The following is a 230686-nucleotide window of genomic DNA, read 5'->3' as shown; positions in this document are numbered from 1 at the left end:
ACCGATAGCTCCATAGTTCACCGCATCATCCGCATCCGGATTGAAGAAAGGAGGTTGCAGGATAGCAGCCGGGAAGCATATCTCGTTGGTTGTCGGGTTATAATAGGCATTCACCGTCTGCGGAGTCATTCCCCAGCGGGATCTGTCAACCGGTTTACCGGCCTGTGCCAGCATATAATCCATTTCAAAGATATTCGAACGGCATACGTTTGCCCAGTAAGAATCGTCTTTTATCTCCAACGCAGTGTAATCGCGCCATTTGTCGGGATAACCGATCTTCACGATAAAGGCAGACAGCTTTTCCTGTGCTTTTGCTTTTGTTTCATCGCTCATCCATTCAAGGCCGGCGATACGTTCGGATAAAGCTTTCTGCAGGTTACCTACCAGCGTCAGCATCTTTTCCTTCGAAGAAGCCGGGAAATACTTAGCCACATACATCTGGCCGACAGCTTCGCCCAAAGCACCGTTTACGGTAGACAGGGAGCGTTTCCAGCGCGGCTGTTGTTCCTGTTTTCCGGACATTGTCTTTCCGTAGAAATCAAATTCGGCAGCAACAAATTCATCGCTCAGGTAAGGAGCAGAGGCATTAAGCAGGTTGAATGCCAGATAATATTTTTGTTCGTCGATAGAAACGTTTTTCAGGAATTCATCCAATGCCCCGTAAAACGGAAGTTGTTTGGCATCCAGGTATTCTATTTCCATCAATCCCATACTCTCAAAATAGACATCCCAGTCGATCGGATTGTTTTTGGCTTTGAATTCTTCCAGTTTGATCTTATTGTAATTCTTCTGGCTGTCGCGCAGGTCTTCACGGCTGTAAGAGATTTCGGCAATACCTGTTTCGATCTTCATTACGGCATTCACCGCCGCTTCAGCCTGTTCGGGAGATGCTCCGGTCAAGGTAAACAGCCGGTTAATGAATTGCTTATAGGCATCACGCATTTTTACCGTTCCTTCATCGTCGAGCAGATAGTAATCGCGGTCGCCCATACCGATACCGGCCTGGTATAGCTGTACGATATTCATCGAGCTGTTTTTTTCGTCGGCATCTACGAAGAGAGCAAAGAACGGAGCCATTCCTTCTTTATGCAAAACGGCAACCATCTTGGCAACATCCGCTTTCGTACCTAGTCGCTGTATCGCTTCAAGCTGTTCTTTTATAGGAGCCATACCCTCTTTGTTCAGCTTTACGCTGTCCAATCCCATTTCATACAGGGAGCCGATCTTTTGGGCCACGCTTCCGGCTTCCTGTGGAGTGCTTCCCAGTTCATCGATAAGCGAACGAAGTTGTTCCTGATTGTTGTCACGCAACTGGTCGAATGTGCCAAAACGTGAGTACTCCGGTTTCAGAGGATTTTTTTCTATCCAGCCACCACAGGCATACTGATAGAAATCAGTTCCGGGCGCTACAGTCGTGTCCAGGTTTGCCAGATTGATGGCGTCTACTTTTGCAGTTTCCTTCACAGGTGATTTACTGCAACCCGACATTGCAACCATACCGGCAGCAACCAGGGGAATTACCATTAACTTTCTCATTTTTGTTCAACGTTTACTTGAATTATGCCGCAAAGGTATACAAAATCAGCAAAGTAGAACCATTTTTACCCTAATATGACTGATTATTACACCATCCTCTGCCGGTAAATTATGTACTTTTACGGTCATAAAACAGTTATAAACTTAATTTTTATCATGAATCACTCTATGAAGACCGTAACAATCCTGATGGCCGTGTTGATTTGCGTGCTGACAGGTTGTAAGAACCCGTCCGGAAACGGAGGCACCTTTGAGATAGGTGACAAGACTTTTCTGCTGAACGGCAAGCCTTTCGTTATAAAAGCTGCCGAAATACATTACACACGTATCCCTGTCGAATACTGGGAACACCGTATCCAAATGTGTAAAGCCCTTGGCATGAACACCATTTGTATCTATGCTTTCTGGAATATCCATGAGCAGAAACCGGGCGAATTCGATTTCACCGGACAGAACGACATCGCCGCTTTCTGCCGTCTGGCACAAAAAGAGGGAATGTACATCATGCTGCGCCCCGGCCCATACGTTTGTTCCGAATGGGAAATGGGCGGTCTCCCCTGGTGGTTGCTGAAGAAAGACGATATCCAGCTCCGCACGAACGACCCGTATTTTATGGAACGTACCCGTATTTATATGAATGAGATCGGGAAACAGCTGGCCGACATGCAGATCACCCGCGGTGGCAACATCATCATGGTGCAGGTGGAAAACGAATACGGTTCGTATGCTACGGACAAAGAATATATTGCCAAAAACCGGGACATCCTGCGGGAAGCCGGATTTACAGATGTTCCTCTCTTCCAGTGCGACTGGAGTTCAAACTTCCTCAACAATGCGCTCGACGACCTGGTATGGACAGTGAATTTCGGTACCGGAGCAAATATAGACGAACAATTCAAAAAGCTAAAAGAGGTACGCCCCAACACCCCGCTGATGTGCAGCGAATTCTGGAGCGGATGGTTCGACCATTGGGGACGCAAGCATGAGACACGCGATGCGGAAACCATGATCTCCGGATTGAAGGATATGCTCGACCGCAACATCTCTTTCTCCCTCTATATGACGCACGGGGGTACGACCTTCGGCCATTGGGGCGGTGCAAACAGCCCGGCTTATTCCGCCATGTGCAGCTCATATGATTATGACGCGCCCATCAGCGAAGCCGGCTGGACAACTCCCAAATATCACAAACTGCGTGAATTTATGACGAATTATATGGCTCCGGGCGAAGTGATGGCCGACATACCGGAAGCTTTCCCGGTCATTGAAATCCCTGAATTCGAACTAAAGGAAACAGCTCTCCTGTTCGACAACCTGCCCGAACCGAAAACCAGCCGCGACATCCAGCCGATGGAAAAATTCGACCAGGGATGGGGTAGCATCCTCTACCGCACGACGTTACCGGCAGTAAAAGCCGGTACAACCCTGCTGATCGACGAAGTGCACGACTGGGCACAGGTGTTCGTCGACGGTAAGTTGATAGGCCGTCTGGATCGCCGCCGCGGAGAAAACACGATCAAACTGCCCGCCACTGCCGCCGGCGCCCGGTTGGATATCCTGATCGAAGCGATGGGACGCGTCAACTTCGACAAAGCCATCCACGACCGGAAAGGGATCACCAATAAAGTGGCGCTTATCACCGAATCGTCTACCGACGAATTGAAAGACTGGCAGGTATATAATCTTCCGGTAGATTATGCTTTTGCGAAAGACAAAAAATTCGCAGCCGGTAAAAAGGCGGAAGGCCCTGCGTATTATCGTGCGACATTCAACCTGGAGACTCCCGGAGACGTATTCCTCGATATGCAGACCTGGGGCAAAGGTATGGTTTGGGTGAATGGCAAAGCAATGGGACGTTTCTGGGAAATCGGCCCGCAGCAGACTTTATTCATGCCCGGCTGCTGGCTAAAGAAAGGGGAAAATGAAATTATCGTTCTCGACCTGAAAGGCCCTGAAAAAGCGACTATCAAAGGACTTAACCAGCCGATCCTGGATATGCTCCGTGCCGAAGCTCCCCTTACCAACCGTAAAGAGGGACAAAATCTGGATCTGAAAAACGAAAAACCTGTCGGACAAGGTTCATTGAAAGCGGGTAACGGCTGGCAGGAAGTCCGGTTCGATGCGCCTGTCCAAGCTCGCCATTTCTGTCTGGAAGCGTTGAACGCACAGGACGGTGGAAACAATGCAGCTATCGCAGAATTTTATCTGCTCGACGAAAACGGTAACCCGCTCGGACGCCAGCACTGGCAGATCGGATATGCGGACAGCGAACAGACCTACGGAGGAAACTTTACTGCCGATAAGATCTTCGATTTGCAGGAGTCAACCTATTGGAGTACGGCCAGAGGGGCTAAATACCCGCATCAGGTAGTGATCGATTTACGTGAAACGGTTACAGTTTCCGGCTTCCGTTATCTCCCCCGTGCCGAAGAAGGCTATCCGGGAATGATCAAGGATTATAAAGCGTATGCGAAGATGACACCGTTCAAGTATTGATTGGTTCGGAAATTGCCAGAATATACCGTGGGATGTGCATCCCACGGTTATTCACATAGAACCCTGATCAGGGTTCTCAACGACGCTATATCAAAATAGCTCACTTAGTATTTTCTATATTTTATCCTTGCTTCTCCTTCAACAACTGTTCCAGCAAGGCAGATTTTTCTTTTTCGAGGGCAAGCATACGCTCGTAAAGCTCGCTGGTTTCTTTATTTAATTCTAACATTTTTTCCAAAGGATGGAATGTATTCTCTATTTTATCAGTGTATCCTACTGTTCCATTATTAGCACTCCCGTTTTCAAACGTCGTATTCTCAATCACTACCGACAGCGGATTCTCCTGTAATTCCTGAATAATCTTCGGAGATACATTTAATATATTAGCTATTTTCAGCAGCGTATCGTTTTCGATCACCCGGCGGCTTTCCAAGCGGGAGACTCCCGATTGGTCTATTCCCAACTTTTCGGCTAGCGTTTCCTGTTTGATACCCAGTATCTGACGTAATCTCTGAACATTTGCGCCCTGGTTTACATTTCCGGTTATTCTCTGTTCTGCTTCTTTTTCCATACCTTATTTATTTTATTGGAGACAAATATAAGGACAAAACAATTAAGTACCTGTCCGTGATATAGGGAAATAACAAAATCAAATCTGTTTTTCTTCGGATGAAGCTGCATAAAATATGCAAAGCGCCACATATTTTATGCAGGAAAATATTTCACCGGAAAAAAATAATTACCGTCTTTTGTAAAACCAAAGCAATAGCATGATTTTATTGCCTAAAGGTACATCTCCTAACAACAGAAAAGGGGAGAAGGAGATCGACAAGCCTAATAATTATATTTACTTTGCTGTAGGTAAAAGCACGTAAATAGTCAGAAACTGCCCCGTCCGAGAGGATAAGGCAGTTTATTTTTGAAATTCGGGGCGAGAAGTTAGGTCGGAGAGTTTAAAAAGACTATATTTGGCTCGTCAGAACTTTCTGATTGCTCTGTTTGAGCGATTGGATTTTTTCAGAATCTTCTGAAGATGCTTTTTCGATAAAAAGACAAATTCAGAACTCTCTGAAATAAATTATTCAACAGAAAAATAAAATCAGAAGGTTCTGAATCTATTTTTTTGAAGGAAAAACGCTTTCAGAGCCTTCTGAAGATATTATTTCCATAAAAAACCATTTTCAGAACCTTCTGACTTTATTTTTTAGTATAAACCTTATAAAAAAAATGCCATGAAAGAAATTGTTGCTGCCAATTTAAACAACGCCCGCAACGCCGAGCATTTCCAGTTTCATGCCAACGTCCTCACCTTCGCCACCTCCGCCCTGGCTGTCGAGTTGAAGATCGAAACCCTTCAGAAAACCTATGCCGACCTTTTTAAACGCGAAGACGACCTCTATATGCAGGCCCGCGCCTACGAAGAAACACAGGCTATGAACGAAAAAGACCGCGAACGCGACGATCTTTTTATCTATATCAAACAGGTGGTTGCTGCTATGCTTTACAGCCCGGTGCCCGAAAAAAAGATCGCTGCACAGAAAATCGAGTTCCAGATGCGTCCTTACAAAGATGCAGCCTCAAAACCGGCCGCCGAAAACACGGCGCAGGTGACAAATTGCCTGCAAGTCCTCGAAAGTGATGCCAATACATCATACATCACCGCCCTGGGGCTGACCGACGTGCTTCCCCTGTTGAAGCAGGCAAACAATGAGTTCAACGAACTGTATGTGAACCGTTCCGATGTCAAGCTCGGCCGTGTCAGCAACGACAACCTGAAATCTGTCCGTTCGCAGACGGACGAGGCTTACCGTGCGATGGTGAAGGCTATCAACGCCCTCTGGCTGGTGAACGAAACGATTACCCACGATGCAGCGCAGGCAGCAAAGCTGGGTGTTTTGATCGATAATATTAACGCATTGATCGTGCAATTCTCCGAAACCCTCTCGCGCCGCAAAGCCGGAACGAAGCCGGAGATTCCTGCCGATCCGACTCCCAAACCTGATCCCACTCCGAAGCCCGATCCCGACGACGATCGTCCGGTGATTGAATAAATACGACAGACTTATACAGGGCAGGCTTCGAACCTGCCCTTCTTTATATTGAATATCCTCAGCTAACCGGAAGCACAAATCATCATCATTTTTCCGATATCTCCTCCTTTTCCACGAATATTTGTATAAAAAACAATAATTCGTAGGGTATTGCTCTAAAATTCCCCCTTTTTGACGAATTAGTGGTACTGTGGTTTGAATAATATAACGTATTTTTGACACATAATAAAGAATCACAGTACCATATCATGAAGAAACATTTATTATTATGGATCGCAGCGACCGCACTATGTTGCTCCTGCGCGCAGAAAAAAGAAACCAGTCAGCCCCTACCATTCAAAGACGGTGAATTTAAAGAATGGGCGCAAACTCCCCCGATGGGTTGGAACAGTTGGGATTGCTACGGCCCGACAGTGGAAGAACACGAAGTAAAGGCGAATGCCGACTATATGGCCGACAAGCTGAAAGAATACGGCTGGGAATATGTAGTCGTAGACATCCGCTGGTTCGTGGAAAACGACAAGGCAGGCGGTTACAACCAGACCGATCCCCGGTATGTATTGGATGAATACGGACGTTACCAGCCGGCAGTAAACCGTTTTCCGTCGGCCAAAGACGGCAAAGGGTTTAAGGAACTGGCGGATTATGTGCATAATAAAGGACTGAAATTCGGCATCCATATTATGCGCGGTATCCCGAAAGAAGCGGTCGAAAAGAAACTGCCGGTAAAAGGGATCGAGGGAATCACCGCCGACCAGATCTATTCACCCGAACTGCAATGCGAATGGTTAAGGGATAATTATACGATCGTTGCCGATAAACCGGGGGCGCAGGAATACTACAATTCTATCTTCGAGCTTTATGCTTCGTGGGGAGTGGATTTTATTAAGATCGACGACCTGTCGCGCCCCTACCATCAGGGTGAGATCGAGCTGATACGAAATGCCATCGACCATTGCGGCCGCCCCATCGTATTAAGTACTTCCCCGGGGGAAACTCCGGTTGCCAATGCCGACCACGTGCGCAGCCATGCCAATATGTGGAGAATGGTGGACGACGTGTGGGATACCTGGCCGCATATCACCCATCTGTTCGATATCAGCCAGAAATGGTATCCTTACATCGCTCCGGGCACATGGCCTGATTGCGATATGATCCCGCTCGGACGTATCTCCATCCGTGGCGAACGGGGGGAAGACCGCATGACCCGCCTGACCCGCGACGAACAATATACATTAATGAACCTGTTCTGCATCTTCCGCTCCCCGCTGATGTTCGGCGGCGACCTGCCCAGCAACGACGATTTCACCCTTTCCCTGCTGACAAACAAGGAAGTCCTCAAAATGCACAAGGAAAGCACGGAAGTACGCCAACTGTTCCAACAGGACGGCAAAGTGGGTATTACTTCCAGAAATAAAAATACAGGGGATGTATACCTCGCCCTATTCAACCTGAACGATAAAGGGAATACCGTGATCGAAGTTCCGCTGAAAGACCTGGGACTAAACAACAATTGCCTGATCACGGAAATGTGGAACAACAAATCGGTCGAACAGAAAGGGGATAAAGTAAGCTGCGACCTTCCCCCGCATGCATCCGTCCTATACAAATTAGTCTCTGACAATTAACCGATAAATAGATATCATGATGAAAAAGATCAAACTAATCATTTCCTCTTTTTTGATCCTTACCACCCTATTCCCCGGTTCTTCCTATGCAAGAACCGGAGAGTTGGCAAGCAAACCGGACTCCGCCTATCTGTTTTCCTACGCCACCGGTAAGGATAATAACCATAACGGACTGCATTTTGCCTGGAGCAACGACCAGGAAAACTGGCACCGCATCGGCCCGGAACACAGTTTTCTCCGCAGCGACTACGGAAGGTGGGGCAGCGAAAAAAGAATGCTTTCCCCCTACCTCACCCAAACACCCGACGGCCTGTGGCATTGCTACTGGACGCTCAACGAATATACCGAAACGTTTGCCCATGCCGCTTCGGCAGACCTGATCTACTGGGGCAGGCAATCGTACGATGTGAAAAGCTACCCCGTCGACCCGCAGCATGAACGCTGTTCGATCGTCTTGTATGATGAGCCGGAGACAGGGGTTATCCATAAGGTAGCCTGGAAGGTGATCGAGAACCTGATTGCCGCCAAAGACATGGCTGTTTACAAAGACAGGATTTACAGTGAAACAACCGGAGAAGACCCGGTACGTTTCGCGGCCCTGAAACCGTTCGATACAAAGGTGATCGTGAACGGACAGCAAAAAAAGCCGATCAGTGACCTGCTGGTAGGCGTATTCTTCGAAGATATCAACTACGCTGCCGACGGCGGCCTGTATGCCGAACTGATACAAAACCGTGACTTCGAGTACACGCCTGCCGACAAAGAAGGTCACGACCCCGACTGGAACAGCCGGACAGCCTGGAGCCTGAAAGGGAACAATGCCACTTTCACCATCGACTCCGTGCAGCCGATACATCCCAACAACCCTCATTATGCCGTATTAAAGACCGACCGTCCCGGAGCAAGCCTGACGAACGAAGGCTTCGACGGTATCGTTCTCAAAGCCGGTGATAAATATAAATTCTCCGTTTTTGCCCGTACGCTGGAAGGAAAGAACGGAAAGTTGCAGGTACGCCTGACGGGTAAGGATGGCCGCATCTACGCCGAAGGTTCCACCGGGGGATTATCCCGCGAATGGAAGAAACTGAATGTGACCCTGGCGACAAAAGAAAACGTATCCGATGCCCGGTTGGAGATTACCCCGGCCGCAACCGGAACGATCTCCCTCGATATGATCTCCCTGTTTCCCGAAAAGACATTCAGGAACCGTCCGAACGGCCTGCGTGCCGACCTGGCACAAGCCATTGCCGATATTCATCCGCGCTTCGTCCGCTTCCCCGGCGGTTGTGTAGCGCATGGCGACGGACTGGATAATATATACCGCTGGAAAAACACCATCGGCCCATTGGAAGCGCGCAAGCCGCAACGCAACCTTTGGGGGTACCATCAGACTGCCGGACTGGGTTATTTCGAATACTTCCAGTTCTGCGAAGACATCGGAGCCGAACCGGTTCCTGTCGTAGCAGCCGGCGTCCCCTGCCAGAACTCGGCTTGCAAACATCTTGTAGGCGGCGGACAGCAAGGCGGCATCCCGATGTCTGAAATGGACGCTTACGTGCAGGAAATACTCGACCTGATCGAATATGCCAACGGCGACGTGAAAACCGAATGGGGACGGAAACGTGCCGAAGCCGGACATCCGAAACCTTTCAACCTGAAATATATCGGTATCGGCAACGAAGACCTGATCACCGACCTTTTCGAAGAACGGTTCACCATGCTGTTCAATGCAGTAAAGGAGAAGCATCCGGAAATCACCGTCATCGGTACGGTCGGCCCGTACTCGGAAGGAACCGATTATGAAGAGGGTTGGGAGCTGGCCAACAAACTGAACATCCCGATGGTGGACGAACATTACTACCAGAAACCGGGTTGGTTTATCCACAACCAGGATTATTACGATAAATACGACCGTTCCAAATCGAAGGTCTACCTGGGTGAATATGCCGCCCATCTTCCCGGCCGTCCCAACAACCTGGAAACGGCTTTGGCAGAAGCGCTCTATATGACTGCCCTCGAACGTAACGGGGATGTCGTACACATGACTTCGTATGCTCCTCTCCTGGCCAAGGAAGGTCATACACAGTGGAACCCGGATCTGATCTATTTCAATAACGAAGAGGTCAAACCGACAGTCGGCTACTATGTACAACAGCTTTACGGGCAACATGCCGGCGACGAGTACCTGGCCAGCCGCGTGATCGTCTCTGAAAACAGCGATGCCGTGCAGAAACGTGTTGCCGCCTCGGTGGTACGCGACAGCCGTACGAACGACCTGATCGTTAAACTGGTCAACCTGCTGCCTGTCCCGACGCAAACGAATATCGTCCTGAACGACGTACCTGCCATCGAAGGAACGGCAGAACTGATCACCCTGACCGGCAAGCCGGACGACAAACAGGCTAAACCCGCAACCGGCACCGTCCGCATCAGCAACGACTTCGACGTCGACCTGCCGGCCTATTCATTCACCCTGATCCGTATCAAACAGAATAATACTAATCTCACAAAAAAGTAATATCATGAAAAAGTTATTCATCAGTGCCCTTGCCTTTCTGGCACTCCCCCTGTTCGCTCAAAAAGATGCGAGCATCCGTGTATATCCCCAGCAGGGAACACAGCAAATCAGTAAACACATATACGGCCAGTTCGCCGAACATCTGGGAACCTGCATCTATGGCGGCCTTTGGGTAGGCCCCGAATCCGACATTCCCAACACACAAGGTTACCGCAACGATGTATTGCAGGCCTTGAAAGAGCTGCAAATCCCTAACCTGCGCTGGCCAGGCGGCTGCTTTGCCGACGAATATCACTGGATGGACGGTATCGGCCCGAAAGAGAACCGCCCTAAGATGGTCAACAACAACTGGGGTGGAACGATCGAAGACAATAGTTTCGGTACCCACGAGTTCCTCAACCTCTGCGAACTGCTGGGTTGCGAACCGTATATCAGTGCCAACGTCGGTAGCGGGACTGTTGAAGAAATGGCAAAGTGGGTCGAATATATGACTTCGGAAGGCGACAGCCCGATGGCTCGCCTGCGCCGCCAGAACGGCCGCGACAAAGCCTGGAACGTGAAATTCATCGGTGTCGGCAATGAGAGCTGGGGATGCGGTGGCAGCATGCGCCCGGAATATTATGCCGACCTCTACCGCCGCTATTCCACCTACTGCCGCAATTACGACGGTAACCGCCTGTTCAAGATTGCCAGCGGTGCCAGCGACTATGATTATAACTGGACGGAAACGCTGATGAAAAACGTCGGCGGCCGGATGGACGGCCTTTCCCTGCATTATTACACCGTGACCGGATGGAGCGGCAGTAAAGGTTCCGCCACCGACTTCAACAAGGAAGACTTCTACTGGACGATGGGGAAATGTCTTGAAATAGAGGATGTCATTAAAAAGCACATCACCATCATGGACAAATACGACCCGAAGAAGAACGTAGCCCTGATGCTCGACGAATGGGGAACCTGGTGGGATGAAGAACCGGGCACTATCAACGGCCATCTTTATCAGCAAAACACCCTGCGCGATGCATTCGTGGCTGCCCTCTCGCTGAATGTATTCCACAAATACACCGACCGTCTGAAAATGACGAACATCGCCCAGATCGTAAACGTCCTCCAGTCCATGATCCTGACCAACGGCCCGAAGATGATGCTTACTCCTACTTATCATGTCTTTGAAATGTATAAAGTGCATCAGGATGCCACCTTCCTTCCGATGGATCTGATCTGCGACAAAGCCCAGGTACGCGACAACCGCGAAGTACCGATGCTGAGCGCATCCGCCTCGAAAGATAAAAACGGAGTGATCCATATCACATTAGCCAATGTGGATACAGACAACGCCCAGAATATTTCTCTCGACCTGCAAGGCCAAAAAATATCCGGAGTAAACGGCCGCATCCTCACCTCTCCTTCCATCAACGACCATAACACCTTTGAAAAGCCCGATTTCGTCAAACCGGCAGCTTTCAACGGAGCGAAGGTGGAAAAAGGACAGCTGAAGATCAGTATGCCGGCTAAGTCGATCGTCGTTCTGGAAGTGAAATAACCTTTCCTTTCGTGTGCAGTAACCGCACCCAGCAAGGTGCGACTACCGCACGTGAGAGGGTGCGACCTCCGCACGCGGTAAGGTGCGATGACCGCACTCGGGCGGGTGCAGTCTTCGCACTAACCAGGTAAAATTTATTCCAAATGTGAATTGCGATTTGTCAATAGTTTTCTACCTTTGCCAGCAGAATGAAAAATACATTATCTAAAATAAAAGAATTATGAAACCTACATTATTTGTATTAGCTGCCGGAATGGGTAGCCGTTACGGTGGTCTGAAACAGCTGGATGGCCTGGGCCCTAATGGTGAAACAATCATGGACTACTCTATTTTCGATGCTATCCGCGGTGGATTCGGGAAATTAGTTTTTGTTATCCGTGAGTCATTCGAAAAAGATTTCCGCGAAAAGATCATTTCAAAATACGAAAACCATATTCCTGTTGAAGTCGTATTCCAGGATCTGAATAACCTGCCGGAAGGTTTCACCTGCCCGGAAGGACGCGAAAAGCCCTGGGGTACCAACCATGCCGTTCTGATGGGTAAAGACGTGATCAAAGAACCATTTGCCGTTATCAATGCCGACGACTTCTACGGACGCGACAGCTTTGCCGTGCTTGGCAAAGCCCTGACTGAAATGACCGGTAAGAAGAACGATTATTGTATGGTAGGCTACCGTGTAGGTAATACATTGAGTGAAAGTGGTTCCGTAGCCCGTGGCGTTTGCGAGACAAATGCAGAAGGTTATCTGACAGGTGTAGTGGAACGTACGGCTATCGAACGTATCGACGGCGACATCCAATTCATCGACGAGAACGGAAAGAAAGTGGTTCTGGAAGAAAACACTCCGGTTTCCATGAATATGTGGGGTTTCACTCCCGACTATTTCGCTTATTCGGAAGAGTTCTTCAAAGACTTCCTGAAAAAGAACATGGATAACCTGAAAAGCGAATACTTCATCCCGCTGATGGTAAACGAACTGATCACGAACGGCACTGCCCGCGTAAAAGTATGGGACACCACTTCCAAATGGTTTGGCGTAACATATGCAGCCGACCGTCAGGGTGTTGTTGACAAAATCCAGGCATTGGTAGATGCCGGCGAATACCCGGAAAAATTGTTTTAAAGCATAAAACATATAAAAGAAATTCCCGATAGAATACTGGATACAGTAAATCTATCGGGAATTTCTTTTATAATGAAAAAAGTAGTAATATTGTAAACTACTTACGATGGGAGACATGAGAATTAGAGAAAAAACAGATATTGAATTAGTTAACCTTCTTACACAGGATAATGAAGCTGCTTTTAGCGAATTATACATCCGTAACAAAGACAAATTGTATTATTTCTGTCTCAATTTACTCAAATCCAAAGAAGATGCCAATGATATAGTTCAGGAGATTTTCACCCGTATCTGGGAGTCTCGAAATTTTATCAATCCTGATTTATCTTTTTCTTCTTTCCTTTATACAATAGCACGAAACCGGATATTGAATTATTTCCGGAGTGTAGATATCGATCTCAAAGTAAAATCTATACTTGCACAAAGAGATCCTGTAGAAGAAGATATTATCGAATCCAACCTAATCTATACAGAATATCAGAAAATACTGAAAGGTGCGATTGAAGCACTACCTCCTCAAAGAAAAAAAATATTTAATATGAGTCGGGAAGATAATATGACTCATAAAGAAATTGCCGCCCAATTAGGAATATCAGTTAACACCGTCCAGGAGCATATATCCGAATCCCTGCGTTTCATCAAAAAACATTTCAACAAGCATACAGATCTTTCTTTAAGTTTATTGCTATATCTTATTATATAAAAGAGGAATAAAACCTGTTTGATACTGGCTATATTCCTCTTCTTTGATATTCATGTTACATTGCAAAACTTTTTACTTCTGGATATATGTGTGCCTCCAACATTTTTTCTTCCAATTGCTTTACAATATCGGGGTGTTCAGCTGCAATATCATGTTGTTCAATAGGATCATCTTTCAGGTTATACAAACTCATTTGAGTATTTCCCTTCTTTATGTCAGGAATATACCCCTTCCAGTCTCCTACTCGAATAGCTTTCGAGCCGCCACTTTCTGGATATTCCCAATATAAATAGTCATGTTCCGGTTGCGGTTTTCCTTGCAATACAGGAAGAAAACTGATACCATCACTATCAGTTACAGTTACTCCGATAATATCAGCAAAAGTAGGCAATACATCCCAGAAAGCAGAAATATGATCAGTCACTGTTCCCGGTTTTATTTGTCTCGGCCAGGCTGCAATCATCGGTACGCGGATACCTCCTTCTCGAAGTGAAGCTTTTCCCCAACCCTGATCTGAGCTAAACGGCTTTGCACTGTCAAACCACCGCGAATCGGCACCTCCATTAAACGTTGGCCCGTTATCACTGGTAAAGATCACCAACGTATTTTCATAGAGTCCTAGATCCTTCAATTGTTGAGTGAGCGCTCCGACCTGCTCATCCCAATAACTGATCATTGCAGCATAAGTTGCATGAGGATATCTACAGGGAAAATACCCTTTGTCTCCTGTATAGGGAACTTCATCACCAAACTTATCCACATAATATTTCACCCAACGTTCAGGAGCCTGAAGTGGAACATGAGGTAGAGGAGTTGTCCACATCATAAAGAAAGGAACGTCCTTATTTTCATTGATAAATGAAGTAATTTCTTTGAACATCAAATCCGGTGCATATTCTTTCTGAGTATATTTTGCATAACTTTCTAAAGCCATTATATCAACTCCTGCACTCAGTTTTGTTCCGGGTTCTAATAAAACATTTGATAAATACTCCCGGTTTTCATTTCTGTACAAAAACGGCGGGAAATAGGTATGTGCCTGACGCTGACAATTATATCCATAGAAAAAATCGAACCCGACTTTATTCGGAGTACTTTCAGACCCAGGATAACCCAATCCCCATTTTCCAATGCAGGCAGTGGTATATCCAGCGGACTTCATCATAGAGGCCAGTGTTTGCGTTCCTGCAAGTAATGGGCGTTGTCCCTCTAATGTAGAGTCAGCCAACATAGCCTCATGATTCCATACATCCCCTCTTTCCGGCATCTCATCATTCCCACGGATATAAGAGTGCCCTGTATGTTTTCCGGTTAGTAATACACAACGTGAAGGAGCAGATACAGCTGTCCCTGAATAATGCTGTGTAAAACGCATCCCATTTTCGGCTAGTTTATCGATATTAGGAGTTTCAATTCGCTTCTGACCATAACATCCAAGTTCAGCATATCCCAGGTCATCGGCTAAAATATATATAATATTCGGCTGTTTCTGTTTTGTTTCCGGTTTGGTCTGACAAGAGAATAAGGTCATTATACCCAAAACAGACAAACCAGTATTCTTTATTAATACAAAATCTTTCATATTTACGTCTAATTAAAGTTTATACAATCTTCCACCAACTTATATAAGTCCGGCTTTGAAGAAGCAGGAATAATATGCGATTTACTCCATGCTTCCTCCAGGGAATAATAATCCGGTTCCGGAACCTGCTTTCCATGAACAGTCTGTATCAACCAGTCGAAAAACATTTCCCAACGGGGATAATAATATTCTTTCAGTAACCCACTCCACTCACGATGTGCATAATCGATCAACTGACTCTTCTCATCAGACCAAGTTGTAATCAATGCACGCGCATTATATTCGAATAAGTCTTTATCGGCTGGATCTGTCATGCAATTTCTAGCCTGATTAATCCAACTTGAAACAGATAATTCAGATCGGCAAGACAGTAACTGATCCTGCAACAGAATCAGATCCAGAAACTTTTGTGAATAATAAGTCACCGAATCCGCATCCTTATTTTTATAACACCGAATTATCTGATGATACAGAACACGTCCTTTATTAGCAACTAGTTGCCTGGTAAAATCCACCAGATCGTATTCATAAGCATCATGTCCTTTATATTTTTCCTTCACACTGGCAAATAATTTCACACCTTCTTCGAACTCACTTTCCTCATAATAGATTCGTGCACTCCCCCAAGCCGATACTGTACGAACTTTTAAAGAAGGACGAGCACAAAAATAACTTTCTGAAGGACGACGATGTCCTTTATAAGTACCGTAAGCCGTTTTATGGAATATATCCCAAGATTTATTCAGTACTTCATCAGGATACCCATATCTGTAAGTAGCATAATCATGTAGCCAGTTTGTTAGATCCGGAACTGAATCTCTCCAACGCATTTCACAAGCAAGATCGAAAACTACCGGGTTTGTACCGATACCTTCAGGAACATTTCCGATACCTTTGAGCCAAGGAAATGTCATGGTATTAGTACGAGCTCGCACCGGTTCTGAAGCAATTGCATCCAAACGTCCATGTAGTCCGATATTACCGCCCCAGTTAGTGATATTTGCCCACACCCATGGAAATCCACCAAAAGCATTCCGTTCGCTCCAACGATCCCAATATTCGGCACACAGATCTATTATAATCGTATTCTTTTTCGATAAACCAGCCAATAACTCTTCTGTCGGATTTCCACCCCATGACTGAATAACCCAGACACTACCGGGAACAGCATTTTGCATAGCCTCCTGAACACATTCAGCAGCTTCCGTCACGTCTATATTCTCTGTTTTCCCTCCTTCGTGAAACAAATCACCTGCATAATAATGGACTGTTCCATATAGTTTTTTATACTCTTCATACCACACAGATGCCATTTCTTCAAATAAAGGATCGATTGGATTTAGTACCGGCGGACGATCAAAATTAATCCATTTTCCTTGTCCGATAATATCTGCTTCCGGATATTTAGTAGAAAGATTTCCTGGAACCATACCAAAAAATGCCTGAAAAACAGGTTCCATTCCGTAAGCCTTCATCCGTGCCACAATCTTTTTCTGCAACTCTTCCTGCCTGCTGAACCAGCTATCGGGTAATGGACCTCCCATCCCTTCCAGGTTTCCCATCAGGAACCAGCCCTGATAAGCGGGTCCCGGAATAAACTCTTTTATCTCTTTCTCCGAATAATTGAACCTTTTTAGCATATTAAGCCACACACATTCAACTCCCACCATCGCCATTGGAGTAGTAATGCCGTTCATTGCCATCCGGTCTATTTCGCGTTCCCATTCTTCCCAACCCCAGAAAGCCATAGAGTAGCTGAAAGTACAATAATTCAGATAAAATCCCGTATGAAGGGGAGTCTGCATTCTGACCTTCTCCTTTAAAATCGGTAGTTTTTCCGGTATTTGAGTTTGATTACCACACCAAGAAAAAGAACTGTTACAGTAATACTTTAGATACCAGTTCAAACCGGAAGCCAAACTGACAGGGGAATTCCCTTGTATCTGTATTTGTTGTCCTACAGAACTTAATTCAAAATAATCTTCCTCTGTCGGTAGTATTTTCGTCTTAAATACAAACTGTTTTTCATATCCGGGAAGAACCCTTTTTACCAGACCCAACAAGACATCAGTTGCTTTTACATTGCATACTGTTGCTACACAAAAAAGGCCGATAAATAAAACTCTTATATTCAAATTCTTCATATCAATCAAATATCATATCTAATAAAAACAACTCCCCGTCCGGGTATAGTTATTTCTATCTCTTTATTTTCTATCACAACTTGTTTATTATTCCATATATCATACAACCGAGCATTTTCTGTAAGAGTTAATACACTTATATCAAATTTCACATACTCTTTTCCCAAATCGGTTCTATTAAATATTCCTATCCACCCTTTATTCGATTCAATATGCTTTACCTTCCATATTTCCACTCCATCTTTCTCAAAAATGAGTTTTCCCATTTTTCCATTCTGATTACATGCCAAAATATACGGATTTGTCAATAAACTATAAGAATACTCATCCATTGTCAACAAATCACCTCCTATCATCAAAGGAGAAGCAGACAAAGCACGCATCGTGATAAATGTTTTCATTTGATCCTTACTTAACTCACTTTCCCTGGTATATCCTTTACCTGCATATAAAGCACTTTTTCTTATATCTTCTTTGTTTAATGTAGCCGGAGACATTAATTGAAGTTTACCAAACGGTATCATATCCATATCCAGCCAAAATCCGGGAATTTCATAACCACTCCATTTTTTCCATGCGGTGAAACATTTATCGATATCAGATTGTGTATCCCATACATCACCGGTCACACGCAACATATTGGCTTGTTTATAAACATCAATATATTCTACCGGAGCACGATCGCCTGGAGACAAACTGATTACCATATCCCTGCCACACTGCTTAACAGCATGAACCAAAGCCTCTATCTCTTTCGGATAAGGAACAATATCATCTACCTTTATGAAATCGACACCCCACGCAGCCAATTGGTCAATTAAGCTGTTATAAAAAGCCTGTGCACCGGGTTTCGACATATCCACACCATAATTATAATGACACCAGTTACAGATATTTACTGTGTCTGCAATATCCCGTGCATGATAATCCGTTCCTTTAATAGGTAAATTCAACTCTACCGCTTTCCGAGGTATACCTCGCATCAGATGGAGGCCAAACTTCAACCCTTTTGCATGACATTTATTTATCAACTCAAGAAAGCCATTCGGAAAATAACAGGCAGAAGGTTGTAACAATCCAAATTCATTAATATTTACATCTGAGGCATGTCGTTCTAAAGAATAAATTGTTCCCGGTCGCAGTTTATATTCCCCAAACCAACCATTATCTATCACAAAATATTCATAGCCGAAAGGCAGATATTTATCAGCCAATACCTCCAGATTATCAAATGCTGCCTTTTCGTAGAGATAGACTCCATAGCTATCGAAACTATTCCATCCCAAAGGAGGTTTTACAGCCAACAGACTTCCTTGAGCAAAACCGCCACATACGTATAAAGGAAGTAAGGCCATTATAATCAATTGTTTAAATCTATTTTTCACAATTTTCTATATTAGATCGGAGACAAATAATATGGCACACAGATAGAAGTCATTACAAAACAAATCTGTGTGCCATATCTATCCAGAGATATTTAATAACCCGGATTATTAACTCCTAAATTAGGATTCTTTATAAACTCTTCATCAGGAACTTTAAATAAGACATGATGCGGTTTAATGTTTGTTGCAGCTCTGGGATTTTCATCTTTCAAAGCCTGAACTGCATTATAAAGATAGTCATACCCCCAATGGATCAGGTACCAGCGACGGACACCCTCACCACATAACTCCCACCTATTCTCGTTGACAATCGCCTTCTTTATCTCTTCTTTTGATAAAGACGAGGCATAATTATGACTACTATCTCCAAATGCCCGTTCACGTAAAACATTTAATAATGCAATAGCTTCCGCCGGCTTGTTCAGTTCATTTGCAGCCTCAGCCTGAATCAGATAAAGCTCAGCTAAACGAATATGATGAATATCACGACTTCCATTATTGGCTTTTTCATCAAAAGCAATCCACTTCAACATATAATGCCCGGATCCACCGCCATCACCACCATCAAAGGTTATTCTTGTTCCGTCTGTCATCGTCAGTCCACTCCAATCCATTATATCCTTACGGGTATCACCAGCTTCAAAGCTTGCCAAAAGATTTTTTGTCGTATTAAACATCCCCCATCCCTGAAACAACTCTCCTGAAGAAGAGACAATAGTACCGTCTGGACGAATAGCCTTTTTCCCTTCTTTGAACAAAGCATCTACTTTTCCACTTTCATCACGTCCACGGGGGTTTGCGAAAGAATGGATCTGACTACCTTTAACATCTGTCAAACCGGGGATAACAAATATCAATTCATCATTAAACTTATTCTTGAAGTCAAATATCTGATTAAAATCATTCAATAATTTATGAGGAGACGACTGGATAACTTCTTTCGATAAATCGTAAGCCTTCTGCCACTGGTTATCCAATAAACAAACTCGTGCCATTATAGATTTTGCACTCCAAGATGTTACACGGCCTTGATCTTTCACCTCTCTTTTTCCTGGTAACGTAATAGCTGCATACTCCAAATCTGCAATAATTTGTTTCAACACTTCAGATTTCGGAGTACGTGTAACAGTAGAGACTTCTTCTACATTCAACTCATCCAGCCACATTGGAACATCTCCCCACATTAACACCAGGTTGTTATAGAAAAAAGCTCTCAGAAAACGAGCTTCTGCTATAATATTATTTTTAAACTCTTCTTTCAATGCAGACTTTTCTGTACGGGCAATCACCATATTGGCCGAACCGATCGCCGCGTAATGATTTTTCCAGAAAGTAGAATATTCAACTGTCGGAGCATCCATTTGGTAGTATTGATAAACATCTACACGCGGACTTTGTCTCGTAATCATATTATCTACACCAATATCTGCAATGAAAATCTTTTCATAATCACCTATATATATATCGTGTAAATAACCATATACGCCATATAACGCAGATGTTACCTCATCTTCCGTATTAAAGAAACCTTGTGGTGAAACAAAATCTTTCGGATCCTCATTCAACAGATTACTGCATGAATTGAATGATAAAACCATCAATACCAGTAAATTTATTATTATTCGTTTCATTTCAAATACGTATTAAATTATTAAAACTGTGCTTTTAAACCAATCAGGAATGTTCTACTCTGAGGATAAGCATTTTGATCAAATCCCCGGCGTGTAGCTTCCGTTTCCAAATCTCCCACATTCACATCCGGTGAGTAACCGAAATATTTAGTCAGTGTAAACACATTGGAAACCGTTCCATAGACCTGTAATGACTTTAACACATTTTGCTTTGGCAATGGGATATCATATTGCACATTTATATTCTTTAAACGCAGATAAGAACCATCGTGTAAATATAAACTACATCCGCCGTTAAATTCTCCACCGGCATACGTATCAAAGATATTGGTAAAAGCACTACCTGCTTTAGGATAATATCCATTAGGGTTACTTTCGCTCCAACGATCCCGGTTTCTGCCATAAACATTCCCATTAAATCCAGTATCCATACCTCTTCCCGATAAATCGTACACATCATTGCCATAACTGAAGTCAAAGAACAAACCGAGTGTAAAACGTTTGAAAGTAAAATCATTACCAAAACCTCCATAGAATTTAGGTTCAGCATTCCCTATGATCTGTCCATCATGTATATTAATAATATCATCATCATTCAGATCCTCCAGTTTAGGATCACCAGGTTTATGTTTGGAACCTTCGGTAATCTCATTTTCTTTCCATGTTCCCAAATACTTTACACCAAAGAAAGTTCCCATCGGTTCACCGACGATTAATCGAGATCCCCTTCCATTTTCAAGAAAGTCCTTTCCTCCAAGATCCAGTATCTTATTCCTGTTTGCTGAAATTGAGAGATTTGTAGACCATTTAAAGTCCTTCTTATCAATATTAACAGAATTCACTGAAATCTCAAATCCCTGATTTCTTACAGCACCGACATTTTCAAGTATAGATTCAAAACCTGTTTGGTATGGTAACTCCCTCTTAAGAAGCAAGTCGGTTGTCTTTTTATAATAATAATCGATCTCCAAGCCTAAACGCCCTTCCAAAAAACCGGCATCCAAACCTACATCTACTTGTTTTGTTTTCTCCCAACCCAGATTCTTATTTGCAGAACTTTCTGGGGCAAACGAAATAACTTCTTGTCCGCCTATCACAGTAGAACCACTCTTCAATTTATCAATCACTGAATACGGATCGATAGCCTGGCTACCGGAAGTGCCGTAAGAAGCTCTTAATTTCAGGTTTGAAAACAAACTAAGAGATTTGATGAACTCCTCTTCCGATGCTCTCCATGCCAATGCAACAGAAGGGAAAAAGGCCCATTTATTACCTTCCGAAAGTCGGGAAGAACCATCCTGACGACCGGACACAGTCAACATATATCTACTCTTATACGTGTAATTTGCTCTAAACAGATAAGAGACCAATCCCCATTCCTTTTCGCCTGTCTGAATATCACGTGTTACGGGATCACCGGTTTCCATTGCATGATATAAACTTACATCATTTTTAAAACCACTTGCTGAACCTTCCAAAAATTCGTATTGATACTTCTGCCAGGTGAAACCACCTAATGCAGAAATAAAATGATCACCTAATGTAATATTGTAACTGATCGTATTTTCATTCTGATAAGTAATAGGAAACTCAGTACGAACCTTTGCGTAACCACCAGTTTTATTAAAAACACGAGTTGGCAGATTTACCGATTCATACCGATTCTGTTTACTATGACTTATATCAAAACCGAAAGAAGACTTTAGTACCAGATTCTTAAAGAGCGTCAATTGTGCATAGACATTCCCCAACCCTCTAAATTTTCTTGTCTTATCCTGAATGTATTCACGTTGGGCTACCGGACTATTATAAACATTACCACTGATTTGATTAACATCAAAATAAGATCCATCTTCATTGTATATCGGTGCAGTAGGTAGCAAATCGTGTCCACCGACAAACGGATTATCCCGATTCGTCATAGAAGCGGTTAATGTAGCTCCCAACTGGAATGCTTTTCCTATTTTCTGATCGACATTGAAACGTATTTGGTAACGCTCAAAACCAGACTCATACATAATACCTTCCTGGTTGAAGTAGTTCATTGACAGATAATAATTACCATCCTTCATTGACTTGGACAAACTCAAATTATGGTCGGTTATCGGAGCAGACGAACGAAACATCTGATCCTGCCAATTAGTATTATTCACTTGAGAAGGATCTTTAAACGGATGTGGACGACCATAATATTCAGCATATTCATTCTGAAAAACTGCAGCTTCCTGCCCATTCAGAAGATCCAGCTTTTTAACCGGTGTCTGTAATCCATAATATCCACTATAGGTCAACTTCAGCCCTTCTGCTCCATCTCCTCTCTTGGTTGTAATTAAAATTACACCGTTTGCACCACGAGATCCATATATAGCTGTAGATGATGCATCTTTCAGTACTTCAATAGAAGCAATATCCGCCGGATTTATCGTACTTAAATCACCTCCTCCAATAATACCATCAATAACATATAAAGGCTCATTACCTGCATTAATAGAATTACCACCACGAATACGAATTGTTGTACTAGCACCAGGAGAACCATTTGCTGATGTTATTTGCATACCACTGACACGTCCCTGCAAAGCTTGGTCGATACGAGATACCGGCATGCTCTCAATTGCTGCTGCTTTCACTGTGCCAACCGATCCGGTCAAATCGCTTTTACGAACCACGCCGTAACCCACTACTACAATTTCGTCCAGCTTTTGTGTATCCTCTGATAAAGTAATATCAATCCTGCTTTCTGTTCCGATCGCTATCTCTTTACTTAAGTAACCGATATAGGATATAAGTAATGTTCCAGTACCCGGCACATCCAGAGAAAAATCTCCGTCCACTCCCGTTATGGTACCATTAGTTGTTCCCTTCACAACTACATTTGCCCCGATAATAGGTTCTCCATTATTATCACGGATAATACCTGTCAGTTTCTTATTTTGCTGAATTACCTGTGGTTCAAAAGAAACAATACGGCTCCGACTCACTGAAATCGTATTATTTATCTTCTTAAAATACAATCCAGTTTGTTGTGATAATTCATTTAAAATAGCATCTATAGAACCATTCTTAATCTGTACATTGACATTTTTCAAATCTTTCAGTACTGATTCGTCATAAAAGAAATTAAAACCAGTAATTTTACTCAATTGTTCAAAAGCATCGCTGACAGAAGATTTCTTCACTACATAAGTGATATTGTTTTCTTTAAGACTCTGCCCCCAAACTCCCTCCGCACAAAGTAACTGGGAAGATAAGGCAATAGCGCATACGGTTAACGAAGTTCGCATAACAGTCTTGTTTAATATTAGATTATAATTCATACATTTGTAATGTTTTAATGAATGATGTTTGTTAAGACAGGCAGAAAGTCCTTACAACCCAGTGGCTCAATACTGTTTTAAAGGTTTCTGCTGAAAATTAATGAAGGCAGCGGTGTGACAGCACTGCTGCTTTTTTAGTACGTTGTTTCCTGGTATTCTACATAGGCATTCTCATTAAATAGGTTCGACTTATAATTTATCATATAATATTATCTTTTCCCCTTCTTGCCGGCTATGAAGGCCGGTGGTAAAGCAGATCGCTTCGATTACCGCTTCGATACTCTTGTTATCGTGTGTCCCGGTGATCTTGTAGTCACAATTCTTACATTGCAGGATTACTTTGCAGTTGTATGTCCGGTTAATGGTTTTTATCACCTCGCGTATCGGTTCCTTATTGAAATACAAAGAACCCTGTATCCATTTGATATAATTGTTTTCCTGAATGGTTTCCTTATTGATATTCCCGTCCACTTTATTAATGGATAGGTGTTCGTTGGGAGATACGGATAACTGGAGATCCTGGTCGGTGACATTTATCCTAACTTTGCCGGTCGAGACGGTCAGCTTGATGAACTCGTCTTCCTTATAGGATTTGAAATCGAAGGAAGTACCCAACACACGGACTTGTGCATTTCCGCTCTGGATGATAAAAGGTTTATCTGGATTGGGGGCAACATCGAAAAAGCCTTCCCCTTCCAGTTCTATCACGCGGTTGTCCTTATTAAAGTCGGACGGGATGCGAAGGTTCGTCCCGGAATTCAGGATAATACGGGTACCGTCTGCCAGTTGTAGGCTTTTCTTCTCCCCTTTCGCGGATGTTTTCTCGGCATAGGTTATTACGGGTTGCGAACGGTCGAGCACTTTCAGCAGGCCAAATGTCACACTGAAAGCCAGTACCAACATGGCGGCGATCCGGTAAAAGTTAGTTAAATATTTCTTATTTCCAACGCCTGTATTAGAGACAGGTTTACTGCCTTGTTTGATTGTAGAGAGCAGGGAAGATACTTCTTTACGCAGTTCGTTTTCCCTTTCCTGATCCGGACGAGCCATATTCTGATCGATCGCATTCCATAAGGGCTGGATGACCAAATCTAAATCCACAGGATTGTCCGACGATTTCAGCCAGTGAAGCAATGTGCGCAGTTCCTGCTCGGTGCATTGATCCTTTATATACTTTTGTAAAAGTGACAGGATGGTAGTTTCTTCCATATGTATTTTTATAATCGTACTTGTTAGTTGTATCGTTTATAAAGAATACACACTGTCTGGTTTCGTCTGGGGGTAAGGCTCGATTATTTATAATTCATTAACATATTAATAAAGGGTGCCCTCGTAGGGGCGGGTTCCAAACCCGCCCAATATCAACGAGACAATATAACTGACTGCTATAAACAGAGAATTCAATATTTCCTAAAGTTACATCATCCGCACTAAAAGGTCTTTGTATCAAAATAATCCAAGCTCCATTTATCCATCCACTTCAATACCGGCAGGCCGTTCTCAAACTGTATCGGTAGCCAGATGTAACGGGCATCGGATGGATGCTTCGGTGTCCAGCGGTCGCCCATAAAGATGAAGGCATCTTTTTTGCCGGCTACAGGGAAAATAAAGGTGCTTTGCGAATGGAAAGTGAGAGCGGCATCATCTCCACGGCAAGGGTTAGGATGCTGTGTCCACGGCCCCCAGATGGAAGAAGCGGAGAACAGGCGGGCTTCATTCGGATCCCAACCCGTACAACCGGAAGTAATCATAAAGTAGGTTCCGTCTTTTTTGAAGATGGCCGGTGCCTCGTTATGACCGCCAGGGAATATACGGATATATCGTCCGGTATGGCTCTGGTAATCGTCGGTCAGTTCGGCTATCTGCAAGGTCAGGTTTTCTTCCGAAGAATAGATATGATAGGCTTTTCCGTCATCATCCACATAGATAGTCATGTCGCGTGACATTTGTCCGCCTTCCATATCCCGGCGGACGAACAGGCCTTCTTCTACGGCTTTGCTCCATTCGGGTGTCCACCATTCGGTAAAATCTTTCGGCGTTACTTTCAGGGAACGGTCTTTTTCCGGCATATTCTCCGGCCAGAAGCCGGCACAGGGACGATAAGAATGGACGAAACGGTAAGGGCCTGTAACCTTATCGCTTACAGCTACTCCGACACGGGCGGCCGCATATCCCTTTCCTTTCAGTTCCAGATGAAACCACATTACATATTTATTGGTCTTTTTATTATAAACAACCTTCGGACGTTCCAATATACAACCCCTTTCAATATCGCTATAAGACTCTTCCGGCATAACGGGCATGGCAATTCCTTCATTCTTCCAGTGAACCAGATCGCAGGAAGAATAACAGGTAACACCATCCAGCGCCACACTGGTCGTATCGCTTTTAAACTCACCGAACCAATAATAGGTTCCGTCGGCATACAACATACCGCCGCCATGCGCATTGACATGAACGCCTTTATCATCCGGCCATCTTTCACCGGGCATAATCTCCTGAGCCTTCATACCGGTACATGACACCAGTAGTAGAACCAAACTTAATATTCTTATCATTGCTATTCTTTTTTATTTGACTAACCGACTGGCAACAGAAAGCAGCCGGACTTATTTTTGTTTCATGTAGGTGAAACAGTTGTTCCACCCTGATGAAACAAGTGTTTCACCTGCATGAAACACTTGCAACTTACCTAAGGAGATAAACCAAAACTCCCAACTATTCCGTAGCTCCCTGGTTAGCCACTGTCGGCCATCCCGGGTTCTGATAGATCGGTGAGACGGATATATCTGCACCGTTGGCAGCAATCATCAGGTGCTGGATACAGATCGGTTGCAGGTAATGAGCCATTGCCCAGCGATAACCGTCTTTGGCAACCGAACGGCCGGAGATTTCATACGGGCGAAGATATTCGCTCAATGCCGGGTCGGATACGTTTGCACTCGGATTATCCAGGCCATATACCAAACGGGTTGAGCCGTCTTCATTCTTATACCATTCGTTCATGCCGGCCCACAGGCGGAAACCTTCGATATGATACGGAGTCTTGATCATCTGATCCATTGCACGCCAGCGGCACAAGTCCATGAAACGTAATCCTTCGGCCATCAACTCGCAACGACGTTCGCGGCGGATGTTATACAGAGTCGGATCGATTAGGTTTCCGGCAGAATAAGCACCCCAGTCGTTCTTTGCTTCTTCGCTCATGCGGGTAGCGGCGATCGTCTTGTTGTAGTCCGTATCGACTTTGGCACGGGCACGGATGGCACGCCAGTAGTTCTGGGCTGTTGCATCCAGCGATCCGTTCTTTTCGTAGCAGGCTTCCATATAGTTCAGATAAGCTTCCACCCCACGGAAGGTGATCGAGCCGGTGTAGCTGGCACCGTTGGCGCACTGGTTCTGATAATAAGAGTTACCTTTGCGCAAAGCGTAACCGGTAGTATATGTCTTTTCCAGAGAAGACTCCAGGATCGCCGGGTTAGGCTCTACCAGTACGGCATGTGTCCCTTCGGTCGACTCGAACAAGATATTCTTTTGTCCCGGTTCTTTCAGGAAGATATTCAGACGGGAGTCGCGGCCGATACGGACGTCGGCAATCGTTTTATCGCCTTTGTAAGCGGAAGAGGCATAGATAGGCATACCGTCGCTCATCAGGAAACCGTCTACCATACCACGGGTCACTCCTACTCCATAGTCACCGTTCTGTGCACCGACAACCACACAATGTGTTTGTCCCAATCCTTTATTATATGGACGCCATAAAAGGACTTCACTGTAGCCGGACAGATCTACATCGCCAAACATATCCATATACGGGTTCACCGGATCTGCTGCATCCTGCTGAACCAAACCGGTATTCTCTACCAGAGGAGTTGCGTCGGCCACCTGTTTGGCAGCATCCATCGCCTCGGTCAGAAAGTAATCGATCTCGCCTTCTATGCTTCCGGAAGGGAACTGATAATTAGCATTATACTCCTTGCTCTTGCCAGGCCATCCGTCTCCATTCGGGACAAAGGCCGTTCCTTTAAAGTATTTCAACCAGGTTCCTTCGAACAAGGCCACACGCGACTTAAGCAGCAAAGCGGCTTCTTTCGAAATACGGCTCTTATTCTTGTCCGGGGTTGTAGCCATCAGCATAATAGCCGAATCGAGGTCGGAGATAATGAAACGGGCCACTTCATTACGGGGAGAACGTTTGCTGGCTTCGATCAGCGGTTCCATTTCGTCCGGCAACGTATGGCGGATGATAGGGAAATCGCCGAATTTCTGATAGCGTTTGAAATATTCGTGGGCACGAAGGAAATAGATCTCGCCGACATAATGGTTGATATTGTCCGTGCTTCCGGTGATCTTACCTTCAGCCAGTTTAGGCAGGACGTTATCCAGGAAATAGTTGCAACTATAGATGCGTTCGAAGAACCAGTGGCGTTTGTTCTTGTCGCTGTCTTCTGTCTGGGCTGTTCTCCACTGCCCGGGGACAAACTTATTATCATACGTTTTCGTTGCCTGGTTGTCGGTATGTTCGTCCGTACCGAAGGTTCCGTAACTCCATTCGCCGTGCGAAGGCAGGATATCCGTATACAATCCGTTGGCATAGGTTGCCAGCTGGGATTCTTCGTTCAGGTATTTATCCGGAGTGATCTGTGACAGAGGAGACTGCTCCAGGTAGTCATTGCAGGAAACCAGTACGCCTAACAAAGCGACTCCTGCCAGTTGTTTGATTTTATTTATGTGTTTCATCGTAAATCAGCTATTAAAGAGTAACATTTATACCGAATGAGATCGTTTTAGAGAGTGGGTAAGCGTTACCGTTACCTTTCTTTGTGTTATCATCGACCTTACCACCGTTGATAGTTTCCGGATCGAACATGTTGGCCATGCCTGTACCTGTCCAGAGGTTTTCACCGGAGACGAAGATACGCAGTTTGGATACATAGAACTTGTTGGTCAGCGTAGCCGGCAGCGTATATCCCAACTGAACATTCTTCAGGCGGATATAAGAGGCATTCTGAAGATAACGGCTCTGTATCTTCTGGTTCTTATCGGTATTGAAGATAGGACGCGGATAGTAGGCATTCAGGTTAGCAGCCAGATCGTTGGATGCTTCTGCGCGGAAATAATCGGCATGTTCTTTAAAGCCGGCCGACCACCACATATTGCTTGTTACGCCCCAGAAGTATTCACTGCCCTGCCAGAAGTCGCGTTTCATCACACCCTGAAAGAAGGCACGGAAGTCGAAGCCTTTATAGTCGGCACCCAGGTCGATACCGAACTGGAAGCGCGGCGTGTTATTTCCCAACAGTTTATAGTCGCCGTGATCGTCGATCGTATTGGCACCGTTGCTGATCATGCCGTCGCCATTGAGGTCTTTGTACATGATGTCGCCAGCTTCCCAGCTTGTACCCAGAGCTTCCTGTCCGCCATTCGGCAGAGAGGCCAGGTGGTTATCCATTTCCTGCTGTGTTTGGGCGATACCGATCGTTTCGTAACCCCAGATCTCACCCAACTTCTGGCCTGTACGGTATTTATCGAGCGTTCCGGTCGGGTTCGGATAACGGGTGATCTCTGTTTGCGCATCCGACAGGATAAATTTGGCGCTATAGCCCAGGCCGTTCTTTAGACGGTCGTTCCATCCAATCTCCAGGTCGAAACCGTAAGTCTTTAAGTCGGTATTGTTTGTCTTCGGGACATCCGCACCCAAAGAAGCAGGCAGTTCGGGAGCCGGGCCGATCATATCGAGTGTCAGACGGTTGTAATAATCGAACGATCCGGTCAGGCGGTTGTTCAGTAATCCGAAGTCGACACCGACGTTCCAGTTACGTACGCGTTCCCATCCTAAGGTCGAACTGATCAGTCCGGGCACATAAGCGGCATTCGGCTTCAGGCCGTTCTGCAACCATTTACCGTCGCTGGCTTTTACTTCCAGTATCTGATAAGAAGGATACCAACTGGTTGTATTCTGGTTACCCAGTTCACCATAAGAACCGCGCAGTTTCAGTGTGCCGACGTATTCAGCGATAGGTTCCCAGAACGCTTCACGGGCAATATTCCATCCCAGGGAGAATGAAGGGAACAGGTTCCAGCGCTGGTCTTTATGGAAACGGGAAGTACCGTCGTAGCGAAGGTTTACTTCTGCGAGATACCGACCCTGATAGTCATAGTTGATACGTCCGAAGAAACCGGCTGTTGTCCAGCGTTGACGGGCACCGTTGACGGAAGGAGTCACCACGCCACCGTTATAATCGAGTCCCGAAGTAAGGTCTACTTCCGGCAGGCCGGAGATAATGATACCATCGCGTTGCAGGCCAAACTTGGTCTGGCGCATCATTTCCGACTGGAAACCGACCATTGCTTTGAAGTTATGCCCCGACTCCAGATTGTAGCTGTATTCCGTATAAGCATTCAGGTTCATATAGTTCTCCTTGTGAAGTTCTTCATGCACATTCGATCCTGTGCCGTAGATTACCGGATTGCCGTCCACATCATGGTTGAAGGTCTGTTGCGAGTCCCAGTGACGGTTGGCCGACATAATGCGGTAGTTGAAGTCGATATGGGTAATCCAGTTCTTGATCGGTTCGAGGATCAACGAAGCCTGCTGGTAGATATTATCGGTCTGCGTATAATCGCGTCCGCCGGTAGCCAGTCCCAGTGCGGGTGACGGAGAAGAATAAAGGTAACCGTTCGGATCATACAAAGGCAACACCGGCCAGCCCTGACGTCCCAGATCGGAAAACAATCCATCCGACATGGCAGAAGGACGTCCGTAATCTTCACGGGTGAAACGGGTGCTGTAATTCAACTTGGCCCAGTCTGTCAGCGTGGCATTGATCTTACCGGTAGCCGTATAACGGTCGTACGTATCCTGGTTGAATACCATCAGGCCGTTCTGATCCAGATAGTTGAAAGAAGCATAGTAGCTTACCTTGTCGGAACCGCCGTTGATGCTAAAGTTATGTTCCTGTGAGAAAGCCCAGTCGCGGTACAGAGCATCGTACCAGTCGACGTTGTCGTTACCTTCGGCATAACCGTCTGCCCAATATTGCGGGTTGTTCGGATTGGCAATAACAGAATTGGAAATCTTACCCTGCTGGTAATCTTTGATACGTTGCAGACGCTCCGGGGTGAAGAACAATCCGTTACCGGCATTCACATTGGCATCATTGAAATAAGTGGCGAAGGTATACGAATCCATCATATTAGGAGTCTTTACCGGATCGTTCCAACGGAAACTGTTGTTATAATTGATCACCGGTTTACCGCTGCGGCCGCTTTTGGTAGTAATAAGGATTACCCCGAAAGGAGCACGTGAACCATAGATAGAAGAAGCAGCGGCATCCTTCAGAATTGAGATATTTTCGATATCCTGCGGATTGATGGAATTAATATCGCCTTCCATCCCGTCGATAAGTACCAGCGGGCTGCCGCTCGAACCTTCACCGATCGTGGCTGTACCACGTATATTAATATCAGCTTTTGTTTCCATACTACCGCCGGCCGATGAGATCTGCAAACCGGGAACCAACCCCTGTAATGCCTGCGTCGCATTCATTACCGGACGTGCTTCCAATGCTTCAGAGTCGACTGTCCCTACCGAACCTGTCAGGTTTACTTTCTTTTGGGTACCGAAACCAACGACAACCACTTCATCCAAAGCCTGGCTGTCTTCCACCAGTTTGATATTAAAAGCCGTTTGATTTCTTACAGGCATCTCCTGCGCGATATATCCGATATAAGATATTTGCAGGATAGCATCCGACGGGACATCCAGATTAAACAGTCCATCGATGTCTGTCATGGTTCCGTTTGTAGTTCCTTTCACAATAACGTTAGCTCCGATTACCGGTTCGCCGCTTGTATCCTTAACGACGCCGGAAATCTTTTTACTCTGCTGCGGACTGGCCGCATTACTTTGCCGGACGATAGGATCAGCTCCGGCAGCATTTCCGTATAATACGGGGCATGCGCTTAACAGCGCGGCTGCCAACACAAAACTGTGTGCTTTCATGCAATACAAATTTAATGGTTTAACATTGCGGTTAATTTCTTTCCGCAAATGTGACCATTAAAAGAACAAGTGTACTCTACACATGATTACAAATAGTCTGTAAACTAACACAGTATCTATTTACAGATATCTTTTATCTATAATTCACCCTCTTCGGCGGCTTCCGGATGATAACGCTCCATATACTCGGAAGGAAGTATACCGAATTCCTTCCTGAAGCAGGCACTAAAGTACTTCGGATCGTTAAATCCGACAGCATAAGCCAGTTCGGAAATACGTACCCGCTTCTTTTCTTCGATAATCTGGCAGGCCGCCTTCAAACGGATATTGCGGATAAAGGCAGAAGTGTTCAGTCCGGTAAGCGACTTCAGCTTTTTATATAAGGTAGATTTGCTGGTTGCCATTTCCTCCATAAACTGTTGCTGGTCGAATTCCGAATTATCCAGATGCTTCTGCACGCAACTGATCGCCCGTTGCAGGAAGTCCTCATCCAGGCTGGTATAGTTCAGTTCCTGCGCTTCGAAGACAAGTTGCTTCTTAAAGTCACGGGCGGTTCGTTCCTTCCCCCGCAATAAGTTCTTGATACGGGCATGTAGCAACGAGAGGTTGAAAGGCTTGCTAAGGAAACCGTCAGCACCAGATTCATAGGCTTCGATACGGTCTTCTTCCTTATTCTTGGCCGTAAGCAGGATGATAGGAATATGGCAGATATCGAAATTACCTTTCACGTAGCGGCATAGTTCCACTCCGTTCATCTCCGGCATCATTACGTCGGAGACGATCAGGTCGATATCGTTCGACTCGATCGCCTGGATGGCTTCTTTCCCGTTATGTGCCGTATAGACCGGGTATTCGCGTCCCAACAATTTGACCATCAGAGCCAACAGTTCTTCATTATCTTCTACCAGCAACAAAGAATACCCGCTTTTCTCTTTTGAAGCACTTCCGGTATCTCCGCTTTCCACAGGCAGCGCCTGCTCATCGGCAGCCGGAGTTATCAACTCATCCACCTGTTCTTCCTTATAGGCAGAGCGGGAGATCGGTAACGTGACGATAAAGGTCGCCCCCTGCCCTTCTTCACTCTCCACACGGATAGTTCCTTCATGCAATGTAACCAGGTCTTTTACCAGCGACAGGCCGATCCCTGTCCCGGTCGTATTGAAACGCCGGTAATCGCCTTCATAGAAACGTTTGAACAGGTTCTTCATTCCTTCCTTGGAAATACCCTGGCCGTTATCCTTCACGGAAAGGGTTACGATGTTTTCTTCTTCATCCAGAGACAGGTTGACATCGATCGTACCCCCTTCGCGGTTATATTTCGAGGCATTGGATAGCAGGTTATATAATATCTTATCCAGTTTGTCCGGATCGAAATACCCGGTAATCGTATCCGGTTGGCAGGTAAAGCTGAACTGCATCCTTTTTTTCTTCATCAGCGGGCGGAATGCTTCTACTTCCTTCCGCACGAAGGTAGCCAGGTCTGCTTCCGATACTTTCAGTTTCAGGTTGCCGGTCTCCGCTTTCCGGAATTCCAGGATTTGCTGCAACAGGCGTATCAGACGGTTTATATTGTCGGACATCACCTTATAGAAGTCGTCGAGTTGCGGCGCCTGCATCTTCATTTCGTCCAGCGAAGCGGACAGGATGGTAAGAGGTGTCAGGAACTCATGCGTGATATTGGTAAAGAACTGCAACTTGGCATGGTTGATCTCCTTTGTTTTAACCAGTTCCATCTTCTGTAACTCCTGCGCCTGCTTCTCACGGATACGGTTTTTCAGTACACGGTAGGTGACAAACACCGTTGCCGACAGCAACAGTATATATAATGTATAAGCCCAGGTCGTTTTCCAGGGTGGCGGCAAGATACGGATCTGCAATACCCGTTCCTGTTCGTTCCACAGGCCGTTCTCATTCGAACCTTTCAAATGGAACGTATAAAGGCCGCTTTTCAGGTTGTTGTAATTGGCAACGCGGCTGGACGCTCCCGTGTACTGCCAGTCCGTGTCGTATCCTTCCAGCTTATAGGCATATTTGTTTTTGGAAGGATTGGCATAACTCAGCGAAGAGAATTCGATACTGAAATGATTCCGGTTATAGTCGAGCACCAGTTCATTGGCAAAGCTGGAAGAATTAGGGGTTATTTCCTCCCTGTCTGCGGGAGTAAGCTCATCCAGCGGAGTATTAAAAATTGATATATTCGTAATGGCTACCGGGGGAACCACATCGTCCTCCTTTACTTTCTGCGGATAGAAACTGGCATAACCGTTATGTCCGCCGAAATATAACTTGCCATCCTTCGCCTTCGCTATGGCATCCCGTATAAACGAGTTGTCGGGAAGGCCATCGGTTGCCGTATAGGTTCGCGACGAAGCCGTTGCAGCATCCGGTGAAACCGTCAGACGAACCAGCCCCGAACCGGTTCCCAGCCAGAGGTTACCGCTTTCGTCCTCCTGTATATTGCTGACTACATCGGTTTGCAGGTTATACCGCCTGTTTACGGAGATAAAAGAATCGCTCTCTTTATCGTATAAGTTCAAGCCGCCGCCATCGGAACCGGCCCACAGGTTACCCTTCGAATCTTCATACAGGCATTGCAGCCATTCGTAGGTAAGTTTGCCGTTCGCCCTGTCATACAGGCTGAACTGTAACTGATCCGGTTGGGATGCATCTCCGGAAACACGAATAATCCCGTGATTACTTCCCAGCCAGATATTTCCGTCCCGTGTCTCTTCAATGGCATAATAGCAATAGTTGATCGGGGCTCCATCCGGTTCCGCCCGGTAGTCGCTCAACGAAACGCCTTTGCCATCGGGCCCGTAAACAGCCACACCGCTACGGCAACCTATCCAGACGTTCTTCCGGCTGTCTTCCAACATACTGAAGATAAAGCCATCCGGCAGCCAGGGAGTATTTTCTTCATTCAGGTGCCGTATCTTATTCCCGGCCGCATCCTTATCATAGATGGTAATGCCACTGCCCCACGTCCCGAACCAGATTTCCTGCTCGTCCCTGCGTTCTATGATATGGTTGATCGTATACAGATAAGGCGTCGGTTGCCTGAAATCGGGATGATCGATATAAAAGACCGGTTGTTCGGCTCCCTGCTCCTGGATAACCAGGCCATAACTGCCTATTCCCATCCAGAGCGTCTGTTCGCTATCCACAAACATACTGCGCACGGAGTTACTGAACAACCTGTGTTTGACCGATTCCAGATCATTCTTCTGAAAAGGGGAATGCCGCATATTAACGGAATAAACTCCCCCTCCCATCATACCCAGCCACATGATTCCCGAACGGTCGCGCACAATGGCATCCAATTCATTATAAGGTAGTTTATAGGATTCACTTTCCGGCAAATAATTCACAAACGAATCATTTTGTGAATCCAGATCGAGGATACTCAGACCGCTGCGGGTTCCGATCCAGAGGGTGTTGCTGCCGGTTTCTTCTTCTATGCTGTAAATGATATTATCCGACAGGCTTTGTTTATTACCCGGTTGACTGAGATAGTGCTTCCAGGTAACCGTCTCAGGTGTTTCCGGAGTATTCAGATGATACAATCCCCGATCCCAGGTACCTACCCAGATGGTTTGGTAACTGTCCTCAAATAAGACATGGGCGGAGTTACGTTCGTCCATCTGCGGATAGCTGATAAAGGCATCCTTATCCTTTTCATATCTCAAAAGGCCTACCGCCCAGGTTCCTATCCAAAGCCGTCCTTTGCTATCTTCCATGATAGACTTAATGCCAACCAATGGGCGCCCATTGGTTGCTTTATCGTATACGATAAAAGATCCCCGTTCCGGGATATACCGATATAATCCATCATCCATACCGACCCATACATTATTGTCTTTCGATACATACAAGACAGAGACCACCTTATCCTGCAATCGGCTATCCGCTGCCTCACGGATTTGCCCGGTTATCATATTCAATATGTTCAAACCGTTGTTCGTACCGATCCAGAGATTGGAACTGTGGTCTTCAGCAATGGTCTTGATCTGGTTGTCCGTCAGTATGCCCGGTGTGAACAGGTTGTCCTTATAGGTACGAATACGGTAACCGTCGTAACGGCACAAGCCGGAATTGGTAGCTATCCAGATATATCCTTTATTATCCTGTATGATCTGCGTTATTTCTTCCGATGGTAAATCCTCAAAAGATGATATTCTGTTGAAACGAAGGTTCTTTATTGAAGCATTGTCCGCCAGCAAACGATCTTGTATACCCCATAATAACACCGACATCAGCAGAATGTTAAATAGCCAAAAACGTGAGGTGTTTTTCATGTGCTTTTCCTTAATTTGTTTATGCAAAAGTAATAAATCCTTTCCACATTTTAATTAAGTAGCATCAATACACACATAAAAATAAGAGAGACGTCATTACTGCATCTTGCAGCGACGTCTCTCTCTTATTGTATAATAAACAAACAAATATCCGTTAGAAACTGTATTGAACGGCTACATTCAGACGGTTGGCATGGCGTGTCTGATCATTAAAGTCCGTACGCCATCCTCTAAGATATTCAGCACCTAATTGAAGATCCGGTGTTACGTTCCAGAACAAGTTTGCTACGAGATACTGGCCGTAACGATATTGTTCGGACGGAGTTTCGGGATAATCATTATCGCTGTACAGGCGTGACTGGCTATAGGTACTTGAAACAAAAACTTTCGGGGAAATATTATACTGCAATCCGGCATACCATCCCATCATAGGAAGCACCTGCATATGTCCCGCTTTAGCCGGATCGGGAACGATATCCACATTCAGATTACTCAGGTCGTTCATATATTGACTTATACCTTTACCGTAAACACCCTGTCCGTACATCTGCACTTTGCTGCACAGATTGAAAGTGGTAGAAAGCAGCACACCCCAGCCGGTTTCCGACTCAGCCTTGTTAGCGACCAGGTTATCATAAGTCATACTCCGTACGATAGCGGCGGCACGTACATGGCTGCTCTTATTCCATCCGTACTGCACGTAAGCCGGGAAGTTAGGCATACGTTGCGAACCGATATTCAACTTATCGTTGGTAATGCCATCCACTACGGGCATTTCCACACCGACACCGGCTTTCCATCCTTTACCGAAAGCGCGTTCATAGCGGAACTGGGTAGCATGATAGATCGCCATCCCATTCGGCCCGGCAAAGTCGATCGTCGGGGGAATAGCGGCCAGATCCATAAACGAACCGTAATCGTAACCGAGCGTAAAGCCCAGCAAAGAAGCATAAGCGTTACGCAACTCAAAACCTTTGCCGTCGCCCCGGAAGTTACCGGCCGTATATACGACAAAGTCGCCCAGATGCTTGGTATGGCCTACCAATTTGAGGAAAACAGTGCTGGTAGTGGCATCCATCTGGAACTGGTTTCTGACATGCGAGGCACCTTTGTTGGGGATCAGTGCCGGATAGAAATCAATATCTTTGGAGATACCGCCGAAGTCATATTCGGCAGTTGCCTTTACATACCCGCCGATACCTAAAGCGAAACGGCCTTTCCGGTCGGTCATCAGGAAACGGGGAATACCCGGTTCATGGAAGCGCGGACTTTTCGTTTCATTCAATATCCGGATTATCTCATCCCCCGCCTTGTCGCGCGAAACGAAGATAATAGAATTCGGCTCCTCATCCTGAATGATCACTTTCTGAGCCTGAGCATGGGAAGAGAATACTCCTAACCCGAGCAGAAGAACTGCTCCTTTAACAAATGCTTTCATAAATGTGTTTTGTTTAGACGTTTTACCAGTAAGGAACAAGCACCACATGAAAAGGTTGTGTTAAAAGGTTGCGTTAACGACTAAAAGTAACTATTTTTGTTGCCTTAATAACTAAATAAAACGAAGATGAAGAAGCTGTTTGCTATATGTTTATTACTTGCCGGATTGCTGACATCCGTTCATTCGCAAGCGCAGGATGTTGAGACACTTGTACAGATCGACACCGATATGGGGAAGATCAAAGTGAAGTTATTTAACGATACGCCCTTACACCGGGATAATTTTATCAAAAATGTGAAAGAAAAGCGTTACGACGGCCTGCTGTTCCACCGCGTGATCAAACAGTTTATGATACAAGGGGGCGATATCGACTCGAAGGATGCCCCTATCGAAAAGCACCTGGGCGACGGCGATCCGGGCTACACCATTCCCGCCGAAATCGTTTATCCGAAATACTTCCATAAACGCGGCATGTTGTGTGCAGCCCGCACCAGCGACGAAGAAAACCCGGAACGTGCCTCTTCCGGCACACAGTTCTATATCGTCACCGGAAAGTTCTATACCGAGATGGAACTGGACAAGATGGAGAAAAGCGACAACAAAACATTTACCCCGGAAGAACGCCAGGCCTATATGCTTGAAGGCGGTGCACCTCATCTGGATAACAAGTACACGGTCTTCGGCGAAGTTGTCAGTGGCATGAAAGTTGTCGATAAAATCCAGTTTGTCGAAACAAATGAGGAAGACAGACCGTTGAAGAATATAAAGATCAAGACAATGGCTATTGTCAAAAAATAATCAGTAAAAGAAAGAAAAATGGAAACAAAAGAGACACAGATTCTGATGAAAACCAGCCTGGGTGACATCAAGCTAAAACTATACAACGAAACGCCGCAACACCGCGACAACTTTATCAAACTGGTAAAGGAAGGACAATACAACGGCCTCCTGTTCCACCGTGTAATCAAGGATTTCATGGTACAGGGTGGCGATGTAACCTCGAAAGACGCCCCTATGAGCAAGCAACTGGGTGCCGGCGACCTGGGTTATACCGTTCCCGCCGAGTTCGTTTACCCGAAATATTTCCATAAGAAAGGGGCACTTTCCGCAGCCCGCACAAGTGACGAAGTAAATCCGGAAAAGGAATCTTCGGCTTCCCAGTTTTATATCGTAACCGGAAAAGTGTACAAAGACGCTGAACTGGCACAGATGGAGAAACAAAAAGAAGGCCGCCTGAAACAGTCGATCTTTGCCCGTCTGCAAAAAGAAAACAGCGCCAAGATCAAAGCGGCTTATCAAAGTGGCGACAAAGCCGAACTGGCCATCATCCGCGATACACTGGTCGGCAAGACGGAAATGGAAGCCGAAAAGCGCAAGGACGAAACCAAGCTGACACCGGAACAACGGGAAGCCTACAAAACAATAGGCGGCGTTCCTTTCCTTGATAATGAATATACGGTTTATGGTGAAGTGACAGAAGGTCTGGACGTGGTAGACGCCATCCAGAACGTTAAGACCAACCGACAGGATCGCCCGTTGGAAAACGTCGTTATCGAATCGGTCAGCATCATTGAATAAGGATTTGCATTTCTGAATGATACAATTCTCTACTTACAAAGAACATTATAAACAAACAATACGCCTGGGTGTCCCGATCATGTTGGGACAGCTGGGCATTATTATTGTAGGCTTTGCCGATAACATAATGGTAGGCCACCATAGCACCAACGAACTGGCGGCCGCCTCATTCGTAAACAATTTCTTTAACCTGGCTTTCATCTTCGGGATGGGCTTCTCGTACGGCCTCACTCCCATTATCGGCGGTCTTTTTGCCGGCAAAGAGCTTCGCAAAGCCGGGGAGACATTGAAGAACAGTTTATTGATCAACTTCATCGTCGGCATACTGCTCTGCCTTTGTATGCTTTCGCTGCTCTTGAATATCGACATATTGAACCAGCCGGAAGAGCTGATGCCCTATATCGTCCCCTATTACATTCTCCAGTTATTTTCCGTCATATTCGCCATGTTGTTCAACTCCTTCAAGCAATTCAGCGACGGGACGACCGACACGGTTACCCCTATGTGGATCATGCTTGGAGCCAATGTACTCAATATCATCGGGAACTATTTCCTTATCTACGGGAAATGCGGCGTACCGGAAATGGGGCTGACAGGTGCCGGGATCTCCACCCTGGTCAGCCGTATCCTGACATTCATTGTTTTCCTTATCCTGTTCTTCCGCCACAGTAAATATAAAGAATACCTGAAAGGGTTCAGGGAAGGAGTCATCAACCGGGTGAATCTCAGCAACCTGATCCGGATGGGATTTCCGGTCGGCCTGTTGATGGGAGTCGAAACGGGTTCATTCAGCCTGAGCGTAATCATGATGGGATGGATAGGCAGTACGGCATTGGCAGCGCATCAGGTGCTGGGTGTCATTACGACATTAGGATTCATGGTGTATTACGGTATTGCGGCAGCGGTCACCATCCGGGTAAGTGCTTTCAAAGGGCAGGGAAACTGGTTGGATATACGCCGGGCTTCTTTTGCCGGGCTGCACCTGATCATGGGAGTGGCGGTTATATTTGTCCTGTTCATTCTCGCCTTCCATAAAAACATGGGATATTTGTTTACTCCCGAGCATGATGTGGTGGCGATGGTTGCCCTTCTGTCGTGGTCGGTTATCCTGTATCAGTTCGGGGACGGATTGCAAATACTGTTTGCCAATGCATTACGTGGCATTGCCGATGTGAAATATATGGCTTATTGCGCATTTGTTTGCCATTTCGGATTAGCTTTGCCGATAGGATACATCTGCGGATTCATCTTCGATTGGGGAGCAATTGGTATCTGGTGTGGCTTCCCTGTAAGTCTGACAACCTTAGGCATATTATTATGGAGAAGATTTAATCGATTGAGTCTTTCCCAACAATAAAAACGATTGATAATCTTCATAATCTTGAAAAACCGATCATAATAGTAAAATAACCATCCTTTTTAATTAAAAAACTTAAAAAAACTAAATCGATTTATTTTAACCATAAGACAATCCCGTTGTTTATCAAATTTATTATAAATAAATAAACCAATTTGTATCAATTTGTGAACAAACCACACACTTTTCACATTTCTTTTATATTGAGATTTCATATACATTTGCTAATCATTAGCTCTTTGATTAAAAAGATAGGAAAGATTATACACTTGGTAATAATATTAAATAACCGCACAGAAAAAAGAATAAATAACATAAATAATCGATTGCAAGATGAGAAAGACAATTTTACAAATTGCTCTTTGTGTCTTGCCTTTCTTGGCAACGGCACAGGAGACATCGCTCAGACAAGAAATACGACCTATTCGAGGTTCTATATCCGAAGGCCGTGGCTCCGTCTTCGGACTTAAAACCAACATCCCATATTGGGGAACAGGAACTTTTAATCTTGGAGGCGAAGTACGCCTGGCACGGCACTGGACATTTGACGCAGAACTCGGACTAAACCCCTTTGACGGTAAAAAAGACGATGGCAGCTACGGAAAATCACTCAAACACTTACACGTACATCCTGAAATGCGCTATTGGTTTTGCGAAAGTTTTTATAAACATTTTATCGGCCTGCATATACCATACGTTCTTTACAATATTTCAGATATTAAAATATTAGGTACAGAGAACGAACGTCACCAGGGATGGGGTGCCGGTGTAGGTGTTAGTTACGGATACTCCTGGATATTGTCCAAACATTGGAACATGGAAGCTACAGTCGGTGTGGGTTATCTTTATCTCGAATCAGAAAAGTACCCGTGCACAAACTGCGGACGCCGTGAAAAATATATCAAAAAACATTATTTTGGCCCGACACAGGCCGCTATCAACCTTATTTACCAATTTTAAAGACCGTAGCCTTATGAAAATAAATAAAAACATATTGCTAATCCTATCCGGCTTGGTGGTTGCGATCGCACCGCAGGCACAAGAGATTAAAGTAAAAGACAAAATCGTAGAGAAAACGGACAATACCTTGATTGTAGGTATGACTTTAGACTTCAGTGAAATCGAAGTTCCGTCCGACCGTAGTCTCGTTTGTACCCCGGTCATTACGGCCGGCGACAGCATACGCACCCTAACACCTCTGATTGTCAATGGGCGTGATCGTCATATCCTATATGAACGCACAGGTCGTACTTATACGACACACAATGAATACGAACTGCGCCGTCAAAACAAAAAAGAACAAACTTTCGAATATACAACGCGCACGCCAATGGCACCCTGGATGAAAAAATCGGAAGTCTCTCTCATCACCGACCTTTGCGGTTGTGGCTGGGAAGCTTTGCAAAACGATCGTCATCCTCTTTTCCCTATCAATTTGGCAGAACCGGTTATTCTGAAACCGTTGCTGGCATATCGTACCCCGGAAGCAGAAGCAGTAAAGGCACGTGCAATAGAGGGAAAAGCATTCTTAGACTTCCCGGTCAATAAGATCACGATTTATCCTGACTATCGTAATAACCCGCGCGAACTGGCTGCTATCCGTGCCACGATCGAGTCGGTAAAGGATGACCCTTACGCTACCATCACAGAAGTATGGATCAAAGGTTTCGCCTCTCCCGAAGGGACTTACGCCAACAACACCTATTTAGCAGAAAACCGTGCCAAGGCACTGCGCGACTACGTGAAAAGCCTCTACCGCTTCGAACACGCCACATTTAGCGTCGACTTCGAGCCGGAAGACTGGGAAGGTTTGGAAAAGCGGCTGGAAGATATGAACCTTCCCGACAAGGCGGAACTGCTCGCCATCATCCGCAATCCGGAACCGCGCGACATGGACAAGAAGGAGCTGAAACTGAAGACGCTAAACGGCGGTGCTTCCTACAAGATCCTGCTGCGTGATATTTATCCCGCCCTACGCCATTCGGACTATGTTGTGAAATACAATATCCGCAATTTTACGGCCGAAGAAGCGAAATCACTCATCTACACCGACCCCAAACAGTTGAGCCTGAATGAAATGTTCATGGTGGCACAAACCTATGAGGCCGGAAGTGCAAAGTATAACGAAGTATTCGAAATCGCCGTGCGGATGTTCCCCGATGATCCAGTCTCCAACCTGAATGCCGCAAACACAGCTATTCGCAACGGTCAACTGGAACAGGCGGAGCGTTACCTTCAGAAAGCAGCCGAAGGCGACGAGAAACAGCTTGCACAGGCGGCAATCCTCATGTTACGCGGAGATCTGGATGGTGCGGAAGTTATCTTGAACACCCTGCAAAACAGCCCTGTTGCAAGCAAACCTGCTAAAGCAAACCTTGAACAGATCAAGGCGAAACGTGAAGAATAAGAAACTTCAAAACAATGATCGATCATGAACATAACATATAAATATCTTTTATCCGTCTGTACAACCGCTTATCTTATATTAGTAGGTTGTACAAACGAAGTACGCTTCGACAGAGATGACGGAAACGGGAATGTGACGGAAGAAAACTATCTCAGCCTGACCATCAGCTGTTCATCAGCCCATACCCCTACCCGCTCGAATCCTACCGGCGGCGAAAACGGTGACGGCTATGAACCGGGCCAGGATTACGAAACACGTATCGACGACCTGATGTTGCTTTTCTACCAAGGGACAAACGGTGTAAATTCGCCCGCATCAACTCCTATCGACAAGATTATGTACCTGGACCGTAATGCCATACAGGGCGACAATAAAACCGAACCTGTACTTGTAGGTTTACCCGGCGGATGGTACGACCTGCTAGTAATCACTAATACAGGCAACATACGCCCGCAACTTCAGGGATTGACTCTGGGAGGTGTACGCGACTATCTGCAAAAACGTGCCTGGACGGAAAATAACGGCAAATACACCCGGTTCGTCATGGCCTCGGACGGCCATTTAGACGAACGGGTGTATATTTGCGGGGACAATAGTATTGACAATCCCGCCTCGGCTGTGGTCGAGGCGGAGCGGCATGCCGCTCGCGTTGATTTCCGGACAGTTGGAGATTATTACGAAGTGGCAGACCAAACAACGGGAAAAGCTAGCGTAACAATCGCCGGCGCATTGATCGTCAACAAATTCAATGCCGGTTCCTACATGCTCAAACGCATAATCGGAGCAGCCTCTGATGGTTCCTACGGCTCTGAAAACACACTCGAGTATCTCGGCCTGGAACTTCCCGAATGGGGCGATCACCAAACTAACTATGTACTCGACCCTTGGAGCCGGATCAAAACACTGGAAAACGTCAACCGCCTGGTATTCAACCCCGACCGACCCTCCGGCTCCGGGCAAGCATTATCTTCTTTGTATGAAAACTATTTCACAGGCTACGGCACTTCTACCGCCAACTGGAAATTCGCACCCGGACTGGGAGAACGCGTTGGAGACTGGTACCGGATCGGTTACACAAAAGAAAATACCGTCTCGAAAACCGAACAATCCCCTTACATCAATACCGGAGTCGTTTTCAAGGCAGTATACGTTCCTAAAAAATATATAGCTTACAACCCGGCTACCGGAAACAACACCGAACAGGCCGGAGCCGACGGCAACGCGTTTACCTTCTTCTCTTTCGGTGACGTAATCTACGGGTCTATCGAAGCTGCAATGACCGCATTTTCCGGCAACGGTACAAATGTAGTAACTTACAACTTTGCCGGCAAAACCTGGGGAGATGTCAAAGCACTGGCGGAAGGGATGAAAAAGAACGACCCGACAGGCTACAACCGTTACCTGAACCGTCAATTGAAGGACAAAGATACCGCCAGCAAACTCACCGAAGCCGAAGCCGCTTTGCTCGACTGGAACAATTATATGTATGCCACATTCGGCTATTCCACGAATACCGACGGAACGCCCGCCATCAATCTAAACGGTAAAGACACCCGCCGATTGCTGGCACGCTATGCGCTGCATACCTACGCCAACGGGATCTGCTACTATACACACTGGATACGCCACTCCAACAACAACCATCCTTCGAAAGGTATTATGGAGTATGCCATCGTGCGGAATAACGTTTATAAACTGCATATCCGCAATATCCACGGCCTGGGTAAAGACATCCCCTACGAACCGCCATTTGATCCGGATCCCGAAGCCCCGGATGAGCCTACCCCGCCCGATCCACCCGGACCAGATGATCCGGACGATCCGGACGACCCCGATAATCCCGATTTGAATATTGAAATCGAGGTAATCGTAAAACCGTGGGAAGGACTCCCCGATGAAACTCTTTACTTCTAAATTAAAATTAGAAAACAATGAAACACCATAAAAAAATAATATATCTTATCTTTCCGGTACTGGCAGCACTCTGCCTGACCGGTCTGTTTTCATGCGATTATATCCATGCCGACTTACCTCTTTGCCGGCACACATTGCGTTTCGTATACCGTCATAACATCAAACATGCCGATGCTTTTGCCTACGAAATGAAAAATCAGGAAATGGCAAAAAACGTTCGTTTGTATATTTACGACAACGAAGGTAAATTCCTTTCTTCCAGATTAATCGAAGGCGAAGAACTGGACAGAAACGAAATAGACCTGAGCGATTTGAATCCGGGCGACTACCGCCTTTTGGCGTGGGCCGGATTAAATGCACAGGATTATACCTGGACCGAACCGTCTCCGGGTTCTCCCATCGACGATTTCCGCATGGCGGTACAAACGGTCGAAAACCGTGTAGACCGCGAATTGTCGGGCCTTTTCCAGGGCGAACTCAACTACACGATCCCCGTGGGCGGTGCTACCGACACCGAATTTCCGTTGGTGAAGAATACCAACAAAATACGCTTCATCCTGATCGATGCCAACCGGGGCACAGAGCTGACAAAGGAAGCCTTCAACTTCGTTGTCACCACGACAAACAGCGATCTCGATTCGCACAACAACCCGCTTTCGCCCACCCGCATCACCTGGTTGCCCTACCTGCAACAGGTAGAGACGGTCAAAGCTGCCGGCAATGAAACCGTTGCCTACGAAGCCGTTTGTACCGAACTGAACACACTCCGCCTGATAGACAACGGAACCGGCACATTACGCATCCGTTATGCGAGCGAAGAAACGCCGTTCATCAACGTCAACCTGACGGAACTCTTAAAGCTGACGCAGATTGCATCGCATAAACTGGAAGGTCAGGAATATCTGGATCGCCAAGACGAGTATGTGATCACCGCCTATGTAGATATCGCCGGAGGACGTGCACACTGCCTCGAAGTGGTGGTAGACGACTGGATTATCCGCCTCGAAGATTTGACATTAGGTAATGAGGAGATGGGATTATGAAAAGCAGATTGAAACAATACAAGAGCCTGCCGTTGCTTGCCGGCCTGTTTGCCCTGCTTGCATTCGGTTGCGTAAGCGGCGAACGGGGCGGGAACGGCGAGCCCGACCTCCCCGACATGGTGGAGGTAGACTTGTCGGTAGGTATTTCCAATATTTCGCAATCGTTGCAAACGAAAGCCGATGCTCCGGCCGCTTTGCCCGGCGAACAAATCCACTCGTTGGTGGTGTTTATCGTGAATACGGACGGCAAAGTGGAAAAGAAGTTCCAGCCGAATTTGAGTAATGATTCAAAAGCCCAAGATGGCGAACTGACAAGCTGGAAGTCCGGTCCTTTCGAAATCACCGGCGGAGCGAAGCGAATTTATGCGTTTGCCAATTGGGAATCGCTGAAAGACGACCCCTTAAAAGATATCGTTGCAACAACGGAAGGGGCTTCTATGCCAACGTTACCCCCTACTGTTTTTTGGGAATCAGGCGTCAATAAAATTTCTGAAACGCAAAAATTCCTTCCCATGAGTGTGCAGGAAGAATGGGTTCCGGCAAAAGGGGTGAAACCGATCTATTTGGTTCGCCTGGTGAGCCGCCTGAAAGTCAGGATGCGTAACAACACGAGCCACCCGATTACTGTAACCGGTTTGACTTTAGGCAAGTTTAATACGAAAGGGAATCTTTTTAAAGCGGATAAGTTTTCGGAAATGACAGGGAAAGGTTATTCGATTGAAAATCTTTTCAAAGATGTGATACTTGAGGCTACAATGGAGGACTTCACAGAGTCTGATTGGTACTATGTGAACGAGTCGGAAGCTACCAATGGGTTTGAGGTGAATTTAGAAACAAGTAGTGACAAGCATCCGGCAGATAAAAATCCGCATCAAGGGAAAAAAATCACCGCCCTTCGTCAGATTCCCCGCAATCATGTCTGGAATCTGAACATCGAGTTCACCTCTTATCAGCTTACACTTTTATCCGTAAGCAATGAGAATCCGCCGATCGGAGGATATCCGGAGTCTTCAGTTACAAGCGATGGCATAACAGATTTAGTTTGTACGGTATATGGCGGTGGTCCGTTTACAATTACGATCAAAGAGTTGGTTTCGCAAGAAAATAATGAAGGAGATATCTCAGAACGAGTAGATTGGAGTATCGGAAACGTAAACAAGGGTGATTTGTTAGCGGAAGCCCCTAATAGTGTGACAAAAAATACTACTGGAAAATGGCAAATCACAGGCGGCCGCATGGTCGGTGCTGCCACTGAGGAGCAAAGCGCGACATTCGAGCTGGTAGCAAAGAAAGATGGTGCCGTTTTGGCCACTTTCCAAATTCAGTTGAAGTTTGCGGATATATTTTCCCAAAAACCTTAAAATCCACTTAGGGATAGACTGTCTATCTAGGTAAGGATTGAGTGTTTATCCTTACCTAGATAGATTCCATATAAAAAACAGATATAACAACTAAATTAAGAATACAATGAAACGAAATAAACTAATATACGACAGATGGCTCCGGATGCTCTTCCTGTCGTTCGCCCTGCTGGTTGGCGGAGGCGGCTGGATGGCTTGGGGACAAGAGGTTGTGGATAGGCCGGAAATTTCTCTGACTTTTTCAAAAAATCATGAAGAAGTGCATGTAGAAGAAAAGATTATTTATGTTGATCCTGATAAGCCACGTGTGTTGTCGATCCCGGTATTGAATACAAATACGAAGGGAAGCAATACTACCAATAGAAGTAAGTATGATAATTCTTACAACTGGTTTGTTCATTGGTATGTAAAAAACGGGAACAATTTTATAACAGATAGAATAAAACATCATTCAATAACTGTCACCAAGACTGATGCTTCTAATAGAGGAAGTACTTTGGGTATATGTAATACAAATAATAAAAGTGCATACCAAACACACGACTATTTTATTTCGGTTACAAATACCAAGGGGTTGATTTGGTCAAATCGACTAAAAGATGAAAAAGTTATAAACGAGCAAACAAATGGAGAACTCGCTAGCTACACAGATACTTATCCTGATGATCAGAATAAGTATAAATATGGCTTAGGAATCGATGCCTCTACTATAGCCTATACATTGCCAAAAAACTATGAAGATGGTGATATAGTGTATTGTGATGTGAGTATTTATCAGGATGGTGAATGGAATAATACAAATAAATCATATACAGAACCCACCCTGTTAAAACGATATAAATATGTAATCCAAAAGGCTGATAAGTGTCCTTCTTATAAGCAGGAGACAACAAGTTATGATGTAGATTTCCCACAAGATGCTCCTGCTATAAATGTATCTATGCCTTATACACCGGATAATTATTTCTGGTTTGATGAAGATAAAGTTCACCAAGGATCTGATTTTGAATATCGAATAAATAGTGAGAGTGATGGTGCATTTAAAAAATTTCATCTTACGACTAAAAAAGCGGAATTGAAAATGCAACAGACGCAGAGAATAGAAATAAAAGATGAATTAAAAAATAAAGATTTAAAGATAGATATTCGAGCCATTTGTAATGAAACTACCCCCCATCAAAGCAAGGTTATTGCCACTTTTAATTTTCATCCGATTACGAATGCCAAGTTTATGTTAGAAAGCGAATTTAGTGGTATTGACAAGCAAAATCATGACAGATGGCCCAGAGGGAATAGTAAGAAATATCAACAAATTGGGCTTGTCAGTTTTGATCAAAATACAGAAGATAAATTGCCTACAAATATAGTGTCTGGTGATAATATGTCGGATAACCCCTTAGGTTCTTTTAACCAGTCTGAAACGACTTACGGATTTATATATAAAAATGGAAAATCTTTATTGGATATTTCCGACAAAAGTTATACTTCATATCCGGGAATGTATGGCTTATTTAGAAGTGCGAATGCATTATATTCTAAACATGATGGCCTTTGTTCAACAATAAACAATGTAAACAGACGCTATAAGTGGTTAACACCCCAGATAGATAACCTATATTATAAAATTCCTAACTATCAAAGTACAGAATTGTATGACCGAACCTATTCAGTGACAAGCGAAAAAGGAGAAGGAAAATACGGTTATTTTTATTACGTAGATGCAACAGATGAACCCGGAACTTTAGTTTCTATTCCAATAGAAGGTACTATCTGTGGAAATACGGAATTGACAATTACCGGATGGTTGGCAGATATGACGCGCCCTGGATGTGATGTATGGACAGCTGGTCTTCCTTTGCCATTAGCTCCAAACTTGAATGTGATACTTAAAGGAAAAAGCGAAAAGGGAGAAGATATTGTTCTTCATCGGTTTACTACAGGAGATGCATTAACAGACTACACTGGTGTAAATGAACTTAATCCTCCCAATAATAGCCAAGCAACAAAAACAGAAGAACAAAACAATCCAAATAAAAATAAGTATAATAAAAACCTCATGCAATGGCAACAATTCCATTATAAGTTTGTCGTTCCTGAGAACAAGATCGAAGGTTGTATTCCTAATAACTTCTACCTGGAAGTTCAAAACAACGAGCCCCACACCGACGGAGCCGACTATGCCATCGACGACATCCGTATCTTCAAAAGAAAGCCGGAAGTTGAAATCGTGCAAGCCGGCGACTTGTGTGATACAGATCTAAACACGGTCAAATACGGTACAAGTTATAGTAATATAATGCGTATAATGGGGTTGACCGAAAACATAAAAGTGGATGGTATAAATAAAGATGTCGAATGGGATGATGATACCTTGCCTAAAGAATTGAGAGATTATATAAGTAGACAATATCCAGGTAACGAAAAAGATGCTGTAGAATATTTTACAAAAATCTATTATTCAGTTTACGAAGATGGCAAATTAGACAACCCCATTTCAATTGATTACGATGGTGATGGGGAAAAAGAACTTTGCCGTGTTTCCTATCTTTCTACTCGTATAAAAGATATGGCCTGGGTTGATTCGTCGATTGAAGATGCGGGGAAAAATTCGACGGATAAAATCTATTCTCTGCCTCTTGATATTGGTAAATATTTCGATCCTAAAAAAAAGTATATAGCCAGAATTTCCACTCAGCCGATAGGTCACCCAAGTGTGCCTACCCAGTGTGATGATTGTGCTTTAATCGGAGATCCGTTTCTAATTTCCGTCACGGGAGATCGCTTTACAATATTTGAAGGCGACAAGTTGGATACTGAAATCTCATCGCCGGAAAATGCGGAACAGGGAAAAAGATATAAAATAGCCGGTAATTTCCGATATTTGGATAACGGAACATGGACGACATTGAAAGATGCCAAGTTTGACTGGTTTATTGGAGATGTCGTAGAATTTAATACAAAAACAGTACAAGTATCTGGTAAGACGTACACAATAGCAGAGGCACTAAAGCGCCATTCTACAGATACGGATCAGAGCGATGATATAAAAAGAGCTTTAATCACTTATGGAGAAGAATATAACAAGGATACAAAAAGCGGAAAATTTATTTTTGATACCCCGTCTTTTGAGTACTACATGGTAAACAGATACCAAACAATTATAGGTTTGCCACAAGCTCAACAAAAAGATAGTAATGATAATGCGATTGATGAAAATTTGTATTGCCCGGACCCTGTCGTAATCCAATTAGGTCCGAATCCTCCGACTATAGAGCCGGGTGATCCCGACGTACCCAATCCTAAAGATCCGGATGATCCCAAAGACCCGGACCCCAAAGACCCGGATAATCCTGACCAGCCGGATGATTTGGGAGGCAAACATGTCCGCTCTGTCCGTGTCGGCTTTGTTCAGATAAAAGATATGCAAGCGAACAATGGAACATTGCGTATTCCGATTTATACCCGCAAATCGGAAAAGGGTGAGACATTCGCCAAGGCTGCAAATACCAACATAACGGTTTTGAAGACTTCTGATAAGAACTATAATAACTCAGATCCGGTTGCAACTTTGGAGGAACTTGTCGATAAGGCTATAACAGCAGCCTGGGCTACAAATTATTTCAAAATCAAATTCAACCAGAAAGCCGTTGACAACTTCAAAGAAGGTTTTTGGTATATGGTCGATATACCTTATTCCGTAAAAAATGAAGAAAGTAATACCACTTATACCGGTTCTTTCCAACTCACCCTCAAAATCGTCCCCCAATACGTGACGTGGGTAGGAAGCGTAGAAGGTATGCACAACTGGAACAACGACGGGCCGAAGCATTGGAGACGGTCTAATAATAGTGAACTTTACATATCAGGTAATAATACGGAGGCAGAGGCAAATGGTACACACGATGAAGCCTACACCCCGATGCGTTTCACGAAAGTGACGATTGCCGATAATGGTGGTACAGCTTATGCCGCCTATCCGCATTTATACAAATTGAGCAAACGGACAACAGATCCGAAAGCCTTGTTGGATATGGCTCCGGCAAACATGGATGCAACTATCGGTGCCGCCACCAAGAACATCGAGTACGATTTGCTTGCCGACCCTGATTATGAACAAGAGTTGTTCGGAAGTGTAGCTAATCCGGATAAAGCCAGTTCAATTCACAACTACTCCTGCGTACGCTTCTACGGCAACACTTGCAACGAAATCTACATCAAGCCCGAATCGGAAATCCTGCATACGGAATACCTGACCTACAACAAGGCTCATGTAGATTATGAAATGTCTCCGAACCGCTGGTACATGCTCGCATCGCCCTTGAAAGGCGTGGTGTCGGGGGATATGTATTTACCGATAGGAACTTCGACAGTAGGTAAGTATGCACGTCAGGAAACACCGGCGTTTGGGGAGATCAACTATGATAACACAAACTATACCCGTTGGAATCCGGCTGTCTATATGCGCGGATGGGATAAGGCAACGGCTACGGTTGTTCGTCCCGATGGTTCTGGTTCTACAAGAGTCAACTATGGAATCAAAGGCAGTTGGTCGAACTTGTATAACGATGTAGATGTTCCCTTCACACCGGGTACGGGATTTTCTATTGGGACAAAGACGGCTGGTAGTACTACTAATAAAGTGTTGTTCCGTCTGCCCAAAGCGGATATGAAATATAAATATTATGGTAATACGAGTAGTAGTGAAGGAAATGAAACATCGTTGACTAATCGTACAGATAATGGTCGTTTTTATATCAGTCCGGACAAACAAGGGAAAAGTGCTGTTACTTCTTGTAATGTTTCGGCAACCGGCGGTATGTTCGGCAACCCGTTCATGTCGCATCTGGATATGGCGAAGTTCTTAAACGGTAAGTCAACAAATACTTACTATATCATGACCGCTACAGGTACGACTGCCCATATCCTGGGTGATGAATATTCCATCTCGACAAGTGATACAGATCCTAAGTATGTCGCTCCTCTCCAGTCATTCATCGTGAAGGATCTGGCTTCTGCCACTTTCACCACCGACATGATTGCGAAAGCCCCGGCAACCGGAAAACCAGGTTTGCGATCTGCTACCTCCTCCCCTGCTGATGAACCCCTGCCGCAATTGCGCATCACCGCCACCCGCGACGGCGTTCGCAACACCGCAGTCGTAGCCGGCCTTGTTACCGCATCGGACAGCTATGTAGAGGGCGAAGATGCCGCCTTGCTGATCAACGAGGAAGTATCCGCCCCGCAGGTCTACACACTTGCCGGTAATCAGATGACTGCTATCAACGTAACTCCGGAACTAGCTGAAATCCCGGTAGGTATCCATAGTAAAAATGCTACCCCCGTAGAGTTAAGCTTCAAAGTATCGGGAGCCATGCAGAATGTGACACTTGTCGACAAACAGGCTGGCAAGAGCTATCCGGTAACCGACAATCTGACATTAACCGTTCCGGGCAATACTTCCGGACGTTATTTCCTGAACGGATCAATCGCTACATCAAACGAGATTGTGGCCCAAAACCGGATCATATTCTACAGCGGTACAAAAGGACGAATAGACATCTCGTCTACCGACCCTCTGACAAAGATAACGGTTTACGATATCTCCGGTAGACAGATACGCGTCTTGAACTACATCAATGCTCCGGTAGCTGCTATCGAATATTTACGACCCGGCATTTATCTGGTACAAGCAGAGAGTATCACCCAAACCGTTACAGAAAAAGTAGATGTAAAGTAACGAAAGATTGTTCACTTTATAATAAAAAGCAAGACTATCTGATTTCTACTCTCAGATAGTCTTGCTTTTTTATCGAGATGGAGAAGGTTCAATAAATTGTATTATCTTTGCGCCTTCACCAATTCAGATTCCTAATTTCACTATGCAAATACGAATAAATAAATACATTAGCGAAAGCGGATTCTGTTCGCGACGTGAGGCTGACAAATATATCGAGCAAGGCGCAGTCACCCTTGACGGAAAAAAGGTAGAAATGGGAACCCTGGTCTTACCCGGACAGGTGGTTAGGGTATTTGGTGAGATCATCAGCGGCAAGGCGGAGTCTATTATCATTGCTTACAATAAGCCGGTAGGCATTGTAAGCACGACCGATCCTGCTGAAAAGGATAATATAGTGAATGCCATCGGACATTCCGAACGTATCTTTCCGATCGGACGGTTGGACAAAGATTCACAGGGATTATTACTACTCACCAATGAGGGCGATATAGTCAACAAGATATTGCGTGTCAACAACAATCACGACAAGGAATATTTCGTAACGGTAGACAAGCCGGTTACAGCCGATTTCATTAAACGCATGCAAGGCGGCATCCCGATCCTGGGAGTCGTTACGCGCAAATGCGAAATTACGCAGAAAGGTTCCAACTCATTTATGATCGTTTTGCGCCAGGGGCTTAACCGCCAGATCCGCCGTATGTGCGAGTATCTGGGGTATAATGTAACCAAGCTGCAACGCACACGTATCATGCACATCCATCTGAACGATCTGAAAATCGGACAATACCGCGACCTGACTCCTGCCGAGACAGAGACTCTATATAAGAAGATCGCCAACTCGGTAAAAACAGAAGAAGCGTCTGCCAAGAAAGGCAAGCCTGCGGGAAAAAGTAACGCGACTGCTAAAAAGAACACAAGCGCTAAAAAAGAACGTCCGACAACGGGCAACTTTAAACCGGGCAAACCGGCAGCCGGAAGAAAGACTTCTTTCAATCCTAAAAGCAAAACGCAAAGACGTTCGAGATAACCGGTATCCAGGCATTACCCTAGTCTGTTTGCGAAGGCTACCTATAATGTTTTAGTCAAATCAACTATCACACTATCACTTTACGAGATATACAATTATATATCAGGAGATTACTCCGTGATAGTTAGTCAATTTAACTATCACTCATCTATCACGCAACCATCACTTTAACTGTATTTTAACCAAGCGGCAACATTCTTTAACTGCGTATCAATGCTTATTACGCCTATGCATGGCGTCTTATACTTCGTTTGCTCCCTATCTATTTGCAAAAAACATATAGACTTAATTCACCCGGATGTAGACTTCTTGTTATCAAGATGCCCGTTTCAGCCTATTTCACCCCCCCATGTTGACGATGCTCACACCCGGATCTCGACACCCTCGACACCCGGATGTCAAACAACACATATTACTATATCACTGAATTTCAGCCATATACTTACTCAAAATAAGATACTACCTATGCAACTTTTTATGTAGGGAGTGATAGTAGTGTGATAGATAAGTGATGGTTAAATTGACTAACTATCACAAGTTAAAATACTTACATACAATATATTATAAGTAAAAGTGATAGTATGATAGTTGTTTTATCAATATCAATGTGTAATGCCAGGTATTTATCAGCACTCTGTTTTCAACGGATGCAGAAAATTGATTCACTTTTGTTTGCATAATCGGAAGGTTCTCTCTACTTTTGCCCCTGTACCCTGGTATAGCGATACCGGAAGGTACATTTTATTGATTACGAGAAGCGTTTTTAAGATATTATCCTCTGTTTGAAACTTCGACACTTTCATATATACCGGATAATAGACAACAAGAACGCTCACGTTCCTTTCTTTGTTATATACAAGTATGTGCTAACCATACTTATATTTCAATAAAGGGCGTGGGTTGTTGTTTATATCGGTATATAGGGCAGTCGAAGGCCTCAAACGGAGATATATCAACAGTTCCTACGCCTTCTTTATTTTTATAACCATCCACTCCGGGAACTGATGGATCCTAAAGTCCGGCAAACCAACGGACAACATGTGATTTATGGCAAAGAATGTGATTTATCTTATTTCTTTTCTTATTTGTTCCATCGTAACCCAGGCACAAACCACAGCTTGGTATGGCACAGCTGCAACTAAAATAGTCAATGCCGGCAACGGAACCGGCACGGAAGATAATCCGATCGAAATCGCCTCGGCTTCGGAACTTGCTTACCTGGCACAACAAACGAATGCCGGAGGAAAAGAGCTTACACTTGAAAACGGAGGGACGATAAACGGTAAAACAAACTTTCAAGGTGTTTATTTTAAGCTGACGGAAGATATAGACTTAGGGGAGCAGGCATGGACACCTATCGGCAAAAACAACAGCAATCCTTTCAAAGGTATATTGGATGGAGATGAAAAGACGATCCGTAATCTAGCTGCCATTAGTACCGATGATAATAATTATGCCGGTTTATTTGGGCGTATAGAGAATGGTAGTGTTCAAAATTTACAGATCGAAATAGCATCAACAGATTTACATGTGCAAGGTGTGGATAATATCGGTACACTGGCCGGTTATATTACGAATAGTAAAATAACAAAATGTGGGGTAAAAGGAGGAAACATAACAGGTGATGAACCCAGTTCCATTCAATTAGTTGTAGGCGGCCTAGTCGGACAATTAATAGGTAGTGAGATAACGGATTGTAACATTACCACCGATGTAAAAGCAGTTCTTTCGAATGCTTCAGCCCTTTCTGCCGGAGGGATTATCGGAATAAATACAGGTTCATCTATCACTAATTGCCAATATTCAGGTTCCGTTATGGCTGTCGATGAGCGGAAGGATGACACTCCTAACAGTTATGCCGGTGGTATTTCCGGCGCAAGCGATTTACAAGCTGTCGGTGGCTCTCCCAGAACCAGCACAATATCCGAATGTACCGTTCATGTAGATATCTCAGCAGGAGCTCATGCCGGAGGAGTTGTCGGATATTTCACAGAAGGAGACGTTGAAAAGTGTACAGTCGAAGGTGTTATTGACACAAAAGAAACCGGTGGTCAGGCCGGTGGTATCATGGGACGTAATAAATGGGGAGGAACCGTAACGGATTGTTACAATTCTGCTTCCGTAACATCTTTATATGCAGCAGGGGGAATCGTTGGCTATGAATATACGACCTATCTTTTCGCTATATCTAAATGTTGGAATTCTGGTGACATCACAGCGCCTATTGCAGGTGGAATTGCCGGAATGATAGGCCTTGGTACCATCCAAGAATGTTATAGTTCCGGAAATATAATAGGTAAAGACCCGACAGGTGGTATTGCTGGTGGTATTGCCGCATATGCTATATCTGAAACAATAAAAGATTGTTCTTCGTCGGCAAACGTAATAGCCGAGAGAGACGGGAATGCACAATCCTTTGCAGGAGGTATTATCGGATTAGGTGATAAATATGACTATTACAATGGAACTTGCATCCAGAATTGTTATGCCACAGGCAAGATAACTTCAAATTTTGCCGCAGGCGGAATAGCCGGTCTGAATCAGGGTGAAGGCAGTATAATTAATTGCATAGCATTAAACAAAGAGGGAATAGGCGAAATCACTGAAAGCCAATCTCTCCTGAAATCTACCACCGGAGTGTATGGACGCATTACAGCAGAAAAACAAGGTACACTCACCTCGAATTTTGCCAGTCCCCTTATCCCCGGCAATTGGAGTAATGAGGCAACCGGCAAAGACGGAGACGATCTCACTTCCGATAACTTTACGAAAGATGCCGGAAACGCCTTCGACCAATGGGACGATACAAACGTTTGGTCGTTCGACCCTTCCGGCACAAACCTTCCGGTATTAAAAGCCTTTGGCGAAAACACAGGGGGCAGTCAACCGGAAAAACCGGTACAACCCAATATTCCCAAGTCTGATTTCTTAGCTTTTACCCTTACATACGACACACCACAGAATGGTACAATAACCGTATCGTCTCCTACCCAGAATTCTATCCCGGCAGGTTCGCCCATTTCCGGAGGTATGGTTCTAACTATCACTGCTACTCCCAATACAGGATATAACTTAGCCAGCCTAAAAGTGAACGATACGGATTTTACTTCAGGCGATGCCTATATTGTCAACTCTGATGTAAAAGTGGAAGCGACATTCAATAAGATTCCGGAGCCAGAACCGGAACCAAATCCAGAACCAGGGCCGGGCCCGGATTATCCGATAACCTATTATTCAGTCATACTCCCGCAAGTAGAAGGCATTACGACCGATCCCGAAGCCGGCGAATACGAGGTAGAAAGTTGGAGCAGTTTCCGCTTTTACCTGACACTCGCCCCCGAATACGACCAGTCGACACCCATCGTCACAACCGATCGGGGCGAAACGATTACACCCCGTACGAGCGATGGAGCATACCTTATAAAATATGTACGAAGCAATGTGGAAATATTTATCGATGGCGTTGTAAAGAATACCGGTTCGGTAGCTAACGGCTCGGTTGAGGCTGACGGCATTAATATCAGAGCATCGAAAGGCATCTTAGATATCCATGTCCCGCAACCGGAAACCGTATCTGTCTATTCTTTCTCTGGTCTCCTTCTGCACAGCCGGGAACTGGTTGCAGGCGACACCCATCTCCCAATGCCTTCCGGCACTTACATCGTCAAGGTCGGAGATAAAGTGGTAAAGGTGATGTTCTAACAGGAGTGAATACAAAAAGCTCGTATTAAGGTAGTTGCGTTTCCTTAATACGAGCTTTTAAATATACTCTTAATTTATATTAGTTTTTCTTCAACCACTGATCCAGCCATTCGAAGAAAGTACGTTGCCATAGTACGCCGTTCTGCGGTTTCAATACCCAGTGGTTTTCATCCGGATAGATCAACAGTTCGGCAGGAACGCCGCGAAGCACGGCAGCATTGAAAGCAGCCATTCCCTGACCGGCAAGGATACGGTAGTCTTTTTCTCCGTGGATACACAGGATCGGGGTATCCCATTTATCTACAAACAAATGCGGAGAGTTGGCGAATGTACGCTGAGCCACCGGATTATTCTTTTCCCAGTAAGCGCCGCCCATATCCCAGTTGGCAAACCACATTTCTTCTGTTTCCAGATATTGCATTTCCATATTGAAGATGCCATCGTGGGCAATGAAAGCCTTGAAGCGTTTGTCGTGGTGACCGGCTAACCAATATACGGAGAAACCGCCGAAGCTGGCACCTACACAACCCAGGCGATCGTTATCTACATACGGTTCTTTCGCCATTTCGTCGATAGCCGTAAAGTAATCCTTCATACACTGGCCACCGTAATCGCCGCTGATGGCTTCGTTCCATTCTTTACCGAAGCCCGGCAAACCACGGCGGTTCGGCGCTACGATAATATAATCGTTGGCTGCCATGATCTGGAAGTTCCAACGATAAGACCAGAACTGGCTGACCGGACTCTGCGGCCCACCCTGGCAGAACAGCAAGGTAGGATATTTCTTATTCGGGTCGAAGTTGGCAGGATAGATCACCCAGGTAAGCATTTCCTTGCCATCGGTTGTCTTCATCCAACGTTCTTCTACTTTACCCATTGTCAGCTGGTCGTAGATGTGCTGGTTTTCAGTTGTCAGTTGAGTAACGGCATGATCTCCGTCGAGAGCGATCGCATAGATCTCATCCCCCATACTCATGGAGTGACGTTTTGCCAGCAGCTTGTTGTTGCCACACAAAGTTACCCCTTCGTAATCATACATTCCGCTTGTCAACGGAGTGATCGTATTGTTTGCCGCCAGGTCGACCTGATATACCTGAGTCTCGCCATGCCATACACCGGTGAAATAGATTGTCCGGGCATCGTTACTCCAGCAGAATCCGTCGACACTGGAGTCGAAAGCCTTACTAACGAAAGTCTTTTTGCCTGTTTCAAGGTTCATCACCATCAAACGGTTCTGATCAGACTCGTAGCCATCGTGCTCCATACTTAACCAGGCAATACTTTTACCATCAGGCGAATACTGCGGGTTGGTATCGTATCCCATCATCCCTTCACTGATATTTACAGTCTGCCGGGTATTCAGATCATATACATAAATATCGGAGTTGGTAGAAAGGCTGTATTCTTTTCCCGTTTTCTTACGGCTGGTATACGCTACCTTGTCGGACGTGGTATTCCATGCCAGTTGTTCGATACCGCCGAAAGGTTTCAACGGCGATTCAAACAGTTCGCCTTCCATCACATCGACCGGATTGCTGATCTTGCTGCCATCGAAGTCGGCGACAAAAGGATGCGGGGCAGTTGTCACCCATTCGTCCCAATGCTTGTACATCAGGTCGGTGACAATGACACCGGTCGCTTTATCCAGATCCGGATATTTGTCGGCTGTGCTCGGTACCGTCTTTACCTGCGAGATAAAGAGGACTTTCTTTTCGTCGGGCGAGAAGGCAAAACCTTCGATATCACCGTCATAGTCGGAGAGTTGTTTGCGGTCGGTTCCGTCCGGGTTCATTTCCCAGAGCTGGCTGCTGCCGCTTTGGCCTGAAAGGAAAGCGATCTTTGTACCGCCTTTGATCCAGGTAGCTTCATTTTCCGAGAAGGGAGTGTGCGTGATCTGCTTGTTATCAGATCCGTCAGCGTTCATAACAAACACTTCCCGGTTACTTGTGTTCAACGGCACACTGTAATAAGCGACCGTATAAACCACTTTCTGTCCGTCCGGAGAAACATTCATTCCTCCGATACGTCCCATAGCCCAAAGAGCTTCGGGTGTCATCCGTCCGTCGGTAATCTTGATTTCCGAACGTCCGATAACGGGTCTTGTGTCCTCTGCTTTTTTAGCATCCTGGTTACAAGCACCTAGTAATACGGATGTTGCCATAACCATTGTTGCAATAGATTTATTCATGTACATTATAATATATTATATTCTGTGTGCGAAATTAGTAAATATAATTTATATCTTTGCACAAGTAATTTAAGAACTGAACAGTATGAATAAGATTTGGTTATTTGGAGCCGCTATAAGTATGGTATTAGCATTCGGCTCATGTAAACCTAAACAGAGTGCTTATAAGGCTGCTTACGAACAGGCCAAAGAAAAAGAATCTACAGCTCCTGTTGAGGTAGTAGAACAAGAAGAAGAGGTGGTAGAGGAAGTCGCTCCGGTTTCCAAACCCAGAACTTCGACTGCAACCACACGTGCGGAACGGATCAATGCTGCACAAGGTGAAGACGCAAGCCGTCTGAAACGTTACAGTGTAGTGATCGGTAGCTTCAAGAACAAAACAAATGCTTACGCCCTGAAAGAACGTATGCAGAATGATGGCTACAACGCTGTATTAGGTGAAAACGAACAAGGTATGTTACGCGTAATCGTTGCCAGCTTCAATGACAAAGCTGATGCAGCCGACAGCCGCGACGCTATCAAAGCAAAGTATGCTCCTAATTTCCAGGATGCATGGTTACTGGAAAGACAGTACTAATATACTTTTTATAAAAATACACCGGAAGGGATTGGCTTATAGCTAATCCCTTTTTTTATACAAACCAGAATTTATACATCTTAAGCCAACAAAAAAGGCCCGGAACCTCCGGACCTTTTCACCAACTTAAACTAAAAACCTAAAACTAACCATCTTTTTGCCTTAAAACTAATACCTAATACACACAATCTAATCTATAATAGCATTGAAACATCCATAATTTATTCGTATGCCGGCCATGCACCTTTATTGGAGCAGACAAACGCTGCAATCTTCACGGCATACTGGTGCGCTTCTTCCAAACTACTCCCCTTCAACAATGACATTATCAGGGCGGCCGAGAACGCATCTCCTGCACCAACCGTATCGACCACTTCCACTTTCGGGGTCGGCAATGTAGAACTTCCCTCCGGCGTATACACGGCACTATAAGAAGCTCCGCCTGTCAGCACCACCATTTTCAGATTATAATTCTTCATGAACCAGGTGGCTACCTCCTCTCCCGAACCTTTCAGTCCGAACAGGTCTTTCAGTTGAAGCATTTCCTCTTCATTCATCTTCAGCACATTGGCCAGGTAAAGCGATTCTTCGATCAAGACCTTATCATAATAATGCTGGCGAAGGTTGATATCGAACAAACGGTATGCCGTATCCGGTGCAAAAGAAAGAATTGCCTGAATCGTTTCACGTGATTGCAAAGAACGCTGTCCAAGTGTACCGAAACAAATCGCATCCGCCTGTTCTGCCAGGTCGACAGCACCGGCCGTCGGTGACATATGATCCCACGCAACCCTTTCGGTAATTGTATATTCGGGGATTCCGTCCTCCTTCAGCTCGACATCTACTGTCCCGGTCGGATAAGGAACTTTATCTATCAGATACCGGATAGAATTAGTATCCAGTTCGTTCAAAATCTCATGTCCGTTAGCATCATCACCGATGGCACTGATAGCAAATCCTTCGGCACCCAGGCGGGAAGCATGATAAACAAAATTGATCGGAGCACCGCCCGCGGTCTTTCCAGTAGGAAGCAGATCCCAAAGGAGCTCACCTATACCGACTACGATCGGTTTTCTATTTTGTTGTTTCATTTCTTCCATTATACAGACACACTACCTTATTCGTTATTTTACCACTTTTTTGATGATGCAAAAGTAAAGGAAGAAAAGGATACGGACGATAACGAATGCTACAAGATTAATAACTATCGTTACATAATTCATTTAGTATCAACAGTTACATACGGATGTTACATAAATGTAACGAGAGTTATTCTTTTCCCGGATATTCGGTCGGAGTTATGTTGTATACGGCTTTAAAACATTTGGAAAAGTATGCCGGCGAAGCGAAGCCGGTAGCGTAAGCAACCTCATTCACATTATATGTTTTCTGCTGCAACAGGACGGCAGCACGTTTCAAACGGTAATTGCGCAGGAAGTCGGTTGGCGTTACCCCCGTCAGCTCTTTTACCTTTCGGTAGAGGTGTACACGGGAAAGTCCGATCATTTCGCTGGCCTTCTCTATACTGAAATCGGAATCGGCATACGACTCTTCTATCAATTTCACGAACTTGCTCATAAACAGTTCGTCCAGGCTTTCTACCTTTTCAAACTTCATCTCGGCAGTAGAAGGGGATTGGAGTTTCTGTGCAAGAGCTTCCCGCAGGCGGCTCCGTTCTTCCAGCCGTTTGATAATACGCAACTTGACTTCCTCCATATTGAACGGCTTCTGAATGTATTCGTCCGCACCACTGGCTATACCATACATACGTTGCTTGTCATCAGACAAGGCCGTTAGCAGGATAACAGGGATATGGCTGAATGCCATGTCCGACTTTATCTTCTTACATAAATCATATCCGTTCATTTCCGGCATCATGATATCGCTCAAAACGATCGATACATCTTCATTCTGTAGTATCTCCCAGGCTTTCGCCCCGTTCTCTGCCAATAAGATGCGAAAATTCCGTTGCAATTCTTTCTGCAGATAAGCGCTGATATCAGGATCATCTTCGGCAATGAGGATTGTATAATCATACGTACGGTTCACCATTTCCTCCATTTCTTTCGTGTCCAACTCGGCAACTCCACTGGATAGCTCGGTGACGGAAGGGGCAAACGTGCAGGTCCCGTCAAAATGGGATTTGCCTTTCGGTAGTTCAACGGTAAAGACGGTTAACTTGCCCGGCGTACTTTGCACGTCGATATGTCCTTTATGCATACTGACAAACTCCTGGGTAAGATGCAGGCCGATCCCTGTCCCGGTTATATAATTCTGATCGCCTGTAAAGAACTGGTCGAACACGGAAGCGATATTCTCACGGGGAATACCTTTCCCGTTATCTTCCACGGACAAAGTGATGTAACCCGTATGATCCTGTAAACGAATCGTTACGGTTCCACCGTCCGGCGTAAACTTAAAGGCGTTCGACAACAGATTAGCCAGTATCTTCTCCATCTTATCCGTATCGACCCAAAGATAGACAGAAGAGATATCATAAATAAAAGAATAGTTTATCTGCCTGCTCTGTGCCATATTCTCGAAATACGACTTTACCTCGGCAATAAAAGCGACCAGTTCCACCTGCGTAACCCGCATATTCATCTTGTTACTCTCCACTTTGCGAAAATCGAGCAACTGATTGACCACCCGCTTCAACCGTTCCGCATTCTTCTTGATTATATGGATATCGTCGGCCAGCGGCGAACCTTCCGGCAGTTCTTTCGACAACTTGTTCAACGGGCCAAGTATCAAGGTGAGAGGTGTTTTGATTTCATGGGATACATTGGTAAAGAACTGTAACTTACGGGCAGTCGCCAGCTCGACCTTGCGGTTGGCAGCGGCCAGTTCCTCCTTTTGCTGTTCCACCTGTATATTCGTCCGTTTCAATTCATGGTTCTTTCTCTGTACCTTCCGGTAGATATGTATCACATAAAGAGACATCAAAATCAATAACCCCATCAGCAACAGGATCATCCCTACCGAGTTTTGCAGGAAGCGGTATTGCGAAAATATTTCATCCAGGTTATTACGTTGCTTCTCAATCTGCTCCTGGTAATTGGTCAGCTGCTCCGATTGCAGATACATGGTACCAGCATTTCCTTTGTCGATCAGGGCGGATGTCAGAGCATATTCTTTGGAGACGAATTGCCCGGTCAATATCTGCCAAGCCACCTTGATAGCCGTGCTACCCCCTGTCGGATACAAGAACGAAGCCGTCAGGTAACCGTTTTTGACAGCTTCTATCCCCCGCCCCGCACCGGGCAAAGCATCTATGCCGATAAACCGGATCCTTTCGGCAGCCCTCGGGTCTCTTGACAGGATCGCTTCCCGGGCAGCCAACGCCATCCGGTCGGTATGGGCATAAACAATATCGATATCGTCAAACGAACCTAAAGCAGCGATATTCTTCTTTGTCTCCTCATAATGCCATCCGCCTGTCACCTCTTTTATCGTGATATTCTCATTCCCGACCAATGCATCTGTGAAACCCTGATGGCGTTCGCGTGCCGAAGAAGAGCCTTTCCTACCCCATATTTCGACAATTGTCGTTTTCTCCTTGAGCAATGAGTTGACATACAGACCTGCCGAACGTCCGATCTCATAATTATCAGCCCCAATATATGCTGTATATTCGTCCGAATCGATCTTCCGGTCGATAATGACCGTCGGTATCCCCGCCCGGAAAGCCTCAACAGCAACCGGTGTCACCGGCTTGGACTCATTAGGTGATATGATAAGAAGGTCTACCTTCTGCTTTATGAATGACTTGATATCAGCCACTTGTTTATCATTATCTTCTTCAGCGTCTTTTATCTTCAGTATCAGGTTGGGATAATCCGAAGCCTTCACCTGCAAATCCAGCAACATGGCTTTCTGCCAGGCATCGTTACTGAAACATTGTGAGACTCCCACTACATAAGTTTTTTCCTTCCCCTCCCGCTTACACGATAGAACAAGAGAAAGCATAAAGATCATAAAGCAGAGACGAAGTATAAAAGACCTCATGTATTTGTTGATTTTTGGGTTCCGCACAAATGTAAGGATTATCAGTAGAACAGCCAAGATTTATTTTGTACATTCGTAGCTTAAAATAAAACTTATTCAACATGAAAATAATTAACGAACAATTACTTGACGAAACAACAGCCCGGGCCAAACAGTCTCCCCGCCTGCGCATGAATTACAATTTTCATGAAGAACTGGACGATCCGGTAAACCGCCTGCTCAACGCAATGGAACCGGGCACCTATATCCGTCCGCACCGCCATCTGAACCCGAACAAGGATGAAATATTCCTGCTTCTCCGCGGCAAAGCGATGCTCTTTCTTTTCGATGAAGAAGGAAATATCACAGAAAAATTGTTGCTCGACCCGAAAGCCGGCTCGTATGGTGCGGAAATCAAACCTGGTATCTGGCACTGCCTGCTTGTACTGGAATCAGGCACGGTGGTTTATGAAGTGAAACCGGGGCCTTTCGCCCCTCTGCATCCGGAGAATATGGCACCGTGGAGCCCGGAACCGGACGACGAAAAAGGTATCGACGAATATTTAATTTATCTTACTTCCCAATTATAAGCGATGAAAACAATTTATTTAATCCTGCTTCTTTCCCTTATTACGGTAGTCCATGCTTCCAACCCGGACGACAGTACCTATCCTACTGCCGAGCGGCTTTTCCATATCGCCCGAAGCCTCAACAAAAACCTGGTATGCTACGACGTGAACCTGGAAAACGGCAAGCTGAATACGAAATCTCCTCTCAACATCTACTGGGTAAACCGGGAAGAACGGGTGGGAGAAACCAACGGCTTAAGTTATTTCCAACGTAAAATGGCTTACGGCTACAAACTGGTATCGGAAGGTGACGACACCAGTGAAGTGACCCTGACTGCCTACTCCGGCAAGAAACTGACGATCTGCAAAAAAGACTCCAAATATGTCTGCATGACAACGATCGACAACCAACCGGCCATACTCGAATCGCTCTACGTAAAAGGCAAGCCCAACAATCCGTTAGGCGTTGAATATGTCGAATTGCAGGGAACGGCAATCGATACAGGGGTGAAGGTGACAGAGAGGGTGAAGAAATAAGGATATTCAAAAGACATAAAAGTTCTCTTATAATAAAGGAGAACCTATAAAAAAAGCCTCAGACCAAAAGGAGGGCACTGAAAAACCTTTTAGATTTTCAGACAAATCTCTTCCGTTGCGCTAAAAAATTAAAGTTGTCAAGTCCTAACTTTGGATTTGGCAACTTTCTTTTATTGAACGAGACTCTTTGAAATGCTTATAGAATCGCTCACATGAGCCATTAAGCCCATTTCTCGATCAATTATTGTAAAACAGCCCTCACTTTAGATTAATTTGAGTATTCTCTTGATGTTTGCAGCAAATATGACCATAGCACCTTGCAGTTGCATGCAAGAGATCCCGTATGATAAGGCTCTGTCATATCCGAATACTTGCTTTAGTTCCGCATTTTTAGCTTCAATTTTGTATCTTGTTCGAGACTTGGCCTTAAATTCATCAGTACCTTGAAAAGTCAACTGTCGTTGGTGTTCGTCTGATTTAATGACTACCGAGTAGGTCTTTGTTTTTGATCCCTCTTTGTAACACCCTTCTCTTCGTGAGCATACACGACACTTATTAACATCGAAATAGTATACTATAGTTTGGTTTTTCGGCTGATTCTTTTTCCCTTGTCTAGCACGTCGTATTGCCATGTGCCCTGCCGGACATACAAACATGCCTACATCCTTGTTAAAATCAAATAGTTGTTCTTCCTTACGATGCCCCTGACTTATACCCGGATTAAGTCGGGCTACCAGTTCAAATCCGTTTTCACTCTCATCAGAGAGTTGAATATTATCTTTTCCTGAATAGGCGGCATCGCCAATAACGGTTTCTACCACCATACCATTATTGCGGCTTTGTTCTATGAGCTCAGGTAGTTGGGGACCATCGCCTTTTTCTCCCGAAGTAACTGTAGCTGCAGTTATTATGCGTTCATCACTCATGGCGATGTGAGTCTTGTATCCGAAAAACGAATCGTCTTCACTTTTGTGTCCAATGCGTGCGTCTTCGTCTTTGGATGTAACATAGTGATCTGCTATGTCTGTCAGAGTCTCTCGGAGCATATTAAGGCGCTCTTTAACTTTGGGGACATTTATCAGTGTTTCATCTGTTGATACCACATCAAGTAAAGCTTTGGCATAATCAAGTTCATTCTCTAAATTGTCATCTTCGTTTTTATTAGGTAAATGCTCCTTTATGGACTCATCGGTATCATAAAGGCTCTTTCTAAGTTGCTTTGAGCGGAGTCTTAAAACCTCAATCGGAGAGTAAGGGTTACTGCGAGAACCTGTGTGAGTGGCGTCAACAATGATCGTTTTCGATTTAATAATGCCTTTTTCGATGGCGATGGATACGGTCTTGCCAATAAGGAGGTTCAGCATATCTTTGTCTTTGAGGCGAAGTTTGCGGAATTTGCACAAAGAACTCGGATTGATGAGTTTTGTCTCTTCAGGTGACATACCAAGAAAATACTTGAAAGACATATCATAACGCGAACGCTCAACTACATCTACATCCGATATATCAAAGATGGTTTTCAGCAGAAGGTATTTGAACATCCGTACAGGGCTTTCTGCTGTTCGTCCATTGTCAATACAGTATTTATTCAAAAGCTCTTTGTGGATAAAGGAGAAGTCGATAAGGTCGTTTATACGGCGTAATAAATTGTCTGCCGGAACTATCAAGTCATATAAACTTGAGTATTGACTGAATTGGAAGGTCTGTTGAGATGGTACCATATCTGCTTGATTTATACCTATAAAGATAAGAAAAAGTCAGCACATATCCCAATATATTGGTGGATATGTGCTGACTAATTAGAAGCCGATTGCTATAAAAAGGACTTTTTCAGTGCCCTCACCAAAAGTCTGAGGCTTTTCTATTTATGGATAAATCGTTCTTATACCAATTTATGGATAACCAGTCCCGAACGTAGTTTCGGTTCGAACCAGGTTGTCTTGGGAGGCATGATATTTCCGGTATCGGCTATATCCATCAATTGCTTCATGGTGACAGGATACAGTGCCAGAGCCACTTTCATTTCCCCGCTGTCCACACGGCGTTTCAATTCGCCCAGACCACGGATACCACCAACGAAGTCGATCCGTTTATCCGAACGGAGGTCTTTAATACCCAGCACTTCATCCAGAATGAGGTTGGAAGAGATCGTCACATCCAGTACACCGATCGGATCATTGTCGTTGTATGTTCCCGGTTTAGCTGTCAGGGAATACCACTTACCGCCCAGATAGAGGGAGAAGTTATGAAGTCCGGCCGGTTTATATATATCCGTACCTTTTTCTTCTACGGTAAAGTTCGTTGCCACTTTTGAGAGGAACTCTTCTTCCGTCAATCCGTTCAGGTCTTTTACAACACGGTTATAGTCGATAATAGTCAACTGATTAGCCGGGAAGCAAACAGCCATAAAGAAGTTATATTCTTCATCCCCGCGATGGTTCGGATTCTGTTTTGCCTTCTCCGCTCCCACTAAGGCAGCAGCAGCCGAACGGTGGTGACCGTCTGCTATATATAATGAAGGCATCGCTTCGAATAACTCAGTGATGCGGGCAATATCTTTTTCTTCGTCGATAATCCAGAAGGTATGACCGAAACCATCCAGTTCTGCCACGAAGTCATATTCCGGTACCTTTACCGTATATTTCTTCACGATAGCATCCAGTTCAGGATTGTCGGGATAAGCAAAGAATACTGGTTCGATATTGGCATTGTTCACACGAACATGCTTCATACGGTCTTCTTCTTTATCGCGACGGGTCAGTTCATGTTTCTTGATATTGCCTTTCAGATAGTCGTCTACATAGGCACAAACAACCAAACCATACTGTGTATGTCCGTTCATTGTCTGTGCATAGACATAATATTGTTCTTTCTGATCCTGAACCAACCAACCTTTATCCTGGAACATCTGGAAGTTCTCTGCTGCTTTTTCGTAGACGGCAGCATCGTGTTCATCAGTTCCTACCGGAAAATCTATTTCCGGCTTGATGATATGGTATAAAGACTTTTCGTTTCCTTTTGCTTCTTCGCGTGCTTCTTCCGAATTCAACACATCATAAGGGCGTGAAGCGACTTCTTTTATTAAATCTTTTGGAGGACGGATACCTTTGAAAGGTTTAATCTTTGCCATAGTGTTGCGGATTTACTTATTTACTCTGAATTTTTCGTTTCCGTTCTGCAGGAAGTCAACAATCTGCTTTGCAGCTGCAATACCGGCATTGATATTCGCTTCGGCAGTCTGTGCCCCCATCTTTTTCGGTGTTCCGAAATAACGATCCGGATATTTAGCAGCCAGATCGGCATCGATAGCCGGTTTGATATCCGTGATATACTTAAAGTCAGGACGTTCTTCCATCATCTTAGCCAGGCCGGCTTCGTCAATCACTTCCTTACGGGCAGTGTTCACAACAATAGCGCCTTTAGGCATCGAGTTCATCAATTCGAAGTTGATAGAACCTTTTGTTTCAGCAGTAGCCGGAATATGAAGAGATACGATCTGGCAAGTCTTGAACAGGTCGGCGGTAGAAGCAACAGCCTTTACACCGTCTTTTTCGATAACGTCTGCGGGGCAGAAAGCATCGTAAGCATACACATCCATGCCAAATCCTTTGGCTATACGGGCTACGTTACGTCCTACGTTACCATAGGCCAGAATACCGAGCTTCTTGCCCATCAGTTCAGTTCCCGATGTTCCGTTATAAAAGTTTCTGACAGCATACACCAACATACCGAAAACGAGTTCGGCCACAGCGTTGGAGTTCTGTCCCGGCGTGTTCATTACACATACATTATGAGCCGTAGCGGCAGCCAGGTCTACATTATCGTAACCGGCACCTGCGCGAACAACGATCTTCAGCTCCTTGGCAGCATCCAATACCGGAGCATCGATGATATCACTACGGATGATTACTGCATTAGCATCCTTAACGGCATCCAGCAACTGGCTTTTGTCCGTATACTTTTCCAGAAGAGCTAGTTCGTAACCTGCACCTTCCACTACTTCACGGATACCTTTCACTGCTATCGCAGCGAAAGGTTTATCTGTAGCAACTAATACTTTTGTCATGATCAATGCTGTTTTTCAAATTCTTTCATTGTAGCAACCAACGCTTCTACGCTGCTCTTAGGCATTGCGTTATAAAGAGAAGCACGGAATCCGCCTACTGAACGGTGTCCCTTGATACCTACCATACCGGCAGCTGCTGCGAATTTGCTGAATTCTTCTTCCAGTTCTTTATATTCGTCGTTCATTACGAAGCATACATTCATGATAGAACGGTCTTCCACAGCGGCAGTACCTTTAAACAACTTATTACGGTCGATCTCATCATACAGGATAGCTGCTTTTTCAAGGTTCATCTTTTCGATAGCTGCTATACCGCCCAGTTCCTTATACCATTTCAATGTTTGCAATGCGGCAAAAATAGGGAATACGGGAGGCGTATTGAACATGGAGTCTTTCTTGATATGCGTATTATAATTCAGCATAGTAGGAATAGCGCGGTCTACATGTCCCAAAGCATCCGTACGTACGATAGCCAATGTTACACCGGCAGGAGCCAGGTTCTTCTGGGCACCGGCATAAATAATGTCATATTTGGAGATGTCGATCGGACGGGAGAAGATGTCGGAAGACATATCTGAAACCAAACGAACTTTCATATCCGGATCATAACGCATTTCCGTTCCATAAATAGTATTATTGGATGTGAAGTGGAAATAGTCTGAGTCTTCAGCAACCTGATAGCCTTTCGGTATAAAAGTATAGTTAGCATCTTTTGAAGAAGCAACAACGTCCACTTCACCGAACAATTTAGCTTCCTTGATCGCATTAGAGGCCCATGTTCCTGTATCCAGATAAGAAGCTTTCTTATTCAGCAAGTTGAAAGGAACCATACAGAACTGCATGCTGGCGCCACCGCCCAGAAATACAACCTCGTAGCCAGCCGGAACATCCAGTAATTCTTTAATCAATGCTCTGGCTTCGTCGTTTACTGCAACAAACTCTTTACCTCTATGAGATACTTCAAGAATTGACAACCCTGTACCTGCGAAATTCTCAACAGCTGCTGCTGCATTCTTAATCGTGTATTCGCTCAGAATAGAAGGTCCTGCAGAAAAATTGTGCTTCTTCATATCAATTTCTTTTTAATGTTATATATTATTTAAGTAACGTGTTTTTTAAAACAGGCGGCTAATGTACACCTTTTTTCTAAATATACAATCAATTCGTAAGAATTATTAGCCCACCAAAGACAGTTTATCACTAAAACCGATCACCCCATAGCTTTTTCATATGCTCGACCAGTTTTTGTTCTGCCGGATTATTCTGCCCTTTCCAGAAACGCTGATTAAGCACTTCTTTAGGCAAATAGTCCTGTTTAACAAAGTTGTCTTTATAATCATGTGCATATTTATATTCCTTACCATAATCCAACTCCTTCATCAACGCGGTCGGTGCATTGCGCAGATGAAGCGGGACAGGCAGGTTACCGGTACGTTCCACCAACGCCAGGGCATCGTTTATAGCCATATAAGCCGAATTGCTTTTAGGACTGCTGGCCAGATAGACCGTTGTCTCCGCCAGAATGATCCTTCCTTCAGGCCAACCGATTTTCTTCAGGGCATCGAAACAGGCATTTGCCAGTAACAGGGCATTCGGGTTAGCTAATCCGATATCTTCCGCCGCCGAAATGACAAGCCGGCGGGCAATGAACTCGGGATCCTCCCCTCCTGCCACCATACGGGCCAACCAGTAAATCGCACCATCGGGGTCGCTTCCCCGAATCGATTTGATAAAAGCCGAGATAATATCGTAATGCATTTCCCCGCCTTTATCATAGGCAGCCGGATTCTCCTGTAAACGCTCTACGACTCTCTCATCCGTTATTTCTATCGTTTCTGTTTCCTCAGCCGAGACAACCAGTTCCAGAATATTCAGAAGCTTTCTCGCATCCCCGCCGGAATAGCGCAACATAGCGTCTGTTTCTGTCAACCGGATATCTTTATCCTTCAGTATAATATCCTCTTTGACTGCTTTATTCAATAAGGTAAGCAGATCGCTTTTATCCAACGATTTCAACACATACACCTGGCATCGGGATAATAACGGGCGGATCACTTCAAAAGAAGGGTTCTCGGTCGTTGCTCCAATCAATGTCACGACTCCTGTTTCTACTGCATTCAGTAAAGAGTCCTGCTGCGATTTGCTGAAACGATGTATTTCATCAATAAATAAAATCGGAGATACAGTATTGAAAAAGCGGTTACCTTTTGCTTTTTCAATCACTTCACGTACATCCTTTACTCCCGAACTAATCGCACTCAATGTGTAGAAAGGGGCTTCCAGCTTATTGGAAATGATTTGTGCGAGTGTCGTCTTCCCCACTCCCGGAGGTCCCCAAAGAATAAATGAGGGGATACGGCCTGCATCGATCATTTTCCTTAGCACAGCGCCTTGTCCGACAAGGTGTTTCTGTCCGATATAATCATCCAACGTCTTTGGACGTAATCTTTCTGCTAAAGGTTGACTCATCATGCAGACAAAAGTCGGATATTTTATTTACTTTTCAAAGCATAAACACCGTAAAAATATATAGGAATTCTAATGTTTGAGAGCAGTATTTTATAACAAAAAGAAAGGCACACCGAGAGCACACCTATAGAAAGAAGAAGAAAAGATGTCATTTTGTCAACACGCATTAGAGAACACAGAAAAAATCTACGCTATATTCCCTACGTTCCCTAATGCCATTTTTATGCAATTACTTGATGCCACTCAGGCTGGAAAGGTCACGTACAACCGTCATATCCATAATGTTACTGTATATTTCCGTTGTACGCACGCTTTTATGTCCGAGAAGCTTCTGTACAGTCGTTATATTCGCTCCATTATATAATAATAAGGTAGCATTCGTATGCCGGGCAGTGTGGAATGAGACTTTCTTATCTATATTGGCCATCTTGGCAAGGCGGCGGAGCTGCTTGTTGATATTTGAATTAGCCGAAGCGGGCACTTCAAACAGCTCCCACGGACTATTTCTATATCGTTCATAAATAGCCAGAGATTTTCCTTCAAATAAAAGGAAAAGAGGCAGACGAACATTCACATCCGTCTTGACGGAAGAATAGACCAGCCATATTTTATCATCTATACAATGGAAGTTATCCCTCGTGATGCTCACTATATCCGAAAAACGGAGTCCAGTATAACAGCTGAACAGGAACATGTCCAACGTGCGCCGAAGCGTACGACGTCCCTTCAGGTTAGGGCTTTCCAATTGCTCCAGTTCCTCGGGAGTAAGATGCGATCTTTTACTTTCCATATATTTGATCTTATATTTACGGAAAGGATACCGGTGCAGATCGAATAAATCTTTATTGATCGCCAGATTGATATACCGCTTCAGATGTTTCATATGCTTGGCAATCGTATTCCGATGATACTTATTTACCAACAGGTAGTGTTCAAAATCGCAAAGAAAATTATAACTCAAGTCGTTAAAACTAACTTCAGCTTTGTACGAAGAAAGAACCTGCAATGTAGAAAAATGATTCTTCATTGTTGACGGTTTCAGATTACTCTGCTTGATCTCATTTTGCATAAACTGAGAAAAAGAAATCTGGCCAGTCTCTGGTTTCTCCTTCAGATCATTCAATGAAAATTCCTTGTTACTTTGGGCTATTTCAAGCTCCAGCTGCTCTAATTCTGCAACAAAATCAGACAAATACTGATTCAGAGACTCCATATTCGGATGATTCTTTACAGCTTTCCTCTTTGCGTCCCACTGATAAGGCTTAATATAAACCTTTGTTGAAAAATACTTCTTCTGCTTATTCAGATAGGCTTCCACCTGAATTAAAGCTTTCCCTTCTGAGTTTAACAGCTTCTTACGGTTAAACACCAAGTTGTAAATTACTTTTTCCATGATATATATTTTATTTTCTGAATGAAACACGAAGGAACGATAATAAGTTCTTTCTTTCGTATAAGACAAACTAAAAGTTTGTTATTACATATTTACCGGAGTTCCGACAAAATGAGACGCATCGATCCGGCCTCCCTTAAAAAACAAAAGATCTTATCGACTCTATTCTACAATTCGGATACAAAGATAAAAGAGACTTACCAATCATAAAAAACAAAAAACAAGAAGTGACAACCTAAAAAGGAAACAGAATATTACAAAAAACATAATTGGTTCAGAAAGTGAAACATAGAGGCTCTATTTTTTTAGTGATAGAAAGAAAAAAAATGAAAATGTGTTGTTTACTGACAGACTAAATCAAAAATCACCCTCTTGGAATCATAGCCAATCCCTTAAAATATAAATACCCGATAAAGATCAACTGGACTTTATCGGGTATTTGTTTATTTATACCCTCAAATACATAACACATCAGAGGGTTAGATTATACTATATTTATTAGGCAAAAATTTAGAATTCACCCTTTTCGATTTATATTAAACAATAATACGTATCCATATTATACAGTAGGATTCGGTGCAGCCGGATTGTTATCAGCATCCGAAATACCTTCGTTAGACTCAACTTCGCCTTGAGGAATACGATAAATCATAATCTGCGATTCGGGTTCTAATCTATATTGAATGACAGGTTCGTAGTTTGTATCTTTACGATCGATCGGTTTCTTCAAACGTAAGATATCGAATAAAGCAAAACCTTCGCCCCAAAGTTCCACACGGCGTTGCATCCAGATTTCATCCTGCATCTCCTGAGCTGAAGTTGCTTTGCAGGTATAAGACGGATCACGATAAGACTGTACGAAACTTTCCAATGTAGATTTAGCCTGCGACAAGTTTCCGCTCATAGCCTCACCTTCAGCCTTGATGTAGATCATTTCTTCCACACGCATCAATGGCCAGTCCTGCGAGTTCGTTGTATTTGCCATTACATCCTGATAAGGACCGAACTTTACATTTACATAAGGGGTCAACCCAAAATAGTCAATGACAGATTCTCCTCCAACTGTAGAATTAGCAACCAGTGTAGAAGTTGTATCCGGTGAGATAAACCACTGTTTACGGATATCTGTAGCTGGAATCTGATCATACAATTTGTCTGAAATATAACGCCAAGCACCTACCAAAGTCGTGTATCCGTTACCAGTTAACGAACTCAAATGAGAAGGCCAGTTAATAATACCTGTGGTTACAACATCGTTATCCGGAGAAATCAAAACTCCCCATAACCAAGAACTGGCAGAAGCCGAATTAAATGTCGGAGTCGAAACCTCAGCCAATGTTTGAGGGGTACCACCAGCTATTGCTTTTTCCGCATCTTTAGCTGCATCAGCCCATTTTTGCATCAACAGATTAGCGCGAGCGCGCAAACCGTAAGCAACAGCTTCATCAATCTGATCTTTGTTTGTTCCATTATCATTGCCAGCCAATAATTCGATTGCCTGATTCAAGTCACTCATAATCTGGTCATAAACCTGCTGAACAGTAGCACGAGGATTATTCTGCAACTCCTCTTCCGTCATCGTTTCAGTCACAATTGGTACACAAGGTTCATTTTCATGTCCTGCATATGTAAATTGATAAGTCTGGGCCAGATTCAGATAATCGTAAGCACGTGCAGCAAATGCCTGACCACGATAAATCTTCATAGAAGTATCATCGGAACCTTCCGTCAATGTCAACACATTATTAGCAGCCTTCATATGATTATAGAATATTTTCCAGATCAATTCATCGGTCGTACTAGTATAAACACGGTCTGAATAGTTCTGAGCTCCATTAAACCAGTTGTATCCTGTTGTCGTCGACGGCATATCCTGCCCGCTTTGTTCGTAAATCATTGCAATGGCCGGTACACCATAGTCGTTATGATAAGTTGTAGCGTCATCAGAGATCGTCCCATACATATTCAACTGAGCAGCCATCGCATTCACTTCAGCCGTGATCAGATTCGGTCTTTTATCAATAACATCTTCTTTCTGGTCTCCAGCAACATACTGGCCTTCCGGAAGCTTATCCAAATCGCAAGAGGCCAACACGAAAGCGACACTTGCTAATATTATATATCTACTTGTTAACTTCATAAGTTTAAATGCTATTTAACGGATTAAAAATTCAAAGAAATACCGCCGGAAATTGTACGGATCGGTGAATAAACATTTTCCACTTCATCATAATCCTGACGAGGGTCCAAACCTTTACGAGCCGTCCACAAAGCAACGTTATCAGCTACAAAATACAAACGAACACCTTCAATCTGTAATTTGCGTGTCCAGGATTTCGGCAAAGTATAACCGAATGTAATATTTTGCAAACTCAGATAATCAGAACTTGTCAGCCAACGATCCTGAGTTATCGTATTCGTATACCGCTGATCCTGTACATTCAAGCGAGGAACCTCCGTATTTTTATTTTCCGGAGTCCAAGCTTTCAATATATCTTCATGCCAAGCATCACCTATTGCTTGCGAACTCATCAGCTGTGCATAAGTATTGTCCATGATACGCCCTCCCAGTTGATAAGCAAAAGTGATTGAGAAGTCGAAACCGTAAGCTGTCAGACTAGTTCCGAAACCACCATAAACCTTCGGCAAAATATCTCCGGAAGCAAACCGGTTGGACGATGCCACGGAATAAGTAGTTGTCGTTGTCTTTCCATTTTCGTCCGGTTCCAACAAAGCCCATGATGGAGCACCTGTTTCAGGATCAGGACCTACATATTTCGGTAAATACTTTTGATACATGGATTCACCTTCGCGATAGATACGAGAACCATCAATCAATTGACCATTCAACTCAGGAGCCAGCTTCAATACTTTATTCTTAAAATGAGTCAGGTTCAAATCCACATTCCAAGCCCAGTCTTTTGTATTGATGATGTTAGAATGTAAATCCAATTCAACGCCACGGTTGACCATCGAACCTACATTCTCCGGATAACGGGAATACCCCATTGAAGGAGCAACCGGCTTAAAGTAAAGCATGTCTGTCGTTTTACGAGAGAAATATTCGGCAGTACCACTCAATTTACCACCCCAGAAAGTGAAATCAAATCCAGTATTAAAACTGTGAGAGGTTTCCCAAGTGATATCTTTGTTACCTTTATAATATAATGATGTAGAAAAATCCCCGTTGCTATTTGCCAATGTAAACTGATCCTGATAAGGATAGTAGTTACGATATAAACCACCTTGATACATCAGATTATCGTTACCTTGTAAACCGTAGCTAATTTTGAACTTTAACATATCGATCCAGCTTTGGTCAGCCAGAAAAGATTCCTTATTCATTAACCAACCGGCACCAACAGACCAGAAGTTACCCCAACGATTGTCCGGGTCGAAAGCAGAAGATGCATCACGGCGAAAAGAGACAGAACCAAAATATTTACCATCATAATCGTATTGAACACGGAACAACCAACCTTCTGTTGCATAATTTTGGGAATAACCGCTATTATTCTGATTCAAAATACCATTGTTTAATTCAGGTAATTCCGGATTATACAATTTTTCACGACTACCATATAAATAAGAATACTGGTAATTATAGTTTTCATGACCAGCCAATACATCCAGGTTATGAACTTCATTGAACGTCGTATTGTAAGTCAACAAATACTGTTGGTTTGTACTAAATGTACGCCGGGCCTCGGTACTTATAATTCCTCCCACACCACTTGCTTCGGAATACTGTCCATAATATGGATTCACTAAGTTTCTCATACGCACATTGTTTGCATCCACACCGATATTAACGTTTGCTTTAATACCACCCCAAATATCGATTTCCGCAAACCATTTACCACTAAGCACATCACCGGCATAATTTCTCTTATCCAGCATATAACTCGCTAATGGATTCGCATTCGGAATAACACCTTCACGAGAGAAATTCGTATCCGAACCATAATCATATCGTTTGAAACCACGCTTGTCGTACATAACATTACCGGAAGCATCGCGAACATACATAGGGTAGATAGCTCCCATTATATTAGCTGAATAAAAAGCATTTGCATTTGAAGTACTACCTTCCGTATCTTGTTCTCGGCTATCATAATGAGCAAATGACATATTTCCACCTAATTTCAACCAAGGTTTAACTTGATAATCAGCTTTTAAACGAGCTGAATAACGTTTGAAACCAGAATTTGGAACGATACCTTGGTCATTCAAATAACCAGCAGACATATAATAACTCATTTTATCTGTTGCGCCGCTTACATTCAAGTTGTATTCCTGACGGGCATTATTCTCAAATAATTCATCTGTCCAGTTATCCGGTGAATAATAATAGGTACCGTCGTTATATCCCAAAGTAGCTTTCGGATTTAATTTACCATCCATACCGACCAACTGTTCGCCGTTAGGAACAGTAAAGACCTGATATCCTAAATATTTACTTGAAAGCATTTGCTGATTGGCAAAAACATTGGCAGCTGCCAGATCACCAGCTGCAGTATATCCTTTCAAGTCACCGTTATAAATAGCAGAATAAGCCAATTCATAGAATTTACCAGGATCAGTAACAACTTTATAAGAAGGAATACCACGTTTGTTTACCCCCCACTTGGCATCAAAGTTAATACGAGCCTCACCGCTCTTACCTTTCTTAGTTGTAACCAAAATAACCCCATTAGCACCCCGAGCACCATACAATGCATTTGAAGCAGCATCTTTCAGCACGGTCATCGACTCGATATCGGAAGTAGTGATTGCAGAGATTTCGCCATCGTAAGGAACACCGTCCACTACATACAACGGCTTGTTACTGGCAGAAATAGAACCGATACCACGAATACGGACTTCTGCATCCTTACCAGGCTGACCAGTGTTACTTGTTATTTGCACACCTGCAACCTGACCAGCCAAAGCATTAGTCAAATTAGCGGCTTGACGAGCTGCAATCTTCTCTGTCTTGATTGTTGCTGCAGAACCAGTAAATGCACTCTTCTTAGCTGTACCATAAGCCACAATCATCACCTCATCAATCATCTGGCTATCCGACTCCAACAAAATAGTAAGAACTGGCTTAACAGCTACTTCCTGACTCTTCATCCCTACGTAAGAAACTACCAGAGTCTTTGCAGAACTTGGTCATAAAGACAGCTACCGTAATAGATTCAAAGATCTCAGGAAATGAAAATTTGATAAAATACCTATTCTGGTAGCATTTGTATCTATTTCATACATAATTTGTAGCGTGAATAGATACGACAAAATTGATGGCATTTTTTTCTGTTTCAATTTTGTTTGCCGGATATCTTGTGTTCATTTTTATACTCCTTTTGAAATTCATTAAGAGCTTATTTTATTACTCAAAAAGCCCCAAAATAGCAGAGACTTTTCTACCCTCGTGAAACCCGATGTTTTTCAGAGCCGGAATTGCTGTATGTAAAGTGTGAATAAGGCGGGGTTAAAAATAGGAAATTTTAATCCCTTTGTTAGGAAGATTTTAATCTATTCTAATACTTCAATAGTCCAAAACAACCGATTTTTGGGGCTATTCTGTTAATTAACAGTTTGTTTTTTGTAAAAACCTGTTAGTTATTTGTTGTTATAATAAATTTATTATTACATTTGCGGTCTCTCTGGTGTGTTTTATAATAGGTTTTGGCAAAGTATTCACAATATAGTGCAAATTAGTTATTTATAAGTTAAATAAAAAAGTGTGTCTATGAAAAAGTTGACTTATCTTTTATTCTGCCTAGTACTAGGCATTGGGGTGGCGACTGCTCAGACGACGAAGATAACAGGTTCTGTTATTTCGGCGGATGATAATGAGCCAATTATTGGTGCATCGATTGTTGTAAAAGGTACAATGGTCGGTACAGTGACTGATTTTAATGGTGCGTTCTCATTGGATGTACCAAGTTCTGCAAAGACTCTGACCGTTTCTTATGTAGGCATGGAAACTCAAGAGGTTTCCGTTTCTCCGATCGTTCATATCAAGTTAAAATCAGACACTCAGAATCTTGATGAGATTGTCGTTGTAGGATATGGAACTCAACGCAAGAGAGACGTTACGAGCTCTATTGCCAAAGTTGGCGGAGAAGAGTTAAGTAATCTGGCTGCGCCCTCATTTGATACCCAGCTGGCAGGTCGTGCTGCAGGTGTACAGGTTAGTACCCCGAGTGGTGTATTGGGTTCGGGTCCTCAATTTAAGGTTCGTGGTATGAGTACCATCAGTTCCAGTTCACAACCTTTGTTCATTGTAGACGGTATGCCGATCGCTACCGGTGATAATGGAGACGGGAAAACAGGCTTGGGCCAGTTGTACGCTTCATTCAATGCAATGTCGGATATTAACCCGAACGATATTGAATCAGTAGAAATCTTGAAAGACGGTGCTGCTACGGCTATTTATGGTTCACGTGCTGCTAACGGTGTTGTTTTGGTTACGACTAAAAAAGGAACCAAAGGCCGTGCAAAAGTTACTTACGACGGTTATGTAAGTGCAGCCAATGCGAGCAAATTGCATGATCTGTTAGGTGCTAAAGATTTCGTTACGATAGCGAATGAAAAATTTGAGAACTGGGGTGAAAAAGGACAAGCTGTTTATGATGCCGCAGGCCCGGATACCAAATGGAACGATTATATTTTCCAGACTGGTTTTCAACATAGTCATAATGTAGCAGCTAGTGGTGGTACAGACAAAAGTCAGTATTATGTATCTTTTGGTTTCACAGAACAGGAAGGTATTGTTCGCTCCAATGATATGAATCGTCTGACATTGAAAGCTGACTTAACCCAGCAGGCAACAAAGTGGTTACGCGTTGGTTTGAATGGTCAGATGAGCCGTACCAAACTGAATGGTATATCGAATTCCGAAAATTCATTGGGAGGTGTCGGTTTTGCCGGTGTACGTATGCTCCCTAACGTAGACGTATACGATCCGACTGATGTCACTGGTTATAATATCGATAAAGAAAGCCGTAAATCATTAGGCCGTGGTAATAACCTTTCTTACATCGATAACGGTATACAAAATATTGTTTGGGCGTTGGATAACAATGTAAACCGCTCGAGCAATACACGTACCATCGGTGGTGGTTGGGCTGAAATCACGATCATAGACGGACTTACATTAAAAACACAAGGCGGTTTGGATATCTCAAATGTGAAAGACTTTATGTACTGGGATTCAGAATCGGGCGATGGTTATGGACGTAAGGGATTAATTGAAGAAGTAAATACAACTTACGAAAACTGGAACTGGCAAAATATTTTGAATTTCAATCATTCATTCAATGATGTTCACAACTTGAGCGCAACTGCCGTTCAGGAATACACTCACAGCCAGTATGAATATACGGATGCATCCGTTCAGCAGTTATCAGACAGATTCTTTACGGATCATATCATTTCTAATACATTCGGTATAAAGGATGTAGGTGGTTATAAGACATTCAATGGTCTGGCATCTTATATGTTCCGTGCGAACTATAACTACGACAGCAAGTATTATGCAGGTGCATCTATTCGTTACGATGGATTGTCCAGTTTGCCGGAAGATACTCGTTGGGGTACATTCTGGGGAGCTTCTATTGCTTGGCGTCTGTCTCGTGAAAATTTCTGGAAAGATTCTCAGGTTAATGAATGGTTTAACGACTTACGTGTTCGTGCCAGCTACGCAACGTTAGGTAACTCTGATTTGGGAAATAACTTTCCATATTTGGGAACTTATGGCGCAAAATTATACGGATCGCAATCAGGTGTTGCCTGGAACCGCATGGGTAACAATAACCTGAAGTGGGAAACAACAGAAACATTCGACATCGGTCTGGATGGTTCCATGTTCAATAATCGCCTGACATTTGAGCTGGCTTACTGGCAAAAGAACTCAAAAGACCTTGTTTTGGAAGTTCCGACAGCTCCTACAATGGGTGTTCCTTATAATTCTTATTACGACAATATCGGTAAAATCAAGAACTCAGGTTTTGAGTTAACTGTTGGTGGTACGATTATTGCTACTAAAGATTGGAACTGGCGCTCGGATTTCAACTTCTCTACAGTTAAAAACACTGTCAAATCGCTATATTCCGGTACTGATATTATTGATAATTACACAATTATTCGTGAAGGAGAATCTTATCGTTCACTCTACGGGTACGACTATTACGGAGTCAATATGGAAAATGGTAACCCTATCTGGAGAAAAGCTGATGGTAGCCTGGTTCAGTTCGATACATTCGGCTCATATGATTATGTTGAATATGACCCTTCCAATCCTGAAGACGTATCGAAAGAATCTTCTCTGGGTTCTAGCGACCGTAAAATCTTAGGTTCATCCATGCCAACCTGGTTCGGAGGATGGAACAATACGATTACCTATAAAGATTTCGATTTAAACATATTCCTTCGCTTCTCAGGAGGTAATAAAATCATGAACGCCTCCCGTCAGAGTGCTTTGATGAATATGGAATTTGCTAATAATGGTAAGGAAATTTTAGGTAGATGGGTATCTCCTACACAAACGGGTGATGGTATGACTCCAAGAATTGGTTATGGTGACGCTGCCGCCTTATTTAATGACGGTTTTACAGACTCTCATTTCGTAGAGAAAGGAAATTACCTGAAATTATCTAACCTGGCTTTAGGTTATACTTTGCCGAAATCAGTACTGTCGGCATTGAACATCACAAAGATCCGCTTATATGCACAGGCTCAGAACCTGTTTACTATCACCGGATATTCAGGTTTGGATCCGGAAACAAATACTCGTCTGGGCGTAGACTGGAACGGTATGCCTCAACAGCGTTCATTCACTTTTGGTGCAAATATCACATTCTAAGTTTAAGAATATAAATCAGTAGAAAATTACAATTATGCTAAATAAAAAACTATATAAAAATATATCAGTTGTAGCATTAGGCGCAGCCTTAATTTCGCTACCCTTATTCACTGCTTGCGAAAGTGATGTAGTGGATCTGTCGCCGGTCGATAAGTTCTCGGATCTGACCGCTTACGGTACTCCCGAACGATGTGAGTTATCAATGATCGGAGCCTATGATGCAGCTCAATGCGGTATGTATATCAATTCCACTAATGGTTGGCAACGTGGTTATCCTTTCGGAGCTGCAAGTATACAACAAGGTGAAATGAGAGGCGAAGACATGAACTTGACTGCTCAGTTCTATGATTATACATACTCAGCTACTTATAACCTGTCTACGGCGAATAATGTTGCTATGTGGGAGACTTCTTTTGAGGCCATCAACCGTTACAACACAGTAATGGCTGGTCAGGAATATGCCGGAAGTAATGGTATACTCACTGAAGCACTGGCTAATCAATATAAAGGAGAATGTTTGTTTTTACGTGCTTTGACATATCATAATTTGTTGATTCATTATGCACTTCCTCTCAATATCGATGGTAATAATAATTATGGTTTACCGATTTATACAACAGCATTCAATACTCCGGAGTCTATTCAGGAAGGTTTGAAAATCGGTCGTTCTACTGTGACTGAAACATATGCGCAGATCATAAAGGATTTGGATGATGCAGAGCAGCTTTTGCCCGATCTTATTACAGCCAGTAAAATATCCCGTGCGTCTAAAGGTGCTGCAATAGCATTGAAGACCCGTGTTTATTTGCACATGAGAAATTGGGATAAGGTAATTGAGGAGGCAAAGAAACTGGAAGGTGGACGTTTCCAGTTGGAAGCAGATCCGGCAACTCCGTTTACTTCAAGTTCAGATAATAAAGAATCAATATTTTCGATAGAAAACAGTACGGAAGACAATCCGGATGTAAACGGTTCTTTAGGTCAGATGATGTCGGGACGCGATGGCGGTCGTGCAATCATAACTTCATCTCCGACTGTCTATAATTCAAGCTATTGGACAAAAGATGACAAACGTCGCAATTTGCTGTTGTATCGTGCTTCTGACGATTATTATTATTGCGATAAATACCAGGATCCTACTTCTCAGGATGCTTGGGCTCCGCTCCTTCGCTATGCAGAAGTTCTGTTGAACGAGGCAGAAGCAGCCGCACGCGCTAATAATAAAACATTAGCTCTCGAAAAGTTGAATGAAGTACGCGACAGATCATTAGCAAATCCGGCACAAGAAAGTTATAAAGCTTCGGATTTCGCTGACACAAAATCTCTTGTAGAAGCGATCTTGTGGGAACGTCGTATTGAATTTCATGGCGAAGGTCGTCGTTGGGAAGACATTCACCGTTTAGCAAACGATGATATAGCTCCTTCGGGTGGTATTCCTGCTAAGATAGAATACAACAACTGTAAAGGTAAAGGTGTATTTGTTGTCAACAGTGAAATTAAGCCGGAATGGTATAGCTCTAGTAAAAGATTTATCCCATATACAGATAAACGTTTTATCTGGCCTGTTCCATTGAATGACATCTTAAGAAACCCGTCACTGGCAAGTCAACAAAATGCCGGTTGGGAATAAAAATATTACTACCAGATAAGGTGAACCCCGATAGTCGATTCTGATTATCGGGGTTTATTATATCTGTACAGCTAAGTGTCAAAACGAAACTGTAATTGCATTATAGCAAGCAAAATAATTTTTATTATTGATTTTGTATAACAAGCATAGCGTTTAAATTTAGCATTACAGAAGACTTTGGAATACATTAATTAACACATTTGTCTAAAAATACATCTATTCTGATTTATTTAAAGAAAACCGAACTTCGTTTAAAACGAAATTATTTTTTGTTTTAAACGAGATTAAGTTCCATTTAAACCGAGATTTTAGTTAACAAGTGTTTATCGCTATTTTTTTTGAAGCAATTCAGCACCCCAAAAGCATGTTGAATAACATTTTTATTCTCTATATCAACACAAAACAGCTTTATATATATAATATCATATTTACTAATATTTCAGGATATATTCAACTTGTTGTTTTATGATGTTTCAAAAATGATTTTATAATTATGTTTTATAGAGTTGAGAAAGTGCTAAATGTTATTTGCATAGTGGTTGACAATCGCATAAAAAATAATAAGTCTGGTTTATTCCTCGCACAGTCATTCTACAAGCAGGTTAAATTGACATTTTGATATTTATGAATGGTGTGTTTACAACAAGAATCGGACTGCATCAATGAAATCAACAAATTTCAAATCGATTGATTTGAAATTTGTTGATTTCATTTGTTTAAACTATCTTTGTTTTCATCAAAACATAGATAGTTATGGATACTCCTTTTGTATATGGCCGTATAGCGGACAAAGAGAATTTTACTGACAGAGAGCAGGAAGTCAAGCTGTTAACACAGAATTTCAATAGTTTGATCAATACTATTATCATATCTCCGCGTCGATGGGGTAAAACTTCTTTAGTCAATAAAACGGCACAAATATTACTGGATTCAAGCAAAGATTACTATATCTGTCATGTTGATATTTTTAATTGCCGGACAGAAGAAGAGTTTTATATAGCTTATGCTAATGCATTGATGAAAGTATCAACTTCTGCCTGGGAAGAATTTGTATCCGGTGTCAAAAAATATTTGGGAAGAATGGCACCAATCGTATCATTATCAGATACTAGTCAAACCTATGAATTATCATTTGGTATAAATTTCAAGGATAATAAATTGACTTATGATGAAATACTGGATTTACCGCAAGCTATTGCCAACGATACCGGAAAAAAAATAATTGTATGTATTGACGAATTCCAGAATATCAATGAATACGAAGATCCTCTGGCTTTTCAACGTAAGTTACGTGCTCATTGGCAAAAACATTCTTCTGTCTGCTACTGTCTCTATGGGAGTAAGCGGCATATGTTATTGGATATTTTTAATGACTATAGCATGCCTTTTTACAAATTCGGAGATATTTTGTTTCTACACAAAATAAGTAGAGCTGATTGGGCTCCATTTATTTCTGCACGTTTTACTGATACAGGTAAAAGTATCTCTGAAGATTTATGTAACACAATAGCAGCCAGGGTTAAAGATCATCCTTATTATGTCCAACAATTAAGCCAGCAGGTTTGGCTCCGAACAAAAAAGCAATGTTCTGAAGATATAATAAATGAAGCCTTTTTGAGTTTAACAGCTCAGTTAAGTCTTCTGTTTGCCAATATAATAGACAGCTTAACATCAAAACAGATAAACTTCTTATTAGCAGTAGCAGATGGTGTTGTCAATTTTTCTTCAAAAGAAGTATTGACTAAATATAAATTGGGTACATCTGCTAATATCAAGAATTTGAGAAAAGCGACGTTGGAAAAAGACTTGATTGATATTTTGCCGGGAAATATTACCGAAATACAAGATCCTATTTTTGAGTATTGGTTGAAAAATATTTATACGACTGCATTTAGATAATTAATTACAGGTTTTACTGAAATAAATAATGAATTTTCCCCTAAAGAAGTAGTCTTAAAACCCATCAAAAAGGAGTAGAATTTGAGTATTAGATATAATGATACCCAATTTTGCTCTTTTTTATGATATGGAATATAAGTACCTAACAATAAACCTTTTAAATGTTATCTTATATCAATTTCCAGCTTAGAAACAATACTTTATTTCCATTATAACCACTATTACACAATATGGTATAAATAGTTGATAAACAGCATATTAATGAAGGACATAGTTCTGCAAAGACTCTGGTGATTTCTTATGTAGGAATGGAAAGCCAGGAGGTCTCTGTTAAGCCTCAGATTAGAGTGCTATTAAAAACCTCTAGTCAAGCTCTGGATGAAGTGATGGTTGTTGCCTACGGAACTGCAAAAAAGGCATCTTTTACAGGTTCTGCAAAAGCCGTTAGTTCGGATGAAATCGTATCAGGATCCAAAGAATCGTTAGACAAAGCATTGGCCGGTAAATTGACTGGTGTACGTGTAACTACTACTACAGGTGACCCCGGTTCTCCAGGTGAAATCAACATCCGTGGTGTTGGGTCTATTAGTGCATCGAAGTCACCGTTATATGTAATCGATGGTGTTCCTGTTAAGAATGACAGCGACATGAGTTATTACGGTAAAACTTCCAGCATCCTTAGTTCTTTGAACCCGGAAGATATTGAGAACATGACAGTGCTGAAAGATGCTGCCGCCGCTTCTCTGTATGGATCACGTGCTGCTAACGGTGTAATCATCATTACTACTAAATCAGGTAAAAAGGGTAAAACGAAAGTTTCTTATACCGGTGAAGTTGGATGGTCAAACATGGCTGTAAAACAGTTTGTTCCGATGGATGCTAACCAGATACTCGAATATGGAAAAGAAGCGATTGCAAACTATTACATTTTGAATGGTGATGCAGGCAACCGTGAAGAAGCTTATGCTCTTATCGATTCAGAAGGCGATATGGCTTCTTTCTTCAATGATCCTTCCGGTAAAACGAATACTAACTGGAGAGACGAGGTTTATCGTACAGCTTTGACGCAGGATCATCAGGTAGCTATCAGTGGTGGTGCTGATAAGACACAATTCTATGTTGGATTTGGTTATAATAAGTCTGAAGGTATCGTAATCGGTACTGATTTTGATCGTTTAAGCGGTCGTTTGAACTTGGATCATCAGATAAATAATTGGTTGAGCTTTGGTGTAAAACAATCTATTGCTTATTCAAAGCAAAACGGAGGGCGTGACCAGGGTGATCAGGCACAGGGAATCGGAACATCTTCTCCTTTGAGTCTGGTGTTCAGTTCAGACCCAACTGCTCCGGTGAAGAATCCAGACGGATCTTATAATGAGGAAGCAAACTGGGGTGCGGCATCCAACCCTCATTTAATGCTCGGTATTGATCAGTGGATTAAGTCTAAGACCATGCGTAGCTTGACTAATGCAGATGTCCAGGTGAAATTCTCAGATAAAGTCTCTTTCAAAAGCATCTTAGGTTATGACTTTATCGATACAAAACACTTTGAATACTGGAGTCCGACAAGTGTGGACGGAGAATCGGTTAAAGGGTTAGGTTCTCGTTATAATTATGAAAATCGTAATTTGACCAGTTCTTCAACATTGAGATATGCTAATCTGTGGAATGATATACATTCGTTTGACGTACTGGGCGGTTTTGAAGTTGAAAATCAACAGTTGACTAATGTAATTGCAACTGCAAAACAGTATTCGACAGATAAGTTGCCTGAATTGGGTAATGGTCAGCCGGATAACGCTTACAGTAATGTATATGAATCAGGTTTAGTTTCTTATCTGGCAACAGCGAACTATAATTATGACAATAAGTATTATTTATCTGCCAGCTTCCGTCGTGATGGTTCTTCCCGCCTGGGTGCAGATAATCGTTGGGCTAATTTCTGGTCTGTATCAGGAGCCTGGAGAATAAATAAAGATTTCCTGAAGGATAACGACTTATTCTCTGATTTGAAATTACGTCTTTCTTATGGTACAAATGGTAACTTGCCTAGTGATTACTATGCAAACCTGGCATTGTATTCATTCAGCTCAGGTTATGGCCCTTCTTCTGCCATTTATTGGGACCAGGCTGGTAACAGTAAATTAGGATGGGAAAAGTCTCAGAATTTCAATATCGGTTTAGACTGGAATATGTATCAGCGTGTTAACCTGACTGTTGAATATTATAACAAAAAGACAACAGACCTTTTGTTTAAAGTTCCGACATCTATCGTTACTGGTTTTGAAGACAACTGGCAGAATTTAGGTGAATTGAAGAATACAGGTCTTGAGATAGAAGTTAATTCTCAGAATATCAAAACTCACGATTTTTCATGGGATACCAACTTCAACCTGACTTATCAGCAGGTTAAAATCAATAAACTTCCCGAAGGAAAAGATATCCAATACGGAGATGGTGAAATGTATCTGCACCGTGAAGGTGAATCCATGTATACATTCTATTTACCGGAATGGAAAGGTGTTAATCCTGAAACTGGTTTAGGTGAATTCTGGAAGGATCCTAATGATCACAGCCAGGGTGTTGTCAATTATTATGCTGAAGCAGGTAAAGGTATAGTTGGTAAAGCTGTACCTGATGTGATCGGTGGTTTGACCAATACATTCAAATACCGTGATTTCGACTTGTCTTTCCTGATCACTTATCAGTTTGGTGGTGATATGTTCGATTATCCGGGATATTTCTTCCATCATGACGGATTTCGTTTAGGCTCTTTCAATGTAGAAAATGATGTAGCCGGTAATTATTGGAAAAATCCGGGTGACGTAGTAGACTATCCGAAGCCTATTTACGCGAATCCTTATCGTACGGATCGTTTCTCCAGCAGAACAATCGTTTCTTCGGATAATATCCGTATGCGTGAAATTACATTGGGTTATAATCTTCCGGTTTGGAAAAATATATTCAATAACCTGAGAGTTTATTTCCGTTCAAATAATCCGTTTATGATCTGGTCTAAATGTGATCGTGTTGATCCCGATGTTCCATTAAATGGTTATCGTCAGGTGGATACACCTCCAACCAAAAGCTTTGTCTTTGGTGTAAATATCACTTTATAATCTAATTAAAACAGATAATGAATATGAAAAAAATATATTTGGTTAGTTTAGCATTTATGCTGTTGACCGCAGCTTGTAGCGATGTCCTGGAAAAAACACCGGGAACAAGCTTGCCGGTAGATGAAGCTATTACTTCGGTGGATGATTTACAGAATGCCGTAAACGGTGTTTATGCATATCAGGCAACGGAGGTTGGATCTTATGGTGGCGACTTTGCGTTATTCGCAGATTTACGTGGAGGAGATTTTCAATCTATTTCTACTGTGAATCATGCAGGCCCGATGTATCGGTATCAACTGGATAAAAACCATTCGTTAGTATTTAGTTTTTACAAGGTTTTCTATGTTTCACTGGCAAGAATCAATAGTGTCTTGGCTGCTTCTGAGAATCTGGAAGGTGATATTGCAAACCTTCAGGGGGAATTGTATGCAATGCGCGCTTTATATCATTTTGACTTGGCACGTATGTTCGCTAAATTACCAACTACAGGTGATATGAATGGTTTAGGTATTGTTTTGTCAGATCAGGTGTTTGCAACAGATTATGTTGGTGAGAGAGCTACATTACAGGCTACTTACGACTTCATTATTAATGATTTGAATACAGCACTTCCCCTTTTGACAAAAGACAAGAACCAGGGGCATATTAACTATTGGTCTGCTTTGGGTATTCGTGCACGTGCTTATCTGTATTTAGGGAAATATGCTGAAGCACTGAATGATTGCAAAGAAATCATAGCCTCTTCTCCTTATAAATTATATACGATAGATGAATATGTTTCTGTATGGGATAAAGAGGGTACAAATGAAGCTATGTTTGAAATCCTGACAACTTCTATATATAATGCTCAGCGTAACTCTCTTGGTTACTATACTCATGCAAAAGGTTATGGTGAATGTGCATTTACTGAAAGTTTTAAAGCGGAATTAGATGCCCGTCCGAATGATGTCAGGACTCAGCTTGTAGCAGAAGAAACAGAGAACAGTTACAACGGATTTTATCCTCAAAAGTATAGAGGACGTGACGGACAGATTTATGTCAACAATCCTAAAGTAATCCGATTGTCAGAAATTTATCTGATCGCTGCAGAATGTGCATTGAAGAATGGTAGTGCCGGAGATGCTGCTCAGTATATAAATACACTTCGTAAGAATCGTATCACTGGTTACGCAGATGTAGCATCTGTTACATTAGATGATATCCTGATGGAAAGACGACTGGAACTATTTACAGAAGGACATACATCCTGGGATTATTGGAGAAATGGCAAGTCTGTAACGAATAAGTTTGCCGGAGAAATAAAGTCGGACGATTATCGTACTATTTTGCCTATGCCTATGACAGAAATAAATGTCTCAGGTGGTAAGTTGGTTCAAAATCCGAATTATTAATTAGACAATATCAAGTCCTGGATAATCCGTAACGGATATTCAGGACTTGACTCTATTCCTTTCTCTTAACAACAAAGACCTTCCCCTTTTCCTAAAATTATTACGATCTTGTACTAGAGATAAAGTTTAATGTTTAAGTGCATTTATTTCGTTATTATTGTTTCTTATAAGAAATAAAACTAATATCTTTACGGAAAGTTTTACTTATAAGTAATAAAATGAAAACACCGGAATTTTATAAAAGAGAATTATACCTTGATCGTATCAAGCCGTTTGTAAACACACAAATGATAAAAGTCTTGACCGGACAACGCCGTGTTGGGAAAAGTTTTCTTATTTTCCAGTTGATGGACGATATACGTTTATCATATCCTTCGGCAGACCTTATTTATATCAACAAAGAATTGTTTGAATTTGATAGCTTAAAAGATTATTCAGATCTGATACAATATGTAACATTGCAGCGTAAAAATCTTGCTGATAAATGTTTTTTATTCATTGATGAAGTGCAGGATATCATAAGCTTTGAGAAAGCATTACGTCATTTTTTTGCAGAAGGAAGTTATGATATATATTGTACGGGTAGTAATGCGAACATGCTTTCCGGTGAACTGGCTACATATTTAAGCGGACGTTATATTGAATTCAAAGTATATAGCCTTACTTACAATGAGTTTCTGCAATTTCATAAGTTGGAAGATAGTTCTGATTCTTTTACAAAGTTCTATAAATTTGGCGGATTGCCATATTTAATCAATCTCCCGTTCAATGAATTATTGGTATCTGATTATCTAAGGAGTATTTATGATACAATTATTCTGAAAGACATAGTAAACAGATACAATATTAGAAATGTTAGACAACTGCAAGACTTAACAGTGTATCTGGCGGATACAATAGGTAATTTATTTTCTGCCAATAAAATAAGTGAATATCTTAAGTCTCAACGCGTAGATTTACCTCCTAAAACGATCTTGGAATATCTGACATATCTTAATAATGCTTACTTTGTGAAAAGGTTACGCCCAACAGATATTCAAGGGAAACGCCAATTTCAGATAGGTGAAAAATATTATTTTGAGGATCTGGGTATCCGCCATGCAATCCGTCCTTTTCGTCCGAATGATATAGCTCAAGTTTTGGAAAATGTAGTCTGTCATCATCTTCTTGTCAATGGATATACTTTATCGGTCGGCAGAGACGGGGAGAAAGAAATTGATTTTGTGGGAGAGAAAGATGGAGAAAAAATATATGTTCAAGTTGCTTATTCAGTAATGGAGCCTAAAACTCATGAACGTGAATTTGGTAACCTTTTAGCTATAAAAGATAATTATCCCAAAATGGTTATCACAATGGATGAAATTGAAGGTACATCTTTTGAAGGAATAAAACAGATACCAATCCGAAAGTTTTTACAAAAGTTTAAATAGATCTTATCTGTTTTATTCTATCCAAAAAGAATAAATGGATAACAAAAATAGGTAGAATATGGGTAATATAATTGATATATTCATATTCTACCTTATTTGTTTATAAATATAATTATTTCACTGATTATTAGCTGTTTATTGTTGTATGTAATCTGGTTAAAACCTTTAATAGGGATATAACTAATTCTAAATAAGAAATTTACCATATTTTTTAATTAATTGATAATCAGCATGTTGTATATAACTTAGTTCTGCAAAGACTCTGGTAGTTTCTTACGTAGGGATGAAGAGTCAGGAAGTAGCTGTTCAATCGGTTGTTAACGTTAGATTAGCATCTGATACTCAGAATATTTCCGAAATTGTTGTAACAGCGATGGGTATCTCGAAAGAGAAAAAGGCATTAGGTTATGCTGTTCAGGATGTAAAAGGTGATGATCTAACACGTGCAGCTAGTACAAGCATTTCTTCTGCATTGCAAGGTAAAGTATCGGGTGTAGATATTACTCCGTCATCTGGTATGCCGGGAGCCTCTTCACAAATCACAATCCGTGGTGTCCGTTCTTTCACAGGCGATAATACACCTTTGTATGTTATCGATGGTATGCCTATTTCATCTGCTGCCGATATCGATACAGATAAAAGAAACACGGGTAGTGTGGCCGGTGCCGACTTCGCCAATCGCGCTGTCGATTTAGACCCGAACGATATTGAAAGTATCAATATTCTGAAAGGACAAGCAGCTTCTGCTCTTTATGGTATGCGTGCTTCTAATGGTGTTATTGTTATTACAACTAAAAGTGGTAAAGGAGCGAAAAAAGGAAAACCTTCTATTACACTAACATCAAACCTGTCGTTCGACAAAGTTTCAACCCTTCCTGACTTCCAAAAAGAATATGCACAAGGTAGCGGAGGAGCTTACTCTCCCAGTACTTCATTGGCTTGGGGACCCAAGATCTCTGAATTAGCAAATGATGCGAACTATGGTGGTAACACAGACAATGCTTACACTAAGCAATATGGTAAACACGAAGGTATGTATTATGTGCCTCAGCGTGCCGCTGCCGGATTGGATCCTTGGGCTGTTCCACAAGGTTACGATAATGCAAAGAATTTCTTCAACACAGGTGTTTCATGGAGCAACAATGTAAACGTTTCACAAGCATTTGACAAAGGAAACTATTCATTCTCTTTAGGTAACAGCACATCTGAAGGTATCATACCTAACACAGGAATGGATCGTTACAATGCAAAATTGAATGCTACAGCTAATTTAAATAGTCATTGGACAACCGGTTTCAGTGGTAATTTCATCACTTCAAAGATCAGAAAACAAAGTGCAGGTAACGAAGGTGTCGTTGCCACTATTTATGGTACACCTCCTAGTTATGACTTCAATGGTATCCCTTCTCATGTAGAAGGCGACCCTTATACACAGAATAACTATCGTCCTACAACATTTAATAATGCTTATTGGGCTTGCGATAATAACTCTTTTACAGAACGTTCACAGCGTTTCTTTGGTAATACATACGCACAATATGATACAAAATTCGGCGAAGATCATAAATTAACAGCCAAATATCAATTGGGTGCAGACGCTTACAGTACTATCTATTCTGACGTATACGGATATGGTGATAAAAGTTATTCAACTGGTTACTCAAGACAGGATAGCTACCATATTACAGAAATGAACTCTTTGTTTACATTGAACTACGACTGGAAGATTATGCCGGATCTGGATTTAAATGTATTATATGGTAATGAACTTGTAAATAAATCAACGAGAATCACTACAGGCAAAGGATACAACTTTAACTTCCCTGGATGGAATCATATCGGAAACGCAACAACTTTCCAGGCTGAACAAAGTACAACAAAAAAACGTACGGTTGGTAACTTCGCAAACCTGGCATTATCATGGAGAAACATGTTGTATTTCAATGCTACTGTCCGCAACGACATTGTTTCCACAATGCCTCGTGGAAATCGTTCATTTACTTATCCTTCCGTATCTTTAGGCTGGATCTTCACAGAACTTTCTCCTTTGAAGGACAACGAAATCCTTACTTTCGGTAAGATACGTGCTTCTTATGCAGAGGTTGGTATGGCTGGCGAATACTTCGAGAACTTCTATTATACTCCAGCTTATGGCGGTGGATTCTCATCTGGTACTCCTATCCAGTATCCGTTCGGTTCAACAACATCATATATTCCTTATTACAAAATATATGACCCGAGCCTGAAACCTCAGAACACAAAATCATACGAATTAGGTGCAGACTTAACATTCCTGAATGGTTTGGTTTCATTGAACTACACCTATTCTCGTCAGAATGTAAAAGACCAGATCTTTGAAGTGCCTTTGTCAACCTCTACCGGTTATAGCTCAATGATTACTAACGGTGGTGCAATTCATACAAACTCACACGAAATTACATTGACAATTAAACCGATCGAGAAAAAGAACATTTATTGGGATTTCGGTTTCAACTTCTCAAAAATCGACAACTATGTTGATGAACTGGCAGAAGGTGTAAACAGCATTATGTTGGGTGGTTTCGTAACTCCGCAGGTACGTGCTGGTATTGGTGATAAATTCCCGGTAATCTACGGTTCCGGTTATTTACGTAACGATGACGGCCAGATCGTTGTAGACGCAAATGGTTTACCTCAAGCCGGAGAACCTCAGGTTATCGGTAGTGTCTCTCCCGACTTCCGTCTGGGCTTCAACACGACATTCGAATTATACAAATTCCGTTTATCTGCTGTATTAGACTGGAAACAGGGAGGACAAATCTATAGTGGTACATTAGGGGTTCTTGACTATTATGGCGTAACTCAGCGTTCAGCCGATTATCGCAATATGTCTGATTTCTTATTCGAAAAGCCAGCTGTTAAACAAAATGCCGATGGTTCTTACTCTCCAAACGACATCAAGATCAAAGGAGAAAATGCTTATGACTATTTCAACGCAATGAATGCTATTGACGAAGCTAGTATTTATGACAATTCATTCATCAAATTGCGTGAAATTTCTTTGAGCTATCCTATTTTGGAAAAATCATACTTAAATATTTCTGCAAACGTATTTGCACGTAATATTATCCTATGGTCTCAATTACCAGGTCTTGATCCGGAAGCAACATTAGGTAACAACAACATGGCTGGTGCATTTGAACGTTTCTCTATGCCGGGAAGCTCTAGTTATGGTTTTGGTTTAACATTCAAATTTTAAACAAGAGTAATATGAAAATTACATATAATAAATTTAAGACATATCTGTCTGTCGCTTTAGTAGCCGGAGTTCTGTTCTCCTGCTCCGAAGACAAAATGGACAAGATCAATCAGGATATCGATAATCCGCATAACATTGATGCTAAATTCATCCTGACAGATGCGATAACATCTACAGCTTTCAGTAATATCGGAGGGGATTTTAATCACTATTTCTCTTCTTATGTTGAAAATGAAGTAGGTATTTTCAATCAGTTATATAATGCAGAGACTCGTGTTTCTGAAGTATACTCATCTTCCACTTTTAATAATATCTGGGGAAATACTTATAGTTCACTAAAAAATGCACGAATCATCATTGATAAATGCTCTGAAGAAGGTACTCAACCCGGAAACTATACAACAAAAGGTATGGGAGAAGTTCTTGCTGCAATCAATGCTGGTTTATTAGCCGACGCTTTTGGAGATACTCCTTTCAGCCAGGCAGCTTTACCTAAATTAGATAACGGTAAACCTCAGTTCATGAATCCGGAAATAGACAAGCAAAAAGATATTTACACAGCAATCATTGCTTATCTGGATGCTGCCATTGAAGATCTGCCTAAAGGTGACACACATGTTTCAGGAAAAGCCGGAGCTCAGGATATATTATTCAAAGGCGATGCTAACAAATGGCTAAAACTGGCCTATGGCTTGAAAGCCCGTTATACTATGCACACATTAAATGTAGCAGAAGACAAAACTGCTGCTTTAAACACTGTTCTGGAATGTTGCAAAAACGCAGCACAAAGCGCAAGTGAACAAGCTGCATTTAATGTTTATGACGGTGTTGCAAATCTTAACCCGCTGTATGACTTCTTCAATAGCCGCGAATATACAGCTGCAAGTGCCAGCCTGACACAAAAGCTTATTGCCCGCAACGACCCGCGCGTTCACCGTGCATTCGTTGATGCACTCTTTGCAGATGAGAGTCTGGATGCCCAAGGTTTCTACTGTAAACAATTAACCGGAGAAGAAGAAAGCTTCTTATCTATGATGGCTCCTAACGGTAAGCCTCAACAGGAACAGGAGTATTATAATACTTCTATCTTCCTGATGGCTGCCACAGCTCCTACTATGTTTATGAGTTTCCATGAAGTAAAATTCCTGGAAGCAGAAGCTTTGGTAAGACTAAACCGTTTGGATGAAGCAAAAGCAGCATTAAAAAGCGCAGTTGTTGCCGGTTTGATGAACATGGAAGTAAGCGTAGCTTCTGCATTAGACAACGCTTCAGTTCCTGTTAAAGCCAACTCAACCAGCGCTGTGACAGCAGCAGATGCAGAAAACTACTTCGATACAGAAGTAGCTCCGTTGTTTACAGCTAATCCTTTAAAAGAAACAATGCTTCAAAAGTATATTGCTTTTTGGGGAGCTAACGGTGAATCAACAGAATGTTATAATGATGTTCGTCGTTTAAAAGCAGAAGGTAATGACATTTACAGTTTTGAAAACCCGGGTAAATTCCCGTTACGTGCACCTTACGGTAGTGACGAAGTAAGCTCTAACCCCAATGTAGAAAATGCATATGGCAACGGTCAATATGTATTTACTGAAAACGTTTGGTGGGCAGGCGGTAGCCGATAAACAAAATTCAATACGGTGATCCTATAAACAGTTATACGGTCACCGTATATACTCACATACGACAACCGTATAAACTCACATCCGATGATCCTATAAACGTTTATAGGGTCATCGGATTTTTTATTTAGCAAACTTCACATCTATACCTTTATCTTCTTTCGCCTTCAGGCCTAATACCCGACCTCCGACTTTCACCTTTCCGGTAATAAATTCCGGAATATTATATGACATCATAAAGCGGTCGTAAAACTCCGTATCTTTCTGAGGTAATAAGAATGGTTTACAGGCTTTGCCGTCTTCACCGATATAAGCGATATAAGGACGGGTATATAATCCGTCTATCCGGCGACTACTGAATATCACCCAACGGCTGTTACTGCTCCATGAGTGATAACTTTCCACATCATCACTATTCAAAATATCCAATGGAACGCTTTCTCCTGTTGAAAGATCAGCCATATACAGATCTGCATCTTTATGCCAGATTGAGAAATTTCCATATCCGGAGACAGTGTACATTAAATGCTTTCCATCAGGAGATACACGAGGGAAAGAAACACTCTGCCCTGCAGTATTTGCATTATATAATGTATCGACTACAGATCCAAAGCTCCGGGTATCCGGATCGAAAGCGATAGAACACAAACTATACTTGATCGCGGAGAACTCTTTCGGGATAGGACGCGCACCAGCCGTACAGAAATAGAGAGTCTTTCCATCCGGAGAGAATGTAGGGAATGTTTCAAAAGCTTCTTTCGAAAACAGCTTCCCGGTAGTAACTATCTCATGCTTCTCCACGTCGTACACAACAACATCCGAAGCTTCATCAAACACCTCGATCCGGTTCCTGTCATTCATATGGAATCCTTGCTTCGTATTATTTACCGAAAATGCAACATATTTTCCGGAAGGATGCCAGGAAGGATATACCAGGGACGAAATCGTCTGCTCCGTTTTAGTATTCAGCTTTTCTATCTTATCACCGTCGATCAGGATCGTTCCGGGATATGTTTCGCGCATATGGAAAAGCATCTTATCCGGATTCTGCATACAGAAAGAATGACAGTTCACACAATTTCTGCCACTCATTTTATTTTCAATAATAGCCGTTTCCGTATAGTTTTCCAAATTACGTTGGTAAAGTCCCATCTTATTCCATAAGGTATATCCGGGGGCTATCAACCGATAAGCGATATAAGGGTCAACCGGTTCTGTTGCCACATATAATTTGAATGGAGCATATTCAACCCATTGGCCTTTATCTTTTGCTTGTACGGTTACATCCACTGTATTGCCGCTTGCCGCCTGTAACAGTTTCTTCCATTTGGAAGCCGGAATTACGAATTGACCGCCTTTGGCTTTCACCTCTATTTTCTGATCAGCTGAAGATAAAACAGCACGAGCTTCTTCATACGGGGTCGTCAATGAAAAGTTCAACGGAGCAATATTTGCCGGGACAGTCACATCCGTATAATCCGGATTAATTACAGGCTTTTCACTTAGTTTATTGTTAATCTGAACTGAATCCGAACAGGACATAAACAGAGCCAGCAACACCATATATTTATAATTTCTATTCATATCTCATCCGATCATTTAAACATAAAATAAAACCAGTAAGTATCTCCGTAAGCTCTCCTCATCAAGCCGGGCAAGGCATTTGTATTGTTTCTATTTGCCAAAACCTGTTTTTTATATTCAGCAAACCGTTGCATGACAGAAGGAGATATATCAAAACGCTTCCAGTAGTCCGGTTCGGTCTCCGACAAAGTGATTACTGCCTCTTGAAACGATTTGGGCAATGTGGGTAAAACATCAGTACCATAATAATGCTCCACCATACTCTTAAAGCCTGCCATATCCTTTGACATCAAGAAAAAGAGTCCCAAATATTCAATTGCATTCTTATTTGAGGGGTTCGTTTCAGCAATTACCCGCAGATCCTTTTCCATATTGTTCAGTTCCGACAAATAATTATCCTTTGACAGACATTTACGCATTGTTCCCAGAATCGGATCTTTTTCAACCTCGGCATCATTATATAAAAACTTACGTTGCCCGTTAGCCCAGGAACTATAGCAACTCGTCTTTTCCAACACATTAATGTATTTTTCTGCTACCGGATATTCTCCATAAATAAGATTAGTTTGCACCAGTCTTTTCAATATGCGGGGGTTGCCCTCTCCTACAGAAGTGGCAAATGCCTCGAAAGCCATCTCCTGCGCCAATGCAGAATTACCCATCACAAAAGTAATTTCACTCAGCAGAATGGAAATCTGTTCTGTTTGATTCCAGGAAACCATCAGTCCCTGTACTCCTCTCTGATCAAAGCTGAATGCACGGTCAGCCAACTCCCCCTTATGTGCCAAAGCCAGATTCAAATAACACATGTTCAGATAATTAGTAAGCTTCCCCTTACTTTCTTCAATGATTTTATCCCATTGTTCCGTCCTTGCATAGTAGTCCAGTTCTTTTACTTTGATTGATTTTTTATCGCCATATTGAGGAACTCCCCACCAACATAAAAGAAACAGCATTACAACTTGCGCTATTCCACCAACAATCAGAAGTTTCTTGCCAACCGGCTTCAGCCTGCGTTTCAGTCCAAACGAAATAACCAGAATAACAGGAAGCGATATCCACGAATAATAGATAACGGGCTTCGGATGCAAAGCGGTATGGTAATAAGCATCAGGCAGAAAAGCAAAACGATACTCGCCTAAAGCAGCTAAATAGACACTGCATACACCACACAAAACAGCCAAAGCACAGGATAACAAGCTCCAATACCATCTCGGAGTTTTATTAAACAACTCATAAACGACAACTAATATGGAAAATAAAAAGGCCGCTGCTCCTATTAATCCAAAAAGGATAGGCGTTAACAATATCTCTGCTCCTATCCTCCATTTGTCATTCGACATACGTACACATAAATACAATGCTAAAAGCATTATATCCAGCGCCACCGTTCCGAAAACAAGATAATTAAAATCAAAATGGATAAACATGATCAGAGCGACCGGAATAAGATAAAGCAGAAACATATTCGTATCCGGTACGATCCGTCGTACAATTCCCCTTATTTCAAGCCCGGCAATAACTAATAACCCTGCTGTAATGGCTGCTCCTGCATATGGCAGGATAAAAAACTGAACCAAAAACTCAGACAGAGCTAACGCAAATCCACCGGGAATGATCAGTTTCTCTGAAATATATTCCCAGGTAAACTGAAACAACTGGATCTGCTCGATAAAGTAAAAATGATATTTACTATACTCCTGCAGAAAGACGAACAAAGCAGCAAATATGACCAGCCAAAAAGCTGCGACTTTCAATTTCATGGCATTGTGGTTTTAAGCATGTTTTACCAATTCAAAACGTCTATCCACACACTGCGGAAGCTCATGCGGATAGTGGGTGACATAGATCAACGTTTTACCCGGCCGTGAACAGAACTGTTCTATTATCCGCGCAGCTCTCTTCTTATTACTGATATCAAGCCCGTGTAAAGGTTCATCCAATATGATCAGATCAGGATCTTTTACAAAAGCACGAGCCAACAACGCCAATCGCTGTTCCCCCGATGACAATGTGAGGAAAGAACGGTCTTTTAATATCTCGATCCCAAACACACGCATCCAGTCAAACGCTATCGCCTGTTGTTCGGCAGTACATTTACGATATAATCCGATCGAGTCAAAGAAACCTGAACCTACAATGTTCAATGTCGGAACATTCTCCATATAGAACAAATGCATCTCCGGAGAAACATAGCCTATCCGTTTCTTTATATCCCAGATACTCTCCCCTGATCCCCGTTTCCGGTCAAACAAATATAATGTATTTGCATAAGATTGAGGATTATCGGCATAAATTAAACTTAATAAAGTTGATTTTCCCGCTCCATTCGGCCCAAACAAAGCCCATTTCTCTCCATTCTTCACTTCCCAGTCGAGCTCTTTCAGAATAGTCCGCTTTCCATATTTTATAGAAACATGCTCCATCCGGAACGTAACGTCATGGGTTGAGGATACCTTTTCCGATGCAGGTAACGGGATATCGGATGAGTGATCCGGGAAAAGCTGGGTAAGCAAACCTGTATGTGCAATAAAGTCCGCACGCGTTTCCGGAGGAAAACAGATCCGGTCATGTACAGGTAAAACATGCGTAATCATTTCCGGTATATCATCCGGATTAGACAGGAGTAAAATGACCTGTACATTTTCCAGTTTCGTCATTTGCTGCAACAAATCTATCAGGACATCTCTTGAAGAGGCATCCAGACCGATAAACGGATTATCCAGTATCAATATCCGCGGCCGGGTCAACAGCGAACGTACGATCAGAAACTTACGAAGTTCACCGCTGGATAAAAAGATCAACCGTTTGGGAAGTAAATCTTCTATTCCGAAAAAAGAAAGTATCTGGCTCAGGTTCTCCGTTCCGGCATACTCTTTCAGTATTTCTTCAATGGTAGGAACCTCATCCGTTTCCGTTGAATGCCAACGTTGCTGATAATATGTATTCCGACAATCCGCCAACGAATAAATATCTTTAAACGCGATACTTTTCACCAGGTTACTGACTTTATCATCATACCCGAAAGTGATTTCACCTTCTTTCAATGCAAATTTACGTTGCATCATATCAGCAATCAAGGTTTTCCCTGAACCGTTAGGGCCGACTACAGCCCATTGTTCCCCTTCTTTGACCGACCAGTTAAACGGTTCTGCAAAACGAAGCTCCGGCAAGCGGGTAACTACGTTACGCAAATCAACTATTATATTATTCCCTTTCATCTTCTTTTATTTGTACGCCCAAAGGTAAACAGTTTCTTTATAAAACTTAAACATATCCACTAGAAAGAAGAAGGGATCACTCATCCCGAGCAATCCCTTATTATATATACAGGCGTGGTATGTCTATAAAATTCTTACAAATTAGTTATTATAATGCCTGTAATTTCCCTACTCAACTTAATAATTTTCAACCAATATATATTATTGTATTATATCCTGCTTACATTTAATTCAGTTAGAACAGACTACCAGCCCCATGAGACAAAAATAATAAAATAAAACAAAACAACAATAAAAACAATTGATTTTTACACAAATAACATCATTTTACTATCAATCAAAAAGCATTATTGAATTTATCCGGATTTTATCTCTAGTTTAAAACAGAATATCTATCTTTGGATCTTTAATTATTTTATCTTAAAATCCAATAACATGAAACGATTATTTTATTTCTCAATTCTTTTGCTGGGCATTATTAGTACCCTGAGTGTTTCTGCTGCCGACAAGAACAAATGGCAACCGCTTTTCGGTACAAACTTATCCGATGCCAGCTACAACCCGGAAATCTGGAGCATGACGGATGGTGTACTTGCCGCTGTGCAGGACGAGTCGATATGGACTAAAACCGAATATGAAAACTTTGAGCTGGATCTGGATTTCAAAACAGACGTAGGCACAAACAGTGGCGTTGTTATTTATTGTACCGATACGAAAGACTGGATTCCAAACTCGGTGGAAATCCAGATAGCAGACGACCATTGTGAAAAGTGGGGAAACGGCAAACCTTTTGAAAAGTGCGGTGCTATCTATGGTCACCTGGGTGCCAAACAGGATAAAGTGGTAAAGAAACCCGGAGAATGGAACCATATGCGTATCAGATGTGCCGGACAACATATCACAGTTATTCTCAATGGTAAAAAAGTGACTGAAATGGATATGAGTAAATGGACTTCGGGCACAGTAAACCCGGATGGCAGCGAAATCCCCAGCTGGTTACCCAAACCTTTTGCTGAATTACCGACAAAAGGTTATATCGGACTACAGGGAAAGCATGGCGATTCACTGATCTGGTTCCGCAATGTAAAAGTAAGAAGCTTATAATAAAAAGAAAGAGGAAAGCCTTCAGGACTTTCCTCTTTTTATATTTAAGAAACTTTTGTGCCTTTGCCTAAATGGATCTCTGAAGCTTGCGTGATAATAACTTCTTTCACTCCCGCATCGATAGCCTGAAACGAATTTTCGAGTTTCGGAATCATTCCTCCTTGTATAATACCTTGCTCCACCAATTGTTTGAAAGCAATACGATCTATCTCCGGTATAACGCTTTCATCGTCGTTTTCGTCTCTCAATACCCCTTTCTTCTCAAAACAAAAGACCAGTGTCACATCGAAATGCTTAGCCAATGCTTTGGCCGCCTCTCCAGCAATCGTATCTGCATTGGTATTCAACATATGCCCCTGTTTATCATGTGTAAGCGGAGCCAATACCGGAACAATACCCTGATGGATAAGGGATGCGAGTAAATCGGCATTCACCTCTTTTACATCTCCGACAAAACCATAATCCACTTCCGCTACCGGTCGTTTATCGGAACGCATCAGGTTCATATCGGCGCCTGTCAATCCTAAAGCGTTCACATTTAAAGCCTGTAAACCAGCTACAATATTTTTATTAACCAGGCCGCCATACACCATAGTGACCACTTTCAGTGTTTCAGCATCTGTCACCCTGCGTCCGTTAACCATTTTACTTTCGATACCCAACTGGCTTGCCAATTTAGTTGCCGAACGTCCGCCACCGTGTACCAGCACTTTAAATCCTTCTATCTGAGAGAAATCACAAAGCAAACTTTGCAAAGTTTCTTCTTCTTCCACGATCTTTCCACCGACTTTAATCAGCGTAAGCTTTTCTTTCTTCATATTTGATAAAATATTTTTGCGCCAAAGGTACTAAAAAAGAAAAGATTTACATACTTTTGCATCATCCAACGCGGTAGTAGCTCAGTTGGTAGAGCATTAGCTTCCCAAGCTAAGGGTCACGGGTTCGAACCCCGCTTACCGCTCACTCTATTCAAGGTATTACCTGAAAAAGGTAATACCTTTATTTTTATCCCTCAAAAGAGAATTTTGTATTATATTATATGATACAATAGCCACATTATACATAAAACACCCACCCCCTGAAACTTATTTGTTCGCATCTATCGACGAATAGTCCTGATTGATGAAAACATTTCATTTAAAATGTGTGTTAATCCTATATTATTCCTACTTTTGCGAGTATTAACTAATATTAAAAAGAAAAAGAAGAATTACCATGTTGACAGTGATGATTTTTGTTTTTTTAGTCGGATATCTATGTATTGCTTTAGAGCATCCGCTGAAAGTAAACAAAGCCGGAACAGCCCTACTTACCGGGACAATACTTTGGGTGTTATACACATTCGCGGCTCCTGATCTTATCCCATCTGCTTCTGCCGAAACTTTTAAAGAATTTCTGGACTCGCATCCGGCTATAGCCGCGCTGCCTTTCGTGGAACAATGTACCCGTTTTGTAGTCGAACATCAGGTACTGGACAGTATAGGAGAAATCGCAGAGACTTTGATCTTCCTAATTGGAGCAATGATCACCGTTGAACTGATCGATGCACACGGAGGGTTCATGTTCATTACCAATCGCATCAAAACCAACCAAAAGAAAAAGCTATTATTGTTAGTAGCCTGTATCACATTCTTCATGTCAGCCATACTCGATAACCTGACGACTTCAATCGTTATGGTTATGCTTATGCGGAAATTATTAGGTAATTACAAAGAGCGTTGGGTATTTGGCAGCGTTATCATTATAGCAGCCAATAGTGGTGGTGCCTGGTCTCCTATCGGCGACGTTACGACAATCATGCTATGGGTAAGAGGAAACATATCCTCCTCTTCGACTATTCCCCACCTGATTCTGCCGAGCTTGGTATCAGCAGCTGTGCCGGTATTGATCATGATGCGTTTCCTGCATGGGAAAGTCACTCCTCCCGATGCATTTACTTACAATGAGAATGATGAACTACTCAAAGAATTAAAGAATAAAGAAAAGCTCTCCATCTTAATCCTTGGCGTATTCTGTCTTGTGTTTGTACCTATATTTAAAACAATCACTCACCTGCCTCCGTTTATGGGTATCTTAATGGGAGTCGGTATTTTGTGGGTATATACAGAATTAATGTATAAGCGGAATATCGTGAACGAAGATATAAAACTCCGTTTATCAAAGATAGTCCGCCGGATAGACGGGGCTACATTATTGTTTTTCCTTGGGATATTACTGGCAGTCGATGCTTTGCGTTGCAGCGGTGTCTTAACAAGTTTTGCCCTCTGGCTGGATGACACTGTCGGTAACGTATATGCTGTAAATATGATTATCGGTACTTTATCATCCATCGTCGATAACGTACCTCTGGTAGCCGGAGCTATCGGTATGTATCCGGTGGCAACAGAAGCTATGATTGCAACAGCTGCCGACCCCGTTTATATGTCCCATTTCGTACAGGATGGCGTTTTCTGGCAATTCCTGGCTTATTGTGCCGGAGTAGGCGGCAGTATGCTAATCATCGGATCTGCTGCCGGAGTTGTCGTGATGGGACTGGAACGCATCAATTTCATTTGGTATCTCAAAAATATTTCGTTACTTGCACTCCTTGGATATCTGGCAGGGGCCGGAGTCTATATTATCCAGAATGTAGTACTGGGATTATAATCAAAAGGAGGATACAATTATGCTATGGGATTTCATACTTAGACTGTTTATTGCAGGTGTCCTGGGGGCCGTAGTCGGACTTGACCGGGAATACAGGGCTAAAGAAGCCGGTTACCGCACGCATTTCCTGGTTTCACTGGGTAGTGCGCTCATCATGATCGTGTCGCAGTATGGCTTCCAGCAGGTTATCCTGGAAAACAGTGTCTCACTCGACCCGAGCCGCGTTGCCGCACAGGTAGTAAGTGGCATCGGCTTCATCGGTGCAGGAACTATCATCATACAAAAACAGTTTGTACGAGGACTGACAACGGCTGCCGGGATTTGGGCTACTGCCGGAATCGGTTTGGCTATCGGAGCAGGGATGTATGGTATCGGAGTGGCGGCAACAATACTGACTCTGATCGGTCTGGAATTATTGAGCTTTATCTTTAAAAGCCTTGGAATGAAAAGTTCAATGATCGTATTTTCGACCGATGAAAAAGACATTATACAAAAGGTTACCCGGGAACTGAACGATAGAGGCTATATGCTCGTCTCCTATCAAATGGAAAAAGTCAGCCATTCGAACGCCGACACTTACGTTGTTACAATAGTTATAAAGGCAAAGAAAAGTACGGATGACAACAAATTACTCCTGTTTATGGAAGAATTTCCCGAAATAACAGTAGAGAGAATTGAATAGAATGACTGAAACGGGGACAAGTTTTACTATATTTGTCCCCGTAATTATTTTATAACAAATACACATGAACATAATTTCTAAACTTTTCAAGAAAGAGAAAGAAGAAACAGAAGCATCGTCAAAAGGCTCCGTTGAAGAATTCGTTTCTCTGATCCGCGTTTATTATCAAGCAGTCATGGCTGTACAACTAGGTATAACCAACATCAATATGCTGTCGGATATGGCGCTTTTCAAACGGATGTTGAAGATCCCTACACAAAATAACAAACCGGGTATTGCCGAGAAATCACGTGTCCGCAAGATATTGATGCAAGACTATGGCATGAAAGAAAGCTTCTTTAAAGAGATTGAAGCGTCAGTGAAAAAGAACTGCAAATCGCAGAACGATATCAAATCGTACTTCTTCCTGTTCCAGGGCTTCTGCAACGACCTGTTCTCTTTGCTGGATAATCTGATGCAGTGGAAGTTCCGCTTCTCCATGCTGGTAAAAAAGTTGTTATACAATCAGACAGCAAAAACAATCCATGAGATCGTAACACGTTCAGAGTGGAAAGAGGTAAGCGTACAAAAAACAGCATGGAGCATCCGTAAATATAAAGAAACACTCGGTTACTCGGAAGAATGGATGACTGATTTTGTTTACAATGTAGTCCTTCTTGCCAAGGAAGATGCAAAGAACCAACGCAAGAAAGATAAATAAAACACTGCCGACATGAAGTATCTTTTTCTAGAATATCCGAAATGCAGCACTTGCCGGAATGCCAAAAAGTGGCTGGATGAGCACAAGGTGGCTTATGACGACCGTCATATAATAGACCAGAATCCCTCGGCGGAAGAACTGGCTGAATGGATCGGACGAAGCAAACTTCCTCTGAAGAGCTTCTTTAATACAAGCGGTCTGGTGTATAAAGCGATGCAACTTAAAGACAAGCTTCCTTCAATGAGTGACAAGGAACAGATCGAGTTACTGGCTTCCGACGGTAAACTGATCAAGCGTCCTTTATTGGTCAGTGAAGATCAGGTGCTGGTTGGTTTTAAGGTCAGTGAATGGGAAGAATCGGTAAAAGACAAATAATCATCTTATTAATTCACTTTTCGAATGGAGAATCTGACATATCAACCAAGTGCGGAGCATGTTGCTGCCTGCGGACTCTATTGCGGAGCCTGCCGTAAGTTTGTAAAAGGCCAATGTCCGGGATGCAAAGCAAATACGAAAGCGGAATGGTGTAAAATACGGTCGTGTAATATCGAACATAATTATAAGAGTTGTGCAGACTGCACGATCAGTTCTATCGACGAATGCAAGAAGTTCAACAATTTCATAGGCAAAGTCTTTGCTGTCCTGTTCCGTTCGGATCGTCCGGCATGTATCAGAAGGATACAAGCAATCGGATATGATGCTTTTGCCGAAGAAATGCATAGTAAGAAACAACAGACAATTAAAAGATAAATAACAGAAAGCCAATGGTATCAGAATTACATCCGCTGGGGTTCTTTCTCCCCGAACAGACTAAATTGCTTATGTTGGGTAGTTTTCCCCCTCCTATGCAACGCTGGTCGATGAATTTCTATTACCCGAATATCCAGAACGATATGTGGCGTATCCTGGGATTGTTGTTCTATAATAACAAAGAATACTTTCTCGAAACCAAAAAGGCTTTTAGTGAAGAAAAAGCCAGGGCATTCTGCCGGGAGAAAGGGATCGGGATCGGAGATACGGCTGTCGAAATCATCCGTCTGAAGAATAATGCTTCTGATAATTTTCTGCAAGTAATCAAACCGATCAACCCCGAAGAAGTTCTGTCGCAGATACCGGATTGTAAAGCGATTGTCGTAACCGGCCAGAAGGCGATGGACACACTTCTGTCTGTCCTCCCTCCTACCGAGGAACCCAAAGTCGGTTCATATTCAACCTTCACTCTATTAGACCGGACATTCAGATTATACCGTATGCCCTCCTCCTCCCGCGCCTATCCCAAACCGCTGGATGAGAAAGCGGCGGTTTACAGAGGGATGTTTGAAGGGTTGGGGATGTTATAAAATAAGTCCATCGGCTTATAGTCGATGGACTTATTTCTCATTTTACTTTTGAGTACTGTATCATAGAAAAACCACACGGAGAAAGAGTCAGATCCATCTGGCTCTTTTTAGAATTAATCTCCGTCTTTTTAGGGACAATCCGGTTTCTATCATTACTCACATTTGCTACATTGATATCATCTGCTTCAAGAGTCCAAACATTCTTCACAAAATATCCGTCAGGTACATTTACTTTTACCTTCTGTCCTTTTTCATGTGAACGGTTTATCAGAGTTATATTTATATTTCCTTCTTTTGTTAAAACTGCTGCTCCATCAATAAACTTTAATTCCTGCATTTCCTCATTTACATCGCGATTAATATCACCCTCAACTTTCAATTTACTTAAAGGTAAAGACAATCCGGAACCATTAATTTCCATATCTATCTTTTTCCCTATCATATAATGCCGGTATAATTCAAACACAAAATAAACAGGTGTTTTGTAAGCATCATCATCCCCGACAGTTTTAATTAAGCCATGACCATTTACAGGGAAGATATAATTTGCCATTCCAACCGCAGGACTTTGCCTGATGAATACATTCAACATTCCAGCCACTGTCGCTACATCAAACAACCGCCTGCTATCTTTTCTGGTAAAACCAAACTTCACACCATCATAAACGGCATGTCTGTTATTCCATTCATCAATACTGAATCGTATCGGACAGTCTGTTCTTCTTAGTCGTTGGTTTTCTTTTCCCAGACGCTCCGCACTTTTCTTTATATTGGCTTCAACCTTTGCCGGAGCAAATATAGTATATGCCGGGTCCATTAAAACATTCTCTTTTATTTGTGCCCCCATATAATAATGTAATGTAAGGAAATCGATCAATGCACCGTTTTTAGAGAGGACAGTATCATTCCAACCATATAAATGTCCTACTCCCAACAACTTCAAATCAGGATAAAGACTACGGATTGTTTTAGCCCACTGATACAATTTATCTGAATAAACTTCAGCTGTTTCCGCCTTATGTACCCCATAAGGGCCATAATTTTCATTACCTATACACCAATATTTCACATTATATGGTCGCTGATGCCCATTTTGCACCCGTTTCATTCCATAAGCCGTATTGGCTGAACCATTGACATATTCAAGCCAGTTCAACGCATCTCCAAGGGAACCTGCATATTTAGGATTATTACTCATATTGAAATTAATATATGGCACAGTTCCTATTCTTTTACACCATTGAAGGAATTCATCTGTTCCGAATATGTTTGTATCCTGTCCACCCCAACAAATACAATCAACTGTCGGTCGACTTTCTTTCGGACCGATCCCATTCTCCCAATTATACTCATGTATATAAGTACCGGCCGGCCAACGAACAATTGGCATATTAAGTGGTTTCAATAGATCATTTACAACAGGATGTTCAGTACCATCCCCTCTGATCAGTCCCCCATAAATCACACTATCGTTACAATCCTCCAGCATCTGCCCATAAATCATGGGATCAATATCATCCAGCTGATCCGGAATTGAAATACTAACTACACTCTGCCCTGATATAAAAGAGGTGAAACAGAATAACGACATACACAAAACAACAAATAAACTTCTTTTTACTTTCATATTTCTAATCTTAAACTATTCAACATTTTTAAATTGTCTGATCTCCCCCAGCCGACCAACCAGAAAAGAGACCAGGATATAACTCGTTAGATAAGCTGCACCGATATAAATAAAGATCGGTAAGTAGGAATAAACGCCAACGGTCACTCCTATTATTTTCTGAGACACAACACTTGTTATCCCCCCTAACGTTCCCCCTATCCCCGTGATAGTAGCCTGCACACTTTTAGGATATATTTCGGAAGGTATCGTTATATTTGCCCATAACCCATGAGCAAGCATTATTCCGGAAATCAAACCGACAGCAACAAACGGGGTAGCACCGGAAAACAAAAGATAGCATAACACCGGAATAATTAAAGAAGCTACAAGCATAACCGTCTTTCTGGCCTTATTTAATGACCAGTTATATTTATCAATCAGAAATTTGGGGAACATGCCCCCTAATATCGTTCCTATTCCCATCGCAGTATAAGGTAGCCACGCCGTTACACCTAACTCTGTTAAAGAAAAGCCTTGTACATCCTGCAAATATTTAGGAATCCAGAACAATAGGAAATAAGTCACCGGATCAATAAAAACACGTGCGGAAAAGCATCCCCAGGTTGCTTTTCTCGACAGCAATTGTTTCAGGCTAACCTTAGTTTGTGTATCAAATGTCGTAGATTCATCATTCGATAAAATCAACTCCTTCTCCTCTTTCGAGATATGAGGATGTTTCTGCGGCAAATGATAATATTTAAGCCAAAAGAACAACCAGATAAACCCTAGGAAACCTGTTGCCAGAAAAGAAATACGCCACCCGAAATGAAACGCCAAAAAAGAAACAATCGGTACAGCCAACGCAGCTCCAATAGCCGTTCCAGCATTAAACAATCCAATAGCCAACGCACGCTCCTTCAAAGGAAACCATTCACTACAGGCTTTAACTCCCGCTGGGAAATTAGCAGACTCAGTAATGCCCAACAAAAAACGAACGACCGCAAATTGAGTTATAGAACCGGCAAATGCATGCAACATACTGACCAACGACCATCCTCCGGCAAAAATAGCAAAGCCTTTCCGAGTGCCGATGCGATCGATTATCCGCCCACTACATGCATACATCAAAGTATAACTAAAGACAAATACTGCTGTGATATTTGCATAATCAGCATCCGTCCAATGAAGCTCTTTTTGTATGGTAGAAGCCAAAATCGCCAATGTATTTCTGTCCAGACAATTCAACCCGGAAACCAGACATAATAATAAAGCAATTCTCCAACGAACTGTTTTTGTTCCTATAATCGTATTTTCCATCTCTTTCTTCTATTTTTGGAATGGATTATAGTGACCTGCATTTTTCCCATCACTATTTACACGATTCAGGATCAAACCTTTATCCACTATATTTTCCTGATTTTCATTCAACAGAAACTGCTTTTGACTAACAAGTTCCCGTCTTAATTCTGCCGTATCAATTTCACGCGTAGTGATATTCCTTTTTGCAACTAAAGCCGCAGCAGTTCCGGCCCCTTGCCCCATAGCCATGCAGGTAGCCATTACCCTTATAGAACCAAATGCCGTATGAGTTACTGAAATACAACGACCTGCCACTAATAAATTATCAAGTCCGATCGGTAATAAGCAACGATATGGTATCTCATAAACCACTTTTCCGGAACCGGTAAAAATCTGCTGTTTGCCATGAGGGGGATGAATATCTATCGCAAAAGTGCCGCAAGCAATCCCATCACAGAAAGTAGAGCCATTCAATATATCAGTCTCCGATAAAGTATAGTCACCTTCTATATGGCGGGTTTCCCGAATACCGACTTGTATTCCCGAATCAATAATAAAAGAGTTGTTAAATCCTCCAATATGTTTTTTGAGGAAATGAAACACCTGAATAACTTGTTTACGAAGAACCACTTCTGCACGTGTTAAATCTTCCGTATCAGTGCCATCGATATTCTGTAATCGTGTAGTATTCACAGAAAATTGTCCATACGGCAACTCATACATCAAAATCCGGGGAGCGACTTCGTCATCCAGTTCTCCCGTATCCACAGCCATCTTTACAATCTCATTCAAACCTAAAAAGGCAATTGCCTTCTGGCTATCTATCTCTTCATCTGTCGGATCATCTTTCAATAAATTACGATTATCTTTCATCCACTGGCGCAATTCTACATTATTCACCCCTCCTATCCTGAAATAAAGGGTTACGGGCTGCATAGCTCCATCTTCTTTTCTACCGGCCACATAACCGGCACCGGCACTCACGGCTACATCTGCATCCGCCGAACAGTCAATAATATAACGAGGACAAATAGCCTGTCTGCCCGACTTACTTTCAATGATGACAGCATTAGCACTTCCTTCTTCCACCTGCGTATCAACAACCAGAGTATGCAAGAGGATACGAACTCCGGCCTCTTCCAACATTTTAAAAAGAAGGACTTTACAGCCTTCCGGATCAAAAGGAGTCATCGAAGCATTATCAAATGTCATATCCGTAACATGCCCCGCAGAAACACCCTCCTTAACCATACGGGCGGCAAACTCACCGGCAATCCCGTTAATAACTTGCCTACCGTTTATATCATGAAACGTAAACATCGGATTAACCATCGCTACAGTCATATTACCACCGACAAAACCGTATTTTTCTACCAACAAAGTATCAGCTCCCATTCGTGCCGAAGCAATAGCCGCCCCAATACCCGCGGGCCCTGAACCGACAACCAAAACATCCGGTGTAGCTATTACTTTTGTCTCTCTCTCTTTCTCTATTATTTGTTTCATTTTGCACATAGTTATTTTGTCCGGGCGACAGGGAAGGTATAATAACCTCCTTCTGCAGCCCGGGTCTAATGAATAAATACAAACTTTAATTAGTTAATATCCTGGATTTTGAATCAGATTCTTATTTGTCTGAATTTCATCAAAAGGTATAGGAGACAAATAATGTTTTGCCGGATCGAAGAAACGTACTCCCAGTTTAGTACCCAACTTATCCTTTTCCGGATAAGTGGAATAATCCGGATTACCATATTCATCTATTGAAGGAGCGACAGATGGATAACCTGTCGGTACACGTCCATAACACATTCCGTTCATAACCTTTTCTGCCATTTCCCAGCGACGTATATCGAATAAACGAAGACCTTCTCCTGCCAATTCATATTTGCGTTCTTTCCTTATAGCGGCCCTCAGTTCCTGCTGGCTTTTTCCATTGGAGACAGGTGGCATCCCGACTCTGGCCCTTATCTTATTTATAGACTCATAAACAGAATCATCTAATTGATTCAATTCAACTTTGGCTTCAGCATAAGTCAACAAGATCTCGGCATAACGGAACACGATCGCATTAATTGAAGAGGCACCGTCTGTACGATATTCGGCGGCATCCACATATTTCCTCCAGCAGTAACCGGAAAAACTGGCATAGGTATGTGTTGCATCCAAGTTATCAATCCGGGTAGCAGGAGTCACATTATAGTTCCAACATTTCACGCTATCCTTATTCGTTTCAAACTGATAACCCAGAAAAACCGTACCGGGCAACGCGACCGTATAGCCTAACCTCGGATCCCGATTCTCCCAGGGATGTTGAGGATCATAAAGAGAAGATTTATCTATTGAATACCCGTCGGTACATTCATAGGAATCGACCAAAGCCTGGATCGGCATTTTATTTGAATAACCACCACCTAAACGGGATAAATAACGCTTAGGCATCAACTGTGTTTTATCATCCTGATTAAACTGGACAGCCCAAATAATTTCTTTCGATGTTTTTCCGGCAATCTTTGTCAGATTCTCATAACTTTCATCAAGGATATATTCAGTACCTTCCAACTCCATTATATTCTTGCAAGCATTGACGGCCACTTCCCAACGGTTATTATACAACGCGGTACGTGCAACAATAGCCCAGGCAAACCCTTGGGTTATAGCCATCGTGTTCGGCTCATTCTTCCGGGAAAGGAAAGGTGTTGAAGCTTCACACTCTGAGAGAATAAAATCTACCACTTTTTCTTTCGCATCACGGGTGACATACGCCTCATCCATTGATTGCACATGTTCAATCAATGGAACATCACCGAACATCGAAACCAATACATGATAGTAATAGGCACGCATAGTCTTCACTTCCGCCTTATATTGATTCATCTTTTCTTCCGAAACTTTTCCTTCCGAACGATTAATATTATCCAAAATAAAATTACATCTTGAAATACCGTTATACATATATGTCCAAAGATCTTTCAATTGCCAGGCACTCGGGTTATGATATAATTGTTCCGGCTTCACATCTCTTTCCGCAGCAATATCCGAAGCATTGTCGAAATAGATCATAAAAGGGATCCAGTCGTACATCAGATAAAGCGGAGAATGCATCCCTACTATTGCCATTTTTATCTGGTCTTCATTTTCCAGAAATGTTTCAGTAGACGGCAGGTTCAACGGATATTTTTCTAAAACACCTTCACATGCCGTAAGTAAAGATACACCTAGTATGAATAAACTTATTATACTCTTCTTTGTCTTCATAATTGTAATGATCTAAATGATTAAAAACGAATGTCCACTCCAAAACCTATGCTTTTCACCTGGGGATAATATTGCCCCCCCTGAGCCGGAGAAACTTCCGGATCCCATCCATCCCAGAAATTCGAAAATGTCAACAGGTTTTCTCCTGAAACATAAAATCTCAGATACTCGATCAAAGCTTTTTTAGAAATAGCCTCCGGAATGCGATAGCCTAATTGTACATTCTTCAGTCTCAAATAAGCTGCACTTTTCTTATAAAAGTCTGAATTCAAATAATTATTTGAGTCATTGAAGTACAGACGCGGAAAGGCAGCTCCGGTATCCTGATTCTCCGTTGTCCAGCGATCTTTATGGATATCAAATGCAGTACCTCCCATATGGAACGGATACATTGCCGTCTGAGTAAGATAGCCGTCCACCTTACCAACTCCCTGTAATAGAAGATTCAAATCAAAGCCCTTATAACGTCCGGCAAAATTAATTCCATATGTATATCTCGGGATTGTAGAACCCAATACCTGGCGATCATCGTCATTTACCAGATCATCGCCATTCCTGTTCTCATATCTCAAATCACCCGGAGCCAGGTCACGTATCTGACGCGTCCATTTATATGTGCCATCCGCTTCAAAGTCGCTGGCAGAAAGAATACCCAAAGACTTATACATATATAAAGAATTAATTGAATATCCTTCCCGGTTCGTTACAAGCCCGGTTCCGTTTATACCTTTTAAGTCCAAAATCTTATTCTTTACATCCGATAAATTAAAAGATAGATCGAAATCAAAATCTCCTACTTTGTCCGAATAAGTGACATTCAGGTCATACCCTTTATTTTCAACGGTACCGGCATTTTGATAAGTGGCCTGCAATCCCATAGTCCGGGGAATATCCAACTTCAGTAAAATATCTTTTGTCTTTTTATAGTACCAATCGAATGAAACACTGATCTTATCGATCAGATTAAAATCGATACCGATATTGGTCATCTGAGTCGTTTCCCAGGTAATATCCGGATTATTCATTGTCAGCACGGCGGCACCATCCATCAGCCTGTCTTCCGAAATATATTTCGTTGTCATATCGATATTGGATGAAAACGGGTAATTGTCGCTGATACTCTGGTTACCTAATGTACCCCACGAAGCTCTTACTTTAAAGTTCGAAACATATTCTTTCAGATTATTCCAAAACGCTTCTTCCGATAATCTCCAACCTGCAGAGAAAGAAGGGAAAGCCCCCCATTTATTGCCTTTACCAAACTTGGAAGATCCATCGTAACGGATATTAGCTTCAAATAAATACTTACTGTTAAAGTCGTAATTAACTCTACCGAACCATGACATCAGCACATTCTCTCCAGCCCAACCGTCATTTCTCATATTCTCAACAGAACCAGCCTGTAAAACAGTATATTCCGGGAATAAATAATCGTCCCTGAATGCATTAAAACCGGAGCTGTAATTCGATTCGTACTGGAAGCCGGCTAAAGCAGCGATCGTATGCTGTCTAATCGTCTTTTTGTAATTAGCCGTACTCCTGAACTGAAGATACCTGTTATAATCGGATTGCATTGTCAGATTCGATTTACTGGGTAGGGTAGAAAAGACACTGCCATCGGGATTATAAGTCGTCACCCGGTTAATAAATGCTTTCGATTGCGGATAAGAAATAGAAGGAGAAAAAGCGGCCTGCATCCAGAAATCGTCCATCGGTGTCCATTTGAAAGACAAATTACCCATCATCGGAGTAGACTTCTCATTGGTAAACCCTCCCTGATAGATACTGGCAACTGGATTCTCTCCATTCTGTCCTTCCGCATAATTTCCATTGGAATACTGACATGCCTGTACAGCCGGCAACTTATTCATCAAATAAAAGATATATCCTATACCAGATCCGTTCGACGACTCACTATCATACTTAGCCACAGAATTGCGGTTAGAGTTGTACAGATACACATCCAGGGAAGAAGAGAAGTGTTTTGAAAAAATGAAGTCGGTATTCAGACGCAACGAAATACGTTCATAATCCACATTTTTGATGATACCTCCCTGCCCCAGATAACCGATGGATGCCAATACTTTTAACTTATCATTCCCACCGGTCATCGTCAAGCTATGATTATGCTGAAGGCCATTACCCTGAAGTATCGCATCTTGCCAATCCGTATCCGGATAACGATCCCGATCAGAAGGCCCTTTTTCCCGCCAGTCCTTTATCTGCTCTTCTGTATAAACAGCTCCGGCTCCGGCATTCAACTTCGATTCATTCAACAACGTCATGTGATCTATGGCCCCCAGCTTCTTAGGCAGATTAGTGAGACTTTGTTTTGTTACATATCCGCTGTATGAGATATTGAATTTCCCTTCCGCCGCACGTTTGGTCGTCACCAGAATAACCCCGTTGGCAGCTTTCGACCCATAGATAGAAGCTGAAGCAGCATCTTTCAGGACAGAAATCGACTCAATAGTAGAAACGTCCAAGCTGTTCACTCCCATTTCTATGCCATCTACCAGGATCAAGGGATTTGCATTATTCAACGTTCCGATCCCCCGGATTTTAATATCCCCTTCATCCAGACCCGGTTGCCCCGAACGTTGCGTAATTGTTACTCCCGGGGCAGTGCCCTGCAAGGCTAACGACGCCTGTCCAACCTGACGTTTGTTTATCACCTCGCTACTGATCGATGTCACGGCTCCTGTCAGATTTACTTTTTTCTGTGTACCATATCCTACCACCACCACTTCATCCAATGTGCGGGTATCTTCCTGCAAGACAATTTTCAGAGTCGATTGGTTTCCTACCTTTATTTCCTGTTCTACGTAACCGATATAAGAAACCTGGATTACCGCATTCTCGGGAACATCCAAACTGAAATTACCGTCTATATCCGTTACCGTTCCGTTGTTATTGGAGTGTTTAACAAGAATATTGGCACCAATGACCGTTTCCCCTTTATGATCGACCACTTTACCTGTTATTCTTTTTATTTGTTGCAGGATTTCTCCCGGAACAGTATCCTCAGTCTTTTTATAAATGATAATATGCTTTTCGTCAATCATATAAGCCAATCCCTGACCTGCCAACAAGTTATCCAAAACAACATTGATATTCTGCTTATTCAACCGAACGGAAACCTTCTTATTCAAATTGATTTCCTTATCCCTGTACCAAAAAGAATATTCGCTCTGTTGCTTGACTTCATCCAATGCCTGTTTAAGAGTTACATTGCTCAGATCCAGAGATATCTCCGCCACCTGCGAATAACTAACATTGGCTGATGCACAAAAAATGGTTAACAAACATAATACTACGGATAATCTCATAATATTAAAGATTTTATTAAGGAGACAAACAGACATAGTTTGCCTTGACTTTGAAAATAAATTCATACTTTTGTATTGATTTTAGGTTTGTAATTGTGTTGCAATAATTCGACTTAAGTCTTCTAAAACGGAAAGTGTTGGTCGCATTTTCCGTTTTTCTTTTGTTCAGTTATTTCCCATAGGCATACCTTATTTTATTGTTAATACTACGCTGTCATTTTTCATATATATAGACCTGGTCGCCGTCTATCCTATATTTCATACGTTGATCAGCCGTCATTACCCGCATGATCTGTTCCAGATTCTCGCCACGAACAAAGTCACCGGTAATTACGATATTCTTCAATTTCTCCGAAGCGATATGAATATCCACATTGAAACTACGTTCCAGCTGACGGGCAATCGCTTCAAAGGACATACTGTTAAAGTAATACTTTCCTTCTTTCCAGGAAGTGTAATAGTCAATGTTCACTTCTCGTTTCTGCAAGTTCTTGTTCACTTTATCATAATAGACCTGCTGTCCCGGATACAGTTGTAACATCTTCGCCTGATCATCCAGCCTTACTCCTACTTTCCCTTCCGTCAAAGTTACCTCGACCCTACTTTCCTCTTCATACGCTTTCACATTAAACTTCGTACCAAACACCTGCACATTCAACTCGTCCGCCTTTACAATAAACGGACGATCCGGATCCGACACCACCTCGAAAAAGGCTTCACCGGCCACTTTCACGATCCTGTCTTTGCCAACGAATGCATTCGGATATTTCAAAACAGTTCCTGCATTCAATATCACTTTACTACCATCCGGTAAAGTCACTGTCGATTTCATCCCCAAGGGATTCGCTAGTTCCACCAGTTGGCTATTCAAGTGCTTATACCCCTGCTGATATGAGAAATAGCTAGTTATCCCGATCAGGATTGCAACAGATGCAGCCACAGAAGCAATCTTCAGCCAGACATCACGCAGGATAGCCTCATCGATCTTTTTATTCAACTGTGATAAAATACTTGCGCGCATCTCCTCACTCCGTGCTTTTACATGCGGAGATAATTCTATACTGTCAAGAAGCCCGAGAAACTTCTGGTTATCCGGATGCGATGCCGACCAATGCTCCAGGCATTTCTGATCTTCAGCCGACAAGTCGTTCATCAACTTATCATTAATACGATCTATGTTGTTCTTTAAATCTTCCATATTATCCTCTTATTACTCTGAGGAGGAAGAAAGGGATTGTTTCGTTTAAAAGAAAAGAGATTTTTTTTGAGATTTTTCTTACTTAAAACATAAAGTATTAATACTAAGTAATATACGTCAACAATAAAGTAAATGTAATATCAGGGAAATGAGGTTTTAGGTTCGTAACGATTTTATCGATAGCTATTTTCATTTGTACACGGACTGTACTTTCATTTATCGAAAGTCTCTCAGCTATTTCCTTCGGTTTCAACCCATCCTGTCTGGCTAACAGAAATATGAGGCGACACTTCTCCGGCAACTCATCTATTACACGGTTCAGTATCTTTTCCATTTCCTCGATTAATAAATTATCGTCCGGAGATTCATTTTCCCGAGCTGTAAACTGAAGCGATGTATCATCCAAAGAGACAAACTGAGACTTCGTTGTCCTGGTCAGATAACGTGTCGATTCATTACGGACTGTAACAAACAGATACGTCTCTATATTTTCAATGTCTTTCAATTTCAGGCGGGATTGCCATACAGAAAAGAAAGCCTCAGCCACAACCTCACGACAGGCCTCGGTATCTTTCAGGAAGTAATAAGCAAAGCGGAAGCTCTGATCATAATACAGATCATAGAACATAGTAAATGCCAGCCGGTTATCATCAGCCACCATTTCCAGAATTGCCTTTATGTCTATTGAATTTGTTTTCAAACCATCTCCTCTCTCTTGTGCAAACGTAACAAAAATATTTTAAGAGATGGCCTGAAAACAAATTTTTAATATAAAGATATGTACATCCAGCCTATTATCCGCAATGGAAATAAGTATTCACCAGCCGAATCATTCCTTCCGGATTATCCTTCAGGTCATCACGCAGGGTAAAGTCGTTGTAAGACTTCAGCTTCTTGATGATACCGTCGATCATGCTCGGGCTGAATACCTTATACTTTTCATACACTTCACGTTGCTTCTGCAAACGTTCTGCCGACGCAGCACAACTATCCGGTAACTGATCCAATGTTTCCAGACGGTCTTTATTCTCCGCCTGATGGATATTGACGTTCACATACGTCTTTTCCGCAATCTCCAACGCATTCGCTATTTCAAAACCATGACGGCAGGCAACGGCTAACCCGGCCAGTAACTGATACAGGTCAGCCGAACCATCCGGCGAACGCATTTCGACCGTTTGCTTCTGCGTCGTATCATAATGGCTGTCCTGCTCCAACGGATTGGCAAGCGAACACATATCCTTCTTGGCAGCCCAACCCAGCGGAACACGAACCAATACGGAACGGTTACGGTCGCCCCAGCAAACATTGGTCGGCGCTTCCTGATGGGGAACCAGACGGAAGTAAGAAGTTGGATTCGTATTACCGAAAGCCGTAATGGAAGGAGCCAGCTGCATCATTCCGGCAATCGCCTTACGAGCCGTTTCCGACAGAACACCGTCTTTCAGCATCTGGTTTTTACCGTCTTTCATGATACGCATATGGATATGCAAACCTGATCCGGCTTTGCCCACTGTGATCTTCGGGGCAAAAGTAATATCCAGTCCGTAATCGTAAGCCAGGTTACGAATAATCCATTTGGCTATGACAAGCTGGTCGGCTGCATCTTCCACCCGGGTCGGAAGGAACTCGATCTCGTTCTGTTCGTAGATCTTTCCGTTCTGCGTAAAATTACCCACCTCGGAATGGCCATACTTGATCTGTCCCCCGGCCTGCGAAATATATTGCATGCATTGTGTACGGAAATCATTGAACTTGGCAAAAGGCCCTGACTCGTGATAGCCACGCTGGTCGGTTGCCGGGAAAAGCTCTTCTTCCTCCGCAATGACATAATATTCCAGCTCGCCCATTGCTTCAAACTCCATTCCGGTCACTTCGGTAAAGGCTTTACTGGCCTTATGCAAGGTATATTCCGGTGAGCTTTCCAGCGGTTCCCCGTCCTTATTGAAGAAAGAACACAGCATACTTACCGTGGGTAGTTCGGCAAAAGGATCGACAAAAGCCGTCCGGAAACGGGGTATCACATACAGGTCGCTGCTACCCGCTTCAATGAAAGAGAACAGGCTCGAACCGTCCACCCGCTCGCCGCAGGTGAGGATCGCATCCAGATAAGCAGCATTATTTATAACAAAATTCAGCGTTTTCAACCGGCCATCGCCTGCCGGATACATAAAGTTAACCATCTTGATCCCTTTTTCACGGATAAAAGAGATAATATCCGCTTTGGTAAATTGGGAAGAAGGTTTCTGTAGAAACTCAACCAGTAGGTTGGAGTTCATTTCTAATACGTTTTCCATGTTTGTCGATTGTTTTACAGTATAGATTTAACTATCAATTCTATTGTCTCCAAAGATAGAAAAAGATATTTCGAATGGTTTATTTTCCTTGAATTTTATCATACAGGAAATATATTATTTTCACTTTTTCTCAAAAAGCCTTGCATATTCAAAACAAAAGACTACCTTTGCACCCGCAATACGGAAGTAGCTCAGTTGGTAGAGCACTGGTCTCCAAAACCAGGTGTCGGGAGTTCGAGCCTCTCCTTCCGTGCATAAAGCAATACATTTATTTAATGTGTTGCTTTTTTTATGCTTCAACTTACATGTAAGATTATTCCATGATCCTACCATAGGACTATTAGAAACTCTTTCCACTGAATTATCCGGATCAACTCCTTCATACAAAAAAACAGTACTCCTTTTAGAAGAAGTGTTTCACCTATAGGAAACAGTTGTTTCACTTAGGAGAAACACTTGTTTCATACTGATGAAACAAATGTTGATAAGGGGTGTAAAAGAACAGAAATAAAGAGCATTCTTTATTCAATCTATCAGGTAATAATCGTATATTGCGCATAGTTTATCACAAATTCAAAATCAATAGATAAAAAACTAATGCTCTATGAATATAATTAAATATGTACTATTAGCAGGCCTTTCGGTCTGTCTGTTTACTTCCTGCGGAGCAACTCTTTCGAATGCTTTGGCGGCAGATAGCAATATCCAGAAACTAGAGCTGGGAATGACTAAGCAGGAAATTGTAAATATTATGGGGGATACCTATAAAAGACTGGAAGTTAAGCAAACATCCAAAGGCTATCGGGAAACCCTCGGGTATCTTGATTCTCAAGATGGCATTTACCGGTTCCGCCTGCTCAATAATAAACTTCAGGAATGGGACTATTTACAACCCAACAAGTGCAAGGACAATTGTTCAAATGACAAATGACAAACGCCATTGCAAACAAAACAAGTGTTTGCAATGGCGTATATAACTGGATGATAATACCTTGATAGCAATTATTGCAAATGACAAATAAATTCACAAAAACATTTTGTGAGAGATGTTTTTATTAGGAATAGCCGCTTATTAATCGGATAATATTTCCAATCCATCCTCCCTCATCACAAAGGTATGTTCCCATTGGGCAGAAGGAAGCTCATCGTCTGTTATTACCGTCCATCCGTCTTCTTCTGCGATGTAGACGCGATAAGTTCCCATGTTGATCATCGGCTCGATGGTGAAAACCATTCCAGGAACCAGGAGCATTCCGGTTCCTTTACGGCCGAAATGGGCAACTTCCGGTTCTTCGTGAAACTCTAATCCGACCCCATGACCACACAAATCGCGGACAACAGAGAAGCCGTTCTTCTCGGCATGCTTCTGAACGGCATGACCGATATCACCTACGTAACCGAACGGTTTGGCGGCTTTCATTCCAACTTCCAGACATTCCTTTGCCACGCGAACCAGTTTTTCCTTCTCCGGAGAGACATTCCCGATCATAAACATACGGGAAGCATCCGAAAAATAACCGTCCAAGATGGTCGATACGTCTACATTAATAATATCTCCTTCCCTCAGTATCTCCTTCTCACTCGGTATACCATGACAGACAACCTCATTGATAGAAGTACAAACGCTTTTAGGAAATCCCTCAAAATTCAACGGAGCCGGAATAGCGCCGTGGTCTGTCGTATAGTCATAAACCAGCTTATCGATCGCAGCCGTCGACATTCCCGCCTTGATCTCTTTCGCTACCAAGTCGAGAATACCCGAGTTTACAACTCCGCTTCTACGGATACCTTCGATCTGTTCTTCCGTTTTAATCAGTTTTCGGGAAGGTACTAAATGACCTTTATTCTGGAGATAGAGTATCTTTTTATCTAATTCGGTGAGTGGTTGGCCTTTGATAATTTGCCAATTATTTCTTCTTCTCATACATCTTTACCTTTATCGTTTAGAGTAAACAAAGGTACGTTTGTTTTCTTTCAAAGAGTAGAAAATCAGTTTAATAATGTTCAAAAAACAATTCCTACCTTTAAGGAAAGGTTATGAAGACTCAATGATTCCTGATAGGAAGAGACAAAAGAAGGGGTTGTATATTCTTTCAGGCAATCCAGTTCCTGCAATTCGTATCCCAAAGACAGCAGGACTGTATACTTTGAGAACAAAGAGGTTTCCACTCCTATAGCGGGGAAAAGGTAAAAACCTCCGTTCACCTCCTTCGAAGGAGCAAAAGAATATCCGACACCACAATTCAAAAAAGGAGTGAACCGGGCAGGCTTTACGATATTAAACCGTACATCGGCAAACAGCGGGATAAGTACTTCCTTGTCATAAAGAGAAAAGCCTGTTCCGGCTCCGGCCATCAGGCGGTTGCCGAAGGCATACAAGACTTCGCCCTGCAAAACGAACGGGACTGTGGATGGAGTGCTCATAGGGATGCCCGTACCTGCCGTTACCTGATAACGAATACCTTTGTTTATACCTTGTCCTTTCGGGAAGAAAGGAATTAACAACAGAAGAAAGATGAATATGGATTGCTTCATGGTTGTACTGTTATCGTTATCTGTTTAACAATCTGTAAGGCGGTGGTGAGAGAAGAGGTATCGGGATAAAGCGAACCATCGCTACCATCTACCGAACTGTGACCGATCAAGGCTGCGGAAAAGTCTTTCCTACCGGATGTCAGGTCAATATCTGCCGCATAAACAACGGCAGGTTGTCCGCTTCCCTCCTTTCCTCCGGAATAATCAGCATCACCTCCTTTGGCCGACTTCGGGTAATTGTCGTTAAAGTCGGTAGAATGGTTTATCTCTATTTTGATCCTGAACTTCTTCAATCCGCTGTTCGGATGTATTTTCACATCAAAGCCGGATTGGGGAGTTGCACCGGTCAGACCATCTGTAAAAGGCGATTTTTTTGTCGGCAGGTAAAGGCCGTCTTCATATTTTACTCCGCGGGAGTAGCACCAGTGCGGTAAGGCCTCCTTTCTTCTGTTCTTTCCTGCTGCCTGCCAGCTTTGCGTGGCTATTTTATGAGTGACATATACCGTGGAAAGATAAGCACCATCCATATCTTCCAGCCAGATTGCGATCTGCGGGGGATTCTTTTTGCTTATTCCTAAGAACAACGGGAAGTCGTGTAACCAGGAGTCCCCTTTCTCGACCGTTACTTTCAGGTCGTTATTTTCATATTCCACCAAATCATTATTGCAGGAACAGCAGGTCAGTAAAATAATACCGAGTCCTGCCAGAATACTTGTTTTATTCATGGTTAGCTGCATTTACCCAGTTATCGACTATCTGATCCAGACTTTTCTCCAATTGCTCCCACCCTTCTTCGGATTGCAACTTGAAACCATTATATACCGGACAGTTCTCCCCCAGCAGCACCAGGTAACTGACAGATGCAGACAACATAGTCGCCATGACAGAGACTTCCTCTTTCGACCTGTTTGTCAGCCGGCTGATAGCATCGATCAGCCATAAACCTTTGGCTTCCCTTCTTTCCTGCAATTCTTTTATCACTTTATTCCTGGCGGAAAGTTCCCAACGAAAAAGTCGCCTCAGGGTATAATTATCACGAAGTACCCTGATTTGGTTGTGGAAAAGCTCTTTTATGAAATCGCCCAGATGTTCTGCTTCCGGCAGTTCAGGTTCGAGGTTGATCCAGTAATCATGCTTCCGGATATAGGCAGCGATCAATCCGTCCAGTGAATCGAAATAACGATAGATCAGCATCTTTGCTACTCCGGCTTTAGCGGCTACTGCATTCACGCCCAAATGTTCGAAACCTTCCTCTTCGATCAGTTCGTTTATTGCATTCAACAGGGCGAGTTCTGTCATCTCCCTGTTCTTACTCGGTCTTACTAAAACTTCTTCTTTTTCCATGTTTCATTGTATTGTTACCAACTGGTCACAAAACTAAGTTACCTAGCGGTAACATGGATAAAGAAATTCTCTTATTTCGCTTTCTTAACTAAAATCCCCCTGTCTACTATAAAAGGACTATCCCCCAATTTTACTATTAAAGGTCACTCTTACTTTGCAGATATTCTTTCTTAAACATATTAAAGCAAAGCATAAATACGGAAATCAGAAGCGGCCCGAAGATTACACCCATAAAGCCGAATAAGGACAACCCGATGATCACCCCGAAGATCGTTACCAGAGGATGTATATCCGCCATCTTTTTCTGCAACATAAAACGGATCAGGTTATCGACATTGGTAATCACGATCAATGCATAAGCAGCCAGTCCCAGCCCATTCACCCAATCACCGGTCAATGCCATGTACACGACCAGAGGAAGCCAGACAATAGCAGTACCAACAACCGGAATAATCGTTGCAAAACAAGTCAGGAACCCAAAGAGGAAAGGGCTTGGCGCATCAAATATCCAATAGCCCAGCATCGCGATCAATCCCTGGATAATCGCCAGAAGAGGAATACCTATTGCGTTGGAAGTTACGATCATATTGATCTCCTTCAGCACTTCTTTTTTATTTCTTTCGTTGAAAGGAAGTATCTCATAAATATACGTTTCCATCTGGCTTCCCCCGATCAGCATAAAGTAAAGGATCAGTACCAGCACGGCCACATTGATGGCAAAACCACTGATACCTCCCATCAATGCCTGTCCTATCTTGGGAAGAACAGAGACGATAGAGGCTATATTATCCTTATCCAGAATATTGTACCCGACTTTCTGCCGTACAATATCTGCCAGATGTTCAAAGCTGCTGACCAACACGGTCGGATCGAGATTGATCGTTTGCAGTTTATTGATAAACAACCAGACTGCCAGCGAGAGAGGGATCAAAAAACACAAAATAGTTTCAAGCAGCAGAAGTATAGCTACCAGGCTACGATTCAGATGTTTCTTTTCGGTAAGGTGCAACATCTGCTTCCGCAATAATATATAAATGGTAAATGCTCCGAGTATTCCTCCCAGGAAAGGGATAAATTCAAGAAAAAGTATTATTCCCATGACCAGGATAATAGTGATCAGGGAATATTTCCAGTACGATTCTTTCAAGCTCATATTTGTTTACAATAAAATGTTTAACCTCATTAATAACAACTGCTAACAACGGATGCTTCAGACCAATGCTCCCGCTCTTTCCAATAAAACAAAATAACTGACGCAGTTGTTAAGGTTATATCATTTAAATTATAATTTCACCCGGCATCAAGGATCAAATTATTTTTGTAACGAACAATATCAATCGTTCTATTAAACAAAGAAAATACCGTACCTTCGTTGTTATATATAAAAGAACTATTAAAACATATTCATATGAGAAAAATAAACAATTCAATTCTACGCAGTGCTTTCGCTATGATATTAGGGTTTGTACTGGTTTTATGGCCGGAAGCAGCAGTCACCTATCTGGTTATTGCTATCGGTATCTGTTTTATATTACCAGGGATATTCTCTTTGCTTAGTTACTTTACACGGGAGAAAATAGAAGGAGAACCTTCGCCCATGTTTCCGATCGACGGAGCCGGAAGTATTTTATTCGGGGCATGGTTGGTGGTTATGCCGACATTCTTTGTGAATATCTTAATGTATATACTGGGAGCTTTACTGGTAATAGCCGGAGTTCAGCAGATCGTCATGCTGGTATCGGCACGCAAATGGAGTGTCGTACCATTTGGTTTTTACGTGATGCCGGCACTTATTCTATTGACCGGCATCATGATTATAGCTTATCCGTTCGGAGCTGCGGCAAATACCTTTGTCATCTTTGGGGTTGCCAGTATTTTCTATGGAGTCATAGAGTTACTGAACTGGTATAAATTCCGCCAAAAAACAGACTGAGGTCACGATTTACGGTATTCCATCGGAGAAATACCCATGTGCTTCTTAAAGAATTTACCAAATGTCGACTGATCGGAGAAATGCAGAATATCTGCGACTTGCTGCACTGTTGCCTGCGGAGCCTTCAATAAGATCTTCGCTTCAACGATCAAAGCATCGTCAATCCATTTATTGGCTGATTTCCCGGTCAGTTCTTTCAATATAAGAGACAGATACTGAGGAGTTATAAATAGTTTTTCAGCATAGAAGGTCACTACATGCTGTTCCTTGCAATGCTCAAACAGCAGTTGCAGGAATTGCTCGAAAAGTTCCTCTTTACGCGAAAGGGCCGGAACCAGCATCCCGTCCTTCTTCCCCATCAGGATATTGGCAACTTCCAGTAAAAAACCGACAAAAGCATTTTGCATCACCTCTTTCTGGAAGAAATGAGACCGGTTCTTTATCTTTTTCCTTAACAGTTCTATCTGGTCGTTTATTAATTCGGTTTCCTCCGGTTCAAATGTCGTACAGGGATTCTTCTTGAGTTGCATATAGTTTGCCATAGAAGGACTGCGCTTTGCCGGATTACACTCATCCAGAAAATATCTTGAAACCACCAATAGTTTACCTTTGAAATCCTTACTGACTCTATTCAACTGTATCGTATGCGTAGGCATGATGATTACAAAACAGTTGGCATCTATAACATAAGGAACATAGTCCAGACTAATTTCCGCCGAGCCTTCCAAAGCCATAACCATCAGAAGCGCATCCAGGCGCATTGGAGTTGTAAATTCATTTATTTCAGAATTATCCACTTCCCGGTTACCATCAATATCAGCTATTGAAAAAATGTCCTGAAAGCTGTCACGAATAACAATACTTTTATTTAGCTCAGCTAACTCTATCAAAGGAAGATTTTCCATAATTTTCTATATTTTACTCAATCGTAGTAGGTGCAAAGATAATCTTTTATTTATACCAACAACATCCTTTGTTTCATTTTTTACCAATCCAAATACAAATTCGACCTAAAACGATTGATTAAAAAGGACGATATTTCATTTCAAACCAATCATGTAACTAAATAAACCTTTTCAGTTTTCTAAATTAAGCAGACCTTTGCCACCGTACATTACTATCGAGAATACAATAATTATATATGAATAAAGAACAAATTATGATGACTGCGCTTGACTTGTTCTCGCAACACGGAATAAAAAGTGTGAGCATGGACGATCTAGCCCGTAACATGGGCATATCAAAGCGCACGATTTATGAATTCTTCGAAGATAAGGAAACACTTCTGGCCGAAGGGATTAAGTACAACCATGACAAAATGAAGCAAGTGCTGAATGAGTTGGAGAAAGGCCCTTATTCCGTATTGGAAGTAATCATCCTGTTTTATGAAGAATACATGAAGCGCCCCCGGTGGTACAACCGGAAATTCTATGACGATCTTATACGTTATCCGAAAGCACTGGAAAAAAGTGAAAAGAGCAAGGCAGACTTTTCAAAGTTATGCATGAAACTTTTTACCAGGGGAGTAAAAGAAGGTGTCATCCAGAAAGACATTAATTTTGAAATTGTAACCCTGCTGGCAAAGGAACAGGTTAAAATGATTCGTCCCACAGGAGCATTCCTGAACCATTCTGTATCGGAAGTATTCAAGACAATCTTATTCACTTTCTTACGTGGGATATGTACAGAAAAGGGTCTTGCAATATTAGACAGATACGCATTCAAACAATCACATGATTTATTGTGAGGGAATTATAATAAGGTTTTATATTCAAAATCAAATCAAGTTTAAATGGAACGAGTATTAGTTAGGAGAAAGATGATGTGGGTAGTTTTGATGTTGCTACCATCTTTGGCCTTTACTTCAGCCAGAGCACAGGACGTCCTGAAGCTGAACCTGAGTAAAGCACTGGAGATTGCGCTGAGTGAAAACCCAACCGTAAAAGTCGCAGACAAAGAAATTGAAAAGAAAAAGTATGCACAAAAAGGTTCATACGCCGCCCTGTTCCCTCAGATTAGTTTTGCTGCCGACTACAACCGGACACTGAAAAAGCAGGTAATGTATATGGATGGCTTCGATATGGGAAGCACGGAAATGCCGGAAGGTACAGAAGCTGTCGATATGAGTAAAGGGATTGAAGTAGGACGCGATAACAACTGGAGCCTGGGATTTAACGCATCCATGCCACTGGTGAACGCTTCTTTATGGAAAAGCCTGAGCATATCGGCTCTGGATGTCGAATTATCGGTCGAACAGGCACGTTCATCCAAGATATCCATGGTAAACCAGGTAAAGAAAAGTTTTTATAGCGTTTTGCTGGCAAACGATTCATACCGCGTATTCAAAGAAAGCTACGACAACGCAATGGAGAACTATCTGGATATCAAAAAGAAGTACGAACAGGGAACTGTAGCCGAATACGACCTGATCCGTGCTGATGTCACAGTGAAGAACAGCGAGCCCAATATGTTGCAGGCATTAAACTCATTAACACTTGCCAAATGGCAACTGAAAGCGTTACTGGGTATGGATTTGGAAACAGAGATCGATTGTGAAGGCACCCTGGTTGATTTCGAGACAGAACTTTTTGCAGATTTCCTGTCAACCGACACGACACTGGCTGAAAATACAGATTTGAAACAGATCGACTTGCAGGCTGAACAGTTGAAAAAGACACTGATGATGCAGAAGTTCGACTACCTGCCTACTCTGTCCCTGACAGGTCTTTACCAATGGACTTCAATGAACAACGATTTCAAGTTCAAAGACTATCAGTGGAACCCTTACTCCATGATCGGAGTATCGCTAAGCATACCTATCTTTTCAGGAGGAAGCAAGTATCATAAGATCAAACAGACACAGGTTTCGATGCAACAAATGGATTTGCAGCGCGAAGACACGAAACGTAACCTGCAACTGGCTATCAAACAATATATGGATAATATGAATACTTGTATAAAGAAGTTTGACGCAGCACAGAAAGGGGTGGAACAGGCTAACCGCGGATACCTGATCGCCCAGAAACGTTATGATACCGGTGCCGGAACATTACTGGAAATGAACGATGCCGAGCTGGCACTCACTCAATCGAAACTGAATTTCAATCAATCCATATACGACTATATGGTGGCTAAATCAGACCTGGAAAAAGTACTGGGTCAGCAAAATTACTAAATACTACAATGAGAACAAGAATGAAAATAAAAACAGTTTACAATATGAAAACACGTGAAATGCTGAAAGTTATACCACTCGTAACATTAGCCCTGCTGATGTCCTGTTCGGGTGAAAAGAAAGACACAGCGACAGAAACCCATGATGAAAAAGTGAAGGTGAAGATAGAGCAGGTATCCGCCCAGGATGTAGACCAGATTGCAGATTTCACAGCAACCGTAGAGGCTAACATAAAAAACAATATCGCCCCGCAGTCGCCAGTCCGCATTGAGAAACTGTTCGCTGAAGTAGGCGACCATGTAAAAGAAGGTCAGTTGCTTGTCAAAATGGACGCAAACAACCTGAAGCAAGCAAAGGTTCAGTTGGAAAACCAGGAAGTAGAATTCAAACGTATCGACGAACTCTACAAAGTAGGAGGCGCTTCCAAATCTGCTTGGGACGCTCAGAAAACACAACTGGACATAAGCCGCGAAAGTTTTAAGAACCTGCAGGAAAACACCCAGTTAGTAAGCCCGATCAGCGGTATCATTACTGCCCGCAATTACGACAACGGCGACATGTACAGTGGTGGAGATCCGATCTTTACAGTTGAACAGATCCGCCCGGTCAAATTATTTGTAAACGTATCCGAAAGCTATTTCACACAGGTGAAGAAAGGAAACGAAGTAGATATCAAACTCGATGTATACGGCGACGAAGTATTCAAAGGAAAAGTAAGCCTGGTTTACCCGACCATCGACGCAGCTACCCGTACATTCCCTGTTGAAATCAAGATTGCCAACGCCGACGAACGCGTCCGTCCGGGAATGTTTGCCCGTGCAACCATGAACTTCGGTACACTCAACCACGTTGTAGCTCCGGATCAGGCTATCGTAAAACAATCCGGATCAGGCGACCGCTACATCTATGTGTACAAGAATGGAAAAGTATCCTACCAGAAGGTGGAATTAGGACGCCGCATGGGTAACAAATACGAGATCGTATCCGGCGTAGACAATGGTGACCAGGTGGTAATTACCGGTCAGAACCGTTTGACTAATGGAATGGAAGTTGAAATTGACAAGTAAGAAATAAAAATATATGAGTTTATATGCAACAGCGGTAAAAAAGCCGGTAACCACCGCCCTCGTGTTCGTGGCCGTGGTGATTATGGGTCTTTTTTCCTTAACCCGATTATCAGTCGACCTGCTCCCGGAGATTGAAACCAACATGATCATGGTCATGACGGCCTATCCCGGAGCCAGCGCCTCAGATATAGAAATGAACGTTTCCAAACCATTGGAAAACGTATTGAACAGTGTGAGTGATTTGAAACACATCACCTCACAATCCAGAGAAAATATCTCTATCGTAACCCTCGAATTCGAGTACGGTACGGATATCGATGTGGCAACCAACGATGTCAGGGATAAACTGGACATCGTCGAGTCGTCGTTGCCGGATGATGTGGAAAACCCGATCATCTTCAAGTTCGGTACCGACGATATCCCCATCCTGTTGCTTTCAGTGACGGCAGAGGAAAGTACCAACGCCCTTTACAAGATCCTGGACGACAAGGTATCGAACCCGTTGGCCCGTATCAGTGGCGTGGGTGCGGTATCTATCTCCGGTGCACCCATCCGCGAAGTACAGGTATATTGCGACCCTTACAAACTGGAAGCTTACGGCCTGACTATCGAAGGAATCTCCTCGATCATTGCACAGGAAAACCGGAACACGCCGGGCGGTAGCATCGACATCGGTTCCAATACCTATACATTACGCGTACAGGGTGAATTTACCGATGCCAAGCAAATGCTCGACCTGGTAGTAGGCAGCATCAACGGTAAGAACGTTTACCTGCGCGATGTGGCAGAAGTAAAAGACTATATCGAAGAACGTGCCCAGGAAACCTTCAACAACGGAGGTAAGGGGGGTATGATCGTTATCCAGAAACAGTCGGGTGCCAACTCGGTGAACATTGCCAAGAAGGTACATGCCAAGTTACCGGAAATACAGGCTAGCTTACCCTCCGACGTACAGCTGGGTGTTATCATCGATACATCCACGAACATCCTAAATACGATCGACAGCTTGCAGGAAACGATCATGATCACCTTCATCGTCGTAATGCTGGTTGTATTCATCTTCCTCGGACGCTGGAGAGCTACGTTCATTATTATCCTGACCATCCCGATCTCGTTGATCGCCTCCTTCGCATACTTGCTGGCATCAGGAAACACGTTGAACATCATATCACTAAGTTCGTTGTCAATCGCCATCGGTATGGTGGTGGATGATGCCATCGTTGTATTGGAGAACGTGACGACACATATCGAGCGAGGCAGTAAGCCGAAACAGGCGGCGGTGCATGCAACCAATGAGGTAGCTATCTCCGTTATCGCATCTACGCTGACCATGTTGGCCGTGTTCCTGCCGTTGACAATGGTAACCGGTATGGCCGGTATCCTGTTCAAACAGTTGGGATGGATCGTTAGTATCATTATGATCGTATCGACGGTAGGTGCCTTGACGCTGACTCCGATGCTTTGTTCGCAGTTGCTGCGTCTCGACCCGAAGAAAGGCCGTTTATACGTATTGTTCTTTACTCCGATCGAGAAAGCCCTGAATGCGCTGGATGTAGCTTATGCCCGCTTCCTGAACTGGGCGGTACGCCACCGTAAAACTGTGATCTTCGGTGCTGCTCTGGTCTTTATAGGAAGTATGTTCCTGATCCCGACCGTGAAAACGGAGTTCTTCCCGACACAGGATAATGCCCGTATCGGTATCACGATCGAATTACCGATCGGAACACGTCAGGAGATTACCCGCGACCTGGCATTGCGTGTCGACAAACAGTTCCGCGAAAAGTATCCGGAAATCCTGGTACTGAACTTCACCGAAGGACAGGCCGATACCGATAATACCTTCGCACAGCTGAGCGACAACGGTTCGCACATCATCGAAATGAATGTCAACCTGAGCAGTGTCGGCGACCGTGAACGCGGCCTTATCGAGATTTGCGACATGATGCGTAAAGACCTGTCGGAATATTCGGAGATCAAGGAATACAAGGTACTTGCCGGCGGTTCGTCGGAAATGGGTGGTGAAAACGCCGTCGATATCGAAATCTATGGTTTCGACTTCGCCAAGACGGATGCCGTGGCAGCCGAACTGGCACGCCGCCTGGAAACACTGAAAGGTTGTTCGCAGGTAAACATCAGCCGTAAAGACTATATCCCGGAATACCAGGTTGACTTCGACCGTGAGAAACTGGCGATGAACGGGCTGAACGTTGCTACCGCTTCCTTATATCTGCGTAACCGTATCAACGGTTCTACCGCTTCCAAATATCGTGAAGACGGCGACGAGTACGACATCAAGGTACGCTACGCCCCGGAATTCCGCCAGTCTATTGAAGACATCGAGAATATCATGATCTACAATAACGCCGGACAGGGAGTACGTATCCGCGACCTCGGTAAAGTGGTAGAGCGTATGACGCCTCCTACTATCGAACGTAAGAACCGTGAACGTATCATCACCGTTTCAGCCGTTGTAGGCCAGGGTGCCGCATTGAGCGACCTGGTTGCCGCAACCCGTGCCGAACTGAAGAAGATGGATATCCCGTCTGAAGTAAGCTGGCAGCTGGGCGGTACCTTCGAGGATCAGCAGGATACGTTTACCGACCTGGGTATATTGATGGTATTGATCATCATCCTGGTATTTATCGTGATGGCAGCCCAGTTCGAGTCGCTGACCGACCCGTTCGTGATTATGTTCTCCATCCCGTTTGCCTTCACCGGGGTTATCCTGGGATTGTCGATCACGCAAACGCCGTTGGGTGTAATGGCATTGATCGGTGTGATCATGTTGATGGGTATCGTAGTTAAGAACGGTATCGTGCTGATCGACTACACCATCCTCTGCCGCGAACGTGGAATGAGTATTCTTACGGCTGCCGTAGCTGCCGGTAAGTCCCGTCTCCGTCCGGTATTGATGACCACCCTGACTACCGTGCTCGGTATGATCCCGATGGCAGTCGGTACAGGCGAAGGTGCCGAAATGTGGCGTTCGATGGGTATGACGGTTGCCTGGGGTCTTTCGGTATCTACTTTAATTACGCTGGTTATCGTACCGGTTGTCTATTGCGTATTTGCCGGAAACGGAGTGAAACGCCGCCGCCGTAAGATCGCCAAGTTGAATCAGTTGGAACAGTTATAAAACACATAAACCGGGAACGAACCGTTCCCGGATATAACATTAAAATATAAAGAACAATGAAAGCAATATTCATATCATTCAATCAGGCTTATTACGAAATGATCCTCAGTGTGATGGATCGTAATAATATACGCGGCTTCACCTACTGGGACGAAGTACAGGGACGCGGAAGCAAAAACGGCGAGCCGCATTACGGCAGCCACGCCTGGCCTACACTCAATTCCGCCATACTCGCTATGGTGGAAGACGAGAAGGTAGACCACTTCCTCGACCTGTTGCATAAAATGGATATGCAGACAGAAGCACAAGGGTTGCGCGCCTTCGTATGGAACGTTGAAAAAACAATTTAAATGCTTATGAGTACACCTTATGTAACGACATTTAAATTAAGCAGGAAAAAGCAGAGAGGGTTGTTTCTTACAACCCTCTGCTCTGCCCTGATAGGTATCGGTTCCCTCGCAATCTCTCACGAACTGAAATTGGGCGAAGGACGTTTCCTTCTGCTCCTGATCGGTTTCTTCTCGCTGCTCACTACGGTATTCTGTTGCATAAGTTACTATTACCTCACCCGTGAAAAGTTTACGGCCATCTATATATCGGAAGAAGGGGTCAACGACATCTCCACCGGAAACAGAATCGGAACAATTTTATGGAAAGATGTTGTCAGTCTCAAAGTAATGGACGATATTAGCAACCTGAAACGCAAATATATTGTGTTAAAGGTCAAAAATCCGAACGAATATATTGACCGTGAGCCCACACGTAGTAAAAAACGTTCGATGGAGTTAAGGCTCCAATACTACGGATCACCTATTTGTATATCCAACCGTGCGCTGGATTGTACCTTTGAGGAATTAAAACAGGCTGTATTCGAAAAGTACAACCTTTATAAAGCTTCCCATAAAGAAGCGTAGAATCTATATTACATTATGGACAAACAGATCAAAATCCTTATTTTTACCAAAGACGAGAACCTGGGAGCATTATTCAAGGAATGCCTGAGAACCGAAAAATACAGTACGGAGACATTCTCCCGGGAAGAAGAAGCCTACGATCATTTTTGCTCTGTAGGTGCCGACCTCTGTATCCTGGACGTATCCGCCGACAAAGAAGAGGTCAGGCTGGCTTATGCATTCAAGTCCATGCAGACGGATGTTCGACTGATCTTCCTCTTTAACTCGCCCACCAAAGAGGATATAGCAGAAGTATTTCAATTCGGGGCAGACGACCTGATGCGGAAACCCATCAGCCTGGAAGTACTGCAAGCCCGTATCGACGCCATCATGAGGCGAACCTTTGTCGAGCAGGAAAAGCCGATTATTATATATAAGTTCGGCATTTTCTCCTTCAACACGCATACGCAAATCCTGACAATCGATGGCAATGAAAAAAAGCTAACCACCAAAGAGTCCGACCTGCTCCTGATCCTCTGCCAGAACCCGAACAAACTGGTCGACAGAGGATTGGCCTTACAAAGAATCTGGAAAAGCGACAGCTATTTCAATGCACGCAGCATGGATGTCTACATCACCAAACTGCGCCACCTGCTGAAAGCCGACCCCAGCGTCCGGATCGACAATGTACATGGAAAAGGATATAAACTGGTGACTCACGCACTATAGGTATGACAAACGAATATTTCAACCTGCTGCTGATACTGATGGCGGCCATCGCGGCCATTGTTTTCGTCACCCTTTATTTCGTCGAGGCCGGCTACGGCATGCTGTTCGACAAGAAATGGGGAAAGCCCATCCCCAACAAAATAGCCTGGATATGCATGGAAGCCCCGGTCTTTCTGGTGATGCTCCTGCTGTGGAGCCGGTCGGGACGGCAATTCGAAACGGTTCCCCTGCTTTTCTTCCTGTTCTTCGAGCTCCACTATTTCCAGCGGGCATTTATCTTTCCCCTGCTTATCAAAGGCAAAAGCAAGATGCCGGCCGGTATCATGGCGATGGGGATCGTGTTCAACCTGCTGAACGGCTATATACAGGGAACGTGGATATTCTACCTCGCCCCCGAAAACATGTACACCATCGAATGGCTGGCAACACCGCAGTTCATCATCGGGACACTCCTGTTCTTCGGCGGTATGTTCATCAACTGGCAATCCGACTATATCGTCCGCCATTTGCGCCAACCGGGCGACACGAAGCATTACCTGCCCAAAGGCGGCATGTTCAACTATGTCACCTCGGCCAACTATTTCGGCGAACTGGTGGAATGGTGCGGCTTCGCGATCCTGACCTGGAGTGCCAGCGGTGCCCTGTTTGCCTGGTGGACATTTGCCAATCTCGTTCCCCGTGCCAACACGATCTGGCACAAATACAAAACCATGTTCGGCAAGGAAGTGGGCAAACGAAAGAGGGTTATTCCGTTTATTTATTAACACTCTCCCCCTAAAACCGGCTTTCAACTCTCCCTGTCCTATCTTTGTTCCATCCTAAATTCGATTGTTATGGAACAGAATGTATGCACCTACATGGCATGCCAGGCCGGGGAGATGCGGCAAGCCGGAAAAGACAGTAAAGCCGACCTCTTCCGGGCAGTAAGCAACCGGCTGCGGCGGTTTACGAAAAAGGCCCCGCTCTCTTTTGGCAGGGTGACGGCCGCACTGGTAGACAACTTCGCCCAATCCCTCTATCAGGACGGGCTGGCGGTGAATACCGTCAACAGCTATCTTAGCGGTTTTCGTGCCGCCTACAACACCGCACGCGAAGCGGGCCTATTCGTCCCTCCGGCGAAAAGCCCTTTCGCCCACCTCCACCTCCGCCGCGAGATTACGAGCAAACGCGCGCTCTCCTCGCAAGTGATCAACGAACTCGCCCGGATGCAGCCCTCGGCCAGCAGCCCGCACCGGCTGACGCTCGACCTCTTCCTCTTCTGCTTTATGGCCTGCGGTATGCCGTTCATCGACCTGGCACACCTCACGCACGACAATATCCGGGGAAAAGATATTGTCTACCATCGCAGCAAGACGGGCACACGGGTACAGATAGCCATCACCCCCGCCATGCGGTTGCTTCTCAAACGCTATGCCCGGAAAGACAGCCGCTACCTCTTCCCCATCCTGCCCGAAGGGGGATGCAGCCACGAACGCTATAAGTCGATCCTGGCACGCTACAACGCCTGTCTGCACAAGATAGGCAACTCGCTCAAGCAGCCGGTGAAACTCACGTCCTATGTGGCACGCCATTCGTGGGCTACCGAAGCACTTCGGAAAAATACCCCGATGGCCGTTATCATACAGGGGCTGGGGCACACCTCCGAAAAAACGACGCGGGTCTATCTCGATTCACTCGATCGGTCGGTGATGGCCAAGGCAAACGGAAAGATTATCAAAGAGGTAAATGATCTGATTGTCGGGAGAGCGTAACCCTTATTTACGAAATAAGGGGAAATGATGTATTTTTAATCTCCTGTTATGCGGAAAAGATTGTGTTTCAATGCTTCTTATTGCGCAAAGATAAAGAATAAAAATACATATCAAAGAATTATTAACATATTTCTTAGACAAGTATTTGTCTGGGTAGGGGGACTTATGCACCTACACAACCCTTTTTGTAGCTTTTACTCTTTTTTTCTATAAATATCCTTTATTCACCAAAAATCGAAACACGACGAGCTAAGAGTATTAGTATTCTTAACACCCTTTACCAAAAAACAACCTTCTATAAGTAGGTTTTCATATTCCCAAAGTACCTTTTTCGGGGTTTTCATCCCCTCCAAAGGTTGAGCAAACCAGCGATTTACCCCCTCCCGCCGGTGTCTTTCCCCTTATTTCGTAAATAAGGGTAAGGATAAACAGGGTAGAAATATGAAAAAAGCTTGGCCTTTTTTACTAATTACAATCAGTTTGTTATTCGCACTCCCCCTGCGAGGGCAGCACATAACAATCAAGAGTAACTTGCTCTACTGGGCGACCACGACCCCCAATATGGGGTTCGAGTTCCGTCTGGGAAAAAAATTATCGGTCGACCTCTGGGGTGCCTACAATGCCTGGGAGTTCAACAACGACATGTCGCTCAAACACTACCTGGTGCAACCCGAACTCCGTTACTGGCCCTGCCAGACTTTCGAAGGCCATTTCTTCGGGCTGCACGGTCACTACGGTCATTTCAATATAGGCAATATCCCTTTTATCCCCGGACTGAAAGATATGAACTACCGGGGTGAACTCTACGGCGGTGGCCTTACCTGGGGCTACCACTGGGTGATTGGCCGCCATTGGGGGCTCGAAGCCTTTATCGGCGCCGGATATGCCTATATGGAATACGATAAATATGTATGCTACGACTGTACGGAGGTGATCGCCACCTACCGTCGCCACTATTTCGGCCCCACCCGTGCGGGCGTCTCCCTGATCTTCTTTATCCATTGATTACACGGTAAATATGAGAAACAGACTATACATTATATATATGCTATTTGCCGCAGGGCTGTTGTTCCCCGCCCGGGCCATCGCCCAGCAGCCGGGTATCCGTCTCTCGCTCACCGAAGCATCGGTTGGCGACGACGACAGTATCACCCTTCGGTTGCATATCCGGCTCACCGATATCCGCGTCCCCTCCTCCCGCAGCCTGATCTTCGAGCCCCGCATCACCAACGGCGAACATACGCTGGCACTGCCGCCCGTCGTCGTGAGCGGACGGCGCCGGGCACGCTACGACGCACGGGCACAGGCAGTCGATCCGTCGGCCGAAATACCCGGCAGCCGCTATTATTACCGCCTCGTAGCCCCCAAAAAGAACAGCCGCCACGAGATCGACTATATCACCCGCCTGCCTTACACCTCCTGGATGCGTAATGCCGGCCTGTCGCTCCGGCAGATCAGCCGCGACTGTTGCCGGGGACGCGTCTTGTCCGACGAAGTGCTGACGGACGACCTCGCCCTGGTACCGCCCTGCGTGAAAGAGGTAGCCGGGCCGACCCCGCAGGCCGCCGCCATCTACAACCGTTACAATAAGGAAATCCGTTTCCTGATCCCCGACGACGAGCCTGTCAAGCTGCGCACCGAAACGCAGATTGCCTACCTCGACTACCGCCAGGGCAGTGTCCGCGTAGACCCGCAGTTCGGAAAGAACCCCGGTGAGCTGGCCTATACCGACAGCCTGTTCCGCCGCCTGAAAGAGGCGGGGGTCTCGCAGTTCCGGCAGGTGATCGTCACCGGCTACGCCTCGCCCGAAGGGGCCTATCAGCATAACGAAACCCTGGCGCGCCAGCGTGCCGAGGAGTTCCGCGCCTACATCAGCCGCCGGTATCTTCCCAAAGGCTGCCCGGTGATCTGCAACAGCGTGGCGGAAGACTGGGAGGAACTGCGCCGCATGGTGGCCGTCTCCGGCAAACCCTATGCCGAAGCCGTCTGCTTCATCATTGACAACTACGGTATCTTTGAGGGCCGCGAAAACTACCTGATGCAACTCGAGGGCGGCCGCGTCTACCGCGAACTGCTGCGTAGCTTCTTCCCTTACCTGCGCCGTGTCGAACTGCGCCTGACCTGCGAAGTCCCCCCGGTAGGCGATGCCGAAGCCGCCCGCCTGCTATACAGCGACCCCGCCCGGCTCAGCCTGGCCGAAATGTACCGCGTGGCCCGCTATTACCCGCCCGCAACGGAGCAGCACCGCGAAGTCTATGTAATCGCCGCCGAAACCTACCCGGAAAGCATCGTGGCCCAGATCAACGCAGCCGCCGCCTGCCTCCTGCTCGGCGACGCCGAAACCGCCCGCCATTACCTCGACCGCGACGACGTAAAGGCCGATCCCCGCGCCGCCATCAACCGCAGCGTAATGTTAGAGTTGATTATCAGAGAGGAGGGCTCTTTATGACCGCCCATCTCTATACATATATATTATTGGTCGTTATCCTGTCCGCCTGCGACATCGACGCCCCGCTTCCCGACTGCGACTACAACGCCCGTCTGGAATACTGGTACGTCTTCACCGGCACCGACAACGAAATCCCCGATTACGTCGACACGATGAACGAATACCTCTTCGACGCCGACGGCATCCTCCGCCAGGTCAGGTCGTTGGAAGGCGACAGCCTCCTGGCCCACGAACTGACCGTTTCCCCCGGCACCTACACCCTGGTCAGCTGGGGCAACCTCGACGGCCGAAGCCGCATCGCCCCCGCCATCATCGGTCAAACCCGCCTCTCGGAAATCCGCCTGGAGCACAACGACATAGCGACAGAAAGTATCCTTTCCCCTCTCGAGAGGGGGCAGGGGGTGTGTCAAAGCCACCCCAACACCGAACCCCTCTACTATGCCACCGACATCCTGGAAGTCCCCCGCTCCGGCATCATTCGCAAGCGCATCAACACCACCCATGCCCACGCCCTGTTGCGCGTCACGGCCAAATGGCTCCGCGACATCCCGGCCAACACGAAAGACTTCGCCTTCACCCTCCGCGGCATCCCCGCGGCAGCCGGTTTCGACGTCGCCGAGCGTGTCAATACCTCGGTCGACAACCGGACAGGCGAACAATGGATATACGCCATCCCCCGGATGGACGAAACAACCCTCTGCGACCACCGCGCCGACGCCTCGATGCGTCCGAACCGCACGGTGACAGGCGACCTGATAACCTATCGCTATACGGACAACACCCGCCTGCTCTTCCGTATCTGGGCAGGCGACCGCCCACTGATCCGCGAGGTGAACCTGACGGAGTTTTTCCGGGCCATGAGCATCCCCTTCACCCGCAATATCCGTCAGGAATTCTCCATCGTCGTCACCATCGACGGCGACAACATATCCGTCTCCTTCGCCGGCGTCAGCGATTGGGAAGACGGCGGAACCATCGGAGGGGCGATGTAAGAATCAAACAGTGAATTACTAAATAAACACTAAGTATTAATTATTAAACAAATTGTGTTATGAGAACAAAGTATTTTTTATTCGTACTGATCGCTCTGTTATTCGGAGCCTGTACAGATGATGAAATCGGAGGCCAGGGCGGCGGAAGCGGCCAGCAGCCGGAAGCGGGCAAAACAGCCTTTGGGTTTGCCCTGAAAGATTTTGCCAAAGGAAGTGTCCCCCTGTCGAAAGCCGATCCCGATCCGCTCGACAAGCTCCCGGCTTCGGTAGCCGAATCGACCATCGACAGCCTTTCCATCTACGTATTCGACCAGCATGCCGATACCCCTTACGACTCCACGACAACGATCTTCGTGGAGGAGTTCAAGCTCGACGGCCTCCAACTCGTCCCCTCCGGTACCGACAAACAGGCCACCATCCAATTGAGCGGACTCGGTAAGAAGAAAATCTATTTCATCGCCAACGCGATCGGCCAGCAGGACATGGACAAACTGAAACTCGGTGAAACCACCGAAGCCCAGTTCCTCGCCATGAAGACCAACGCCCTGAGCAAGGCCGACCAACTGACCTGCCCGCTCATCATGACCGCTATCGACTCGGTAGATATCAAGGAGAACACAACAGGCACCGACCCAGCTCCTGTCACCGGCAACGCCACCGAGATCACCCAGGGCGCCGTCGTCACCGGCCGCACGATCACCCTCAAACGCATCGTCTCCCGTTTCGATATCGAGAACAATGCCGAGACGAGCGACCTCGTAATCGAAAGCATCGTCCTCAACAAAGTCCACCCGACCGCCCTGATCAACAAGGTGGCCAACTTCAACGCCACGAAGAACAGCGAATACACCTATTCGAACGACCCGCAGCTCGACGAAACGGAAGCCTTCGACTTCACCCGCTACCCGAATGCCAACACCGGCCGCGTGGCCAGCACCTTCTACGTCTACCCCAACCTGGATAAGGGTGACGGCACCGACGGCGAAGGAACCGATACCTCCGGTCGTTTCTACCTCACCCTCTACGGCAAGACAAAGAAAACAGGCGCGAAAGTGGTCTACAATGTCTATATGTATAAGGATAATGCCGACCAGACGAAAGACCCGGTCATCATCAAGCCCAACAACCAGTACCTGATCAAGATCAACGATCTCGACCCGACCCGCCTGAAAGCCACCATCACCGTACAGGACTGGCTGATCGGCGACACCATCTCCTACGAAATGTCGTTGGGCAGCATCGCCCTGAGCTGTGTGGAATTCCCGCTCACAGAGGTAACCACCGGCGGTTCCGGCCAGTTGCTCACCCTCCCCGCCGCCCGCGCCGATGGTAACGGCCGTCCGGTCAACGTAGCCGTAGATGCCGTCAGCGAATGGGAGTTGGCCAAAGGCTACAACGCCGCCTGGATCGACACGACCACCAACATCGACCCCACCGACCTGCCCGTCGGCACACAGGCCACCCTGCTGCCGCAGACAGCAAACCCATACCAGACCGACCGCCGCGGCACGCTGGTGTTCCGCAACGTACAACGCCCGTCCATCATGCAGACCCTCGTTGTCGTACAGAAAGGGAACGCAGCAGCCACCGTCCCGGTAGCCATCGGTAAACTGAGTGCAGCGGCCGACTATACCGTTGTGAACCGCCCCACCGACGGAACCACCGATGCCGTAGGCGTCACGGAGAAAACCGATACCCTGATGCTGGCAGCCACAGGTGGCGGCAATCCGACCCTTCTGGAAAATACCGAATATAAGGACATCGTAATCAATGTTGACAGTTGCAGCGACAAGACAACCTCCATCCAGCAGGAATGGGGCATCCGCGTCGACGTGATCGACTCCACCTGGATACACGTCACCGACCAGCCGGGTATCAACCGACACGGCAAGAGCTTTAAGTTCGACCTCCTGGCCAACGACACCACCCTGACGCGCACCGGAACCATCCGCCTCTACGACCGGCAGGATGCCACCATCTACCGCGACCTCGTGATCATTCAGGCAGGTAAAGGCGGCACGGGAGAGATCGAAAAAGTGGAAGAACGCACCGCCGACGGATTTACCGACCTGGTAGCAGGTGCAGGAGAAGATCCGCAGCATTACGACTATACGCTGGGTATCCCGGTAAATAAGACGACCGACAAACCGTACCGGATCAAGCTGACCACCAACGCCGCCTGGTCGATCGACGACCTGGGCGACACCGCCTACCGTAACTGGCTGAAAGCCTATGCCCTCGACGGCACCAACAAACGCATCATGAGCGGCACGGGCGATGCCGTGATCGAGATCGGCACCACCCTCAACGACAGTGCCAGCGTGCGCACGGGCTTCGTCACCCTCCGCCTGGCTACCGGCGTGAAGGTGATCAAGGTGACACAGGCGGCTTCCGCTCCGTCGATCACCCTCGACGACCGCCATCTGGCCACCAAGCATATCGACTTCCCGGCTGCAAAAGCCGATGGCTCCGCCATCTACGAAGCCGCCCAGTTCATCACCAACGACAACTGGACGGTAGAGGCTTTCGCCTATGAAGCCGACGGCACCACCATCAGCACGAACAAGGCCACCTGGCTGACCTTCAGCAATGCCAAGGCCGCCGATCCGACCGCCGCCATCACCGGAGGCAGCGGCAGCACCTTGCTCCGCATCAATGCCGCCGACCAGACGGAAGCCGGAGGAGCCGGATCTGGTGCAGCCGCCCGCAGCGCCGCCGTCGTAATCAAATGCAAGAACGCCGCCGCCCCTACCGATGCCGATGGCACCAGCATCACCCTCGACATCTATCAGGCGGGTATCGAAGCAACCGCTCCTTGATATAGCGTCGGGAGTATCCTTTCCCCTCTTGAGAGGGGGCAGGGGGTGTGTTATTATCCCGCCCTGAAACAGGCTCTAACACACCCCTTTATCCCCTCTCGAGAGGGGAAACAGTTACCATCAGTTTATAAATCAACAAATTAAAAGAACATGAAACAATACCTATTCATCCTACTATCCTTCCTCCTGGCTTCCTGTGCCGAACAGGAAATCGGCCATGAGACCCCCGGGGGCATCCCCGGCGAAGGCCTCCGCCTCTCCGTCCGGCTCGGCAACGGCACCGCCACCCGCGCCCTGGGCGACCCCTTCCTTTCCGGAAGCGAAGAGAAACGCATCGACCGCCTCGCCTTCTTCGTCCACACCGACGAGGACGGCCTGCAAATCTACCCCCCTGTCCCCGACGACGTGACCGACGCCACCGCAGCAGCCACCGACTACCCGAACAACGTCTACCTGGCCGAAACTGCCCCGGACAGCCGCCAGTACACCGCCGACGTCACCCTGACGGCCGGCGGCGGCTACATGGCCGACATCGTAGCCGTAGCCAACCTCCCGAAAGACTACGACTACAACCAGATCGTCACCTGGGACGGCCTCCAGGACAGCGTCACCGTCTGGGCCGCCGAAATGCCGGCATGCACGCCCGGCACAGGCCTCGACGACCCCGACCGCCGTGCTCTCATAATGTACGGCTACACCCGTGAGGAACTGGCGAAGGAAGAAACCAACGCCTTCACCCTCGCCCTCGAACGCCTGGTAGCCCGCATCGACATCACCAACGAAGCCTATGTGCCCGGCATGACCACCGACGACCCGAAAGGCGGCTTCCTGCTGACCTCCGTCCGCGTATTGCAAGCCCGCCCGGCGAGTTATATCACGCCGCAGCCGGGTTACACCTCGCCCGACGTCGCCACCATCAGTGACTGGCAGGTAACCGATATCCCCTACGGCAAAGCGTCCGCCCTCGCTCCCGACGCCAACCCGACCCGCGAGCCGGAGGCCGTAGACGCTGCCGCCGCCGAAGCCGATGCCACCCTGCAATACCTCTGGCGCACCCTCTACACCTACGAGAACAGCGACACGGAGCATGCCCCGACCGCCCTCGAGATAAAAGGCGCCTTCCGCGGCACGGAGGTAACCCGCCGCATCGACTTTATCGACGCCGACAAACAGCCCGTCCCCCTCGTCCGCAACCACCGTTATCTGGTACGCATCCTCCCCGCCCCCGGCCAGACGGATATCACCTTCGACATCAAGGTGGCGGAATGGGATGCGGTGGATACGGTACAGGTGAAGCCGGATCAGACGGCGGTGCCTGAGATTACGAAAATCGAAACGAACGGAGAGTATAATAAAGATAAAAAAAATATAGACTTATATTATACTCAGGATGGCACGATCAGTTTCGACGCCTCCTGTAGTTTCGCCCCGGATGTCCGTGTAAAATACGATGAACCGCAATACGGCAACTGGATCACTATTGAGAAATCCGAACCGGAATTGATCACTAAAGCCACGAACATTTACAAACGTCATTTCAAGATCACTTTCTCTAAAATGGCAGATAAAGGTATGCGCCATGCTACGCTGCTGGTGCATAACGGAGGTAGCGAAGTGGAATGTGATACCATATTTGTGCGGCATACGATCACTTATCCGGGAACGGATCTGGAGGGAATACCGGTAGAAAAGGATGGTGTAACGACGATTTGGGCGCCGGTGAATTGTGGGGCGACACGGTTGCCAACAATGATTTATCAAGCAGATGGAACATTAACTCCAGAACAGTTGCATGGCAATCAAGAACAAATAGGAAATTTGTATCAATGGGGAAGAAAAGTTCCTTTTAAGCCTTTGGATGACGGGCAATATGCGGATTTTGTAAAAATCACAGATATGTCACAATTTGTAACATATGAAGAGGGTACAGTTTCGGGATATGCAGATGATAAATTTATAATATCAGAGCTACTCCAAAATGGCTATTGTTGGTTTCGTTTTTACCTTATGGATGACCCTGATTTTTCACCAACAATAAAAAATGCAGGGTACACTTGGCCTTCTCAAAATGACCCTTGTCCGAAAGGATGGAGAATTGCTAATAAAGAGGAATGGACAGTTGTTGTAAATGAAATGAAGTCTGATAAAATAAATGCTGATAAAAGAATATGGATAGCATCATCGATTTCGGGTTTTGTTGTTCCTCTGTGTGGTGCGTTGAATATAGAGAGGGGTATATATGAATTCCAACGAACAGATTACCATACATCTTCTTATACTATAAGTGGTACTAATCCTATAGGCCCATCTTTTGAACCAAGTGATATTGTTTCAATGCGTTCGAATCATTGGTATGGTTACGGTTTACCGCTCCGTTGTGTTGCAAAAAAGTTATAGTTATTGTAAAAATGATAATATAACAGTTTAATATATTAATACTCTAGTCCAAATAACATAACGAATAACCATTATAATAACATCATCATGAACTCAATCCTCCGCGTTTACGCCTACCGCAACGCCTTGAAGAAGCCCGCAGGTCCTTTTTACTACCTGCGTGCTCTTTCGTTGGGGCGTTTGGATATCGGCGATATCATCGCCCGTATCTCCCGGTTGCCTTTTGCCATCTCTCCCCAGGAATACGCCTTGCTGGTAACGATCTTCCTGGATGAATGCATCGCAGCAACGGCCGAAGGCTATCATATCGCCACCCCGCAGATGCGTTGGTCGCCCACCATCCGCGGCACCATCGGCCCCGCCGACCTATGGCGCACCTTTGCCCCCGGCCGCCTCCCGGTCTCCTTCAACCTGACTCCCGGCCCCACCGCCCGCCAAGCCGCCACCGAAATCACCATCCAGGCCTGCGGCGAAGCAATGCCCAAAGCCCGTGGCCGGAAGGCAGGTGCCCCGGGTGTCGGTACCCCGGAAGCCTCCGCTCCGGAAGTCGGTACTCCGGGAACTGGAGCCCCGAAGGCCAGTGATCCGGAAAGCGGCACCCCAAAAGGCGCCCCTAAAGGTAGCCCGTAGCCCTACTGCCATACGAGGCCAGCCTCGTGCCGCAGGCTCTCTTTTGCCGTCGGTTTCAACCGACGGATATTAAACCAAGAGGCCAAGCCTCTTCCTCTGTGGGTTTCAACCCCTTTGAAAAATCAGGCCTACCCTTATCATAAAGGGGCTAAAGCCCACAGAGGATTTCTCTTTTTTCCCCTTCGGGAACCGTCGGTTAAAACCGACGGCAAAAGAGAGGCTAAAGCCTTCGGGCTAATTTATTGATAGCGTTCTTTGACATGTTGGGGGAATTGAAATAAATATTGCTATATTTGTTGATCTAAAATTGATGTTTTATGAAACGTCCGGAAATAGTAAAAGCAATAAAGAAAGTCTTAAAACAGGTGGCACCCGATGCTACTGCAATACTTTATGGCAGCGAAGCACGTGGTGACGCTCGTCCTGATAGTGATATTGACTTGCTGATATTGGTAGACAAGGAACGTATTTCATTAGAAGACGAAATGCGTATCATGGAACCGATATATGAGATCGAACTTCAGTCCGGTGTTCAAATCAATCCTTTCTTCGAAACGCTAAAAAAATGGGGAAAGCACATTACTCCTTTTTATCTAAATGTAATGAAAGAAGGAGTTGCTTTATGAACGACGAACTAAGAAAAGAGATCATTCAGTATCGTATGGAGTCGGCTGAAGCATTATTAAAGGAAATAGACAGCCATATCAATAATGGTTTTTATAATACGGCTGTCAACCGGATGTATTATGCTTGCTTTTACTCCGTAAGTGCTTTATTGCTTCATCATCTCGTAGATGGTGTTAAAACGCATGAGGGTGTCCGGCAAATGTTCGGAAAGCATTTCGTCACCACAGGTTTATTACCTAAAGATTTTGGAAAGTTTTATACAATTCTGTTTGCAAGACGAAGTGCAGCCGATTATGAAGATTTTTTAAACTATGACGAACAATCTGTACGGGAACTACAACCTAAAACGGAAGCCTTTATAAAAGCAGTACATAATCTAATCAATAAGTAATATCTTATCAAACTTTTCCCCCAACATGTCAAACCCATGTTGGGGGATTTTTTTATCCTCTGACATATATTATAAAATGTAACATTTTAAAACATAACACTATGTCAGACATTAAATTATACGCAGATCTTTACGACAACGCGTTAACAGAAAAAGAGGGCGATTGCACGGCACGCCCGCGTATCAACGGAACATTGTATAATGCGGATATTGCACGTCGCATCGTGGAGAAACGTACGGAATACCGTCCGGAGACAATCGAGAATATCCTCACCATGGCCGACGAGGAGAAGTCGATCGGCCTGGCCAGCGGGATGAGTGTGGTAGACGGCGTGGGCCAGTATCTGCCGCAGATCAAAGGCGTTTTCGACAAGCCGACCGACCCGTTCGATCCGGCCAAGCATACGCTCTTTGTGGCCTACACGGCCGGTAAGACGTTGAGAAAGAAGCTGAAAGAAACAGTGGTCGTGACCAACGGCCAGGCTACCGTAGGCCCGGTGATCGGCGGACTGACCGACTCGTCGACAGGCAAGGACGACGGAACCTTTACCCCCGGTATGCCGATCGTGGTAGGCGGCAACAATATCAAGATCACCGGTGCAAGCGAGGCCAACGGCTTCTATTTCATTCCCGCAGCCGATGGCAGTACTCCTGTCAAAGCGACTGTGATCGTGCATAACAATCCCTCGCAACTCACCGTCATGGTGCCTGCTACCTTGCCGGAAGGCGACTACTATATCAGTGTCACCACCCAGTACAGCCGATCAGCCATCGTGAAGGAACCCCGTAGCTATAAGTATCCCGTCCTGCTGAGCACTGCCGGTAGCGGTGGCGGCGGAGAAGACGACCGTCCGGTCATCGAATAAACGGACATCATCAGGAAAGGCTGTCGGTAGTGCTACCGACAACAGTACAGTAACGCTATCGACAACGATTCAGTAACGTTACTGTCACCGGCTCAACCGCCCTACTGACGACGACTCAGTAGCGTTACTGACAGCCATTCAATAAACCGACTTTCACAATTAAACACAAAAGAATTATGAGACAGATAAAAATAAGACATTGGATATCCATCCTGCTCCTGCCGCTGGCCGCTTTTTATAGCTGCAACGTCGAGGAGATCAACCGGGGAGACGACACACCGCTTCCCGAGGGCATAACGCGCCTGACGGCCACCGTGGGCTCCGGCCTGAAAACCCGTGCGGTTGGCGACCTGCTGGGCGATGCCACCAACGACGAGAAACGTATCGACCGCCTGGCTTTCTTCGTGCATACCGAAGCGGAAGGCATGCAGGTGTACGAACCGGCCAAAACGGGCGAGACGCACACAGACTTCCCCAACAAGGTACAACTGGAAGCAACCGTCCCGGGCGACCCGTCGGGTGGTTATACCGCCACCGTCGACCTGACGACGGGTGCGGGCTACGATGCCGACATCATCGCTGTAGCCAACCTGCCGGAAGATTACGACTACAGCCAGATCGTCTCCTGGCAGGGATTGCTCGACAGCGTGGCCGTCGGTACCTTCACCTCCTCGATGCCGCTTTGTACGGGCAACGACGGGGCGGCCCACGACAACGCTTTCGTGATGTACGGCTCGACCACCGTCGCCCTGCATAAGGAGAAGGAGGAGACCTTCAACCTCTCCCTCGAACGCCTGACAGCCCGTATCGACATCACCAACGAGGCATACGTGGCGGGCATGACGGACGACGACCCGAAAGGCGGCTTCCTGCTGACGGGGGTACGTATCCTGCATGCCCGTCCGCAGAGTTATATCGTGCCGCAAATGGATTATGTATCGCCCGACGTGGCAACGGTCAGCGACTGGAAGGCAACGCCCGACCAGATACGTCTCGTCAAGATAGACGGTGAAAACGCCACCGATGTAACCGACGGCACACCCGACGAACAGGCCACCGCCACTTGTCAGCGTATCTGGCATTCGCTCTACACCTACGAGAACCACGAGACGGAGCATGCTCCGACAGGCCTCGAGATCACAGGGAAATTCCGTGGCTTGTCCGTAACGCGCCAGATCCCGTTCGAAGTGACGGAGACCGACGGCACGAAACGGGCTGTCCCCGTGGTTCGCAACCATCGTTATCTGGTATCGATCAAGCCGGCTCCGGGACAGACCGACCTCACCTACTCGGTACAGGTGGGCGAATGGAATGCGGTCGATACGGTCAACGTACAGCCGAACCAGGATCAGCTGCCGGTGGTAACAAATGTGATCTGTGCCGAAGCCTCCAAATCGTATGGGGGTGACCTGGCAGGTGGCATTATGCCCGACACGCTCGTCGTCCCTGCCGATGGCGGAACGCTCACCTTCACCGCCTCCTGCCCTTTCGACACGCGCGTCACCGCCGAGTATTTCTCCCCGGAGGATGGCAACAGCTGGCTGGAAGTAACCGACCGCTCGGAAGCAACCGTAACCAAAGGAGATATCAGCCTGGCACGGGAGTACACGGTTACGATCAAACCGAGTCTTGATCTGAAGGCAGGCCTCGACAAAGACCCCACCTACACCAACGCCTACGTCAACCGCGCTTACCTCTATATCGCCAACGGCGGCAATGGCTCGGTAGTCGACACAGTAGTCGTCTATCAGGGAACGGATATTCCCTACTCAGACACACGATTCGCCGCCGTCACCTTAGGCGAAGCAAATGGCAAAGAGATTGTCTGGGCGCCGTTGAATGTAGGGGCGACGGAGCTGACGACGGGGCTGGTGGAGGTACCACAACCTACCGATCCAGGGTTTACATCAGCTATACAAGCTAATGAACTTCAATGTGGTTCTTATTTCCAATGGGGAAGAAAGACACCGTTCAGTTATTCAGCAAGTCAAACAGCAAAGACAACATCAACCCAATTTAATAGCGTAGAAGAAGCAGAAAGCAGTACACTCCGTTATTATAACAGCGTGGAAGATTCATGGCTATCAGGAGGCCTACCTCCAAATTTATGGAATGCAAAAGGTACAGTAGTAGGAGAATCGGAAAGCGTAACCGATATTGAGAAAACAGCCTATGACCCTTGCCCGACCGGATGGCGCATTCCAACAAAAACAGAATTAGAGGCTTTAAAGGCAACTGGCATGACGCATGAGAATAATAGTTCTAAAAATTATACTTCTATAAAAAAAGCAAATGCAGAACTAAGATTACCAAAAGGGGGTGGTATAACCTCCATAGCATCATTTATGTGTATTGAAAGCCTTTGCTGGTCTTCTACATTATCAGCCACCCGCGGGTATATGTGGGTTACCAATAATTGGGGGATCTGTCCTTTTACTGGATTCTGCGTCCCTATCCGTTGCGTCCAGGAGTAACTTACCGGATTTCATATCCGGTCTCTTTTAAATACTTTCCGCTCAAAAGGGAAGTAACATAACGTTCTTTGACATGGTGGGGGATTAAATATAAATGAGGTGAGAACATGGTTGTTACTGGAATTTGTTATCTTTGCGAAAAAGTGAATGAACTATGGATACAAGATTAACATTAAAGCTCAATGAGTCTGTTATCGAAAAGGCGAAAGAATATGCCAAAACGCATAACATCAGCCTATCGAAAATAGTAGAGCAGTACCTCAGTTCTATTGTCGCAAAATCGGATATTTCGCCAAAAGAAATAGAATTAACCCCTTTAGTAAAGGAATTAAGCGGTGTAATAACGATACCGGCTGATTACGATTGCAAAAAGGATTATATTGATTATTTAGAAAAGAAATATCAATGAAAAGTCTATTCCTCGATACGAATATAGCTGTTGATTTGCTGGCAAAACGTGAACCATTTTATTCAGCCTCTGCTCCTATTTTTGCAATGGGTGACAGAGGTATGGTTCAATTATTCATTTGTTCTTTATCTTTTTCTACGATCTTTTACTTACTTCGTAAGCAGGTCGGAAAGGAAAAAGCAATGTTAATTCTTCGTAGTTTCCGAAAATTAGTCCGTGTTTTACCTGTAAATGATGATATTGTAGATAAAGCCTTGCAGTCTTCATTTACAGATTTTGAAGATGCGATACAGTATTATTCAGCTGTAGAAAGCGGAATAGATACAATCATAACTCGCAATGTAAAAGATTTTAAAAATGCAAATACTTTGGTAGTGACTCCTGAAGATTATCTAAAATCTTGCCATTAAAGACTTTTCGTCGCTTTATATCGAATCCCCCGCCATAAATATATATGACGGGGATTTTTTTGCCTCGTCGTGAATGTATAACTTATATAAAACGACGAATTATGAAACATTATTTATATCTGTCGGCCTTATTACTGGCCGGCGTTTTCCTCGGAGGTTGTTCGGAGGATGAAATCGTGAAAGAAGATGAAGGCATTGAAGTGCCGGCCGACGGTGCGCGCCTGCAACTCTCTTTCAGGCACGGCACGGCGACACGTGCCATCGGCGAGTCGTTTGCCGCGACTACCGAAGAAAAGAAGATCAACAAACTTTCCTTCTATGTCTATCCCGCCAAAGAGGCGGATCAGGAATTCGTTCCTTTCCAGCGTTATATGTTCGATATGACGGATGTCACCGTTGCCGCCCCACTGGAAAAAGACAGTGTGACCATCACGCAGACAGCCGACGGCGAATATACCTGCGACTTTATCCTGCGTGAAGGAGCCGGTTTCGATTGCCGGGTGGTGGCTATCGCCAATGCCTCCGATGCATTCGACGAGACAAACAACCAGAATACCTATGCCAAATTGCAGGAAGCCCTGTTCGACGCATCCGTCATGCCCTCTACACCGTCTACCACCCCGAAGGACGACGGCAATTACGGCCTGATGATGTATGCAGAGAACCACGGGATGATCCGCAAATCGACAACTACCGGCATGAATTTCCAAATGCAACGCCTCGCCGCCCGCATCGACATCACCAACCGGGCTTTCAATAAAGAGAAGCCGGAAGAGGGTTTCGTGCTCGAAGCTGCCCGCGTGATAAATGCCAAGCGGCAGAGCTACGTGATACCGGCCATCGACGAACCGTGGACGGCCCCTTGCCTGACAACCGATTACACCTGGGTAGACAATAGCGGAGAAAAGAAAATCCTCGTATTTGCCCAAACCGGTACGCCCGGTGCCGACGGCATCGACCAGATAGACGACCAGATGACCGCCGGAACCATCGAGCAACGCCTTTGGCACGAACTCTACACCAGCGAGAATGACGACAACAACACGGCGACCTCGACAACGATCGAGATTAAAGGTAAGTTTCGCGACGCCCCTTTCACCCGTGTGATCCCCTTCGTGAACAAGGATAAAACACCTGTGATGATCGAACGCAACCACCGCTATCTGGTACTGATCAGCCCGGCTCCCGACCAAATGGACGTGACCTTCAATATCCAAGTGGCCGACTGGGACGCCGTCGATACCATCAACGTGAAGCCGACACAAAAGGTTGTACCGGAACTGGCCGACATCACCTGCAGCGGGACAGGCGGCAGCTATACGGCAGATAATAAAACGATAGAATACCCGGCAACAAGTACGGATGCATCCTTTACCTTCAGCGCCGTCTGTCCGTTCGATACGGATACAAAAGTGGTTTACCCGGAAGGGTATGAAGGTGGGGAATGGATAGAGGTACAACAGGGAGAAGCCACGAGCACAAAAGCCGCCACCGGCTTCAAACGTACCTATACAGTTACCCTGACCGGACAGGAAGCAGTCACCGCCGCCGAACGCTCCGCCTTGCTATTGATACGCAACGCTGCCAATGCCACTGCTCGCGACACACTGCATATCAAACAAACAGTAACAGCAGCACCATAAAAAGGGATCAGATATGAATAAAACAGACCTTATCAAATCCATAGCCGGAAAGACAGGAAATAAAGAGATTGTCTGCCGGCAAATGGTAAAGGCAATGATGGAAACAATGGAGGAAGAACTGGATAAAGGGGAAGGGATCGTCCTGCAGGGCTTCGGTTCTTTCAGGCTCTGGGCGCAAAGCCCACGTATGGGACGGAATCCCCGAACCGGAGCGGCCTGTCCTATTGCCCCCCGTATAAGTGTCAGGTTCAAGGCCGGCAAGGACTTGTTGAAAAAGCTGAACAAATAACAAAAAGAGGCTGTCAAAAACAGCCTCTTTTTCATTTATCCTCTTACTATTTCTTCTTTATCCTTATCCCAGTACATCGTACGTCCTTCCAGATAAGCATGTGTTCCCATATGGGCGGTCATGGCCTCCTGGAATGCGGCATCGATGTTGCAACTCGGCTGTTTGTTCTGACGGATACATTCCAGCCATTCGCGGATATGCAGGTGGGTCGTATCGTAACGCTTACCGCTTACATAGGTATAGAGCAAACCGCGCTGTGCGAAATATAACTCGGTAGGCGACGTGATGGCATCCACCGTACTCTGCCCGGGAACATACGTATAGAACGGTTCATTCGGTTTGATGATGCCCTTGTCGATCTTTTCCTTGTAGATCTCGGATGCAGGATCCGCTTTCAGGGTGATCGTATTGGACAATTCCATCTGTGCATCGTGCCCCATGATCACTTTACCGCGCGGACGGTTGCTGGCCAACGTGGCACTGTAGAGCATCGTCATATCCTTATCCGGAAACTCGAACGTCGTTTGCAGTACATCCGGCACCGTACGTCCGTCCTTGAAATAATAGACACCACCGGAAGAGGTAGCCGAATGGGGAATACCGACATCAAATATCTGGTTGATCGCATCATATTCATGTGTCAGCAAGTCGCCGCTAAGTCCGGTACTGTAATCCCACCAGCAACGCCAGCGGAAGAAGCGTTCGAGACTGAATTTATCACGGGGATCAGGGCCGATATAACGTTGCAGGTTGTTGGAAGTCATATAGTCGGTATATTCCTTGATCCGTTCTTCCGGCCCCTCGAACTGTTTCCAGTCGATCGTCTCGGGAGAAGCGCCGTCGATCAGCGGATAGACCCAGGCACCGTTGGGGTCGTTGCGGTTGGTACACACCTCGATCAACGATACTTTACCGATCAGGCCTTTATCGATGATCTCCTTGGCACGGATATAACTGTCGGTCTGGCGTCCCTGGTGACCCAATTGGAACACGATACCGGTTTCTTTTATTACTTCGCGCACCTTATAAGTTTCAGGCACTGTCCACGACAGCGGTTTCTCTACATAGACATGTTTTCCGGCTTTAGCCGCTTCCATCGCCATCGTACTGTGCCAATGGTCGGGAGTAGCAATGATAACCGCATCGATATCGTCAGCCGCCAACAGTTCCTGATAAGTCCGGTACCGTTTCGGCGCTTTACCGAACGTACCGTTCGATCCTTCACGGTGGATATTGGAGGCGGCCAGTACGGCTGCTTCGCCATACACATCGAAGATATCGCATACGCCGGTCACTTCGATATTCAGGTCGTCCTGTTGCAGGAACTGTTCATAGCGCTTGTCTTTGCTATCGTTCTTTGCCCCTTCGATCAGCCCGTCGATCCAGGAAGGTTCGGCGAAACCGGCCGCACGCATCAGCTGTTTGCCACGGATACCGAAGCCGATCATCCCGATACGTATCTTTTTACCGTCCGGTTGTGCCGGGATCATGTAATGCTCCTTATTGAAATGGAAGGAGCTGCCGAGGCTTTTCGTCTTTTTATCGTATTGCTGTTTCCTGTAAACGCCAAAGCCCAGTGCACCCAGCACAGGAATTGTAGCAAGAGCCTTCAGGGCATTGCGCCGGCCTTCGGATTGGGGCGCCTGATTTTCTTTCGGGGTATTGTTATTATTTTCTGTTGACATGATATTACATTAGTTTGAGTTTAGACAATAAGGGGATCGCTTTCTTCAGGTAACGATCCAGCCCGATAATATGCGAGGTGGGGAAAGCGATAAGCACGGCCAGTGCCGCCATTTCCACCAGGTTCTTGTCTATCCACAGATAAGACCCTTCGAACGGCATCATATACTGTGCGCCGATAAACGAAGGATGGGAAAGGTAATAAAACGCAAGCAATATCATTGCCCCGATAGAAGAGAGTTTGCTGAAAGCACCTGTAATCAGTCCGAGACCGATCAACAACAGCGCCCATTCGTTCAACGCATTCACCATGTTCATCATAGCCGGATCGCTAGCCAACCCGGAGAAAAAGTCAGACATAAACCCTTTGGAGTCCATCAGATAAGGTAAAGAAGTCCATTTCGGATTCAATATCTTTACCAGTCCCTCATAGGCAAAATGCCAGCCAATAAATAACCGCAGTACAACCATCGCGGTCAACTGCGCAGAAGTGTAAGAATCTTTCTGTTTCATTTCATGTATTTGATTTAACGGTCACAAATATAGAAATAAAATCCGTCGATCGAAGACTTTGAAATACATATGAGACTAAAACTTATGGCATTTAACCAATATTTTATCTCCGTTAACTAAGGTAGTTGCAAAAAGGTATACTTTTCCTCCGTCTGCTATCTTTGTGCGCTTACGTAGTTCTTCCACCGGCAACGGAAAGTTCCGAACAGTTATATTGGCTTGCGGAATTGTTTTGACCAAACCTTTGCATAGCTTACCGGTAAAAGGATACACTTCTTCTACTACAAAACTTCTCCCCGGAAAAGTTTCAAGCTTTACATCAGACGTATAAAGATGGCTGCTTACATGCAGTTTCTCCAGAGCGAAAGCGGTAGCCACACTCTTAAAAGCACCGGCTTTCAACAAGGAAGCATTGGGCTCGTAAAGATAGTTTTTCACCTGTCCACCCAAGCGCAGGTCTTCATTGCGTTCATCCTGCAAAGAAAAGGTGAACGATTCTTCCTCTCCGGAACTAGTATAATTAATACAGTGGATAACCGGAGTTTCCACGTTTGCTTCCCGCCCTACCACAAAAAGCAGTTCTTTACATTCGTTCTTTACCGACAACACATGTACTTCGGTTGTTCCGGGTAACAGATCGAGTGTCAACCGGATATCGGCCATCGGCGACAGCTTGGCTATGACCTTGGGAGCATGACGGAACAGTTCCGGCAAAAGGGTAGGGAGATCCGGTTCGCAATCCGATAAGGCAAAAACACGCTTATTCCCTTCGCCACGCCGGGCCGGGTCGATATAAAAGGCATCGACTTCCGGTAATTGGGTAGCCAGTGACGTGCTGTCCCCTTCTATAATAGTGATATTGCCGGCTCCAAGCACGGAGAAGTTGTTGCGAGCCGCTTCACAATAGGCCGGAAAACGTTCTATATAGGTGACATGGCGGGCTTTGCGGGAAAAATAATAACTGTCGATCCCCAGGCCTCCGGTCAGGTCACATAAAGTGTCTCCTTCTTTTACCAACCGTTGTTTATATAAAGCGGTTTGTTCGGACGAACATTGTTCCGCCGATATCTTGGAGGGAAACAGCAGGGCATCATTCATATACCACAAAGGCAGCTTATCCCTGATCTGCCGCCGGGCAGCGATCTGCTCGACTGCAAAAGGAATATCAACCGATGGATAACGGGATGCACTCAACAGCAGACGCGTCAGATCATCGCCTGCATGTTCTTTCACAAATAGCCTGAATTCGTCTGTCTGTATCATGCGGCAAAGATAAGAAGAAATCGGCAGGGATTCCGGCCGAGTAATATTTTTCAAAAAAAAGTATCAAATCATTTGCAGTTTGTAAGAGAATATCTATATTTGCTGCCGTAATAATAAAAACAGTCATGAGAACATTTATAGTAAATACATTTTGGTGGTGGCGCTCTTTACTCCTCAAACGGTCGTAAGGAACGCAGTCCTGTGTATATACTAGTCAAGATATCATAGAAAGGCCTGTCGCACTTGCGACAGGCCTTTTTTCTTTTTCAAACAAACGGAATACAACTAAAATAATATAGCAAAAAGATGAAAACGTATCAAGTGGACAAAAATGGTTACTACGGTGAGTTCGGCGGGGCATACATCCCCGAGATCCTTCACCAGTGTGTGGAAAATTTACAGAACACGTATCTGGATGTACTGGAAAGTGAAAGCTTCAAACAGGAATTCAACCAGCTATTGCGTGATTATGTAGGCCGCCCCTCTCCTCTTTACCTGGCAAAACGGTTAAGTGAAAAGTATAGATGCAAAATCTACCTGAAACGGGAAGACCTGAACCATACAGGAGCACATAAGATCAACAACACGATCGGGCAGATCCTGCTGGCACGCCGCATGGGTAAAACACGTATCATCGCTGAAACAGGAGCCGGCCAGCACGGGGTAGCCACCGCTACCGTCTGTGCCCTGATGAATATGGAATGTATCGTCTATATGGGCAAGACCGATGTGGAACGCCAACACGCTAATGTACAGAAAATGGAGATGCTCGGCGCCACAGTCATCCCTGTCACCTCCGGTAATATGACACTGAAAGATGCGACGAACGAAGCTATCCGCGACTGGTGCTGTCATCCTTCCGATACCTATTATATCATCGGTTCTACCGTAGGCCCTCATCCTTATCCGGATATGGTTGCCCGCCTGCAATCGGTCATCAGCGAAGAGATAAAGAAGCAGCTTCTGGAACAGGAAGGACGCGAAAATCCGGACTATCTGATCGCCTGTGTAGGCGGTGGCAGCAATGCAGCCGGAACGATCTATCATTTCATCGACGACGAACGGGTGAAGCTTGTCCTGGCTGAAGCCGGAGGAAAAGGGATCTGCTCAGGTATGAGCGCCGCCACCATCCAACTGGGTAAGAAAGGGATTATCCACGGAGCCCGTACTCTGGTGATGCAGAGTGAAGACGGACAGATCGAAGAACCTTACTCGATCTCCGCCGGACTGGATTATCCCGGTATCGGCCCGATCCATGCCAACCTCTCCGTTTCCCACCGGGCCTCCATCCTGGCCGTCGATGATGACGAGGCACTGGAAGCCGCTTTCGAACTGACCCGCCTGGAAGGGATCATCCCGGCATTGGAAAGCGCACATGCGCTGGGAGCACTCGGCAAAGTGAACTTTAAACCGGAAGATGTCGTTGTACTGACCGTCTCCGGCCGTGGGGATAAAGATATGGATACCTATATTGAATATAAAAACAGAAAGTAACCGATGAAAAACTATCACTTCAAAACTATAAGCAAACAGGTTCTGGGTGACCTGCATACTCCCGTAAGTATTTACCTGAAAGTACGGGACATTTACCCCGAGTCAGCACTGTTGGAAAGTTCGGACTTCCACGGGAATGAGAACAGCCTTTCGTTTATCGCCCTCTGTCCGCTGGCCAGTATCGGCATCAATAACGGCGAATGTACGGCAACCTTCCCCGACGGGCAGAGCGAAGTAACTCCGTTGACCGAAAGTTATAACGTTGCCGATGCGATGAATGCTTTCCTGAGCCGTTACAGCATAGAAGGTGCCGACAAGAAAGTATGCGGCCTGTTCGGCTACACAGCTTTCGATGCCGTCCGTTACTTCGAGAACATTCCGGTGATGGAAGCCCACCACGAGGAGAACGATGCTCCCGATATGCTATACATATTATATAAGTATATCCTGGTATTCAATCATTTCAAGAACGAACTGACATTAGTCGAACTATTACAGGAAGGTGAAAGCAGCCACCTGCAGGAGATAGAGACACTGATCGAAAACCGTAACTATGCTTCCTATAACTTCCAGACAGCCGGCCCGGAAACTTCTCCTATCACCGGTGAAGAATATAAAGCGATGGTACGCGAAGGCATCAAACACTGCCTGCGTGGCGATGTTTTCCAGATCGTACTGAGCCGCCGCTTCGAGCAACCGTTCAAAGGAGACGACTTTAAAGTGTACCGTGCCTTAAGAAGCGTCAACCCTTCCCCCTATCTGTTCTACTTCGATTTCGGCGGCTTCCGGATCTTCGGATCTTCTCCGGAGACACACTGCAAAGTAGCGGAAGGCCACGCAAGCATCGACCCGATTGCCGGAACAGCATTCCGCACAGGAAATGTAGCACTGGACAAACAACGTACCGAAGCCTTGCTGGCCGACCCGAAAGAGAATGCCGAACACGTCATGCTGGTAGACCTTGCCCGCAACGACCTGAGCCGCAATGCCCACAACGTACAGGTCGACTTCTATAAGGAAGTACAATATTACAGCCATGTGATCCACCTCGTATCCCGTGTAAGCGGCGAGGTAAACAGCGACAGCAATCCTGTTAAGACTTATATCGATACATTCCCTGCCGGAACACTGAGCGGTGCTCCGAAAGTACGCGCCATGCAGTTGATCACCGACCTGGAGAAACATAACCGCGGAGCTTATGGCGGCTGTATCGGGTTTATCGGTCTGGACGGCGATCTGAATCAGGCGATCACCATCCGTACATTCGTAAGCCGCGGCAATGTACTGTATTACCAGGCAGGTGCCGGTATCGTTGCCAAAAGCAATGACGAACGCGAACTTCAGGAAGTTAATAACAAGCTGGGAGCTTTAAAGAAAGCGATCGACCTGGCAGCAAAACTAAAGAATTAAGATTATGAGCAAGATATTATTATTCGACAATTACGACTCCTTCACCTATAATTTATTACACATCCTGAAGGAACTGGGCGCAGAGGTAGAAGTACACCGCAACGACAAAATATCACTGGAAGAAGTAGACCGCTTCGACAAAATATTGCTTTCCCCGGGCCCCGGTATTCCCGAAGAAGCAGGCATCCTGCTCCCCTTGATCCGCCGGTATGCCCCGACTAAAAGCATCCTGGGGGTCTGCCTGGGCGAACAGGCGATAGGCGAAGCATTCGGAGCGACGCTGATTAACCTGACAGACGTTCATCACGGCGTATGTTCCGATATCCGGGTAACAGCGAAAGAACCTTTATTTGCCGGACTTGAGGCAGGTTTCCGTGCCGGACGCTACCATTCATGGGCCGTGTCGCGCGAGAACTTCCCCGACTGCCTGGAAATAACTGCCGAAGACATGGAAGAAAAACAGATCATGGCACTTCGTCACCGCACCTATGACGTCAGGGGCATTCAGTTCCACCCGGAATCGGTACTGACTCCGAAGGGAAAGATCATTATTGAAAACTGGTTAAAAGCATAACACAATGAAAGATATATTATATAGATTATTCGAACATCAGTATCTGGGACGGGAGGAAGCCCACCAGATACTTCAGCGGATGGCAGCCGGAGAATATAACGACTCGCAGATAGCCAGCCTGATCACGGTATTCCTGATGCGTAACATTTCCGTAGAAGAGTTGTCCGGTTTCCGTGAAGCCCTGCTCGAAATGCGTGTACCGGTCGACCTGACCGATTATAAGCCGATCGACATTGTAGGAACAGGCGGTGACGGTAAAAACACCTTCAACATCAGTACCGCTTCCAGCTTCGTGGTAGCCGGTGCCGGTTATAATGTGGTAAAGCATGGTAACTACGGGGCTACTTCCGTAAGCGGTGCCAGCAATGTGATGGAACAGCACGGAGTAAAGTTCACGAACAGTATCGATAAGCTGCGCGAGTCGATGGAAGCCTGCCACATCGCTTATCTCCATGCCCCTTTGTTTAATCCGGCACTGAAGGCAGTCGCTCCGGTACGTAAAAGTCTCGGGGTACGCAGCTTCTTCAATATGCTCGGCCCGTTGGTAAATCCGGTGATGCCGGCCTATCAGTTGTTGGGCGTATATAACCTGCCGTTACTCCGTCTGTATAGTTATACGTATCAGGAGAGCGGAACCCGCTTTGCGGTAGTCCACAGTCTGGATGGGTTCGATGAGATATCGCTGACTACCGAGTTTAAGGTAGCCATGCCAGAGAAAGAGAAGTTATACACACCGGAAATGCTGGGTTTTGCCCGTTGTACGGAAGCGGATCTCGACGGCGGACAGACCGTAGAAGATGCCGCCCGCATTTTCGACAGCGTTATGAAGAATACGGCAACCCCGGCACAGAAAAACTGCGTGATCGCCAATTCGGCTTTCGCCATCCAGGTGATCTGTCCGGAGAAAAAGATAGAAACCTGTATCGCCGAAGCACGCGAATCGCTGGAAAGCGGCAAGGCGCTGGCGACACTGAAGAAGTTCATTTCACTGAATAATTAAGTATGAAAGATATATTACAAGACATCATAGCCAACAAACGTATCGAAGTAGAACGGCAGAAACAAGCCGTCCGCCTTCAAACATTACTGGCATTGGGAGGTGAACGCCTGGAACGTACCACCTATTCGATGCGGGCCTCACTGGCGGCTTCTTCATCGGGAATCATCGCCGAGTTTAAACGCAAAAGCCCATCGAAAGGCTGGTTGCATCCGGATGCCGCCATTGCCGACGTGATACCGGCCTATGAGAAAGCCGGAGCTTCCGCCTGTTCCGTCCTGACCGACCCGCAGTTCTTCGGTGGTTCGCTGGGCGATCTTTGCCAGGCTCGTAAACAGGTGAGCCTGCCGTTGCTCCGTAAGGATTTTATCATCGATGAATACCAGCTTTACCAGGCCCGTGTGATGGGAGCCGATGCCGTGCTGCTGATTGCCGCCTGCCTGACTACCGACCAATGCCTGGCATTAGCTGAACTGGCTCATACCCTGCAATTGGAAACATTGCTGGAAGTCCATAGTGAAGAAGAGTTGGCCTATCTCAATCCGCATATCGATATGTTGGGAGTGAATAACCGAAATCTCGGTACCTTCCATACGGATGTGGCAAATTCGTTCCGCCTGGCAGAGAAGATGCAGGAGATATCCAAAGAAAAAGATCTTTCCCCGTTGTTGATCTCTGAAAGCGGCATCTCCGATCCTACCACGGTAAGTAGCCTTCGTGAAGCAGGTTTCCGAGGCTTCCTGATCGGAGAGACATTTATGAAAACGGAACAACCGGGTGAAACCTTATCCGGCTTTATAGGAGGACTATCATGCTGATCAAGGTATGCGGCATGCGCGAACCGGATAATATCCGCCGGGTGGCAGAAGCAGGGGCCGACTGGATGGGGTTTATCTTTTATGCCCGCTCCCCCCGTTTTGCGGGAAATCTTTCTCCGGATGAGATAAGCAAGGAAAGGGCGGTTCGCAGACCGCCCGTACGGGTCGGTGTTTTCGTGGATGCAACGCCTGAATATATGATGGAGATGGGAAATAAATATGCGCTGGGGTATTTGCAGTTGCATGGGAATGAATCGCCGGACACCTGCTATGCATTGCAGAAACGGGGCTATGCAATCATCAAAGCTTTTTCCATTGCAGATGAAGAGGATTTAAAGCTGACAGCCGACTACGAAGGCCGGGCCGACTATTTCCTGTTCGACACCAAATGCAACGGATACGGAGGTTCGGGCAAGCAGTTCGACTGGTCGGTACTCACCGCCTATAAAGGGCAAACTCCTTTCCTGCTAAGCGGCGGGATCAATCCGGACAGCGTAGAAGCCATCCGCAATTTCCATCATCCGAAACTGGCCGGGCTCGACCTCAACAGCGGATTTGAAACCGCTCCGGGCATGAAAGATGCAGAGAAACTAAAAACATTTATAGATAAGATTAAGAAATAAATAAAAGACAAGCATATGAATCGTATTACAAATCTATTCGAAACAAAGAAGAACGGCATCCTGTCCGTTTACTTCACAGCCGGTTATCCCGCGCTGAATGATACGGTAACCATCCTGAAAGAGCTGGAAGCCAAAGGTATCAATATGGTTGAAATAGGTATCCCCTTCTCCGACCCGATGGCCGACGGCCTTGTTATCCAGGAAGCTGCCACACAGGCACTGCACAACGGCATGTCGCTTCATCTCCTGTTCGACCAGCTGAAAGACATACGCCGGGAGGTACAGATCCCGCTCGTATTCATGGGGTACCTCAATCCGATCATGCAGTTCGGTTTTGAAGCCTTCTGTAAGAAATGTGTGGAAGTCGGCGTAGACGGCATGATCATCCCCGACCTGCCTTTCGCCGACTATATGGCCGATTACAAAGCCATCGCCGACCGTTATGACCTGAAAATGATCATGCTCATCACCCCGGAAACTTCCGAAGAACGCATCCGCCTGATCGACGAACATACTTCCGGCTTCATCTATATGGTATCGAGCGCAGCAACCACCGGAGCCCAACAGAGCTTCGACGAACAGAAACAGGCCTACTTCCGCCGCATCAACGCCATGAAACTGCGTAATCCCCGCCTGGTTGGTTTCGGTATATCCAATAAAGCGACCTTCGATGCGGCTGCTTCCAATTCATCAGGCGCCATCATCGGCAGCAAGTTTATCCAGTTGCTGAAAAGTGAAGCGACAGCCGCCCAGGCAATCGATAAACTGCTGGATGCTCTCAAGAAATAATACCATTTAAGATAAAGTATGGATAAAACCTGCCATAAATAAAAAAGTCCTGCATGTAATTGCAGGACTTTTTTATTTATAATTCCGCGGAAAGCGAGAGATTCGAACCCCCGGAGCAGTTACCCGCTCACCGCATTTCGAGTGCGGCCCATTCGACCACTCTGGCAGCTTTCCTTTTCTGTGGTTGACGTAGCAAATGTATGGATAATTTCGTGTCGTTATTCTCCAAACAGTCTTTTTTACAGAAAAAAAGGAGATACAAAATGTATCCCCTTCCCCATATTAACAAAACGAATTATCGTTATTACTTGAAATAACGGTTATATAATCCTTCGAAGCCTTTACCATGACGAGCTTCGTCTTTACACATTTCGTGTACAGTATCGTGGATAGCATCCAGATTCTGTTGTTTTGCCAAAGTAGCGATACGTTTTTTATCTTCGCATGCACCGGCTTCCGCTTCCATACGTTTTTTCAGGTTTGTTTTTGTATCCCAAACCACATCACCCAGCAATTCGGCAAACTTAGCAGCATGTTCAGCTTCTTCCCACGCATAACGTTTGAATGCTTCTGCCACTTCAGGATAACCTTCGCGGTCAGCCTGACGGCTCATTGCCAGATACATACCTACTTCAGTACATTCTCCCATGAAGTGAGCGTTAAGACCTTCAAGAATAACAGGGTCGACACCTTTAGCTACGCCTAATACGTGTTCGTCTACAAACTGCAAAGCACCGGTTGTTTCCACCAGTTCCTTGAACTTGCTTTTCGGTTGTTTACATTGCGGACAGAATTCGGGAGCTTCGTCACCTTCATGAACATAACCACATACTGTGCAGATCCATTTCTTTTTCATCTTCGTAAAATTTTATTGGTTGTAAAACTATTAGTATATATATAATCTTTGTTATTCGCTGCGACAAAATTAACCAAACAAATCTAAAAGGCAAGAAATAGGCAATAGATATATTCTATCTGTTAATTGACAAAAACTATGAAACCTATTCCAGCCGGGAAGTGTTTCATTCTAAAACTTGCATATATTATGGATACATTAAAGATTACAAGCTTATTAGGCGACAAGGCAGAGTATTATCTCGGCCATACATGTAAAACGATCGACAAATCGCTGATCCATATTCCATCACCTTCTACGATAGATGATATATGGATCAATACGGACAGAAACATTCAAACATTAAATAACCTGCAAAGGATGCTGGGACACGGACGTCTGGCAAATACAGGATACCTGTCTATCCTTCCGGTAGACCAGGACATTGAACATACTGCCGGTGCTTCATTTGCTCCGAACCCTATTTATTTTGATCCGGAAAATATCGTGAAACTGGCCATCGAGGGCGGTTGCAACGCGGTGGCTTCCACCTTCGGTAACTTAGGAGTAGTAGCGCGCAAATATGCACACAAAATACCGTTCCTCGTAAAGCTCAACCATAACGAACTGCTTACCTACCCGAACAGTTACAACCAAGTGATGTTCGGAACCGTAAAAGAAGCATGGAACATGGGAGCGGCCGCCGTAGGAGCAACGATCTATTTCGGTTCTGCCGAAAGTCGCGATCAACTGGTAGAGATAGCCGATGCATTCGAATATGCCCACGAGCTGGGTATGGCCACCGTTCTCTGGTGTTACTTAAGAAACAACGATTTCAAGAAAGACGGCGTCGATTACCATTCTGCCGCCGACCTTACCGGACAGGCCAACCACCTGGGGGTAACGATCAAAGCGGATATCGTAAAACAGAAGTTACCTTCCAATAACGGTGGGTTTACAGCTATCAACTTCGGCAAAGTAGACCAGAAGATGTACACCGAACTGGCAACCGAACACCCGATCGACCTCTGCCGTTACCAGGTAGCGAACGGTTATATGGGACGCATCGGCCTGATCAACTCCGGCGGTGAATCACACGGAGCTTCCGACCTGAAAGAAGCCGTTATTACCGCAGTCGTGAACAAACGTGCCGGTGGCATGGGACTGATCAGCGGACGTAAGGCTTTCCAACGTTCGATGAAAGACGGTGTCGAGCTATTGCATACGATCCAGAATGTTTATCTCGATCCGGAGATTACGATCGCATAAACGACCGATAAATATATAGGAAGTGCATGGAAGGATCTATCTTTTCATGCACTTTTTTATGGAAAAGCCATTACCTTTGTACCCATTAAATAAGGCAAAATGAAATCTCAGGCTTATAAAGGGCATCTGGCAATGCTGGGGGCCAATATCTTATGGGGATTGATGTCTCCTGTATCGAAAGCAGTGTTAATAGCAGGCCCAATCAGCGCGTTATCACTTACTACGTTCCGTATGGTAGGAGCAGCCGTTATATTCTGGCTGGCTTCGCTCTTCACGAAAAAAGAGCATGTCAACCATCAGGATCTTATGAAGCTGTTCTTCGCCGCATTGCTGGGGATCGTTCTGAACCAGGGATCATTTATCTTCGGAGTTTCTTTGACATCACCGATCAACGCCTCTATCGTTACCACCACAACCCCCATCATCACGATGATCATTGCGGCCTTCTACCTGAAAGAGCCTGTCACCGGAAAGAAAGTGATAGGGATCTTTGTCGGGGCTGCCGGAGCTTTATTACTTATCCTGAGCAGCCAGAGCGCAGCTGCCGGAGGAGGGAAAAGCAGCAATATATGGGGTGACCTGCTTTGCCTGTTGGCACAGTTCAGCTTCTCTTTCTATTTCGTACTGTTCAAGGGGCTGATAGGCAAATACTCTCCTATTACGCTGATGAAGTGGATGTTTACCTACGCTTCCATCTGTACGATACCGTTCACCTTCAATCATATTTCAGCGATCGACTTTGCAAACCTGCCAGCGGAGTTATACCTGGGTATCGCCTACGTTGTTATTGGTGGAACCTTCCTGCCCTATTTGTTTATCCCTATCGGACAGACTTTGCTGCGTCCGACAGTTGCCTGTATGTACAATTACGTACAGCCGATAGTCGCTTCACTGATCGCCGTACTTTGGGGAATGGACACTTTCGGAGTCATGAAAGGCATAGCGGTAGCACTGGTCTTTTCGGGTGTATATATTGTTACCCAAAGTAAATCGAGGGCACAACTGGAAGGTTATCAGGCTGCACAAGGCAAGCCTGAATAACCTTTGTTATTTTCTGCTCTTATTCATTCCGTAACCAGCAATACCCATACACCGCCGGTTTATCCAAAGCACCCTGCTGATACAGTCCGGGACGGGAAATGCGATCCCAACGGACTAGGGATTTCAAGGCAGAGGGGGAAAGGTCGTATTCTATCTCCTTCCACTTCCTGCCGTCTTCACTATAAGTAAACGAGCAACGGATACCGTCTGTCACCTTCATCCGGAGATACAAAGAAGGAGCCGGCAGTTTCATATCGGCCAGGATCAACTCTTTGCCATCGTTCACGGCTTTTAGCTTCAGGCGGTCTGCTTCGCAACCGAGTGTCAGCAGGTTATTGTCATCGCCATACATAACGACACCTTTCCAGCTTTCGTTCTGGTTTACGACAGCAGTCTCCAGCGTATAGTCGGCAGTCGAAGGGCGCAGGCAAAGTGCATTACCCGTCTTGATACCCGGTTTCGGAGAACCGCATAAAGACAGGTTACCGCCTTTCAATTCCGTTTTTACATCGGCATACGGATAATTCCAACTCCATTCGGGGCGAAGGGCCGTTGCCGTGAAGTCGTCGGTAAAATCAAAGATAGGCTCCTGCACACAGTCGGTGAACGGCATGGGCTGTGCCAGGCTGGCATATTCCCCGGTAACGAAATAAGGCCAGTTATCCCCGCCCATTCTCATCTCCTGCAAGTGCGGTTGCCGCCCCTGATAAAAGTCTTTGTCCCTGCTATAAGCATGGCAAAGGTAAAACATACGTCCGTCGGGCGTAGTGGTCAGCGTACCATGTCCGATAGACTGGATATCTTTTCCACCGTGAAGGATCGGGTTACCTTCGTACTTCTCATACGGGCCGGCCAGTTTCTTCGAACGGGCTACCTCTACCGCATAATCGCTCTCCGGGCCACAACAACCGTTTACCGCATAGATAATATAGTAATAGCCGTTTTGCTTAAACCAATGTTGTCCTTCCATCCCCCGTCTTTCATCATCACGCAGCAAGCTGAAAGGCTCACCTTCCAGGCGCAAGCCGTCGGAACTCAGCTTGCAGGCCAGCAATTCGATAGGACGCTGATCCAACCCGTAAGCTTTCCAGGTCATATAAAGCTGTCCGTTGTCTTCAAGGATAAAGGCATCGATCGCTTCTTTTCCGAATTCGACGATGGGACCGTAATCTTTAAACTTCCCTGTCGGTGAGTCGGCTACAGCCACTCCGATACATGAAATATTGTCCGACTCCTTACGAGCAGTATAATACATATATACTTTACCGTTATGGTAATACCACTCGGGAGCCCAGAAAGACGATTTCGTCCAAGCCGGTTTTTCTTTAAAGATATGGCCGGTCTGCTTCCAGTTCACCAGATCGGAAGAAGTAAATACCGGATAATAAGGGGCCCATTCCGAGGAAGTCCCGGTAACATAATAAGTCTCGCCAATCCGCATGATGGAGGGATCGGCTACATCGCCGTGGATAACAGGGTTGGTAAAATAAGTTTGTTGCTGTGCCAGTCCCAGAGTAACGGATGCTGAACACAATAAGATTGTCAATAGCTTTTTCATGGTCTGCCTATTAATTAATAACACAATTACAGCAGGCAAAGATAAATAAAAAGAAACTGCATCAAAGTGCCTGATGACATTTCAATGCAGTTTCCTGTTATTTTATTTCTTTTGACTCTTATAGTCCCGCCGAAATACTCTTCCAAAGATTATCATCGGGTACAGGAGCCACGATCTTTATCGCTTCTTTCGATACCGGATGAATGAATTCGGCACTACGGGAGTGAAGGCTGATACCGCCGTCTTTGTTCGAGCGGTCGGCTCCATACTTCAGGTCGCCTTTGATCGGGCATCCCATCTTTGCCAGCTGGCAACGTATCTGGTGATGACGTCCGGTCTTCAGATCGATCTCAAGTAAATAATAATTATCCGAACGCGCAATCACTTTATAGTGCAGGATTGCTTTCTTAGAGTCAGGCCGTTCGGTATCGTAGGCATAACTCTTATTTTGTTTTTCGTTGCGTACCAACCAGTTGACCAGCTCGCCTTCATCGGCAGGCGGACAGTTCTTTACGATCGCCCAATACGTCTTCTTCACCTCTCCTACCCGGAACATTTCGTTCAGGCGGGGAAGGGCTTTGCTTGTTTTGGCAAACAGGACAACGCCGCTGACAGGACGATCCAACCGGTGGGTCACACCTATATAGACATTTCCCGGTTTACAATACTTCTCCTTCAGCCATGCTTTAAGCATTTCCGAAAGAGGAGTATCACCGGTTTTATCTCCTTGTACAATCTCGCGGCAGGTTTTATTTACCGCGATGATATGATTGTCTTCGTAGATAACTTCCATATTACATATTCATGCCGCCGTCAACCTGGATCACCTGTCCGGATACATAAGCAGACAGATCAGAAGCCAGGAATGTAGCTACATTAGCCACGTCTTCTGTCGTACCGCCACGACGCAAAGGAATTTTCTTGTTCCACTCTTCTCTTACCTCTTCCGGCAACTTAGCAGTCATATCAGTGATGATAAAGCCCGGAGCGATTGCGTTGGCACGGATACCGCGTGAACCCAGTTCCTGAGCCACCGACTTGGCCAAACCGATCATACCGGCTTTCGATGCTGAATAGTTGCTCTGTCCGGCATTACCATGAACACCAACGACAGAAGACATATTGATAATGTTTCCGGCACGCTGTTTCATCATGATCGGAGTACAAGCATGGATAAAGTTGAATGCAGATTTCAGGTTTACGTTGAGCACAGCATCCCACTGTCCTTCGCTCATACGCATCATCAGACCGTCTTTCGTGATACCGGCATTGTTTACCAGGATGTCGATACGACCGAAGTCTTTCTGTATCTCTGCCACTACATTATGTGTATCTTCAAAGTTAGCTGCGTTAGAAGCATAACCTTTTGCTTTAACACCTAAAGCTTCAATTTCTTTCTGTGTTGCTTCACCGTTTTCGTCGATAACCAAATCTGTAAATGCAATATTCGCACCTTCAGCGGCAAACTTCAAAGCAATGGCTTTACCAATACCACGTGCGGCACCGGTAACGATAGCTACTTTTCCTTCCAATAATTTCATAATACTCTTATTTTACGTCTTAATTAGCACTTAATTAAACAGGCACCCGCCGAATATCCGCCGCCGAACACGGTCAGACAAACCAGGTCGCCCCTTTTAAACGTCCCGTCGTTCTGGGCATATACCAACGCTGAACTTACCGAGCCGGTATTACCCAGTTCTTCGATATTGTGCAGGAACTTTTCTTCCGGCAGATTCAGTTGCTTGGCAATGTTGGACATGATACGCATATTAGCCTGATGACCGATAAAATAAGTCAGGTCATCCAGTGAATAGCCGTTCTTCTCCAGCAAGTACACTGCATTCTTAGGCATATAAGTACAAGCCTGGATAAATACGTCGCGGCCTTCCGGCATCAGGATACCCCCGTCGCGCGGACGCAACTGTACCCCTTCCGGGCCTTTTCCCAAATGTCCCAGACCTTGCGTAAATACCTCAAGGATCTGCGGATCATTCTCAGTCATACGTTCTTTTGAGATAAAGAATGCGGCAGCCGCGTCTCCCCACAGGTGGCCGGCTTTCGGATCTGTTTCATTATAATAGGCTGAGTTCTTATCTGCAGAAAGGATCAGGGCTTTCGTAGCCTTTCCCATAGCAAAATAACCTTCCACCACCTCCAGTGCATTCAAAAAGGAGGAACAGGCTGAAGATAAATACAACGCTTTCGCGTTTGTAATATTAAATTCACGCTGAGTATAGTGAGCCGCAGTTGCAACTGTATCGTACGGAGAATAGGAGGCTGAGATAATTAAATCAACATCCGTAATATCATAAGGTAATTTAGGCAGCGCGTTATGTACGGCTTCAATTCCCATTGTACAAATAGTCTCTTCCGGTTTAGCTTTGGACCGGGTTTTAATACCGGTTCTTTGTTCAATCCACTCGCTAGTCAACCCGTTTAATTCCAAAAAATGTTGGTTGTGCACCCGCTCTTCAGGCACATAAAACCCTGTTGCATTGATAAACATCTCTGGTTTACTTAATCTTTATTCCGTTGAATATTAAATTCATCACATTATCTCTTCTCTTGATTCGTTGGCTGATATTATCTCCCATAATACCCCTTATATAAGGAACTTCCAATCCCTTTAAGGCATGATGAAGCACAACCGCAGTAATTTCAGTATCAGGCATTTCAAAAATACCTTCCTTTACACCAGCATCCAGAATTCCTTTCAATAATTCGGTTTCCCGGATGTCAAAGCTCTTACGAACTTTTTCCACGCGCCATATATCCCGGAAGAAGTTGGCTTTCAGCGTCCCGTTACGGAACACGAGCGCCTTGATAGCATCCAGTCTTGCATAAATGAATGTCATCAACTTCTCGTCAGCAGGCAAATCCTTTCCGGCAACATCGAGCAACATCTTATATAACTTATCCAGCTCCGATTCTACCACGGCCAGATAAATCTCATTTTTGCTCTTGAAATACGTATATAACGTACGTCTGCCTTTCCGGGAAGCCTGTGCAATATCGTTCATTGTCGTATTATCAACCCCCATGCGGGCAAACAATTGCCTGGCCACATCCACCAACATTTCGCGTGTTTTAGAAACTGTCATCGGCATCGTATTGCACATTTTGATTAAAACTGTGCGCAAAGTACCTAAAAAAGATTGGTTCTAGCAAGTATATTAAAAAAACTTGCAATAAATTTGTTTTGTAAATGAAAAACCTTACCTTTGCACTCGCAATCACACAATGATTGTAAACTATATCGCGGAGTGGAGCAGTGGTAGCTCGTTGGGCTCATAACCCAAAGGTCGTAAGTTCGAGTCTTGCCTCCGCAACTAGCTAAAAGGCTTTCAGTTTTACTGAAGGCCTTTTCTTTTTTCATCTTCTCTAAGGTTTATTAGCCAAAATTAAACGATCAAATTCCCCTATGGTATGTTTATTGTAGTGTATATGTATGGTTATCTACTGACATAAAGACTTAACAATATAAATAATATGGCTTATATAGACTATTACAACATTCTTGGAGTGAATAAAGGGGCTTCGCAGGACGACATAAAAAAAGCGTACAAGAAGCTGGCCCGTAAATATCACCCTGACCTGAATCCGAACGATCCGGATGCTCACCGGAAATTCCAGGAGATCAACGAAGCCAATGAGGTATTAAGCGATCCTGAAAAACGGAAGAAATACGATCAATATGGCGAAAACTGGAAACATGCCGACCAATTCGAAGCGCAGCAACAACAATACGGACAGTATCAGAACGGCGGCTTTGGCGGTGGCGGCGGATCTTACTGGAGCGCATCCGACGACGGCAGCGGATTCTCCGACTTCTTCGAATCCATGTTCGGAGGAAGAAGCGGCCGCAGCAGTGGCGGAGGCAGCCACATGTTCCGCGGACAGGATTATAATGCTTCACTCAGTCTTTCTTTGGCTGACGCTGCAAAGACACACAAGCAGGTGATCACCGTCAACGGAAAGAATCTGCGTATCACCGTACCGGCCGGTATTGCCGACGGACAAACCATCAAACTGAAAGGCCAGGGAGGCCCGGGCGTTAAGGGCGGTCCTGCCGGAGACTTATACATCACCTTTGCCATTACCGACAACGGCAGGTTCAAACGTGTGGGCGACGATCTGTATGTGACCGTTCCCCTCAACATGTACACTGCCATCTTAGGAGGCGAACAGATTGTGGAAACGATGGACAGCAAGGTGAAGCTGAAAGTCAGCCCCGGCACCCAGAACAACACCAAGGTGCGCCTGAAAGGCAAAGGTTTCCCTATCTATAAGAAAGAAGGGCAGTTCGGTGACCTGATAGTTACCTATACTATCGAGATACCGACTAATCTGACGGATAAACAGAAAGAGTTGTTCCGCGAAATACAGAGTCTTAATCAATAAAACATGAGTACTATGCAAGCAGATTTAATTATAGTCAATGAATATTGCCGGATATGCCATATCGAACCGGCCTTCATTTTCCGCCTGGAAGAAGGAGGACTGATAGAAATCCGTATCGTTGAAGGTGAGAAGTTCCTGAAAGCTTCCCAACTGCACGATATTGAAAGGTATACACGTATGTATTACGACCTGTCCATCAACTTCGAAGGAATAGACGCCATTCACCATCTGCTGAACCGTGTCAAATCCATGCAACAGGAGATCGGCCGGCTGCAAAAGAAGCTGAAGGTATATGAAGCAGATTATTTTGAAGAAAATGAATTATAAAACAGATTGACACATTTGCCTTACTATCAGCAGGGTAAATGTGTCAAGCAAAGAAATACACAAACTATTTGTAAAATAATTTGTTTTGTAAGAAATAATTCATACCTTTGCACTCGCAATCAGGTAATGATAGCAACTATATCGCGGAGTGGAGCAGTGGTAGCTCGTTGGGCTCATAACCCAAAGGTCATAGGTTCGAGTCCTGTCTCCGCAACTACCGAAAGAGAATCAACAAGGTTGGTTCTCTTTTTTTATGCTTTATGCCTCCAGCCTTCATTATTTGCCATATCAAATTAGCTATCAACATATTACAAACAAAACACGGGTTCATTTCGGGTTCATATGGCCGTCATACCTGCTTTCATAGACCTTCATGCTCTATTCTTTTTTTATCACCATTCCTACTCTTTTCAATCAGTAAAATCATATCATTTGCCGATACAGGTAACCAGTTGACAACTTATCATAAATCGTGACACTTCGTCCTGTCTCAGTTTCCTGCTTAGGAAACCGGAGTTTCCATAGGAGGAAACGCGAGTTTCCCGCATAGGAAATTGTAGTTTCCTGCGGAAGGAACTGGAGTTCCCTTATTAAAAAAATTCAGGGAACTGCAATAAATTAAATACCAATACTTTACGCATTTCACCCCAGTTCTATTATTCTAAGTTAAAAGCCGCAGTTACTACCAATCAAAAAATCAGATATAACCCGGGGGGAACCCGGGATGAAGCCGGGATGAAAGCAAAATGAACCCGAAGGGCCTGCAATACATTCTTTAAAGCTTTAATTATCAAAAGGTATATACAATAATGAAGCCAATGAATGCAAAAAAGAGAAAAAGTAGTCTTTAACAACAAAATATAATCTTTTGTATACATGGAATATCAGGCGATGCCTATTACCGACACCTTTCTATACACCGTCAAATGTGTTGAAATTCAGCGTTAAAATAGAGTAAATGCAACTTCTCCCATGAACGTTTTTGCGCATTTTCTGTTTATATACACAGCTAGACAAAAAACACATACCTCTCCAGGGACACGCCCCCTATCAGCCAAAAATCAGGTATGTTTTTTATGAGCAAAATCGCTTCCGACAGTTACCCCCATGTGACTGACGAACATTGTCGTATAACTTAACTTACAACGCAAATGATATATCTCTTGATTTTACTAGCTTTTATAATATCAATCATCTTCTCGATGTTAATAATTCCACGCATCCTGATCGTGGCATTAACGAAAAGACTCTTTGATATGCCTAATGAGCGAAAAATACATACAGAAGCTATTCCCCGCTTGGGTGGGATATCATTCGCCCCGACTATTTTATTCTCATTAGCTTTTGTCTCCGCTATCTCCTATCTGGGTTATCTGTATGGTTTGAAAATACCGAAGGATATCACTCCCCACATCACTCCCGATTTTTATCTGCTTATCTGCGGACTGATCATTCTTTACCTGGCAGGTATTAAAGATGATTTGATCGGCCTGCGGTATCATACCAAATTCATCGTACAGATCATCGCAGCCACGATGCTTCCCCTATCGGGTTTATGGATCAATAACTTTTACGGTTTATTCGGGATCAATGAACTGGCTCCCTGGATCGGGATGCCGTTAACGATATTTGCTATCGTATTCATAACCAACGCGATCAACCTGATCGATGGCATCGACGGATTGGCTTCCGGATTGAGCGGAGCGGCATTGCTCATTTTAGGATCCCTGTTTCTGCACTATCAGATGTGGACGTATGCCATGCTGTCTTTCTCGACATTGGGTGTGCTCATCCCCTTTTTCTACTACAACGTATTCGGACAGGCCGAACATGGCCGCAAGATATTTATGGGGGATACCGGTAGCCTGACTTTAGGATATATCCTGGCATTTCTATGTATCCGTTATGCCGTATACGATCCGTATGAAGCTCCCCACTCGCCCAGTGCGATACTGATTTCTTTCTCTACACTGATCGTTCCGATGTTCGATGTGATCCGGGTTATGCTGATCCGGTTCCGTAGAAAGAAAAGTCTGTTTTCACCTGACAGGAACCATATACATCATAAATTTCTGGCGATGGGCTTTTCACCACGAAAGGCGTTGCTTTATATCCTCGGGATCTCATGGATATTCAGCAGCGTGAATATTCTGCTTGCTCCCTTCGTCAACATCAATATCCTGTTTCTGGGAGATATAGTGGTCTGGACGTTACTGAATGTTTGTCTGGACAAGATATATCATAAGAAGAAAATTATCAATGAAAAAAATATTATTTAAAAGACTGAACTAAAAGATGAAAGCATGTTTTATGGGGCTTGGCTACATAGGCCTGCCCACAGCAATAATAGCAGCCGAACACGGCATTGACGTCGTAGGCGTAGATATCAACCCACAGGTGGTAGAAATGACCAATAAAGGTTTGATCCATATTGTAGAACCGGGATTGCAGGAGTTGTGCCAGCAGGTAGTGGCTTCCGGACATCTGAAAGCTTCCGTCAAACCGGAGGTCAGCGATGTATATCTGATTGTGGTACCGACCCCATTCAAAGGAAACCATGAACCGGATATCTCTTATGTGGAAACGGCAACCCGTTCGACTATCCCCCTATTGAAAGAGGGCGACCTGTTCGTGATAGAATCTACCTCACCGGTAGGAACAACGAATAAAATGACGGAACTGATCTTCTCACTTCGTCCGGAACTGAAGGGGAAAATATACATTGCCTACTGTCCGGAACGCGTATTGCCGGGTAATGTCATTTATGAACTGATGCATAACGACCGGGTGATCGGTGGTATCGATCCGGAGTCGACCGGGAAAGCAATCGAGTTCTATAGCCGTTTCGTAAAAGGTACATTGCATAAGACCAATGCCAAAACAGCGGAGATGTGCAAGTTAACCGAAAACTCGTCCCGCGACGTACAAATCGCCTTTGCCAACGAACTGTCGTTGATATGTGACAAGGCCGGGATCAATATCTGGGAGCTTATCGAGCTGGCCAACAAACATCCCCGGGTAAATATCCTTCAACCGGGTTCCGGTGTCGGTGGACATTGCATAGCTGTGGATCCGTATTTCATCACCGCCGAATTCCCCTACGAGTCGCAGCTGATCGCCAAAGCGCGTGAGATCAACAACTACAAAGCGTTCTGGTGTGCAGAAAAGATAGAAAACGCCATGCTCAAATTCGAGCTGAAGCATCACCGCCAGCCAATCGTCGCCATGATGGGCCTGGCCTTCAAGCCCAACATCGACGACCTCAGGGAATCACCAGCCAAATACATCACAACCAAAGTAATGCAAAGCCATAACAATGCCGACATCCTGGTCGTCGAACCGAATGTGCAGGAGCATAAGGTGTTTAAACTGACTGATTACAGGGAGGCGTACGAAAAGGCGGATATTGTGGCGTTTTTGGTGGCACACGATCCTTTCAAAGAGTTAGTTTACGACCCAAAGAAAATAATACTCGATTTTGCCGGAGTCTATAAAAAAGAATGACAACGACAGAGAGCAACAAGCGCATTGCCAAAAACGCCATGATGATGTATATAAGGATGCTGCTGACTATGGCAGTTACCTTATATACCTCCAGGGTCGTTCTAAATGCACTGGGAGTAAATGATTACGGGATCTACAATGTAGTCGGCGGAGTAGTTACTATGTTCTCTTTTCTGAAAGGGACACTGACTTCCGGAACACAGCGGTTCCTAACCTTCGAATTAGGTAAAAGAAATTTCATCCGACTTCAAAAAACATTTTCTGCCACTCTCATTATCCATTTCTTTCTGGCAATCCTGATCCTGCTTCTGGCAGAAACAATCGGTCTGTGGTTTCTTGACTATAAAATGAATATTCCACCAGACCGGATGTATGCGGCACAATGGTGCTATCAGTTTTCCATTGCCGCCAGTCTGTTAACGATCATCCAGTCTCCCTACAACGCCTGTATCATTGCACATGAGCGCATGAATATCTATGCATATGTCAGCATTATTGACGTGGTACTAAAGCTTTTGATCGTTTATTTACTGGTGATGATAAATACAGACAAACTGATACTTTATTCACTATTGATCTTCCTTGTCAATCTGGTTATCAGCGGAATATACATTCTGTATTGCAGAAAAAAATATCCGGAATGCGCATTTATCATAGTGAAAGATAAGGCACTGTACAAACCTATACTTGTTTTTTCCGGCTGGAATATGATGAGCATGTTCGGATATCTACTTAGTAGCCAGGGAGTAAATATCCTGTTGAATATATTCTTCTATCCGGCTATCAATGCAGCACGTGCGATCGCTTACCAAATAAACTCGGCTTTGACCTCGTTTGTAAATAATTTCCAAATCGCCGTAACTCCGCAAGTCGTAAAATTATATGCCGACGACAAAAAGGAATCAATGAAAAACCTGCTGTACCAAAATTCGAAATACGGTTTTTCATTACTATGGCTTCTCTCATTGCCGGTCTTTCTGGATATCAATAAAATCCTCGTTCTATGGCTGAAAGAAGTTCCTTCTGAAACCATGATCATGGCCCGGCTGGTGATTATTCAAAGCCTATTTTACACCTTCAACCGACCGTTTGATATAGCTATCGAGGCAGTCGGACGCATGAAGGAAGTGAATCTGTTCACCGGCCCCATGCAAATAATGGTATTACCGGTATCGTACCTGCTTCTCAAAATCGGATTACCCTTTTATACACCGTTCATACTGAATATCATTGTAGTGGTTCTCTGTCTGGTGGTAGAAACTCATTATCTGAATAAATGGATAAACATTTCCAGAAAAGTGATTCTAAAACAAATCGTTTATCCTCTTTTCTATATGGTTATCCTGTCATCCATCCTACCTGCTCTGGTTTATTTCCACATGGAGAGCAGCTTGTTTAGGCTATTTGTGATCGTTATAACATCATCATTTTCCGTCATGACATGCTCCTATTTCATCGTACTGGATAGGCAAGCCAGAGATTGGGTAAGAAACAAGATCAAATCGGTCTTATAATTACTGATTACATGAAAAAAGTTATATTATCATTCGACTACGAATTATTCTTTGGAGAAAGATCCGGAACTGTGGACAATAGCATTATACGTCCTACCGAATTATTACTTAATAAACTAAACAGAATCAACGGGAAAGCAACCTTTTTCGTCGATTATTTAATGATCAAGTTTTTAGAAGCACAGCCACAAACAGTGGAAGATGCCCAAAAGATAACAACCCAACTGCAAAAAATCGTGCGGCAAGGTCATCGCATCGAACTGCATATCCACCCTCACTGGATAGATGCCCGCTACAATGGAAACGGAACCTGGGACTTTAAAGATTTTACCCATTACAGTCTGAATTCCTTACCGGAAGAAACAGTGTCCGACATGTTTACTGAAGGTTGTAATATGTTGAACAGGATTGCCGGAACAGTTGACCCTTCGTATCGGATTGTAGCTTTCCGGGCGGGCGGATGGGCAGTACAACCTTTTTCCCATTTATACAAGGCTTTTAAGAAAGCGAATATAAAAATAGATTCATCCGTCTCAACCGGGTTCCGTTACAAAGGAGACGATTCCTTTTATGACTTCACACTTACACCGGACAAACCGATATATACATTTAAAAACGATGTCCTGGTAGAAGATCAAGACGGGGAGTTTATTGAATTTCCCATTTCTTCCTACGAATATACATTCCCCATGCGGATTGTCAATTGCGTACATAAATATCTCACCCCCGGATTATTCCGGCAAACAACAGATGGAACCCATTCCCGGATTTCTTATGGAACTCTTCCGACAAAGATTAGGAAAAGCGGTTCAATCCTGTCTAAATTCACGCTATCACGGATGTCACCCTATGTCTTGTTTCATGCTTTGAAGAAAGAGAAAAAAGAGTTGTTGGTATTTTTGGATCATCCCAAGGACTTTACATTCTCAGCCTTGTCCTTTTTGTCTTTGCTGGAAGGAAACGTAAAGTTTCACCTGTACACAGACTTTATCGATCACTAATACATAAATACAGTATGAATAAAAAATATATATTCCATTGCATGTGTTATTCGCCAAAGGTATACTCCGGTCTCGATAAGTTTACCCTTATGTTGGCAAATAAACTGGCAAAAGATAATTATCATAACATATTCCTGTTTTATGATACACTGGAAGATGCTCCTGTGTACCACGAGGCATTGATAGAGAACGGACATACAATCGTGTTACTGGATTCTAAATCCGGCACACTAAAACTGCTTAAAGAATATCTGAACTGTTTCCTGTTGTATAGACCGGCTATCGTCCATGTCCATTTTACATCGGCATTCAAATTGCTTACTTGTTTCCTCCATCTCTTTTATCACTTCAAACTGTTTATCTCTTTCCATTCGACAGTAAATCCTTACTCTTCCTATAAAGAGTACAGGAAACAGAAAGGATTTGTCAAAACAATACTCTACACTTGGTATTGCCGCTTCGTGTACCGGCAAAGCAATGCCGTTATTTGCGTCAGTCGGGCTGTAGAGCAACAGTATCTTCAGTTTCTACACCAAAACGGAAAAGTCAGATGCTTATATCTGGGAGTAAATCCAGTCACTACCGAACAGGAAAGTGCAAGAGTCAAACTAGGCTTCAACGATAAACCGGTATTTCGGATATGCCATATCTCCGCTTTCGAATATCTGAAAGGGATCGATATAATTATCAAAGCCACACAGATACTAAAAAAAGAATATCAGATAAACGATTTCAAGGTTTACCTGATCGGAGACGACAGGAGAAAAGACAATTATTCTAAGGCAATGCGATCGTTTGCTTCCGAACTCCAAGTAGATAATCATATTGTCTGGCTTGGTAAAAGATTCGATATACTGGAAATCCTACCTGCTTTCGACGTGTATATACAGCCTTCCAGATTTGAGGGACTACCGGTTGCTTTAATGGAAGCATCCTCTGCTGCCCTGCCTTTGATCGGAACACGAATCGGAGGCATACCGGAAATCATCATTCATAAATCAAATGGTTTCCTGATCAACAACGAATCAGCCAGCCAATTGGCCTACTATTTGAATGAATTATACCGGAATAAAGAATATCGCCGGGAAATGGCTGTCCGGTCTAAAGAAAAATGGAACGATTCATTTAATATAGAGAAACAGGCAAACAAATTATACCGAATATATATAAATGCTTAATACAAATCGACTATGATACATATCGTTGTTCTAATTGATACAAATATAGAAAGATACCCTCCCGTTATAGCTCTTCTGGATTCAATAACCCGGCAGGAAGATTTCTCCGTCACCGTTATTGAGGGAGAATATGATCCCAACATTGACAAACGTTATAAAAAACAGGTAACCTTTTTCCACCTGTACGGGAAGCCTTATATGGGAAATCTGTTCCACAAAGCATACGACCGTATTAACCGGATTATTAAATACAGGAAGTTTGTAAAGAACTATTTGGCAAATAATACGTATGACGTTATCTGGATTGCGACAGTCGATACAGCTCTCCACTTACGGGGAATTATCGAGAGACATAATTTTATCCTGAACATATTCGAACTTTATGATAAATTTCCGGTTCGGTTAAAATGGCTGCATCACTTATCGGCGTACGCCCACAATATTGTAGTTCCAGAAATAAACAGAGCCAATATATTCCGGGTATGGTTCAATCTACCAAAGACTCCGTTTGTCATACCTAACAAACCTTCCGAACATCCGTGTTGTAAAAAACTGTCTATCGACCGGATCGACAACACCATTTTGCAGCATATATCCCCAAAGATAATCCTTTACCAAGGACATATCATTGAAGAAAGAAGACTGGATGCTATCTGTGAAGCCGTATCGCAATTGCCGGATTATTGCTTGGTTTTGATGGGAAAAGAAACGGATTACCTGGCTGACCTCAAAAGCCGGTTTCCATTTATCATTCACCAAAATTTTGTATCTCCTCCTCTTCATCTGCATATCACAAGCCATGCACATATCGGGATTGTCACCTATACATACGAATCACTGAATAACATATTTTGTGCACCTAATAAAATATGGGAATATGCAGGGTTTGGGATACCGATGCTCGGAAACAGTATTCCCGGTCTTCAATCGACTATCGGTATATCACAAGCCGGTATCTGTGTAGATACAGACAAGGTTGGAGAGATATTGGATGCAATTCAAGCCATAGATAGCCAATATGATCTTTATAGCAAAAAGGCGCTCGCTTTCTATCATTCGGTTTCCATTGACAATATGTACAAAGATGTTATATACAAATCATTATAACACAGTCGTCATTAGCTCCTGCATCTCTATTTCTTATGCGGGATTAGCCATTCTGTTACCTTTATTTTATCCGGCAAATGCTCCGGATAACGGAATGATTCTATTTCAATTATTCTTCATCATATTGATTTTCATATTGGGTGTTCAGGTCTTTTCAAGAAATAAAATAACCGGATGCCTACTGAGTATTATCTTATTTCAATATGTAACATCCATTACACTACGTTATTATTATACTCTACATTTCGGTAATCCTCTAGGATACAACCCGATCGATTCATGGTTATATCATTCAACCGGTGTTGCGGTTCAGAATTACTCACTGGAAGAACTCTTCACTTATCTGAAATGTAATAGTTTCAATATAGACGACTGGGGATTTCCTCTAATTGTCTATTTTACTTACCACATTTTTGGTGCTAATATAGGAATCGATCTTCTATTACTTTTCAACATACTTGTTATCACAATCTCTTCATTCCGGCTATATCAGTTGGCTGGTTATTTTCTGGAGAAAAGTTACGCCCTTCTGGTCACTTTCATTTGGGGGACGTTGCCGTTTCTGGCCTATACCACAGTAGTCGGACTAAAAGAGAACTTCTTTCTGTTCTTTACAATTTCGTCTTTATATTATATGTATAAGTATCTGCAAAAAAAGAACTTGAAAAACCTCTTGTATTTTTTAGCCTATACAGCTGGTTTGTTCTTTTTTAGATATGCACTGGTTTTTATGATGTTTATCTCATTAATTACCGGTTTACTGCTATTTAACAGCAACAGTTCCAAAAGACTGAAATATCTACTTATCGGAGGGTTTATTTTAGGTGGTTTAGCTTTCAAAATTGCCGTAGATTTTATCGCGACACTGCAAGGAGGCTCTTATGAAGCATTACTCTATGCAGTCACTTACCGGGTCGACGAAAATTCATACGGCGGTGCCTTTACCATGCTGGTTAATTTTATTGCAATGATAATCGGGCCGTTCCCAAACTTCATATCCGACAGCGACAAAGCGAATTATATTACTATATACAGTTATACGGCATTTATAAAGATGTTGTTCTCCTTTTTTTTCCTGTACGGGATCTGGTATATTTTCAAAAGGAAACTTTACTATTATCTACCAATGCTTGCATTTATCTTTCTGCAAAGCATTATGATATTCTTTACTTTCTATACATTACATATCCGTTACCAATTACCTCATATACCGTTTCAACTGATCATTGCCGGATATGGATTGAACGTATTCGTTCACCGGCAAAGCAAAGTCGGGAAGCGACTGCTCATTACTTACATGGGCGGCGTGTTTATACTTATCCTCATCTATAATCTAAGATTGTCATAAATGAATTTACTATTTGTTGTTCCGGATCTTTCAAATTTGGGAGGAGTTGCCAGCCACTATTCAGGGCTACATGATTACTGGACTTTTCCTTTTTCCTACGAATACTATGGGAAACGGAAAGGGATTCCGGCAATTATATGCTTCCCTTTCGATATCCTCAAATACATATTCAAACTAATATTCTGCCGGATAGATATCGTCATCGTCAATCCATCATTGAGAAGATATCAGTTGATACGGGACGGTATATATATCTTACTGGCAAAACTGTTCTGCAAAAAAGTCGTAACTTTTATTCATGGTTGGGACACAAACCTGGCACCTATTCTTGTAAGGAAACCCAGATTATTCAAATTTGTATATAATAAATCCTCTCTTATTTTCGTCCTATCGGGCGAATTCAAAAAGGAACTGTTTCGTATGGGTATTACTTGTCCCATCAGACTGACAACCACCAAGGTAGACGATAAACTTCTAAAGACTTTCGATGTCAACCACAGGACAGGTGAGATCAAGCAAATTCTTTTCCTGGCACGAATCATCAAGACTAAAGGGATCTTCATTACACTGGACACTTTCAGATTATTGAAAAAAGAATTTCCGTATCTGAAATTATTGGTTTGCGGAGACGGAGCAGATTTGGTCGAGGCGGAAGAATATATTTTGCAGAATCACATAGAAGATGTCATATTGACAGGAGCTATTTCCGGCAATACACTGATTGATGCCTTCAAAAACAGCGACCTGTATATCCTCCCTTCTTATGAAGAAGGAATGGCAACTTCCATTCTGGAAGCTATGGCTTTCGGTCTACCGATCGTTTCAAGACCTGTCGGAGGTATCGTTGATTACTTTATCGAAGGAAAAATGGGACATTTGATATCCACTTTCAACCCACAGGATTTTTATGAATGCATCAGGCAACTGATCTTAAATCCGAAACTTACCCAAACAATATCCGAAACCAATTATCTGTATGCCCTAAAGCATTTCCTGGCTTCAACAGTTGCAAAGGATCTGGAAAAAATATTATCAGAACAGTTTCTTCAGGATGAAACTAATGTTTCAATACAAAGAAAATAGTGAAACTTTCAAGAATAAATATGCAAGAAAACAGAGTTACATTAAATGGCATAAAGGTCTTTCCTTTTACTTCTGCCAATGAGCTTTTACAGTATGTGAACAGCCGGAAAGGGATCTTAATCGCCATCAACGCAGAAAAGATATTACATGCAACCCAGCAAACACGTGATATCATAAACCGGAACATCGGTTACTGTGATGGATATGGAGCCGTTATGGCAGTGAAAAAGAAAGGTTATAAAAACGCTGTCAAGATACCAGGCTGTGAATTGTGGTTGAAAATAATAGCTGAATTGTATGATAAAAATAAAACATTCTATCTGATAGGCAGTAAACAGGAAGTCATCGAACAAACCGTAAACAAATTAAAACAGGAATATCCCGATATCCGATTCGCCAATTATCGAAACGGATATATCAAAACGGAAGAGGAAAAAGCAGCTTTGCTCGCCGATATCCAAAACAGGAAACCTGATGTCGTATTTGTTGCCATGGGATCACCTAAACAGGAGTTGCTTATGGAAGAAATGTTCAAAGTGCATCCGGCCATCTATCAGGGACTGGGCGGAAGTTTCGATGTCTACACCGGGCAGGTCAAACGTGCCCCCAAATGGTGGGTCGACCACAACCTGGAATTTGCTTACCGGCTGATAAAACAGCCCAGCCGCATCAAACGCCAGATCCATCTGGTTCGCTTTTTAGTATTAGTCAAACTAGGTAAAATATAATCAACACAAATATGAAAAAGATAATGTTAGTATTCGGAACTCGCCCCGAAGCAATCAAAATGGCTCCGCTTATTAAAGAGTATCAGAAATATCCGGAAGATTTTCAGACAATCGTATGCGTCACGGGACAACACAGGGAAATGTTGGATCAGGTTCTTCATCTCTTCGATATTCATCCTGATTATGATTTGAATATAATGAAACAAGGGCAGGATTTATATGATGTAACAGCACGGGTTTTAACCGGAATGCGGGAAGTCTTGAGCGAATCACAGCCAGACCTTGTACTGGTGCATGGAGATACCACCACTTCCACAGCAACTGCCCTCGCTGCCTTCTATCAGCAAATCCTCGTCGGACATGTAGAGGCCGGATTACGGACACACAACATATACAGCCCATGGCCGGAAGAAATGAACCGGCAACTTACCGGACGAATCGCTTCTATCCACTTCTCGCCGACAGAATTAAGCAAAAAAAATCTGCTGGATGAAAATATTGCAGAAAGGAATATCATCGTTACGGGAAACACGGTTATCGACGCCTTATATCATATGGTAGAAAAGATAAAAAAGGATGAAGAACTAAGACAACAACTGGAAAATGAACTGAATAGGTCTGGATATAAAATCTCGCGATTAACCGAACAAAGTAACCGGAAATTGGTTTTAATAACAGGTCATCGCCGTGAGAATTTTGGAGAAGGATTCATTTCTATATGCAAAGCGATCAAGACATTAGCCGAAAATCATCCGCTTGTCGACTTTGTATATCCAATGCATCTGAATCCGAATGTACGGAAACCGATCCGGGAAATATTCGGAGATTCAAAACCGTCCAATATGTTCTTTATAGAGCCGCTGGAATATTTGCCGTTCATCTATCTGATGGAACAGTCAACACTCGTTCTTACAGATAGCGGTGGCATTCAGGAAGAGGCTCCGGGACTGGGGAAGCCGGTTTTGGTCATGCGAGAAACAACAGAACGCCCGGAAGCATTAAACGCAGGAACTGTCAAGTTAGTAGGAACAGATTTCAATAAAATCGTAACGGAGACATCCCGACTATTGAGGGACAGTACTTATTATGATCAAATGAGTAAAGCCGTGAATCCGTACGGAGATGGGTTCGCTTGCCACAGAATCGTAACAAAAACAAAAGAAATTTTATGAACACTGTAAAAAGGTACTTTTTTTGTATTTTCTGTCTTTTAGTATGTACCGTCATCAAAGCACAGGTACCACAGGAGCTGCTGGATAAAGCCAAACAGGCAGGAATGTCGGAAGAACAGATCCAACAGGAAATGTCAAAATACATCGATAAGACAACAACTACCCAACAATCTCAAGCAGAACAATTAACCCCGGAAAAAGAGACTCCCGGACGAGTACCTCTTACCAATAAAGAATTACCTCCCCTGGAACTCCAACGGGAAGAAAACAAACCGGTTCAGAAGTTGGAAGAGATCGTATTCGGACGTGAAATATTCTCTGAAAAGAACCTGACTTTCGAACCGGTCTTAAATATTCCAACCCCTGTTAATTACCGACTTTCGGCCGGCGATGAAGTGCTCATCCACGTATGGGGTGATTCAGAATTAAATCTGAAACTGACAATATCACCCGACGGAACAATCATCATACCCGATATAGGGCCTGTTGCCCTTAGCGGACTGACCATAGAGGCGGCTGAACAGCGGATACGACAGGAACTTGGTCGCATTATGGCTACGATAGACGGCAGGGAACCCAATACTTTTGTATCCGTCAGTCTGGGACAGATTCGCAGTATAAAGGTCAACATAGTTGGCGAAGCTGTAGTTCCCGGAACTTATACACTGACATCACTCGCTACTCTGTTCAATGCATTATATGCTGCAGGCGGAGTAAACAACATCGGTTCGCTACGAAGTATCAAAGTATACCGCAACAGTAAAGAAATTGCCAATCTGGATGTTTACAACTATTTACTCCATGGTGAATATAATACGAATATACGACTGGAAGACAATGATATGATCATCATCGGCCCATACGAACAGCTCGTGGTTGCCAAAGGGAAAATAAAGCGAAACCGCATCTTCGAATTAAAAAAAGGAGAAACCCTTTCACAATTATTGGATATGGCGGGAGGGTTTACCGGAGATGCTTATACGAAGGATGTTACTGTGAAAAGAAAATCCGGAACGCGTTATCAGATTGCAACAGTGACAGAGGAGCAATTCCCCACATTCACATTTCATGATGGTGATTCGTTATTGGTAGACTCCGTCATTCCCTTTTACGAAAACAGGATAACCATATCCGGTGCCATATGGCGCCCGGGAGAATATGAACTGAGTCCTTCTGTTCATACGGTCAAACAGTTAATACAACAGGCTGCCGGTTTAAAAGGAGACGAATTTATAGGGCGTGCCCAAATCACCCGCCTGAATCCCGACTTCACACACTCTGTCATTGCAATCAATATACAAGATATACTGAATGGCACCTCACCGGATATAGAACTACAGAATGAAGACCAGTTATATATCCCTTCACTGTTTGATTTACGGGAGCCATACACAATCAAGGTAGGAGGAGCCGTAAACCAGGCGGATACCGTCTTACCATACCGAAAAAACATGACCATAGAGGATGCGATCGTTCTAGCTGGAGGATTACAGGAAGCGGCGGCAACTGTCAATGTGGAAGTAGCCAGACGTATAAAAAATCCTCAATCATCCCAAAGCACAGAACAAATAGCTAAGGTGTTCAAATTTACCCTAAAAGACGGCTTAGAAACAAGCTCTGGCGACACACTCTTTACGTTGGCTCCTTTTGACGAAGTATATGTCCGTTTCTCTCCGGGATACCAAAAGCAACAGGTCGTAAAGGTGAATGGTGAAGTTATGTTTGCCGGCAGTTATGCCCTTCCACATAAAAATACACGACTGAGTGATCTGATCAAAGAGTCAGGAGGTATCACACCTGGAGCTTATGTAAAAGGAGCCAGTTTGAAACGAAAACTCAGTGATGATGAGATCAGGCAGGTCGAAACTCTTTTACAATTAAGTAATGCCAATAAACAAAGTAAGGATTCGATCTCCTTATCGATGGCAGATATACATGATTATCCGGTCGGTATCAATCTGGAGAAAGCATTATCTCACCCGGGATGTACCGAAGACCTGGTTTTACAGGACGGAGATATTCTATATATTCCTCAGCTACAAAGCACCGTAAAGATCAGTGGTGCTGTAACCTATCCCAACAGCATCACTTATAATAAAGGAATGTCCGTCCGCGATTGTCTTTCACAGGCCGGAGGCTATAACGATCTTTCACGTAAATATCCGATCGTCATTTATATGAACGGGCAGGTTGCAACAACCCGGAAAACTGGAATATTCTTTAAACGATATCCGAAAGTGGAACCAGGATGTGAAATCGTCGTACCGAGCAAGTCACAGCGTGACCGGGGAGCCAGCTTGTCAGAAATCATGAGTATCAGTAGTTCGGCAACATCAATGGCAGCAATGGTAACTTCCATCATAAACATGATAAAAAAATAATATCTATGGATAACGAAGTTAGACTACTCCTATATGCATGGAAAAAGCGAGTATTATTTCTGAAAACATGTGGAACAGCTATTATCATCGGTTTAATAATAGCTGTCAGCATACCCAAAGAATATGTAACGACCGCTAAACTGGCACCGGAAACAAATGATAATACCAGAAAGACCGGGGATCTGGGAGGGTTGGCTGCTATGGCAGGTATCAACCTGAATAATACGGGTAGTTCAGATGCTATATCTCCGGAACTGTATCCGGATGTCGTCCAAAGCATACCTTTCCTGGTCGAATTATTTCCTGTACAAATAACTGATAAAAAGGGTACATTCCATTCGTCAGTATATGATTATATCAGCAAATACCAGCGTGAAACCTGGTGGAGCTATATATTGGGGATTCCTTTCCGGGGATTGGCTGCTATAAAACAACTGTTCTCCGAAAAAAGAGAACAGTCAGATAAGGTGAACCCTTTCTATCTGACAGCTGAACAACAACAGGTTATAAACGAATTAAGAAATCGTATATCCATATTTGTCGATAAGAAAACGATGGTTATAACAATTAATGTACGAATGCAGGATCCTGTCATATCAGCGACATTAACACAGGTCATATTGGAGAAACTCCAGACCTATATTACTAACTATCGAACTCAAAAGGCAAAACAAGATTTAAAATTTACAGAGAAAATATATGCGGAAGCCCGGGATGCTTATTATAAATCCCAACAAACATATGCCAAATTCGAAGACTCGAACAAAAATATTATTTCAGCAAGCTACCGCACAGAACAAGAACGCTTAAAAAATGAAATGACATTAACGTTTAATGTCTACAACTCGCTGGCACAAAAATATGAGCAAGATAAACTTAAGGTACAGGAACAAACGCCGGTATATGCAATTATCGACCCTGCTACTGTACCTTTAAAAGCGATATCTCCTAATAAAGTCATTATTTTGATGGCATTCCTCTTTATGGCTTTATTAACCACTATCGGATACCTCTTTATAAAAGAGAAAATATTATGACCGACTAATCTGTAACCCCTTGTCCGAAAGTCCCATTTCCACAAAGCGGGCATTCGGATTACGTGGGGAAGCAGTCAACTGCTTACGTATCTGTAAGGCTGCTTCGGGATCTTTCGCCACAATATAAAGATAACCTCCTCCACCGGCTCCCGGTAATTTATATCCTAATGCATAATCTTTGATCTGTGTAATCAACTCTTCCACCGCCGGAGGATTGGTACCGGAGTCGAGTGCTTTCTTCTGTTCCCATGTCTTCGCTATCAACCGACCATACGTATCGAAGTTTCCACTCTGGATCGCATCAAACATATCCAGTGCATGCACCTTCATTTCCAAAAGCAGGCGAAGGTGGGTCGCACTGTTCAGAAACATTCCCTGTACGATTTCAGCCAGGATACTCTTTGCAGTACGGGTAATCCCAGTATAATATAGCAAATGACAGGCCTGACATTGCGGATCGGTAAACAGATGTTCCGGCAACCAACGAACGGAAGGATTCTGGTTGAATCCCTCACCCGTCTGTAAAAGCTTCAATCCATGCAATACACCACCGTATTGATCCTGCCATCCACCACCGGTTGTCAGCAACTGCTCAAGGATCAAGGTACGATAGCCTATTCTGTTTTTATCCCAAGACAATCCGCAAAAATCGGAAACGGCCCCTAGCACCGTTGCAGCAAGGATAGAACTGGTTCCCAATCCGGAACCTGCCGGAATAGCAGCCAGTAAAGTTACTTCCAGGCCACAGCCAAAATCTTTCAACTGATCTTCCAGAGAAGAATAATGTTCTGCTGCAAATTCAGGGACAAAACCTGCCAAAGCCAATGCCGCTTTAGGTATGGAGAAAGGAGAACCTATCTTCTTGAAATCTTTCAGTTCCTCCCAGGTTGAAACAACTTCCATTGCACCCAGGTCGATAGACCGTAAAATCACCTTATACTCTTTCGAAGGTTTAACATATACCTGCAACGGAGGTTGCCCGTTCAACTCGATAGCCACATTCACCACATTTCCTCCGGCATACATGCAATAAGGCGGTGTATCTGTCCATCCCCCGGCCAGGTCGATACGAACCGGACTACGTCCCCATACGATCTGATCACGATATACATTCAAAAAAGGAGATTGCTTTTCACGGGAAACAGAGCCAATCAATCCTTCCCTAAGCAGAGAAAAAGCCTCCTGCTGCTCTTTCTCATACGATTTCCTTTCCAGTTGCATAACACGTGCCCGAAACATTCGGTTATGTATCTGCTTCATTAAAGGGGCATCAGAAGAAAGCGGCGTCGGTAACTCAATTTTACCTGCAGCGAATTCGCTAGCGGCATCGGCCAAATCCAACTGGTAAAAGACACTTTTCTCATGATTAGCGGCCAACATCGGCCAGTTTGCCTGACGAAGTTTTTCACGCTGGGAAAATAACCTGCCCAGGTTTGCACGGTCAGATAATTCGTTCGCAGACATCTTTGGAGACAATTCCCATATTTTCCGTCCATTTTCCAGTTTCGGTTCAGATACCATCCAACGCATCACCAATCCCAATTCTTCAATATTCTTGCAGACAGGGAACAACAAAGCATTTTGCAAATCGTCAAAGGCATCTATCTGTATCTCTCTTTCCTTCATCCAATCAAGAACAGATCTCCCTAAAAAGAGCGTATTACCATCTGTGGATCCACCTTTAAACGGATCATTAAAACCGTATGGACGAGCTACCCATTCCTTTTCTCCAATCGGAACGACATCAATACAAACACCGGAGGGTATGTTCAGTTCCCAGTCATTTTCCGGTACCCCTGTAATAATATGACGATTATCCAGTATCCAATGCTTTCCGATATAACTGTTCTCAATCCATAGTTCGGAGTTAGCAGCAGTCAAAGACAGATTTATTTCTGCATTTTGTACGAACATCGCAGGATGAGGTTTCACCTTCCGATGCATGATAGCACGCTGGTCACGCACCAGATTCTGAACAGCCAGAGTAGAAGATATTAGTTCACGACTTGTCCCGTAATGGTAAAACTCGCCACCCTCTAAAGGAAGAATAGCAACGCTAAGCTGATTTAATCCGGAATCGGAAATCCGGGGATGCTCTCCCAACGACAATCCGAAATCGGAATAGAGGTCATACGACTTCATTGTCTTTCCATCAGCCGTATACGAACGTTTCATCAACAGTTCCATTGCCCGGTCACTCAACAACCAGACACCTATATCCATCAGAAAAAGATGAGTCTGCGCCAACTGTCCCAAAACAGTCAGCGACGGTTTTTGCAACATAAAGTCCAACTTATCGGGAGTCTGTCGGTCCGATACAAACACGCCATGATTGGTTGCCAGAGCCGGGTCGACCCATAAGCCATAACAAACGACATCCACCTCGGGAATATCCTGCAACGGCATACTGTTGCGTATATATACATCGCCACTCGCTATTAATGTATGAAGCGATTCCGGGGCTTTATGCATTATTTCCTCATAAAGAGGAAGCTGTAAAGACAGCAAGTTCTGAGATAACTTTTGTCCTCTGGCCCACCGGAATACCGGGATCGGTGTCAGGATTTTTCCCGACGGAGCATAACCAGGCAAACGACGACTCTGCCCTCCGGCATGCAACAGGATTCGTTTCTCTCTGGCTAACCACTCTCCGGTTGAGGCTTGTGGCGCTTCATGTTGCCGGCACGCTTCAACCAACCAGGTCGTTCCCCCACCCGAACCCAATCTGGCACCCACCGGATCAGAAGTGCAAAACCATTCATCCACATCAACTTTCGTAATTTTGTGGAAACTGTTCACCAAATTGGGAGGCAATGATAATAATTTCTTCATATTTATATTTACATAGAAGCAATGAAAATCGCTTCTGTTTACTAATCTAATCTTCGTGACAAAAGTAATTTATCCTACCCAATAGCACAAAAAAACGATACACATATTGTTTCTGTATCTCATTTTGCCCTCGATATATTAAATATTAATTTAATTTTACAATTCAGCATACCATTGATTTAAATTATTATATTCATATTTGTAGGGAAAAACCACCCACATATCCAGTTGACGATAAAAAACGTTGGTTTTTACTAATCACCCCCTACTTTTTAGTTTTCTGACGTATCTTTAGTTATTCATTTAATTTTCAGATTGTATGATATACGGTTATGTAAGAGTCAGTACGGATAAGCAAAGTACTGAAAATCAACGATTCGAGATTGAAAAATTCGCAAAAGTCAAGAACATGCGTATTGATCGTTGGGTAGAAGAAACAATTAGTGGGACAACTGATGTTGCAGAACGGCAACTTGGTAGATTAATCAAGCAAATCCGCAAAGGTGATATTTTGGTGACAACCGAATTATCCCGGCTGGGTCGTAATCTAATGCAGGTAATGAGCTTTCTTCATCAATGTATGGAAAAAGACATTTTCGTGATTACGGTAAAGGAGCGCTATGAGTTAGGGAATAACATCAACAGTAAGATTTTGGCTTTTGCTTTTAGCCTAAGTGCCGAAATTGAACGTAACTTGATTTCCCAGCGAACCAAGGAAGCGTTAGCCAGAAAAAAGAAGGAAGGGACTAAGCTTGGCCGTCCTAAAGGTGGTAAATCCGACCAGTACAAACTATCAGGTAAAGAAGGACTGATACGCAAGCTTTTACAGGAAAAGAAAACCAAGTTGTATATTAGTAAGAAATTGGGAGTAAACCGACAAACACTGAGAGATTTTATGAGAATGAATCCGGAGTTGGATTAATTATAGAAATATTAAGTTATTGGCAACCGAAGAGTTACTGTCTAAATTGTTAAACAATGCAATCCCAGCAAATGAAACCTAAGCTAAATTGGTTATTTAAACTTGTTTGTTCTAAATATATGAAAGACACTTGTATTGGAAAATCTGAAATTAAGAATGTTGGTGTTCCAAAGGAATATTTTACACTCTGTTTCATTCTAATTATAAGCATCTTAGCATACAAATCTGATCAAGAAATATTTCAGATTGAATGATTCAGGTATCAAATGTAAACATACAGGCAATCTTCGGGTAAAAACAGATATTTTTGGGTATAAAACAGTGATTGTAACAAATACACCCAAGAATGTAAAATCAAAGAATATAAAAAAATGAACACGTATTTATTATAGTAAAATAGAGAACAATTCGATAGAAAAACAATCAACCGGGAATGGATAAACAGCCCATCCCCTACTTTAGTATTAAATTGCCCGCTGATAGTAAAAACTTGTTATTTTAATCTCGTTTTTACACATTATTATACTATAAATTAATTAATAGTGAATAAATACACTATCTTTGGGAGTATTAGCGCTATCAGGAATATTCGTTGAACCTTATAAAACAGACAACAGTATGGAAAAGACACTTGTAATATTAAAACCATGCACCATCCAACGAGGTTTGATCGGTGAGATCATTTCTCGTTTTGAAAAGAAAGGATTAATCCTTTGCGGTATGAAAATGATCTGGCTGACCGATGAAATTTTGAGCGAACATTACGCCCATCTCAGGGAACGGTCGTTCTTTCAAAGAGTAAAAGATGCTATGGCCGTATGCCCGGTAATCGTTTGTTGCTGGGAAGGCGTCGATGCAGTACAGGTAGTTCGAACATTGGCCGGAGCTACAAATGGCAGAAATGCTGCACCCGGAACTATTCGTGGAGACTATAGCATGAGCGTACAGGAAAATATCGTACATGCATCCGACTCACCGGAAACAGCAGAGATCGAACTGAAGAGATTCTTTAAAGAAGATGAACTATTCGACTATGAGATGAAAAACTTCCTCAGTCTCTACGCTAACGACGAATTTTAAAGATTCAAAGAAAAAATAAAAAGCCGGAAAGGAGTTGATAGATCATCTCTTTTCCGGCTTTCTTATTTCAGATATTTCATTCTATCCTCTCGGACTGAATGAACAACCTCATTACTAATCTAAAAATCTAATACCATGAAAAACACACTACATCTTATAAACAAGTCCCTGATTAAAAATGTTCCGAAAAAATAAAGAATTTCATTGCAGTTGTATTATTCCCGAATTGAAACTATATTTGTACTGTATTTTAAACACGAGTACAGACAAAAAATAAAAAGAAAATAATATGCATAGTTGGTTTGAATGTAAAGTCTCCTTCGAAAAAGTGTTGGAGAACGGAATGCAAAAGAAAGTAACAGAACCTTATCTGGTTGATGCCTTGTCGTTCACTGAAGCAGAAGCTCGTATCATTGAAGAGATACGTCCGTTCATCTCCGGAGAATTCACAGTGACAGACATCAAACGTGCGCGTCTTTCAGAGTTGTTCTTCAACGAAAACGGCGACCGTTTCTATAAGATTAAAGTGTACTTTATCACGCTTGATGAAAAAAGCGGTGCTGAAAAGAAGACAGCAGCACAAATGCTGGCACAGGCATGTACGCTGAAAGAAGCTATTGCCGTTCTGGAAGAAGGAATGAAGGGTACCATGGCCGACTACACAATCGCATCGGTTACTGAAACCATGCTAATGGATGTATTCCCATTCTCTGCCAGCGACGACAAAACACCTAAATCCGGTGAAGAACTGATTGCCGAACAAAAGAAACAAGCAGAAGCCAAAGTAGAGGAAGCATGAGTATCTCCCAGAATATAGTACAGTTAAGGGCATCGCTACCGGCAAACGTAACGTTGGTGGCCGTGTCTAAGTTTCATCCGGCAGAAGCATTGAAGGAAGCCTACGATGCAGGCCAGCGTGTTTTCGGCGAAAGCAGGGCACAGGAGCTGACGGCTAAACAAAAAGTACTACCGGGTGATATCGAATGGCACTTCATCGGGCCGCTGCAAAGTAATAAAGTAAAAGACATCGCACCCTTTATCCATACAATCCACAGTATCGATTCGTTCAGATTACTGCAGGAAGTAAACAAACAGGCTGCCAAAAACAACCGTGTGATCCGTGTCCTGCTGGAAATACATGTTGCCCAGGAAGACACCAAGCATGGGCTGACACCCGATGAATGCCGCGAGCTCCTGCAAAACGAACAATTGGACGAACTCGGAAACATTCAAATAGTCGGATTGATGGGAATGGCGACTTATACTGACGATACCGCTCTTATCGAACAAGAATTTCACCTTTTACATGAACTTTTCAGCGAATTAAAAGCTATATATTTCAAAGGAAATGATAATTTTGCAGTACTATCTATGGGAATGAGCCACGATTATCCCGTTGCCATTCGCCAGGGTAGCACTATGATACGGGTTGGAACCAGTATTTTCGGTGAACGCGAGTACTAATACATTAAAATTGAATCTGACATGATAGACATTAAAACCCAATACGCAGGACTAACACTTCGTAATCCTATAATCGTAGGAAGCTCGGGGCTGACTAACAACGCGGAACGAAACAAAGAATTTGAAAAGGCAGGTGCCGGAGCCATCGTTCTCAAATCCCTTTTCGAAGAACAAATCGAAATGCAGAGCGATTCGCTTATGCAGGACGCAGATTATCCGGAAGCAGCCGACTATATTCGCGGCTATGTAAAAGCCAATCAGGTGAACAACTATCTGGAACTGATAAAAAAGACCAAAGAATTGTGCACGATCCCCATTATTGCCAGCATTAACTGCTATAAATCGGACGTATGGATTGACTTTGCCCGTCAAATAGAACTGGCCGGTGCGGATGCTTTGGAACTGAATGTATTCTTTCTGGAAACAAGCCTGGAATACAATCCGGAAGAAATACGCGATCTTTACGTCAATATCATCCGGAAAGTAAAAGAAACCGTTTCAATCCCCATTATCATAAAGATCGGAAAAAATGTCGGAAATATCCCGGCATTGGTCAATACATTGAAAGTAAACGGAGCAGACGGCGTAGTGATGTTCAACCGATTCTATCAGCCGGACATCGACATCAACAGTATGCAGATCGTATCGGGCAACGTATTCAGCAACCACTCCGACTTAAGTGATACAATTCGTTGGACAGCGATCATTTCAGGAAAAGTACCCGGAATAAGCATCGCTTCTTCAACCGGAATACACGACTGGGAAGATGTTATCAAATGCCTGCTGGCAGGAGCTTCAGCCGTACAAATGTGTAGTGCCGTATACACACACGGAGGTGAAATTATTTCACAGGTACTTACATGTATAGAAGAATGGATGCATCAGGCACATTATCAAAATCTGTCACAGTTCCAAGGTAAACTGAACTATGCAAACATCCCGAACCCCGCGATGTATGAACGTTCACAGTTTATGAAATACTTCTCAAACAGAGACTAAAAACTATCGTTCAAATAAAATAGAAGAGACAGGGTAAACACCTTGTCTCTTTTTGTTTCATCACTTTTTGCAATTTATTTTCCACTAAACACTATTTATATCAGAAATATTATTTACCTTTGTACCATCAATAAAGAAAACAAGATGGAAGCTATTTGTGTTATAAAGGACATATATAAAACATTATACCAGTTTGAAAAAGCATTTTCAGAGGTACATGAGATCACAATCAACGAAGCTATGTTGCTATGTTGCCTGAAAGACAACGAAGCGAAGTCGGCCGGGACGATCTGCGATTATATAGGTTTATCCAATTCACGCGTATCCAAGGTGATCACGTCGGTAGAAAACAAAGGGTTTATCCGTCGTAGTATCAGCAAAGAAGATAAACGTCAGATGTTCTTTTCGCTTACACCGAAAGGGAAAGAGAAAGTACAGCAAATGATGAACGCAGAACTGCGTTTCGACGGCCTGTTCGGTAAACTGCAGCAATGCATGGAAAAGGGTTGACTCCCTTTTTTTACCTATTTATTTTCCATTAGCAAATATATACAATAACAATAAAACAATAATAAGATGAAATACTTAGTAATCGGAGGAGTTGCCGGTGGAGCAACAGCAGCAGCACGCCTGAGAAGAATGGATGAGAATGCAGATATTATCCTGTTTGAACGCGGGAAATACGTATCATATGCCAACTGTGGACTACCTTATTATATAGGCGAAGTAATTGCAGAACGAGATAAACTATTCGTGCAGACAGTCGAAGGTTTCACAGCCCGTTTCAACATCGACATTCGTCCCGAACAAGAGGTGACCGCCATCCATCCGAAGGATAAAACCGTTGAAGTGAAAAACCTCGGAACAGGACAGACATATACCGAAAGTTACGACAAACTGATACTATCTCCCGGAGCCGAACCGCTTCGCCCCGGCATCGAAGGCATCAACAGTAAAAAGATATTTACCTTACGCAACGTTCCTGATACAGATACAATCAAGAATTATGTGGATCAGAACAAACCTCGCCACGCAGTGGTTGTAGGCGGTGGATTTATCGGACTGGAGATGGCCGAAAATCTGTACGACCTGGGTATTAACATCGCTGTCGTTGAAATGGCAAACCAGGTAATGGCTCCGTTCGATTATTCGATGGCTGCCATCGTACACCAGCAACTGATCGATAAAAAGGTCGATCTGCGTCTCGAAGACGGTGTTTCACGTTTTGAAGAGACATCTGAGGGTATCCTTGTACACCTTCGTAGCGGTAAACAAATAGCTACCGACCTGGTGATCCTCAGTATCGGCGTACGTCCCGAAACACGGTTGGCAAAAGAAGCCGGACTGGCTATCGGTTCACTTGGAGGAATTGCCGTGAATGACTATATGCAAACTTCCGATCCGGATATATATGCCCTGGGGGATGCCGTTGAAGTAATCAATCCGGTAACAGGCAAACCGGCCCTGATCCCGCTCGCCGGGCCGGCCAACAAACAAGGACGCATTGTGGCCGACAATATCGTGTTCGGCAATCGCGAAACATATAAAGGCACCATCGGCACATCCATCGCTAAAGTATTCGACCTGACAGTTGCAGCTGCCGGAGCCAACGCCAAGTTACTGAAACGCGAAGGTATCGCCTACCAATCATCGTACACACACTCTGCATCACATGCGGGTTACTATCCGGGTGCCGTTCCGATGTCTATCAAAATACTGTTCTCTCCCGAAGATGGAAAGTTACTGGGAGCACAGATCGTTGGATTCGACGGAGTAGACAAGCGGATCGAAATGCTTGCCCAGGTAATACAGCGCAAAGGAACGGTTTACGACCTTACGGAGCTCGAACAGGCTTATGCTCCCCCCTACTCGTCTGCTAAAGATCCGGTAAATATGGCTGGATATGTAGCTGAAAACATCCTTACCAAAAAGGTCGAGATCATAGGCTGGAGAGATATAGCCCGACTAAGCAGTGAAACGATACTGGTAGATGTACGCACAGCCGATGAATACAGTTTGGGATCTATTCCGGGAGCAATAAACATTCCGGTAGATGAACTTCGGAGTCGCTTGTCGGAGTTGCCTAAAAACAGGCCGATCGTAGTAACTTGTGCAGTCGGATTACGCGGATACCTGGCTTACCGCATACTGGTTCAGCATGGTTATAAAGATGTCAGGAATCTATCAGGTGGTTATAAAACGTGGAGCATAGCTACGGCTAAACCGACTTTGGTTCAAGCAGGAAGCAATCCAAAAACGACAGAAACGGAAAAACCGGTTGCTACCGTTGCGCCTCACTCTTCCACCCGGCAAACCATCCGGATCGATGCCTGCGGACTGCAATGTCCCGGCCCGGTCATGCAACTGAAAAAGCATTATGCCGAAATAAATACGGGTGACCGCCTGCTGATAACCGCAACCGACCAGGGATTCGGTAAAGATGTTGCCGCCTGGTGCAACATGACCGGGGCACAACTGGTAGGAGTTGAAAACAATTCAGGAGTCATCCACGCCACAATCGAAAAAGGTGAACCCAAAAGTGCCTGCAAAATGGTGAATGGTGGCGATAACAAAACACTGATCGTATTCAGCGACGACCTGGATAAAGCCCTGGCTTCCTTCGTCATTGCCAACGGAGCCGCCTCGACTGGCAAGAAAGTGACTATGTTCTTTACCTTCTGGGGACTGAACGTAATCAAGAAACGGCAGAAACCGGCTGTTTCCAAAGATATCTTCGGAAAAATGTTCGGTTGGATGCTTCCCGCACATAGCGGCAAACTGAAGCTGTCGAAAATGAATATGGGTGGTGCCGGAAGCTGGATGATGCGCCTGATCATGAAGAAGAAACATATCGACAGCCTGGAAAGCCTTATCGCCCAGGCAGCCGAGAACGGTGTCGAAATGATTGCCTGCACCATGAGTATGGATGTGATGGGCGTAAAACAAGAGGAGCTGATGGAAAACGTCACACTGGGAGGCGTCGCCACCTATCTTGAACGCGCAGAAGATGCCAATGTCAATCTGTTCATCTAAAGAATAAGGGCTATACAAAAAAAGGCTGCATCCTTCTCGGCAAGAGGATGCAGCCTTTTTTATATAAGGTAATATGCTTATTTAATCATATCGAAACCAGTATAAGGGATCAACGCTTTCGGAATGCGGATACCTTCGGGAGTCTGGTTATTTTCGAGCAATGCAGCGACGATACGAGGTAACGCCAGCGCACTACCGTTCAGCGTATGACACAGCTGAGTCTTCTTGTTCTCATCGCGGTAACGACATTTCAAACGGTTTGCCTGATAAGTATCGAAGTTAGAAACAGAGCTGACTTCCAACCAACGCTGCTGTGCTTCAGAATACACTTCGAAGTCAAAGCAAAGAGCAGCAGTAAAGCTCATATCGCCACCACACAGGCGAAGGATACGATACGGAAGTTCAAGCTTCTGAAGCAAACCTTCCACGTGATCCAACATCTCCTGGTGAGACTGTTTTGAATGTTCCGGTTTATCGATACGCACCAGTTCCACCTTTGAGAACTCATGCAGACGGTTCAAACCGCGTACGTCCTTACCGTAAGAACCGGCTTCACGACGGAAACATTGTGTATAAGCACAATTCTTTATCGGCAATTGTTTATCATCCAGGATCACATCGCGGTAGATATTGGTTACCGGCACTTCTGCTGTCGGTATCAGGTAAAGATCGTCCACTTCGCAATGATACATCTGTCCTTCCTTATCGGGAAGCTGACCTGTACCAAAACCGGAAGCAGCATTTACCACTGTCGGCGGCATAATCTCCATATATCCGGATTTACGTGCTTCATCCAGGAAGAAGTTGATCAGGGCACGTTGTAACCGGGCACCCTGTCCTTTGTAAACCGGGAAGCCTGCTCCTGTGATCTTCACACCCAGGTCAAAGTCTATCAGGTCATATTTCTTTGTCAATTCCCAATGGGGCAGCGCATCTTTCGGCAGTTCTGTTTCCATACCGCCCATTTTCTCCACCACATTATCTTCTGCACCCACACCTTCCGGCACTTCATCGTAAGGGATATTCGGAATCGTATAAAGCAGATTCTGCATTTCTTCCGAAGCCTGATCCATTTCAGCCTGGATTCCCTTGCTGATTTCCTTGATATCGGCAACACGCTTTTTAGCAGCCTCAGCTTCTTCTTTCTTGCCCTCTTTCATCAGGCCACCGATAGCTTTCGACAGCGAGTTCACCTCTGCCAGGTTATTATCTAATTGATTCTGTGTACTACGTCTTTTATCGTTCAGTTCAATCACTTTAGCGATGGTTTCCTTCGCATCTTTAAAGTGTTTCTTCTCCAGACCACGAATTACGCGGTCTGTTTCTTCCGTAATCATTTTAAGCGTCAACATACTTGATCTATGTTTATTTATTTGAAGTGCAAAGATACATAAAAAAGCAACTTTCGGCCTGATGTTCACAAAAATATCTTACTTCACCCTTCCGCCTGTTATCCAGCTGCGTGTGAAGTAAGGTTCACTCAGGCTACTGACCATAACCCCCTTTGAAGTACTGGTATGGATAAACTTCCCGTTTTTCAGGTAGATACCTACATGATTAGGTACTTTTTTCTTCCCACTGCCAGTCCTGAAAAACACCAGATCGCCCTCCTGCAACTTAGAACGGCTCACTTTCTTACAGTTATATTTCAACATATCAGCCGACGAGCGTGCCAATTGTTTTCTATAAACTTCACGGAACATGATGGCTACGAAACCGGAGCAATCCACTCCCCTTTTAGTGCTTCCGCCCATCCGGTGAGGAGCCCCGAGCCATTTCGCTCCCTCATTATAAAGAAAAATATTATCTTCCGCCGTAATACGCACACCATATAAACGTGATAATTCTTTAGGCCCTTTAAAGTCGGCAGGTAACGCGACACGTTTCTTACTGCCGCAGGATGTTAGAGCCAGTATAAACAGAAACAGCCAAAGGCTGAATATGGGATTTTTATATATCATGATTTATTTATTCTCTTTCTGTAGTTGGAGCAATAGGATTAATTCTTAATAACGCAAATATACTCATTTTTCAACACCATTCGAAAAGTCTTTAGGGTTATACCCCTAAAAACTCCACTATACTATCTACTTATTGGGGGTATAACCACAAACACCGTCACATTCCGATTATCGACTCAAAATAAGGATTCTGTTTATGTCGGGCATAATTAGTTTCTGCTATTTTTATCGATGTATTTGCGTAACAATACTCACATTGATGTGGGCAGGTATCATACATTCCAATATCCTTACTGGCTATGCATCCGCAAAATAATCTTTGTCCTTTATCTTTTTCCGGAGATTTCCTCCCATTTCCGAAAAGCTCCAACTGGGTCTCTGCCGGATTATACCCTACAAAGTCCATCAATTGCTTATCACCGGAAAAACATTTGATCATCAACCCATCGTCTATACATTTATTATGGGCAATCCCATACCGATCCAAATTGATTTTCTCTCCACAAGTAGCCAGCGTATAACCCCAGGATGCATTTAAGTTCATTAAACCTCTTGCCAGATACTCCATATCATCCTTTTCAAAAGATCGATAATTAATATGATTCTTTTCCAGATTCGCTTTCACTTTTCTGTATTCCGGAATATCAGCAAAACTGAAAACTAATTTCTTCGTATATCCTTTCAACTGATTACCTATATATTCAACCTTTCCCAGTAAATCATCTTTAGAAACCCGGTCAGTCAACATCATTGGATCAAAACGCCAGATCACCCGGTCACTATCCAACCGGTCGACCAATCGTTTAAACGTATCTATCCGTTCCTGCAAAGGCGGTACATTCCTCTCTAATCCCTCTTTTTCATAATCATTCAATGTATATTGAATATATGTATGTACATTCATTTCCTCTAACTGATCTAAATGCATAAGAAGATGTTTAGGATTTTTAGACCAGAAAACGATCAGCCTTGTATCAGCATAAGACACATAACTCCGCACCTTATTAAAAGGATTGACCCAAACCGAATACCCTTTCTCCAAGCGATAAAAGAACCAATCAGCATAGAAAGCCGGTATATCAGTAGAACGACTGGCAGATACGATAACAGGAGATTTCGCTTTCACGACTTCCCCGCTATCATTTAATATATCTATATGTTCGTTCTTTCTCATACGACAAATATACATGAAATAGTTATTACCTCCGCTTCGTTCTATATCAAACAAAATACTTATCTTTGTTATTCCGACAAAGTAAAATGATTATGGATAAAAATTTATTTAATGCTTTGTTTCCTCTAAAAATACAAAGTCTGCTGGAAGAGCTTAGAAGACATCACTCGCTTTCCCTGCCGGAAGCATTGCGCTTTCTATATACATCCCATACATACGCTTTACTGGAAAAGGAGGAAACCAAGTTATGGCATTACAGTCCCCGCATGTTAGTCGAAATGCTGTTTCATGAAAAAGAAACAGGTGAGGTTTATTTCCCTGATTTAGTATAATTACTATGGAAACAGCTGTACAACAATTCATTATTTTTTGTCTGGAAAGTTATAAGACATCAAAAGGCATTAGCGGTGCCGAAGCCTGGAAAGATTTCGAGCAGTTTGATGTAATTCCTTATTTAACAGAAGGATTTGAAGTGCTTCATACTCAAGGACAAGAATATATCATTGCCGACATTAACGATTACATTCACCACAAACAACAAATAAAATGATCATTTACCACGGAAGCACACAAATTATAGATTGTCCCCGGTTAATTGAAAGCGATCGGTTTCTTGATTTTGGGAAAGGCTTTTATACGACAACCAATCTCGAACAAGCGACTCGCTGGGCAACAATCAAACAAAAAAGGACTGCTTCTGAAGTAGCCTATGTCAACCTATATGAAATAGATAACGAATTATTATCAAACAAAGATTTAGCGATCCTTTTATTTCCGGAAGCAAATCGCGAATGGCTTGAATTCGTGACTGGAAATCGGCGGGGAAATCCCTTACATGAATATGACATTGTAAAAGGAGCCGTAGCTAATGATACTATTTATCAAACTCTGGTTCTCTACGAAGCAGGAGCTTATACCGTAGAAGAAACTGTCACCCGGCTAAAAGTACATCGGCTTTTTGACCAAATTGCTTTTCATACAGAAAGAGTTTTGAGAGAGATCACGTACCAAAAGACTATTTTAGTTTAATCAGCATCACCAGAAATAAGATTACCAGAAACACAAACACCCACCTGGCAGAAGATAAATTCACAACATGCTCTTTTTGTAAGGAGTCAGAAGCAACTGAACGGCTGCTGCTCACTGATCCGGACTTAACTGACGTCTTTGTTTCTATTTTACCCTGATCGTCGATAGTGATATGGGTAGCGGAATGTACCGGTGCCCGCGTAGCTATGCGGCAACTGTCAGGACGGAGCGTATCCGGACGACTGGTATCGAACACGATATGTTCTATATCGATCGTTTTATTCCGGGAAGCCTGGAATAAATCCTGCAACAGCAGGCTGTCGCTTCGTACAGCCTGTGCTTCGGTAGTCATTTCGCGGTGCATGCTGCCTTGCCGCCCGGCACTACAACCGGGCAACAATACAAGCAGTAAAACAATAAAAAACATTAGAAACTTATCTGATAGACTCATACAACTCCTCCCCTTTCATTTATTAATAATGATCTGATAACGGTTCGCCCCTTTCACCCTGAGTGAAAGATGCAGGAACTTCTTACGTTTATACAGAATAGCCTGGTCGAAAGGCAACTTGCAAAAACGCAGCACATTCAACAACACCTCCGGATCAGGCACATAACAATCGGCCGCCTCCCCTTTCACATGCTGGCTCGAAGGCACGCCACCCACCAGCTTATTCACTTCCGGACTACGATAACCGCTCGTTATCGCAATGGGCTGTGCGTAAGCTATTCGCAACGGTTGCAGCAAACGCTTCACCAACTGTTTCATAGCTAACTGAGCCTCAAAAGGCGGATCGTTCCGCAACCCGTTCTCCACAGCCACCCGGCTATATGTCATTTCTTCCCAGGTAAAATTCCTACTTATTTTCTCGTTCATCCTGAATTGATTTTACTTTATACGAATAATCCACCCCAAACAAAGCCCCGGCAAAGGTGCAGGTCTCCCCGAAAGCCACCAGCACACTACTATGGATCTCCCCTTTCGGAGCAATCCAGAAACCGGAGAAAAGAAGGACAATCCCGCTCAATACGAGCAGGATTGCCATTACCAATTGAACTGTCAGTTTCTTTTTCATACGTTCCTCTGCTTTTTTTAAACTGTCAATTTTTCAAAATCGAATTACTCGATAACAGGACGATCGTCTTCACCCTCGCTGTCGTTCTTCTTTTCAACGACTTTCACGTCATCTTCTTCAAACTTCGCGAGTTCGCTGGTCCAGCGCAAGCTGGCACCCGGCGTAAAGATGATACGTGCCTTTTTAATCATAGAAGCATTAAATGCCTCCTCCGTATCCGCACCCTTCGAACGGACAGAGAAACGAAAACTTCCGAATTCACCCACCTGTACGATACTTCCCGAGCGAAGCTCCAAACCCATCACCCAATTCAGCGAGTCGAGTATCGCCTTTACATCGGCACTCGACATAGCCGAACGGCTGGAGATCAATTCACACAATTTTTCCATGTCACAATAACTCGACGATTTGGCTACTGCATAGGTCTTCACCTTGTCTTTATCGTCGCCACTAAGCACCCGACGTTGCACTTTTCTGAATTTCAATGCCATAACTTTTAAGTTTAAATGGTTGATATATTTGTTTCAGAGGAACGATACAAAAGTAAGGAGATACAGATATGTTAAAAGCGCAACCGACCTATTCAATAAAGTACTATTTACCAAACCATTATAGATATAATAAATCTTAATTACCCTTTTTTCACGATACTTCGTTGCGGCGTTTTTGGTGATCATTTAACTATTATCAACTAAACGGTATCAACCATTATAGTCGTCCTTAATTTCTGTTTTGCCGGATAAGATCAGGAGTTCTTTGGAAGTGGGTTTTTCTTTGCTGATATTTTCAGCCAATGTTTTGACTTTTTCGGAAAAGTTGAAACAGATGGTAATCGACATAGCCAGGCGGCTTAATGAAGTTTTGGCAGTACGTTCTATCGCTTCTATCAGATGAAGCGTTCGGATAAACAAGGCAGGATGGCGAAGGGTGTAGCGGATATGTCCCATCACGGTTTTCTGTTGAACAAAGTCGGCGTAAGCTTGCCGGTCATGTGCGATCACGGCTTCTATAAAAGTCTGTTGAGATGGGGGTAATGCAGTCCAGACACTAAAAGAAACCTTATAAATTTTTTCAAGGAACTTTTTCCGTCCTTCTTCCGACATAGCATCCAGGCTACGGTTAAACTCGTTTACATCAGGAACTTTTCCATTAGGGAATAAAAGCTCAAACTTATTCTTCTTTTTCATATATATAACAGACAGGTTTCACTTATTAATTAAAAAGGAACTGTAACCATTACAGTTCCTTTTATCAGACAATTACCCGGAGTGATATTTCACACCGGCGGCATATACCCCGCTTATTTTAAGAATTCAGAGCCTTGAGTAAGAACTTTCCGGGTTTAAACTTCACACTCGTACGAGCCTCTATCACACAGGGAGTACCTGTATGGGGATTACGCCCTCCCCGCCGCTTCTGCAGCCAGGGCTCAAAGCTTCCAAATCCCTGGAGCATGATGGCCTCATGCCCCAATGTTTCTTTCAGTATATCCTGAAAAGCATTGACAAACTGCCGGGACTGACTCTGAGAAACATTCATCTTTACTGCTAATTCGTTTACTAATTCAATTTTGTTCATAATTCATTTTCTTTGATTTTTGATAAATAATTTCTGTTCCTTTATATTATAGCAATTTCTTACCTGAAGCGGTTCTGGAGATCACGGACGCAGCGAACACTGCCACCGTTGTTCGAGGTCTTGGTGAAGAAGAATCTGCTAGCATCAAAGTAGTGTATGCACCGATTATTACCATCACCTTTGTAGACCGAACTACTCCAGTACCATCTCTCGAACCCGCTGGCACCCTCTGAGCTCTCTATTTCCTCTTTGTTATTATAGATAGCACGTAACTCTATCAAAGTAGGTAAACGCCAACCGGTACCATCCTCATCCAATTCAGAACAATAACTTTGCTGTACAGAATAAATACTAGTACCAGTTTTTTGCCCCTTTTGTATTTGTATAGAATAAGAACCTGTCATTGTAGGAGGCTCGGATAAATTGACATCCGTGATACCATGAGAGGGCGCTGTATCTGTTCCATCAGCATCAAACGGAGGATGTGTTGTCCAAGTGTATTTATCTCCACTCATTTGAGTATAATAATCCTGTAATAAATTCTGATCGATTGTTACAATAAACCCAGTCAGAGCAGCCGCCTGATTAACCTCCACTGTTTTTGAATGATCACCACCGGGTACAGCAATAGTAAATGTAACAGAACGGGCACCAAACGAATTCGCAGTAGCTGTAAACGTCAAAGTCTGCTTTGTATTCCCAATTTCAGATGATATAATATCAGGTGTAATACCATCAGTCGTCACAGATGGGCTCACTGTCCAAGGCAAACCGTTTGTGCCTTCCACCTCTACTGTGCCAGAACCGCCTGTTTTTTCAAACGACAATTCCGTTGGGAACACGGTAAATGTAGACCCCGATCGCTTTACAGCCACTGTTTTCTCTATATTCCCTGCTTTTACTGTTATATCACCCGACAATTCCGTACTATTGAGATTCATTCCACTCGCTGTATATCCTACAGTCTGACTACTGCCATTCGTTGTTCCCGGAATCGAGCCTGTCAGGGATAACCAATCAGGGGTGGTAATAGAAAAGGGTAATCCTGAAGTTCCTTTAAACGTCAATATTCCACTGGCGTCAGCCGTTGCAGCCAATGTAACAGGACTGCCTGAAGCAGTCAGCGACGAAGCTTTCTGGCTTACCGTTATTTTCGCAGTCGGCCCCGTGGATGGGTCTCCCGCACGGACTGTTATTTCATCACTTCGGGACTCGGCATTCGGATTTACCGGCACATTATAATTTATATTCTCGGCAGAACCGGTTGTCGGGCCACCGGAACTTTCAGCTAAGGTAATCCAACTGCCATCCGTTACGCTGGCCGCCCAGTTCAATCCGGCGGTAGCCGTAAAGGAAGAGGTCAGACCGTTAGCAGCCTCGGCATTTACCTCTTTTGAAGAACCCGTTACGGTAGAACCCACCTGGGTAACATTGATATCTTGTTTCAATCCGGTATAACTCACATTCCCCACCGATGCCCCGGCTTTTACCGTTATTTTTCCTATACGCTCCGTTGCCGACGGGTTACTGGTTTTCGCCCTGACAACCAGCGTTTGTGTCTCTGCCGGAGCTTCATTACCCGATGTAGCCGGATTTGCCGTTGCCCAATCCAACCATTCTCCGTCACTTAAAGCAGCCGACCATTGCAAGCCACTCGTTGCTGTAAAGGAAGAAGAGCCTTCCGAGCCAGAGGCAGCCTCCAGGGATATATCCTCCCCTTTTGTCAAGGTCGAGCCACTTTGCGTAAGGGTGATATCCTGATCTATACCGTTCACTTTCAATGTAAACGTCACTCTTCTATCTTCCGCCTCCGGATTGGCGGATGCAGCCTGAAAGGTCACCCTATAGGGGCCATGATAAGAAAACGTTGCACCGGCCGAAACGGAAGTACCGTCTAATAAAGCCGACAACCACTGGGGCATATCGAAACTCCACGGTTGACCCGGACGGGCTGTGATCTGTACCTCTTTTGTTCCACCTTTCTCCGCCGGCATCTTTCCCTCGTCAACGATAATGGGAGGTATTTTTCCCACCGTGATACGTTCGTCGGAAACATCGATACCAACCAGGGTGACACTCATCGTATAATGTGAGTTGCGTATAATATCATAATTATTCATACTACTGCCCGGATAGAACCGGAAGGTAACCTCCTCATACCTCACCCCGCCCTGCACTGCCGTTCCGGTCAGTTCGATACAGGTTGCATTCGTTACACCGGTACCGGTCTTTTTCTTTTCCGAGTCGACAGCATCCGGGCCACTGACCGTTCCTGCCATGTTTTCAGGCAGATACCAGTAGATCGTTGCTCCATCGGCACTGGCCGTTCCACTATACGTGCCATAACTAAGGCCGGATAATTGTGTTGTCGGAGCTGTTACCTGCGATTTATCAGGGACGGATCTCAGCGCCACCGAGATCGGAGTAAACGTAAACCCCTCTCCCATTGAATAAGTAAACGTGATCTTGGCCAGGAGACGGGTCAGCTCCACTTCGATATCTTTCATACCGGTGGCAACCACCTTCCCCTCCCACATGCCTACCATCCGGCATAAGTTATCATTCGGTAAGCCTTCATCGGTAAAAGTATAGGGTAACGCATGTATTTTTAATGTAGCTTCATCGACTATTTCACCCAGGTCGCCCGCGTTAGATATGAAATACACATGGCTATTGCTCTCGTCCTGAATCTGTTTCAGTTTCAGGTTAACCGTAGTGCCGGTCATCGATTCGAAGTATTGGTTGAACAGACGCACCCCCGTTGTTGCATTATACTGCCCGACCCATAGGTTGGCGATCAGGTTTTCCCGGTCGGCCTCCAGTGCCGTTGTTGCACGTGTCTGTAGCGTATCAGCCACACCGGCTACCGCCAGTGTATCCGACTCGACCGTGCCGTTGGGGGTAAAAATTATGCTACGGGTAACGGGAGTCCGGCTAGCCAGCACGTTCAGGTTGAACCCGGCCTCCACCTCCTTCAAGGCATGAGGCGGAATATCCTCTTCTTCCACCTCCGTCTCAGTGCAGCCACCAGCAACAGTAAGAAGCAGCCACACCAGCAACCATATCGTTTCATTCGTCCGTCTCATTGTATTTCATTTTATTTATTCCTCCGCTCCTACATTGCCATTCCCACTCCAATCGATGTCATCCCATTGGGCCACCGTTATAGTCGTTCCTATACCTTCGTTGATATCCGGATCGGTAGGGGACTGGTCGGAACCTCCTACACCGGAGTCTGTAAAAGTGATCGTATTCCAGTTGAGCACCTTCATCAACAGTGAACTTTCGTTGTTCTTTACCTCAAGTGTGAAGATATAGCGCTTACCGGCATCGAAAGTAATATGCTGATCGATCGTAGCCCGCAAAGTAGCCGTTTCCTGATTCCTGACTACGGTTATCTCCACATCGAACGCCTTATTGTCTTTGGGAAGGACAACCCCTTTCGTCTTATTCAGCCCCATTCCGTCAGGGTCGGATGCAGCCTCCACCGATTCAAATTCTCCACTTTCAAACGTCACGGTTGCCTCACTGCCCGTGCTGCCGCCGGTAGGTGTTATCCCCGTATCTTCTCCGGCCAGCAGGCTCGCTCCCGAAGAAGATATCCCACTAACCGCCAGCTTCGTCCCGTATAACGTATTAAAAGGAAGCGCATTCTCCGGCGAAGGAGCCACATTGAACACTACCAACGCACATTTCCGGCAAAAAGTAGCCAAAGTCACCAACCGGGAAGTGGCCGATATGGTTACGCCACGAACAAAAGAGGTCATCACATCCTCTTTATGGGGAATATCGGTTATCCGATAGGTATCGTCTATGCCTTTTGCCAATATCCGTGCAGGTGAAACGGCATAGAAGTCGTACACACCTCCCTTCACTGTCAAACCATTGGCTTTCCCTTCTATCTTTTTGCCTGTCGCATCGACCAGGCAGGGCGACAACGAACCGTCGGCTCCGATCACATAGGTAGCCTCAAATGAAGGAGCCGATGCGGAGAACAAGACCGGTTCTTGTACACTTTCCACACTTCCTCTGAAATAAGCTCCGATCCGTACCGTCGTACCTTTGGGAAGCGGCGTAGGGACAGCAGTCTCTCCTGTACGGGTCAAAAGCTCCGGCACTCCCAGATCGGGTTTGCCGAAGCTGAGGGTTACCGGCCGGCTCTCCTCCGGTACGATCTCCTCCACCGGCCCCGCCGTACACCCCGCCAGCAGGCCACCGGCCAGTACCCCCAACAGATACACTTCTACTCGACTCCGTTTCATCTTATTTCGTTTTGCTCTTTAATTGGCACATTATTCCATCGGCACCTCAGTAATCCCTCCTTCATTCCAACCGGCTACTACCACATTGGCTATCTCGATTCCCTGCGGGGACATGCCGATGTTGTAGATGTAATTATTTCCCTTTTCCCAGTTTACCGTAAAGGTTCCGGGAGCATCGGTATCTCCGGTGGGCGACATGGTGAAGATACGCTCATCTTCGAGCGTCAGCTCCAGGGTGACATCGTCGGCCACTGCCGGGATCACCAGACCGAATGCCTGTACCGGAATGCCGGCCACATCGGCCGGTTCACTCACACCGGTTCCTATGGTACGCATATCGCCACCGGCCGTAAACGACAGTTCACCTGCAACGACCACCGTATCACCCAGTTCACCCGTAAAGAGGTTCAGTGTAGCGGCGGCGGACTTTTTCAATCCCCCACTGCTTTTCAGCACCACCTTTTTCACCTTACATCCGGCAAAAGCCGTTCCGCCTTCTTTTTCCAGCACACGGAAACTGACCTTCGCCAGCGCATGATTCATCAGGAGCGACACGGCCGGATTCCAACGATCCATCTCTGTTGGAACTTGGCAATACAGGTAATCAGCCTGATCGATATCCCACTCCACACTGCCGGTAACCTCCGCTGCTCCAGCAGCAGGTACAGTAAATTTGAACGTCTGCCGGTCGAGCACCTCCACGTTACCCATTACAGGCACCTTTAGTATACCCGATAACGACACACTCTTTTCCGCCGGAGCATAAGCATACACCGTTCCTTTCACAGATGACAGCAGAAGGGCCTCCTGTCCGGCTGCCGGCTCCCAAGCCGCCGGAGTAGCCGCCGCATTGTAAATAAACTGTACTGTCGTATTCCCGCTGTCATAGGCACTGACTGTCCCACTCCCGTCCTTCTTCGTAACACAAAGTCCCACCTTTGTGAGCGGATTAGGATTTGTACCGGCTATATCGTCACCCGGGCCTCCCGTGGCAATACTTCTCGACTCCACCTCTACCGACAAGCCCAGGTTCTTTACCCCGAGGGGAACCTCCGCTCCGCCTTTACCATCGTCCCCACCGCCACCCACGGAGATCATTGCTTCCGTACAGGCATTGGCCAGCAGAAGAAAGACGGCTGTCGAAAATGTATAGATGAACTGTTTCATGGGCTTTGTTTTTGAGAATAATTAAAGAGGTATTTCAGGTTGCTCCTTGTCTTCCCACTGTTTTACACTTACATCCACAACCGTCAGCTTAGTACGACTGGCCGAGAAGGTATAGATATAATTCAAACCGGCTGCCCAGGTGTTACCCGGCAGAGTGATGGTATAGTCAACTGCAGGCTCAGCACCTTTCTGCAAAGTAATCACTACATCAATCTGATCATCTCCAAAACCGTCGATCGGATAGACAACAGTACTGACTGTTTTAGAAACGGTCTTACCGTTTGTTGAGGTTGGAGTGGTTCCCGTCGGGATAAAAGCATGTTCACCTTCGGCTTCGCCCTCTTTGATCTGTCTCATCAGTATATAATCGGTTATCATACGAGCCATAGAGGTAGTGGTAGTCGTTTCTGTGATCGCTCCGTCTTTCAAGGCCATCTTACCGTCTCCGGTTTTGAACAGATTGGAGCTACCGGCATGATTCTTAATCTCGAACTTCGTGAATTTCACATCACTGTCGCTTAGATTTCCGCCGTCGTAAACACGGAAGGAAACCATCGCCATCGCATGTTTCATATCCAGGTTAATTTCGTAACCCGGGTTGGTGATACTGGCATTATCCCCGTGACCCGGAGTAACAAGCGGCTGGCCGTCGGCACGTCCGTTATTTACGTTACGCCCATTCGTTCCGGCAAAATAGAGATAATCATTTTCGGTAGATGAGGACAGATTAACCAAGTCGTCAACATTTACTGCAACCCATGCGTTTGCGCCATTCCACTTTTTCTTTGCATTGTTAGTCGCAGCATCGATCGCCTCTCCCGTGGCAGGAACGGTTACAGGGATTTTAAGGCTGGATTCGTTGCTGATGCCTGCCAGGCCATTTGCCGCATCCGCTTTATACGGATAATAAGCATACACCTTTCCAATCTCTTTTGTCAGATAATACGGGACTTCTTTCGTTGCCTCATACGTGCCACCTCTCTCCGTGATTGAAATCCAATTGGCTCCCGCTTCATCCCCCATATACCATACATGGTGTTTTTCTCCATCGTCGTCGGGAGTATACCAGCCGGTTACGTCGCTGTTGGTTATCAGCACGCCTATACCAGGCGCAGTGGCATAGTCGGTATAAGTAATAACCTCACCGCTTACCACCGATTTACTAACCGATCTGGCTCCGGCCTCCACCTTCAGATTTGCCGCAACACCTAATGCAACCGGATCGTCATTACCACCCGGCTCCGGATCTATTGCAGTCTCTGTTTCCGAACAGCCTATCGCTGCCAGGAGGGCTATCAGCATGGCCCACATAGTCACAGTCTTTTTCATTTTTGTTTTCATTTTGATTGATCTTTATTGTTATTACTTTTATCTTGACGCAATTTCTATGGATTCTAAATCGGCCATTCGCCGGCATCATGTTCTGTCCAGGCCTCTACACGGACAGAGGATATCCGTACCACACCGTTTCCGCTGAAAAAAAGCGAGACGACATGACGCCTGCCGGGTTGAAAGCCGCCTTCCACCGTGACGGATACAGGGGTTACAGTTTCCACTTCATTTCCCCGGCCGTCTTTTGTTGTCGTGATCTGCAAATGCAATGGATGTTCCGCCGTACCGTCGTCCACCGGAGAAACCGGAAGCAGGATATACCCCTGGGGGTCGGGAAGTTCCTCTCCTTCCGCAACCTGAGGAACCGTCAAACCGGCGACATCCTGCACGAGGAGATCCTGTATTTCGCCTTCGGAAGAAATATCCGCCAGCGACGGAGATTCGAGCCGGCAATCCAGCTCCTGCCGCGTATGTACCCCCACTACCTCCATCTTCGTGACCGCTCCCCACAACTCCGCCCGGTCGCCATAACAGGCCCATGCGACCTGCGTCAGCAGATGGCGGAACGTACAGGTGTGTACCGGCTCATATATGCTGCCCGAAAGGCAGCCTGTAGCCATTATATCCGTCTTTCCGTCTACGGTAAACGTCGCCTTCCCTGTTTGCAGATCTAGCATACCGTCTCCTAACGGGTAATACCCATGTAAATGGATCATTCGCCCGTCCGGCGGATACCATTGGGGCTCGTCAAACACGATCAGCCGGGAACCGGCACCTCCCTCACGTACCGCTTTACAGACACTCCACGCACCATAACTGTCCGCAGATGCTGCTGTTTCATCCTGCCGGGCAAAGCCAACTTCCAATTCTCCTTCGTAGCCGGAGCCGATCACCCCGCGGGTGGACAGGCCGATCATCCCTTCCAATCGAACCGCCGGTTCAGGTTCAGGCAACTGCACAGGATTACCGTCCGAGCAGGCGGCAAGGGCCGGCAACAGGAAAACGGAGGCTATTTGTATCAATTTATTCATCGCTGTTCGTTTTTACTGTGGAGTCACAACCACACTGCCCCTGTTACCCGACACCCATTCGGCGATGCCGGCTTCCGCCAGTATCTTACCGTCTTCCGTAAAAGTGAGTGTAACCAGGTGCGATTGTCCGGCTTTGACGCCATTGCTAATGTTATTTATAGCAAGAGCCTGCGTCCTTTCCCGCCCCTTATACGTCGCTGTTATTTCCAGGTCGATGGCCGCTGCCTCCGTTCCCATATTTGGAACCGGAAAAAGCATCAGGTAACCGATCAGCGGATTTGTTGCGGTAGCGACTGAAACGGCTTCCGGACAGTTCTTTACTGCCAGTGTTTGATTCTGTAAACCGGTAGCTGTCAACTTAGCCCCATTCGTTTTATCCAGCGACAGGGTCAATGCGGTATACGCATTCGTTACTTTTATAGAAGTAACCCCCGTCCACTGGGTGACAGCGTCTGCAGAACCAATGCATTTGAATTGCAGCTGGGTAAGCAGGTGCTGAAAAGTAAGTGAGGTAAATTTCTGATCCAGTGAACCCGTCTGCACCTCCGTTGCCATAATGTCCTCTCCACCCGTTATCGTATAGTTTACGCTCACCGGATTTGAAGTAGTGCTTCCCAACGCCTTGCGGGGATAATAACCGATCAGGGCCGATTGGACGTTCCCCGACAGATAGTTTTGTTCCGGATTAAAGGTAATGGATGTCTTGCCCACACCGCCGGTGCGAACGGCTTCGATGGCCGGACTTTCCCAGTCGGAAGCTGTAGCCGAATGATCGATGCGGGCGAACGACACATCCAGGTTTTCGGCATAACCGGCATCGATCACCGTGCGGGTGGTTTGTCCGATACCGGCGGTGATACGGATCGCTTCCCCGCTGTCTGCCACCACCGGGGCTTCCAAGTTGGTACAACCGGCCAGAAAAGCGGCGGCCAACAGGCTTGCCTGTAAAATCTCAGTTGTTCTCATATTATACCAGTGTTACATTATTACTCTCTTTCTTATCTGATCTGAAAACGATACACCAGGCAGACTTTCAGGCCGGCCATAAAGCCCGTCGAGACAAAACGGGCCTCCAGATAATTCCTGTCGTCTATCTTATCGTAACGGTATTTCTTTCCGTCCGAAACCGAACGGTAGCCTGCCCTCACATTCACTTCAACACAAAAGCCTCTGCCCAAAGGAACCAGGCAACCCACGGAAGCACCCATCGACCAGAAACGACCGGTACGGCCATAGACCACTTCTGTATCCGGATCAATCGCGCTGCCGCGCACATCAAAATCACCGTATTCACCGAACAGTCCGGTGGTGAGCCACGTAAACCTGCCGGAGCGCAACGGCCAAAGGCGGGGTTCGACTGATAATTCGGACACCGACCAGCGGTCGCGCGTTTTATTCTTGTAGGCAAAATCGGAATACATGCCCGATACCACCAACGACCAACGACCGGCAAAATACCATTCCACCTCCAGGTTAGGCATAAACGAGCCGGAGTGTATCTTCGTTTCGCCTGCTCCCAAGAGGACGGAAGGTACTACCCCGAACCAGGGAAGCAGGTTGGTCTTGATCGACATATAGACAGGCGATCCTGTGCGCTCGTTTTCTACCACCGGCATTTCCTTCATCGGCTTCTCTTCCGCTGTATTCTCTTCAGTAGCCGGCTTCTTTCTGACCAGCCGTACCGTTTCGCGCGTCGTCACGACTACCGACGACGGGATATTTCCTCCCAATGTATCCACAACCGAAGCCAGGCAGTAGTCTTCCAGCTCCGAAGGATTGAACAGAGGATCGTCGATACGATAGACCACACGGTCGTAACCTCCCGCCTCGCCTCGTCGGAACAGATCGACATAAGGGATGGCTCCATATTTGGTTAATGCTTCCCTGACGGCTTTCGGATAGCGGCTTTCGCTATACCGGATGGACGTATTGGCAAACCAGGGTAACGGTGATTCCACCAGATAGACATGTACCCGGTCGCGGTAACTGCCGCTACGGTCGATATAAAATGCCACGCATTCACCCCAGATATCCAACCGAGTTTTCAGATAGGCACGGATACGGTTCGCACGGAGCGACGCTTCGTTGACTACGGCATCTTCTCCCGCATCGTAAGCGTTTACATGCGAGATGATAAGCAGATGGCAACTACCGTTCAACAACCGGTTTCGGAAAGCAGAGAGCAACAGCCCCATCCGTTCCAACTGGTAGGCGTTATCGCCGTAATCAGCCAGGAACATATCGTTCATTTCCTTAAAGGAGAATAAAAAAGATTCCGCTTTCGTATAAGAGGTGGTCTGTGCATTTGCCACCGGAAAGAAAAGCACGGAAAGCAGGAACAGGCAAAGTGTCGTTCGCTTTACTTCCTTGATCCTTTCAGATATTTGCCGGTTCATCCTATACATACCCTATCTTCTCTTGATAATCAGTTTTTTCAATTTTTGCCTCCCTTATTTTATAAATAAGGGAAAACCGTTAGAAAACACCTTCGAAGAAGAAGGATTTTAGCCTTAGAAATGGCAAAAACACAGGATTGGAATCTTTTTAAAATACTTTTTCAGGAAAAATGAAGAACTTCGGTAATCAATTTTTTCTAACAGATATTAAAGAGATGGCATTCCCAGCCCCCTTTATGCCTACATCTCAAAAAATCAGGTTGTAAGACTATAAAGCAAGCTCGTGTGTAAATATACATTAAAACAATGTGCATTTTTTAATAAAATGCGGAAAAAGCCTTGTTTATTAGTAGGAATCTATCTATGTTTGCATAGTAGTCTACCTCATTTCATCATTCAGAGAGATTATAACGGTCTGTGTTTGAGATAGAAATACAGCCTTTTCCCTTATTTATAAAATAAGGATATTCCCTACGCTCTCATCATAGCCTCCACTCCTTCCGTCACCACATGAATTGCTTCCGTCATCTTATCAAGATCAAAGGCGGACAGATAAATACGGGTTGTTTTTTCCGAGGTATGCCCCAGCGCCTGGCTGATGATGGCGATCGGCACTCCCCGGTGGTAGGCCTCCGAGGCCCAGGCATGACGGAACACATAGGTGGTAAGCACATCCAGCAGTTCCAAGTCGAGACAGATTTGTTTAAGGTACTGGTTTTCCATAGCCAGACAATGCTTATACTGTTCGTGGGTGGCATCCTCCGGCAAGACAGGAAAAAGATAATGCGTATCCGTACAGCTATACCGGTCTATCAGCAACCGCATCCCGGGATTCACCTCCATCCGGATCAACACACCCGTTTTTTGCCGGTGGTAGGCCAGTACCTTACCGCCATCTTCCAGATTAGCCTCCGTAAGATGCGCAATATCGACAAAAGGAATACCGCAAGCCAAAAACGAGAACAGGGCCATATCCACAGCGAGTTGTTTACGGGGCTCCTCTTTCAGATCGAGCAAAGCCAGTTTCTTGATCACTTCGGTCGATACAGCCCTTTTCACCGTCTCCTCCCGCTTCAAACGAATACCGGCAAACGGCGATTCCACCGGACGGCCTTTCCATCCCATGCAAGCACGGTTATACATGGCGCGCAGGTTACTGATATAACTGTTTACGCTATTTGTCCTGAGCCCTTTTTCCTTCAGCCATTTCAGAAAGGCACGTACCTTCTGTGGCGTAACATCCTTTAGCGAAAGTTCACCTCCGCCCATGAAAGATTCAAAATGGTTCCGAACAGTCCTATACAGGTCTGCCGTACTTTCATCGCCTGCAGAACGTTTCTCCTGTTCCTGCCAGCGCATTTGTTTACTAAAATCCTTGTGTTTCATAACTTTTCCCTATTTTTAAGAAGGGTAAAGTTACAACAATTGCCGGGAGATAAAGGTTACCTGCTACAAATACAGAAAGATATCGATAACCCCTTTTTACTTTCATAAAGTCTTATATTTCGGATTGCAAATAACAGTCATTTTCCTTAAAAAGGATATTACAGAAAAATATATGACCATTTTCCCTCCTTTTTGTTTCCCTTCCCCAGATTCATCACAATGATTTTTTGAATCATTACAATGGTTTGCTACAGTCATTGTAATAACTCCGGACAGTTATTGCAATAAATCCACTGAATCATCGTAATCATTTTTTTAACACACTGCAAAAAGCAAATAAAAAGACTAAAAATCATCCTTTTAACACCCCAAAAACAATAAATAGCGCTCTCTACATTGCTGGAAGCTCTCCTGATACAACCTTTTTCAAACTGACGAATTATTATCCATCCCATTTCTTACCTACCATCTTCCCCTAAATCATTATAATGATTTCTTTTCAGACTTACAAAACACATCCTTTATCTCATATTCTCTTCCTTTCTGTCAATACTGAACTCCATATAGGAGATACATAACAACTCTCTTTCATCCCCTCCGCCATATAAAGCCAGGAAACGAAGGATAAATTGACAGATTGATACAAGTTCAATTATTTCTATATACGAATCTCAATTTATCACATGACTACTGACATACTGTTGTCACAACGATAGTATATATTTGTAGATTTAATAGTAATATTGCAAGATGAAAACAGAAAAGCCATTAGTAGATAAAGAGTATGTATTAGAAAAAACGGAAGGAAAAGGAGCTTGGACATTTGTCGAAATCCCGGAAATACCTATGCCTAAGACTCCTTTCGGGATGTTGAAAGTAAAAGGAAAGATAGATGATCATGAGTTTTCCAATGTACATCTGATGCCTATGGGAAACGGACATCTGGGTCTGGCTGTCAAGTCGGAAGTAAGGAAGAAAATTAAAAAACAAGCTCCTGATACAGTACACATTACGCTATACGAAGATAAAACACCATTGATAATTCCCGAAGAACTATTATTGTGCATGGAAAATGAGGATGGCCTTTTAGAAAAGTTTGAAAACTATAATCATGGTCAAAAAAAGGCATTTATAGATTGGATTTATTCTGCAAAAACAGAACAAACCAAAGCCAACCGCATTGCCAAAACGATAACAATGATACAGAAGAATGAGAAGATTTGAAAGACACATATATATTATTGATTATCAATTACAAAACATTTTTTAAGTCTAAAAACATAGGCAAAAAACAAAGAAAACACACCAAAAACATAGGCAAAAGAATAGCCATTGATGAGTCAATGGCTATTCACAGTTATCCAAACGAGAGAGGTTGGAAGATTTATTTACTCCGTTTTTATCGACTTCACCGGATTGGCCAGAGCCGCCTTTAGCGACTGTAAGCTGACTGTCAGCAGGGCAATCAGGGTAATCAGTAAGGCTACTCCTGCAAAAATATCCCAGCTAAGCGTTATCCGGTAAGCATAATCTTTCAGGTAATGATTGGCGGCATATAATGAGATAGGAATACCTATCACAAAAGAGATCAGTAAAAGTACCATATATGCTTTGCCCAATAAGAACAGTATATCGATTATCTTAGCTCCCAACACTTTGCGGACACCGATTTCTTTAGTCCTCTGTTCGGCAGAGAAAGCACTTAAGCCCAATAACCCTAAACAGGAAATAAAAATGGCCAAAGCAGCAAACAAGGCCGACAGTTTTTCCACCAGATGCTCTTCTTCAAACATGCGGTCGAAACGGTCTGTCATAAAGGTCGGTTCAAAAGCATGATAAGGCGTAAAAGAACGTAATACAGTCTGTATCCGGCCTATCGCTTCATACCTATTGATATCCGGTTTCAGGCGGATAAACAAAAAACTGGTTCTCTGGGGTGCATAGCTAAATAATACCGGGCCGGGTTGAATGGCATAAAGATCTTCGAATACAAAATCTTTCATAATGCCGACTATCTCCCATTTATTATCCGGTGACTGGCCGAGTTTTCCTCCCACACGACCTTCTTTCCCCATCCTTTTTGCCAGGGTTTCATTGATAAGAACGCCTCTGCTTCCTCTACTATTTTTCTTAGCCGGATCAATATCCGTTCCATCGATCAGCTTTATCCCGGCAGCATCAACCAGACCGTCCGAAACGAAATTGAAAAAAACAGATGTATCGTCATCCGGATCTTTCCCATTCCAATACCAGGGATTTGTTCCTAAATAAGCCTTTAAAAGCGGACTGCTTGAAAAACCGCAACTTTCAACCAAACCGGTATTTATCAGTTCATTCCGTACAGACGAAGAGGAATTACATAGTTCCGTCGTAACAGGGAAACTAACCAGGTTTTCTTTTTTCATTCCAATATCACGGTTTTGTGCCAATTGTATCTGAAGATAGATAACCAAAGTGGTACAAATCAAAATAAATGCCATCGTAAACTGAAAAACAACCAATCCCTGACGAATCCAGACAGCACTCCCCGTCTTGGTTACTTTCTGCATTTTCAATGTGGTCAACGGATTGAAAGAAGATAAAAACAATGCCGGATAACTACCGGCCAGGAAAGTACAGAACAAACCGATCGCCACCAACCCAAGCAAAATTGTCGGATTGAAAATACTGAAAGTTAATTGGGTTCCTATAAACTCGTTAAAGAAAGGCAGGCTCAGCCAGATCAGCCCGATCGACAGCAGGAGAGCGATTCCAGTAATCATTCCCGACTCAACCAGAAATTGCCTGATCAGGTATTTCCGTTTAGTCCCGAATGTTTTTCTGACCCCGACCTCCAGTGCCCGTTTCTGCGAACGCGCTGTCGAAAGATTCATAAAATTGATACAGGCGATACACAGGATAAGTATACCGATAAGAAAGAAAAGGGAAACAGTTTTAATATATCCGCCACCGGTTTCCACGCCATTGACAAACTGCCCGTACAATAGTCTTTTGTTGAGCGGATACAGGAATATGTGTAAAGAATTATAGTCTCCTCCCTCTTTCCGGTAAGCCAACCCTTTCAACTTCTCATTCAATTGGTTCAGATCCACACCGGGTTGCAGTTCGACATATGTTTGTAGCCAGGAATAACCCCAGCCATTCAAATCGAAATTTTTACTCTGAGCCAGCTCCTCGACGCGGAAAGGAATCAACCATTCAAACTGAAAGGAAGTATTACGCGGCATATCTTCAAACACCCCTGTCACCTGATATATGACTCCCTCATTGAGTAAGCCTTTTCCTATGGGATCTTCCTCTCCATATATCTTCCGGGCCATCGAACGGCTGAGAACGACAGCCTGCTGAGGTTCAAAGACCGAATGCATATCACCTCTTAAAAACTTCACACCGATCATTCCGAAAAGAGTGGAATCGGCGTATGCTCCTTTTTCCTCGAAAGAACTGGTTGTATTTTCAGGTATAAAAATCAGTGTTTCATCATTATACCTTGCACAGCTTTTCACCTCGGGAAACTCGTCATCCAGTGTTTTCTTCAACGGATTATTCGTTTCAAAATAAGTTTCACATTCTCCCGAAGCGGAAAAATAGTGGAGTGCACCGACATATATATTCCGGGAATTGGGAATCGCCTTATTGAAATTCACTTTACTTTCCACCCAAAGAAAGATAAGTGCAGCCGATGTGATACCGATTGCCAGTCCGACAATGTTCAGCAGGCTGTATATTTTATTCCGGAAAATAATCCGGAGAGATTTACGTATATTCATGGGGGCAATATTTTAGTTTGTTGTGTAAGCCAATTCTTTCAGAAAATTTTCTGTCACAGGTTTCCCATCCAGCATGTGAACGATCCGGTGGCTGTAACGTGCATCATGTTCGCTATGAGTCACCATAACGATTGTGGTACCTGCATCATTGAGGGCAGTTAGCAGATCCATGATCTCCAGACCATTGCGACTGTCCAGGTTACCGGTCGGCTCATCTGCCAGAATAAGTTTCGGATCGTTCACAATAGCCCGGGCAATAGCTACGCGTTGCTGCTGACCACCGGAAAGCTGGGATGGGAAATAGTTACGGCGATGACTCAGTAAAACGCTTTTCAATGCCTTTTCCACTTTCATTTTCCGCAGGGATGCTTTCATTCCACTATTCTCCAAGGGTAATTCAATATTCTCAAATACAGTAAGCTCTTCGATCAGGTTGAAATTCTGGAAAACAAATCCTATATTCTCCCGTCGTAAATCGCAGCGTTTGTTTTCATTAAATCCGGTCACTTCGATGCCATTAAGAAGATAAGAACCGGACGTCGGATCGTCAAGCAATCCCAGAATATTCAGCAAAGTAGATTTGCCACATCCCGAAGGCCCCATAATTGCGACAAATTCATGTTCTTTTATATGGAGCGACATGTTATCCAGTGCGACCGTCTCTACCTCGTCCGTCCTGTAAACCTTCCTCAAATCATTTATTCGAATCATAGTCTTATGAATTATTTAGCATGTTACGTAAAATCAGAAACAAGCAATGTGCCAACCATATAATTTATTAATTACCAAACAATTAACAAAAGCAACAATTCCAAATAGTGTCCATAAACGGACACCTTATGTCTGCTCACAGACAAAAAACAGGAACAACTTGGGCATTCACTTCATTCTTGATATATTTGCAATCTACTAACAAAAGTAATTATGAACTTACACCAGGCAAATATACTGATTGTTGATGATGATAAAGACGTTCTGACTGCCGTACGTTTCCTGCTGAAGATGGAAGTAAAAACGATACTGACAGATACGAACCCTGAAAATATCCATAAGCTGATCATGGGAAATGACATCGACATCGTTTTGCTGGATATGAACTTCAAAAGCTCCATCAATACAGGCAACGAAGGGCTGTTCTGGTTGAAAGAAATCAAGAAATGGAAACCTTCCCAATCCGTTATTATGATCACGGCCTATGCGGATATAGACCTGGCGATCAAAAGCCTGAAAGAAGGGGCGACCGACTTTATCGTCAAACCCTGGCATAATGAGCATCTGCTGAATATCTTGTCGGAGACACTCCGGAAACAGGCAACCCCGGATAAAAAGGAGATAACAACCGAAAGGAAAACCGATATAAATATTGTAGGGGCTTCGGAAAGTATGCAACTCCTGTTCCACAAATTACAAAAGATTGCGCCTACCGACGCCAATATATTAATACTGGGAGAAAACGGAACAGGAAAAGACCTGGTTGCCCGCTATATCTACCAGTTATCCCTTCGGCGGGATCGTCCTTTTGTAAAAGTAGATGTCGGCTCCCTGACGGAAACCCTTTTCGAAAGCGAACTTTTCGGTCATAAAAAGGGGGCATTCACAGATGCGCGCGAAGACCGTACGGGACTGATTGAAGCGGCAGACAAGGGTACGCTTTTCCTGGATGAGATCGGCAACATCACTTTACAGCAACAGGCGAAGTTGTTGACTGTATTACAAAACCGCGAAGTGACCCGCCTGGGAGCCAATACGCCGACCCCCGTAGACATCCGCCTGCTGTCGGCAACCAACCTCCCATTGCGGGAATTAGCCAATGAAACCCGTTTCCGTAAAGACCTGGTATACCGGATCAATACGGTAGAAATAACCGTGCCGCCCCTCCGTGAGCGAGGTGAGGATATTATCCTGCTGGCTGAACATTTCCTGACAATGTATGAGAAAAAGTACTTCAAGCAAAAGTTCCGTTTAGCCGATTCGGCCAAAAAGAAACTGATGTTATATCATTATCCCGGTAATGTTCGCGAACTGCAATATACGATGGAAAGAGGCGTGATCATGGCAGACTGTGAAGTGTTAAAAGCAGAAGACATCACCTTCTCCCCCCTGGAACAACAGGAAGAAAATATCCAACCGATACCGACACATAATCTGGACGAGCTGGAAAAGGTGGCTATTGAACAAGTCATTCAAAAACATAACGGAAACATATCGCAAGCGGCAAAAGAACTGGGACTGACCCGGGGAGCTTTATACCGCCGGTTAGAAAAACATGGCCTATGATCATTCTCTTATCCATCCTGATTGCTATACTTCTTGTATATATAATATATGTACGAAGAAAGACGAAACAGGATATCGACGAGTTCGCCGAGTCAATTATAAACAAAGACTTCTCAAGAAAACATCCCCGGTACCAATCCATTACGGATGCTTTCCTGACCCTGGCCGGCGAGAAAGAAGCCCAGCAACATTACCTGAAGGAGATGCTGGAGCTGGTCGACACCGGTATTCTGGCTTATGATGTAGAGACGTACGATACGCTGTGGATGAACGACTCCTTTACGACGATGCTCAACATTCCCCATATCAAAAACATCAACTGGCTGAAAAAACAAAACGAGGCTCTTTTTAATGAATTGCTTAATATCCCGGTCAATAACAGCACATTGCTAACCATCCATGCCCGGAAGCAAACGATCAAAACAATGACCAACGCTTCTATTTTTCAAACCGGCGGAAATACTTATAAGCTGATCGCTTTCCATAACGTAAGTACAACGATGGAAGAGGTCGAGTCGAGTGCCTGGAAAGGGTTGCTTAATGTGATGACCCACGAGATAATGAACTCGATCGTACCTGTCTCCTCTCTTTCGGATACACTCAAAAGAAAAATACATACCTTAAAAGATAGTTCATCCGAACTGACTGAACCGGATCTGGAAGATATGGAACTGGCGTTAGATACAATCCACCGGCGAAGCGAAGGTCTGCTGCGTTTTGCCGAGACCTACCGCAACTTAAGCCAGAAAATAGTGCCCGACATGAAATCCTACAACCTCTACGACCTGCTGTGTTCCATCCATTCCTTAATGAATCCATCCCTGCAACAGAAAGGGATCGCTTTCACGCTGAAAACGGAAGATCCGGGTGTAACCGCTTGCATGGACAGGGATCTGATCGAACAGGTAATAATCAACTTCGTAACCAATGCCACCTATGCCATAAGCAAAAAGGATACTCCGGAGATACATCTCTTCTCCGGCTGCGATGCCGAAGGACATCCCTACATCACCGTTGCCGACAACGGATGCGGTATATCCGACACGATACGCGACAAGATATTTATCCCATTCTTCAGCACCAAGAAAAACGGCAACGGCATCGGTTTGAGTATCTCCCGGGAAATCGTCAAATTACACAACGCTAAACTGCACGTACAAAGCCAGGAAAAGGCAGGAAGTGCCTTTACTGTTTTATTCAGCCCTCAAAGCAAATAAAAAAAGCGGAACATCCTTTCGGACATTCCGCTTTCCTTATTCTTTCGAGTAAAGCTATATTATGCTTCTGCTACAACTTCCTGAATAGAAACAAAAGATCTGTTTTCTTTACCTCTGCGGAAAGTTACAATACCATCTTTCAAAGCATACAACGTATGATCTTTACCGATACCAACGTTTTCACCCGGATGATGAGCAGTACCTCTCTGGCGAACCAGAATGTTACCAGCTTTAGCAACTTCACCACCAAAAAGCTTAACACCTAATCTTTTACTTTGTGATTCACGGCCGTTCTTAGAACTACCAACACCTTTTTTATGTGCCATTTCTTTTTTTCTCCTTTAAACGTTAAGCAACAATTTCTTTAATACTCACTTCAGTGAACTGCTGACGGTGACCGTTCAGTTTACGATAACCTTTTCTTCTCTTCTTGTGGAAGATCAGCACTTTATCACCTTTTACCAGCGGAGACAGTACTTCACATACTACCTTTGCGCCTTCTACAGTAGGAACACCTACTTTAACTTCTCCATTGTTGTCAACCAACAACACTTTGTCAAACTCAACAACAGCACCGCTTTCTGCGTTCTGAATGTGATGAACGAACAACTTCTTTCCTTCTTCAGCTTTGAACTGCTGTCCGTTAATTTCTACGATTACGTACATCTGTCTTTTTATATTTAAACAGGTTATGTCCCGGGGGTGGATACATATTAGGTATCACTTGTTTACCCTCTGCAGAATTTCAGACCGCAAAATTACTGTTTCCGAATGTATTATGCAAGAATAACCCGTATTTTTTGATCAAAATTTCTTCAATTCCTGATATAATCGCTGTACCGGCAAACCCATCACATTATAAAATGATCCGTTGATGGCTTCTACACCGATATAACCGATCCATTCCTGTATCCCGTAACTACCGGCTTTATCGAAAGGACGGTATTTATCTACATAATAGATGATGTCTTCTTCTTCCAGACGGCCAAAACAGACTGCCGAGGCTACGGAAAAAGAAACAGTCTTATCCTTGGTTGTCAGACAAACACCGGTTATTACTTCATGTACATGATCCGACAGATAACGAAGCATTTCAATAGCCTCCTCCCGGTTGGCGGGCTTACCCAGAATGCGGTCGTAAGTGGCAACGATCGTATCGGCTGTGATAAGCAGTTCGTTGTCGGACATTTTGTCAAGATAGGCTTCGGCTTTTTTGCGTGCTATATATAAAGGTATAGCTTCAGAGGTCAGAGTATCAGGATACGATTCGTCAATACCGGGGATTGTCTCCACTTCAAACTGAAGGTCGAGTCCGGCAAGCAATTCTTTTCGGCGGGGAGAGTTAGAGCCCAGCACGATTCGATATTTTTCTAAATTGTTCAGCATATTGTTTTTCCTATTATTACCACCCGAAGGCGTCATCGCTCATCCAGTGGCCTTGTGCTTTCATTGTTTGTTCGATTACATCACGGGCAACCCCCTCGCCACCTTTGCGTAAAGAGATATATTTTGCTATCTGCTTGATTTCCGGAGCTGCATCGGCAGGAGCTACAGGCAAACCGACTTGTTGCATGACTTCATAATCGGGGATGTCATCACCGGCATACATGACCTCTTGCGGTGTCAATCCGGTTTTTTGCAAAAAATCGTTGAAGTCGTGTATCTTCACGGCACTACGCATATAAATATGTTCGATACCCAAGCGGGAAAAGCGGATCTGCACGGCTTCCGTATACCCTCCGGTTATAATTCCGACATGATAGCCTTTCTTTACAGCCAACTGCAGGGCATACCCGTCTTTGATGTTGACCGTACGCATCGGATCACCGTTGGGATGAAGCGAAACGACATCGCACGACAGTACACCGTCGACATCAAACACAAATGCTTTTATTCTCGTAAGGTCATAATTGATACTACTCATTTTGGGCCTCCTTATGTATGCTCCGGCTTAAAAGCTGGTAGATCTCTTTCATATCAGGATCGTCCAGCATAGCCAGATGTTTGTTTATTACATTTTCATCGTAACGGATAGCCGGCCCGGTTTGAGCGGCAGCCGGCGGCATGGCATGAATCTTTGCCGTCGTCTCATCGATCAGCGGTAAGAGGACATCGGCAGGGATCTCTTCCTGTTCGAGCAACTTATAGGACAGGGCATAGATATGATTGGTAAAGTTGCAAGCAAAGACAGCGGCCAGATGCAGGCTACGCCGCTTTTCAGACGACATAAAACGAACATTTTCCGATAATGCACTGGCTATCTTTTTCAGATAGTCGGCATCCTTCTTTGTGTTAGCTTCCAAGAAAATAGGAATCACGTCGAAACTGACCTCCCTTCCTTTACTGAATGTCTGCAAAGGATAAAGCACGCCATAACGTGCGGCATACCCCTCAAAAACATCCATCGGCATGCTTCCGGCAGTATGTATCCACAGACCGTTGTTCGGTTTCACCTGTGCGATCACATCCGTCAGAACCGTGTCTTTCAAAGAAAAGACATACATATCCGCATCGGCCTGCAAAGCAGACAAGTCCGTTGTCCAGGGACACCCCAGTTTAACAGCCAGTTGCCTGGCATTCTCAGAGGTATGACTGTACACCTGCCCTATCTGCATGCCTACCCGCTGCATGGCGAGCGACAGACGCGTTGCCAGATTTCCGGCTCCTATAAATACTATTTTCATGCTTCGTTAGTTTCTTCCGGCATCTTAAAAGTGCCCAGATGAATTTTCTCCCATTGCAAATGCGTTTCGTCAAACGGCTTACGTTCCTGGTCTTTATACCCGAAGCCTATGATCGAAAGCACTTCGAGCTGGTAAGGTATATTCAGCAGGTTGCGTACATATACATTGACATCCGTATCGTCTTCCGTCTGCCGGTTACGTATCTGGCACCAACAACTACCCAACCCCAGGTCTTCCGCCTGAAGCTGCATATAAATAGAAGCGATCGAGGCGTCTTCCACCCACACATCACTTTCCATTACATTCGCCATTACCACGACAGCCAGGGCGCAACCTTCAAGAAAAGACGAACCGGCGGGTTTACAGCCAGCCAGTTTCTTCAGCATTTCCTGATCTTCCACTACAACGAACTGCCAGGGATTCTTACGTTTAGAGGCCGGAGCCATCAATGCGGCTTTTAAGATCATCTCCACCTGTTCGGGCGAAAGCAACTGGTCGGTAAACTTACGTGTACTTCTTCTATTCTTGATAAGAGTTGCAAAGCTATCCATTTTTATCTTATTTTTGTAGCTGTTTATTAAATCAATCTTGTTGAAGGGGACATTTCCCCATAGGGCAAAGATAAAGATTTTTTACATGCTTAATATACGCTTCCTTTATTTTTCGCGTTAGTAAAGCTATAACATTATTAATTATGAAGATTCGTGCGATAGCTGCACTGCTATTTATATTAGTTTCTATCAGTGCTTTTGGACAAAAGCATGTTAAAATCACAGGATATGTTCGCGATGCCGACGGTAGCCCGCTCGAACTGGTTCTTGTTCAGATAAAAAACACTTTGAACGGAGCCATGACGAACGAGAAGGGGTATTATTCGCTGACAACTTCTCCCGGGGATTCCGTTTCCGTTATTTTTTCCTGCCTGGGATATAACAAGGCGGAACGTATCTTACCCAGTGTACAACAAGATATGCGACTGAACGTACAGATGAACTACACCAGTATCGACCTAGGGGAAGTGGTTGCCACGGCTATCCGTAAACAGACATCGACACTCGAAACACTCGATGCCAATCGTGTGAAACTCCTGCCCGACCCGGCCGGGGGTAGTATCGAAAGTCTGGTGGTGACTTTTGCCGGTGTTTCTTCCAGCAATGAATTAAGTTCGCAATATTCGGTACGTGGCGGTAGTTACGACGAAAATATCGTTTATGTAAACGGGCTGGAAGTATTCCGTCCCCTGCTGATCCGTTCCGGGCAACAGGAAGGACTGAGTTTTATCAACCCCGACCTGACCGAATCTGTCAATTTTGCCGCCGGAGGATTTGAAGCCCGTTACGGGGATAAGATGAGTTCGGTACTCGATATTAAATATAAGAAACCAACCATGTTTGAAGGTTCGGTTTCCGCCAGCTTACTGGGGGCAAGCGCCTATGTAGGCAGTTCGATCGGTAAATTCACACAGGTTACGGGTGTTCGCTACAAGACAGGCCGTTCGTTGCTGAAAACAATGGACACAGACGCAGAGTATCAGCCGGATTTCGTCGATCTTCAGTCGTATATGACTTACCAGCTGGCTCCCAAATGGGAAGTTAATTTCCTGGGGAACTTGGCATTAAACTCGTTCAAATTCACCCCGCATAAACGTGAGACAACATTCGGTACGGTAGAACATGCCCAAAGATTCGAGGTTGCTTTTCCCAACAGCCGTGAACGCGATAAGTTCCAAACGATATTCGGAGCGCTGACTTTGAAACACAATCCGAATGAGAACACGGAGCTGGGCCTGCAGGCATCCGCATTCTCCAGTAAAGAAATTGAAACGTACGATATAACAGGAGAATACTGGCTGGGAGAAGCGGCTGCCGAAAAAGACGAAGGTAATCTTGAAGTAGCCCGCTATCACGAACATGCCCGCAACCGTTTGAACTCAACCATTATGAATGTAGGCCATTACGGTAGCAGCCGTATCAAAAACAATACGATCAAATGGGGAGCAACCGTTCAGATGGAAAAGATCAACGACCGTATCAGCGAATGGGAAAAACGCGACTCGGCCGGCTACTCGCTTCCGCAGACAGGAACAGGGGTCAATGTGATCTCCAACCTCTACTCAAACAATGACCTGTCAAGCACACGGTTATCCGCTTATGTGCAGGATGCTTTCAAGTTCCGTACAAAACAGGGGATGTTCACTCTGATTGGCGGTCTTCGCGGGGCTTACTGGACTTACAACAAGGAATTTATCGTCAGCCCGCGTGTTTCTCTCGGCTTTATTCCGAACTTCGACCAGAACCTCACGTTCCGCGCGGCGACAGGTATCTACTATCAGTCGCCATTCTACAAAGAATTGCGAACGACCGTACAGGATGAAGCCGGCAACGATGTGATCGAACTGAATAAAAAGATCAAATCGCAACGTTCCATCCACTTCATCGTAGGAGGTGACTATACGTTCCGTGCCGCAGACCGTAACTTCAAAGTAAGTGCCGACCTGTATTATAAGAAACTGGACAACCTGATCCCTTATACCGTCGACAACGTTAAGATCCGTTATTACGGAGAGAACTGCGCCAAAGGGCATGCAATGGGTATCGACGTCAAGTTCTTCGGTGAATTCGTCCCCGGAACCGACTCATGGATCAGCTTCTCACT

175 protein-coding genes and 5 tRNA genes (2 of these 180 only partly in view) are annotated in these 230686 nt (G+C 44.4%); 102 read left to right on the top strand and 78 right to left on the bottom strand.

Going from position 1 to position 230686, the window contains the following annotated elements:
• A protein-coding gene (locus HMPREF1212_RS05735; protein WP_046148727.1) for a M13 family metallopeptidase crosses the window boundary here: on the bottom strand, nucleotides 1–1536 show its 5' portion. The gene continues 507 nt to the left of window position 1, outside the view; 1536 of the gene's 2043 nt are visible here — the first part of the coding sequence; it begins with the start codon at nucleotides 1534–1536; its stop codon lies off the left edge, out of view.
• Nucleotides 1537–1692: 156 nt separating this feature from the next.
• Here HMPREF1212_RS05735 and HMPREF1212_RS05730 point away from each other — a divergent pair, with 156 nt between their 5' ends.
• Nucleotides 1693–4032, top strand: coding sequence for a beta-galactosidase (locus HMPREF1212_RS05730; protein ID WP_046148726.1), 2340 nt, complete (start codon nucleotides 1693–1695; stop codon nucleotides 4030–4032).
• A gap of 121 nt (nucleotides 4033–4153) precedes the next feature.
• Here the strand turns inward: HMPREF1212_RS05730 and HMPREF1212_RS05725 are convergent, their stop codons facing one another.
• A complete protein-coding gene (locus tag HMPREF1212_RS05725) occupies nucleotides 4154–4603 on the bottom strand; it encodes a helix-turn-helix domain-containing protein (protein ID WP_046148725.1) in 450 nt (149 codons plus the stop codon).
• 661 nt (nucleotides 4604–5264) lie between these two features.
• Between HMPREF1212_RS05725 and HMPREF1212_RS05720 the strand changes: the two genes are divergently transcribed.
• From HMPREF1212_RS05720 to HMPREF1212_RS05695, 6 genes are all read left to right on the top strand, one after another.
• Nucleotides 5265–6083, top strand: coding sequence for a DUF6261 family protein (locus tag HMPREF1212_RS05720; protein ID WP_046148724.1), 819 nt, complete (start codon nucleotides 5265–5267; stop codon nucleotides 6081–6083).
• Nucleotides 6084–6331: 248 nt separating this feature from the next.
• Complete coding sequence (locus HMPREF1212_RS05715; protein ID WP_046148723.1) at nucleotides 6332–7711, top strand: glycoside hydrolase family 27 protein; 1380 nt, start codon at nucleotides 6332–6334, stop codon at nucleotides 7709–7711.
• Between the two features lie 19 nt (nucleotides 7712–7730).
• Nucleotides 7731–10229 carry an alpha-L-arabinofuranosidase C-terminal domain-containing protein gene (locus tag HMPREF1212_RS05710; protein ID WP_046148722.1) on the top strand — a complete coding sequence of 833 codons (2499 nt, stop codon included), beginning with the start codon at nucleotides 7731–7733 and terminating at the stop codon, nucleotides 10227–10229.
• Nucleotides 10230–10233: 4 nt separating this feature from the next.
• Nucleotides 10234–11772 carry an alpha-N-arabinofuranosidase gene (locus HMPREF1212_RS05705; protein WP_046148721.1) on the top strand — a complete coding sequence of 513 codons (1539 nt, stop codon included), beginning with the start codon at nucleotides 10234–10236 and terminating at the stop codon, nucleotides 11770–11772.
• 220 nt (nucleotides 11773–11992) lie between these two features.
• Nucleotides 11993–12895 carry a glycosyltransferase family protein gene (locus HMPREF1212_RS05700; RefSeq protein ID WP_028727480.1) on the top strand — a complete coding sequence of 301 codons (903 nt, stop codon included), beginning with the start codon at nucleotides 11993–11995 and terminating at the stop codon, nucleotides 12893–12895.
• A gap of 106 nt (nucleotides 12896–13001) precedes the next feature.
• Nucleotides 13002–13598 carry an RNA polymerase sigma-70 factor gene (locus tag HMPREF1212_RS05695; protein WP_232430046.1) on the top strand — a complete coding sequence of 199 codons (597 nt, stop codon included), beginning with the start codon at nucleotides 13002–13004 and terminating at the stop codon, nucleotides 13596–13598.
• Between the two features lie 55 nt (nucleotides 13599–13653).
• On the opposite strand, the gene HMPREF1212_RS05690 is transcribed toward HMPREF1212_RS05695, so the two are convergent.
• The 11 genes from HMPREF1212_RS05690 to HMPREF1212_RS05640 all read right to left on the bottom strand — a co-directional run bounded on the left by HMPREF1212_RS05690 (nucleotide 13654) and on the right by HMPREF1212_RS05640 (nucleotide 37395).
• Nucleotides 13654–15180: an arylsulfatase gene (locus HMPREF1212_RS05690; protein WP_046148720.1), complete on the bottom strand. Its 1527-nt coding sequence runs from the start codon at nucleotides 15178–15180 to the stop codon at nucleotides 13654–13656.
• Nucleotides 15181–15188: 8 nt separating this feature from the next.
• The gene (locus HMPREF1212_RS05685; protein WP_046150244.1) at nucleotides 15189–17324 is read right to left on the bottom strand and encodes an alpha-N-acetylglucosaminidase; all 2136 of its coding nucleotides are present in this window, start codon (nucleotides 17322–17324) and stop codon (nucleotides 15189–15191) included.
• A 5-nt stretch (nucleotides 17325–17329) separates the two neighbouring features.
• Nucleotides 17330–18709 carry a glycoside hydrolase family 27 protein gene (locus tag HMPREF1212_RS05680; protein ID WP_157316952.1) on the bottom strand — a complete coding sequence of 460 codons (1380 nt, stop codon included), beginning with the start codon at nucleotides 18707–18709 and terminating at the stop codon, nucleotides 17330–17332.
• 92 nt (nucleotides 18710–18801) lie between these two features.
• Nucleotides 18802–20340: a RagB/SusD family nutrient uptake outer membrane protein gene (locus HMPREF1212_RS05675; RefSeq protein ID WP_082099833.1), complete on the bottom strand. Its 1539-nt coding sequence runs from the start codon at nucleotides 20338–20340 to the stop codon at nucleotides 18802–18804.
• Between the two features lie 20 nt (nucleotides 20341–20360).
• Complete coding sequence (locus HMPREF1212_RS05670) at nucleotides 20361–23657, bottom strand: TonB-dependent receptor (RefSeq protein WP_082099832.1); 3297 nt, start codon at nucleotides 23655–23657, stop codon at nucleotides 20361–20363.
• Between the two features lie 189 nt (nucleotides 23658–23846).
• A complete protein-coding gene (locus HMPREF1212_RS05665) occupies nucleotides 23847–24866 on the bottom strand; it encodes a FecR family protein (RefSeq protein WP_046148717.1) in 1020 nt (339 codons plus the stop codon).
• A 221-nt stretch (nucleotides 24867–25087) separates the two neighbouring features.
• Complete coding sequence (locus tag HMPREF1212_RS05660) at nucleotides 25088–26167, bottom strand: glycoside hydrolase family 43 protein (protein ID WP_232430130.1); 1080 nt, start codon at nucleotides 26165–26167, stop codon at nucleotides 25088–25090.
• A 208-nt stretch (nucleotides 26168–26375) separates the two neighbouring features.
• A complete protein-coding gene (locus HMPREF1212_RS05655) occupies nucleotides 26376–28397 on the bottom strand; it encodes a RagB/SusD family nutrient uptake outer membrane protein (RefSeq protein WP_046148715.1) in 2022 nt (673 codons plus the stop codon).
• A 13-nt stretch (nucleotides 28398–28410) separates the two neighbouring features.
• Nucleotides 28411–31662: a SusC/RagA family TonB-linked outer membrane protein gene (locus tag HMPREF1212_RS05650; protein ID WP_046148714.1), complete on the bottom strand. Its 3252-nt coding sequence runs from the start codon at nucleotides 31660–31662 to the stop codon at nucleotides 28411–28413.
• A 137-nt stretch (nucleotides 31663–31799) separates the two neighbouring features.
• Nucleotides 31800–35957 carry a hybrid sensor histidine kinase/response regulator transcription factor gene (locus HMPREF1212_RS05645; protein WP_046148713.1) on the bottom strand — a complete coding sequence of 1386 codons (4158 nt, stop codon included), beginning with the start codon at nucleotides 35955–35957 and terminating at the stop codon, nucleotides 31800–31802.
• Nucleotides 35958–36111: 154 nt separating this feature from the next.
• Nucleotides 36112–37395, bottom strand: coding sequence for a DcaP family trimeric outer membrane transporter (locus tag HMPREF1212_RS05640; RefSeq protein ID WP_046148712.1), 1284 nt, complete (start codon nucleotides 37393–37395; stop codon nucleotides 36112–36114).
• A 126-nt stretch (nucleotides 37396–37521) separates the two neighbouring features.
• Between HMPREF1212_RS05640 and HMPREF1212_RS05635 the strand changes: the two genes are divergently transcribed.
• The 11 genes from HMPREF1212_RS05635 (at nucleotide 37522) to HMPREF1212_RS05585 (ending at nucleotide 57521) form a co-directional block, all read left to right on the top strand.
• The gene (locus HMPREF1212_RS05635) at nucleotides 37522–38193 is read left to right on the top strand and encodes a peptidylprolyl isomerase (RefSeq protein WP_046148711.1); all 672 of its coding nucleotides are present in this window, start codon (nucleotides 37522–37524) and stop codon (nucleotides 38191–38193) included.
• 18 nt (nucleotides 38194–38211) lie between these two features.
• A complete protein-coding gene (locus tag HMPREF1212_RS05630; RefSeq protein WP_046148710.1) occupies nucleotides 38212–38973 on the top strand; it encodes a peptidylprolyl isomerase in 762 nt (253 codons plus the stop codon).
• Between the two features lie 16 nt (nucleotides 38974–38989).
• Entirely contained in the window at nucleotides 38990–40330 is a 1341-nt protein-coding gene (locus HMPREF1212_RS05625; RefSeq protein ID WP_046148709.1) for an MATE family efflux transporter, read from the top strand.
• 333 nt (nucleotides 40331–40663) lie between these two features.
• Nucleotides 40664–41290, top strand: coding sequence for a DUF3575 domain-containing protein (locus HMPREF1212_RS05620; protein WP_028727466.1), 627 nt, complete (start codon nucleotides 40664–40666; stop codon nucleotides 41288–41290).
• Between the two features lie 13 nt (nucleotides 41291–41303).
• The gene (locus HMPREF1212_RS05615; protein ID WP_046148708.1) at nucleotides 41304–42737 is read left to right on the top strand and encodes a DUF3868 domain-containing protein; all 1434 of its coding nucleotides are present in this window, start codon (nucleotides 41304–41306) and stop codon (nucleotides 42735–42737) included.
• A gap of 24 nt (nucleotides 42738–42761) precedes the next feature.
• The gene (locus HMPREF1212_RS05610; RefSeq protein ID WP_046148707.1) at nucleotides 42762–44651 is read left to right on the top strand and encodes an Mfa1 family fimbria major subunit; all 1890 of its coding nucleotides are present in this window, start codon (nucleotides 42762–42764) and stop codon (nucleotides 44649–44651) included.
• Between the two features lie 17 nt (nucleotides 44652–44668).
• Nucleotides 44669–45694 carry a FimB/Mfa2 family fimbrial subunit gene (locus HMPREF1212_RS05605; RefSeq protein WP_046148706.1) on the top strand — a complete coding sequence of 342 codons (1026 nt, stop codon included), beginning with the start codon at nucleotides 44669–44671 and terminating at the stop codon, nucleotides 45692–45694.
• Nucleotides 45691–47055, top strand: a complete 1365-nt coding sequence (locus HMPREF1212_RS05600) for a hypothetical protein (protein WP_046148705.1) — start codon at nucleotides 45691–45693, stop codon at nucleotides 47053–47055. Before HMPREF1212_RS05605 ends, HMPREF1212_RS05600 begins: the two co-directional genes overlap by 4 nt.
• Before the next feature lie 106 nt (nucleotides 47056–47161).
• A complete protein-coding gene (locus tag HMPREF1212_RS05595) occupies nucleotides 47162–52792 on the top strand; it encodes a T9SS type A sorting domain-containing protein (RefSeq protein WP_046148704.1) in 5631 nt (1876 codons plus the stop codon).
• A 142-nt stretch (nucleotides 52793–52934) separates the two neighbouring features.
• Entirely contained in the window at nucleotides 52935–53819 is an 885-nt protein-coding gene (gene rluF / locus HMPREF1212_RS05590; RefSeq protein ID WP_046148703.1) for a 23S rRNA pseudouridine(2604) synthase RluF, read from the top strand.
• 1047 nt (nucleotides 53820–54866) lie between these two features.
• On the top strand, nucleotides 54867–57521 hold the full coding sequence (locus HMPREF1212_RS05585) for an InlB B-repeat-containing protein (RefSeq protein WP_046148702.1): 2655 nt from the start codon (nucleotides 54867–54869) through the stop codon (nucleotides 57519–57521).
• A gap of 79 nt (nucleotides 57522–57600) precedes the next feature.
• On the opposite strand, the gene HMPREF1212_RS05580 is transcribed toward HMPREF1212_RS05585, so the two are convergent.
• On the bottom strand, nucleotides 57601–59709 hold the full coding sequence (locus HMPREF1212_RS05580; RefSeq protein WP_198293252.1) for a dipeptidyl-peptidase Dpp5: 2109 nt from the start codon (nucleotides 59707–59709) through the stop codon (nucleotides 57601–57603).
• An 85-nt stretch (nucleotides 59710–59794) separates the two neighbouring features.
• Here HMPREF1212_RS05580 and HMPREF1212_RS05575 point away from each other — a divergent pair, with 85 nt between their 5' ends.
• The gene (locus tag HMPREF1212_RS05575; protein WP_028727458.1) at nucleotides 59795–60286 is read left to right on the top strand and encodes an SPOR domain-containing protein; all 492 of its coding nucleotides are present in this window, start codon (nucleotides 59795–59797) and stop codon (nucleotides 60284–60286) included.
• 221 nt (nucleotides 60287–60507) lie between these two features.
• Here the strand turns inward: HMPREF1212_RS05575 and HMPREF1212_RS05570 are convergent, their stop codons facing one another.
• The gene (locus HMPREF1212_RS05570) at nucleotides 60508–61377 is read right to left on the bottom strand and encodes a carbohydrate kinase family protein (protein WP_369800802.1); all 870 of its coding nucleotides are present in this window, start codon (nucleotides 61375–61377) and stop codon (nucleotides 60508–60510) included.
• Nucleotides 61378–61555: 178 nt separating this feature from the next.
• A complete protein-coding gene (locus tag HMPREF1212_RS05565; protein WP_046148699.1) occupies nucleotides 61556–64294 on the bottom strand; it encodes a hybrid sensor histidine kinase/response regulator transcription factor in 2739 nt (912 codons plus the stop codon).
• Nucleotides 64295–64395: 101 nt separating this feature from the next.
• Here HMPREF1212_RS05565 and HMPREF1212_RS05560 point away from each other — a divergent pair, with 101 nt between their 5' ends.
• Both HMPREF1212_RS05560 and HMPREF1212_RS05555 read left to right on the top strand, forming a co-directional pair.
• The gene (locus HMPREF1212_RS05560; protein ID WP_046148698.1) at nucleotides 64396–64863 is read left to right on the top strand and encodes a WbuC family cupin fold metalloprotein; all 468 of its coding nucleotides are present in this window, start codon (nucleotides 64396–64398) and stop codon (nucleotides 64861–64863) included.
• 3 nt (nucleotides 64864–64866) lie between these two features.
• Nucleotides 64867–65379: a DUF4833 domain-containing protein gene (locus tag HMPREF1212_RS05555; protein WP_046148697.1), complete on the top strand. Its 513-nt coding sequence runs from the start codon at nucleotides 64867–64869 to the stop codon at nucleotides 65377–65379.
• Between the two features lie 263 nt (nucleotides 65380–65642).
• Here the strand turns inward: HMPREF1212_RS05555 and HMPREF1212_RS05550 are convergent, their stop codons facing one another.
• The 8 genes from HMPREF1212_RS05550 to HMPREF1212_RS05515 form a co-directional block, all read right to left on the bottom strand.
• Nucleotides 65643–67100, bottom strand: coding sequence for an IS1182 family transposase (locus HMPREF1212_RS05550; protein ID WP_046148182.1), 1458 nt, complete (start codon nucleotides 67098–67100; stop codon nucleotides 65643–65645).
• Nucleotides 67101–67261: 161 nt separating this feature from the next.
• The gene (locus tag HMPREF1212_RS05545; RefSeq protein ID WP_046148696.1) at nucleotides 67262–68509 is read right to left on the bottom strand and encodes a DUF1015 domain-containing protein; all 1248 of its coding nucleotides are present in this window, start codon (nucleotides 68507–68509) and stop codon (nucleotides 67262–67264) included.
• Nucleotides 68510–68521: 12 nt separating this feature from the next.
• Complete coding sequence (locus HMPREF1212_RS05540) at nucleotides 68522–69445, bottom strand: NAD(P)-dependent oxidoreductase (RefSeq protein ID WP_046148695.1); 924 nt, start codon at nucleotides 69443–69445, stop codon at nucleotides 68522–68524.
• Nucleotides 69446–69447: 2 nt separating this feature from the next.
• Nucleotides 69448–70515, bottom strand: coding sequence for a 3-phosphoserine/phosphohydroxythreonine transaminase (serC, locus tag HMPREF1212_RS05535; RefSeq protein ID WP_028727449.1), 1068 nt, complete (start codon nucleotides 70513–70515; stop codon nucleotides 69448–69450).
• A gap of 130 nt (nucleotides 70516–70645) precedes the next feature.
• Entirely contained in the window at nucleotides 70646–71917 is a 1272-nt protein-coding gene (locus HMPREF1212_RS05530) for a replication-associated recombination protein A (protein WP_028727448.1), read from the bottom strand.
• 226 nt (nucleotides 71918–72143) lie between these two features.
• Nucleotides 72144–73307, bottom strand: a complete 1164-nt coding sequence (locus tag HMPREF1212_RS05525) for a site-specific integrase (RefSeq protein ID WP_046150242.1) — start codon at nucleotides 73305–73307, stop codon at nucleotides 72144–72146.
• 559 nt (nucleotides 73308–73866) lie between these two features.
• A complete protein-coding gene (locus HMPREF1212_RS05520) occupies nucleotides 73867–75447 on the bottom strand; it encodes a RagB/SusD family nutrient uptake outer membrane protein (protein WP_046148694.1) in 1581 nt (526 codons plus the stop codon).
• Between the two features lie 23 nt (nucleotides 75448–75470).
• Nucleotides 75471–78443 (bottom strand): SusC/RagA family TonB-linked outer membrane protein, encoded by a 2973-nt coding sequence (locus tag HMPREF1212_RS05515; protein ID WP_082099831.1) that lies wholly within the window; start codon nucleotides 78441–78443, stop codon nucleotides 75471–75473.
• 598 nt (nucleotides 78444–79041) lie between these two features.
• Between HMPREF1212_RS05515 and HMPREF1212_RS05510 the strand changes: the two genes are divergently transcribed.
• The 8 genes from HMPREF1212_RS05510 (at nucleotide 79042) to HMPREF1212_RS05475 (ending at nucleotide 96487) form a co-directional block, all read left to right on the top strand.
• Nucleotides 79042–82158 carry a SusC/RagA family TonB-linked outer membrane protein gene (locus HMPREF1212_RS05510; RefSeq protein ID WP_046148692.1) on the top strand — a complete coding sequence of 1039 codons (3117 nt, stop codon included), beginning with the start codon at nucleotides 79042–79044 and terminating at the stop codon, nucleotides 82156–82158.
• A 34-nt stretch (nucleotides 82159–82192) separates the two neighbouring features.
• Entirely contained in the window at nucleotides 82193–83788 is a 1596-nt protein-coding gene (locus HMPREF1212_RS05505; RefSeq protein WP_046148691.1) for a RagB/SusD family nutrient uptake outer membrane protein, read from the top strand.
• A 753-nt stretch (nucleotides 83789–84541) separates the two neighbouring features.
• The gene (locus HMPREF1212_RS05500; RefSeq protein WP_028727442.1) at nucleotides 84542–85687 is read left to right on the top strand and encodes an AAA family ATPase; all 1146 of its coding nucleotides are present in this window, start codon (nucleotides 84542–84544) and stop codon (nucleotides 85685–85687) included.
• Between the two features lie 287 nt (nucleotides 85688–85974).
• Nucleotides 85975–88806 carry a SusC/RagA family TonB-linked outer membrane protein gene (locus HMPREF1212_RS05495; protein WP_082099830.1) on the top strand — a complete coding sequence of 944 codons (2832 nt, stop codon included), beginning with the start codon at nucleotides 85975–85977 and terminating at the stop codon, nucleotides 88804–88806.
• Nucleotides 88807–88829: 23 nt separating this feature from the next.
• The gene (locus tag HMPREF1212_RS05490; RefSeq protein WP_046150241.1) at nucleotides 88830–90197 is read left to right on the top strand and encodes a RagB/SusD family nutrient uptake outer membrane protein; all 1368 of its coding nucleotides are present in this window, start codon (nucleotides 88830–88832) and stop codon (nucleotides 90195–90197) included.
• A gap of 218 nt (nucleotides 90198–90415) precedes the next feature.
• Nucleotides 90416–91627 carry an ATP-binding protein gene (locus tag HMPREF1212_RS05485; RefSeq protein ID WP_046148689.1) on the top strand — a complete coding sequence of 404 codons (1212 nt, stop codon included), beginning with the start codon at nucleotides 90416–90418 and terminating at the stop codon, nucleotides 91625–91627.
• 262 nt (nucleotides 91628–91889) lie between these two features.
• A complete protein-coding gene (locus HMPREF1212_RS05480) occupies nucleotides 91890–94865 on the top strand; it encodes a SusC/RagA family TonB-linked outer membrane protein (RefSeq protein WP_082099829.1) in 2976 nt (991 codons plus the stop codon).
• A gap of 11 nt (nucleotides 94866–94876) precedes the next feature.
• Nucleotides 94877–96487, top strand: a complete 1611-nt coding sequence (locus HMPREF1212_RS05475) for a SusD/RagB family nutrient-binding outer membrane lipoprotein (RefSeq protein ID WP_046148687.1) — start codon at nucleotides 94877–94879, stop codon at nucleotides 96485–96487.
• A 120-nt stretch (nucleotides 96488–96607) separates the two neighbouring features.
• On the opposite strand, the gene HMPREF1212_RS05470 is transcribed toward HMPREF1212_RS05475, so the two are convergent.
• The 3 genes from HMPREF1212_RS05470 to HMPREF1212_RS05460 are packed head-to-tail and all read right to left on the bottom strand — an operon-like array spanning nucleotide 96608 to nucleotide 101289.
• Nucleotides 96608–98068 carry a TolB family protein gene (locus tag HMPREF1212_RS05470; protein ID WP_046148686.1) on the bottom strand — a complete coding sequence of 487 codons (1461 nt, stop codon included), beginning with the start codon at nucleotides 98066–98068 and terminating at the stop codon, nucleotides 96608–96610.
• An 11-nt stretch (nucleotides 98069–98079) separates the two neighbouring features.
• Nucleotides 98080–99831, bottom strand: a complete 1752-nt coding sequence (locus HMPREF1212_RS05465) for a DUF6057 family protein (protein ID WP_028727438.1) — start codon at nucleotides 99829–99831, stop codon at nucleotides 98080–98082.
• A 12-nt stretch (nucleotides 99832–99843) separates the two neighbouring features.
• Nucleotides 99844–101289 carry an ATP-binding cassette domain-containing protein gene (locus tag HMPREF1212_RS05460; protein ID WP_046148685.1) on the bottom strand — a complete coding sequence of 482 codons (1446 nt, stop codon included), beginning with the start codon at nucleotides 101287–101289 and terminating at the stop codon, nucleotides 99844–99846.
• Between the two features lie 435 nt (nucleotides 101290–101724).
• Here HMPREF1212_RS05460 and HMPREF1212_RS05455 point away from each other — a divergent pair, with 435 nt between their 5' ends.
• The gene (locus HMPREF1212_RS05455) at nucleotides 101725–102393 is read left to right on the top strand and encodes a 3-keto-disaccharide hydrolase (RefSeq protein WP_028727436.1); all 669 of its coding nucleotides are present in this window, start codon (nucleotides 101725–101727) and stop codon (nucleotides 102391–102393) included.
• 44 nt (nucleotides 102394–102437) lie between these two features.
• Here the strand turns inward: HMPREF1212_RS05455 and argB are convergent, their stop codons facing one another.
• A complete protein-coding gene (argB, locus tag HMPREF1212_RS05450; protein WP_046148684.1) occupies nucleotides 102438–103211 on the bottom strand; it encodes an acetylglutamate kinase in 774 nt (257 codons plus the stop codon).
• A 70-nt stretch (nucleotides 103212–103281) separates the two neighbouring features.
• Between argB and HMPREF1212_RS05445 the strand changes: the two genes are divergently transcribed.
• The 7 genes from HMPREF1212_RS05445 (at nucleotide 103282) to HMPREF1212_RS05415 (ending at nucleotide 107761) form a co-directional block, all read left to right on the top strand.
• Nucleotides 103282–103354, top strand: a tRNA-Gly gene (locus tag HMPREF1212_RS05445).
• A 254-nt stretch (nucleotides 103355–103608) separates the two neighbouring features.
• Nucleotides 103609–105039: a sodium:proton antiporter NhaD gene (gene nhaD / locus HMPREF1212_RS05440; RefSeq protein WP_046148683.1), complete on the top strand. Its 1431-nt coding sequence runs from the start codon at nucleotides 103609–103611 to the stop codon at nucleotides 105037–105039.
• Nucleotides 105040–105058: 19 nt separating this feature from the next.
• Nucleotides 105059–105721: an MgtC/SapB family protein gene (locus HMPREF1212_RS05435; protein WP_028727425.1), complete on the top strand. Its 663-nt coding sequence runs from the start codon at nucleotides 105059–105061 to the stop codon at nucleotides 105719–105721.
• 64 nt (nucleotides 105722–105785) lie between these two features.
• Entirely contained in the window at nucleotides 105786–106421 is a 636-nt protein-coding gene (locus tag HMPREF1212_RS05430; RefSeq protein WP_028727424.1) for a hypothetical protein, read from the top strand.
• Between the two features lie 12 nt (nucleotides 106422–106433).
• Nucleotides 106434–106796 (top strand): arsenate reductase family protein, encoded by a 363-nt coding sequence (locus HMPREF1212_RS05425; RefSeq protein WP_046148682.1) that lies wholly within the window; start codon nucleotides 106434–106436, stop codon nucleotides 106794–106796.
• 24 nt (nucleotides 106797–106820) lie between these two features.
• A complete protein-coding gene (locus HMPREF1212_RS05420) occupies nucleotides 106821–107171 on the top strand; it encodes a DUF3795 domain-containing protein (protein WP_044191978.1) in 351 nt (116 codons plus the stop codon).
• Between the two features lie 14 nt (nucleotides 107172–107185).
• A complete protein-coding gene (locus HMPREF1212_RS05415; protein WP_046148681.1) occupies nucleotides 107186–107761 on the top strand; it encodes a uracil-DNA glycosylase family protein in 576 nt (191 codons plus the stop codon).
• Nucleotides 107762–107798: 37 nt separating this feature from the next.
• Here the strand turns inward: HMPREF1212_RS05415 and HMPREF1212_RS26255 are convergent, their stop codons facing one another.
• From HMPREF1212_RS26255 to HMPREF1212_RS05375, 8 genes are all read right to left on the bottom strand, one after another.
• On the bottom strand, nucleotides 107799–109388 hold the full coding sequence (locus HMPREF1212_RS26255) for an alpha-L-arabinofuranosidase C-terminal domain-containing protein (protein ID WP_081693300.1): 1590 nt from the start codon (nucleotides 109386–109388) through the stop codon (nucleotides 107799–107801).
• 15 nt (nucleotides 109389–109403) lie between these two features.
• Nucleotides 109404–110687 carry an MFS transporter gene (locus HMPREF1212_RS05405; protein ID WP_028727419.1) on the bottom strand — a complete coding sequence of 428 codons (1284 nt, stop codon included), beginning with the start codon at nucleotides 110685–110687 and terminating at the stop codon, nucleotides 109404–109406.
• Between the two features lie 9 nt (nucleotides 110688–110696).
• The gene (locus HMPREF1212_RS05400) at nucleotides 110697–112175 is read right to left on the bottom strand and encodes an FAD-dependent oxidoreductase (RefSeq protein ID WP_046148680.1); all 1479 of its coding nucleotides are present in this window, start codon (nucleotides 112173–112175) and stop codon (nucleotides 110697–110699) included.
• A 93-nt stretch (nucleotides 112176–112268) separates the two neighbouring features.
• Nucleotides 112269–113927: a RagB/SusD family nutrient uptake outer membrane protein gene (locus HMPREF1212_RS05395; protein WP_052349817.1), complete on the bottom strand. Its 1659-nt coding sequence runs from the start codon at nucleotides 113925–113927 to the stop codon at nucleotides 112269–112271.
• 20 nt (nucleotides 113928–113947) lie between these two features.
• Entirely contained in the window at nucleotides 113948–117256 is a 3309-nt protein-coding gene (locus HMPREF1212_RS05390; RefSeq protein WP_052724921.1) for a TonB-dependent receptor, read from the bottom strand.
• Nucleotides 117257–117470: 214 nt separating this feature from the next.
• A complete protein-coding gene (locus HMPREF1212_RS05385) occupies nucleotides 117471–118454 on the bottom strand; it encodes a FecR family protein (protein ID WP_082099827.1) in 984 nt (327 codons plus the stop codon).
• Nucleotides 118455–118557: 103 nt separating this feature from the next.
• The gene (locus HMPREF1212_RS05380; RefSeq protein WP_028727416.1) at nucleotides 118558–119154 is read right to left on the bottom strand and encodes an RNA polymerase sigma-70 factor; all 597 of its coding nucleotides are present in this window, start codon (nucleotides 119152–119154) and stop codon (nucleotides 118558–118560) included.
• 94 nt (nucleotides 119155–119248) lie between these two features.
• Nucleotides 119249–120751 carry a glutamine synthetase family protein gene (locus HMPREF1212_RS05375; RefSeq protein ID WP_046148679.1) on the bottom strand — a complete coding sequence of 501 codons (1503 nt, stop codon included), beginning with the start codon at nucleotides 120749–120751 and terminating at the stop codon, nucleotides 119249–119251.
• Between the two features lie 180 nt (nucleotides 120752–120931).
• Here HMPREF1212_RS05375 and HMPREF1212_RS05370 point away from each other — a divergent pair.
• Both HMPREF1212_RS05370 and HMPREF1212_RS05365 read left to right on the top strand, forming a co-directional pair.
• Nucleotides 120932–121004: transfer RNA gene (locus HMPREF1212_RS05370), tRNA-Trp, on the top strand.
• A gap of 351 nt (nucleotides 121005–121355) precedes the next feature.
• The gene (locus HMPREF1212_RS05365; protein WP_046148678.1) at nucleotides 121356–121682 is read left to right on the top strand and encodes a hypothetical protein; all 327 of its coding nucleotides are present in this window, start codon (nucleotides 121356–121358) and stop codon (nucleotides 121680–121682) included.
• Between the two features lie 141 nt (nucleotides 121683–121823).
• Here HMPREF1212_RS05365 and map read toward each other — a convergent pair whose 3' ends face one another.
• The 5 genes from map to HMPREF1212_RS05340 form a co-directional block, all read right to left on the bottom strand.
• Entirely contained in the window at nucleotides 121824–122675 is an 852-nt protein-coding gene (map, locus tag HMPREF1212_RS05360) for a type I methionyl aminopeptidase (protein ID WP_028727414.1), read from the bottom strand.
• Between the two features lie 80 nt (nucleotides 122676–122755).
• Nucleotides 122756–123286, bottom strand: coding sequence for a hypothetical protein (locus tag HMPREF1212_RS05355; protein WP_052724920.1), 531 nt, complete (start codon nucleotides 123284–123286; stop codon nucleotides 122756–122758).
• Nucleotides 123283–124011 (bottom strand): hypothetical protein, encoded by a 729-nt coding sequence (locus tag HMPREF1212_RS05350; protein WP_046150237.1) that lies wholly within the window; start codon nucleotides 124009–124011, stop codon nucleotides 123283–123285. Before HMPREF1212_RS05350 ends, HMPREF1212_RS05355 begins: the two co-directional genes overlap by 4 nt.
• Complete coding sequence (locus tag HMPREF1212_RS05345) at nucleotides 124004–124630, bottom strand: TetR/AcrR family transcriptional regulator (RefSeq protein WP_046148677.1); 627 nt, start codon at nucleotides 124628–124630, stop codon at nucleotides 124004–124006. The genes HMPREF1212_RS05350 and HMPREF1212_RS05345 overlap by 8 nt, the downstream gene beginning before the upstream one ends.
• A 136-nt stretch (nucleotides 124631–124766) precedes the next feature.
• Nucleotides 124767–125783, bottom strand: a complete 1017-nt coding sequence (locus HMPREF1212_RS05340) for an AI-2E family transporter (RefSeq protein WP_046148676.1) — start codon at nucleotides 125781–125783, stop codon at nucleotides 124767–124769.
• Nucleotides 125784–126038: 255 nt separating this feature from the next.
• Between HMPREF1212_RS05340 and HMPREF1212_RS05335 the strand changes: the two genes are divergently transcribed.
• Nucleotides 126039–126563, top strand: a complete 525-nt coding sequence (locus HMPREF1212_RS05335) for an HdeD family acid-resistance protein (RefSeq protein ID WP_046148675.1) — start codon at nucleotides 126039–126041, stop codon at nucleotides 126561–126563.
• Between the two features lie 2 nt (nucleotides 126564–126565).
• Here HMPREF1212_RS05335 and HMPREF1212_RS05330 read toward each other — a convergent pair whose 3' ends face one another.
• Nucleotides 126566–127468 (bottom strand): helix-turn-helix domain-containing protein, encoded by a 903-nt coding sequence (locus HMPREF1212_RS05330; protein ID WP_046148674.1) that lies wholly within the window; start codon nucleotides 127466–127468, stop codon nucleotides 126566–126568.
• A 236-nt stretch (nucleotides 127469–127704) separates the two neighbouring features.
• Between HMPREF1212_RS05330 and HMPREF1212_RS05325 the strand changes: the two genes are divergently transcribed.
• From HMPREF1212_RS05325 to HMPREF1212_RS05210, 23 genes are all read left to right on the top strand, one after another.
• On the top strand, nucleotides 127705–128310 hold the full coding sequence (locus HMPREF1212_RS05325) for a TetR/AcrR family transcriptional regulator (protein WP_028727407.1): 606 nt from the start codon (nucleotides 127705–127707) through the stop codon (nucleotides 128308–128310).
• Nucleotides 128311–128355: 45 nt separating this feature from the next.
• Nucleotides 128356–129738 carry a TolC family protein gene (locus tag HMPREF1212_RS05320; protein ID WP_028727406.1) on the top strand — a complete coding sequence of 461 codons (1383 nt, stop codon included), beginning with the start codon at nucleotides 128356–128358 and terminating at the stop codon, nucleotides 129736–129738.
• A gap of 44 nt (nucleotides 129739–129782) precedes the next feature.
• Nucleotides 129783–130805 carry an efflux RND transporter periplasmic adaptor subunit gene (locus tag HMPREF1212_RS05315; RefSeq protein WP_046150236.1) on the top strand — a complete coding sequence of 341 codons (1023 nt, stop codon included), beginning with the start codon at nucleotides 129783–129785 and terminating at the stop codon, nucleotides 130803–130805.
• Nucleotides 130806–130818: 13 nt separating this feature from the next.
• Complete coding sequence (locus tag HMPREF1212_RS05310) at nucleotides 130819–133941, top strand: efflux RND transporter permease subunit (protein ID WP_046148673.1); 3123 nt, start codon at nucleotides 130819–130821, stop codon at nucleotides 133939–133941.
• Nucleotides 133942–133997: 56 nt separating this feature from the next.
• Nucleotides 133998–134291, top strand: a complete 294-nt coding sequence (locus tag HMPREF1212_RS05305; RefSeq protein ID WP_028727403.1) for a PG0541 family transporter-associated protein — start codon at nucleotides 133998–134000, stop codon at nucleotides 134289–134291.
• Between the two features lie 6 nt (nucleotides 134292–134297).
• On the top strand, nucleotides 134298–134855 hold the full coding sequence (locus tag HMPREF1212_RS05300; protein ID WP_028727402.1) for an STM3941 family protein: 558 nt from the start codon (nucleotides 134298–134300) through the stop codon (nucleotides 134853–134855).
• 15 nt (nucleotides 134856–134870) lie between these two features.
• On the top strand, nucleotides 134871–135563 hold the full coding sequence (locus tag HMPREF1212_RS05295) for a response regulator transcription factor (protein ID WP_046148672.1): 693 nt from the start codon (nucleotides 134871–134873) through the stop codon (nucleotides 135561–135563).
• Between the two features lie 2 nt (nucleotides 135564–135565).
• Nucleotides 135566–136327: a DUF1295 domain-containing protein gene (locus tag HMPREF1212_RS05290; protein ID WP_046148671.1), complete on the top strand. Its 762-nt coding sequence runs from the start codon at nucleotides 135566–135568 to the stop codon at nucleotides 136325–136327.
• 69 nt (nucleotides 136328–136396) lie between these two features.
• Nucleotides 136397–137314, top strand: a complete 918-nt coding sequence (locus tag HMPREF1212_RS05285) for a site-specific integrase (RefSeq protein WP_046148670.1) — start codon at nucleotides 136397–136399, stop codon at nucleotides 137312–137314.
• A 441-nt stretch (nucleotides 137315–137755) separates the two neighbouring features.
• The gene (locus HMPREF1212_RS05280; protein WP_046148669.1) at nucleotides 137756–138319 is read left to right on the top strand and encodes a DUF3575 domain-containing protein; all 564 of its coding nucleotides are present in this window, start codon (nucleotides 137756–137758) and stop codon (nucleotides 138317–138319) included.
• A 40-nt stretch (nucleotides 138320–138359) separates the two neighbouring features.
• Nucleotides 138360–139763 carry an OmpA family protein gene (locus HMPREF1212_RS27265; protein ID WP_052724919.1) on the top strand — a complete coding sequence of 468 codons (1404 nt, stop codon included), beginning with the start codon at nucleotides 138360–138362 and terminating at the stop codon, nucleotides 139761–139763.
• Nucleotides 139764–139789: 26 nt separating this feature from the next.
• A complete protein-coding gene (locus HMPREF1212_RS26555; RefSeq protein WP_157316950.1) occupies nucleotides 139790–140755 on the top strand; it encodes a FimB/Mfa2 family fimbrial subunit in 966 nt (321 codons plus the stop codon).
• A gap of 59 nt (nucleotides 140756–140814) precedes the next feature.
• On the top strand, nucleotides 140815–143574 hold the full coding sequence (locus tag HMPREF1212_RS05260) for a fimbrial protein (protein WP_046148666.1): 2760 nt from the start codon (nucleotides 140815–140817) through the stop codon (nucleotides 143572–143574).
• A gap of 150 nt (nucleotides 143575–143724) precedes the next feature.
• Complete coding sequence (locus HMPREF1212_RS05255; RefSeq protein WP_046148665.1) at nucleotides 143725–145971, top strand: fibrobacter succinogenes major paralogous domain-containing protein; 2247 nt, start codon at nucleotides 143725–143727, stop codon at nucleotides 145969–145971.
• Between the two features lie 87 nt (nucleotides 145972–146058).
• A complete protein-coding gene (locus HMPREF1212_RS05250; RefSeq protein WP_046148664.1) occupies nucleotides 146059–146601 on the top strand; it encodes a DNA-binding domain-containing protein in 543 nt (180 codons plus the stop codon).
• Between the two features lie 317 nt (nucleotides 146602–146918).
• Entirely contained in the window at nucleotides 146919–147227 is a 309-nt protein-coding gene (locus tag HMPREF1212_RS05245) for a nucleotidyltransferase domain-containing protein (protein ID WP_046148663.1), read from the top strand.
• The gene (locus HMPREF1212_RS05240) at nucleotides 147224–147619 is read left to right on the top strand and encodes a HEPN domain-containing protein (protein WP_046148662.1); all 396 of its coding nucleotides are present in this window, start codon (nucleotides 147224–147226) and stop codon (nucleotides 147617–147619) included. Before HMPREF1212_RS05245 ends, HMPREF1212_RS05240 begins: the two co-directional genes overlap by 4 nt.
• Before the next feature lie 101 nt (nucleotides 147620–147720).
• Entirely contained in the window at nucleotides 147721–148485 is a 765-nt protein-coding gene (locus HMPREF1212_RS05235; protein WP_046148661.1) for a DNA-binding domain-containing protein, read from the top strand.
• A 176-nt stretch (nucleotides 148486–148661) separates the two neighbouring features.
• Complete coding sequence (locus HMPREF1212_RS05230) at nucleotides 148662–150959, top strand: fibrobacter succinogenes major paralogous domain-containing protein (protein ID WP_046148660.1); 2298 nt, start codon at nucleotides 148662–148664, stop codon at nucleotides 150957–150959.
• A 154-nt stretch (nucleotides 150960–151113) separates the two neighbouring features.
• Complete coding sequence (locus HMPREF1212_RS05225; RefSeq protein ID WP_046148659.1) at nucleotides 151114–151368, top strand: DUF6364 family protein; 255 nt, start codon at nucleotides 151114–151116, stop codon at nucleotides 151366–151368.
• Nucleotides 151365–151778 carry a type II toxin-antitoxin system VapC family toxin gene (locus HMPREF1212_RS05220; protein WP_046148658.1) on the top strand — a complete coding sequence of 138 codons (414 nt, stop codon included), beginning with the start codon at nucleotides 151365–151367 and terminating at the stop codon, nucleotides 151776–151778. The genes HMPREF1212_RS05225 and HMPREF1212_RS05220 overlap by 4 nt, the downstream gene beginning before the upstream one ends.
• 101 nt (nucleotides 151779–151879) lie before the next feature.
• On the top strand, nucleotides 151880–153421 hold the full coding sequence (locus tag HMPREF1212_RS05215; protein WP_046148657.1) for a fimbrial protein: 1542 nt from the start codon (nucleotides 151880–151882) through the stop codon (nucleotides 153419–153421).
• Nucleotides 153422–153434: 13 nt separating this feature from the next.
• A complete protein-coding gene (locus HMPREF1212_RS05210; RefSeq protein ID WP_046148656.1) occupies nucleotides 153435–153710 on the top strand; it encodes an HU family DNA-binding protein in 276 nt (91 codons plus the stop codon).
• A 35-nt stretch (nucleotides 153711–153745) separates the two neighbouring features.
• Here the strand turns inward: HMPREF1212_RS05210 and HMPREF1212_RS05205 are convergent, their stop codons facing one another.
• The 3 genes from HMPREF1212_RS05205 to HMPREF1212_RS05195 form a co-directional block, all read right to left on the bottom strand.
• A complete protein-coding gene (locus tag HMPREF1212_RS05205) occupies nucleotides 153746–155395 on the bottom strand; it encodes a Gfo/Idh/MocA family oxidoreductase (RefSeq protein WP_046148655.1) in 1650 nt (549 codons plus the stop codon).
• A gap of 4 nt (nucleotides 155396–155399) precedes the next feature.
• Entirely contained in the window at nucleotides 155400–155906 is a 507-nt protein-coding gene (locus HMPREF1212_RS05200) for a DoxX family membrane protein (RefSeq protein ID WP_028727398.1), read from the bottom strand.
• A 75-nt stretch (nucleotides 155907–155981) separates the two neighbouring features.
• Nucleotides 155982–157169, bottom strand: coding sequence for a class I SAM-dependent methyltransferase (locus tag HMPREF1212_RS05195; RefSeq protein WP_046150234.1), 1188 nt, complete (start codon nucleotides 157167–157169; stop codon nucleotides 155982–155984).
• A 306-nt stretch (nucleotides 157170–157475) separates the two neighbouring features.
• Here HMPREF1212_RS05195 and trpB point away from each other — a divergent pair, with 306 nt between their 5' ends.
• From trpB to trpA, 7 genes are read left to right on the top strand one after another with little or no spacing between them, the layout of a single operon-like run.
• Nucleotides 157476–158663, top strand: a complete 1188-nt coding sequence (gene trpB / locus HMPREF1212_RS05190) for a tryptophan synthase subunit beta (protein ID WP_046148654.1) — start codon at nucleotides 157476–157478, stop codon at nucleotides 158661–158663.
• A gap of 3 nt (nucleotides 158664–158666) precedes the next feature.
• Nucleotides 158667–160073: an anthranilate synthase component I family protein gene (locus HMPREF1212_RS05185; RefSeq protein WP_028727395.1), complete on the top strand. Its 1407-nt coding sequence runs from the start codon at nucleotides 158667–158669 to the stop codon at nucleotides 160071–160073.
• Nucleotides 160074–160077: 4 nt separating this feature from the next.
• Complete coding sequence (locus HMPREF1212_RS05180; protein WP_028727394.1) at nucleotides 160078–160647, top strand: anthranilate synthase component II; 570 nt, start codon at nucleotides 160078–160080, stop codon at nucleotides 160645–160647.
• Nucleotides 160648–160651: 4 nt separating this feature from the next.
• Nucleotides 160652–161647 (top strand): anthranilate phosphoribosyltransferase, encoded by a 996-nt coding sequence (gene trpD, locus HMPREF1212_RS05175; protein ID WP_046148653.1) that lies wholly within the window; start codon nucleotides 160652–160654, stop codon nucleotides 161645–161647.
• Nucleotides 161648–161649: 2 nt separating this feature from the next.
• The gene (gene trpC, locus HMPREF1212_RS05170) at nucleotides 161650–162462 is read left to right on the top strand and encodes an indole-3-glycerol phosphate synthase TrpC (RefSeq protein WP_028727392.1); all 813 of its coding nucleotides are present in this window, start codon (nucleotides 161650–161652) and stop codon (nucleotides 162460–162462) included.
• Complete coding sequence (locus tag HMPREF1212_RS05165; RefSeq protein ID WP_028727391.1) at nucleotides 162456–163085, top strand: phosphoribosylanthranilate isomerase; 630 nt, start codon at nucleotides 162456–162458, stop codon at nucleotides 163083–163085. The genes trpC and HMPREF1212_RS05165 overlap by 7 nt, the downstream gene beginning before the upstream one ends.
• 15 nt (nucleotides 163086–163100) lie before the next feature.
• Nucleotides 163101–163874: a tryptophan synthase subunit alpha gene (gene trpA / locus HMPREF1212_RS05160; protein ID WP_028727390.1), complete on the top strand. Its 774-nt coding sequence runs from the start codon at nucleotides 163101–163103 to the stop codon at nucleotides 163872–163874.
• An 87-nt stretch (nucleotides 163875–163961) separates the two neighbouring features.
• Here the strand turns inward: trpA and HMPREF1212_RS05155 are convergent.
• Together HMPREF1212_RS05155 and HMPREF1212_RS05150 are read right to left on the bottom strand one after the other, a co-directional pair.
• Nucleotides 163962–164048 (bottom strand) — tRNA-Ser (locus tag HMPREF1212_RS05155).
• 130 nt (nucleotides 164049–164178) lie between these two features.
• Nucleotides 164179–164730: an NADH peroxidase gene (locus tag HMPREF1212_RS05150; protein WP_007652517.1), complete on the bottom strand. Its 552-nt coding sequence runs from the start codon at nucleotides 164728–164730 to the stop codon at nucleotides 164179–164181.
• A gap of 189 nt (nucleotides 164731–164919) precedes the next feature.
• Here HMPREF1212_RS05150 and HMPREF1212_RS05145 point away from each other — a divergent pair, with 189 nt between their 5' ends.
• Nucleotides 164920–165978, top strand: coding sequence for a class I fructose-bisphosphate aldolase (locus HMPREF1212_RS05145; RefSeq protein ID WP_028727545.1), 1059 nt, complete (start codon nucleotides 164920–164922; stop codon nucleotides 165976–165978).
• Nucleotides 165979–166077: 99 nt separating this feature from the next.
• Nucleotides 166078–167019, top strand: coding sequence for a DMT family transporter (locus tag HMPREF1212_RS05140; protein WP_028727546.1), 942 nt, complete (start codon nucleotides 166078–166080; stop codon nucleotides 167017–167019).
• Between the two features lie 19 nt (nucleotides 167020–167038).
• Here the strand turns inward: HMPREF1212_RS05140 and HMPREF1212_RS05135 are convergent, their stop codons facing one another.
• From HMPREF1212_RS05135 to HMPREF1212_RS05115, 5 genes are all read right to left on the bottom strand, one after another.
• Entirely contained in the window at nucleotides 167039–168577 is a 1539-nt protein-coding gene (locus HMPREF1212_RS05135) for a family 43 glycosylhydrolase (RefSeq protein ID WP_046148652.1), read from the bottom strand.
• Between the two features lie 118 nt (nucleotides 168578–168695).
• On the bottom strand, nucleotides 168696–169370 hold the full coding sequence (locus tag HMPREF1212_RS05130; protein WP_046148651.1) for an RluA family pseudouridine synthase: 675 nt from the start codon (nucleotides 169368–169370) through the stop codon (nucleotides 168696–168698).
• Nucleotide 169371: 1 nt separating this feature from the next.
• Nucleotides 169372–170118: a 3-oxoacyl-[acyl-carrier-protein] reductase gene (gene fabG / locus HMPREF1212_RS05125; protein ID WP_046148650.1), complete on the bottom strand. Its 747-nt coding sequence runs from the start codon at nucleotides 170116–170118 to the stop codon at nucleotides 169372–169374.
• Between the two features lie 23 nt (nucleotides 170119–170141).
• Nucleotides 170142–171086, bottom strand: coding sequence for a 3-oxoacyl-ACP synthase III family protein (locus tag HMPREF1212_RS05120; protein WP_028727550.1), 945 nt, complete (start codon nucleotides 171084–171086; stop codon nucleotides 170142–170144).
• 7 nt (nucleotides 171087–171093) lie between these two features.
• Nucleotides 171094–171681 (bottom strand): TetR/AcrR family transcriptional regulator, encoded by a 588-nt coding sequence (locus HMPREF1212_RS05115; RefSeq protein WP_028727551.1) that lies wholly within the window; start codon nucleotides 171679–171681, stop codon nucleotides 171094–171096.
• A gap of 156 nt (nucleotides 171682–171837) precedes the next feature.
• On the opposite strand from HMPREF1212_RS05115, the gene HMPREF1212_RS05110 reads away from it, so the two are divergent.
• The 16 genes from HMPREF1212_RS05110 (at nucleotide 171838) to HMPREF1212_RS05035 (ending at nucleotide 189361) form a co-directional block, all read left to right on the top strand.
• Nucleotides 171838–171909 (top strand) — tRNA-Met (locus HMPREF1212_RS05110).
• Between the two features lie 160 nt (nucleotides 171910–172069).
• Nucleotides 172070–172981, top strand: coding sequence for a DnaJ C-terminal domain-containing protein (locus HMPREF1212_RS05105; protein WP_046148649.1), 912 nt, complete (start codon nucleotides 172070–172072; stop codon nucleotides 172979–172981).
• Between the two features lie 12 nt (nucleotides 172982–172993).
• A complete protein-coding gene (locus HMPREF1212_RS05100) occupies nucleotides 172994–173308 on the top strand; it encodes a chaperone modulator CbpM (RefSeq protein ID WP_028727553.1) in 315 nt (104 codons plus the stop codon).
• Between the two features lie 142 nt (nucleotides 173309–173450).
• Nucleotides 173451–173522, top strand: a tRNA-Met gene (locus HMPREF1212_RS05095).
• Between the two features lie 937 nt (nucleotides 173523–174459).
• Entirely contained in the window at nucleotides 174460–175587 is a 1128-nt protein-coding gene (locus tag HMPREF1212_RS05090) for an MraY family glycosyltransferase (protein WP_028727554.1), read from the top strand.
• Nucleotides 175588–175603: 16 nt separating this feature from the next.
• Nucleotides 175604–176812, top strand: coding sequence for a UDP-N-acetyl-D-mannosamine dehydrogenase (gene wecC / locus HMPREF1212_RS05085; RefSeq protein ID WP_046148648.1), 1209 nt, complete (start codon nucleotides 175604–175606; stop codon nucleotides 176810–176812).
• Nucleotides 176809–178326, top strand: coding sequence for an MATE family efflux transporter (locus HMPREF1212_RS05080; protein ID WP_046148647.1), 1518 nt, complete (start codon nucleotides 176809–176811; stop codon nucleotides 178324–178326). The genes wecC and HMPREF1212_RS05080 overlap by 4 nt, the downstream gene beginning before the upstream one ends.
• 11 nt (nucleotides 178327–178337) lie before the next feature.
• Nucleotides 178338–179327, top strand: a complete 990-nt coding sequence (locus tag HMPREF1212_RS05075) for a polysaccharide deacetylase family protein (protein ID WP_046148646.1) — start codon at nucleotides 178338–178340, stop codon at nucleotides 179325–179327.
• Nucleotides 179328–179341: 14 nt separating this feature from the next.
• Entirely contained in the window at nucleotides 179342–180505 is a 1164-nt protein-coding gene (locus HMPREF1212_RS05070; protein WP_082099823.1) for a glycosyltransferase family 4 protein, read from the top strand.
• Nucleotides 180506–180517: 12 nt separating this feature from the next.
• Nucleotides 180518–181612, top strand: a complete 1095-nt coding sequence (locus HMPREF1212_RS05065; RefSeq protein ID WP_046148644.1) for a glycosyltransferase family protein — start codon at nucleotides 180518–180520, stop codon at nucleotides 181610–181612.
• A complete protein-coding gene (locus tag HMPREF1212_RS05060; protein WP_046148643.1) occupies nucleotides 181590–182960 on the top strand; it encodes a glycosyltransferase family 39 protein in 1371 nt (456 codons plus the stop codon). Before HMPREF1212_RS05065 ends, HMPREF1212_RS05060 begins: the two co-directional genes overlap by 23 nt.
• Nucleotides 182961–184043, top strand: coding sequence for a glycosyltransferase family 4 protein (locus tag HMPREF1212_RS05055; RefSeq protein WP_046148642.1), 1083 nt, complete (start codon nucleotides 182961–182963; stop codon nucleotides 184041–184043).
• Nucleotides 184044–184063: 20 nt separating this feature from the next.
• On the top strand, nucleotides 184064–184771 hold the full coding sequence (locus tag HMPREF1212_RS05050) for a WecB/TagA/CpsF family glycosyltransferase (RefSeq protein WP_046148641.1): 708 nt from the start codon (nucleotides 184064–184066) through the stop codon (nucleotides 184769–184771).
• Nucleotides 184772–184782: 11 nt separating this feature from the next.
• Nucleotides 184783–185943, top strand: coding sequence for a non-hydrolyzing UDP-N-acetylglucosamine 2-epimerase (wecB, locus tag HMPREF1212_RS05045; protein ID WP_046148640.1), 1161 nt, complete (start codon nucleotides 184783–184785; stop codon nucleotides 185941–185943).
• Nucleotides 185940–188324, top strand: coding sequence for an SLBB domain-containing protein (locus HMPREF1212_RS05040; protein WP_046148639.1), 2385 nt, complete (start codon nucleotides 185940–185942; stop codon nucleotides 188322–188324). Before wecB ends, HMPREF1212_RS05040 begins: the two co-directional genes overlap by 4 nt.
• A gap of 5 nt (nucleotides 188325–188329) precedes the next feature.
• Nucleotides 188330–189361: a GNVR domain-containing protein gene (locus HMPREF1212_RS05035; RefSeq protein ID WP_046148638.1), complete on the top strand. Its 1032-nt coding sequence runs from the start codon at nucleotides 188330–188332 to the stop codon at nucleotides 189359–189361.
• Here the strand turns inward: HMPREF1212_RS05035 and HMPREF1212_RS05030 are convergent.
• Nucleotides 189356–192199 (bottom strand): bifunctional fucokinase/fucose-1-phosphate guanylyltransferase, encoded by a 2844-nt coding sequence (locus tag HMPREF1212_RS05030; protein WP_255353073.1) that lies wholly within the window; start codon nucleotides 192197–192199, stop codon nucleotides 189356–189358. The genes HMPREF1212_RS05035 and HMPREF1212_RS05030 overlap by 6 nt on opposite strands.
• Nucleotides 192200–192512: 313 nt before the next feature.
• Between HMPREF1212_RS05030 and HMPREF1212_RS05025 the strand changes: the two genes are divergently transcribed.
• From HMPREF1212_RS05025 to HMPREF1212_RS04990, 7 genes are all read left to right on the top strand, one after another.
• On the top strand, nucleotides 192513–193115 hold the full coding sequence (locus HMPREF1212_RS05025) for a master DNA invertase Mpi family serine-type recombinase (protein WP_028727569.1): 603 nt from the start codon (nucleotides 192513–192515) through the stop codon (nucleotides 193113–193115).
• A gap of 618 nt (nucleotides 193116–193733) precedes the next feature.
• Nucleotides 193734–194195, top strand: a complete 462-nt coding sequence (ndk, locus tag HMPREF1212_RS05015; RefSeq protein ID WP_046148635.1) for a nucleoside-diphosphate kinase — start codon at nucleotides 193734–193736, stop codon at nucleotides 194193–194195.
• A 289-nt stretch (nucleotides 194196–194484) separates the two neighbouring features.
• Nucleotides 194485–194994 carry a DUF4494 domain-containing protein gene (locus HMPREF1212_RS05010; RefSeq protein ID WP_028727572.1) on the top strand — a complete coding sequence of 170 codons (510 nt, stop codon included), beginning with the start codon at nucleotides 194485–194487 and terminating at the stop codon, nucleotides 194992–194994.
• A complete protein-coding gene (locus tag HMPREF1212_RS05005; RefSeq protein ID WP_028727573.1) occupies nucleotides 194991–195659 on the top strand; it encodes a YggS family pyridoxal phosphate-dependent enzyme in 669 nt (222 codons plus the stop codon). Before HMPREF1212_RS05010 ends, HMPREF1212_RS05005 begins: the two co-directional genes overlap by 4 nt.
• A 21-nt stretch (nucleotides 195660–195680) precedes the next feature.
• Nucleotides 195681–196658, top strand: coding sequence for a dihydroorotate dehydrogenase-like protein (locus HMPREF1212_RS05000; RefSeq protein WP_046148634.1), 978 nt, complete (start codon nucleotides 195681–195683; stop codon nucleotides 196656–196658).
• A gap of 144 nt (nucleotides 196659–196802) precedes the next feature.
• Nucleotides 196803–197168 (top strand): MarR family winged helix-turn-helix transcriptional regulator, encoded by a 366-nt coding sequence (locus HMPREF1212_RS04995; RefSeq protein WP_028727575.1) that lies wholly within the window; start codon nucleotides 196803–196805, stop codon nucleotides 197166–197168.
• Between the two features lie 66 nt (nucleotides 197169–197234).
• The gene (locus HMPREF1212_RS04990; RefSeq protein WP_046148633.1) at nucleotides 197235–199691 is read left to right on the top strand and encodes a CoA-disulfide reductase; all 2457 of its coding nucleotides are present in this window, start codon (nucleotides 197235–197237) and stop codon (nucleotides 199689–199691) included.
• A gap of 77 nt (nucleotides 199692–199768) precedes the next feature.
• Here the strand turns inward: HMPREF1212_RS04990 and serS are convergent, their stop codons facing one another.
• The 3 genes from serS to HMPREF1212_RS04975 all read right to left on the bottom strand — a co-directional run bounded on the left by serS (nucleotide 199769) and on the right by HMPREF1212_RS04975 (nucleotide 202826).
• Entirely contained in the window at nucleotides 199769–201043 is a 1275-nt protein-coding gene (gene serS, locus HMPREF1212_RS04985; protein WP_046148632.1) for a serine--tRNA ligase, read from the bottom strand.
• A 78-nt stretch (nucleotides 201044–201121) separates the two neighbouring features.
• Nucleotides 201122–201652 carry a C40 family peptidase gene (locus tag HMPREF1212_RS04980; RefSeq protein WP_028727578.1) on the bottom strand — a complete coding sequence of 177 codons (531 nt, stop codon included), beginning with the start codon at nucleotides 201650–201652 and terminating at the stop codon, nucleotides 201122–201124.
• A 157-nt stretch (nucleotides 201653–201809) separates the two neighbouring features.
• Nucleotides 201810–202826, bottom strand: coding sequence for a DUF1848 domain-containing protein (locus tag HMPREF1212_RS04975; protein ID WP_046150233.1), 1017 nt, complete (start codon nucleotides 202824–202826; stop codon nucleotides 201810–201812).
• Nucleotides 202827–202918: 92 nt separating this feature from the next.
• Here HMPREF1212_RS04975 and HMPREF1212_RS04970 point away from each other — a divergent pair, with 92 nt between their 5' ends.
• Genes HMPREF1212_RS04970 through HMPREF1212_RS04960 form a run of 3 tightly spaced genes read left to right on the top strand, consistent with a single transcriptional unit; the run spans nucleotide 202919 to nucleotide 203855 of the window.
• Nucleotides 202919–203158 (top strand): hypothetical protein, encoded by a 240-nt coding sequence (locus tag HMPREF1212_RS04970; protein ID WP_157316949.1) that lies wholly within the window; start codon nucleotides 202919–202921, stop codon nucleotides 203156–203158.
• 5 nt (nucleotides 203159–203163) lie between these two features.
• Nucleotides 203164–203376: a DUF3791 domain-containing protein gene (locus HMPREF1212_RS04965; RefSeq protein ID WP_046148630.1), complete on the top strand. Its 213-nt coding sequence runs from the start codon at nucleotides 203164–203166 to the stop codon at nucleotides 203374–203376.
• On the top strand, nucleotides 203373–203855 hold the full coding sequence (locus tag HMPREF1212_RS04960; protein WP_046148629.1) for a DUF3990 domain-containing protein: 483 nt from the start codon (nucleotides 203373–203375) through the stop codon (nucleotides 203853–203855). The genes HMPREF1212_RS04965 and HMPREF1212_RS04960 overlap by 4 nt, the downstream gene beginning before the upstream one ends.
• On the opposite strand, the gene HMPREF1212_RS04955 is transcribed toward HMPREF1212_RS04960, so the two are convergent.
• The 14 genes from HMPREF1212_RS04955 to HMPREF1212_RS04890 all read right to left on the bottom strand — a co-directional run bounded on the left by HMPREF1212_RS04955 (nucleotide 203842) and on the right by HMPREF1212_RS04890 (nucleotide 218083).
• Nucleotides 203842–204306, bottom strand: a complete 465-nt coding sequence (locus HMPREF1212_RS04955; protein WP_046148628.1) for a hypothetical protein — start codon at nucleotides 204304–204306, stop codon at nucleotides 203842–203844. The two genes, HMPREF1212_RS04960 and HMPREF1212_RS04955, sit on opposite strands and share 14 nt — an antisense overlap.
• A 15-nt stretch (nucleotides 204307–204321) precedes the next feature.
• A complete protein-coding gene (locus HMPREF1212_RS04950) occupies nucleotides 204322–204732 on the bottom strand; it encodes a D-Ala-D-Ala carboxypeptidase family metallohydrolase (RefSeq protein WP_046148627.1) in 411 nt (136 codons plus the stop codon).
• On the bottom strand, nucleotides 204713–204931 hold the full coding sequence (locus HMPREF1212_RS04945) for a hypothetical protein (protein ID WP_046148626.1): 219 nt from the start codon (nucleotides 204929–204931) through the stop codon (nucleotides 204713–204715). The genes HMPREF1212_RS04950 and HMPREF1212_RS04945 overlap by 20 nt, the downstream gene beginning before the upstream one ends.
• 44 nt (nucleotides 204932–204975) lie before the next feature.
• A complete protein-coding gene (locus HMPREF1212_RS04940) occupies nucleotides 204976–205422 on the bottom strand; it encodes an HU family DNA-binding protein (protein ID WP_046148625.1) in 447 nt (148 codons plus the stop codon).
• Nucleotides 205423–205632: 210 nt separating this feature from the next.
• A complete protein-coding gene (locus tag HMPREF1212_RS04935; RefSeq protein ID WP_046148624.1) occupies nucleotides 205633–206118 on the bottom strand; it encodes a hypothetical protein in 486 nt (161 codons plus the stop codon).
• A 118-nt stretch (nucleotides 206119–206236) separates the two neighbouring features.
• Entirely contained in the window at nucleotides 206237–206509 is a 273-nt protein-coding gene (locus HMPREF1212_RS04930; protein WP_046148623.1) for an HU family DNA-binding protein, read from the bottom strand.
• A 59-nt stretch (nucleotides 206510–206568) separates the two neighbouring features.
• Complete coding sequence (locus HMPREF1212_RS04925; RefSeq protein ID WP_046148622.1) at nucleotides 206569–209595, bottom strand: BACON domain-containing protein; 3027 nt, start codon at nucleotides 209593–209595, stop codon at nucleotides 206569–206571.
• A gap of 15 nt (nucleotides 209596–209610) precedes the next feature.
• A complete protein-coding gene (locus tag HMPREF1212_RS04920; protein ID WP_046148621.1) occupies nucleotides 209611–210771 on the bottom strand; it encodes a BF2992 family fimbrillin-A clan protein in 1161 nt (386 codons plus the stop codon).
• 30 nt (nucleotides 210772–210801) lie between these two features.
• Nucleotides 210802–211938, bottom strand: a complete 1137-nt coding sequence (locus HMPREF1212_RS04915) for a fimbrillin family protein (RefSeq protein ID WP_046148620.1) — start codon at nucleotides 211936–211938, stop codon at nucleotides 210802–210804.
• A 21-nt stretch (nucleotides 211939–211959) separates the two neighbouring features.
• The gene (locus tag HMPREF1212_RS04910; RefSeq protein WP_198293251.1) at nucleotides 211960–213279 is read right to left on the bottom strand and encodes a fimbrillin family protein; all 1320 of its coding nucleotides are present in this window, start codon (nucleotides 213277–213279) and stop codon (nucleotides 211960–211962) included.
• A gap of 53 nt (nucleotides 213280–213332) precedes the next feature.
• Nucleotides 213333–214301, bottom strand: coding sequence for a fimbrillin family protein (locus HMPREF1212_RS04905; RefSeq protein ID WP_046148618.1), 969 nt, complete (start codon nucleotides 214299–214301; stop codon nucleotides 213333–213335).
• A gap of 12 nt (nucleotides 214302–214313) precedes the next feature.
• Complete coding sequence (locus tag HMPREF1212_RS04900) at nucleotides 214314–215267, bottom strand: fimbrillin family protein (protein WP_046148617.1); 954 nt, start codon at nucleotides 215265–215267, stop codon at nucleotides 214314–214316.
• 32 nt (nucleotides 215268–215299) lie between these two features.
• On the bottom strand, nucleotides 215300–216706 hold the full coding sequence (locus HMPREF1212_RS04895; protein WP_232430045.1) for a DUF3575 domain-containing protein: 1407 nt from the start codon (nucleotides 216704–216706) through the stop codon (nucleotides 215300–215302).
• 462 nt (nucleotides 216707–217168) lie between these two features.
• Nucleotides 217169–218083, bottom strand: a complete 915-nt coding sequence (locus tag HMPREF1212_RS04890) for a tyrosine-type recombinase/integrase (RefSeq protein WP_052724917.1) — start codon at nucleotides 218081–218083, stop codon at nucleotides 217169–217171.
• A 750-nt stretch (nucleotides 218084–218833) separates the two neighbouring features.
• Here HMPREF1212_RS04890 and HMPREF1212_RS04885 point away from each other — a divergent pair.
• The gene (locus HMPREF1212_RS04885; RefSeq protein WP_046148615.1) at nucleotides 218834–219307 is read left to right on the top strand and encodes a YdeI/OmpD-associated family protein; all 474 of its coding nucleotides are present in this window, start codon (nucleotides 218834–218836) and stop codon (nucleotides 219305–219307) included.
• 164 nt (nucleotides 219308–219471) lie between these two features.
• On the opposite strand, the gene HMPREF1212_RS04880 is transcribed toward HMPREF1212_RS04885, so the two are convergent.
• Together HMPREF1212_RS04880 and HMPREF1212_RS04875 are read right to left on the bottom strand one after the other, a co-directional pair.
• Entirely contained in the window at nucleotides 219472–221853 is a 2382-nt protein-coding gene (locus tag HMPREF1212_RS04880; protein WP_046148614.1) for an ABC transporter permease, read from the bottom strand.
• 12 nt (nucleotides 221854–221865) lie between these two features.
• Nucleotides 221866–222564: an ABC transporter ATP-binding protein gene (locus HMPREF1212_RS04875; protein ID WP_046148613.1), complete on the bottom strand. Its 699-nt coding sequence runs from the start codon at nucleotides 222562–222564 to the stop codon at nucleotides 221866–221868.
• A gap of 213 nt (nucleotides 222565–222777) precedes the next feature.
• On the opposite strand from HMPREF1212_RS04875, the gene HMPREF1212_RS04870 reads away from it, so the two are divergent.
• Together HMPREF1212_RS04870 and HMPREF1212_RS04865 are read left to right on the top strand one after the other, a co-directional pair.
• Nucleotides 222778–224130, top strand: coding sequence for a sigma-54-dependent transcriptional regulator (locus tag HMPREF1212_RS04870; RefSeq protein ID WP_046148612.1), 1353 nt, complete (start codon nucleotides 222778–222780; stop codon nucleotides 224128–224130).
• The gene (locus tag HMPREF1212_RS04865) at nucleotides 224127–225347 is read left to right on the top strand and encodes a sensor histidine kinase (RefSeq protein WP_046148611.1); all 1221 of its coding nucleotides are present in this window, start codon (nucleotides 224127–224129) and stop codon (nucleotides 225345–225347) included. Before HMPREF1212_RS04870 ends, HMPREF1212_RS04865 begins: the two co-directional genes overlap by 4 nt.
• A gap of 59 nt (nucleotides 225348–225406) precedes the next feature.
• On the opposite strand, the gene rpmA is transcribed toward HMPREF1212_RS04865, so the two are convergent.
• The 6 genes from rpmA to HMPREF1212_RS04835 all read right to left on the bottom strand — a co-directional run bounded on the left by rpmA (nucleotide 225407) and on the right by HMPREF1212_RS04835 (nucleotide 228582).
• Nucleotides 225407–225673: a 50S ribosomal protein L27 gene (gene rpmA, locus HMPREF1212_RS04860; RefSeq protein ID WP_028727598.1), complete on the bottom strand. Its 267-nt coding sequence runs from the start codon at nucleotides 225671–225673 to the stop codon at nucleotides 225407–225409.
• Nucleotides 225674–225695: 22 nt separating this feature from the next.
• Nucleotides 225696–226013, bottom strand: a complete 318-nt coding sequence (rplU, locus tag HMPREF1212_RS04855) for a 50S ribosomal protein L21 (protein ID WP_007657805.1) — start codon at nucleotides 226011–226013, stop codon at nucleotides 225696–225698.
• A 138-nt stretch (nucleotides 226014–226151) separates the two neighbouring features.
• Nucleotides 226152–226733, bottom strand: coding sequence for a Maf-like protein (locus tag HMPREF1212_RS04850; RefSeq protein WP_028727599.1), 582 nt, complete (start codon nucleotides 226731–226733; stop codon nucleotides 226152–226154).
• Nucleotides 226734–226749: 16 nt separating this feature from the next.
• A complete protein-coding gene (locus HMPREF1212_RS04845) occupies nucleotides 226750–227271 on the bottom strand; it encodes a KdsC family phosphatase (protein ID WP_028727600.1) in 522 nt (173 codons plus the stop codon).
• Nucleotides 227264–228031, bottom strand: a complete 768-nt coding sequence (locus HMPREF1212_RS04840; protein ID WP_046148610.1) for a Rossmann-like and DUF2520 domain-containing protein — start codon at nucleotides 228029–228031, stop codon at nucleotides 227264–227266. Before HMPREF1212_RS04840 ends, HMPREF1212_RS04845 begins: the two co-directional genes overlap by 8 nt.
• Nucleotides 228028–228582, bottom strand: a complete 555-nt coding sequence (locus tag HMPREF1212_RS04835; RefSeq protein ID WP_046148609.1) for a nitroreductase family protein — start codon at nucleotides 228580–228582, stop codon at nucleotides 228028–228030. The genes HMPREF1212_RS04840 and HMPREF1212_RS04835 overlap by 4 nt, the downstream gene beginning before the upstream one ends.
• 143 nt (nucleotides 228583–228725) lie before the next feature.
• Here HMPREF1212_RS04835 and HMPREF1212_RS04830 point away from each other — a divergent pair, with 143 nt between their 5' ends.
• Nucleotides 228726–230686, top strand: the 5' portion of a protein-coding gene (locus HMPREF1212_RS04830) for a TonB-dependent receptor (RefSeq protein WP_046148608.1). Its footprint extends 448 nt past the window's final position; 1961 of the gene's 2409 nt are visible here — the first part of the coding sequence; the start codon lies at nucleotides 228726–228728; its stop codon lies off the right edge, out of view.

The sequence above is a fragment of the Parabacteroides sp. HGS0025 genome, assembly GCF_000969845.1.
Lineage (GTDB): Bacteria > Bacteroidota > Bacteroidia > Bacteroidales > Tannerellaceae > Parabacteroides > Parabacteroides gordonii.
This window is presented reverse-complemented; position numbering and strand designations above follow the sequence as displayed.

Bases quoted from the DNA above. Each gene is read 5' to 3' on its own strand.
- HMPREF1212_RS05585 (WP_046148702.1), top strand. From the start codon at position 54,867: ATGGCAAAGAATGTGATTTATCTTATTTCTTTTCTTATTTGTTCCATC.
- HMPREF1212_RS05575 (WP_028727458.1), top strand. From the start codon at position 59,795: ATGAATAAGATTTGGTTATTTGGAGCCGCTATAAGTATGGTATTAGCA.
- trpA (WP_028727390.1), top strand. From the start codon at position 163,101: ATGAATCGTATTACAAATCTATTCGAAACAAAGAAGAACGGCATCCTG.
- HMPREF1212_RS05320 (WP_028727406.1), top strand. From the start codon at position 128,356: ATGGAACGAGTATTAGTTAGGAGAAAGATGATGTGGGTAGTTTTGATG.
- HMPREF1212_RS05005 (WP_028727573.1), top strand. From the start codon at position 194,991: ATGAGTATCTCCCAGAATATAGTACAGTTAAGGGCATCGCTACCGGCA.
- HMPREF1212_RS04980 (WP_028727578.1), bottom strand. From the start codon at position 201,652: ATGATATATAAAAATCCCATATTCAGCCTTTGGCTGTTTCTGTTTATA.
- HMPREF1212_RS05665 (WP_046148717.1), bottom strand. From the start codon at position 24,866: ATGGAAGAAACTACCATCCTGTCACTTTTACAAAAGTATATAAAGGAT.
- HMPREF1212_RS05635 (WP_046148711.1), top strand. From the start codon at position 37,522: ATGAAGAAGCTGTTTGCTATATGTTTATTACTTGCCGGATTGCTGACA.
- HMPREF1212_RS05285 (WP_046148670.1), top strand. From the start codon at position 136,397: ATGGAACAGAATGTATGCACCTACATGGCATGCCAGGCCGGGGAGATG.
- HMPREF1212_RS05405 (WP_028727419.1), bottom strand. From the start codon at position 110,687: ATGGAAAATACGATTATAGGAACAAAAACAGTTCGTTGGAGAATTGCT.
- HMPREF1212_RS05505 (WP_046148691.1), top strand. From the start codon at position 82,193: ATGCTAAATAAAAAACTATATAAAAATATATCAGTTGTAGCATTAGGC.
- HMPREF1212_RS05640 (WP_046148712.1), bottom strand. From the start codon at position 37,395: ATGAAAGCATTTGTTAAAGGAGCAGTTCTTCTGCTCGGGTTAGGAGTA.
- HMPREF1212_RS05580 (WP_198293252.1), bottom strand. From the start codon at position 59,709: ATGAATAAATCTATTGCAACAATGGTTATGGCAACATCCGTATTACTA.
- HMPREF1212_RS04955 (WP_046148628.1), bottom strand. From the start codon at position 204,306: ATGAGTCTATCAGATAAGTTTCTAATGTTTTTTATTGTTTTACTGCTT.
- HMPREF1212_RS04965 (WP_046148630.1), top strand. From the start codon at position 203,164: ATGGAAACAGCTGTACAACAATTCATTATTTTTTGTCTGGAAAGTTAT.
- HMPREF1212_RS05490 (WP_046150241.1), top strand. From the start codon at position 88,830: ATGAAAAAAATATATTTGGTTAGTTTAGCATTTATGCTGTTGACCGCA.
- HMPREF1212_RS05420 (WP_044191978.1), top strand. From the start codon at position 106,821: ATGGAGAATCTGACATATCAACCAAGTGCGGAGCATGTTGCTGCCTGC.
- HMPREF1212_RS27265 (WP_052724919.1), top strand. From the start codon at position 138,360: ATGCTATTTGCCGCAGGGCTGTTGTTCCCCGCCCGGGCCATCGCCCAG.
- HMPREF1212_RS05395 (WP_052349817.1), bottom strand. From the start codon at position 113,927: ATGAAGACAAAGAAGAGTATAATAAGTTTATTCATACTAGGTGTATCT.
- HMPREF1212_RS05545 (WP_046148696.1), bottom strand. From the start codon at position 68,509: ATGGCAAAGATTAAACCTTTCAAAGGTATCCGTCCTCCAAAAGATTTA.
- HMPREF1212_RS05690 (WP_046148720.1), bottom strand. From the start codon at position 15,180: ATGAAAGATTTTGTATTAATAAAGAATACTGGTTTGTCTGTTTTGGGT.
- HMPREF1212_RS05730 (WP_046148726.1), top strand. From the start codon at position 1,693: ATGAATCACTCTATGAAGACCGTAACAATCCTGATGGCCGTGTTGATT.
- HMPREF1212_RS05150 (WP_007652517.1), bottom strand. From the start codon at position 164,730: ATGAAAAAGAAATGGATCTGCACAGTATGTGGTTATGTTCATGAAGGT.
- HMPREF1212_RS04995 (WP_028727575.1), top strand. From the start codon at position 196,803: ATGGAAGCTATTTGTGTTATAAAGGACATATATAAAACATTATACCAG.
- HMPREF1212_RS05500 (WP_028727442.1), top strand. From the start codon at position 84,542: ATGGATACTCCTTTTGTATATGGCCGTATAGCGGACAAAGAGAATTTT.
- HMPREF1212_RS05385 (WP_082099827.1), bottom strand. From the start codon at position 118,454: ATGGAAGATTTAAAGAACAACATAGATCGTATTAATGATAAGTTGATG.
- HMPREF1212_RS04930 (WP_046148623.1), bottom strand. From the start codon at position 206,509: ATGAACAAAATTGAATTAGTAAACGAATTAGCAGTAAAGATGAATGTT.
- HMPREF1212_RS05605 (WP_046148706.1), top strand. From the start codon at position 44,669: ATGAAACACCATAAAAAAATAATATATCTTATCTTTCCGGTACTGGCA.
- HMPREF1212_RS04960 (WP_046148629.1), top strand. From the start codon at position 203,373: ATGATCATTTACCACGGAAGCACACAAATTATAGATTGTCCCCGGTTA.
- HMPREF1212_RS04945 (WP_046148626.1), bottom strand. From the start codon at position 204,931: ATGAAAAAGAAACTGACAGTTCAATTGGTAATGGCAATCCTGCTCGTA.
- HMPREF1212_RS05655 (WP_046148715.1), bottom strand. From the start codon at position 28,397: ATGAAACACATAAATAAAATCAAACAACTGGCAGGAGTCGCTTTGTTA.
- HMPREF1212_RS04890 (WP_052724917.1), bottom strand. From the start codon at position 218,083: ATGAAACACAAGGATTTTAGTAAACAAATGCGCTGGCAGGAACAGGAG.
- HMPREF1212_RS05650 (WP_046148714.1), bottom strand. From the start codon at position 31,662: ATGAAAGCACACAGTTTTGTGTTGGCAGCCGCGCTGTTAAGCGCATGC.
- argB (WP_046148684.1), bottom strand. From the start codon at position 103,211: ATGAAGAAAGAAAAGCTTACGCTGATTAAAGTCGGTGGAAAGATCGTG.
- ndk (WP_046148635.1), top strand. From the start codon at position 193,734: ATGGAAAAGACACTTGTAATATTAAAACCATGCACCATCCAACGAGGT.
- HMPREF1212_RS05565 (WP_046148699.1), bottom strand. From the start codon at position 64,294: ATGAGGTCTTTTATACTTCGTCTCTGCTTTATGATCTTTATGCTTTCT.
- HMPREF1212_RS05230 (WP_046148660.1), top strand. From the start codon at position 148,662: ATGAGACAGATAAAAATAAGACATTGGATATCCATCCTGCTCCTGCCG.
- HMPREF1212_RS05065 (WP_046148644.1), top strand. From the start codon at position 180,518: ATGATACATATCGTTGTTCTAATTGATACAAATATAGAAAGATACCCT.
- HMPREF1212_RS05185 (WP_028727395.1), top strand. From the start codon at position 158,667: ATGAAAAACTATCACTTCAAAACTATAAGCAAACAGGTTCTGGGTGAC.
- HMPREF1212_RS05705 (WP_046148721.1), top strand. From the start codon at position 10,234: ATGAAAAAGTTATTCATCAGTGCCCTTGCCTTTCTGGCACTCCCCCTG.
- HMPREF1212_RS05415 (WP_046148681.1), top strand. From the start codon at position 107,186: ATGGTATCAGAATTACATCCGCTGGGGTTCTTTCTCCCCGAACAGACT.
- HMPREF1212_RS05280 (WP_046148669.1), top strand. From the start codon at position 137,756: ATGAAAAAAGCTTGGCCTTTTTTACTAATTACAATCAGTTTGTTATTC.
- HMPREF1212_RS05010 (WP_028727572.1), top strand. From the start codon at position 194,485: ATGCATAGTTGGTTTGAATGTAAAGTCTCCTTCGAAAAAGTGTTGGAG.
- HMPREF1212_RS04845 (WP_028727600.1), bottom strand. From the start codon at position 227,271: ATGAGTAGTATCAATTATGACCTTACGAGAATAAAAGCATTTGTGTTT.
- HMPREF1212_RS05465 (WP_028727438.1), bottom strand. From the start codon at position 99,831: ATGAAATTGAAAGTCGCAGCTTTTTGGCTGGTCATATTTGCTGCTTTG.
- HMPREF1212_RS05525 (WP_046150242.1), bottom strand. From the start codon at position 73,307: ATGGAAAAAGTAATTTACAACTTGGTGTTTAACCGTAAGAAGCTGTTA.
- wecB (WP_046148640.1), top strand. From the start codon at position 184,783: ATGAAAAAGATAATGTTAGTATTCGGAACTCGCCCCGAAGCAATCAAA.
- HMPREF1212_RS05555 (WP_046148697.1), top strand. From the start codon at position 64,867: ATGAAAACAATTTATTTAATCCTGCTTCTTTCCCTTATTACGGTAGTC.
- HMPREF1212_RS05140 (WP_028727546.1), top strand. From the start codon at position 166,078: ATGAAATCTCAGGCTTATAAAGGGCATCTGGCAATGCTGGGGGCCAAT.
- rpmA (WP_028727598.1), bottom strand. From the start codon at position 225,673: ATGGCACATAAAAAAGGTGTTGGTAGTTCTAAGAACGGCCGTGAATCA.
- HMPREF1212_RS04925 (WP_046148622.1), bottom strand. From the start codon at position 209,595: ATGAGACGGACGAATGAAACGATATGGTTGCTGGTGTGGCTGCTTCTT.
- rplU (WP_007657805.1), bottom strand. From the start codon at position 226,013: ATGTACGTAATCGTAGAAATTAACGGACAGCAGTTCAAAGCTGAAGAA.
- HMPREF1212_RS05560 (WP_046148698.1), top strand. From the start codon at position 64,396: ATGAAAATAATTAACGAACAATTACTTGACGAAACAACAGCCCGGGCC.
- HMPREF1212_RS05335 (WP_046148675.1), top strand. From the start codon at position 126,039: ATGAGAAAAATAAACAATTCAATTCTACGCAGTGCTTTCGCTATGATA.
- HMPREF1212_RS04905 (WP_046148618.1), bottom strand. From the start codon at position 214,301: ATGAATAAATTGATACAAATAGCCTCCGTTTTCCTGTTGCCGGCCCTT.
- HMPREF1212_RS05135 (WP_046148652.1), bottom strand. From the start codon at position 168,577: ATGAAAAAGCTATTGACAATCTTATTGTGTTCAGCATCCGTTACTCTG.
- HMPREF1212_RS04900 (WP_046148617.1), bottom strand. From the start codon at position 215,267: ATGAGAACAACTGAGATTTTACAGGCAAGCCTGTTGGCCGCCGCTTTT.
- HMPREF1212_RS05670 (WP_082099832.1), bottom strand. From the start codon at position 23,657: ATGAATTATAATCTAATATTAAACAAGACTGTTATGCGAACTTCGTTA.
- HMPREF1212_RS05300 (WP_028727402.1), top strand. From the start codon at position 134,298: ATGAGTACACCTTATGTAACGACATTTAAATTAAGCAGGAAAAAGCAG.
- HMPREF1212_RS04935 (WP_046148624.1), bottom strand. From the start codon at position 206,118: ATGAAAAAGAAGAATAAGTTTGAGCTTTTATTCCCTAATGGAAAAGTT.
- HMPREF1212_RS05645 (WP_046148713.1), bottom strand. From the start codon at position 35,957: ATGAAAAACACCTCACGTTTTTGGCTATTTAACATTCTGCTGATGTCG.
- HMPREF1212_RS05290 (WP_046148671.1), top strand. From the start codon at position 135,566: ATGACAAACGAATATTTCAACCTGCTGCTGATACTGATGGCGGCCATC.
- HMPREF1212_RS05375 (WP_046148679.1), bottom strand. From the start codon at position 120,751: ATGGAAAACGTATTAGAAATGAACTCCAACCTACTGGTTGAGTTTCTA.
- HMPREF1212_RS05435 (WP_028727425.1), top strand. From the start codon at position 105,059: ATGCTATGGGATTTCATACTTAGACTGTTTATTGCAGGTGTCCTGGGG.
- HMPREF1212_RS05720 (WP_046148724.1), top strand. From the start codon at position 5,265: ATGAAAGAAATTGTTGCTGCCAATTTAAACAACGCCCGCAACGCCGAG.
- HMPREF1212_RS05725 (WP_046148725.1), bottom strand. From the start codon at position 4,603: ATGGAAAAAGAAGCAGAACAGAGAATAACCGGAAATGTAAACCAGGGC.
- HMPREF1212_RS05035 (WP_046148638.1), top strand. From the start codon at position 188,330: ATGGATAACGAAGTTAGACTACTCCTATATGCATGGAAAAAGCGAGTA.
- HMPREF1212_RS05715 (WP_046148723.1), top strand. From the start codon at position 6,332: ATGAAGAAACATTTATTATTATGGATCGCAGCGACCGCACTATGTTGC.
- HMPREF1212_RS05000 (WP_046148634.1), top strand. From the start codon at position 195,681: ATGATAGACATTAAAACCCAATACGCAGGACTAACACTTCGTAATCCT.
- HMPREF1212_RS05075 (WP_046148646.1), top strand. From the start codon at position 178,338: ATGAAAAAAGTTATATTATCATTCGACTACGAATTATTCTTTGGAGAA.
- HMPREF1212_RS26255 (WP_081693300.1), bottom strand. From the start codon at position 109,388: ATGAAAGTAAAAAGAAGTTTATTTGTTGTTTTGTGTATGTCGTTATTC.
- HMPREF1212_RS05600 (WP_046148705.1), top strand. From the start codon at position 45,691: ATGAAAAGCAGATTGAAACAATACAAGAGCCTGCCGTTGCTTGCCGGC.
- HMPREF1212_RS05050 (WP_046148641.1), top strand. From the start codon at position 184,064: ATGCAAGAAAACAGAGTTACATTAAATGGCATAAAGGTCTTTCCTTTT.
- HMPREF1212_RS05475 (WP_046148687.1), top strand. From the start codon at position 94,877: ATGAAAATTACATATAATAAATTTAAGACATATCTGTCTGTCGCTTTA.
- wecC (WP_046148648.1), top strand. From the start codon at position 175,604: ATGAAAGCATGTTTTATGGGGCTTGGCTACATAGGCCTGCCCACAGCA.
- HMPREF1212_RS05315 (WP_046150236.1), top strand. From the start codon at position 129,783: ATGAAAACACGTGAAATGCTGAAAGTTATACCACTCGTAACATTAGCC.
- HMPREF1212_RS05040 (WP_046148639.1), top strand. From the start codon at position 185,940: ATGAACACTGTAAAAAGGTACTTTTTTTGTATTTTCTGTCTTTTAGTA.
- HMPREF1212_RS05520 (WP_046148694.1), bottom strand. From the start codon at position 75,447: ATGAAGTTAACAAGTAGATATATAATATTAGCAAGTGTCGCTTTCGTG.
- HMPREF1212_RS05250 (WP_046148664.1), top strand. From the start codon at position 146,059: ATGAACTCAATCCTCCGCGTTTACGCCTACCGCAACGCCTTGAAGAAG.
- HMPREF1212_RS05470 (WP_046148686.1), bottom strand. From the start codon at position 98,068: ATGAATAGAAATTATAAATATATGGTGTTGCTGGCTCTGTTTATGTCC.
- HMPREF1212_RS05400 (WP_046148680.1), bottom strand. From the start codon at position 112,175: ATGAAACAAATAATAGAGAAAGAGAGAGAGACAAAAGTAATAGCTACA.
- HMPREF1212_RS05225 (WP_046148659.1), top strand. From the start codon at position 151,114: ATGGATACAAGATTAACATTAAAGCTCAATGAGTCTGTTATCGAAAAG.
- HMPREF1212_RS04910 (WP_198293251.1), bottom strand. From the start codon at position 213,279: ATGAAAACAAAAATGAAAAAGACTGTGACTATGTGGGCCATGCTGATA.
- HMPREF1212_RS05260 (WP_046148666.1), top strand. From the start codon at position 140,815: ATGAGAACAAAGTATTTTTTATTCGTACTGATCGCTCTGTTATTCGGA.
- HMPREF1212_RS05255 (WP_046148665.1), top strand. From the start codon at position 143,725: ATGAAACAATACCTATTCATCCTACTATCCTTCCTCCTGGCTTCCTGT.
- nhaD (WP_046148683.1), top strand. From the start codon at position 103,609: ATGTTGACAGTGATGATTTTTGTTTTTTTAGTCGGATATCTATGTATT.
- HMPREF1212_RS05700 (WP_028727480.1), top strand. From the start codon at position 11,993: ATGAAACCTACATTATTTGTATTAGCTGCCGGAATGGGTAGCCGTTAC.
- rluF (WP_046148703.1), top strand. From the start codon at position 52,935: ATGCAAATACGAATAAATAAATACATTAGCGAAAGCGGATTCTGTTCG.
- HMPREF1212_RS04870 (WP_046148612.1), top strand. From the start codon at position 222,778: ATGAACTTACACCAGGCAAATATACTGATTGTTGATGATGATAAAGAC.
- HMPREF1212_RS05625 (WP_046148709.1), top strand. From the start codon at position 38,990: ATGATACAATTCTCTACTTACAAAGAACATTATAAACAAACAATACGC.
- HMPREF1212_RS05610 (WP_046148707.1), top strand. From the start codon at position 42,762: ATGAACATAACATATAAATATCTTTTATCCGTCTGTACAACCGCTTAT.
- HMPREF1212_RS05685 (WP_046150244.1), bottom strand. From the start codon at position 17,324: ATGAAGAATTTGAATATAAGAGTTTTATTTATCGGCCTTTTTTGTGTA.
- HMPREF1212_RS04970 (WP_157316949.1), top strand. From the start codon at position 202,919: ATGGATAAAAATTTATTTAATGCTTTGTTTCCTCTAAAAATACAAAGT.
- HMPREF1212_RS05330 (WP_046148674.1), bottom strand. From the start codon at position 127,468: ATGGAAAATCTTCCTTTGATAGAGTTAGCTGAGCTAAATAAAAGTATT.
- serC (WP_028727449.1), bottom strand. From the start codon at position 70,515: ATGAAGAAGCACAATTTTTCTGCAGGACCTTCTATTCTGAGCGAATAC.
- HMPREF1212_RS05595 (WP_046148704.1), top strand. From the start codon at position 47,162: ATGAAACGAAATAAACTAATATACGACAGATGGCTCCGGATGCTCTTC.
- HMPREF1212_RS05530 (WP_028727448.1), bottom strand. From the start codon at position 71,917: ATGATGAGTCAACCTTTAGCAGAAAGATTACGTCCAAAGACGTTGGAT.
- map (WP_028727414.1), bottom strand. From the start codon at position 122,675: ATGAGAAGAAGAAATAATTGGCAAATTATCAAAGGCCAACCACTCACC.
- HMPREF1212_RS05100 (WP_028727553.1), top strand. From the start codon at position 172,994: ATGCAAGCAGATTTAATTATAGTCAATGAATATTGCCGGATATGCCAT.
- HMPREF1212_RS05350 (WP_046150237.1), bottom strand. From the start codon at position 124,011: ATGAATAAAACAAGTATTCTGGCAGGACTCGGTATTATTTTACTGACC.
- trpD (WP_046148653.1), top strand. From the start codon at position 160,652: ATGAAAGATATATTATATAGATTATTCGAACATCAGTATCTGGGACGG.
- HMPREF1212_RS05675 (WP_082099833.1), bottom strand. From the start codon at position 20,340: ATGAAACGAATAATAATAAATTTACTGGTATTGATGGTTTTATCATTC.
- HMPREF1212_RS04920 (WP_046148621.1), bottom strand. From the start codon at position 210,771: ATGAAACGGAGTCGAGTAGAAGTGTATCTGTTGGGGGTACTGGCCGGT.
- HMPREF1212_RS05695 (WP_232430046.1), top strand. From the start codon at position 13,002: ATGGGAGACATGAGAATTAGAGAAAAAACAGATATTGAATTAGTTAAC.
- HMPREF1212_RS05070 (WP_082099823.1), top strand. From the start codon at position 179,342: ATGAATAAAAAATATATATTCCATTGCATGTGTTATTCGCCAAAGGTA.
- trpC (WP_028727392.1), top strand. From the start codon at position 161,650: ATGAAAGATATATTACAAGACATCATAGCCAACAAACGTATCGAAGTA.
- HMPREF1212_RS05660 (WP_232430130.1), bottom strand. From the start codon at position 26,167: ATGAAGGCTCAGGAGATTATGCCCGGTGAAAGATGGCCGGATGATAAA.
- HMPREF1212_RS05345 (WP_046148677.1), bottom strand. From the start codon at position 124,630: ATGGAAAAAGAAGAAGTTTTAGTAAGACCGAGTAAGAACAGGGAGATG.
- HMPREF1212_RS04895 (WP_232430045.1), bottom strand. From the start codon at position 216,706: ATGTATAGGATGAACCGGCAAATATCTGAAAGGATCAAGGAAGTAAAG.
- HMPREF1212_RS04875 (WP_046148613.1), bottom strand. From the start codon at position 222,564: ATGATTCGAATAAATGATTTGAGGAAGGTTTACAGGACGGACGAGGTA.
- HMPREF1212_RS05325 (WP_028727407.1), top strand. From the start codon at position 127,705: ATGAATAAAGAACAAATTATGATGACTGCGCTTGACTTGTTCTCGCAA.
- HMPREF1212_RS04835 (WP_046148609.1), bottom strand. From the start codon at position 228,582: ATGGATAGCTTTGCAACTCTTATCAAGAATAGAAGAAGTACACGTAAG.
- trpB (WP_046148654.1), top strand. From the start codon at position 157,476: ATGAAAACGTATCAAGTGGACAAAAATGGTTACTACGGTGAGTTCGGC.
- HMPREF1212_RS05430 (WP_028727424.1), top strand. From the start codon at position 105,786: ATGAACATAATTTCTAAACTTTTCAAGAAAGAGAAAGAAGAAACAGAA.
- HMPREF1212_RS05425 (WP_046148682.1), top strand. From the start codon at position 106,434: ATGAAGTATCTTTTTCTAGAATATCCGAAATGCAGCACTTGCCGGAAT.
- HMPREF1212_RS05620 (WP_028727466.1), top strand. From the start codon at position 40,664: ATGAGAAAGACAATTTTACAAATTGCTCTTTGTGTCTTGCCTTTCTTG.
- HMPREF1212_RS05205 (WP_046148655.1), bottom strand. From the start codon at position 155,395: ATGTCAACAGAAAATAATAACAATACCCCGAAAGAAAATCAGGCGCCC.
- HMPREF1212_RS05295 (WP_046148672.1), top strand. From the start codon at position 134,871: ATGGACAAACAGATCAAAATCCTTATTTTTACCAAAGACGAGAACCTG.
- HMPREF1212_RS05540 (WP_046148695.1), bottom strand. From the start codon at position 69,445: ATGACAAAAGTATTAGTTGCTACAGATAAACCTTTCGCTGCGATAGCA.
- HMPREF1212_RS05025 (WP_028727569.1), top strand. From the start codon at position 192,513: ATGATATACGGTTATGTAAGAGTCAGTACGGATAAGCAAAGTACTGAA.
- HMPREF1212_RS05305 (WP_028727403.1), top strand. From the start codon at position 133,998: ATGAAAGCAATATTCATATCATTCAATCAGGCTTATTACGAAATGATC.
- HMPREF1212_RS04840 (WP_046148610.1), bottom strand. From the start codon at position 228,031: ATGAAAATAGTATTTATAGGAGCCGGAAATCTGGCAACGCGTCTGTCG.
- HMPREF1212_RS05220 (WP_046148658.1), top strand. From the start codon at position 151,365: ATGAAAAGTCTATTCCTCGATACGAATATAGCTGTTGATTTGCTGGCA.
- HMPREF1212_RS05355 (WP_052724920.1), bottom strand. From the start codon at position 123,286: ATGAAGCAATCCATATTCATCTTTCTTCTGTTGTTAATTCCTTTCTTC.
- HMPREF1212_RS05340 (WP_046148676.1), bottom strand. From the start codon at position 125,783: ATGAGCTTGAAAGAATCGTACTGGAAATATTCCCTGATCACTATTATC.
- HMPREF1212_RS04880 (WP_046148614.1), bottom strand. From the start codon at position 221,853: ATGAATATACGTAAATCTCTCCGGATTATTTTCCGGAATAAAATATAC.
- HMPREF1212_RS05200 (WP_028727398.1), bottom strand. From the start codon at position 155,906: ATGAAACAGAAAGATTCTTACACTTCTGCGCAGTTGACCGCGATGGTT.
- HMPREF1212_RS05165 (WP_028727391.1), top strand. From the start codon at position 162,456: ATGCTGATCAAGGTATGCGGCATGCGCGAACCGGATAATATCCGCCGG.
- HMPREF1212_RS05115 (WP_028727551.1), bottom strand. From the start codon at position 171,681: ATGACAGTTTCTAAAACACGCGAAATGTTGGTGGATGTGGCCAGGCAA.
- HMPREF1212_RS04865 (WP_046148611.1), top strand. From the start codon at position 224,127: ATGATCATTCTCTTATCCATCCTGATTGCTATACTTCTTGTATATATA.
- HMPREF1212_RS05550 (WP_046148182.1), bottom strand. From the start codon at position 67,100: ATGGTACCATCTCAACAGACCTTCCAATTCAGTCAATACTCAAGTTTA.
- HMPREF1212_RS05510 (WP_046148692.1), top strand. From the start codon at position 79,042: ATGAAAAAGTTGACTTATCTTTTATTCTGCCTAGTACTAGGCATTGGG.
- HMPREF1212_RS05390 (WP_052724921.1), bottom strand. From the start codon at position 117,256: ATGAGATTATCCGTAGTATTATGTTTGTTAACCATTTTTTGTGCATCA.
- HMPREF1212_RS04850 (WP_028727599.1), bottom strand. From the start codon at position 226,733: ATGCTGAACAATTTAGAAAAATATCGAATCGTGCTGGGCTCTAACTCT.
- HMPREF1212_RS04975 (WP_046150233.1), bottom strand. From the start codon at position 202,826: ATGAGAAAGAACGAACATATAGATATATTAAATGATAGCGGGGAAGTC.
- HMPREF1212_RS05195 (WP_046150234.1), bottom strand. From the start codon at position 157,169: ATGATACAGACAGACGAATTCAGGCTATTTGTGAAAGAACATGCAGGC.
- HMPREF1212_RS04940 (WP_046148625.1), bottom strand. From the start codon at position 205,422: ATGGCATTGAAATTCAGAAAAGTGCAACGTCGGGTGCTTAGTGGCGAC.
- HMPREF1212_RS05615 (WP_046148708.1), top strand. From the start codon at position 41,304: ATGAAAATAAATAAAAACATATTGCTAATCCTATCCGGCTTGGTGGTT.
- HMPREF1212_RS05460 (WP_046148685.1), bottom strand. From the start codon at position 101,289: ATGAAAGGGAATAATATAATAGTTGATTTGCGTAACGTAGTTACCCGC.
- fabG (WP_046148650.1), bottom strand. From the start codon at position 170,118: ATGAAATTATTGGAAGGAAAAGTAGCTATCGTTACCGGTGCCGCACGT.
- HMPREF1212_RS05215 (WP_046148657.1), top strand. From the start codon at position 151,880: ATGAAACATTATTTATATCTGTCGGCCTTATTACTGGCCGGCGTTTTC.
- HMPREF1212_RS04990 (WP_046148633.1), top strand. From the start codon at position 197,235: ATGAAATACTTAGTAATCGGAGGAGTTGCCGGTGGAGCAACAGCAGCA.
- HMPREF1212_RS05570 (WP_369800802.1), bottom strand. From the start codon at position 61,377: ATGAAACAACAAAATAGAAAACCGATCGTAGTCGGTATAGGTGAGCTC.
- HMPREF1212_RS04885 (WP_046148615.1), top strand. From the start codon at position 218,834: ATGAAAACAGAAAAGCCATTAGTAGATAAAGAGTATGTATTAGAAAAA.
- HMPREF1212_RS05365 (WP_046148678.1), top strand. From the start codon at position 121,356: ATGAATATAATTAAATATGTACTATTAGCAGGCCTTTCGGTCTGTCTG.
- HMPREF1212_RS05210 (WP_046148656.1), top strand. From the start codon at position 153,435: ATGAATAAAACAGACCTTATCAAATCCATAGCCGGAAAGACAGGAAAT.
- HMPREF1212_RS05080 (WP_046148647.1), top strand. From the start codon at position 176,809: ATGACAACGACAGAGAGCAACAAGCGCATTGCCAAAAACGCCATGATG.
- serS (WP_046148632.1), bottom strand. From the start codon at position 201,043: ATGTTGACGCTTAAAATGATTACGGAAGAAACAGACCGCGTAATTCGT.
- HMPREF1212_RS05630 (WP_046148710.1), top strand. From the start codon at position 38,212: ATGGAAACAAAAGAGACACAGATTCTGATGAAAACCAGCCTGGGTGAC.
- HMPREF1212_RS04915 (WP_046148620.1), bottom strand. From the start codon at position 211,938: ATGAAACAGTTCATCTATACATTTTCGACAGCCGTCTTTCTTCTGCTG.
- HMPREF1212_RS05485 (WP_046148689.1), top strand. From the start codon at position 90,416: ATGAAAACACCGGAATTTTATAAAAGAGAATTATACCTTGATCGTATC.
- HMPREF1212_RS05090 (WP_028727554.1), top strand. From the start codon at position 174,460: ATGATATATCTCTTGATTTTACTAGCTTTTATAATATCAATCATCTTC.
- HMPREF1212_RS05130 (WP_046148651.1), bottom strand. From the start codon at position 169,370: ATGGAAGTTATCTACGAAGACAATCATATCATCGCGGTAAATAAAACC.
- HMPREF1212_RS05055 (WP_046148642.1), top strand. From the start codon at position 182,961: ATGAATTTACTATTTGTTGTTCCGGATCTTTCAAATTTGGGAGGAGTT.
- HMPREF1212_RS05180 (WP_028727394.1), top strand. From the start codon at position 160,078: ATGAGCAAGATATTATTATTCGACAATTACGACTCCTTCACCTATAAT.
- HMPREF1212_RS05455 (WP_028727436.1), top strand. From the start codon at position 101,725: ATGAAACGATTATTTTATTTCTCAATTCTTTTGCTGGGCATTATTAGT.
- HMPREF1212_RS05310 (WP_046148673.1), top strand. From the start codon at position 130,819: ATGAGTTTATATGCAACAGCGGTAAAAAAGCCGGTAACCACCGCCCTC.
- HMPREF1212_RS05245 (WP_046148663.1), top strand. From the start codon at position 146,919: ATGAAACGTCCGGAAATAGTAAAAGCAATAAAGAAAGTCTTAAAACAG.
- HMPREF1212_RS05235 (WP_046148661.1), top strand. From the start codon at position 147,721: ATGTCAGACATTAAATTATACGCAGATCTTTACGACAACGCGTTAACA.
- HMPREF1212_RS05105 (WP_046148649.1), top strand. From the start codon at position 172,070: ATGGCTTATATAGACTATTACAACATTCTTGGAGTGAATAAAGGGGCT.
- HMPREF1212_RS05120 (WP_028727550.1), bottom strand. From the start codon at position 171,086: ATGTTTATCAATGCAACAGGGTTTTATGTGCCTGAAGAGCGGGTGCAC.
- HMPREF1212_RS04950 (WP_046148627.1), bottom strand. From the start codon at position 204,732: ATGAACGAGAAAATAAGTAGGAATTTTACCTGGGAAGAAATGACATAT.
- HMPREF1212_RS05710 (WP_046148722.1), top strand. From the start codon at position 7,731: ATGAAAAAGATCAAACTAATCATTTCCTCTTTTTTGATCCTTACCACC.
- HMPREF1212_RS05145 (WP_028727545.1), top strand. From the start codon at position 164,920: ATGGATACATTAAAGATTACAAGCTTATTAGGCGACAAGGCAGAGTAT.
- HMPREF1212_RS05060 (WP_046148643.1), top strand. From the start codon at position 181,590: ATGTTATATACAAATCATTATAACACAGTCGTCATTAGCTCCTGCATC.
- HMPREF1212_RS05240 (WP_046148662.1), top strand. From the start codon at position 147,224: ATGAACGACGAACTAAGAAAAGAGATCATTCAGTATCGTATGGAGTCG.